The sequence below is a fragment of the Paraniabella hibiscisoli genome (assembly GCF_022512515.1).
GTDB classification, from domain to species: Bacteria; Bacteroidota; Bacteroidia; order Chitinophagales; family Chitinophagaceae; genus Niabella; species Niabella hibiscisoli.
Map to the genome: position 1 here is coordinate 3,779,556 of NZ_JAKWBK010000001.1, position 230,686 is coordinate 4,010,241.

The 230,686-nt window shown below is 43.0% G+C and carries 251 protein-coding genes, 2 tRNA genes and 19 pseudogenes (2 of these 272 only partly in view); 216 read left to right on the forward strand and 56 right to left on the reverse strand.

Annotated elements, in window-relative coordinates; genetic code table 11:
* From MKP07_RS23490 to MKP07_RS23740, 51 genes are all read left to right on the forward strand, one after another.
* Window positions 1-235, forward strand: partial view of a RagB/SusD family nutrient uptake outer membrane protein gene (locus MKP07_RS23490; RefSeq protein WP_317236086.1) — the 3' portion only. Its footprint begins 575 nt before the window's first position; the window shows 235 of its 810 coding nt (coding positions 576-810); the start codon falls outside the window, past its left edge; the stop codon is at window positions 233-235.
* A gap of 22 nt (window positions 236-257) precedes the next feature.
* On the forward strand, window positions 258-608 hold the full coding sequence (locus MKP07_RS23495) for a carboxypeptidase-like regulatory domain-containing protein (RefSeq protein ID WP_240849496.1): 351 nt from the start codon (window positions 258-260) through the stop codon (window positions 606-608).
* A gap of 8 nt (window positions 609-616) precedes the next feature.
* Window positions 617-1,297 carry a TonB-dependent receptor plug domain-containing protein gene (locus tag MKP07_RS23500; RefSeq protein WP_240849497.1) on the forward strand — a complete coding sequence of 227 codons (681 nt, stop codon included), beginning with the start codon at window positions 617-619 and terminating at the stop codon, window positions 1,295-1,297.
* Window positions 1,261-3,372, forward strand: a complete 2,112-nt coding sequence (locus MKP07_RS23505) for a SusC/RagA family TonB-linked outer membrane protein (protein ID WP_240849498.1) — start codon at window positions 1,261-1,263, stop codon at window positions 3,370-3,372. The genes MKP07_RS23500 and MKP07_RS23505 overlap by 37 nt, the downstream gene beginning before the upstream one ends.
* A 10-nt stretch (window positions 3,373-3,382) precedes the next feature.
* Window positions 3,383-4,273, forward strand: coding sequence for a RagB/SusD family nutrient uptake outer membrane protein (locus MKP07_RS23510; protein WP_240849499.1), 891 nt, complete (start codon window positions 3,383-3,385; stop codon window positions 4,271-4,273).
* Window positions 4,270-5,133 (forward strand): RagB/SusD family nutrient uptake outer membrane protein, encoded by an 864-nt coding sequence (locus tag MKP07_RS23515; RefSeq protein WP_240849500.1) that lies wholly within the window; start codon window positions 4,270-4,272, stop codon window positions 5,131-5,133. The genes MKP07_RS23510 and MKP07_RS23515 overlap by 4 nt, the downstream gene beginning before the upstream one ends.
* A gap of 303 nt (window positions 5,134-5,436) precedes the next feature.
* Window positions 5,437-5,844 (forward strand): hypothetical protein, encoded by a 408-nt coding sequence (locus tag MKP07_RS23520; protein ID WP_240849501.1) that lies wholly within the window; start codon window positions 5,437-5,439, stop codon window positions 5,842-5,844.
* Between the two features lie 14 nt (window positions 5,845-5,858).
* A complete protein-coding gene (locus tag MKP07_RS23525; RefSeq protein ID WP_240849502.1) occupies window positions 5,859-7,517 on the forward strand; it encodes a ligand-binding sensor domain-containing protein in 1,659 nt (552 codons plus the stop codon).
* A 223-nt stretch (window positions 7,518-7,740) separates the two neighbouring features.
* Window positions 7,741-8,193, forward strand: a complete 453-nt coding sequence (locus tag MKP07_RS23530) for a sensor histidine kinase (RefSeq protein ID WP_240849503.1) — start codon at window positions 7,741-7,743, stop codon at window positions 8,191-8,193.
* Window positions 8,166-8,777, forward strand: coding sequence for a hybrid sensor histidine kinase/response regulator (locus MKP07_RS23535; RefSeq protein ID WP_240851028.1), 612 nt, complete (start codon window positions 8,166-8,168; stop codon window positions 8,775-8,777). Before MKP07_RS23530 ends, MKP07_RS23535 begins: the two co-directional genes overlap by 28 nt.
* Before the next feature lie 14 nt (window positions 8,778-8,791).
* Window positions 8,792-9,427 carry a response regulator transcription factor gene (locus MKP07_RS23540; protein WP_240849504.1) on the forward strand — a complete coding sequence of 212 codons (636 nt, stop codon included), beginning with the start codon at window positions 8,792-8,794 and terminating at the stop codon, window positions 9,425-9,427.
* 341 nt (window positions 9,428-9,768) lie between these two features.
* Entirely contained in the window at window positions 9,769-10,401 is a 633-nt protein-coding gene (locus tag MKP07_RS23545; RefSeq protein WP_240849505.1) for a carboxypeptidase-like regulatory domain-containing protein, read from the forward strand.
* Complete coding sequence (locus tag MKP07_RS23550) at window positions 10,398-11,099, forward strand: SusC/RagA family TonB-linked outer membrane protein (protein WP_240849506.1); 702 nt, start codon at window positions 10,398-10,400, stop codon at window positions 11,097-11,099. Before MKP07_RS23545 ends, MKP07_RS23550 begins: the two co-directional genes overlap by 4 nt.
* A complete protein-coding gene (locus MKP07_RS23555) occupies window positions 11,095-12,834 on the forward strand; it encodes a SusC/RagA family TonB-linked outer membrane protein (protein ID WP_317236087.1) in 1,740 nt (579 codons plus the stop codon). Before MKP07_RS23550 ends, MKP07_RS23555 begins: the two co-directional genes overlap by 5 nt.
* Window positions 12,835-12,901: 67 nt before the next feature.
* The gene (locus tag MKP07_RS23560) at window positions 12,902-14,608 is read left to right on the forward strand and encodes a RagB/SusD family nutrient uptake outer membrane protein (RefSeq protein WP_240849508.1); all 1,707 of its coding nucleotides are present in this window, start codon (window positions 12,902-12,904) and stop codon (window positions 14,606-14,608) included.
* A gap of 69 nt (window positions 14,609-14,677) precedes the next feature.
* Window positions 14,678-15,640, forward strand: coding sequence for a DUF4998 domain-containing protein (locus MKP07_RS23565; protein WP_240849509.1), 963 nt, complete (start codon window positions 14,678-14,680; stop codon window positions 15,638-15,640).
* Window positions 15,637-15,789, forward strand: a complete 153-nt coding sequence (locus tag MKP07_RS23570; RefSeq protein ID WP_240849510.1) for a hypothetical protein — start codon at window positions 15,637-15,639, stop codon at window positions 15,787-15,789. The genes MKP07_RS23565 and MKP07_RS23570 overlap by 4 nt, the downstream gene beginning before the upstream one ends.
* Complete coding sequence (locus MKP07_RS23575; protein WP_240849511.1) at window positions 15,786-16,301, forward strand: DUF5013 domain-containing protein; 516 nt, start codon at window positions 15,786-15,788, stop codon at window positions 16,299-16,301. Before MKP07_RS23570 ends, MKP07_RS23575 begins: the two co-directional genes overlap by 4 nt.
* 76 nt (window positions 16,302-16,377) lie before the next feature.
* Window positions 16,378-16,812, forward strand: coding sequence for an Ig-like domain-containing protein (locus MKP07_RS23580; protein ID WP_240849512.1), 435 nt, complete (start codon window positions 16,378-16,380; stop codon window positions 16,810-16,812).
* Complete coding sequence (locus MKP07_RS23585; protein WP_240849513.1) at window positions 16,772-17,338, forward strand: hypothetical protein; 567 nt, start codon at window positions 16,772-16,774, stop codon at window positions 17,336-17,338. Before MKP07_RS23580 ends, MKP07_RS23585 begins: the two co-directional genes overlap by 41 nt.
* Window positions 17,328-17,789 (forward strand): hypothetical protein, encoded by a 462-nt coding sequence (locus MKP07_RS23590; protein ID WP_240849514.1) that lies wholly within the window; start codon window positions 17,328-17,330, stop codon window positions 17,787-17,789. Before MKP07_RS23585 ends, MKP07_RS23590 begins: the two co-directional genes overlap by 11 nt.
* A 91-nt stretch (window positions 17,790-17,880) precedes the next feature.
* A complete protein-coding gene (locus MKP07_RS39385) occupies window positions 17,881-18,189 on the forward strand; it encodes a DUF4998 domain-containing protein (protein ID WP_262919442.1) in 309 nt (102 codons plus the stop codon).
* 11 nt (window positions 18,190-18,200) lie between these two features.
* Window positions 18,201-19,349, forward strand: coding sequence for a phosphodiester glycosidase family protein (locus MKP07_RS39390; RefSeq protein WP_317235881.1), 1,149 nt, complete (start codon window positions 18,201-18,203; stop codon window positions 19,347-19,349).
* Window positions 19,350-19,402: 53 nt separating this feature from the next.
* Window positions 19,403-20,524 carry a hypothetical protein gene (locus MKP07_RS23605; RefSeq protein ID WP_240849515.1) on the forward strand — a complete coding sequence of 374 codons (1,122 nt, stop codon included), beginning with the start codon at window positions 19,403-19,405 and terminating at the stop codon, window positions 20,522-20,524.
* Between the two features lie 244 nt (window positions 20,525-20,768).
* Window positions 20,769-21,233, forward strand: coding sequence for a hypothetical protein (locus MKP07_RS23610; RefSeq protein ID WP_240849516.1), 465 nt, complete (start codon window positions 20,769-20,771; stop codon window positions 21,231-21,233).
* A gap of 102 nt (window positions 21,234-21,335) precedes the next feature.
* Window positions 21,336-22,157 carry an alpha/beta fold hydrolase gene (locus tag MKP07_RS23615; protein WP_240849517.1) on the forward strand — a complete coding sequence of 274 codons (822 nt, stop codon included), beginning with the start codon at window positions 21,336-21,338 and terminating at the stop codon, window positions 22,155-22,157.
* A 127-nt stretch (window positions 22,158-22,284) separates the two neighbouring features.
* Complete coding sequence (locus MKP07_RS23620; protein WP_240849518.1) at window positions 22,285-22,626, forward strand: hypothetical protein; 342 nt, start codon at window positions 22,285-22,287, stop codon at window positions 22,624-22,626.
* A gap of 12 nt (window positions 22,627-22,638) precedes the next feature.
* Window positions 22,639-22,929 (forward strand): hypothetical protein, encoded by a 291-nt coding sequence (locus MKP07_RS23625; RefSeq protein WP_240849519.1) that lies wholly within the window; start codon window positions 22,639-22,641, stop codon window positions 22,927-22,929.
* Complete coding sequence (locus MKP07_RS23630; RefSeq protein ID WP_240849520.1) at window positions 22,926-23,765, forward strand: hypothetical protein; 840 nt, start codon at window positions 22,926-22,928, stop codon at window positions 23,763-23,765. Before MKP07_RS23625 ends, MKP07_RS23630 begins: the two co-directional genes overlap by 4 nt.
* A gap of 35 nt (window positions 23,766-23,800) precedes the next feature.
* Window positions 23,801-24,253: a hypothetical protein gene (locus MKP07_RS23635; RefSeq protein WP_240849521.1), complete on the forward strand. Its 453-nt coding sequence runs from the start codon at window positions 23,801-23,803 to the stop codon at window positions 24,251-24,253.
* Between the two features lie 26 nt (window positions 24,254-24,279).
* Window positions 24,280-24,438, forward strand: a complete 159-nt coding sequence (locus MKP07_RS23640) for a hypothetical protein (RefSeq protein ID WP_240849522.1) — start codon at window positions 24,280-24,282, stop codon at window positions 24,436-24,438.
* Window positions 24,439-25,116: 678 nt separating this feature from the next.
* Window positions 25,117-26,124 (forward strand): TonB-dependent receptor plug domain-containing protein, encoded by a 1,008-nt coding sequence (locus MKP07_RS23645; RefSeq protein ID WP_240849523.1) that lies wholly within the window; start codon window positions 25,117-25,119, stop codon window positions 26,122-26,124.
* Between the two features lie 2 nt (window positions 26,125-26,126).
* Window positions 26,127-27,782 (forward strand): SusC/RagA family TonB-linked outer membrane protein, encoded by a 1,656-nt coding sequence (locus MKP07_RS23650; RefSeq protein ID WP_240849524.1) that lies wholly within the window; start codon window positions 26,127-26,129, stop codon window positions 27,780-27,782.
* A 32-nt stretch (window positions 27,783-27,814) separates the two neighbouring features.
* On the forward strand, window positions 27,815-28,318 hold the full coding sequence (locus MKP07_RS23655) for a hypothetical protein (protein ID WP_240849525.1): 504 nt from the start codon (window positions 27,815-27,817) through the stop codon (window positions 28,316-28,318).
* 108 nt (window positions 28,319-28,426) lie between these two features.
* A complete protein-coding gene (locus tag MKP07_RS23660; protein ID WP_240849526.1) occupies window positions 28,427-30,313 on the forward strand; it encodes a RagB/SusD family nutrient uptake outer membrane protein in 1,887 nt (628 codons plus the stop codon).
* A gap of 67 nt (window positions 30,314-30,380) precedes the next feature.
* Complete coding sequence (locus tag MKP07_RS23665) at window positions 30,381-31,346, forward strand: DUF4959 domain-containing protein (protein WP_240849527.1); 966 nt, start codon at window positions 30,381-30,383, stop codon at window positions 31,344-31,346.
* Window positions 31,247-31,597 (forward strand): DUF5000 domain-containing lipoprotein, encoded by a 351-nt coding sequence (locus MKP07_RS23670; protein ID WP_240849528.1) that lies wholly within the window; start codon window positions 31,247-31,249, stop codon window positions 31,595-31,597. Before MKP07_RS23665 ends, MKP07_RS23670 begins: the two co-directional genes overlap by 100 nt.
* A 191-nt stretch (window positions 31,598-31,788) precedes the next feature.
* Window positions 31,789-32,889, forward strand: coding sequence for a DUF4998 domain-containing protein (locus tag MKP07_RS23675; RefSeq protein ID WP_240849529.1), 1,101 nt, complete (start codon window positions 31,789-31,791; stop codon window positions 32,887-32,889).
* Window positions 32,890-33,043: 154 nt separating this feature from the next.
* The gene (locus MKP07_RS23680; protein ID WP_240849530.1) at window positions 33,044-34,123 is read left to right on the forward strand and encodes a hypothetical protein; all 1,080 of its coding nucleotides are present in this window, start codon (window positions 33,044-33,046) and stop codon (window positions 34,121-34,123) included.
* Window positions 34,124-34,128: 5 nt separating this feature from the next.
* Window positions 34,129-34,317 (forward strand): hypothetical protein, encoded by a 189-nt coding sequence (locus MKP07_RS23685; protein WP_240849531.1) that lies wholly within the window; start codon window positions 34,129-34,131, stop codon window positions 34,315-34,317.
* Window positions 34,318-34,361: 44 nt separating this feature from the next.
* The gene (locus tag MKP07_RS23690) at window positions 34,362-34,574 is read left to right on the forward strand and encodes a hypothetical protein (protein ID WP_240849532.1); all 213 of its coding nucleotides are present in this window, start codon (window positions 34,362-34,364) and stop codon (window positions 34,572-34,574) included.
* Between the two features lie 53 nt (window positions 34,575-34,627).
* A complete protein-coding gene (locus MKP07_RS23695) occupies window positions 34,628-35,179 on the forward strand; it encodes a hypothetical protein (protein WP_240849533.1) in 552 nt (183 codons plus the stop codon).
* 49 nt (window positions 35,180-35,228) lie between these two features.
* Window positions 35,229-35,729, forward strand: coding sequence for a hypothetical protein (locus MKP07_RS23700; RefSeq protein ID WP_240849534.1), 501 nt, complete (start codon window positions 35,229-35,231; stop codon window positions 35,727-35,729).
* Entirely contained in the window at window positions 35,713-36,678 is a 966-nt protein-coding gene (locus tag MKP07_RS23705; RefSeq protein ID WP_240849535.1) for an alpha-L-rhamnosidase N-terminal domain-containing protein, read from the forward strand. The genes MKP07_RS23700 and MKP07_RS23705 overlap by 17 nt, the downstream gene beginning before the upstream one ends.
* Window positions 36,679-36,761: 83 nt before the next feature.
* On the forward strand, window positions 36,762-37,133 hold the full coding sequence (locus tag MKP07_RS41385; RefSeq protein WP_317235882.1) for a family 78 glycoside hydrolase catalytic domain: 372 nt from the start codon (window positions 36,762-36,764) through the stop codon (window positions 37,131-37,133).
* Window positions 37,091-38,236: a family 78 glycoside hydrolase catalytic domain gene (locus MKP07_RS23715; protein WP_317236088.1), complete on the forward strand. Its 1,146-nt coding sequence runs from the start codon at window positions 37,091-37,093 to the stop codon at window positions 38,234-38,236. Before MKP07_RS41385 ends, MKP07_RS23715 begins: the two co-directional genes overlap by 43 nt.
* A 5-nt stretch (window positions 38,237-38,241) precedes the next feature.
* A complete protein-coding gene (locus MKP07_RS23720; RefSeq protein ID WP_240849536.1) occupies window positions 38,242-38,529 on the forward strand; it encodes an alpha-L-rhamnosidase C-terminal domain-containing protein in 288 nt (95 codons plus the stop codon).
* Window positions 38,530-38,590: 61 nt separating this feature from the next.
* Complete coding sequence (locus MKP07_RS23725) at window positions 38,591-39,064, forward strand: hypothetical protein (RefSeq protein WP_240849537.1); 474 nt, start codon at window positions 38,591-38,593, stop codon at window positions 39,062-39,064.
* Complete coding sequence (locus MKP07_RS23730) at window positions 38,956-41,496, forward strand: glycoside hydrolase family 38 C-terminal domain-containing protein (protein WP_262919444.1); 2,541 nt, start codon at window positions 38,956-38,958, stop codon at window positions 41,494-41,496. The genes MKP07_RS23725 and MKP07_RS23730 overlap by 109 nt, the downstream gene beginning before the upstream one ends.
* A gap of 9 nt (window positions 41,497-41,505) precedes the next feature.
* Window positions 41,506-41,994: an alpha/beta hydrolase gene (locus MKP07_RS23735; protein WP_240849539.1), complete on the forward strand. Its 489-nt coding sequence runs from the start codon at window positions 41,506-41,508 to the stop codon at window positions 41,992-41,994.
* Window positions 41,995-42,014: 20 nt separating this feature from the next.
* Window positions 42,015-42,467, forward strand: a complete 453-nt coding sequence (locus tag MKP07_RS23740; RefSeq protein WP_240849540.1) for an alpha/beta hydrolase — start codon at window positions 42,015-42,017, stop codon at window positions 42,465-42,467.
* A 72-nt stretch (window positions 42,468-42,539) separates the two neighbouring features.
* On the opposite strand, the gene MKP07_RS23745 is transcribed toward MKP07_RS23740, so the two are convergent.
* The 3 genes from MKP07_RS23745 to MKP07_RS23755 all read right to left on the reverse strand — a co-directional run bounded on the left by MKP07_RS23745 (window position 42,540) and on the right by MKP07_RS23755 (window position 45,204).
* Window positions 42,540-43,598 carry an MGH1-like glycoside hydrolase domain-containing protein gene (locus MKP07_RS23745; RefSeq protein WP_240851032.1) on the reverse strand — a complete coding sequence of 353 codons (1,059 nt, stop codon included), beginning with the start codon at window positions 43,596-43,598 and terminating at the stop codon, window positions 42,540-42,542.
* Window positions 43,511-44,014: an MGH1-like glycoside hydrolase domain-containing protein gene (locus tag MKP07_RS23750; RefSeq protein ID WP_394803689.1), complete on the reverse strand. Its 504-nt coding sequence runs from the start codon at window positions 44,012-44,014 to the stop codon at window positions 43,511-43,513. Before MKP07_RS23750 ends, MKP07_RS23745 begins: the two co-directional genes overlap by 88 nt.
* 158 nt (window positions 44,015-44,172) lie before the next feature.
* Window positions 44,173-45,204, reverse strand: coding sequence for a GntR family transcriptional regulator (locus tag MKP07_RS23755; protein WP_240849542.1), 1,032 nt, complete (start codon window positions 45,202-45,204; stop codon window positions 44,173-44,175).
* Between the two features lie 221 nt (window positions 45,205-45,425).
* Here MKP07_RS23755 and MKP07_RS42870 point away from each other — a divergent pair.
* From MKP07_RS42870 to MKP07_RS23990, 48 genes and pseudogenes are all read left to right on the forward strand, one after another.
* A pseudogene (locus tag MKP07_RS42870) lies at window positions 45,426-45,796 on the forward strand (class II aldolase/adducin family protein).
* Window positions 45,797-45,842: 46 nt separating this feature from the next.
* Window positions 45,843-46,694 (forward strand): class II aldolase/adducin family protein, encoded by an 852-nt coding sequence (locus MKP07_RS23765; protein WP_240849544.1) that lies wholly within the window; start codon window positions 45,843-45,845, stop codon window positions 46,692-46,694.
* Between the two features lie 29 nt (window positions 46,695-46,723).
* Complete coding sequence (locus tag MKP07_RS23770; protein ID WP_240849545.1) at window positions 46,724-47,608, forward strand: sugar phosphate isomerase/epimerase family protein; 885 nt, start codon at window positions 46,724-46,726, stop codon at window positions 47,606-47,608.
* A 113-nt stretch (window positions 47,609-47,721) separates the two neighbouring features.
* Window positions 47,722-48,117, forward strand: a complete 396-nt coding sequence (locus tag MKP07_RS23775; RefSeq protein WP_240849546.1) for a glycoside hydrolase family 78 protein — start codon at window positions 47,722-47,724, stop codon at window positions 48,115-48,117.
* Window positions 48,118-48,299: 182 nt separating this feature from the next.
* Window positions 48,300-50,439: pseudogene (locus tag MKP07_RS23780) on the forward strand (family 78 glycoside hydrolase catalytic domain).
* Between the two features lie 4 nt (window positions 50,440-50,443).
* The gene (locus MKP07_RS23785) at window positions 50,444-51,460 is read left to right on the forward strand and encodes a glycoside hydrolase family 71/99 protein (protein WP_240849547.1); all 1,017 of its coding nucleotides are present in this window, start codon (window positions 50,444-50,446) and stop codon (window positions 51,458-51,460) included.
* Window positions 51,430-52,032 (forward strand): hypothetical protein, encoded by a 603-nt coding sequence (locus tag MKP07_RS23790; RefSeq protein WP_240849548.1) that lies wholly within the window; start codon window positions 51,430-51,432, stop codon window positions 52,030-52,032. The genes MKP07_RS23785 and MKP07_RS23790 overlap by 31 nt, the downstream gene beginning before the upstream one ends.
* Window positions 52,001-52,231, forward strand: a complete 231-nt coding sequence (locus MKP07_RS23795; RefSeq protein WP_240849549.1) for a hypothetical protein — start codon at window positions 52,001-52,003, stop codon at window positions 52,229-52,231. Before MKP07_RS23790 ends, MKP07_RS23795 begins: the two co-directional genes overlap by 32 nt.
* 15 nt (window positions 52,232-52,246) lie before the next feature.
* Window positions 52,247-53,220: pseudogene (locus MKP07_RS23800) on the forward strand (DUF4886 domain-containing protein).
* Between the two features lie 185 nt (window positions 53,221-53,405).
* A pseudogene (locus MKP07_RS43875) lies at window positions 53,406-53,627 on the forward strand (glycoside hydrolase family 78 protein); the annotation flags it as partial.
* 80 nt (window positions 53,628-53,707) lie between these two features.
* Window positions 53,708-55,654 (forward strand): annotated as a pseudogene (locus MKP07_RS42875) (family 78 glycoside hydrolase catalytic domain); the annotation flags it as partial.
* A gap of 111 nt (window positions 55,655-55,765) precedes the next feature.
* The gene (locus tag MKP07_RS42880; protein WP_394803690.1) at window positions 55,766-56,053 is read left to right on the forward strand and encodes an alpha-L-rhamnosidase C-terminal domain-containing protein; all 288 of its coding nucleotides are present in this window, start codon (window positions 55,766-55,768) and stop codon (window positions 56,051-56,053) included.
* Between the two features lie 22 nt (window positions 56,054-56,075).
* A pseudogene (rhaT, locus tag MKP07_RS23815) lies at window positions 56,076-57,132 on the forward strand (L-rhamnose/proton symporter RhaT).
* Window positions 57,133-57,159: 27 nt separating this feature from the next.
* Entirely contained in the window at window positions 57,160-58,179 is a 1,020-nt protein-coding gene (locus MKP07_RS23820; RefSeq protein ID WP_240849552.1) for an FGGY family carbohydrate kinase, read from the forward strand.
* A gap of 121 nt (window positions 58,180-58,300) precedes the next feature.
* On the forward strand, window positions 58,301-58,576 hold the full coding sequence (locus tag MKP07_RS23825; protein ID WP_394803596.1) for an FGGY-family carbohydrate kinase: 276 nt from the start codon (window positions 58,301-58,303) through the stop codon (window positions 58,574-58,576).
* Window positions 58,577-58,850: 274 nt separating this feature from the next.
* On the forward strand, window positions 58,851-59,021 hold the full coding sequence (locus MKP07_RS23830) for a hypothetical protein (protein WP_240849554.1): 171 nt from the start codon (window positions 58,851-58,853) through the stop codon (window positions 59,019-59,021).
* A gap of 13 nt (window positions 59,022-59,034) precedes the next feature.
* On the forward strand, window positions 59,035-60,240 hold the full coding sequence (locus MKP07_RS23835) for a sodium:solute symporter (RefSeq protein ID WP_240849555.1): 1,206 nt from the start codon (window positions 59,035-59,037) through the stop codon (window positions 60,238-60,240).
* A gap of 11 nt (window positions 60,241-60,251) precedes the next feature.
* Complete coding sequence (locus tag MKP07_RS23840) at window positions 60,252-60,413, forward strand: hypothetical protein (protein ID WP_240849556.1); 162 nt, start codon at window positions 60,252-60,254, stop codon at window positions 60,411-60,413.
* 52 nt (window positions 60,414-60,465) lie between these two features.
* Complete coding sequence (locus MKP07_RS23845; protein WP_240849557.1) at window positions 60,466-61,392, forward strand: dihydrodipicolinate synthase family protein; 927 nt, start codon at window positions 60,466-60,468, stop codon at window positions 61,390-61,392.
* Between the two features lie 126 nt (window positions 61,393-61,518).
* Entirely contained in the window at window positions 61,519-62,169 is a 651-nt protein-coding gene (locus MKP07_RS23850) for a LacI family DNA-binding transcriptional regulator (RefSeq protein WP_240849558.1), read from the forward strand.
* Window positions 62,170-62,201: 32 nt separating this feature from the next.
* Window positions 62,202-62,564, forward strand: a complete 363-nt coding sequence (locus MKP07_RS23855) for a substrate-binding domain-containing protein (protein WP_394803691.1) — start codon at window positions 62,202-62,204, stop codon at window positions 62,562-62,564.
* Window positions 62,565-62,741: 177 nt separating this feature from the next.
* Entirely contained in the window at window positions 62,742-63,644 is a 903-nt protein-coding gene (gene rbsK, locus MKP07_RS23860; RefSeq protein WP_240849560.1) for a ribokinase, read from the forward strand.
* 81 nt (window positions 63,645-63,725) lie between these two features.
* Complete coding sequence (locus MKP07_RS23865; RefSeq protein WP_240849561.1) at window positions 63,726-63,932, forward strand: hypothetical protein; 207 nt, start codon at window positions 63,726-63,728, stop codon at window positions 63,930-63,932.
* Window positions 63,933-63,970: 38 nt separating this feature from the next.
* The gene (locus tag MKP07_RS23870; RefSeq protein ID WP_240851033.1) at window positions 63,971-64,684 is read left to right on the forward strand and encodes a GRP family sugar transporter; all 714 of its coding nucleotides are present in this window, start codon (window positions 63,971-63,973) and stop codon (window positions 64,682-64,684) included.
* Between the two features lie 44 nt (window positions 64,685-64,728).
* Entirely contained in the window at window positions 64,729-66,825 is a 2,097-nt protein-coding gene (locus tag MKP07_RS23875; RefSeq protein ID WP_240849562.1) for an exo-alpha-sialidase, read from the forward strand.
* Between the two features lie 31 nt (window positions 66,826-66,856).
* The gene (locus MKP07_RS23880) at window positions 66,857-69,823 is read left to right on the forward strand and encodes a SusC/RagA family TonB-linked outer membrane protein (protein ID WP_240849563.1); all 2,967 of its coding nucleotides are present in this window, start codon (window positions 66,857-66,859) and stop codon (window positions 69,821-69,823) included.
* A gap of 19 nt (window positions 69,824-69,842) precedes the next feature.
* Window positions 69,843-71,009 (forward strand): RagB/SusD family nutrient uptake outer membrane protein, encoded by a 1,167-nt coding sequence (locus tag MKP07_RS23885; RefSeq protein WP_240849564.1) that lies wholly within the window; start codon window positions 69,843-69,845, stop codon window positions 71,007-71,009.
* Window positions 70,985-71,464 carry a RagB/SusD family nutrient uptake outer membrane protein gene (locus MKP07_RS23890; protein WP_240849565.1) on the forward strand — a complete coding sequence of 160 codons (480 nt, stop codon included), beginning with the start codon at window positions 70,985-70,987 and terminating at the stop codon, window positions 71,462-71,464. The genes MKP07_RS23885 and MKP07_RS23890 overlap by 25 nt, the downstream gene beginning before the upstream one ends.
* A gap of 12 nt (window positions 71,465-71,476) precedes the next feature.
* On the forward strand, window positions 71,477-72,484 hold the full coding sequence (locus MKP07_RS23895; protein WP_240849566.1) for a sialidase family protein: 1,008 nt from the start codon (window positions 71,477-71,479) through the stop codon (window positions 72,482-72,484).
* Window positions 72,485-72,521: 37 nt separating this feature from the next.
* The gene (locus MKP07_RS23900) at window positions 72,522-73,505 is read left to right on the forward strand and encodes a nucleoside hydrolase (RefSeq protein ID WP_240849567.1); all 984 of its coding nucleotides are present in this window, start codon (window positions 72,522-72,524) and stop codon (window positions 73,503-73,505) included.
* Window positions 73,506-73,538: 33 nt separating this feature from the next.
* Window positions 73,539-73,865 (forward strand): cupin domain-containing protein, encoded by a 327-nt coding sequence (locus MKP07_RS23905; protein ID WP_240849568.1) that lies wholly within the window; start codon window positions 73,539-73,541, stop codon window positions 73,863-73,865.
* On the forward strand, window positions 73,828-74,400 hold the full coding sequence (locus MKP07_RS23910; RefSeq protein ID WP_240851034.1) for a helix-turn-helix domain-containing protein: 573 nt from the start codon (window positions 73,828-73,830) through the stop codon (window positions 74,398-74,400). The genes MKP07_RS23905 and MKP07_RS23910 overlap by 38 nt, the downstream gene beginning before the upstream one ends.
* Window positions 74,401-74,460: 60 nt before the next feature.
* On the forward strand, window positions 74,461-75,636 hold the full coding sequence (locus MKP07_RS23915) for a sialidase family protein (protein WP_240849569.1): 1,176 nt from the start codon (window positions 74,461-74,463) through the stop codon (window positions 75,634-75,636).
* Window positions 75,636-76,949, forward strand: coding sequence for a DUF3748 domain-containing protein (locus MKP07_RS23920; RefSeq protein WP_240849570.1), 1,314 nt, complete (start codon window positions 75,636-75,638; stop codon window positions 76,947-76,949). Before MKP07_RS23915 ends, MKP07_RS23920 begins: the two co-directional genes overlap by 1 nt.
* A gap of 308 nt (window positions 76,950-77,257) precedes the next feature.
* The gene (locus MKP07_RS23925; RefSeq protein ID WP_240849571.1) at window positions 77,258-78,121 is read left to right on the forward strand and encodes a type 1 periplasmic-binding domain-containing protein; all 864 of its coding nucleotides are present in this window, start codon (window positions 77,258-77,260) and stop codon (window positions 78,119-78,121) included.
* A gap of 1,106 nt (window positions 78,122-79,227) precedes the next feature.
* On the forward strand, window positions 79,228-81,117 hold the full coding sequence (locus tag MKP07_RS23930) for a SusC/RagA family TonB-linked outer membrane protein (RefSeq protein ID WP_240849572.1): 1,890 nt from the start codon (window positions 79,228-79,230) through the stop codon (window positions 81,115-81,117).
* Window positions 81,060-81,758, forward strand: a complete 699-nt coding sequence (locus tag MKP07_RS23935; protein ID WP_240849573.1) for a TonB-dependent receptor domain-containing protein — start codon at window positions 81,060-81,062, stop codon at window positions 81,756-81,758. The genes MKP07_RS23930 and MKP07_RS23935 overlap by 58 nt, the downstream gene beginning before the upstream one ends.
* Window positions 81,759-81,841: 83 nt before the next feature.
* Window positions 81,842-82,234 carry a hypothetical protein gene (locus tag MKP07_RS23940; RefSeq protein ID WP_240849574.1) on the forward strand — a complete coding sequence of 131 codons (393 nt, stop codon included), beginning with the start codon at window positions 81,842-81,844 and terminating at the stop codon, window positions 82,232-82,234.
* Between the two features lie 96 nt (window positions 82,235-82,330).
* The gene (locus tag MKP07_RS23945) at window positions 82,331-82,960 is read left to right on the forward strand and encodes a RagB/SusD family nutrient uptake outer membrane protein (RefSeq protein ID WP_240849575.1); all 630 of its coding nucleotides are present in this window, start codon (window positions 82,331-82,333) and stop codon (window positions 82,958-82,960) included.
* Between the two features lie 26 nt (window positions 82,961-82,986).
* Entirely contained in the window at window positions 82,987-83,631 is a 645-nt protein-coding gene (locus tag MKP07_RS23950) for a RagB/SusD family nutrient uptake outer membrane protein (RefSeq protein ID WP_240851036.1), read from the forward strand.
* A gap of 17 nt (window positions 83,632-83,648) precedes the next feature.
* Complete coding sequence (locus tag MKP07_RS23955) at window positions 83,649-84,779, forward strand: DoxX family protein (RefSeq protein WP_240849576.1); 1,131 nt, start codon at window positions 83,649-83,651, stop codon at window positions 84,777-84,779.
* Window positions 84,776-84,976 (forward strand): hypothetical protein, encoded by a 201-nt coding sequence (locus MKP07_RS23960; protein WP_240849577.1) that lies wholly within the window; start codon window positions 84,776-84,778, stop codon window positions 84,974-84,976. The genes MKP07_RS23955 and MKP07_RS23960 overlap by 4 nt, the downstream gene beginning before the upstream one ends.
* A gap of 99 nt (window positions 84,977-85,075) precedes the next feature.
* Window positions 85,076-86,425, forward strand: a complete 1,350-nt coding sequence (locus tag MKP07_RS23965) for a hypothetical protein (protein WP_240849578.1) — start codon at window positions 85,076-85,078, stop codon at window positions 86,423-86,425.
* Window positions 86,426-86,718: 293 nt separating this feature from the next.
* Window positions 86,719-87,609, forward strand: a complete 891-nt coding sequence (locus tag MKP07_RS23970; RefSeq protein ID WP_240849579.1) for a hypothetical protein — start codon at window positions 86,719-86,721, stop codon at window positions 87,607-87,609.
* On the forward strand, window positions 87,594-87,917 hold the full coding sequence (locus MKP07_RS23975; RefSeq protein WP_240849580.1) for a hypothetical protein: 324 nt from the start codon (window positions 87,594-87,596) through the stop codon (window positions 87,915-87,917). Before MKP07_RS23970 ends, MKP07_RS23975 begins: the two co-directional genes overlap by 16 nt.
* Window positions 87,918-87,958: 41 nt before the next feature.
* On the forward strand, window positions 87,959-88,384 hold the full coding sequence (locus tag MKP07_RS23980) for a hypothetical protein (RefSeq protein WP_240849581.1): 426 nt from the start codon (window positions 87,959-87,961) through the stop codon (window positions 88,382-88,384).
* A gap of 11 nt (window positions 88,385-88,395) precedes the next feature.
* Window positions 88,396-88,998, forward strand: a complete 603-nt coding sequence (locus MKP07_RS23985; RefSeq protein ID WP_240849582.1) for a YeiH family protein — start codon at window positions 88,396-88,398, stop codon at window positions 88,996-88,998.
* On the forward strand, window positions 88,995-89,210 hold the full coding sequence (locus MKP07_RS23990; RefSeq protein WP_240849583.1) for a hypothetical protein: 216 nt from the start codon (window positions 88,995-88,997) through the stop codon (window positions 89,208-89,210). Before MKP07_RS23985 ends, MKP07_RS23990 begins: the two co-directional genes overlap by 4 nt.
* A gap of 26 nt (window positions 89,211-89,236) precedes the next feature.
* Here the strand turns inward: MKP07_RS23990 and MKP07_RS23995 are convergent, their stop codons facing one another.
* The 3 genes from MKP07_RS23995 to MKP07_RS24005 are packed head-to-tail and all read right to left on the reverse strand — an operon-like array spanning window position 89,237 to window position 90,680.
* Window positions 89,237-89,614, reverse strand: coding sequence for a DUF3471 domain-containing protein (locus tag MKP07_RS23995; protein ID WP_240849584.1), 378 nt, complete (start codon window positions 89,612-89,614; stop codon window positions 89,237-89,239).
* 5 nt (window positions 89,615-89,619) lie between these two features.
* Window positions 89,620-89,775, reverse strand: coding sequence for a hypothetical protein (locus tag MKP07_RS24000; protein ID WP_240849585.1), 156 nt, complete (start codon window positions 89,773-89,775; stop codon window positions 89,620-89,622).
* Window positions 89,772-90,680 carry a serine hydrolase domain-containing protein gene (locus tag MKP07_RS24005; protein ID WP_240849586.1) on the reverse strand — a complete coding sequence of 303 codons (909 nt, stop codon included), beginning with the start codon at window positions 90,678-90,680 and terminating at the stop codon, window positions 89,772-89,774. The genes MKP07_RS24000 and MKP07_RS24005 overlap by 4 nt, the downstream gene beginning before the upstream one ends.
* A 160-nt stretch (window positions 90,681-90,840) precedes the next feature.
* Between MKP07_RS24005 and MKP07_RS39400 the strand changes: the two genes are divergently transcribed.
* From MKP07_RS39400 to MKP07_RS24015, 3 genes are all read left to right on the forward strand, one after another.
* Entirely contained in the window at window positions 90,841-91,137 is a 297-nt protein-coding gene (locus MKP07_RS39400) for a UbiD family decarboxylase (RefSeq protein WP_262919447.1), read from the forward strand.
* A gap of 17 nt (window positions 91,138-91,154) precedes the next feature.
* Window positions 91,155-92,678, forward strand: coding sequence for a UbiD family decarboxylase (locus MKP07_RS24010; protein ID WP_262919448.1), 1,524 nt, complete (start codon window positions 91,155-91,157; stop codon window positions 92,676-92,678).
* A 186-nt stretch (window positions 92,679-92,864) separates the two neighbouring features.
* Complete coding sequence (locus MKP07_RS24015; protein ID WP_240849587.1) at window positions 92,865-93,434, forward strand: helix-turn-helix domain-containing protein; 570 nt, start codon at window positions 92,865-92,867, stop codon at window positions 93,432-93,434.
* Window positions 93,435-93,481: 47 nt separating this feature from the next.
* On the opposite strand, the gene MKP07_RS24020 is transcribed toward MKP07_RS24015, so the two are convergent.
* The 3 genes from MKP07_RS24020 to MKP07_RS24030 all read right to left on the reverse strand — a co-directional run bounded on the left by MKP07_RS24020 (window position 93,482) and on the right by MKP07_RS24030 (window position 95,423).
* Window positions 93,482-93,679, reverse strand: coding sequence for a hypothetical protein (locus MKP07_RS24020; protein WP_240849588.1), 198 nt, complete (start codon window positions 93,677-93,679; stop codon window positions 93,482-93,484).
* A gap of 89 nt (window positions 93,680-93,768) precedes the next feature.
* Entirely contained in the window at window positions 93,769-94,908 is a 1,140-nt protein-coding gene (locus tag MKP07_RS24025; RefSeq protein ID WP_240849589.1) for a hypothetical protein, read from the reverse strand.
* A complete protein-coding gene (locus MKP07_RS24030) occupies window positions 94,893-95,423 on the reverse strand; it encodes a hypothetical protein (protein ID WP_240849590.1) in 531 nt (176 codons plus the stop codon). Before MKP07_RS24030 ends, MKP07_RS24025 begins: the two co-directional genes overlap by 16 nt.
* Window positions 95,424-95,927: 504 nt before the next feature.
* Between MKP07_RS24030 and MKP07_RS24035 the strand changes: the two are divergent.
* Window positions 95,928-96,451: pseudogene (locus MKP07_RS24035) on the forward strand (DUF1345 domain-containing protein).
* 58 nt (window positions 96,452-96,509) lie between these two features.
* Here MKP07_RS24035 and MKP07_RS24040 read toward each other — a convergent pair.
* Entirely contained in the window at window positions 96,510-96,791 is a 282-nt protein-coding gene (locus tag MKP07_RS24040) for a VOC family protein (RefSeq protein ID WP_317236089.1), read from the reverse strand.
* 720 nt (window positions 96,792-97,511) lie between these two features.
* Here MKP07_RS24040 and MKP07_RS24045 point away from each other — a divergent pair.
* The 5 genes from MKP07_RS24045 to MKP07_RS24060 all read left to right on the forward strand — a co-directional run bounded on the left by MKP07_RS24045 (window position 97,512) and on the right by MKP07_RS24060 (window position 102,533).
* Window positions 97,512-97,862: a response regulator transcription factor gene (locus MKP07_RS24045; protein ID WP_240849591.1), complete on the forward strand. Its 351-nt coding sequence runs from the start codon at window positions 97,512-97,514 to the stop codon at window positions 97,860-97,862.
* A 462-nt stretch (window positions 97,863-98,324) separates the two neighbouring features.
* A complete protein-coding gene (locus MKP07_RS24050; protein WP_240849592.1) occupies window positions 98,325-99,293 on the forward strand; it encodes an alpha/beta hydrolase in 969 nt (322 codons plus the stop codon).
* A gap of 404 nt (window positions 99,294-99,697) precedes the next feature.
* Window positions 99,698-99,832 (forward strand): hypothetical protein, encoded by a 135-nt coding sequence (locus MKP07_RS39405; protein ID WP_262919450.1) that lies wholly within the window; start codon window positions 99,698-99,700, stop codon window positions 99,830-99,832.
* A gap of 103 nt (window positions 99,833-99,935) precedes the next feature.
* Entirely contained in the window at window positions 99,936-101,057 is a 1,122-nt protein-coding gene (locus MKP07_RS24055; RefSeq protein WP_240851039.1) for a 3-keto-disaccharide hydrolase, read from the forward strand.
* 42 nt (window positions 101,058-101,099) lie between these two features.
* Window positions 101,100-102,533 carry a Gfo/Idh/MocA family oxidoreductase gene (locus tag MKP07_RS24060; RefSeq protein ID WP_240849593.1) on the forward strand — a complete coding sequence of 478 codons (1,434 nt, stop codon included), beginning with the start codon at window positions 101,100-101,102 and terminating at the stop codon, window positions 102,531-102,533.
* A 168-nt stretch (window positions 102,534-102,701) separates the two neighbouring features.
* Here MKP07_RS24060 and MKP07_RS24065 read toward each other — a convergent pair whose 3' ends face one another.
* Both MKP07_RS24065 and MKP07_RS24070 read right to left on the reverse strand, forming a co-directional pair.
* Window positions 102,702-102,974, reverse strand: coding sequence for a helix-turn-helix domain-containing protein (locus tag MKP07_RS24065; RefSeq protein WP_240849594.1), 273 nt, complete (start codon window positions 102,972-102,974; stop codon window positions 102,702-102,704).
* Entirely contained in the window at window positions 102,950-103,576 is a 627-nt protein-coding gene (locus MKP07_RS24070) for a cupin domain-containing protein (protein ID WP_240849595.1), read from the reverse strand. Before MKP07_RS24070 ends, MKP07_RS24065 begins: the two co-directional genes overlap by 25 nt.
* Before the next feature lie 250 nt (window positions 103,577-103,826).
* Between MKP07_RS24070 and MKP07_RS24075 the strand changes: the two genes are divergently transcribed.
* The 21 genes and pseudogenes from MKP07_RS24075 to MKP07_RS24165 all read left to right on the forward strand — a co-directional run bounded on the left by MKP07_RS24075 (window position 103,827) and on the right by MKP07_RS24165 (window position 124,191).
* The gene (locus tag MKP07_RS24075; RefSeq protein ID WP_240849596.1) at window positions 103,827-105,944 is read left to right on the forward strand and encodes a SusC/RagA family TonB-linked outer membrane protein; all 2,118 of its coding nucleotides are present in this window, start codon (window positions 103,827-103,829) and stop codon (window positions 105,942-105,944) included.
* On the forward strand, window positions 105,941-107,020 hold the full coding sequence (locus MKP07_RS24080; RefSeq protein ID WP_240849597.1) for a SusC/RagA family TonB-linked outer membrane protein: 1,080 nt from the start codon (window positions 105,941-105,943) through the stop codon (window positions 107,018-107,020). The genes MKP07_RS24075 and MKP07_RS24080 overlap by 4 nt, the downstream gene beginning before the upstream one ends.
* Window positions 107,021-107,126: 106 nt before the next feature.
* Window positions 107,127-107,321 (forward strand): hypothetical protein, encoded by a 195-nt coding sequence (locus MKP07_RS24085; protein ID WP_240849598.1) that lies wholly within the window; start codon window positions 107,127-107,129, stop codon window positions 107,319-107,321.
* Window positions 107,322-107,379: 58 nt separating this feature from the next.
* Entirely contained in the window at window positions 107,380-108,936 is a 1,557-nt protein-coding gene (locus MKP07_RS24090) for a RagB/SusD family nutrient uptake outer membrane protein (RefSeq protein ID WP_240849599.1), read from the forward strand.
* A gap of 30 nt (window positions 108,937-108,966) precedes the next feature.
* Window positions 108,967-110,094, forward strand: coding sequence for a DUF4959 domain-containing protein (locus MKP07_RS24095; protein WP_240849600.1), 1,128 nt, complete (start codon window positions 108,967-108,969; stop codon window positions 110,092-110,094).
* Window positions 110,076-110,159 carry a hypothetical protein gene (locus MKP07_RS42885; RefSeq protein ID WP_394803692.1) on the forward strand — a complete coding sequence of 28 codons (84 nt, stop codon included), beginning with the start codon at window positions 110,076-110,078 and terminating at the stop codon, window positions 110,157-110,159. The genes MKP07_RS24095 and MKP07_RS42885 overlap by 19 nt, the downstream gene beginning before the upstream one ends.
* 10 nt (window positions 110,160-110,169) lie before the next feature.
* Complete coding sequence (locus tag MKP07_RS24100) at window positions 110,170-111,417, forward strand: DUF4998 domain-containing protein (protein WP_240849601.1); 1,248 nt, start codon at window positions 110,170-110,172, stop codon at window positions 111,415-111,417.
* A 61-nt stretch (window positions 111,418-111,478) separates the two neighbouring features.
* Window positions 111,479-113,479, forward strand: coding sequence for a glycoside hydrolase family 97 protein (locus MKP07_RS24105; RefSeq protein ID WP_240849602.1), 2,001 nt, complete (start codon window positions 111,479-111,481; stop codon window positions 113,477-113,479).
* A 22-nt stretch (window positions 113,480-113,501) separates the two neighbouring features.
* Window positions 113,502-114,256 (forward strand): annotated as a pseudogene (locus MKP07_RS24110) (SMP-30/gluconolactonase/LRE family protein).
* Window positions 114,257-114,403: 147 nt separating this feature from the next.
* Window positions 114,404-115,156, forward strand: a complete 753-nt coding sequence (locus tag MKP07_RS24115; RefSeq protein WP_240849603.1) for an SDR family NAD(P)-dependent oxidoreductase — start codon at window positions 114,404-114,406, stop codon at window positions 115,154-115,156.
* The gene (locus MKP07_RS24120) at window positions 115,153-115,926 is read left to right on the forward strand and encodes an SDR family NAD(P)-dependent oxidoreductase (RefSeq protein ID WP_240849604.1); all 774 of its coding nucleotides are present in this window, start codon (window positions 115,153-115,155) and stop codon (window positions 115,924-115,926) included. The genes MKP07_RS24115 and MKP07_RS24120 overlap by 4 nt, the downstream gene beginning before the upstream one ends.
* A 123-nt stretch (window positions 115,927-116,049) precedes the next feature.
* Window positions 116,050-117,173: pseudogene (locus MKP07_RS24125) on the forward strand (enolase C-terminal domain-like protein).
* Between the two features lie 186 nt (window positions 117,174-117,359).
* A complete protein-coding gene (locus tag MKP07_RS24130) occupies window positions 117,360-119,105 on the forward strand; it encodes a hypothetical protein (protein WP_240849605.1) in 1,746 nt (581 codons plus the stop codon).
* A 42-nt stretch (window positions 119,106-119,147) separates the two neighbouring features.
* The gene (locus tag MKP07_RS24135; protein ID WP_240849606.1) at window positions 119,148-119,840 is read left to right on the forward strand and encodes a DUF4998 domain-containing protein; all 693 of its coding nucleotides are present in this window, start codon (window positions 119,148-119,150) and stop codon (window positions 119,838-119,840) included.
* Between the two features lie 11 nt (window positions 119,841-119,851).
* Window positions 119,852-120,127 (forward strand): hypothetical protein, encoded by a 276-nt coding sequence (locus MKP07_RS24140; protein WP_240849607.1) that lies wholly within the window; start codon window positions 119,852-119,854, stop codon window positions 120,125-120,127.
* A gap of 106 nt (window positions 120,128-120,233) precedes the next feature.
* Window positions 120,234-120,626, forward strand: a pseudogene (locus MKP07_RS24145) (phosphodiester glycosidase family protein); the annotation flags it as partial.
* Between the two features lie 208 nt (window positions 120,627-120,834).
* The gene (locus tag MKP07_RS24150; protein WP_240849609.1) at window positions 120,835-121,890 is read left to right on the forward strand and encodes an alpha-L-rhamnosidase-related protein; all 1,056 of its coding nucleotides are present in this window, start codon (window positions 120,835-120,837) and stop codon (window positions 121,888-121,890) included.
* The gene (locus tag MKP07_RS24155; RefSeq protein WP_240849610.1) at window positions 121,833-122,588 is read left to right on the forward strand and encodes an alpha-L-rhamnosidase C-terminal domain-containing protein; all 756 of its coding nucleotides are present in this window, start codon (window positions 121,833-121,835) and stop codon (window positions 122,586-122,588) included. Before MKP07_RS24150 ends, MKP07_RS24155 begins: the two co-directional genes overlap by 58 nt.
* Window positions 122,589-122,601: 13 nt before the next feature.
* Window positions 122,602-123,114, forward strand: coding sequence for a glycoside hydrolase family 99-like domain-containing protein (locus MKP07_RS39410; RefSeq protein WP_262919451.1), 513 nt, complete (start codon window positions 122,602-122,604; stop codon window positions 123,112-123,114).
* Complete coding sequence (locus MKP07_RS39415; protein WP_317235883.1) at window positions 123,101-123,790, forward strand: glycoside hydrolase family 99-like domain-containing protein; 690 nt, start codon at window positions 123,101-123,103, stop codon at window positions 123,788-123,790. Before MKP07_RS39410 ends, MKP07_RS39415 begins: the two co-directional genes overlap by 14 nt.
* Window positions 123,791-123,849: 59 nt before the next feature.
* Window positions 123,850-124,191, forward strand: a complete 342-nt coding sequence (locus tag MKP07_RS24165) for a nuclear transport factor 2 family protein (RefSeq protein WP_240849611.1) — start codon at window positions 123,850-123,852, stop codon at window positions 124,189-124,191.
* Here MKP07_RS24165 and MKP07_RS24170 read toward each other — a convergent pair.
* The 3 genes from MKP07_RS24170 to MKP07_RS24175 are packed head-to-tail and all read right to left on the reverse strand — an operon-like array spanning window position 124,186 to window position 125,199.
* Window positions 124,186-124,704, reverse strand: coding sequence for a substrate-binding domain-containing protein (locus MKP07_RS24170; protein WP_262919452.1), 519 nt, complete (start codon window positions 124,702-124,704; stop codon window positions 124,186-124,188). The two genes, MKP07_RS24165 and MKP07_RS24170, sit on opposite strands and share 6 nt — an antisense overlap.
* A 16-nt stretch (window positions 124,705-124,720) precedes the next feature.
* Window positions 124,721-124,969 (reverse strand): type 1 periplasmic-binding domain-containing protein, encoded by a 249-nt coding sequence (locus MKP07_RS39420; RefSeq protein WP_262919453.1) that lies wholly within the window; start codon window positions 124,967-124,969, stop codon window positions 124,721-124,723.
* Window positions 124,936-125,199, reverse strand: coding sequence for a LacI family DNA-binding transcriptional regulator (locus MKP07_RS24175; protein ID WP_240849612.1), 264 nt, complete (start codon window positions 125,197-125,199; stop codon window positions 124,936-124,938). The genes MKP07_RS39420 and MKP07_RS24175 overlap by 34 nt, the downstream gene beginning before the upstream one ends.
* Window positions 125,200-125,401: 202 nt before the next feature.
* Here MKP07_RS24175 and MKP07_RS24180 point away from each other — a divergent pair, with 202 nt between their 5' ends.
* The 12 genes from MKP07_RS24180 (at window position 125,402) to MKP07_RS24225 (ending at window position 136,733) form a co-directional block, all read left to right on the forward strand.
* Window positions 125,402-126,277 carry an inositol oxygenase gene (locus MKP07_RS24180; protein WP_240849613.1) on the forward strand — a complete coding sequence of 292 codons (876 nt, stop codon included), beginning with the start codon at window positions 125,402-125,404 and terminating at the stop codon, window positions 126,275-126,277.
* 61 nt (window positions 126,278-126,338) lie between these two features.
* On the forward strand, window positions 126,339-129,380 hold the full coding sequence (locus MKP07_RS24185) for a SusC/RagA family TonB-linked outer membrane protein (protein ID WP_240849614.1): 3,042 nt from the start codon (window positions 126,339-126,341) through the stop codon (window positions 129,378-129,380).
* 17 nt (window positions 129,381-129,397) lie between these two features.
* Window positions 129,398-131,071 carry a RagB/SusD family nutrient uptake outer membrane protein gene (locus tag MKP07_RS24190; protein WP_240849615.1) on the forward strand — a complete coding sequence of 558 codons (1,674 nt, stop codon included), beginning with the start codon at window positions 129,398-129,400 and terminating at the stop codon, window positions 131,069-131,071.
* A gap of 280 nt (window positions 131,072-131,351) precedes the next feature.
* The gene (locus MKP07_RS24195) at window positions 131,352-132,137 is read left to right on the forward strand and encodes an acyltransferase family protein (protein ID WP_240849616.1); all 786 of its coding nucleotides are present in this window, start codon (window positions 131,352-131,354) and stop codon (window positions 132,135-132,137) included.
* Between the two features lie 11 nt (window positions 132,138-132,148).
* Window positions 132,149-132,604, forward strand: coding sequence for a hypothetical protein (locus MKP07_RS24200; protein WP_240849617.1), 456 nt, complete (start codon window positions 132,149-132,151; stop codon window positions 132,602-132,604).
* 20 nt (window positions 132,605-132,624) lie between these two features.
* The gene (locus MKP07_RS41390; RefSeq protein ID WP_317235884.1) at window positions 132,625-132,795 is read left to right on the forward strand and encodes a hypothetical protein; all 171 of its coding nucleotides are present in this window, start codon (window positions 132,625-132,627) and stop codon (window positions 132,793-132,795) included.
* Complete coding sequence (locus MKP07_RS24205; RefSeq protein ID WP_317236090.1) at window positions 132,792-134,015, forward strand: sodium:solute symporter family transporter; 1,224 nt, start codon at window positions 132,792-132,794, stop codon at window positions 134,013-134,015. The genes MKP07_RS41390 and MKP07_RS24205 overlap by 4 nt, the downstream gene beginning before the upstream one ends.
* Entirely contained in the window at window positions 133,973-134,254 is a 282-nt protein-coding gene (locus MKP07_RS41395; protein ID WP_317235885.1) for a hypothetical protein, read from the forward strand. The genes MKP07_RS24205 and MKP07_RS41395 overlap by 43 nt, the downstream gene beginning before the upstream one ends.
* A 23-nt stretch (window positions 134,255-134,277) precedes the next feature.
* A complete protein-coding gene (locus tag MKP07_RS24210) occupies window positions 134,278-135,201 on the forward strand; it encodes a hypothetical protein (protein ID WP_240849618.1) in 924 nt (307 codons plus the stop codon).
* A 34-nt stretch (window positions 135,202-135,235) separates the two neighbouring features.
* Window positions 135,236-135,703: a hypothetical protein gene (locus MKP07_RS24215; RefSeq protein ID WP_240849619.1), complete on the forward strand. Its 468-nt coding sequence runs from the start codon at window positions 135,236-135,238 to the stop codon at window positions 135,701-135,703.
* A gap of 17 nt (window positions 135,704-135,720) precedes the next feature.
* Window positions 135,721-136,035, forward strand: coding sequence for a hypothetical protein (locus MKP07_RS24220; RefSeq protein WP_240849620.1), 315 nt, complete (start codon window positions 135,721-135,723; stop codon window positions 136,033-136,035).
* 476 nt (window positions 136,036-136,511) lie between these two features.
* The gene (locus tag MKP07_RS24225; RefSeq protein WP_240849621.1) at window positions 136,512-136,733 is read left to right on the forward strand and encodes an RHS repeat-associated core domain-containing protein; all 222 of its coding nucleotides are present in this window, start codon (window positions 136,512-136,514) and stop codon (window positions 136,731-136,733) included.
* 292 nt (window positions 136,734-137,025) lie between these two features.
* Here the strand turns inward: MKP07_RS24225 and MKP07_RS24230 are convergent, their stop codons facing one another.
* Both MKP07_RS24230 and MKP07_RS24235 read right to left on the reverse strand, forming a co-directional pair.
* On the reverse strand, window positions 137,026-138,180 hold the full coding sequence (locus MKP07_RS24230) for a hypothetical protein (RefSeq protein ID WP_240849622.1): 1,155 nt from the start codon (window positions 138,178-138,180) through the stop codon (window positions 137,026-137,028).
* A 658-nt stretch (window positions 138,181-138,838) separates the two neighbouring features.
* A complete protein-coding gene (locus MKP07_RS24235; protein WP_240849623.1) occupies window positions 138,839-139,273 on the reverse strand; it encodes a HEAT repeat domain-containing protein in 435 nt (144 codons plus the stop codon).
* Window positions 139,274-139,688: 415 nt separating this feature from the next.
* Here MKP07_RS24235 and MKP07_RS24240 point away from each other — a divergent pair, with 415 nt between their 5' ends.
* The 6 genes from MKP07_RS24240 (at window position 139,689) to MKP07_RS24260 (ending at window position 143,317) form a co-directional block, all read left to right on the forward strand.
* Entirely contained in the window at window positions 139,689-139,883 is a 195-nt protein-coding gene (locus tag MKP07_RS24240) for a hypothetical protein (RefSeq protein WP_240849624.1), read from the forward strand.
* A gap of 118 nt (window positions 139,884-140,001) precedes the next feature.
* On the forward strand, window positions 140,002-140,298 hold the full coding sequence (locus MKP07_RS24245; protein WP_240849625.1) for a hypothetical protein: 297 nt from the start codon (window positions 140,002-140,004) through the stop codon (window positions 140,296-140,298).
* Between the two features lie 400 nt (window positions 140,299-140,698).
* Entirely contained in the window at window positions 140,699-140,848 is a 150-nt protein-coding gene (locus MKP07_RS42890) for a SpoIIAA family protein (protein WP_394803597.1), read from the forward strand.
* A 63-nt stretch (window positions 140,849-140,911) separates the two neighbouring features.
* A complete protein-coding gene (locus MKP07_RS24250; protein ID WP_240849626.1) occupies window positions 140,912-141,097 on the forward strand; it encodes a hypothetical protein in 186 nt (61 codons plus the stop codon).
* A 310-nt stretch (window positions 141,098-141,407) separates the two neighbouring features.
* Window positions 141,408-142,949 (forward strand): PAS domain-containing sensor histidine kinase, encoded by a 1,542-nt coding sequence (locus tag MKP07_RS24255; protein WP_240849627.1) that lies wholly within the window; start codon window positions 141,408-141,410, stop codon window positions 142,947-142,949.
* On the forward strand, window positions 142,946-143,317 hold the full coding sequence (locus MKP07_RS24260) for a response regulator (RefSeq protein ID WP_240849628.1): 372 nt from the start codon (window positions 142,946-142,948) through the stop codon (window positions 143,315-143,317). Before MKP07_RS24255 ends, MKP07_RS24260 begins: the two co-directional genes overlap by 4 nt.
* A gap of 67 nt (window positions 143,318-143,384) precedes the next feature.
* On the opposite strand, the gene MKP07_RS24265 is transcribed toward MKP07_RS24260, so the two are convergent.
* A complete protein-coding gene (locus MKP07_RS24265) occupies window positions 143,385-145,361 on the reverse strand; it encodes a PAS domain-containing sensor histidine kinase (protein WP_240849629.1) in 1,977 nt (658 codons plus the stop codon).
* Window positions 145,362-145,494: 133 nt separating this feature from the next.
* Window positions 145,495-145,845, reverse strand: coding sequence for an ATP-binding protein (locus MKP07_RS24270; protein WP_240849630.1), 351 nt, complete (start codon window positions 145,843-145,845; stop codon window positions 145,495-145,497).
* Window positions 145,846-146,055: 210 nt separating this feature from the next.
* On the opposite strand from MKP07_RS24270, the gene MKP07_RS24275 reads away from it, so the two are divergent.
* On the forward strand, window positions 146,056-146,346 hold the full coding sequence (locus MKP07_RS24275) for a hypothetical protein (protein ID WP_240849631.1): 291 nt from the start codon (window positions 146,056-146,058) through the stop codon (window positions 146,344-146,346).
* Between the two features lie 16 nt (window positions 146,347-146,362).
* A complete protein-coding gene (locus tag MKP07_RS24280; RefSeq protein ID WP_240849632.1) occupies window positions 146,363-146,590 on the forward strand; it encodes a hypothetical protein in 228 nt (75 codons plus the stop codon).
* 246 nt (window positions 146,591-146,836) lie between these two features.
* Here MKP07_RS24280 and MKP07_RS24285 read toward each other — a convergent pair whose 3' ends face one another.
* Window positions 146,837-147,025, reverse strand: coding sequence for a hypothetical protein (locus MKP07_RS24285; RefSeq protein WP_240849633.1), 189 nt, complete (start codon window positions 147,023-147,025; stop codon window positions 146,837-146,839).
* Between the two features lie 469 nt (window positions 147,026-147,494).
* On the opposite strand from MKP07_RS24285, the gene MKP07_RS24290 reads away from it, so the two are divergent.
* Window positions 147,495-147,872 carry a hypothetical protein gene (locus tag MKP07_RS24290; protein ID WP_240849634.1) on the forward strand — a complete coding sequence of 126 codons (378 nt, stop codon included), beginning with the start codon at window positions 147,495-147,497 and terminating at the stop codon, window positions 147,870-147,872.
* 67 nt (window positions 147,873-147,939) lie between these two features.
* Here MKP07_RS24290 and MKP07_RS24295 read toward each other — a convergent pair.
* The 11 genes and pseudogenes from MKP07_RS24295 to MKP07_RS42905 all read right to left on the reverse strand — a co-directional run bounded on the left by MKP07_RS24295 (window position 147,940) and on the right by MKP07_RS42905 (window position 155,262).
* Window positions 147,940-148,013: transfer RNA gene (locus tag MKP07_RS24295), tRNA-Met, on the reverse strand.
* A gap of 47 nt (window positions 148,014-148,060) precedes the next feature.
* Window positions 148,061-148,386 (reverse strand): annotated as a pseudogene (gene ytxJ, locus MKP07_RS42895) (bacillithiol system redox-active protein YtxJ).
* Between the two features lie 16 nt (window positions 148,387-148,402).
* Window positions 148,403-149,473: a 3-isopropylmalate dehydrogenase gene (gene leuB, locus MKP07_RS24305; protein ID WP_240849635.1), complete on the reverse strand. Its 1,071-nt coding sequence runs from the start codon at window positions 149,471-149,473 to the stop codon at window positions 148,403-148,405.
* A gap of 112 nt (window positions 149,474-149,585) precedes the next feature.
* Window positions 149,586-150,077: a hypothetical protein gene (locus MKP07_RS24310; protein ID WP_240849636.1), complete on the reverse strand. Its 492-nt coding sequence runs from the start codon at window positions 150,075-150,077 to the stop codon at window positions 149,586-149,588.
* 405 nt (window positions 150,078-150,482) lie between these two features.
* Window positions 150,483-151,469: a hypothetical protein gene (locus MKP07_RS24315; RefSeq protein ID WP_240849637.1), complete on the reverse strand. Its 987-nt coding sequence runs from the start codon at window positions 151,467-151,469 to the stop codon at window positions 150,483-150,485.
* Between the two features lie 65 nt (window positions 151,470-151,534).
* Entirely contained in the window at window positions 151,535-151,687 is a 153-nt protein-coding gene (locus tag MKP07_RS24320; RefSeq protein ID WP_240849638.1) for an alpha-isopropylmalate synthase regulatory domain-containing protein, read from the reverse strand.
* Window positions 151,624-152,313, reverse strand: coding sequence for a homocitrate synthase/isopropylmalate synthase family protein (locus MKP07_RS24325; RefSeq protein WP_394803693.1), 690 nt, complete (start codon window positions 152,311-152,313; stop codon window positions 151,624-151,626). The genes MKP07_RS24320 and MKP07_RS24325 overlap by 64 nt, the downstream gene beginning before the upstream one ends.
* Window positions 152,290-153,050: pseudogene (locus MKP07_RS42900) on the reverse strand (2-isopropylmalate synthase); the annotation flags it as partial. The gene MKP07_RS24325 and the pseudogene MKP07_RS42900, both read right to left, overlap by 24 nt.
* A 107-nt stretch (window positions 153,051-153,157) precedes the next feature.
* The gene (gene leuD, locus MKP07_RS24335) at window positions 153,158-153,754 is read right to left on the reverse strand and encodes a 3-isopropylmalate dehydratase small subunit (RefSeq protein WP_240849640.1); all 597 of its coding nucleotides are present in this window, start codon (window positions 153,752-153,754) and stop codon (window positions 153,158-153,160) included.
* A 143-nt stretch (window positions 153,755-153,897) separates the two neighbouring features.
* Window positions 153,898-154,137 (reverse strand): aconitase family protein, encoded by a 240-nt coding sequence (locus tag MKP07_RS43880; protein ID WP_317235886.1) that lies wholly within the window; start codon window positions 154,135-154,137, stop codon window positions 153,898-153,900.
* A 19-nt stretch (window positions 154,138-154,156) separates the two neighbouring features.
* Window positions 154,157-155,262 (reverse strand): annotated as a pseudogene (locus MKP07_RS42905) (3-isopropylmalate dehydratase large subunit).
* A 644-nt stretch (window positions 155,263-155,906) separates the two neighbouring features.
* Between MKP07_RS42905 and MKP07_RS24350 the strand changes: the two are divergent.
* The 3 genes from MKP07_RS24350 to MKP07_RS24360 are packed head-to-tail and all read left to right on the forward strand — an operon-like array spanning window position 155,907 to window position 157,278.
* Window positions 155,907-156,341: a hypothetical protein gene (locus tag MKP07_RS24350; RefSeq protein WP_240849642.1), complete on the forward strand. Its 435-nt coding sequence runs from the start codon at window positions 155,907-155,909 to the stop codon at window positions 156,339-156,341.
* Window positions 156,323-156,619, forward strand: a complete 297-nt coding sequence (locus MKP07_RS24355) for a hypothetical protein (protein WP_240849643.1) — start codon at window positions 156,323-156,325, stop codon at window positions 156,617-156,619. Before MKP07_RS24350 ends, MKP07_RS24355 begins: the two co-directional genes overlap by 19 nt.
* 53 nt (window positions 156,620-156,672) lie before the next feature.
* Window positions 156,673-157,278, forward strand: a complete 606-nt coding sequence (locus MKP07_RS24360) for a TlpA family protein disulfide reductase (RefSeq protein WP_240849644.1) — start codon at window positions 156,673-156,675, stop codon at window positions 157,276-157,278.
* An 11-nt stretch (window positions 157,279-157,289) separates the two neighbouring features.
* Here the strand turns inward: MKP07_RS24360 and MKP07_RS24365 are convergent, their stop codons facing one another.
* From MKP07_RS24365 to MKP07_RS42910, 3 genes and pseudogenes are all read right to left on the reverse strand, one after another.
* A complete protein-coding gene (locus MKP07_RS24365; RefSeq protein ID WP_240849645.1) occupies window positions 157,290-157,715 on the reverse strand; it encodes a GNAT family N-acetyltransferase in 426 nt (141 codons plus the stop codon).
* A gap of 131 nt (window positions 157,716-157,846) precedes the next feature.
* Entirely contained in the window at window positions 157,847-158,545 is a 699-nt protein-coding gene (locus MKP07_RS24370) for a porin family protein (protein WP_240849646.1), read from the reverse strand.
* 123 nt (window positions 158,546-158,668) lie between these two features.
* Window positions 158,669-159,900: pseudogene (locus MKP07_RS42910) on the reverse strand (isocitrate dehydrogenase (NADP(+))).
* A 240-nt stretch (window positions 159,901-160,140) separates the two neighbouring features.
* On the opposite strand from MKP07_RS42910, the gene MKP07_RS24385 reads away from it, so the two are divergent.
* Complete coding sequence (locus MKP07_RS24385) at window positions 160,141-160,674, forward strand: Crp/Fnr family transcriptional regulator (RefSeq protein ID WP_240849649.1); 534 nt, start codon at window positions 160,141-160,143, stop codon at window positions 160,672-160,674.
* Here the strand turns inward: MKP07_RS24385 and MKP07_RS24390 are convergent.
* The 3 genes from MKP07_RS24390 to MKP07_RS24400 form a co-directional block, all read right to left on the reverse strand.
* A complete protein-coding gene (locus MKP07_RS24390) occupies window positions 160,669-162,483 on the reverse strand; it encodes an Nramp family divalent metal transporter (RefSeq protein WP_240849650.1) in 1,815 nt (604 codons plus the stop codon). The two genes, MKP07_RS24385 and MKP07_RS24390, sit on opposite strands and share 6 nt — an antisense overlap.
* A gap of 134 nt (window positions 162,484-162,617) precedes the next feature.
* Window positions 162,618-163,058, reverse strand: a complete 441-nt coding sequence (locus tag MKP07_RS24395; protein WP_240851043.1) for a metal-dependent transcriptional regulator — start codon at window positions 163,056-163,058, stop codon at window positions 162,618-162,620.
* Window positions 163,055-163,216, reverse strand: coding sequence for a metal-dependent transcriptional regulator (locus MKP07_RS24400; RefSeq protein WP_240849651.1), 162 nt, complete (start codon window positions 163,214-163,216; stop codon window positions 163,055-163,057). Before MKP07_RS24400 ends, MKP07_RS24395 begins: the two co-directional genes overlap by 4 nt.
* A 109-nt stretch (window positions 163,217-163,325) precedes the next feature.
* Between MKP07_RS24400 and MKP07_RS24405 the strand changes: the two genes are divergently transcribed.
* Window positions 163,326-164,339 (forward strand): hypothetical protein, encoded by a 1,014-nt coding sequence (locus tag MKP07_RS24405; RefSeq protein WP_240849652.1) that lies wholly within the window; start codon window positions 163,326-163,328, stop codon window positions 164,337-164,339.
* Here MKP07_RS24405 and MKP07_RS24415 read toward each other — a convergent pair.
* The 3 genes and pseudogenes from MKP07_RS24415 to MKP07_RS24425 form a co-directional block, all read right to left on the reverse strand.
* Window positions 164,313-165,339: pseudogene (locus tag MKP07_RS24415) on the reverse strand (DUF6807 domain-containing protein). The gene MKP07_RS24405 and the pseudogene MKP07_RS24415 sit on opposite strands and share 27 nt — an antisense overlap.
* A gap of 137 nt (window positions 165,340-165,476) precedes the next feature.
* Window positions 165,477-167,297 (reverse strand): protein translocase subunit SecF, encoded by a 1,821-nt coding sequence (secF, locus tag MKP07_RS24420; RefSeq protein WP_240849653.1) that lies wholly within the window; start codon window positions 167,295-167,297, stop codon window positions 165,477-165,479.
* A 56-nt stretch (window positions 167,298-167,353) separates the two neighbouring features.
* Entirely contained in the window at window positions 167,354-168,607 is a 1,254-nt protein-coding gene (locus MKP07_RS24425; protein ID WP_240849654.1) for a preprotein translocase subunit SecD, read from the reverse strand.
* Window positions 168,608-168,875: 268 nt separating this feature from the next.
* Between MKP07_RS24425 and MKP07_RS24430 the strand changes: the two genes are divergently transcribed.
* The 3 genes from MKP07_RS24430 to MKP07_RS24440 all read left to right on the forward strand — a co-directional run bounded on the left by MKP07_RS24430 (window position 168,876) and on the right by MKP07_RS24440 (window position 172,101).
* Window positions 168,876-169,085, forward strand: a complete 210-nt coding sequence (locus MKP07_RS24430; RefSeq protein ID WP_240849655.1) for a hypothetical protein — start codon at window positions 168,876-168,878, stop codon at window positions 169,083-169,085.
* Window positions 169,052-170,065, forward strand: coding sequence for a pyridoxal phosphate-dependent aminotransferase (locus MKP07_RS24435; protein WP_240849656.1), 1,014 nt, complete (start codon window positions 169,052-169,054; stop codon window positions 170,063-170,065). The genes MKP07_RS24430 and MKP07_RS24435 overlap by 34 nt, the downstream gene beginning before the upstream one ends.
* Before the next feature lie 146 nt (window positions 170,066-170,211).
* Window positions 170,212-172,101, forward strand: a complete 1,890-nt coding sequence (locus MKP07_RS24440; protein ID WP_240849657.1) for a tetratricopeptide repeat-containing sensor histidine kinase — start codon at window positions 170,212-170,214, stop codon at window positions 172,099-172,101.
* A 4-nt stretch (window positions 172,102-172,105) separates the two neighbouring features.
* Here the strand turns inward: MKP07_RS24440 and MKP07_RS24445 are convergent, their stop codons facing one another.
* From MKP07_RS24445 to MKP07_RS24455, 3 genes are all read right to left on the reverse strand, one after another.
* Window positions 172,106-172,426, reverse strand: coding sequence for a PH domain-containing protein (locus MKP07_RS24445; protein WP_240849658.1), 321 nt, complete (start codon window positions 172,424-172,426; stop codon window positions 172,106-172,108).
* A gap of 214 nt (window positions 172,427-172,640) precedes the next feature.
* Complete coding sequence (locus tag MKP07_RS24450) at window positions 172,641-174,236, reverse strand: DUF6923 family protein (protein ID WP_240849659.1); 1,596 nt, start codon at window positions 174,234-174,236, stop codon at window positions 172,641-172,643.
* 324 nt (window positions 174,237-174,560) lie between these two features.
* Window positions 174,561-175,406 (reverse strand): fructosamine kinase family protein, encoded by an 846-nt coding sequence (locus tag MKP07_RS24455; RefSeq protein ID WP_240849660.1) that lies wholly within the window; start codon window positions 175,404-175,406, stop codon window positions 174,561-174,563.
* A 174-nt stretch (window positions 175,407-175,580) separates the two neighbouring features.
* Between MKP07_RS24455 and MKP07_RS24460 the strand changes: the two genes are divergently transcribed.
* The 13 genes from MKP07_RS24460 (at window position 175,581) to MKP07_RS24520 (ending at window position 186,377) form a co-directional block, all read left to right on the forward strand.
* Window positions 175,581-176,600 (forward strand): serine/threonine protein kinase, encoded by a 1,020-nt coding sequence (locus MKP07_RS24460; protein WP_240849661.1) that lies wholly within the window; start codon window positions 175,581-175,583, stop codon window positions 176,598-176,600.
* A gap of 116 nt (window positions 176,601-176,716) precedes the next feature.
* The gene (locus MKP07_RS24465; protein ID WP_240849662.1) at window positions 176,717-177,112 is read left to right on the forward strand and encodes a ShlB/FhaC/HecB family hemolysin secretion/activation protein; all 396 of its coding nucleotides are present in this window, start codon (window positions 176,717-176,719) and stop codon (window positions 177,110-177,112) included.
* A gap of 52 nt (window positions 177,113-177,164) precedes the next feature.
* Window positions 177,165-177,443, forward strand: a complete 279-nt coding sequence (locus MKP07_RS24470; protein ID WP_240849663.1) for a hypothetical protein — start codon at window positions 177,165-177,167, stop codon at window positions 177,441-177,443.
* Window positions 177,403-177,798 carry a hypothetical protein gene (locus MKP07_RS24475; RefSeq protein ID WP_240849664.1) on the forward strand — a complete coding sequence of 132 codons (396 nt, stop codon included), beginning with the start codon at window positions 177,403-177,405 and terminating at the stop codon, window positions 177,796-177,798. Before MKP07_RS24470 ends, MKP07_RS24475 begins: the two co-directional genes overlap by 41 nt.
* A 478-nt stretch (window positions 177,799-178,276) precedes the next feature.
* Window positions 178,277-178,642: a four helix bundle protein gene (locus MKP07_RS24480; protein WP_240849665.1), complete on the forward strand. Its 366-nt coding sequence runs from the start codon at window positions 178,277-178,279 to the stop codon at window positions 178,640-178,642.
* Between the two features lie 101 nt (window positions 178,643-178,743).
* Window positions 178,744-178,977, forward strand: a complete 234-nt coding sequence (locus tag MKP07_RS24485; protein WP_240849666.1) for a hypothetical protein — start codon at window positions 178,744-178,746, stop codon at window positions 178,975-178,977.
* On the forward strand, window positions 178,911-179,636 hold the full coding sequence (locus MKP07_RS24490; RefSeq protein ID WP_240849667.1) for a PP2C family protein-serine/threonine phosphatase: 726 nt from the start codon (window positions 178,911-178,913) through the stop codon (window positions 179,634-179,636). Before MKP07_RS24485 ends, MKP07_RS24490 begins: the two co-directional genes overlap by 67 nt.
* Window positions 179,620-179,835 carry a hypothetical protein gene (locus MKP07_RS24495; protein ID WP_240849668.1) on the forward strand — a complete coding sequence of 72 codons (216 nt, stop codon included), beginning with the start codon at window positions 179,620-179,622 and terminating at the stop codon, window positions 179,833-179,835. The genes MKP07_RS24490 and MKP07_RS24495 overlap by 17 nt, the downstream gene beginning before the upstream one ends.
* A 7-nt stretch (window positions 179,836-179,842) precedes the next feature.
* A complete protein-coding gene (locus tag MKP07_RS24500) occupies window positions 179,843-180,265 on the forward strand; it encodes a hypothetical protein (protein ID WP_240849669.1) in 423 nt (140 codons plus the stop codon).
* A 14-nt stretch (window positions 180,266-180,279) separates the two neighbouring features.
* A complete protein-coding gene (locus MKP07_RS24505; RefSeq protein WP_240849670.1) occupies window positions 180,280-183,885 on the forward strand; it encodes an FtsW/RodA/SpoVE family cell cycle protein in 3,606 nt (1,201 codons plus the stop codon).
* 86 nt (window positions 183,886-183,971) lie between these two features.
* Window positions 183,972-184,403: a hypothetical protein gene (locus MKP07_RS24510; protein WP_240849671.1), complete on the forward strand. Its 432-nt coding sequence runs from the start codon at window positions 183,972-183,974 to the stop codon at window positions 184,401-184,403.
* 8 nt (window positions 184,404-184,411) lie between these two features.
* Complete coding sequence (locus tag MKP07_RS24515) at window positions 184,412-184,942, forward strand: hypothetical protein (RefSeq protein WP_240849672.1); 531 nt, start codon at window positions 184,412-184,414, stop codon at window positions 184,940-184,942.
* Between the two features lie 64 nt (window positions 184,943-185,006).
* Window positions 185,007-186,377: an FHA domain-containing serine/threonine-protein kinase gene (locus MKP07_RS24520; protein ID WP_240849673.1), complete on the forward strand. Its 1,371-nt coding sequence runs from the start codon at window positions 185,007-185,009 to the stop codon at window positions 186,375-186,377.
* Window positions 186,378-186,414: 37 nt separating this feature from the next.
* Here the strand turns inward: MKP07_RS24520 and MKP07_RS24525 are convergent, their stop codons facing one another.
* The 5 genes from MKP07_RS24525 to MKP07_RS24545 form a co-directional block, all read right to left on the reverse strand.
* Entirely contained in the window at window positions 186,415-187,419 is a 1,005-nt protein-coding gene (locus MKP07_RS24525) for a lysylphosphatidylglycerol synthase transmembrane domain-containing protein (protein ID WP_240849674.1), read from the reverse strand.
* 17 nt (window positions 187,420-187,436) lie between these two features.
* Window positions 187,437-187,829 carry an aspartate 1-decarboxylase gene (gene panD / locus MKP07_RS24530; protein WP_317235887.1) on the reverse strand — a complete coding sequence of 131 codons (393 nt, stop codon included), beginning with the start codon at window positions 187,827-187,829 and terminating at the stop codon, window positions 187,437-187,439.
* Between the two features lie 55 nt (window positions 187,830-187,884).
* A complete protein-coding gene (locus MKP07_RS24535; protein WP_240849675.1) occupies window positions 187,885-188,274 on the reverse strand; it encodes a DoxX family protein in 390 nt (129 codons plus the stop codon).
* 308 nt (window positions 188,275-188,582) lie between these two features.
* Window positions 188,583-189,044: a hypothetical protein gene (locus MKP07_RS24540; protein ID WP_240849676.1), complete on the reverse strand. Its 462-nt coding sequence runs from the start codon at window positions 189,042-189,044 to the stop codon at window positions 188,583-188,585.
* Between the two features lie 83 nt (window positions 189,045-189,127).
* Complete coding sequence (locus MKP07_RS24545; RefSeq protein WP_240849677.1) at window positions 189,128-189,355, reverse strand: hypothetical protein; 228 nt, start codon at window positions 189,353-189,355, stop codon at window positions 189,128-189,130.
* A 439-nt stretch (window positions 189,356-189,794) separates the two neighbouring features.
* Here MKP07_RS24545 and MKP07_RS24550 point away from each other — a divergent pair, with 439 nt between their 5' ends.
* The 5 genes from MKP07_RS24550 (at window position 189,795) to MKP07_RS24570 (ending at window position 193,425) form a co-directional block, all read left to right on the forward strand.
* Window positions 189,795-190,709 carry a sensor histidine kinase gene (locus MKP07_RS24550; protein WP_240849678.1) on the forward strand — a complete coding sequence of 305 codons (915 nt, stop codon included), beginning with the start codon at window positions 189,795-189,797 and terminating at the stop codon, window positions 190,707-190,709.
* On the forward strand, window positions 190,696-191,415 hold the full coding sequence (locus tag MKP07_RS24555; protein ID WP_240849679.1) for a LytR/AlgR family response regulator transcription factor: 720 nt from the start codon (window positions 190,696-190,698) through the stop codon (window positions 191,413-191,415). The genes MKP07_RS24550 and MKP07_RS24555 overlap by 14 nt, the downstream gene beginning before the upstream one ends.
* A gap of 86 nt (window positions 191,416-191,501) precedes the next feature.
* Complete coding sequence (locus MKP07_RS24560) at window positions 191,502-191,852, forward strand: LysM peptidoglycan-binding domain-containing protein (RefSeq protein WP_240849681.1); 351 nt, start codon at window positions 191,502-191,504, stop codon at window positions 191,850-191,852.
* Window positions 191,843-192,121, forward strand: a complete 279-nt coding sequence (locus tag MKP07_RS24565; RefSeq protein WP_240849682.1) for an SH3 domain-containing protein — start codon at window positions 191,843-191,845, stop codon at window positions 192,119-192,121. The genes MKP07_RS24560 and MKP07_RS24565 overlap by 10 nt, the downstream gene beginning before the upstream one ends.
* Window positions 192,122-192,138: 17 nt before the next feature.
* A complete protein-coding gene (locus tag MKP07_RS24570) occupies window positions 192,139-193,425 on the forward strand; it encodes an SH3 domain-containing protein (RefSeq protein WP_240849684.1) in 1,287 nt (428 codons plus the stop codon).
* Window positions 193,426-193,452: 27 nt separating this feature from the next.
* Here MKP07_RS24570 and MKP07_RS24575 read toward each other — a convergent pair whose 3' ends face one another.
* The 4 genes from MKP07_RS24575 to MKP07_RS24590 all read right to left on the reverse strand — a co-directional run bounded on the left by MKP07_RS24575 (window position 193,453) and on the right by MKP07_RS24590 (window position 195,715).
* Window positions 193,453-193,698: a DUF4143 domain-containing protein gene (locus tag MKP07_RS24575; protein ID WP_240849685.1), complete on the reverse strand. Its 246-nt coding sequence runs from the start codon at window positions 193,696-193,698 to the stop codon at window positions 193,453-193,455.
* Window positions 193,662-194,609: an ATP-binding protein gene (locus MKP07_RS24580; RefSeq protein ID WP_240849687.1), complete on the reverse strand. Its 948-nt coding sequence runs from the start codon at window positions 194,607-194,609 to the stop codon at window positions 193,662-193,664. Before MKP07_RS24580 ends, MKP07_RS24575 begins: the two co-directional genes overlap by 37 nt.
* A 138-nt stretch (window positions 194,610-194,747) precedes the next feature.
* Window positions 194,748-195,488, reverse strand: coding sequence for a methionyl-tRNA formyltransferase (gene fmt, locus MKP07_RS24585; protein ID WP_240849688.1), 741 nt, complete (start codon window positions 195,486-195,488; stop codon window positions 194,748-194,750).
* A complete protein-coding gene (locus MKP07_RS24590; RefSeq protein ID WP_240849690.1) occupies window positions 195,467-195,715 on the reverse strand; it encodes a hypothetical protein in 249 nt (82 codons plus the stop codon). Before MKP07_RS24590 ends, fmt begins: the two co-directional genes overlap by 22 nt.
* A 179-nt stretch (window positions 195,716-195,894) precedes the next feature.
* Between MKP07_RS24590 and MKP07_RS24595 the strand changes: the two genes are divergently transcribed.
* The 23 genes and pseudogenes from MKP07_RS24595 to MKP07_RS24705 all read left to right on the forward strand — a co-directional run bounded on the left by MKP07_RS24595 (window position 195,895) and on the right by MKP07_RS24705 (window position 211,886).
* Complete coding sequence (locus MKP07_RS24595) at window positions 195,895-196,350, forward strand: FKBP-type peptidyl-prolyl cis-trans isomerase (protein ID WP_240849691.1); 456 nt, start codon at window positions 195,895-195,897, stop codon at window positions 196,348-196,350.
* Between the two features lie 148 nt (window positions 196,351-196,498).
* Window positions 196,499-197,245 carry a tripeptide aminopeptidase PepT gene (gene pepT / locus MKP07_RS24600; protein ID WP_240849692.1) on the forward strand — a complete coding sequence of 249 codons (747 nt, stop codon included), beginning with the start codon at window positions 196,499-196,501 and terminating at the stop codon, window positions 197,243-197,245.
* 5 nt (window positions 197,246-197,250) lie between these two features.
* Window positions 197,251-197,760, forward strand: coding sequence for a zinc-binding metallopeptidase family protein (locus MKP07_RS24605; RefSeq protein WP_240849693.1), 510 nt, complete (start codon window positions 197,251-197,253; stop codon window positions 197,758-197,760).
* A gap of 115 nt (window positions 197,761-197,875) precedes the next feature.
* Complete coding sequence (locus MKP07_RS24610; RefSeq protein ID WP_240849694.1) at window positions 197,876-198,718, forward strand: SPFH domain-containing protein; 843 nt, start codon at window positions 197,876-197,878, stop codon at window positions 198,716-198,718.
* 169 nt (window positions 198,719-198,887) lie between these two features.
* Window positions 198,888-198,971, forward strand: a tRNA-Leu gene (locus MKP07_RS24615).
* 417 nt (window positions 198,972-199,388) lie between these two features.
* Window positions 199,389-199,670: pseudogene (locus MKP07_RS24620) on the forward strand (transposase); the annotation flags it as partial.
* The gene (locus tag MKP07_RS24625; RefSeq protein ID WP_240849696.1) at window positions 199,654-200,205 is read left to right on the forward strand and encodes a hypothetical protein; all 552 of its coding nucleotides are present in this window, start codon (window positions 199,654-199,656) and stop codon (window positions 200,203-200,205) included. The pseudogene MKP07_RS24620 and the gene MKP07_RS24625, both read left to right, overlap by 17 nt.
* Window positions 200,206-200,226: 21 nt before the next feature.
* Window positions 200,227-200,553 carry an integrase core domain-containing protein gene (locus MKP07_RS24630; protein WP_317236093.1) on the forward strand — a complete coding sequence of 109 codons (327 nt, stop codon included), beginning with the start codon at window positions 200,227-200,229 and terminating at the stop codon, window positions 200,551-200,553.
* 58 nt (window positions 200,554-200,611) lie between these two features.
* Window positions 200,612-201,217, forward strand: a complete 606-nt coding sequence (locus MKP07_RS24635; protein ID WP_240849698.1) for an AraC family ligand binding domain-containing protein — start codon at window positions 200,612-200,614, stop codon at window positions 201,215-201,217.
* 5 nt (window positions 201,218-201,222) lie between these two features.
* Window positions 201,223-201,531, forward strand: coding sequence for a helix-turn-helix domain-containing protein (locus MKP07_RS24640; RefSeq protein ID WP_262919907.1), 309 nt, complete (start codon window positions 201,223-201,225; stop codon window positions 201,529-201,531).
* Between the two features lie 649 nt (window positions 201,532-202,180).
* Window positions 202,181-202,606: a carboxypeptidase-like regulatory domain-containing protein gene (locus tag MKP07_RS24645; protein WP_240849701.1), complete on the forward strand. Its 426-nt coding sequence runs from the start codon at window positions 202,181-202,183 to the stop codon at window positions 202,604-202,606.
* 35 nt (window positions 202,607-202,641) lie between these two features.
* Window positions 202,642-202,713 (forward strand): annotated as a pseudogene (locus MKP07_RS24650) (hypothetical protein); the annotation flags it as partial.
* A gap of 27 nt (window positions 202,714-202,740) precedes the next feature.
* Complete coding sequence (locus MKP07_RS24655; protein ID WP_240849703.1) at window positions 202,741-203,187, forward strand: hypothetical protein; 447 nt, start codon at window positions 202,741-202,743, stop codon at window positions 203,185-203,187.
* Window positions 203,188-203,603: 416 nt separating this feature from the next.
* Window positions 203,604-205,358 carry a SusC/RagA family TonB-linked outer membrane protein gene (locus MKP07_RS24660; RefSeq protein ID WP_240849704.1) on the forward strand — a complete coding sequence of 585 codons (1,755 nt, stop codon included), beginning with the start codon at window positions 203,604-203,606 and terminating at the stop codon, window positions 205,356-205,358.
* Window positions 205,359-205,456: 98 nt separating this feature from the next.
* Window positions 205,457-207,298, forward strand: a complete 1,842-nt coding sequence (locus MKP07_RS24665) for a RagB/SusD family nutrient uptake outer membrane protein (protein WP_240849706.1) — start codon at window positions 205,457-205,459, stop codon at window positions 207,296-207,298.
* A 96-nt stretch (window positions 207,299-207,394) separates the two neighbouring features.
* Window positions 207,395-207,583 (forward strand): hypothetical protein, encoded by a 189-nt coding sequence (locus tag MKP07_RS24670; RefSeq protein ID WP_240849707.1) that lies wholly within the window; start codon window positions 207,395-207,397, stop codon window positions 207,581-207,583.
* Window positions 207,571-207,858 carry a DUF4959 domain-containing protein gene (locus MKP07_RS24675; RefSeq protein WP_240851048.1) on the forward strand — a complete coding sequence of 96 codons (288 nt, stop codon included), beginning with the start codon at window positions 207,571-207,573 and terminating at the stop codon, window positions 207,856-207,858. Before MKP07_RS24670 ends, MKP07_RS24675 begins: the two co-directional genes overlap by 13 nt.
* Before the next feature lie 11 nt (window positions 207,859-207,869).
* Window positions 207,870-208,376 (forward strand): DUF5126 domain-containing protein, encoded by a 507-nt coding sequence (locus MKP07_RS24680; protein ID WP_240849709.1) that lies wholly within the window; start codon window positions 207,870-207,872, stop codon window positions 208,374-208,376.
* Between the two features lie 37 nt (window positions 208,377-208,413).
* Window positions 208,414-208,629, forward strand: a pseudogene (locus MKP07_RS24685) (DUF5000 domain-containing lipoprotein); the annotation flags it as partial.
* Between the two features lie 54 nt (window positions 208,630-208,683).
* Entirely contained in the window at window positions 208,684-209,091 is a 408-nt protein-coding gene (locus tag MKP07_RS24690) for a DUF4998 domain-containing protein (protein ID WP_240849712.1), read from the forward strand.
* A gap of 91 nt (window positions 209,092-209,182) precedes the next feature.
* Window positions 209,183-209,359 carry a DUF4998 domain-containing protein gene (locus MKP07_RS24695; protein ID WP_240849714.1) on the forward strand — a complete coding sequence of 59 codons (177 nt, stop codon included), beginning with the start codon at window positions 209,183-209,185 and terminating at the stop codon, window positions 209,357-209,359.
* A gap of 240 nt (window positions 209,360-209,599) precedes the next feature.
* A complete protein-coding gene (locus tag MKP07_RS24700; RefSeq protein ID WP_240849715.1) occupies window positions 209,600-210,946 on the forward strand; it encodes an alpha-L-fucosidase in 1,347 nt (448 codons plus the stop codon).
* Window positions 210,947-211,439: 493 nt separating this feature from the next.
* Window positions 211,440-211,886, forward strand: a complete 447-nt coding sequence (locus tag MKP07_RS24705; protein ID WP_240849716.1) for a CHC2 zinc finger domain-containing protein — start codon at window positions 211,440-211,442, stop codon at window positions 211,884-211,886.
* 1,709 nt (window positions 211,887-213,595) lie between these two features.
* Here MKP07_RS24705 and MKP07_RS24710 read toward each other — a convergent pair.
* Complete coding sequence (locus tag MKP07_RS24710) at window positions 213,596-214,348, reverse strand: hypothetical protein (protein ID WP_240849717.1); 753 nt, start codon at window positions 214,346-214,348, stop codon at window positions 213,596-213,598.
* A 317-nt stretch (window positions 214,349-214,665) separates the two neighbouring features.
* On the opposite strand from MKP07_RS24710, the gene MKP07_RS42915 reads away from it, so the two are divergent.
* From MKP07_RS42915 to MKP07_RS24725, 4 genes are all read left to right on the forward strand, one after another.
* The gene (locus MKP07_RS42915) at window positions 214,666-214,833 is read left to right on the forward strand and encodes a hypothetical protein (RefSeq protein WP_394803599.1); all 168 of its coding nucleotides are present in this window, start codon (window positions 214,666-214,668) and stop codon (window positions 214,831-214,833) included.
* Window positions 214,833-215,018, forward strand: a complete 186-nt coding sequence (locus MKP07_RS42920) for an alcohol dehydrogenase catalytic domain-containing protein (RefSeq protein ID WP_394803600.1) — start codon at window positions 214,833-214,835, stop codon at window positions 215,016-215,018. The genes MKP07_RS42915 and MKP07_RS42920 overlap by 1 nt, the downstream gene beginning before the upstream one ends.
* Window positions 215,012-215,818 carry a zinc-binding dehydrogenase gene (locus MKP07_RS24720; protein ID WP_240849718.1) on the forward strand — a complete coding sequence of 269 codons (807 nt, stop codon included), beginning with the start codon at window positions 215,012-215,014 and terminating at the stop codon, window positions 215,816-215,818. The genes MKP07_RS42920 and MKP07_RS24720 overlap by 7 nt, the downstream gene beginning before the upstream one ends.
* An 861-nt stretch (window positions 215,819-216,679) precedes the next feature.
* Window positions 216,680-217,669 (forward strand): SDR family oxidoreductase, encoded by a 990-nt coding sequence (locus MKP07_RS24725; protein WP_240849720.1) that lies wholly within the window; start codon window positions 216,680-216,682, stop codon window positions 217,667-217,669.
* 787 nt (window positions 217,670-218,456) lie between these two features.
* Here the strand turns inward: MKP07_RS24725 and MKP07_RS24730 are convergent.
* A pseudogene (locus MKP07_RS24730) lies at window positions 218,457-219,217 on the reverse strand (sensor histidine kinase).
* A 20-nt stretch (window positions 219,218-219,237) separates the two neighbouring features.
* Entirely contained in the window at window positions 219,238-219,672 is a 435-nt protein-coding gene (locus tag MKP07_RS24735) for a GAF domain-containing protein (protein WP_240849723.1), read from the reverse strand.
* Between the two features lie 443 nt (window positions 219,673-220,115).
* Between MKP07_RS24735 and MKP07_RS24740 the strand changes: the two genes are divergently transcribed.
* The 13 genes from MKP07_RS24740 (at window position 220,116) to msrA (ending at window position 228,915) form a co-directional block, all read left to right on the forward strand.
* The gene (locus tag MKP07_RS24740) at window positions 220,116-220,349 is read left to right on the forward strand and encodes a hypothetical protein (RefSeq protein WP_240849724.1); all 234 of its coding nucleotides are present in this window, start codon (window positions 220,116-220,118) and stop codon (window positions 220,347-220,349) included.
* Between the two features lie 39 nt (window positions 220,350-220,388).
* On the forward strand, window positions 220,389-220,643 hold the full coding sequence (locus tag MKP07_RS24745; RefSeq protein WP_240849725.1) for a hypothetical protein: 255 nt from the start codon (window positions 220,389-220,391) through the stop codon (window positions 220,641-220,643).
* Window positions 220,644-220,666: 23 nt separating this feature from the next.
* Window positions 220,667-220,879, forward strand: coding sequence for a hypothetical protein (locus MKP07_RS24750; RefSeq protein ID WP_240849726.1), 213 nt, complete (start codon window positions 220,667-220,669; stop codon window positions 220,877-220,879).
* A gap of 524 nt (window positions 220,880-221,403) precedes the next feature.
* Window positions 221,404-222,393 (forward strand): SDR family NAD(P)-dependent oxidoreductase, encoded by a 990-nt coding sequence (locus tag MKP07_RS24755; RefSeq protein ID WP_240849727.1) that lies wholly within the window; start codon window positions 221,404-221,406, stop codon window positions 222,391-222,393.
* A 32-nt stretch (window positions 222,394-222,425) separates the two neighbouring features.
* Window positions 222,426-223,073 carry an AraC family transcriptional regulator gene (locus MKP07_RS24760; RefSeq protein ID WP_240849728.1) on the forward strand — a complete coding sequence of 216 codons (648 nt, stop codon included), beginning with the start codon at window positions 222,426-222,428 and terminating at the stop codon, window positions 223,071-223,073.
* 17 nt (window positions 223,074-223,090) lie between these two features.
* Complete coding sequence (locus MKP07_RS24765; RefSeq protein WP_240851050.1) at window positions 223,091-223,237, forward strand: helix-turn-helix domain-containing protein; 147 nt, start codon at window positions 223,091-223,093, stop codon at window positions 223,235-223,237.
* A gap of 459 nt (window positions 223,238-223,696) precedes the next feature.
* A complete protein-coding gene (locus MKP07_RS24770) occupies window positions 223,697-224,299 on the forward strand; it encodes a hypothetical protein (RefSeq protein WP_240849729.1) in 603 nt (200 codons plus the stop codon).
* An 86-nt stretch (window positions 224,300-224,385) separates the two neighbouring features.
* The gene (locus tag MKP07_RS24775) at window positions 224,386-224,694 is read left to right on the forward strand and encodes a hypothetical protein (RefSeq protein WP_240849730.1); all 309 of its coding nucleotides are present in this window, start codon (window positions 224,386-224,388) and stop codon (window positions 224,692-224,694) included.
* A 73-nt stretch (window positions 224,695-224,767) separates the two neighbouring features.
* The gene (locus MKP07_RS24780; RefSeq protein ID WP_240849731.1) at window positions 224,768-225,058 is read left to right on the forward strand and encodes a hypothetical protein; all 291 of its coding nucleotides are present in this window, start codon (window positions 224,768-224,770) and stop codon (window positions 225,056-225,058) included.
* Between the two features lie 209 nt (window positions 225,059-225,267).
* Window positions 225,268-225,549, forward strand: a complete 282-nt coding sequence (locus tag MKP07_RS24785) for a carboxypeptidase-like regulatory domain-containing protein (protein ID WP_317236094.1) — start codon at window positions 225,268-225,270, stop codon at window positions 225,547-225,549.
* Window positions 225,550-225,596: 47 nt separating this feature from the next.
* A complete protein-coding gene (locus MKP07_RS24790) occupies window positions 225,597-227,006 on the forward strand; it encodes a hypothetical protein (RefSeq protein WP_240849733.1) in 1,410 nt (469 codons plus the stop codon).
* Between the two features lie 593 nt (window positions 227,007-227,599).
* The gene (locus MKP07_RS24795) at window positions 227,600-228,202 is read left to right on the forward strand and encodes a hypothetical protein (protein ID WP_240849735.1); all 603 of its coding nucleotides are present in this window, start codon (window positions 227,600-227,602) and stop codon (window positions 228,200-228,202) included.
* Window positions 228,203-228,423: 221 nt separating this feature from the next.
* On the forward strand, window positions 228,424-228,915 hold the full coding sequence (gene msrA / locus MKP07_RS24800) for a peptide-methionine (S)-S-oxide reductase MsrA (RefSeq protein ID WP_240849736.1): 492 nt from the start codon (window positions 228,424-228,426) through the stop codon (window positions 228,913-228,915).
* A gap of 1,516 nt (window positions 228,916-230,431) precedes the next feature.
* On the opposite strand, the gene MKP07_RS24805 is transcribed toward msrA, so the two are convergent.
* Window positions 230,432-230,686, reverse strand: partial view of a hypothetical protein gene (locus MKP07_RS24805; protein ID WP_240849737.1) — the 3' portion only. It continues 90 nt past the right edge of the window; 255 of the gene's 345 nt are visible here — the last part of the coding sequence; its start codon lies off the right edge, out of view; its stop codon occupies window positions 230,432-230,434.

A 230,686-nucleotide genomic window follows, 5' to 3' on the forward strand; every position in this document is an offset into this window, starting at 1 on the left:
TATTGAACTGAGTTTCGAGGAACATCGTTTCTGGGACATCCGCAGGTGGAAAGATGCTCAAAACCTGCCTGCTCAGTTAACCGGGCTTGCGCTGGACAATAGTTCCGGAAGCATAGTGATTGCTCAAAAAGATGTGGCGCCATTTAAGTTTGAACCTAGGAATTACTATATGCCTATCCCTTTTAGCGAGATCCAGAAGAACAGCAAATTAATTCAAAACGAAGGCTATTACTAAACCTGCCAACTAACAAATCAGTATGAAAAAATTAATATATTTTATGATGAGCCTGCTGCTGCTCTCCGGTAGTCTTGCAGCACAAACGCAGAAACGACTGGTAAAAGGTGAAGTGAGAAACCGGGACGGACTTTTGCCTGGCGTAACCATTACCGAAAAAGGAGTTCCTTCCAATGCAACCCAAACCGATGGGAACGGCCGTTTCAGTATAGAGATAGCAGCACCTACCATTGTGGTAAGCTATGCCGGGTATATTCCGCAGGATATTGATGTACAGGATCAGAATACCTTAGATATCACGCTTTCCGAAGACAATAAGATCATGGATAATGTGGTAGTGGTTGGGTTTGGTAAAACCAGCAAAAAACACTAACAGGTTCCGTGAGCTCTGTTTCGGGAGAAGAGATCCGGCAAAGTCCATCGCCTAGTTTGCAAAATAACCTGGCAGGACGTATTACCGGCTTTAGCAGCCAGCAACGTAGTGGCCGTCCTGGTGCAGATGCAGCTGCTTTCTATGTACGCGGTATCAGCTCTTATACCGGCAATAATCAACCATTGATTATTGTAGATGATATTGAATATACCTATCAGCAGTTTTATGCATTAAATGCCAACGAAATTGAATCGATTTCCATTTTAAAAGATGCGGCTACTACTTCGATTTACGGTATCAAGGGAGCTAATGGAGTCGTATTGGTAACTACTACCCGCGGAAAAGCGGGGCGACCTACGATCAGCTTTCAGAGTGAGTACGGTTTAAGCCAGCCTACCAGGCTGCCACCTTACCTCAATGCCTACGAATCTGCAAAACTATTCACAGAGTCGCAGATGAATATGAATGCCCTAAATCCGAACCCCAATTTTGTACCACAGTTTTCTGAAAAAGACCTCGAGCTTTATCGTAATGGTACCGATCCTTATGGTCATCCTGATAACGACTGGTATGATATACTTTTAAAGAATTATGCTCCGATGCTTCGCAATAACCTGAATGTAACCGGGGAACTGCGAGGGCTAAATACTTTGTGTCATTGGGCTATTTGCACCAGGGCGGACAATTGAAGGATTTTGGGGTAGATCTCAATAGTTCTTATTATTATAAAAGATACAACTATCGCTCTAATATCGATCTGAAAGTAAACTCTGAGTTAGACGTTCAGTTCAACGTATTTGGCTACCTGGACGAAACTAATGACAATAATGCCAGTGCCAATTCCAACCTTTTTAGTGATCTGAGCCGTAACAACGAAACAGCTCCCTATAACTACCCCGTATATAATCCGGATGGTAGCCTTGGTTATAGCCTGTGGCAGCGCAATTTTGCCGGCCGGAATAATAATAACATAGTAGGACGTTTAATGTATAATGGCTATTATCGCCCGTTTGGCAATAATATCAACCTGGCTACCAACGCAACACAACGGCTTAATTTTATTACTCCCGGATTATCTATTAAAGGAACAGTAGCCTATCGTAATCATTATAGCTATGCACGATACCTGAACCGTCCGGCAAGTGGTTCAGGCTTTCCTTCCTATATCTATAACCCCGAAACGGATAGCTATTCTTTCGGGCGGTCAGATAATGTTTACAGGATCAGTACGCCCACGCTTCGCTATGATGTAGGATCCACCAGTAGTGCCTTAACACTACAGGCAATATTAAATTATACCCGCACTTTTGGAAGAGATCATAATGTTACCGGGCTTTTCCTGTATAATCAAAATAGTAAGGTAGGCGCTAATTCCTCCAGTGGTGGTATTTACAATTTTATACCCGAAAATTTCAAGGGCTATACTGCCCGTATGGGATACGATTATAAAAATAAATACCTGGTGGAAGTGAGCGGCGCCTACAATGGCACAGATCGTTTTGCAAAGGGGCGTCGTTATGGGTTTTTTCCCGCTGCGTCGATGGGTTGGAACATAGCAGAAGAGAAAATTATCAAAGAAAATTTATCTTTCTTAAACCTGTTTAAGCTCAGAGGATCTTACGGTTTGACAGGGGTTGATAATACCGGGGGCGTTTATGCCTACCTGCAGAGTTATACTTTGGGTAGTGGAAGCGGTATGTTTGGCGTTGCCAATAACAATGGCCATGTTACTGCTGTAGAGGGAACGCTGGCGAATAATGAAGTGACCTGGGAGAAAGAAAAGAAAATGGATATCGGCTTCGATCTTGCGATGTTCAACCGTAAACTAACAGCAACAGTAGCCTATTTTAACAATAACCGTTTTGATATCCTTACTACAAGAGGTAGCGTATCGGCTGTTTTCGGACAAGGGCTTCCTAATGTGAATCTTGGGAAGACCAATAACCGCGGTTTGGAATTTGAACTGGGATACAATAACCGCATTGGTGAAGACTGGCGGTATTCCTTTAGAGCAACTTATTCTTCTGCTAAAAATAAGATATTGTTCAGGGATGAGCCGGTGCCTCTGTATCCTTATCAGCAGGAAACCGGACAGCCGATCGGCTCTAGGTTGAAATATACCTGGACCGGCGAGTTTTACACTGCTGCTGATATTGCCGATCCGAATGTGCCCAAACCCGCCATTGGTGGCCGTCCCGGCGACATCAAGTATAAGGACTTGAACGGTGATGGTCTTATTGATGCATCTGATCAATCTTATTTCGGTTTAACCAATCTGCCCAATAAAGTATATGGTTTGAACCTGGGTTTTGGGTTTAAAGGTATTCAAGTAAACGCTTTATTCCAGGGAGCCAGCGATTTTGTTGCCAGTGCCACAGGAGCGGTTATTCACCATAACGTGAGCAAGTTGTTGCCTATTCACCAACAGCACTGGACGCCCGAATTGGGTAACGATGCCAAATATCCACAGCTATATACCGCTGATCTAAGCTCGAGTCCGTCTACTTTTTATTCTGACTTTTGGGCAATACCCGGCGACTATGTTAGGTTGAAGAGTGCAGAGATCAGCTATACCATTAGTGCGGAAGCATTGAAACGTATCCGTATTAAAGAGATGCGCGTTTACGCCAATGGTTACAACCTGATAACATGGACCAAATTGGACAAACTCTACGACCTGGACCCGGAAGTGGTGGAAGCTGTTACAGATCTGCCTTATCCTCCTTCCCGTACTTTCAATTTTGGTTTGAACATCACTTTCTAAATTCAAAAAAATGAAGAGATTAATTATAAGCATCTTACTGGGCGGCCTTTTGGTATCCTGTCAGAAATCCAAATTTCTGGATGATAAAACCAACCTATTAGACGACAAAGCCATATTCACAGATAGTATCCGTACGCTTGGATTCTTAAACCGGATTTACGTGGACATAGGATATACATTTGCCATTTACCGTTTTTCTGCCGCGGGAGGTGCGGGTAATACTGAATTAGCTTCGGACAATGCAGAAGGCAATAATAATACCTCTGTTTGGGGAAATGCCTATGCCCAGGGATCGATCGGCCCCAGTAATGTTTTAACCGGTTTTGCAGCAGACAAAGATTTCTGGAATACTCCTTATATGAATATCCGCAGGGTGAACTTACTCTTGTCCCGTCTGCCTGATGCTCCCTTTCACGAATCTACCAGGCAAAGAATGGCAGCGGAAGCAAGGTTTTTAAGAGCCTGGTATTACTACCAGATGGTTGCTGTGTTTGGTGGTGTACCTGTTATCGATGATAATGTATACGACATCAATGATGTCATCAATATACCCCGAAATAGCTTTGATGAATGTGTTAACTATATTGTAAGTGAGCTGGATCAATGCGCCCAGGCCTTAAATAATGTAGTGTATGCAGATATCGATTATGGAAGAATTACCGCTGGCGCCTGCCTGGCGTTGAAATCGCGAGTGTTGCTGTATGCCGCAAGTCCTTTATTTAATGGTGGAAATAGTTCCAATGCGGTGATAAGGCTGGTTTGGTGGGTTACCCTAGCTTTGATAAAAACAGGTGGCAGCTTGCGGCCAATGCAGCGGAAGCTGTTATTAACTCGGGCAGGTATCAACTCAATGTGGACAATGCAACCAGGCCCGGAAATGGTTTTTACAGCGTGTTTTTGAAAAGAGTTAACAGCGAATATATTCTGGCATTCAATCGCGGCCCACAAAGGGAAATGGAATCTTATTACCTGCCGGGCTCCCGTTCGGGCAGTCTGGTAATGAAGCCTACTCATAACCTGGTTGAAGCCTTTCCCATGAAGGATGGTAAGTCTATAACGGAAAGTCCTTTGTATGATCCGGCCAACCCTTATTTAAACAGGGACCCGCGCTTCGATTACTCTATTATTTATAACGGGCTGTCCTATACCAGCAACACCGGTCCTAAAACTCCTATATGGACCTATCAGTCTGCCGGATCTACCATACCAAATACTACTTCGGATGGTTATGTGGCAGGAGGATATTTTACCGGTTACTTTTCAAGGAAAATGCTGGATGAAAACCTGGCCAGTAATACTGCCGGAACAACGGACAGGGGATGGTCGCTAATAAGGTATGCCGAGATTTTGCTGAACTATGCGGAAGCGCTTAACGAAACAGGAGCCACAGATAAAGCTTATGCACCTTTAAAACAAATAAGAGAAAGAGCTGGTATTTTACCAGGCGCCGATGGTTTGTATGGAATGAAGGCGAATATGACCGTTGAAGAAATGCGCAGCCTTGTTCAAAACGAAAGAAGGATTGAGCTGGCGTTTGAAGATCACAGATTCAATGACATACGCCGGTGGATGATAGCGGAACAGGTATTGACCGGTTTTAACAAAGTAATGATTATTACCCGTACCGGAGAAACTACCTATACCTATAGGGCTGCTTCCGCACCCAGGCCGCTTAATTTTAGAAAAGCAATGTATCTGCTTCCGATTCCATTAACAGAAATTCAAAAAATGCCGTTGATGGTGCAAAACCCGGGGTACTAGTATTATATTAAAAATAAAAGGAGCCCCTCTAGCTCTTTACCCCGGCCTGGAATTACCTGGCCGGGGTAATCTATTTAGTGGGTGTACCAGATAAAAGACTCATTTTTTAATAAGGGTATTGTAATGGTAATGATTTGGCTGAATTATATTATATTGATGGTTTCCGGCTGTTAAAAGCTGTAAAACCTGTATCAAAAATGGCTTCATGGGCAGACTTAGGATCATATATTTATTAAGCATTATAGCAATCGTTTTTCTCAAAAAACTTATGCGATCGATTCAACGCGGTATCGGTTTCGTGTAATGCCTGAAACCTCCTATTATGGCGGCATACAGAGCATCGCAAAAGATAGTCTGGGTCGTATCTGGTATACCGGTCCCGATGCTGTTTTTGTTTATGATGGAAGCAGTTTCTACCAGTTGAATGAGCTGGCCTCTGCCAGTGAACCGGGTTCAAAATGGCGGTTCGGAGCATTGTTGCAGGATAAGGAAGGACGTTTGTTTTTAACAACCAATCATGGCTTGCTTCAATTTGATTATAGCCGTTTTACTTTCGAAATGAATGTGCCTGGCAGAATCCGGTCTATTCGTTTAAATGAAGATGGCAACCTGGTCATGCTTAGAGACGATAGCCTCCTGCTATACCAACCTCAAAAAAGAAATTGCAAACCTTTTCTTTACCCAAAGGCGGATATTTTGAACATGTATTAATCGTAAAAGGATCTGTGTTTTTATCACAGTCCGGAAAGTTGATCCGTTTTGATACTCATGCGAAGCTGTTTAAAGAGTTCGCTATGCTCGGTGGCAATACTCCTGCCAATGACGTGGTAGAATACAATGGGCTGATGTATTTCCTCACGGGAAAGGATGGCATTTTTGCAGTTGACAGAGCTGGTCATATACAACGGAACATACCGGTACTGGCCAATGGTAACAAACAAGTAATAGCTAAAAAGCTGTACCTCGATCCGATGGGTATTATGTGGGTAGCTACACAAACCGGCCTTTTCTTATATGATCCTGCTCATGATAGTCATACTACCTTAACCATGAACCTTAATGATGCCTACTCCTTGCCCAATAATTCCATATGGACTATTTACGCCGATCCGGACCAGGGTGTGTGGCTGGGGACCTATGGTGGTAAACTGGTTTATAGTTCGCTCTATGATAAAACAGTACGATATTTTAAGCCCGGTCCCGAATCGCTCAACCATCCTATTGTAAGCAGCTTTGCAGAAGACGGCCAGGGTAATATCTGGATTGGTACCGAGGGGGGAGGGTTGAATTACTGGAACAGGAAAAGCAACCATTTCAGCCATTATTTGAAGAGTTCCGTAAATGCCCCTAATTCCAATATGATCAAAAGCCTTCGCTTTGATCAGGGAAAACGATTCCTGTACATCGCTGCGTTTAACGGCGGTATTACTACTTACGATGCGGCTGATAAAAGGTTTACCAGTCTTGATTTTCGCAATCCTTATAGTCAGCAACCGCTCACCATTTATGACTTTATACAAGATGATCAGTTTGCGTGGTGGATGACTGACCCCGATAATACCCTGTTTTATAAAGCCAAGGGCGATCCGGCAGTAGGTATAGCTTCTATATTAGGTATAGACAATAAACCAATAAGGCTGGAAATTGAGGCGCTTTACCAGGATGCGCAAAAAATGCTGAGGATTGTTACACACGATGGCCTATTCATTGTAGATCCAATCAGCCGAAAAGTCATCAGGCATCATTATCTCAAAGATCAACCTTATGCAGTCAACAGTTTATGTTGTTATCGCGAAGCATACAATGGAGATCTATGGTTGGGAACATTGGGCGGAGGTGTAAACGTTCTAAAAAAAGATGGCACTTATCTCAACTTCAATAGCTCTAACGGCTTTCCTCCTAAATTGGTGTTTGGTATTTTGGAGGACAGCGGGTCGAAAAATATCTGGTTAAGTACCAGCGAGGGCATTTATTATTACGAGCCATCAAAAAATAAATTTAGTAAAGCCAGATTTTATATCGACAATAGCTGTGGATCCTTTTACATACGATCAGCCTATAAAACTTCTAAAGGAGAAATGCTTTTTGGCGGAACCAACGGGTTTGTCATTTTCGATCCAACAAGCATGTCTGACAACAGGCAACAGCCCAAAGTATTTTTTACCGGTTTCCTGGTAAATAATTTGAAAGTTACGGCGGGATCACAAAACTCTCCATTGGCGAAAGATATCTCCAGTCTTTCTAATAACAAAGAGGAGCGGATTAAGCTGGCCAGTAGTCAATCCAATATCGAGATCCGGTTTTCTTCCAACAGCTACCTGGAAGCAGAAAAAACCAGTTTACCTACCGCATGCGCGGACTCTCGGACGAATGGCAGCTATTAAACCGAAAACAAAATGCTGTTCAGTTTTTTGATCTGCCTGCGGGTGACTATATATTTTTGAAATTAAAGCATCAAATAATGACGGTATCTGGGGACAGGATGTTTCGAGGCTTTACATACACGTAGATCCACCGTTTTTCCTTTCCTGGTGGGCCTATCTTTTGTACAGTCTTATTGCTATCGTCTTGCTTTTCTTTGTAATGCGTTATTATACTAACAAAAAGGTGTTTAAAGAAAGGCTGGCCCTGGAAGCAATAAAGGAGCAAAACATGAGAGAGCTCAACCAGGCACGCACTAACTTCTTTACGAATATTTCCCATGATTTAAAAACACCGTTAACCCTGGTGTTGGATCCCCTGAAGCAACTGAGGGAAACATTGGGCGCCAATGATAAAACTAATTCGTATATGCAGGTGATTGAAAAGAATGTGACCCGTATACAAAGAATGATCAGTCAGCTTCTAAGGTTCAGAGAAATCGAGAGCCAGAAGATCACATTAAACCCCCAGGTGGCGGATTTTATAGGGTTTGTAAGAGATGTATTTGGTTTATTTGAGCTATATGCCAACCGCAAAGAAATTGAGACGGATATGGCAGCCCACCAACCGCAGTTATATGTTGCTTTTGATTTTGATATTATTGAAAAGATATTGACCAACCTTTTTCGAATGCGTTAAAATACACGCCTAGTAAGGGGTATGTCGGTGTTCGGGTATATGAGTCAACAACAGAAGAGTTAAGCCGCTTGTCTGGAGAAATAGATCTCAGGGGAAAAGAGTATGTTTCGGTAGAAGTGCTGAATACGGGCGATAACTTTTCTGAGGAGCAGATCGCCACACTGTTTACATCCTTTAATCGTTTGTCTGCTCGTCGTCCTACTTTTGAAGAGAGCTCTGGCCTTGGTCTTGCCATAGTAAAGGAACTGGTAGATACATTGGGAGGTACTATATGGATGGTGAATAAGATGAACAAGGTTTCGTTTACTATTTTGTTGCCATTTAAAAAAGAAGCAAACCCGGGGCAGGTAGGCGGAACGGTTTATGATTATACGGTATCAGAACTCGACGATATGATGCTGGAATCAGCGGAGCGGGATCATACAGGTAAAAATGCCAGGAAGGCTAACAGTGTTCTGTTGATCGAAGATGATCCTTCTTTACGTACTTATCTCGAACAGCGGCTTTCTGAAAGATACAATGTATATACAGCGAGCGATGGAGTAGAAGGGTTGACCAAGGAGAGAAGATTTATCCGCAACTGATCATCACAGATCTGATGATGCCGGGCTTTAATGGATTTGAAGTATGCCGGCGTCTTCGGCAGAATTTTAAAACCAGTCATATTCCCATCGTTATGGTATCGGGAAAGGGGAACGAAGATCAGAATAAAGTTAAAGCACTTGAAATGGGCGCCACTGTTTTTATTGATAAGCCTTTTGATGTAAGCTACCTGCTACAGCAAACGGAAACGATACTAAAAAGCCAGCAGGAGTTAAAAGAAAAGTACAGCAAGAGATTCCTGGTAGATCCCGCTAACGTCACCATTTCATCGATGGATGAAGAGTTACTTACCAAAGCCATGAAATTTATAGAAGAGAATATCGATAATCCTGATTATTCAGTAGAGCGATTTGTATCAGATATGAATGTGGGTAGAACGATTCTTTATCAAAAGATCAATGATATAGTGGGTATGTCGATCAAAGAATTTATTATGAATATCCGGTTAAAACGGAGCGCTTACCTGCTGCAGCATTCTGATGCAACAGTGGCTGAAATAGCCTACCAGACCGGGTTTAATAATGCAAAGTATTTCAGTATCTGCTTTAAAAAACAGTTTGAAATGAGCCCTTCTGAATTTAGAAAACATCCTGCTTCTGAGGACCGGGTTGCTGATAATGGCGAAGCATAAAAGGCAATGAATGTAAAAGAAGGAACTTACAATCGTATGTTTTTAGTCGCCCGTCTGTTTTAAAAATAAAGATGCCAGCCTGCCTGTATTCATTCTATAAGCCGCATGCCATGCACGTATTTTAAAAGCTGAGTTTTTATGTTTTTCTTAAAATAATTGTCAGGTAAACATTTTTCAGTGAATGCTTTACAGGGTATTGCCAACCTTAACTTTTGTAGCAGCAGGGAACCTGAAGTTGATTTTTCGCCAGCCAGATTTTTTTGATATATCAGTACAAAGCAGGTCACCGATAGAAAAATATACTTCTACATTCACATCAGAATTGACTAAAACTATTTTGTATGAATAACGATTGTAAGGGCCGCATCCGCCCTGTCTTATCATTGCCAATGATAATTGTGATGCTTTTGGCTTCTGTTATAGTTATTGCCCAGGATACTAAACTGGTTACAGGAAGGATAATAGATTCAGTCAGCCGGGCGCCTGTTTCCGGAGCTTCAGTAACGGTAAGCGGCACCACCAATATAACGAGGAGCAACGAGTCTGGCGCCTTTGTTATAAACACCTCCCTGGGAAAGGTTTTAGAGATTAGTCACATTGGCTATAAGACGTTGATGCATACTGTTGATGCAGACTCCGTTTTAATAGAGATGGTCAACACATCGGAAGATCTGTCTGATATTGTAGTGGTGGGCTATGGACAGCAAAGGAAAGCCAGTGTGGTTGCTGCTATCTCTTCTATTAATGCAACGGCTTTAAAGCAAACTCCTGCCGCAAATCTTGGAATTGCTTTGGCAGGACGATTGCCTGGCTTAAGCGTACTGCAGCTCCGGTGTTCCCGGGGAGAGCAGATGGAGTTTTATATCCGCGGGCGCAGCACTGTTAACGGCCAGCAACCTTTAGTGTTGGTAGATGGTGTTGAAAGAGATTTTACAGCATTGGACCCCGTGAGGTTGAAACAATCTCAATATTGAAAGATGCTTCTGCAACGGCTGTTTACGGGGTGAGGGGAGCTAATGGCGTTATTATGGTTACAACCAGGAGGGGACATTCGGGTAAGCCGAAAATAGATGTCACCTTCGAACAAACATGGCAGTCTCCAACGCGTTTACCTAAAATGACTAATGCTTACGACTATGCGGTGTTACGTAACCAGGTAGAAGTGCAGGATGGAAGACAGCCCATTTATAGTGATGAAGAATTAGAGCATTATAGAACCGGTGACTTTAAAGAGCTATATCCTGTAAGGGACTTTGTAGGTGAATTTATGAGAGAGCGTTTTCCTATGAGAAGAATGAATGTTAATGTAAGTGGAGGCAATGAAAAGATGCGTTATTTCACTACTGTTGGCTATCTGTTCCAGGAGGGCGTTTTCCGGATTGAAAAATTTCCGGAATATGACTATGATCCTACCTCCAAAGCCAACCGCGTCAACTTCAGGTCCAACTTTGACATAGATATCAATAAGTCGCTGAAAATGTTTTTGAATATCAGCGGCTATATGCAAAAGAAAAATGATCCCGTTGTTGTTCCTAATAATGGGGCCTATTTGAATGATATTAATGCTTATTCTACTGTGATAGGGTCTTTACTGCAAACTCCCAATAACTATCACAATGATGTAACGCCTGACGGCGAAGTGCTATCCACTTTTTTAAAGGGGGAATATTAACAATGTTCCTTACGGAATGCTGAACCGGTCTGGTTTTCGTAATACCCTAACCAACCAGGTTACGGCAACCCTGGGTGCTGAACAATCTTTGGGCTTTATTACAAAAGGGCTCTCAGCGCGGGTGATAGCTTCTTACGATAATACGGCAGTTAACCAACAGGTGCGCCAGAGAACATTTCAGTTATACGAAGCGAAAAGACATCCTACTAATCCCGATTCAATTATTTACGAAAGAACGGGCACTAATCCCAATAGCACCCTGTCCGATGCGCAGGCTCAATCTCAGTGGAATCTGCTGAATATAGATGCCTCCATCAATTATGCCCGTTCATTTGGTGATCATGACATCACCGCTATGGCATTATTTAACCGGTATCAGCGTGTGATTAATATACAGCTTCCGTTTAACTACATTGGGTATGTGGGACGTTTAACTTATGGCTTCAAAGATAAGTACCTGGCAGAAGCCAACTTTGGCTACAATGGCTCTGAACAGTTTGCTCCAGGTCACAAAATGGGCTTTTTCCCTTCTCTTTCGGTAGGTTGGGTAGCATCGCAGGAGAAGTTCCTGAAGGATGCCGCACCCTGGTTAACCTTCGCCAAAATACGCGCTTCCTACGGACAGGTGGGTAATGACAATATGAACGGGGCCCGCTTTGCCTTCCTCACTTTATGGAATGGAAGCCTCGAAAGCCAGATCGGAAATGAGCAATTGGTTTGGGAAAAAGCTAATAAGCTGAACGTTGGATTGGAAACCCGTTTGTTTAGGGACTTTAGCCTGGAGGCAGATGTTTTCTATGAAAGACGCAACAATATATTGATACCGGCAGATGGCTTGGTACCGACTGGTATGTTTGGTACTGGTGGCGTATTTGTATCAGGCATCCTTCCTAAAATAAATGCCGGAGAAATTGAGAATCGTGGATTTGAAATAAGTGCGGCATACAAGAAACTGATCGGTAACGATTTTCGTTTCGATGTTAGGTTAAACGGCGCCTATAATAAGAACAAAGTATTATACCTGAGCGAGGTATTGCTGCCTGAAGAGTATGCTTACAGAACCCGGAGCACAGGCCTTCCCCTGGGACAATACTTCGGATATAAAACAGCTGGCTTTTTTAATTCGCAGCAGGATATTATCGACTGGTATGATCAATCGGGTATAGGAGCCACTCCCAAGCCGGGCGATTTGAAGTATATGGATATGAATGGTGACGGCGTGATAACCGATGCAGATATGGTACCCCTCGGTGGTCCTGAATTCCCGGCCTGGACATTTGGTGCGGCAACCAGCATACAGTTCAAGTCATTCGACTTTAGCATGATGTGGCAGGGTGTGGCCGAAAGAAGTTACCTGATAACAGGGCAAAGATTTTTTGAAACTTTCAATTTTAACGAGTGGCATAAAGAAGCCTGGAGTCAACAGCGATATGATGCCGGATTGCCCATTACCTACCCGCGCCTTGATCCGGGTAGCAGTGCCAGCAAACTACCATCCGATTTCTGGAACGCCGATGGGAGCTACATAAGGTTGCGTAACCTGGAGGTAGGGTATACGTTGAATAAAAGACTGTCTGGTAAAATAGGTTCCTCTGCCGTGAGAATTTATGCTAATGGGTTAAACTTACTCACTTTTGACAGGTACCCTGTTAAGTACCAGGATCCCGAGCAAAATGGCGGGTTACTGTATCCGGTTTTCAAAGCATACAATATTGGATTAAACGTCACATTTTAAGTTTCGAGGCTAAAAAATAATATTATGAAAAAGGAAATACTTTTACTGGTTTTTGCTTACGCTCACCATGATGGGCTGCCAGAAGGTTCTGGAAAAAACGCCGGACGGGCAAATTACGATTGATAAAGTGCTCAACGATTTTGATCGCAGTAAGGGACTTAGAGATGTTGTATATGGACAAATATACCAGGCCCGTGATATGATATCATTTGTTCACAATCCCATTGAAGCGCTTACAGATAATGCATTTTGGGCTGCCACTTATAATGCGTACCGATGGCACAATGGATCTCTCTCTTTAACGGATCCGGTTATAACCTGGGATTGGTCTTCTCCCGCCGAGCAGCTGTGGCCAGATTTCTGGAGAGGCATTCGCCTGGCTAATAATGCCATCAAATATTTGCCTCAGTCTACTGCGATAAATGAGAACCAGCGCAATTTGTGGATCGCTGAGTCCCGCGTGCTGCGCTGCTGGTTTTATATGAACCTGCTGGAGTTTTACGGAGCTGTACCCTGGGTAGAAGAGCCGTTTGATCCAAATTTCATGGGATGGAACGAGCTTAAACGTCCTGCTTACAATGAAATTGCTACCAAGATTGAAGAAGAGCTGCTTTCTGTTATCCAATCGGGTGTATTACCGGCAAAAGGTAACCCTGCTCAAAGTGACGCCAGGTATGTAGATAACGCTATTGCTTATGCAATAAGGGCAAGAGTGCTTTTATATAATGCAAGCCCTTTGAATAACCCTGAAAATGATGCGGCTAAATGGATGCGTGCTGCCAATGCCGCCCAGGATGTGATCAGCCTGCAGGGGTTTAGCCTGGTTCCCATGGAGAACTATAAGCGTTTATTTATTGGCGCTTATGCTAACCCGGCATCTGAGATCATCTGGCGAGCCTGGTCCGATAACTCTCATATCAATAATACCAACGGGGTAAACGTGGGACCTTATCCTTATGCCACTATCAACAATATATGGAACTGCGGAGAATCGCCTACCCAGGAATTGGTAGACTGCTTTGAAATGAAGAATGGCGCACTTCCGGTTACCTACAATGATGCAGGCAGAACGAAGATAACGGTGAACCCTTCTGCAGCAGCTTTGGGCTACAGTGAAGAAGTAGGAGGGAATCCATACACCAACAGGGATGCCAGGTTTTACGTGAACATACTGTATAATATGGCAGACTATGGAGTACCTTTTAATGGAACACAACCCTATATTATCGAAACCTTTGTAGGCGGCAGAAATGGTTACAATGATATTATATCCCGTGAAACACAAAATTCCTGCACCGGCTATTACAGCAGGAAAGACAAACAAATTACTTACTGGGGCCCGGGAACTGCAAAAGGAAACGAACCTACACATTGGGTATTTTTCCGCCTGGCCGAATTTTATCTTCAAAAGGCGGAAGCTTTATGTGAAGCCGGCGATCTTCCCGGCGCAATGACGGCCCTGAATGTTATAAGAGCGCGCGCCGGGCAGCCAGACATACAATCAGTGCCAGGTTTCGCCGCATCCCAGGATTTTCTCAGAACCCGTATAAGAAATGAACGTCGTGTAGAATATTGCCTGGAAGGCCAGTACCGCTTTGTGGATCAGCGCCGCTGGAAAGTTCTCAACCAGACCAACCGGTTTGTTACAGGTATGAGAATTACGAAAGGTGGAGATGGCAGGTTTAGCTATGAAAGAAGAAAGATAAGAGATTATCAGTCCTATACGGATAAATACCTGGTAATGCCAATACCACTCGAAGATGCAAAAAAATGACGAACATGCAGCAGCCCGAAGCATGGCGTTAGTACAATACAATTAACTAAAACTACCAAAATAGAAAGTATGAAAAATTTTCTTTTTATACCCTTGTTGCTTTTTATGCTTGCTGTTTCATGCAAAAAAGAAGAAACGGCTGCACCGGTGGCTGTAGATGACTTAACTACTTACCCCGGTAAAAACCGCGCCATGGTAACGTTTTCTGTACCTGCCGGAGCTATTAGAGGAAAAGTATTTTATAACAGTGGCAGCTTTAAAGAATTTGACGTGGCCGGCCCTGTACAGTCAGTCATAGTGGATGACCTTTCTGAGCAGGAACATATCCTGAAGGTCGTTACCATGAATGCAGAGGGCAGGGTTTCCAATCCTAAAGCCGTTAAAGCCAAAGCTTACGGTGCCAATTACCTGGGTGGTTTGAAGCCAAGGCGGTGGAAAGATCAGATAGATCACTCACCAACTGCTATCGAAATTGTATTTGACCCTGCGTTTGAGAACGAAACAGATGTGGTGGTGGTGGTTTTTACGAATACATCCGGGAAAAAAGATAGTGTTGAAGTGTCCGCTGCAAAGAATTCAGCTATGTTAAATGGTATTGACGTTAGTCAGCCCTATTATTTTTACTCACGTTACAAGCCGGAGGCTTCAGCAATCGATCATTTTCTATCTTCTAATGTAGATGCTAAGAATGCGCTGATGTTTAATTTTAAGAAAAGCGGCTGGAAAGTGCATGGGGTTTCCGATGAGGTTACAGGTCGTAGTGCTGCCATGGCAATTGATAATAATGCAACAACACTCTGGCAGTCCTCTATGTCGGCCCCTAAACCTGCAGCACAGCATTGGATTACTATTGATATGGGAACTTCCAAAGTGATAGACGGCTTTAATCTTTTAAATTCTTATACCAATGAGAAGTCGGCTAAAAAAATTAAAGTAGATGTAAGCCAGGACAACGCTACATGGACCACAGCTTTGGAGGCCAGCCTGAATATAAGTTTTTACGGCAAGTGCTACCGCTTCAGAGATCGGTGAACGCACGCTATTTCAGGATCACTGCAGCAGAAATGTATGATGACCATACATCCGGGTTGGTTTTTTCAGAGATCGATGTTTATAATGCGCAAACCTCAAGCGGTGATATGGCCACACCAGTTACGCAAACAGTACTGCCGTGGCAATGACCAATGCAAAGAACCCATTTGTTGGGGACGGATCCAATCCTTTCCCGGCGCTGGGAGATTATCGCCTGCAAAAAGTTCAGGGCTGGACGCATAGTACCAATGCCATTGCCACATTTGATAATGCCAAGTTGTCGTTGTTTACTGCTTCCGTATGGGGATTGCCGGTTGTAACCAATGGCAAGCTGCATCAAACCCTAAACCTGCAGCCAGGTAACTATGTTTTGAAAATTAATGTAGCAAGTGCGGATGGGCCTGTAGATATTTATGGTATGGTTGTCAGCGGATCTGCTCTTCCGGATTATACTACTGTTGCAGCCGCCACAACTGTGATGCGATATGTCGACCTGATGGCCTTCCAGAATAAAGTTGTAGAGCTTCCCTTCCATGTATCCGCAGCAGGAGCTGTAAGCATAGGAGTGGTGTATAATATCAGAAGTCAGTATAGTATTAATCAAAAACCCTGGTCCACCTTCACAATAAATGGCTTTGAGTTAACGCGTGTTGTCCTGTAATGACAAACAAAAGCAAAGTCTATTATTACACTAAATGCAAAATAGAATGATTTTACTTACAGCAATTTTATCAGCTTTGTTATCCGTAACAGCTGCTACCGGCTGTGTGAACAGTGCAGATAACAATACATTGATAAGTCTGCAATTGAATAAGCAATCATTAACTCTCGAAACAGGACAGTCAGAACAGGTGACTTTAAGTACTGTTCCTGCTTTAACAAGCCAGGATGCGGTTCATTGGAGTACTGCAGATGAACAGGTTGCTATAGTTGATAAGGGGTTGGTAAGTGCTATCGCAGAAGGCGAAACAACGGTAACCGTAAGCTATGAAAACATACGTAAAACGGTACTGGTTAAAGTGAACGCTCCGGCAATAGATAAAAAACTGGCTGTTCTTTTTGATAAACAGTTTACAGGTGCGCCGCAACCAGAATTTATATTAAATGAGGGCAGGTTATACACCAGACGGCTTGAATATCACCAGTGCCGTCAATACAGTAAAGCTGGATAAGTTTTATGCCATTGCCGAACGTAAAGTGGAGTATCGTATAAAGCTATCTGCTGACGCAAAAGCTATATTTCACAGTAGTGAAAAGGATTTTAACGCATTTGTAGACATTCCTAACAAAAAAATAATCATTGCAACGAACCCTGTAACAGAAAAAAGAGTTGATTTTTTAAAAGGCGATCGGGAGTATATAGTCGAAGTATACCATGTTTACCAGCACGCAAAGCTCCGGATAACTGATGTTCAAACGCGTGAGACCGCAGAGATCTCGGCAGAACATGACGGACAGGGCGGTGTTGGCAAAGGCGCATTACAAACTGGTTTTGGCGTGGGTATGCAATGGGACTATTATTGCTTTGGCCTTTCAGGTGGTACGTCAATGCAGGTAAAACGGGTAACTGTTTATGCTTTGAAAAAAGGTGAAATTGCTAATGTATGGAGATTCGATTACGCAGCCCGAGGGCTACTTTCCGGTAAAAGATTTTCCTTTAGCCTGGACGCAGCAGGTAATAAGCCGATTGGGTGGTAATGCTATGTCAAGCGGACGTGGAGGAGCACAAATTGACATGGTCATGAATTATATTAAGAACGAACTACCCTTTATAAAAGCCGAATATGTTATGGTGACCATTGGTACCAATGGTGGCAATACAGAAGCTAAATTAAAAGAGCTGGTAAACTATATTAAGTCCCAGGGATCGACTCCTATTCTCAATAATATCCCCAGTAATGAAAGTGGAACGCAGGTAGCGGTAAATGATCTCGTAGCCAAAGTGAGAACTGATTTGAACATAAAAGGATGTCGGTTCGATTTGCCTACCTCTATAGACGGCGATGGTACGTCAGTAGATAAATCAACTATGTATTGGGAAGACTACAGTGGTAGCTATGGATGGCAGGTTTGGCATCATCCCAACGAAATTGGCGGTGTTAAGATGTTTCAGCAAACCCTGATAGATCTACCTGCTTTGTATCAATAGCCTATAGCCTAAAGCATTGAAGCAACTTCGGTGAAGCGATGAATCATAGCATTTTTTGCCGTTAATTAAATACCTATTTAAAAGCTTGCACATGGTCAGAAGTCTGTACATGTTTTTGTTATTGTGTCTCTGCGCATGCTCCAAAAGCTCATCCCAGCCTGAGGCTATCCCAGGCAAGGCAGAGGGATTGACTATTTACCCCGGAAAAGAGCGGGTGAAAATTGAGTTTTCCTTTTCGGATCCCAACATAGAGTACTTTGATGTGTATTGGAAAGGCCGGTCCTTGTCAAAACGGATCAATAAGAAGGAAGCCGTAGATCGTATTGTCAGTACTTACATAGAACAATTGGAAGAGGGGTATCATGTATTTGACGTGGTGGCTTATAATGCCGGGGTGTAACTTCTGCTGCTGTGCAGGTTCGGGGTATGGTCTATGGTCAGGCTTATCAATCGGGTTTGAATAATCCACTGGCAAAAGACATTATTTTTATTCAGGGTTATACACCATATATAGAATGGAAAGAACTTGAAAAGGATGAAGTGGCTATCAATATAGATTATACAACCGAAGCCGGGGTAGTCAGGAGAGTTCGGGTAACAAAGGGTGCTACTATCGTATCATTGCCCGGTTATAAACAGCTTACCGAAGTAGCCTATCAAACCCAGCATTTGCCGGAGCAAAACGCTCTTGATACCTTTGTTGCCCAAAGACAGATTATTCCTTTTCTTACTCTTTACGCTAACCACACATCAAAGAATATTATCGAAAAGTCGGGTTTGGTAAACCGGGTAATTTCACAAAGCAGTGCTGGTATTCATCCTGATGTAGAATATACAAAACTACAGTTTGAGAACGGTTCCGGCGCGACATTTAGTCTTTTTGCACTTCGGCTGGATATGAGCAAAGGCAATACCTCATTAACTACATTGATGCCGGATAATGCTACTCAATTTGGTTTACAGACGGTTAAGACGATGGCGGAGCGGCGCGATGCTGCCGGAGGAAAGATCATAGCAGCCGTCAATGCCGATTTTTTTGACTGGTCGCCTGTAGCAGGAAGGCCCTGGGGGCCGGTTGTGGTGGAGGAAGCGGTGGTAAAGAATTTTATGAAAGAGGGAACAGGTGTTACAAGCTATTTTGGGGTGAAGAAGGATGGCAGCCTTGCTATCGATTGGACTTCGTCGCTATCTGCGGCTGACTACAATAGTTTTAGCAATATGACCGGCGGGGGTACCAACCTGCTGTATTTAAGGGGTGTGCCTCAAGTGTATAATGATGTGGTTAGAGAACCGCGTACTATGATTGGCTACACGAGTGATAAAAAGGTATACCTGGTGCTGGTGGATGGCCGGCAGCCGGGATATTCAGTAGGTATGACTATAGACGAATTGATTGCAGTAATGACAAGCCTCGGGATTTACTCGGCCACCAATCTTGATGGCGGCGGCTCCAGTACGATGGTGTTAAAAAATAATGAAGGTGCATTTGAAGTGGTAAACCGGTACTCCGATGTATCACCCAGGGCAGTGGCCAATGCAATAGCCATTAAACTGAAGTAACCCATTTCAGCATCAATAATATTAGTGAAAACTATTCGTATAAAACCGATGCAATGAAATCCAAACAATTCATAGTCCTTTCCTGCGCGGTGATTACCATGTTGGTATATGCCTGTAAAAAAACGCCTGCGGATTCCGGTGAAGAAAATAGGTCTTCCCCAGCTGCCGATCGGCTTACCAACTTTAATAACGTTGTTGGAGTGGACCAATATGGACGAACATTCGGACCAGTATCGTCGGTGAATGCCAAAAAGCAGGTAGGGTTGTTCTTTTGGTTATGGATTGGCCAGCCCCAGGCTAGTAATATTTATGATGCATCTAAAATACTGGCCCTGCCTAACGGATTGAAGTTATTGACTGATTTTCAAAGCCAGGACGAGGCCATTAGCCCTAACGGACAGGCGCATTTCTGGGGAGAGCCCATTTGGGGTTATTATAATTCGGAAGATGAATGGGTGTTAAGAAAGCAGGTGGAGATGTTAACAATTGCCGACATTGATTTTATTTATTTTGATGCAACCAATGCATTTATCTACAAGAATGTTTTTATGAAGTTGCTGGCCATCATAGATGAATATCAGAAGAATGGCTTCAATCCACCTAAAGCAGCTTTTTATACGCATTCCAGGTCTTTTCAAACCACGAGGGAAATTTACAGGGAGCTGTATCAACCCGGTTTATTTGCCAATACCTGGTATCGGGTAAACGGCAAGCCAATGATCATCGCTTATACCAACCCGCAGGATGATTTAAATGAAGCAAGATACCGGGGAGATCAGGACTATACACCAGGCGTTTTGTCGGCGGATATTCTTAGCTTCTTTCATTTTTACCGGCCTCAGTGGCCCGGTGATCCTGTCTACGCAGATGGCTTTCCCTGGGTAGAATGGATTCACCCACAGCCCATGCATAATGGCGTGATGAATGTAACCGTAGCCAGCCACCCTAATGTTCCTATGTCTTTTTCGCTGACCAGGCCAAATGAAATGACCAATTGGGGAAGAGGATGGGACCCGCTTTCAAAGCAGAACAATGCGGCAGATGTTGATAAAGGTGCTTTTTTCAAACACAATGGGACTATGCTATTTCGGCCAGCCCGGATGTTATTTCAATTGGTGGCTGGAATGAATGGATTGCTTACAAGCAGCATTATTGGAATGAATATGTTTTGGTAGATGCGGTCAACAAAGAATATTCAAGAGATATAGAGCCAATGAAGGACGGTTTTCAGGATGCTTTTTATATTCAAATGATCCGGAATATAAGAAAATATAAAGGCGTTGCAGGTACCGCGGCTGTATCAAAAAAGCAATTATAAATATTGCTGCAGGAGAGGAACAATGGAAGAACATTCCTTATACTGCAATTAATATCAGTAAAAACAGGCACGAGCGTAACACATACGGAGCAAGTACGATTGTGCGTTATAACCAGCCGGCGCCTGAAAATCATATACAGGAAATAAAAGTGACACATGACGATCAGCAGATATATTTCTTCATACGAGGAAGAAATAATTTTAATAACCCTGGTAGCAAAACCAATTGGGTGAATATTTTAATAGGTACCGGAGCTCCTTCATTGAAGAGCTGGGAGAGTTATGAGTATTTGATTGGCAACAGTTATGCTTCGGGGACGGTTTCGGTAGGGAAATTACAGCCTGATTTTAAAACAACAGCCAGCGGTTTAGCTCAATATACAGTTAGTGGTAACGTGCTTCAGATCAGTTGTTCCAAAAATGCAATCGGGTTAAATGGATCGGGGCAGTTTTATTTTAAAGTGGTGGCAGATGTTGCCGAACCACAGGATATAATGTCTTATTACACTTCGGGCAGCTCAGTTCCTCTGGGTAGACTAAGCTATATTTATACAATGGGTAATTAGCAATAGTGTATCCGGTAATAATAGAAGCTAAATTATTTTAGAACAATGGAATTAGTAAACGCATATCGTTAATTTAATCAACGTAATATTTATCATACAGCAATGAATTACCATAATATTTTTCTTCTCTTTTTAGTGATGTTCTTCGCCGATCTTATCGTTAGCGGGCAACGCAAAGAAATGGACGCACCGAAAATAAATCTCACTGCAAATGGGACAGTATACATTGTTACACAAATAAAATCGGATTATCAAATAGATTCTGCCCGCTACGCTGTTTTTATACCAGAGGGAGTAACCAAAATTAATGGCGTGTTAGTTCACCAGCATGGTTGTACTATGGAAGGGCGTGGTATGGCAACCGCTTATGATATACAGTACCAGGCATTCGCAAAAAAATGGCAATTGGCCATTGTTGGTCCCGACCTGTACGCTAAAAATAATTGCCATGATTGGAAGAATCCAACATCTGGATCGGCTGATGCCCTATTGAGCACACTTGATCAGCTCAGTATATTTTCTAAGATTCCTTCTCTAAAAAACGCACCCTGGCTCTTATGGGGGCATTCAGGCGGAGGATACTGGTCGCAGGCCATGATGGCCGCCTATCCTGAAAGAGTAATGGCGCTGTTCAGCTATTCCCCGGGTTTAAATGCCAGCTTTAATTATCCTAAAGCGGCTATGCAAATTCCAGTAATGATCAGGTATGCTGGTCCGGAAGGAGATGCCTGCTGCTGGGAATCTGCTGTACGGACTTTTAACGAATTGAGAAAGGACGATGGTATGGTAAGCATTGCTCATACCCGCTATCAAAATCATAATTACAGTTTTGTTCGTTATATGGCTATTCCATTTTTTGAAGCAGTAATGCAACAGCGTATGCCTGAAAAAGCGGCGCCAGTTTTACGGCCATGCGTAAAATAGATAGATCTAAAGCCTGGTTGGGAGATACCACTTCATTGAACATTTATCCCGAAAAAAGTTCCCTGGCAAAAGTCTGACCGCCTCCTGGTTACCTGATTCTTTAACCGCGATAAAATGGAGAGAGTACGTGGTTACCGGAACTGTTGTGGATCGTACAGCTCCGCCAGCACCTTATGACCTTCAGTTATTGAGAAGGCACAATATGACGGTTGAGTTGAGTTGGAAGGCCGATGCCGACGTGGAATCAGGCATCAGCCATTTCAATATTTATAAAGGTGGTCATTGGATCGGACGTTTTCCCTCTTCGGGCGTTTACCAGGGCTTTGATACTAACGGAGATGACGCCTATCCGCTTTTATTGCCCGAACTGCGTATGGATGTCAGTTTGCCCTGGAACGAATCTTCCAAAATATCCATCAGCACTGTTAACCATTTTGGTTTAGAGTCTGCAAGAATAGAACAGCCATAAACTATTTGTATTATGTACCTAATAAAATATTATCTGGCGTTAATGCTCGCGCTGGGGGTGGGAACGCCCATACCTGTTATCGGGCAAAATAATAACACAGCTTTACAACTGAAAACCAACCAGTCCATGCTTCGGCTGTCAGCAACGGATGTTTTAAACAGAAGTTTTGGTCCGTCGATCGGTCAGCTGCCCGGCGAGAAAACAGTCGGTGTTTTTACTCATTATGGCTGGGACAGCATCAAAGCGGACAGAAGGAAGTTTATGATATTCAAAAATTATCAGACACAAATCCTGAAGCATTGAATGATGTAAAAGGTAGAGCTGAAAGCCCGTTGAATGAATTCCATTTCTGGGGAGAGCCACTTTACGGGTATTATAGCATGAGCGATCCCTGGGTTGTAACGCGGCATGTCGAACTGCTAACCAATGCGGGGGTAGACTACCTGTGCATTGATGCCACGAACAGGGTGCTTTATCCCGAACCTGTAAAGAACCTGCTCCGGGTACTGACATTATTTATGGAACAAGGTTTCAAGGCACCTAAAGTAGTTTTCTATACCAACAGTTTTTCCGGTGCAACGGTAGATGATCTTTATAACCAATTCTACAAATCGGGAGTATATAGTCATTTATGGTTTAGCCCGAAAGGTAAGCCAATGATAATAGGTATTACCGAAAAAAACGGTAAGGCCTCCGATATGACAAAATACAATGAGTTTACTGATTTTATTAAGCCAGAAATGCAAGAATACTTTGATGTAAGAGAGTCGCAATGGCCTAACGGAGATTACAATCCTTCTTCCATTCCATGGATGAGCTGGCAGTACCCGCAATGGAATCATAACGGTGTTGTTGCTGTACCTGTGGCGCAGCATAGCCACACAGCTATTGCGGCCAGCGCCATGCACAAAGAAAGCAGCCGCGGGTATGATAATGTTACGAAACAGGTGGAAAAAGACTGGACAGCCGGCGCTAATTTTCAAACGATGTGGAATGCCGTATTTCAGAGCAAAGAAAAGATCGATCATGTTTTGATCACGTCGTTTAATGAGTGGATGGCTATTAAATATGCTAATGCACATGGACATAAGGGAGTGTTTTTGTTGATGTATATAACCATGAGTTTTCCAGGGATATAGAAATGATGCACGGCGGATATAACGATAATTTTTACTTGCAGCTGGTAAGGAATATACGACGCTTCAAGCTGAATGAAACGCCTCCGGTTCGTTACACAGAGAAAAAGATTGATATATTTAAAGAGTCGGATAATCAGTGGAAAGATGTGAAGGCTGTATACATGGATGTGGCAGGTGATGCCATTAGCCGTAATTTTTCCAACGCTTCAGGTACACAGGTTTATAAAGACAGCAGCAATCGCAACGACATCACTGAAATAAAGGTGGCTCACGATAAAAAGTTTCTTTATTTCCGCATAACAACAGTCCTGCCTGTTACGGCTCACAATGGCAAAGATGTAACCTGGATGAACATCCTGATCAGTACCAATAAAACAGGCCGTAATTTTGCAGGCTATCAGTATGTTTTGAACCGCAAACCTTCTAAAAACAAAACAACTTCCGTTGAGCAATCTTTGGGAGGCTATAACTGGAAATCTTCGGAATAGCGCATTATACTATAAAAAATAATGTAATGCAGGTTGCTGTTCCTCTTCAGGCTATTGGCCTTACTGCAAATCAGGTCGCTTTAGAATTTAAGGTGGCTGATCATGTAACAAAATATGATGATATAATGGATTACTATATTACAGGTGATAGCGCTCCTATAGGTAGAATGAATTTTGCCTATTGAATTGCGACAAGTACCATAAAATACCAAAAATAACTGTCTGCTGCTTTGAAGAAAAAGCCTTATCTATGTACCCCAATTGGTGACATTTGTAAACTTTCTGAACCGGTTTTATTTACTTGAGAAAGTATTCTGCTGTATGCAGGACAAGTCAGGACAGGATGTAGTAAAACTAGTCTTACTTTAGTACGAGAACAACGATTGTATAAGTTTTATATTCCTCCGGCAGATGAACTTTCGAAAATAAGTATCATTAATATCAACAGGAATTGATCAGTAGCACTGGCCGTTGGGAGAAAGACAGATGGAAGGGTAATATTGTTAAATCATAGGGAACTGTAGCTTCTTGTATTGACGGACATTTGCAGCTGGCTTTTTGTTTGGGTTGTTGAATGACCGTTCCTTTTTGGAGATGAGAGAATGACTGGTAAAGCACGAGTCATTACGTTTCTTTTCTGTAACGTTATTATTTGGTTTTTATTAAAAACTGTTGCTAAATGAAAGTTGATGTCAGGGTCCTCATAACTGCTTTCTTTTCATAATCAGTAACTCGGGAAACATAGGTGCCCGAACTAAGTGCATGCATTTTCTTGCACACAAAGATACCTTCTTTTCGTGGAAAGTAAACTCGTGGTGCCTGGTGTGTAGTATATTAACGCATTATATATAAATGAGTAAAAAATGAAAATTAAACCTCTGCTGCATTCTTTAAAAAACAATCGAACCTTGCGCAATCTGGCGCTTCTCTTTGGGGTTATAGGTATATCCGGTGTCGCTGGTGCCCAGGATACTATCAGAGTTTTTGGTAAGGTGCTCAACCAGGACGGTGCGGCTGTGGAAAATGCTACAGTAGGTATTAAAGGAACTGCCAAAGGAACTGCCACCGATCCTAATGGTAATTTTTTTATCATGGCTTCATCTGGTAAAGATTCGGTACAGATATCGGCGGTTAGCTATAAAGCAAAAACAGTGTTGGCTAGTACGGGAAAAGAGTTAGTGATTGTGTTGGAGTCTGATGACGATGCACAAAACCTTAGCCAGGTAGTAGTACAGGTAGGCTTTGAAGCGCGAAGGAAGGAGCAGGTAGTAGGTGCTGTAACGTCTATTGACCCGGAAGAGTTGAGAATTCCTTCCAGCAATCTTACTACAGCATTGGCCGGAAGGGTGGCAGGTGTTATCGGTTATCAGCGTAGTGGTGAGCCCGGCAGGGACAATGCGGAGTTTTTTGTAAGAGGCGTGACCACATTTGGTTATAAGAATGGTCCGCTTATTTTAATAGATGGGATCGAATCGACAACAACCGACCTGGCGCGTTTAACCGTAGACGATATTGCTGCTTTCTCGATCCTTAAAGATGCGACTTCTACGGCAGTATATGGTGCAAGGGGTGCCAACGGGGTTATCCTCGTAAATACAAAGAAAGGGAAGGCGGGAAGTGCCAAAATATCACTGCGTGTAGACCAGGCTTTTTCAATGCCAACAACCAATGTAGAGGTGGCCGACCCGGTTACTTATATGAAAATGGCCAATGAAGCCGTATTGACCCGGGACCGGCTGGGAAGCATTCTATATTCTGATGATAAGATCAATCGTACTGGGCAGCCAGGCTCCGATCCGCATGTCTACCCGGCTAACGACTGGCGGGATATCCTTTTAAAGATTATACCAGCAACCAGCGGTACGCACTAAACGTGAGTGGTGGTGGAGGAGTGGCGCGTTACTTTATTTCAGGTGCTTTAAACCAGGATAACGGGGTATTAAAGGTGGATCCTATAAATAACTTTAATAGCAATATCAATTTGAAAAGTTATTCACTACGTTCTAATATTGATATTGACCTCACAAAAAGTACCATGCTTACTGTGAGGTTGTACGGCAATTTTGATGACTACCGCGGTCCAATCTATAACGGAGAGGAAATGTATGGAATGGTAATGCGTTCTAACCCGGTTCAGTTTCCTGCCACTTTTCCGAAAGATGAAGATCATGCCTTTGTAAAGCATATCATTTTTGGTAATAATGTAACCCGCAGCAATCGTGGTTCTCTATACCTGAATCCGTATGCAGAAATGGTGAGGGGATACCGAGACTGGAACCGATCTAAAATGATGGCGCAAATGGAAATTGCCCAGAACCTCGGAAAGCTGATCAAGGGATTAAACTTCAGAGGTATGTTTAACATAGAACGTTATGCATATAATACCGTAACCCGATCCTATAACCCGTTTTATTACGAGGTGGCCAACTATGATCCGCTGACGCAGCAGTATTCCTACAATGTTATTAATTCATCTGCCAACCCGCAGCCCGTGGGGCCAACCGGGACTGAGTATTTGAATTTCAACGGTAATCCGAATAGCAGGGAGGTGAATTCTAACTTTTATGCCCAGGGTGTATTGAACTATGATAACGTTATTAATAAAGTGCATAACATAAGTGGTATGTTGGTGGGCATTATGCAGCAGCGGCTTAATTCGGCTGCTAATACACTTTTAAATTCCCTTCCGTTAAGAAATACAGGCTTATCCGGAAGGTTTACTTATGGATTTGATACCCGTTACCACGCTGAATTCAATTTCGGTTATAACGGGTCTGAGCGGTTTTACCAGGAAAAGCGCTTCGGCTTTTTCCCATCCGCCGGTATTGCCTGGACAATTCATAACGAGAAATTCTTTGAGAAGCTCAAGAATACCGTAAATACTTTGAAACTGCGCTATACCTACGGGATTATTGGTAACGACGCTATAGGTTCTGCAGATGATCGATTCTTTTATTTGTCCGAAGTGAATATGAGTGCCAGTACCAGGGGTGCTACGTTTGGAAGAGACCTGGCAGGTGCTACTAGATACTTGCCGGGAGTGTCTGTTACAAGGTATGCTAATGAGGATATTACCTGGGAGAAATCTTATCAGCAGAACCTGGGACTGGAATTGGGATTGTTCCGTGCAATAACATTGAATGTTGATTTCTTCAAACAGCATCGAACCAATATATTGATGACGCGGGCTTTCATTCCAACTACAATGGGCTTGTCGGCGCCCATACGGGCCAATGTAGGGGAGGCCTCTTCACAAGGTGTTGATGCGGCTTTAACTGTAAGCAAAACTTTTGATAATGGCTTGTTTTTATCAGCAATGGGGAACTTTACCTATGCCACCAGCAAATTCCTGGTAAACGAAGAGCCTGATTACAGAGAACCCTGGCGATCGAAGATAGGACAAAATATTAACCAGGCTTATGGCTTTATTGCTGAACGCCTTTTTGTAGACGATGAAGATGCCCTAAACTCTCCTGCACAAAATTTCGGTCGCCCGGTATTGGGGGGGATATCAAATACCTGGATATAAACGGAGATGGTCAGATCACTGCAGCCGATCAGGTGCCTATTGGATACCCCACGGTGCCGGAAATTACTTATGGCTTTGGCCCCTCAGCATCTTTTAAAGGATTTGATCTTTCTCTTTTCTTTCAGGGCCTGGCCAACGAATCTTTCTGGATCAATTACGGGGCTATCACACCCTTTGTTGACGATCGCCAGGTATTAAAAGTTATAGCCGATGATTTCTGGAACGAACAGAATCAAAATATTTATGCACTCTGGCCCCGCCTCAGCAATTTTGTTCACCCCAACAACCAGCAAACAAGTACCTGGTTTATGAGAAACGGCGCTTTCCTACGACTTAAAACAGTAGAATTAGGGTATACGCTTCCCCAGCGGCTCACCAATAAAATACGTTCTTCTGCCATCCGGATTTACTTCAGTGGTAATAACCTGCTTACGTTTAGCAAATTCAAACTCTGGGATCCGGAGATGGCGGGCAGTGGTTTGGCCTACCCGGTACAGAAAGTATATAATCTGGGTTTGCATTTTAATTTTAATTAACCGATTAGTATATAAATGAAACGGGATATGGCCAACTTTTCTCACAGTAGAGGAAATAAATTAAGAAAGGGTTCCTCTGAAGAAAACTTTAAAGCTAAAAATATGCGAATGAAAATAATTGCGCTAAGCATTTTTATACTGCTGGTGGCAGGGGTATCTTCCTGTAAGAAATACCTCGATATCGTTCCGGATAATGTTGCTACGCTCGAAAACGCGTTTGCTATGCGCGGCGAAGCCGAAAAATACCTATTTACCTGCTACTCTTATATGCCTAAGGATGGAGAAATTAATGGCACCCCTGCTTTATTTGGAGGCGATGAAGTATGGGAACTTCCCGATATTAGTGAAACCAGCACATACAGGCGCCTTGCAGAAGGAAATCAAAACGTAATTGATCCTATTGGTAATGTTTACTGGACTGAGATGTACCGGGCTATTCGCGATTGTAATATTTTCCTGGACAATATCGGGCCCGTGCCGGACATGGAAATGCAGGAAAAGCGACAATGGATTGCCGAGGTAAAAACACTGAAAGCCTTTTATCACTTCCTGCTGGTACGTATGTATGGTCCGATACCGGTTATAAGAGTCAATCTCCCGGTTTCTGCCGGTGTGAAGGAGGTAAAGGTTTTTCGCGAACCGGTAGATTCCTGCTTCGGATATATCGCGCAGCTGCTGGATGAGGCAAAAGACGATTTGCCCGAAACGATTATTGACCCGCAATACTACGGAAAGATCAACAAACCAATAGCTTATAGTTTTAAGGCCAAAGTGTTGACTTTTGCCGCCAGTCCGCTGTTTAATGGCAATGCTGAGCAGGCCAGTTTGAAAAATTCAGATGGTACTCCTTTATTTAGCGCTGAGTATTCGGAAGCTAAATGGCAAAGAGCCGCTGACGCCTGCCGGGAAGCGATTGCCGTGTGTGAAAAAGCAGGTATCAAGCTTTATGAGCATCCAAATGTAAAAGCTGCTTTTTTAATAAGTGATACTACGCAAACCGAGTTGAGCCTGAGGATGGCTTTTTCTGAAAAATGGAACTCAGAAATTATATGGGCCAATACGCAAAGCTGGGTTGGCAGGATACAGGTAATAGGTGCTCCCGATTGGGCGCCCAGCACACAGGCAAGGGTTTGGATGGATAATAGGTATAACGCGCCTTTAAAAGTGGCCGAGCAATTTTATACCAATAATGGATTGCCTATTAATGAAGACAAAACCTGGAATTACGGAGAGCGGTATACTACACGGCTACCACCAACAGGCCATCGTCTATACATCAGGAACGGGTTTCCTACTGCCTCGCTGAATATGAACCGTGAACCGCGTTTTTATGCCAATCTTGGCTTTGACGGTGGTATATGGTATGGACAGGGCAAGTTTAATGATAAGCTGGAATCCGATCTTTATTGGCTGCAGTTTAAATTAGGCGATCCAATTGGAAAAAGCTCCGCCTTCAATGGTCCCGTTACTGGCTATCCCATAAAAAAATGGATACATCCCGATAATGTAAGAAGCCCGTCAAGTTACACAACTATTCCGTATCCATGGCCAATCATGCGTTTGGCTGATCTGTATCTTTTATACAGCGAGTGTCTCAATGAAGCAAAGGGCCCCGATGCTGAAGTGTTTTCGTACCTGGATAAAGTGAGGGAGCGTGCCGGCATACCTCCAGTGCAGCAGGCATGGACAGCGTTCTCGACCAACCCGGCGAAAATTACAAATAAAAACGGCCTCCGGGAGATTATTCAGCGGGAGAGACTGAATGAACTGGCCTTTGAACAACAAAGATTCTGGGATATACGCCGTTGGAAACTGGCTATTACCGAAATGAATAAAGCTATCACAGGCTGGAATATTTATGGATCAACTACTGAAACTTATTACAGGCCGACCAATATTTTTCAGCAACGTTTTGGGATAAAAGATTATTTCTGGCCTATCGCAGAAAGCAATCTCAACGTAAATACCAACCTGGTACAGAATCTTGGATGGTAGTATAGCCTGTTGGGCCAGATGGAGTAAAACAAGGTTCACTTATATAAATTGTAAAAAACTCGTTTATATGATGAAAAGAAAATATCAGTTACTAATTGGAGTACTTCTTTTACTGGTTGCCTTTAGCTGCAACCGGAATGAAGAATACATTGACTATACAGATGCTAATGCACCCGCACCAGGGCAGGTAAGCAATGTAACAGTAATACCTAAAAGTGGCGGTGCACACCTGGTGTACAAAATTCCAAAAGATCCCAATCTTAGATATGTTAAGGCCGTTTGGGAAACGGCTTCGGGTTCTAAGTGGGAAGTAAAAGCCTCTTATTATACCGATACGCTCAAAGTGGAAGGCTTTGGAGATACCAACGAGTATGATGTAAAGTTGTATAGTGTAGGAAAGAATGAAAAAGAATCGGAGCCATTGGTAGTAAAGGTTAAACCGCTACAACCTGTTATTCAATCCGCTTATGAAAGCCTTCAGGTAGCAGGAACTTTCGGAGGGATCAATGTGAAACTGCAAAATCCCGAGCGTGCCAGCCTCGCAGTAGTAATTATGCAGGATACGCTTAATAATGGCAATTATGCAGAATTAACTACTTACTACACTGCCGCTGATAATGTTAATTTTTCAATCAGGGGTATGGATACAACCGAAAAAAAGATCGCGGTATTGTTAAGAGATCGATGGAATAATAAAACCATTCAGAAGAAGTCTAATATTAAACCCTGGTTTGAAAAACTCATTGACAAAGTAAGTTGGCGGGCATTGGAGTTGCCGGGAGATAACTTTGAGTTTGTAGAAACCTATCCTTTGCGAAAGATTTTTGATGGTGGTTTTGGTTATTGCTGTCTTTTTGCCACGAGGACCTACCAGTTACCGCAAACCTTCACGATCGACCTGGGCAAACCTGTTGCTATCAGCCGTATGAGAATGTGGCCCCATCTGGATGCTGCCTACGGGGGTCCCATCCAAAAGATTTTGAAATCTGGGGATCCAATACGGTTAATCCCGATGGAGATTATGTGGACCTGACGAACAAGATCTATCGTGACAACTGGCAAAAACTAGGCACATTCAAGTCTTTTAAACCATCGGGCGAAGGACCGGTAACAGCCGAAGACCGCGACTATGCATTGAATAGGGGAGAAGAATTTGAGTTTGAAGCCGGTATTCCTACCGTAAGGTATATCCGTTTTAAGACTCTTAATACCTGGGGAATTTCCAGCGGGCAAACACAGATCGTTATACAGGAGCTTACCTTATGGGGTCAGGAAGGACAATAATTGTTTATTAAAAATCAGATTTAGTAATTCAAAACCTGCAGTACAAAGTTTCAACCCCGGGTATTCAAAACGAACAAAGGGTAATTAAATATCAACTGCGGACTGGATCATAGAAATATAAATCATTTACGAATGAAGACAAGCATATACTATTTTTTATTGCGCTGGCATTGGTTACTGGTTGCAAGAAAATGGACGATACATACAGGCAGTATGTGGTTCCAGAGGGAGTGACCTACTTAGAGCGTGCTAAAAATGTGAAAACATACACAGGGCTCACCCGAGTAAAGTTTGTATGGTCGGCCCCGGTTGATCCTAACGTTACAAAAGCCCGTATCTACTGGAATAATTATGCAGATTCTGTCGAGTTAAAGATACCTGCAAGTATTGATTCGGTATCTTACTTCTTAAATATACCTGAGGGTACTTATTCTTTCATCATACGAACTTTCGATGACCAGGGCAACAGGTCGGTTCCGGTAGAAGTGCAGGGGAGATCTGTCGGGCAAACTTTTCAGTCGAATATGTTTAACCGGCCGCTGATCAACAGTTTTATTGACGACGCCAACGGCGTTCTGAAATTTACCTGGGGAGGGGCCGATACCTATAACGGGAGTATAGGCCATCAGCTAAATTATACCAGCAAACTGGGTGGAGAGAAAAAGCTGTTAGTTCGCCCGGAGACTAATGAAACCTCTGTTGAGGACTACAAAGAAGGAACCGGCATATCATATACCACATTATATCTCGCTGATACTACTTCTATCGATACATTGAAAACCGCGCAAGTGTTTATTCAACCACAGGATGTTGTATACAGACTTGACCGAACCAAATTTGCTCCTCTAAAACTAACTGGAGATGCAAACGAAGCCTGGGGATGGGCTATGCGCAACATGTGGGATGGTAAAACTAATGCCGAACCCGGATTTCATACGGCCGATGCAACCATGCCTCAACATATTACTTTCGATTTAGGTGTCACCAACCGCGCACTATACTCTTTTAGAACCTGGCAACGGCAGGGACAACAGTACCTGGGAGGTAACATGAAACGATTCTCTTTATGGGGATCCAATACATTGGCGCCTGAATGGAGCAATTGGACAAAGCTTGGAGACTTCACTTCCGGTACACATAATTTTACCCAGGGGGAACTATTTATGATTCCTAAAGGGGCAAAAGCATACCGGTACATGAGGATCCAAGTTCAAGAAGCCTGGGATGGAAAAGCCGTCGGATCTTTTCACATTATGGAAATTGAGTTGATGGCTAATTTAGGCACTCCCTGATACCTAAAAACGACTGGGCCCCTGTGCAAGATAAAAATAATGACTGTACCATGTGCGGCTATCAAAAACGGTGTTCGCAAATCTACATAGTCTGGCAGGGCGATTCAATAACGTTGTGTAAGAAATTTAGTAAGCTCTTCTATTGTCAATAATAATGAACATTAAAATATTTGCCTGTATGGCCTGGTGCTCTGGTTTGTTTTTTAACACAAATGCACAGGCGCCTAAGGGCAGGACATCTGATACATTTTCAATTGGTATCTTTTATGGACCCACTCAGGACCTCGCCAACGATGAACAGTTCCGCTGGATAAAAGAGGCGAATGTCGATTTTATCCAGTTTATCGGGGACAAAGCACTGGACTTCAATAAAAATGTTGACACTGCTCAACAAAGGAATCTGGCCATCCTCGACCTCGCGGCCCGAAACGGGATTCGTTATTTTGTCAGAGATCCGCGGGTAAGGGGTAGTGAACAGGATATCGCAACCATGGTAAAAGCCTACAAACATCACCCGGGAGTGGCCGGGTATTTTATAGTAGATGAACCGGGGAAGGATGACCTGGAATGGCCGGCTAAAGCCTATAAAACCATCCTGAAATATGATCCGGGGCATATTCCTTCAGTGAACCTCTTTCCAAGTCCTGTTTATCCAGACTACGAAGAAAATTATGTGGAAGCCTGGATTAAAGCTGTTGGAAAAGAGAATCTGAAGCTGCTTTCTTTTGATCATTATCCTTTATTGGTCAACGGATCTTTTGGAGGCGCTTATTTTAAAAACCTGGACCTGATCAGGCGTGCCGGTTTACGACATGGTATTAAAACTTCCATGTACCCGCAGTCCATGGGCATTATTAATGCATACCGCCGCCCCGATAGCAGCGAACTGCGCTACAGCGCTTACACAGCTTTGGCCTATGGAATAAAAAACCTGGTATGGTTTACCTATAATACACCGGTACGACAGCCGGTAGAACGTTTTATGAATGCTATTATAGATAGCATGGGAAATAAAACCGATCTGTATACACCTTTCCAAAACCTTAATGCGTCATTGAAACAGGTGGGCAAAACCATCGGGCAGCTGGATGCGATAGAAGTGTATCATTCTGATAAATCAGATGGTACGGAAGGCTTAACGGTTCCTGAGTCTTTTTCTGGAAACCAGTGGATGAAAAGAAACGTTTCATTATTACACATTTTAAGAATCCCCAAACCCAACAATCATTTGTGATGGTCGTGAACAAGTCTCTGAAAACATCTGAATCTATTTCGTTTACAATTGGCAAAGCAGTAAAGAAATTACGCCTCGTATCAACCCTCAACGGAAAGCAACACCGGGTTACCTATAAGCCCGGAGGAATATTTACCACTGATCTGCTGCCGGGAGAGGGGAAATTGTATGCAATTGAAGGAGGCGTTTATTGAATCAGGCTCCTTTCGCTGTTCATGTGTTTAAAATAACTTGTTAAATGGTATTCAACAGAAAACAATTTGGCTTTATCTTCTTTTTGATTTTGCTCGTTTGGAAGGTAGAGACCATCGCACAAAAAAGCAATATTATTTCAAAAGAAGACCTTGTTTATTTAAAGGGCATTACGAGGGCGGTGTTGGATAGTTCACGTATCCGTCCGGCACAGCAGATGCCTCCTGGTTTTGGGATAAATAATACCGGGGAACTTTAATCAGGCCAGGAGGCAGGGAAACTTACCCCGCATTTTGGATCCGGGATTATGCCATGAGCCTCGAAACCGGTATGGTTTCAGTAGAAGAACAGCGACACATGCTAAAACTCACAGCTGCCACTCAATGTGATCAAACCTGGATCACCAAAGGCGGAAGCATGGTGCCTTACGGTGCTATAGCAGATCATATATTGGTGAATAATAGTATGCCGGTTTATTTTGCGGGTACCTACGATCTCGAGGAGCAGGGGACTTTTGCTTTTGGCAGGTTTCCTCCTTATTGCGACCAGTTTTACTTTATTAAAATGGCGCATCACTATGTAAAGACTACAGCCGATCTGAACATGCTAAAGACTGAAATTAATGGGATCTCACTCATCAGCAGGCTGGAGACGGCATTTCATGTGCCGCCCTCCAACCTGGAAACCCACATTGTCTACAACCTGGAAAATTACAGGGCAGTAGACTTTGGCTTTCGCGACGCTATACATATTACCGGTGACTTACTATATCCATCCCTGCTTAAATACGAGGCCGCTTTAGAACTCTCGGAACTATTTAAAAAAATGGAGATGATAAGAAAGCCTCAAAGTATAAAAATATAGCAGCAGCCATAAAACTGGCAATTCCGGGAAGTTTGCAGATGAGGATGGTATGCTACGTGCATCAACCGGAAAGAGCGCCCAAAGGGATGTTTGGGCTACAGCATTGGCTATATACATGAATGTGTTGCCAGCGCCAGTTGCAGAAAAGGCTTCAAAGTCGTTGGCTCATGCGTATAAGACCGGCAGTTTAGCTTATAAGGGCGCTATCCGGCATGTTATTAAAACGGATGATTTTAGTAATGCTACATCCTGGGAAGGAGCTATACCCGAGACAACCATCAACAGTTATCAGAACGGGGCTTACTGGTTTACGGCTACTGGCTGGGTTGCGTACGCGATTTCAAAGACCGATAGAGAAAGTGCCCGCAAACTTATAGAAGAGTATGTTGCAGAATTGCGACATACAGATTACCGTAAGGGCAAAGACTTTACCGGTCCGCTGGAATGTTTTTATCCGCCTGCTTATACCCGGGGGCCTGTTTATCTTACTTCCGTATCCTGCCCTTATATAGTTTTAAATAAAATGATGACAAATGATCAGAAGAAATAAATGTAGTAATCATTTGGTAGACAAGAGCGCATTGATGAGAGATCTATTTAGCAAAGGAATTGGCAGGTTCTTTATGTTGTCTTTAGTATTTATGAGCCTGACAACAAAGGCACAAACTTTGTTCCCCGCTGACTTACGTTGTGAGCTTATCGAAAACCCTTTAGGTATTGATATTAGTAGTCCTTCGTTAAGTTGGGGTTTTACTGCGCAGGGACAAAACAGGAAGCAAACCCATTATGAAATAGTAGTCAGCAGGGATAGCGCTCATAGTTTAGCCGCTAAAATGTGGGGCTCGGGTAAATCTTCATCACCCAATAATCTCTCAATTATATACGCAGGTAAGCCGCTGGCATCCTTCACCCGCTATTACTGGAAAGTGCGTGTTTATGACCAGGATGGGAAACCTTCTTCCTGGAGTAAAAATGCCTGGTTTGAAACGGCTATGCTTTTTACAGGTAACTGGAAGGGAAGTTGGATTGCAGATGGTCGAAAGGCCCCAGAGAAAGACGCAGATTTTTATATCGACCGGCCGGCTCCAGTTTTTAGAAAGACGTTCGCTGTGGGAAAGAAGGTTGCCGGAGCTCGCTTGTACATTACCGGCCTGGGGTATTATGAAGCATCTGTCAACGGTGAAAAAATAGGGACGGAAATGCTGGCGCCAGGTTGGACGAGTTTTAGTAAAACCGTTTTGTACAGGTCAATGGATATCACCCCAATGCTGAAAGAAGGTAAGAATGCCGCTGGTGTTATGTTGGGTAATGGATGGTACAACCCGCTTCCGTTGCGCATGTGGGGTGTACATAATTTAAGGGAACGCCTGGCTATTGGAGAACCTTGCTTCAAGGCAATGATCAGGATATCCTATTCCGATGGCTCCATAGAGGAAATAGTTACTGATGAAAGCTGGCAAACCATAGGTGGTCCTGTAGTAAGAAATAATGTTTTTTAGGGGAACATTACGATGCCAGAAGACAAATAGACAACTGGCAGGGAAATGCGGGTGTATGGGCAACAGCGAAATCAGCGGTTAAGGTGAACGGGCCTTTAGGAAAATTAAGAGCCCAATTGCAACCAGGCGTTGAGGTTACTACAATTGTGAATCCTGTAAAAATTACAGAACTGAAACCAGGGATATACCTGGCAGATATGGGACAAAACTTTGCCGGAGTAGCCCGGATAAAGCTCAAAGCGGCGGCAGGCACCAGAGTAGTACTGAGGTATGGTGAAGAAGTGTATAAAGATGGAAGTCTGAACGGTATGACATCTGTAGCGGGTCAGGTAAAAACGGGAATGGCGGTCCCGGTGCTCCACAAATTGCGTGGCAGGAAGATAGCTATATTGCTTCAGGTAAGGGTACGGAGATATGGAATCCGCGGTTTACTTTTCACGGCTTTCGCTACGTAGAAATAAAAGGCTGGCCGGGTGTTCCGCAGCCTGCTGACATCGAGGGCTTGAGAATGAGCGCTGCTGTAGAACAAACAGGAAGTTTTGAGTGCTCCAATCCGATGTTGAATCAGCTGGCGAAAAATATAAGGTGGACATTTTTGAGTAACCTGTTCAGCGTTCAATCCGATTGCCCTGCGCGGGAAAAATTCGGCTATGGCGGTGACATGTTTTGTACCACGGAAGCCTTCTGCTATAATTTCGACATGGCCAATTTTTACAAAAAAATAATCCAGGATCATGAAGATGCTCAGCGTCCTTTAGGAGGCATCACAGAAACAGCGCCTTATATGGGCATTGCCGACGCCGGTCCTGGTGATCAATCCGGTCCACTGGGTTTTCAAATTGGGTTTGCCTATGCTATAAAGCAAGTGCATGATTTTTATGGCGATAAACGGGTAATAGAAAAACACTATCCTGCCCTTAAAAAACAAATTCAGTTTTTAATAGACAACGCTAAGAATAATCTTTATACTGTTGATCTCAGTGATCACGAATCATTGGATGAAAAGCCGGTAGCTTTTACCGCCTCCTGTTTTTATTTGTACCATATAAAATTGATGAACGAATTCGCTTTGATTCTGGGTAAAAAAGAAGATGCTGCGAAGTATAGCAATTTGTCGGGGAACATAGAAGCTGCAATCGTTAAAGAATTTTATAACCCGTCCAGCGGTGTATTTGCGAACGGCACCCAATCGGCCCAGTTTTTTGGACTTTGGCATAACCTGGTTAGCAAGTCTGCAAAAGACAATGCATTAGCCGCCATGAAGCAGGCAGTTGCTAAAAGAGATGATCACCTTTCCACAGGTATTTTCGGTACAAAAATGTTATTCGATATTTTAAGAAAGAATAACCTGAATGACCTGGCCTATAAAATAGCTAACCAGCGCGACTATCCCGGGTGGGGGCATATGATTGAAAATGGAGCAACTACTCTTTGGGAAACCTGGAAGTATTCAGATAATACCTATTCTCATAACCATCCCATGTTTGGTTCCATTAACGAATGGTTTTACCGATCTCTCCTGGGGATCAATGCTGCTGCACCCGGATTTAAAAAATGATCATCATGCCTCAGCCTGCTGGTGATCTTCGTTTTGCACGTGGTAGTTATCGTTCAGTTGCCGGCGAGATTAAAAGCGCCTGGTCATTGGAAGGAGATATGTATAAATTGGATGTTTCTATTCCTCCCAACACAACCGCCGATGTATGGATCAGGTCAGCTCACGGAACTATTGTCACAGAATCGGGCAAAGATATAAGAACGATCAAAAATATTGAGACGCTACCGTCTTCGGATGGATATACCATCGTTCGGGTGGGATCGGGCGATTATCAGTTCCAGGCGCGTCGGTGATAACAGCGCATCTCTTTTGTAAAGTTGATTAATACCTGATTATTGAAAAGTTGCATTTAATATGAAGAAGTTTATTGTAATAAAAGCAGTGCTATTATTAGTTGCTGCCACGGGTTTTTCGCAAACAGTTACAGATATACAATATACAGTTCAACCGGTATATGGTTATCGAAAAGACGGGAAACCGGGAAGAGAAATGCTTATTTCATTCGGAACGGCCAGGTTAAAAAAGAATGCTACTGTTCAGGTGAAGGGGCTGAATATAAAAGAAACTTCTGTGCTCACCGGCTCGGCAGCAGGCGATAGCGTAAAAACTATTCTTTTACCAACTGGTGTAGGAGTTGACTCGGCAGCAAATATATCGGTGGTGTTACAATGTGGGAGCACTCTTATAGAAAAGAAAGTACATGTTCCCCGCATGCGGCATTGGACGGTCTTTATCTATCCGCACTCTCATGTAGACATCGGCTACACCAATACGCAAAAAATGTTGAGATACTGCATAGTAAAAATGTTATTGAAGGCATTAAACTAGCAAAACTAACCAGTGAGTTTCCGGGCGGTGCTAAGTATAAATGGAATCCTGAAGTGAGCTGGCCCGTGGAACGTTTATGGAATGCTCAGCCGCAACAAAGAACGAATATTATAAACGCTATAAAAAATAATCAACTTCGTTTAGATGCAGCCTATTTACACGCGAATACCAGTATTGCTACCGATGAAGAGCTGTTTCATAACTTTAGATTTAGCCGTTACCTGCAACAACAAACCGTGATGAAATCTGATGTTTTTATGCAGGTAGATATTCCGGGTATCACCTGGGGCCTGGTACCTGTAATGGCTCAGGAGGGTATTAAATACGTAGTATCCTGGATCAACGGCGGCGACAGGGTGGGAAATGCACACCGATTTGGAATCAATGGTTACCCCTTCTGGTGGGTAGGCCCTGATGGTAAATCAAAAGTACTGTTTTTTCAACCCGGAGGCTATACCAACAGGCATAGCGTAGCCAAAGGTGGGCAAACCGGCCGCCCCTGGTTTGGCCAGCGTGATCCATCGAAAGTACCCGATATTATAAAAACGGGACATGCTAATGTAGATTTTACAGCAGAGCTCATCAATTTAGAGCAGGAGCGATATCCCTATGATTTCCTGGCAAGGTCCTGGACGCTTTGGGACAATACACCGCTGGATGCCGATGTTCCCTATGCCGTAAAAGACTGGAACGCAAAACATGCCTATCCCAGAATCGTGATTACAGGCGCCAGTGAAATGATGCAGCATATCGAGAAAAAGTATGGAGACCAACTGCCTGTAGTAAAGGGTGATTATACCGAGTACTGGACCGATGGTTTGGGTACAGCTGCTAACCTCACCGCTATGAACCGTAATTCTAAAGAAATATTGACCCAGGCTGAAAAGCTCTGGACGATGCTAAATAACCAGCGGTCCATACCGCGTGATGAATTGGATGAGGCCTGGAGATATATTGCATTAGGATCTGAACATACCTGGAGTTTTGAAAATCCTTCTGAACCCTTTTTCCAGGATGCGATCTTTGGAGTGAAAAGCGGGTACTTTAATACCGCAAAAGAGCGGGCGCGCGAGGCTTACGATGCTGCCTTGGCGCCCATTACAGACAAGTCGAATGGAGGATTAGGGCCGCAGGAAGGTCCTGCTGCCGGTGGAGTGGCAGTAATCAATACCAACTCCTGGGCGCATGGCGGCCTGGTGACGTTGAACAAAGCAGAAAGTATTTTAGGCGATAGGGTAATAGATGAGCAGGGAGTTGAAGTTCCTGCGCAACGCCTTTCTACAGGTGAACTGGTGTTTTGGGTCAATGAAGTGCCTTCGCTGGGGTCACGCCATTACCGGGTTACGAAAGGTAAGGCTGATATAAAGCAAGGCTGTTCCGTTGAAAATTATACGATGCAAAATGGTAAGCTGAAGATAGCAGTTGATGCCGCCAGCGGAAATATAGTGCAGCTGATTGACCTGGAAACTGGTTATAATTATGCCGATGAAAAAGTGAATGGAGGATTGAACGCCTTTCGCTGGTTGCCGGGCAATGTAGATGCGCCGGTGGCGGACAGTGTAACACAAATCAGGGTAATAGAAAAAGGGCCGCTTGTAGTTGAGTTACAGGTGATGTCCAAAGGAAGAGGCGTGCGATCTGTTAGCAGAAGTATAAGACTGGTTTGGGACCAACCCTGGATTGACCTCAGTAATAAGGTTGATAAACTACCTCTGTTAGAAAAAGACGGGGTTCATTTTGGATTTGGATTTAATATAGCAGGCGGAAGAACAAGAGTTGATATTCCCTGGGGCGTGGTAGAGGTGGAGAAAGATCAGTGGCCTCAGGCCAATCGAAATTGGTTTACCTTACAACGTTGGCTGGATATCTCTAATGATCAGGTGGGGGTTACCTGGTGCTCCTTGGATGCGCCTTTGTTCGAGTATGGTAAAATGTCGGCCAACAATGCACGGGGCTGGGGAAATGGAGGGCATTGGATTGAAAAGGTGGAACCTTCTTCAACGATTTACTCCTGGGTAATGAATAATCATTGGCACACTAATTTTCCGCTCACCCAGGATGGTAAAACCGCTTTTCGGTATCGGATCCGGCCGCATGGTGCTTTCAATGCGTCAACGGCCAACCGGTTTGGGATGGAGCAGTCGCAGCCCCTGGTTCATGTAGCGGCTAATATAGATCCTAAGATTACGCCGTTTGTACAGATCGATAATAGCAAAGTAGTGGTTTCAATACTTAAGGCAACCGGCGATGGTAAAGCATTTATTATAAGGCTTCGGTCTTTGTCGCCAAAGGAAGAAAATGTTCAACTGAGCTTTCTCAAACAACCCGGGGCCGTTCAGGTATGTGATGTAGAAGAAAAACCTTCAAGGCCAGTTACTGGACCTGTTAAAATGCTTCCCTGGGGTATGACCACCATTCGTGTTGAGTTGTAAATTTGACGGATGATTCAATTATTGCGCATAAATGCTGGCAGGTTCTTTTTCAAAAGGAGAAGTGTATTGATCTTACTGGCGCTGTTGGCAGGATATATATGCTGTTGTCAGCCGGTGAATCATGAAGTACCATTGTTCGTGGGCCAGCCTCCGGGCACAAGGATCTCTAAGATAAAAGAGGATAAAAGATTTGATCCGCTTGTAGATAGCCTGGTGAGCCAGGTTACCTTTCCTACGCTTTCCATATTTAAACCCGCCGGGGTAACACATGCCACTCCTGCGGTTATTATCGTTCCCGGCGGCGGATATCATACATTGCTGATTGAGCGTGAGGGACGCCAAATGGCCAGGGTGTTAAATGAGAAAGGAATAACAGCTTTTGTACTTAAATACAGGCTTCCGCATGCCGGCTATTTTGACAACAGGCAAATAGTATCACTCATGGACCTTCAGCAGGCTATTTACCTTGTGAAAAAAATGCTGTTAAATGGGGCGTAAATCAGGACGCTATTGGTGTAATGGGATTTTCCGCAGGCGGTCACCTGGCTTTGATGGCAGGTACACATTATGATACCAGTTTTATTCCGTCCCTGACTAACACGCATCTTAAACCCGCTTTCCTGATACTCGTTAACCCGGTTGTAAGCTTTTGGGATAGTACTGCGCATATTGGTTCGCGGGACAACCTTTTGGGAAAAAATCAAAATGCTGAAACCCTTCGGTTTTTTTCGGGAGAGAAAAATGTTCGTAAGGATATGCCTGCAGTTTTTTTAACCCATGCACTAAATGATAAAGTCGTTAAACTGGAAAATACACTGAACCTTTTTAATGCACTAAGAGCCTCGGGAGTTATATCGGAAATACATATCTATGCAAAAGGTGATCATGGGTTCCTGAATAATACGCCCCCGCGTGAAGAATGGTTGAACAGCTGTCTTTACTGGATGAAGAGTATGGGATGGCTCAAATAAATTCAGCACTTTTCATTACCAGTCGGCTTTCGGTAATATGTCTGTCCATATTAAATGCCTTGCTATCCTTTGCTAATGTATCATAAACCGGATATTGTCCGCTTGTTTATTTTTATTATATACACTATGAATGACCGTTTCGCCTTCATCGCTCATAGTGGTGCGACGGGTGTTGCCTGTATTGTCGGTTACACGTATCCTGGTGTTTCTCGAAGCTGGCCAGCCAACTATTACATCCCGGATCTCGGGATGACCGTGAATTGCATACTTGATGTGGGCTACATTTTCTTTCCATTCCATTTCAACGTCCAGCCTACTGTCATCGGGCAGTTTAAGATTGCGGAGCGCTAGTTTTTCATTTTTTAAGGAAGCAGACAGGTTGGGGACAATTTGTATCTGACCGGTAAACCGGTTATACTTAATTCCAAAAATATCCTCTACCAGCAGCTGAATATATTGGGCTGCAGACCAGGCATATCGCTTTACGCCGTGGCCGCTGCCGTCAGAAGGTTTGAGAAACTCGTAGTAGTTGTTATTGAAGAGTTGTACAGTCTTAAGCGCCAGGTAAGCGGCAAGATCGTACCGGCCCACATCTTTCAATCCCTGAACCGTAACATAATTTCTTAAGCTCCAGATGCTGCCCGACCATGCCGGAGCGCCGTTGTAGGGGCCAGTTGTTTCATTGTAAATAGATGCTGTTTTTGCAACACTGGTTAAAGGTCTCGGCTGCCAGTTAAAATAGTCATCATTGGTAAGTTGGTGCACCATCCTGCTAACCCGGCCGGCGGGCGCTATTTTAGTATAAAGAGGATCAAAAGCTGATACGATAAGTGTACTGTCGGTACGTTTATGGATAACGTCAAAAGAGAAATATCCGCCTGATGCTTCTTTCCACATATATTGGTTAATAGCATCGGTCAATTGTTTCCTGCTATTTAAAAACCGTTTTTGGTCATTCTTCAAACCCAGACGGGATGCTAATTCGGCCATGTATTGACAAGCGCCTGCTAATTCTACATTCAGGTCAACCTGTGCCGTTGTTTTTAGCCGGTTTTCGACCGGGGAAATGATTCTTCGAATACGCCGGTAATGAGGCCGGTAGCAGCATCGCGGCGGGCATCCGAAAACCACCAGCTCCAATACCTGTAAAGCATGGGGTACACTGTTTTTAATAATGTAGGGTCGCCGGAGTGTTGTAATATTGAGTAAGCTGCGGAGAATAATTTCGGTAATGAGCTGCAGGTAGGGTAATCCGGCACTTTATCATGACCATATAGTGGTATTCTTCCATCCGGTTGCTGTACTGCAATAAAGCCCCGCAGCATATTCTCGGAAAATTGCTGGTTGATCCATTTGGTTGCCTGCAGGCTGATAGATGCATCCAGCTGCCACCAACAACCTCCATAATGCCCTCCCGGCGCTATAAAAGGGTAGGTGAAGCCATAGCCCGGTACCTTTACTACACATTCATTCAACACATTAAAAGCATCGCTAAAATCGGCCTGGCTAATCCCCGGGAAATGAAGGAGAGGTATGTCTCTGTTCATGGATAAACTATCCTTTTGGGCAGCGGCTGAGTTGGTCAGTAAAAGGCCCGTAATAAGGAGGACGAATAGAGGCATTAAATTTATTTATAGTTGAATATGCTTCGCTTCCATTTATTTTAATAAATCAAACAACATCGTGCTGGCGGAGTTTCCTGACATTACAGGGAGGGTCTCAGTGTTAATCGAAACGGCACTTTTTGTCTCTGCAACGAGCCCGATAAAATAGTTTGTGCGGTCATTGCGCCCATTTCGTAAAAATCTGATGATATGGTGGTGATGCCATTTAAAATAACCCTTTTGGCCGGCGTTTCATTATAGGATATAATACCTACCTGTTCTCCTATTTTTAGCGAGGTAGGTTTTATTTTTTCGATCAATGTTACCAGGTCATCTTCCAGCATATTAATGAATACATCTCCTTCTTTAACAGGCTCATTTTCTATACTGCCAATGATTTTATAGTTATAGGCATGGTCCTGGCAGAAATGCTTGAATCCTTTCCTGATCTCTTTGGGGAAATAACTATTGTCAGGAAAGATAAGCTTAATAGTATGGTAGCGGGCGAGGCTTCCCAGGGCTTCCGTCAAAGCATCGTAAATATCATTTTCATAATCAATATAAACAGAGCTGTACTGACCTTTTACTTCAGGTAATGATTTATCAAGTAATACCAACTTGTCCTTTGGAATGGTATCAATTACTTCATAAGCTCTTTCACCACCATCTATAAAATGAGGAATGATTACATAATGCGTATAATGGTCTTTATTTCCCGATAATAATCTTTTGAAAAGATGGAAATCATTATTGTAAATGTAGAAGTCAATACTGGCAATATCTCCTAATTCGTTGGTTAATGCATCATATACAGCTTTCTTGGGCGCGCTAAGCTTATTAAAGAGTAAAAATACCCGTAACTGCCGTTTGAATTCGGTGTGTTCTATAAAGTAACCTCGTCTTGGTACTGCTTTTATTACCCCCAATTCTCTTAGCTGTTTATATCCCCGCTCCACTGTATCCCTTGCTATATCGAGCATAATACTGGCTTCGTTGATGGAGGGCATGCTATCTCCGGCTTGTATGTTTCCCTTCTCAATCTCTTTAAGAATAGAGTTTACAATTTGAAGATATTTGGAGGTACTGGAGTAAGGGTCGATCTGGATCAGATCTATTAGTCGTTGCTTTTTCATCGTGTACAACTCATCGTTTTTAGAACACCAATTTAAGACTTAACTATGAATATGATCGGCTAAAAAAAGATTTATTTTTTTTATCGTTTTGTCGGGTCAACACAGGATAGAAAACAGTTGCAGGTTATTTAAGTTTGTTGTGAACAAAGTTAATTGAGATAAATATGACGAGCTTGCTAAATACAAAAACGATGCACCCGCGTGACCAGATCACTTTGGTTATGAAAAGAATTTATGACAGAGTGCTTACCACTACTTCCGGAGGAAACCTGTCTATAAGAGATGATGATGGTAACGTATGGATTACACCCGCCGGCGTTGATAAAGGATTATTAAAACCTTCAGATATTATATGTGTAAAAAAGATGGAACAATTATCGGCGATCATAATCCGTCATCAGAATACCCTTTTCACCTGGCTATTTATAACAGGCGCCCCGATATAAAGGCGGTTGTTCATGCACATCCTCCGGGTATCGTAGCATTTAGTATAGTAAGGCAGGTTCCTGATACAAAAGTGCTGCCGCAAGTGCGTTCTTTTGCGGAGAAATTGGATATGCTCCTTATGCCATGCCCGGCACCGAAGCTTTAGGCGATAGTATTGCCAGTCAATTTAGAGAGGGGTGCATATTGTTATCATGGAAAATCATGGTACAGTTATAGGCGGACGTGATATTTCAGATGCGTATCAAAAATTTGAATTGCTCGAGGTAACCGCAAAGTCCATTTTATATGGTAATAAATTAGGCAGTGTTACCCTTCTGGAGGATGGACAGATAAATGCGCAATTGAAACAATATGCTACAGCGCTCCCTGAGACGGAAGAACGGAACCTGGAATTATCATCTATAAACAGGGAGAAGCGCACCGAAATACTTAAAATAGTAAACAGGGCCTGTAAGCAAGGTTTGATGTTGGGCGCTTATGGATCTATCTCGGCAAGGATAAACCAGGAGGAGTTTCTGATCACACCTGACGCAATCTCTAAATGGGATCTCACATTGAAAGATATCGTTCATGTAAGCAATGGTAAAAGAGAAAAAGGGAAGGAGCCAGACTCGTCTGCTTTATTGCATCAATCTATTTATGAGCAACATCCTGAAATTAATGCCATCATAATCACGCAACCTACTTATCTTACCTCTTTTGCCATAACCGGGGCCAGGTTTAATGTAAGAACGATACCGGAAACCTGGATATACCTGCAGGATGTGCAAATGGGTGAGTTTGGGTGTCAGTTTGCAAAAGAGAACGGATTGGCATGCATGATATCGAAGGACTCTCCGGTGCTCATTTTAAAGAATGAGTGTACGGTAGTAACGGGTACTAAATTATTACAGGCCTTCGATTACCTGGAGGTAGCTGAGTTTAGCGCCAAGTCATTAATACTGTCCGCTTCTTTGGGAGAAATGATTCCCATAAGCGACAACGAGATAGAAGAATTAGGTAAGGTGATGAGCCGCTGGAAGAACTATGAATGGAAAATGTAGCATAAAATAACTTAATAAAAATTGTAGCCATGAGTAATAAATACGCAATTATATTAGGCAATCTTGGAAACACCAGGGACCGTTTTTGCCAGGGATATAAAAATAATCCGAGCTCAGAAGAAATGCTGAAAATGGCACTTGAAAAAATGCCGCATATCCAGGGAATAGAATTGGTAGGTACCTGGGACATCCGCCCGGATAATGTAGGAGATATGAGGAAAAGATTAGACGATGCCGGCGTAGCTTGTGCCAGTATTATCCCCGATACCTTTGGCGATCCGGTTTATGGAAAAGGAAGTATTACCAGCATAGAGGCGAAGGTGAGACAGCGAGCTCTCGACTACCTGCGACAGATGAGCGAAGTGGCTTTGGCTATGAATTGTGATATTGTAAATCTTTGGTTGGGACAGGATGGATATGATTATTTGCTGGCGACCGATTACAACCAGGAGCGGGATTGGCTGAGTGAATGTACCAGGGCCGTTGCAACCGAGTTTCCTACATTGCGTTTCGCTTTAGAGTACAAGCCCAAAGAACCCCGTAATTTTTCTTATCATGCAAGAATGGCAGATACTATTTTGGCTGCAAAGGAAACCGGGTGCTCTAATGTAGGTGTTACCATTGATACCGGACATAGCTTTTATGCAGGAGAGAATGTGTCTGAAGCAGTGGTGCTCGCCAAACGAGCCGGCGACCTTTTATACCACATGCACTTTAACGATAATCATGGTACCTGGGATGATGATATGATTGTTAGCAGTGTACATTTCACCACTTATGTGGAGTTACTGTTTTGGTTAAGGAAGACGGGCTACCAGGGTTGGATCTCCATGGATCAATATCCCTATAGAGAAGATGCTATTGATGCCATTTCAGAAAGCATTTTATGGGTAAAAAATACGAACAGATCGTAGATACTTATTATGACGAAATAGGATCCCTGATACAGGAGAATGATGCGGTAAAAACCTCTCGTTTTCTTCGCAAACTGTTTGCTTAGTACCTAAGCTATTAAAAATATATTTTTATGAACGACTGCATTTTCCGAAACCGGATATGGTTTCTTGCTATGTTATTCCTGTTCCCCTTTACTTTAGAGGTTTCGGCGAAAAATTCACATAAAGTCAATGAAATAAGCCTTACAGCTTTAAAAGTAGACAATGCCGCCAGTTTTATAGGTATTGATTCTCGCACACCACAATTTAGCTGGGAGCTTAAGACTTCTAAACGTAATGTGCTACAAACAGCCTATCAATTACTGGTAGCAGATGAGCCGGAGAAGTTGGTAGCCGGAGATGGAAATATCTGGAATAGCGGCAAGGTTGCGTCGTCAGCGTCCGCAGGAATACTATACCGCGGCAAGGATCTGGAAAGTCGTAAAAGATACTACTGGAAATTAATCTGGTGGGGTGCGGCGATATGAAGGCCGAAAGCGCTGTCGAATATTTTGAAACAGGCCTGCTTCATCAGTCAGACTGGAGCGGGGATTGGGTAGGTTTTCCTTCGGGGTGGATCGGAAGGGTGCATTATTTCAGGCGTGTGTTTTCATTCCAAAAGGAAATAACAAGGGCCAGGGCCTATGTAGCCGGTATTGGCTACAGCGAAATGGAGATCAACGGTAAAAAGGTAAACGATCATGTACTGGACCCGGCTACCAGCGATTTTGCAAAAACGATCTACTACAGTACTTACGATATCAAAGAGTATTTAAAAAAGAGAATGTAATGGTCATTGCAGTGGCGCCCGGGTGGTATGGAATGCCCAAGCTGCGCATGCAAATGGAGTTCTATTTTACCGATGGCACGATGGAAGTGATCAATTCATCCTCCATAAGAAATGTAACCCTGGGCCCGGTGCAATCTGCAGGTGTTTTAGATGGGGAGGTGTACGATGCCCGTCAGGAGAAGCCTGAGTGGAATTTACCTTCGGATACCATTATTAAAGGACTGCCTAACCAACATTGGGGCGTGGCTCCTGTATTAGAAGCGCCGGGAGGAAAGATGGCGTCCCAGCAGCTGGAGCCTATCAGGGTGGTTGAGTCTTTTAAGCCTGTTTCCGTTAAAGAAGTAAAGCCCGGAATATTTGTGATGGATGCCGGCCAGAATATGGCGGGATGGGTGGCTTTAAAAGTGAAGGGAGATAGAGGCAAGAAAATTACGTTGAAGTTTGCTGAAACCTTATACCCTGATGGTACCATCAACCAGGAAAATTTGCGTACAGCCTGGGCTACCGATACTTATATTTTGAAAGGTGGAACAGCCGAACAATGGGAACCGCGGTTTACGTATCACGGATTTCGCTATATGCAAATAGAAGGCTGGCCGGGTACACCTTCGGCAGATGATCTTACGGTGAGAAGAGTTCGTTCGGATGTGGAAGAAGCGGGTAAGTTTAGCAGCAGCAACGACCTGCTGAACAGGATTTACCAGATGGTAAAAAGAACCGAAGCCGCTAACCTACATAGCATACCCACCGACTGCCCGCAGCGGGATGAAAGAATGGGCTGGCTGAACGATCTGACGGTAAGGATAGAGCAGGCAATGTATAATTTCAATCTCCATCGTTTTTACGCAAAATATATACAGGATATCTGTGATACGCAAACGGAGAACGGAGAAATTACGGATACAGCGCCTTATAAAGTAGGCGGTAAACCTGCAGATCCGGTATCCGTTAGCTTCCTGCTGCTGGCTTTAAAGAGTTATGAATACTATGGTAATACGGAAATAATCCGTAAGCATTATGCACAAATGAAAGCATGGGTCAATTATTTAACCAGCCGCACCAACAAAGCCGGGATACTGGAATATAGTTATTATGGAGACTGGTCCCCACCGGCAGAGTTTGGAGCCAAAGGTCATAGCTATGGTGCATTGTCTGTAAACACGCCTGGTGACTTGATGTCTACAGGATATCTCTACTACAGCGCACAGGTGATGGCGAAACTGGCGGAAGTATTGGGCAATGTAGATGATCTGCAGAAGTATAATCAACTGGCCTCACGTACCATGAATGCATTTAACGCAAAATTCTGGGATGAATCGAAAGGAGGCTACGGTACCAATAATCAGTCCTGCAATTCTTTCGCTATCTTCTTAGGTGCTCCTACGAAAGATAGGCTTCCTCGTGTAGTGGCTAACCTGGCCAGGGATGTGAAGGAAAGGGGATATCATCTTACCACGGGTAACCTATGTACCAAGTACCTGTTAGAAGCGCTTACAGAGCATGGCGAACTGGAGACGGCATACAAAATTGCCACACAAACTACTTATCCGAGCTGGGGTTATATGTTAGCCAATGGCGCTACTACGCTGTGGGAGCGCTGGGAGTACGAAACCGGCGGATCGATGAACTCTCATAATCACCCTATGATGGGATCTGTCGGCTCCTGGCTGTATAAGTATATCGCAGGCATCCTTCCCGATATGGAAGCGCCTGGCTTTGGCAAATTGATATTACGTCCTTATATACCAAACGATCTGCAACATGCCCAGGCAACTTACCAGTCTGTAAAGGGTGAAGTAAGCTCGGCCTGGAAAAAAATAAGGGTGCCATTAATTACGAGGTGACAATACCACCCAATACTACCGCAACCGTGTATATACCTGCAAAAGATCTTAAGTCGGTAACAGAGGGTGGCCGCCCGATAAGTAAAATAGAAGGCATTCGCTTTGTCAGGATGGAAGCCGCCGCAGCAGTTTATGAAGTAGGGTCCGGCAACTATTCATTCAGTTCAAAATGGTAATATCATGAGGAGTTGGTTGATTTGTTTTTCAGTACTAATGTTCTTGTCGTCTGTCCATGCACAGGAGGCTTCTTCTGTTGGCCGGTCCTATTCCTCCAACGATGTTGTGGCGACAGACCAGTTCGGCAGAAGCTTTGCAGCCATTGAAGGATACCGGCCTGGTAAACAGGTTGGCATATTCTATTGGCCCTGGATAGGCCAGCCCTATGCTACTGGTATTTACGATGCAACAGTCATCAGTGCTATGCCCAATGGCCTTAAACTATTGTATGATTTTAAACACCTCAACGATTCTATCAGTCCCACCGGGCAGGCGCATTTTTGGGGCCAACCTTTATGGGGATATTATAATTCGGCTGATGAGTGGGTCATTCGCCGGCAAATGGCAATGCTTGCTACGGCAGGTATCGACTTTATAGTTTTTGATCTCACCAACAGGGTAACTTATCAATCAGTATACGAAAAGGTATTACGTATCATCGAAGAATTACAGTCAGATGGCTGGGCTGTTCCCAAAGCTGTATTTTATACCCACTCCAAGTCCTTCGAAACCACATGGCAGCTTTACAATGATCTGTACAAAGCCAACCTTTATCCCAATGCCTGGTATAGAGTAGATGGCAAGCCCATGATCATTGCATACACGAATGAAGCAGATGATATTGCCGAAGCTTTATCCCGAAGCGACTCCAGCTATCGACCAGTTGCTTATTCGCAGGCAATAAAAGATTTCTTCTATTTTAAAAAACCACAATGGCCGGGCGACGCTGTTTACCAGGATGGATTTCCGTGGATCGAATGGAAATATCCGCAACCCCTGCATGGAAACACCATGAGCGTTTCTGTAGCCAGTCATCCTAAAGTGCCCATGTCTCGTTCCATAACATCGGGCTGGACCAATTGGGGACGTGGTTGGGACCCGGGCACGCAAAAAATAAACAAGAAGATATTCTTACCGGCGGCTTTTTTCAAAAACAATGGGATCATGCATTGGCGGTTGACCCCGACACGGTTTTCGTAGGCGGATGGAACGAGTGGGTAGCCTACAAACAACCTTACGGCGATGAGTATATGCTCTGCGATGCTGCTAACCTGGAGTTTTCCAGGGATATTGAACCTATGCGGGGCGGATATGGCGATGCTTTTTATATACAGTTGATAAAAAATGTAAGGGCTTATAAGGGAATAGCGGGTAAACATGATGGGTATGAACCTCTTACCATCGATATATTGGGTAATACGGCTCAATGGGCAGCGGTCAAAGCGATCTATAGAACTATCAATGCAAAAACGGCTGGGCGGGATCATTTTGGAGCTTCCAGGAAGATAGCTTATGCTGCGCCGGCTCCCGCTAATAATCTGCAGGAAATAAGAGTAGCACATGATGCCCGCAATTTCTATTTTTTGATCAGGGCTGATAAACCTTTTGTTGACTTAAAAGATAGTACAGGTTTATTGCAGTTATTGATCGGAAAAGAATCGCCCGGTGTAAAAGGTTGGAACGGATATGAGTATGTGGTTGAGCCGGATTTAAATACAGGCAAGGGTGTGTTGAGTGTGCTTGATAAAAGACGACATAAAAAAGTTAGGTAGTATCAGGGCTACTGTTAAACAAAACCTGGTACAGCTGGAGATTCCCAGGAAATTGCTGTCTGCACATCAGAAAACAACACAGTTGTATTTTAAAGTTGCCGACGGGGTAGCAAAGCCTTCTGATATAATGGAGTACTATGTTTCGGGGAGTGTAATGCCCCTTGGGCGCCTGAGCTTCGTGTATAAAATAAAACAATAAGAGACGCGTGTTGGCATGAAAAGAAGACAAAATCTTTTAAGCAGGTTCATCGGTATTACTTTTCTTTTACTGGTTGCTTTTTTTAATGGAACTGCAGCCGGTATATCGAAAGGGGAGGGCGTATTAGTTCCTGGCGGGTGGCCAGATAAAGCAGCCTTCCTGAAAACCCCGCATTCAGGTAAGTCTACATCAAATGGTGTTGTACGTATCCTCGCCATTGGCAACAGCTTTTCGGCCGATGCATTGGAGAACTATTTATATGAACTGGCTGAAGCTTCGGGTAAAAAAATAATAATAGGCAATTTAGCCATAGCCGGAGGCTCTCTGGCAAACCATATAGCCAATCTGAAAGATCATGCGGCGCCCTATATTTTCACAAAAATTGATTCAAACGGGAAAAAACAGTAAGCTTTAACAATGCCATTGAGCCTGTTGTGAAAAGTGAATCCTGGGATTACATCAGTTTGCAACAAGTGAGTCATCATTCCGGTATGTATGAAACTTTTGTGGAGCCGCTCACGGCTTTGTATCACTATGTAAAAGAAAATGCAACCAATCTCCATGTAAAACTGGTGCTGCATCAAACCTGGGCTTACGCAGTAAGCTCAACTCACGCGGGCTTCGCGAATTATCAGAACAACCAGCAATTTATGTATGAATCCATTGTGAACGCTTATAAAAAAGCCCGGAAACTAGTAAATGCTTATCATATTATACCTGCGGGTACTGCCATACAGAATGCCAGAACAAGCTTTATAGGAGACCGGTTTACAAGAGACGGATTTCACCTGGAAGAAACCTATGCGCGTTATACAGTAGCCTGCACCTGGTTTGAGCAAATATTTGGTGTATCCGTACTGGGTAATTCGTATAAGCCAACGACTCTTTCCGACGAGTATAAGGAAATCGCGCAACATGCAGCTCATTTTGCAGTGAAACGGCCTGGTAAAGTCACCCTATTAAAGCATTATCAAAAAGAAAAGCGATAAGGATAATAAAGAAAAATGATAAAAAAATGATTGTTTATATGAGTAATAAAAAAGCATTTCAACTCTTTCCCGCCTGGGTATGCTTGGCCATTGCCGCAGTTTTTCATAGCTGTGCGTCAGGCCCGCAAGACCTCCGGGTAAACAGGTTGTCGGTGGAAGGCCGGGATACTTTGCTGGGCACTGATATGCTGGCTCCGCGGTTTAGCTGGAAAATTCAATCAGGTAAACAGGATGTAAAACAAGTGGCGTATCAGCTATTAGTGGCTAGTTCAAAAGAAGCACTGGATAAGGATGATGCAGATGTCTGGAACAGCGGTAAAGTAGAAGCCGACTCATCGTTGAATGTTGTTTATCAGGGCAAGCCGCTTATGTCTTATCAGTCACTTTATTGGAAAGTAAAAGTCTGGACCAATCATAAAGAAGAAATCTTCAGCGCACCATCATTCTGGACAATGGGGTTATTGCAATCTGACGACTGGCGGGCTCAGTGGATTGGTTTGAACAGCCATAACGAAAAGGATCAGCCCGACAGTACATTGACCCGTCTGGCCGCACGTTACCTGCGTAAAGAGTTTAGTTCAGATAAAAAAATCAAAGCTGCCACTGCTTATATAAGTGGAATGGGCTTGTATGAAATATTTCTCAATGGCAAAAGAGTAGGCAATGATGTATTGGCTCCCACGGTATCTGAATATAACAAGAAAATATTCTACAATACTTATGATATAACGCCATTGGTAACGCAGGGAACTAATTGTGTGGGCGTCACCCTGGGTAACGGTCGCTTCTTTGCAGTGCGTAATTTTCACGGAAAGCCCAATCCGCTTACACAGATACCCCAGTCTCAGTATGGGCTGCCCCGGCTGTTGGTGCAATTGCGCATTCAGTACGAGGATGGCTCTATTGCCTGGGTACATTCGGACAAGAGTTGGAAGGTTACTGACAACGGACCAATATTAGCTAATAATGAATTTGATGGAGAGGATTATGATGCCAATAAAGAGCTCACAGGATGGAGTAGCGCCGGGTATAACGATCAGGCATGGAAATCTGTGGATTTGATGTCTCCGGGCAAGGATGTGCGGATCGTATCTCAGCCTAATGAAAATATTAGGATCAAAGAAGTATTGCATCCTGTTTCGGTACAGGCAACCTCAAGAGGTACTTACATCCTGGACATGGGCCAAAATATGGTAGGTTGGCTGGCTATAAATGTCAAAGGAGAGAAGGGGATACAGTTCGTCTCCGTTTTTCTGAAACGATGAAAGGAAAAGACTCACTGTATGTAGATAATCTCAGGGATGCCAAAGCTACTGATATTTATATCCTGAAAGGAAACGGGATAGAAAGCTGGCAACCAAGTTTTACTTACCATGGATTTCGCTTCGCCGAAGTGTCGGGCCTGCGCACCCCGCCCAAAGTAAAGGATTTTTCGGGAAAAGTTATTTATGATGACATACCCACTATTGGAACTTTTGAAACTTCTAATGAAACCATCAATGCTGTTTTTAGAAATGCCTACTGGACCATCCGGGGTAATTACCGGGGTATGCCTACCGATTGTCCGCAACGCGATGAGCGGGTAGCCTGGCTGGGTGACAGGGTGATCAGTTCATATGGAGAAAGTTTTATGTTTGATAACTCGCGGTTGTATGCGAAATGGCTGGAAGATATAAGGGATTCTCAGAAAGAAACAGGTAGTATACCGGATATAGCGCCCAGTTTTTGGGACCGTTATGCAGATAACGTAACTTACCCGAGTGCTTTTATTTTGATTCCTGAGATGTTGCGCAGGCAGTTTGGTGACGAAAAGAGCTTTGTGAATTTGTATCCTGCTATGAAAAAATGGGTATTGTATATGTGGAATACGCATCGGGATAATGACCTGGTGTTGAAAGATAATTATGGAGATTGGTGCGTGCCGCCCGAATCGCTGGAGATGATATGGACGCAGGATCCCAAGCGCATCACAGATGGTGGATTGTTGGCATCGGCTTACTATTACCACTGTTTGGGTTTGATGAAGTCGTATGCAGAAAGGATCGGCAATACTTCAGATCTACAGCAGTTTAATGATATAGCGCAAAAAGTGCTTACTGCTTTTAATAAGAAATTTTACAATGCGACCACTAAATCCTATGCCAATAATACGGTAACGGCCAACCTCCTGCCACTCAGTTTTGGAATGGTTCCGCAGGTAGATAAGGCCGCAGTCTTTGCCAATATTCGCGCCCGCCTCAAAGATTTTAATGATCATGTGAATTCAGGTATCATTGGTGGCATGTGGCTCATGAGGGGCCTTAGTGATAATGGTGCGCCAGACCTGGCTTATAAGCTGGCCACCAATACTACCTATCCCAGCTGGGGATATATGGTAAAGCAGGGAGCTACTACCATCTGGGAATTATGGAATGGAGACGCAGCCAATCCCATGATGAACTCGGGTAATCACCAGATGTTGCTGGGAGATCTGATTGTTTGGTATTACGAATACCTGGCGGGTATCAAAACAGACGATAAAGAAGTTGCCTTCAAAAAAATTATCATGAATCCGGTATTTCCCGAGGGACTTGATTTTGTAAAAGCCTCGTTGAATACAAAGTATGGCGAAGTGAAAAGCCATTGGAAGAAAACAGCAGCTGCCCTGGAGTGGGAGATTACCATTCCTGCAAATACAACCACCGAACTAACATTGCCCGGAAATAAAGCGGCTATTACTGAATCAGGAAAAGCCTTAACAGGATCAGTATTGGAGAAAGCGAAAGAAGGAGCAGCTGGTACAACAGTGCTTACATTAGGTTCCGGAACCTACAGCTTTGTAGTAAAAAGATAAAAAATATCATAACTAATATTATATGCAAGCAATTTTAGGGGTTATATTTCATTTTTTAGGTGGTTTTGCTTCAGGCAGTTTTTATATTCCGTATAAAAGGGTTAAGGGCTGGGCCTGGGAGTCGTACTGGATTACCGGGGAATGTTTTCCTGGCTGATAGTCCCCATGATCGCCGCTTATTTGACGGTACCCGGGTTTGTGGATATTATTTTCAATACACCGGGAGATACCTTATTCTGGACCTATTTCCTGGGAGCATTATGGGGCATAGGGGGCTTGACTTTCGGTCTGGCCATGCGTTATCTCGGCGTGTCATTAGGTATGTCGGTGGCCCTGGGTTTCTGTTCGGCTTTTGGCGCTTTAATTCCACCTATTTACCTGGATCTGACTTCATCTGATGAAGCGGGTTCTTTCTCAGACATGCTGAATAGCACCGGTGGTTTGATCGTACTGCTTGGGGTAATTGTCTGCTTGATAGGAATTGCTATCTGTGGAAAAGCAGGTATGCGAAAAGAAAAGGAGTTGTCGACTGACCAGAAGCAGGATGCGATAAAGGAATTTGATATTAAGAAAGGATTATTGGTTGCCGTGTTTTCAGGGATTTTAAGCGCCTGTATGAGTTTTGCCATTACAGCCGGTAAAGACATGGCCGTTGTTGCTGAAGCAGCAGGCGCCAACCCGCTTTTTAGGAATAACGTGATTTTTGTAGTGGTGATGTTAGGCGGTCTTACTACCAATTTTATATGGTGCATGATTCTCAACGCAAGAAACAAAACTTTTACTGATTACAGTAATAAAAAGACGCCGCTTCTGGGGAACTATATTTTTTCAGCTCTTGCAGGTACCACCTGGTTTTTACAGTATTTTTTTACGGCATGGGAGAAAGCAAATTAGGCAATGGCGCCAGTTCATGGATTTTACACATGGCTTTTATTATATTAGTAGCCAATGCCTGGGGATTTGCTTTGAGGGAGTGGAAAGGGGTGAGTAAGAAAACAGGCTATATCATAATAGCAGGTATTGCCGCCATCATCCTGTCTGTTGTTATAGTGGGATACGGCAACTCTCTTAGTAATTAAGAATTGACTGGTAAAAAACGTGTAAGTATGGAAAAGAAAATACCTGTTGTCGCAGTTTTCGACATTGGAAAAACCAATAAGAAGTTACTTGTTTTCGATGCAGATTATAATGTGCTAAAAGAAGAAGTTACTTGCTTTGATGAGATAGCAGACGATGACGGCTTTCCCTGTGAAGATATCGACGCTCTTTCGAAATGGCTACTTCGTGAATTTGAACAGTTAAAGCGGTCTGAAAAATTTCAATTAAAAGCGGTTAACTTCTCTACCTACGGCGCCTCACTGGTATATATTAACGAAGATGGAGAAAGGGTAGGGCATTTGTATAATTATTTAAAACCTTACCCGTCCGAATTGTTAGCGCAATTGCTAAGGAGCCGGGGAGGGATAACCCGTTTTTCTGAGGATACCAGCTCACCCATCATGGGGCACTTAAATGCCGGCTTACAGTTATACTGGTTGAAGTATAAAAAAACCGAACTGTTTAATAAGGTAGCTACAGTGCTGCATTTACCGCAATATCTTAGTTTTTTAATTACAGGTCAAAAAACGGCAGAGGTGACCAGTCTTGGCTGTCATTCAGCCATGTTGGATTTTGAGCAAATGCACTACCATAGCTGGCTTCAGGAAGAAGGGCTTCATACCCGTCTGGGTACCATATCAAAGGGTGACGAAGTTGTTAGTTGTGTGAATGAATTCACCGGGGAAGAAATACGGGTAGGGACGGGCTTGCATGATAGTTCGGCTGCGGTTAATCCTTACCTGAGCAGGTTCTCAGATCCGTTTATGATCATTTCAACCGGAACATGGGTTATTTGCATGAATCCTTTTAACAGCGATCTGCCTGATTCCGGAGAATTGGAAAAAGGGTGTTTAAGTTACCTCACCTACAAAGGAGCACCCATAAAAACCACTATGCTGTTTGCTGGAAACGATCATGATCAACAGGTGAAAAGAATAACACAGCACTTTACTATCGATGACGCTTATCTGAAGACGATGATATATGATGCCGGAGTTATAGAACAATTAGAAAAAAGGCTTTCATAGGGCTTCAAAGTCAGGAGCAGCAGATCTCGCAAGTGCAACTACTCCCTGCCTGTTTCACACAAGGGCTCTAAGCTCTTTCGATTCGCCCGAGCAAGCGTATCATCAGCTGCTGATCGACCTGGTGAACCAGCAAAAAGCTTCGGCGGATATGGTTTTAAAAAACAGTGAGATTGACAATATATATGTAGATGGTGGCTTTTGCAAGAATAAAGTGTATATGCAATTGCTGGCCAATACGTTTTCAACCCAGAAAGTGTTTGCTACCTCCATGACGCAGGGCACTGCTTTAGGCGCTGCACTTGCCATACATAAAAGCTGGAACGGAAGCTTATTGCCTGAGAGCCTGATCTATCTGAAAAGGTGGACTTCAGGTTATGATAGCCTGGTGGCCGGGTAGCAGTGTTATATATTGCTGCTGAGGGTTTAGTAAACAGAGCGTAATAAATATTCAATAAAGGGCTGTTCGGTAACGAACAGCCCTTTTTAATTGGGGAGGCATAATTGTTTGTTCTATATCCCCAGTAGTGCAATTGATTATGACTTGTTTAATGGGATTGTTTGGGCAACCAGGGCAATATTCTATAAGGATGTGAAAACATACTATAACAAATCCATTATTTGTAGCAGTAGGTTTGTGGTGTTATTACCGATTGCAGATTTAAATGACCCATATGCAAACCTTGCCTGTTATAGATATTGTTGTAATCCTGGTTTACCTGGTGGCCATGATATATGTAGGCTATTTTTTTCCCGGAAAAATAAAAGCCAGGACCAGTTTACCAAAGCATCCGGGCATATTCCAGGGTGGGCCATCGGGCTTTCGATCTACGCTACTTTCCTAAGCAGCAATACTTTTTGGGGGTACCTGGCAAGGCCTTCGGCTCCAATTGGAATGCCTTCGCATTCAGTCTTTCCATGCCCCTGGCTGCCTGGGTTGCCGTTAAATACTTTATCCCTTTTTACCGGAGAACCGGGGAAATATCGGCTTATACTAATCTTGAAAGGCGTTTTGGTCCCTGGGCAAGAACTTATGCCGTAGTGTGTTTTATACTTACGCAGATCGCCCGTATGGGATCGATCTTCTTTGGCCTTTCCCTGACCCTGCAAGCGTTAACAGGCTATGACATGAAAATGATCATGTTGATCGTAGGTGTTTGTATCATATTCTACACGGTAATGGGCGGCATAGAAGCTGTTATCTGGACCGAAGTAGTACAGGGTATTCTAAAGACCGTAGGAGCCATAGTAATTGTTTACCTGGTCGTTTCGAATGTCGATGGAGGCTTTGGAAAGATCTGGAGTATCGGCAAGGCAGATAGCAAATTTAGTTTAGGCGATCTGGCTCCCGACTTTACGGCTTCCTCTTTCTGGGTGGTATTGTTGTATGGTTTTTTTATGAACCTCAATAATTTTGGCATGGACCAGAATTATGTGCAACGCTATCATACTGCTACTTCTCAAAAGGAAGCGTCCAAATCAATATGGCTCTGCGTATGGATCTATATACCGGCTTCGCTGCTGTTCTTTGTGATCGGCTCCTGTTTATATGGCTACTACCAGCTTAATCCCGAATTATTAGAGCCTGTTCGCATACAAACCGCCATCGAACGATTGGGCGCGGGAGCTACGGATCAACAGGTGGCAGCACTTGCCGCTACGTTGAAGCCTTCCGATTTTGGAGATAAAGTAATGCCCAATTTTATGGTGACCATGATACCGGCAGGGCTATTGGGACTAATTATCTCTGCTATTCTCTCTGCAGGAATGAGTACCATCAGCTCGGGTATGAATGCCTCTGCTACAGTTTTTGCAGAAGATGTTTACAAGAGGTATGTAAACAAAAATGTTTCCGAAAAACAGGGACTTCGTTTACTGCACACAGGCACTGTTGTCTTTGGGCTGCTGGGAATGATAGCCGGCGTGTTAATGATCGGGGTAAAAAGTGTGCTGGATATCTGGTGGCAGTTGTCAGGAATATTTGCCGGTGGTATGCTGGGGCTTTTTTGCTGGGCATTGTTTCCAAACGTACAGGAAATCATGCGGCACTCATCGCCACTATAACCGGGATACTGGTGATCCTTTGGATGACTTTTTCTTACCTGCTTCCCGATAATTATGCATCTCTCCGTAATCCCCTTCATGCCAATATGATCATGGTTGTAGGCACATTGGTGATCTTCCTGGTGGGTCTTTTGTTTACACGAAATAAAAAATCCCGGGTCACGGTTCAATAGATCTGCGGGCATATACACAATTATTTACGGGCTTAGGCCTAATCCTTTTAAAATGAAAACAGAAAAAAACTTTGTACCTGTAATGCTAACGCCGTTTAATGAGAACGGAGCTATCGATTTTGAAGCCCTTACAACACTGACGAATTATTACCTTAACGCCGGAGCGAAAGGACTTTTTGCTAATTGCCAGTCGAGCGAAATGTTTGACCTCAGCCCTGAAGAACGCCTGCAGGTTATTGCTCACGTGGTTGATGTGGCTGAGGGGAAAGTGCCTGTAGTAGCTGCGGGGAATTTTGGTGCATCCATCGGCGAACAGGCCATCTTTGTAAACCAAGTATATGAGCTGGGGGTACAGGCGGTTATCCTGCTCACCAACCAACTGGTTAATGCAAATGAGCCGGAAGAACTGCTGGAAGCCCATATTATGGAATTGCTTTCGCTCACCGGTGAAATTCCGGTTGGTTTTTATGAATGTCCCGTTCCTTACAAGATTACTTTATCTCCGGCATTACTGGGCCGCTTAGTAAATACGGGTAGGGTGATCTATCATAAAGATACCTGTCTCGACCTGTCTCTGGTTCAAAAGAAGAATGAATTGACTGCAAATTCGATTGCCTTCGGATTGTATGATGCTTATATGGCGCATGCAGTGCATTCTCTCGAAGCAGGCTCTGGCGGCCTATCCTGTATACAGGGGAATTATTTCCCTGAGCTCGTAGTTTGGTTATGTAGCAATTATAATAACCCCGAGTTAACGAAAGAAGTGCAGATGGTTCAGCAATTTTTTATAGATGAAATGCAGGTGATGCATGAGGATTACCCGGTATCTGCCAAATATTTCCTGCAAAAGAAAGGGCTCCCTATCAGCACTTACATTAGGAAGAACCGGAATGCAATAGTATCGGGTATTACCAGCGAGCACATGGATCAATTGTATAAGCGGTATAATGCACTGGCTCAAAGTATCTCTACCCTCTAAGCCCTTATGTTGTTTCAGGAAAAGCACAGTCTGTATGCGGGCTGTGCTTTTTTATTAGGTAGGCTAAAGCCCGGATTAGAGCGATATTTTACTTTCCCCGTATTTTTGCACAAACGATATCGCAGATTGAAAAATACAACCATTAAAACTATTGCTGAAGCCACTCAGTTATCGCTAACCACGGTATCGCGGGTTTTAAATGGCTCAGCTAAAAAATACAGGATCAGCGAGGAAACGCAGCAGCTGGTGCTAAAAGCTGCAGCAAAGCTTAACTATGCACCCAACCGGGCAGCGGTAAGTCTTCGTCTCAAGCGAAGCTTTTCGGTAGGACTGGTAATACCAACGCTTTCCAACCCTTACTTTGCAGATGTGGCGAGTATGGTGAGCCATGCGCTAAGAGCTAAGGGTTTTTCGGTGGTATTGATGGATTGCGACGAAGACGAAAACTCAGAAGTAGAAGCGGTAAGGCTGCTGGCTGCCCAGCATATCGAAGGCGTTATCATTATTCCTTCTGGTTCTCAAAGCGCGCATATAGACAATTTGCTGAAAAGAAAGATCCCGGTGATCAGCATAGATCGTTATCACGAAGGTATACCGGTGTCCTATGTTGCAACCAATCATTATGAAGGGGCTTTGGATATTACACAGTACCTGTTACAGGCGGGGCATAAAAAGATCGCCTGCCTGCAGGGAAGCACTTCTGTGGTATCAAATAACCTGAGAGTTAAAGGATATACCGATGCAATGAAGGCCGCCGGCTGCCGGTTTTCAGGATAGCAGGCAACAGTTTTACCAGCGAAAGTGGTTATATAGAAACCAAGCTGTTATTGCAAAAGAAAGACAAGCCTACCGCGATCTTCGCATTAAGCGATACCATTTTGCTGGGGGTGCTAAAAGCATTGGAAGAAGACAATATCCGTGTTCCGGAAGATGTGTCGGTGGTAACCTTTGATAACTCTTCCTATCTCGACTTCCTGGCCTGTCCCATCACCAGTGTAGCGCAGCCCGTCAACGATATTGCCAATATTTCAATTAAGCTGTTATTAGATCAAATTGAAGCCCAGCTAAAAGCGGGGGAAGTGCAACAGATGAAGTTGCTGATCAATCCGTCGGTTGTTTACCGCAAATCTGTAAAAATCATAGGTAAGGATCGCCTGGCTAAGCTTATATAAAATTTTCATCTCTATATACTATTTTATCCTATTTGTTTTAAAAGGTACTGGTATTCAGTTGTTTAAGAATTTTCTCTTCTTTTTGAACAAGCCGCATTGCCTATCAATAAGAAAAAATTCATAATTTGCGCTAACGTTATCGCAAAACAGCCCGAACGATTTCTAAATGCTTAAAATATGAATAAAACGATTGTTATTATTGGTAGTTCCAACACAGATATGGTCATCAGGGCGCCCTATTTCCCGGCCCGGGGAGAAACCATTATGGGAGGCGATTTTTTGATGAATGCAGGTGGAAAGGGCGCGAACCAGGCCGTTGCAGTTGCCAGGCTTGCAGGAAATGCCAGTTTTGTATGCCGCATTGGTGAAGATGTTTTTGGCAGCAGGGCATTTGAGCTTTTTACAAACGAAGGTATGGATACCACTCATATCACCCGGGATCCTAAAGAGCCTTCCGGTATCGCCATTATTACTGTAAATGATGCAGCAGAAAATACGATAGTAGTAGCGCCGGGTGCCAACGCAACGCTGGGCAGGCACCAGGTTGACCAGGCTGCGGAAACAATACGGTCTGCCGCTTACCTGCTGATGCAGCTGGAGATTCCCCTGGATACGGTGCTGTATGCTGCGAAAATGGGTTTTGATCATAAAGTGCCCATTGTTTTAAATCCCGCCCCGGCACAGGCGCTGCCTGATGAGCTTTACCAGTGGATCTCCATCATAACGCCCAACGAGAAAGAAGCGACGCTGCTTACGGGGGTAGAAGTGGTGGATGAAGTGAGCGCAAGGAGGGCCGCAAAAATCCTGGCCGATAAAGGAGTGGCGATTATTATTATAACGATGGGTAGCCGGGGAGCGTTATTGTTTGACGGCGCCATATTTACCCATATCGCTACGCCGGTTGTTGAAGCGGTAGACACTACAGCAGCCGGTGATGTATTTAATGGTGCTTTGGTAGTAGCATTGAGCGAGGGAAAAGACCTGGCAGATGCGGTATCCTTTGCCTGTGATGCATCGGCCATTTCTGTTACGCGAAGGGGCGCCCAAAGCTCTGTGCCCTATCGTAGAGAACTTCCCTAAACCAATTGCTTTTATTTTTTGCCATATTTAAAATTGTACTGCCATGTTTATTGTAGATAGTTATCCGCTTGCCGTGCTGCTATGTTTTATTACGATGTTATGCTGGGGTTCCGGGGAAATACCCAGAAGCTGGCCGGCCGCTCCTGGAGATACGAATTGTTTTACTGGGACTATGTGATCGGCGTGCTGCTCTTTTCTATTATCTCAGCTTTTACCTTAGGAAGTATGGGCACCGGCGGACGGAGCTTCATTGAGGATCTTATGCAGGCCGATACAAAAACATACTAAGCGCATTTATAGGTGGAGTTGTTTTTAACGCATCTAATATTTTACTATCTGCCGCCATAGCCATAGCCGGTATGTCGGTAGCTTTCCCACTCGGAGTAGGTATTGCGCTGGTGTTGGGAGTGATCGTTAATTATGCCGCCTCTCAGAAGGGAAACTCAACACTATTATTCCTGGGTGTAGCACTGGTAGTAATTGCCATTATATTAAATGCCCTGGCGTATAAGGCCAAGGATAAGAATCAGAAAAGTTCGGCCAGGGGAATCATTATATCACTGATAGCCGGTATATTAATGGCTTTCTTTTACAGGTTTATTGCGGCCTCTATGGATCTTGATAATTTTCATGCACCCCAGGCGGGTAAGATGACGCCCTATACTGCCGTATTTATTTTTTCTACAGGTATCTTCATCAGTAATTTCCTGTTTAATACCCTGCTCATGCGAAAGCCCTTTACAGGCGCCCCGGTTAGTTATCGCGATTACTTCAAAGGAGGACTGTCCACTCATTTTACCGGCATATTGGGCGGGCTGATATGGGGATTAGGCAATTCCTTAAACCTGATAGCTGCCGGTAAAGCAGGTGCCGCTGTTTCCTACGGCCTGGGCCAGGGCGCCACCATGATCGCCGCATTCTGGGGCGTATTTATCTGGAAGGAATTTAAAGGCAGTGGGAAAGATGTAAGCGTGAAATTAACCTGGATGTTCCTGCTGTTTATTGCCGGCCTGGCATGTATTATTATTTCCGGCCGCTAGCAACCTGTAACAAACATATAATCATCATTAAAATTATTTCAGTTATGAAATTAGTAACGATTGCTTTGCTTATTGTCACGCACTTTCAGGTGAATGCCCAATTATTTTCCAATAACTATATGGCGCAGCCATTCAGTGCACCTAAAATAAATATTCAAAAAGCGGCTGTTTATACGCCAGGTTCCGGTGACTACCAGTACGCTCACCATCCATCGATCGCGTTTTTTAAAGGAAAATTCTTTTGCATATTCAGCAATGGTATTATTGGAGAAGATGAGCCCGGCCAGCGCGTAGCTATAGCTACTTCCACCGATTTTTTTAACTGGAGTACGGTTACGGCGCTGAGAGACCTGGGCATCGCCTATGAGCTGACACCCGGCGGACTGTTGGTTGCAAATAGCAATCTATTGATAGCCTATTATACACAGCACGACTCTACTGCCGATTTTTCACATCCTGCTTCCCGGCTTTATGCGTTGAGTACAAGCGATGGCGTAAACTGGTCTGCGCCTGTTAACCTGGGTGTATCTATATTCCCCTGCCACAGGCCCAGCATACTGGCATCAGGACGTTTACTGTTAACAGGTAACCGAAATTTCTATTACAGTGATGATCCAACAGGACTATCCGCCTGGACGCTGGCTGGCAACACCGCCTTCTTGCCGGGGCAGACCGCCAGCCTGGTAGAAGGTGCTATTATCGAACATACGGATAGCATCTACACATTATTCAGAGATGCCGGTAAAAGATGGATGTGGCAGGAGTCCAGTAAAAATGGCTCCGCCTGGTCCGTTCCTATAAAATCTGCCTTTACCAACGATGATACCAAAGCGCATTTCGGAAAGCTGCCCAATGGAAAATCCTACTATGTAGGTACGCCGGATACCCTGGCCTTTGGCAACCGCACTCCACTGGTATTATCCATATCAGATGATGGGTTTAATTTCAATGAGAATTATATTATTGCCGACGATTTTTACCAAATTCAGTATAGCGCCGGCCGCGCCAAAGGAGGTCAGTTTGGTTATCCCTATTCTTTTATAAAGGATGATACCATGTACGTTATTGCCTCCCGGCGCAAAGAAAAGATCGAGATCATACGGTTTGCCCTTTCAGCGCTGGATAGCGCCGTTGCCATGCCTTCCAAAGATCTGTCTTTAAATCCGCAGCTGGATGGCACCCAATTGCCACTTGATGCCGGTTGGCTGGCTGGCACTATTACAAGTGCTGCTTCGGGAAGCCTTACCCCGAATGGCGAAATATTGATTAACTGTAGTTCAGGTCAGTCTTATTCTTTCCAGGCGACGCCGTCCAGTGGAGCGGTTTTTAATCCTACCGGTGATTATACCATTGAATTCAGATTGCGGGTAACACAGAATAATGGTCGTGGTATTGATATTTATACCAGGGATGGCTTGTCTACCCACACGCTGTTATGTATCGATACCAACAGGGTATTTTTAAATGGTAGTGCTGCTTTTCATTACCTGGATGCTACGCAGTATCACACTTACAGGTTGGTGGTAAAACGTAATCAGAAACAGATATACTTTTTTATAGATGGTGAATTTATTCGAACTATTAGCCGAAGCAACAATACCGGTACTCCACAGCTCTTGTTCGGGAAATCCAATGCGATAGCCATTACACAGGCTTATATCGATTATTTGTCCTATGATCTTAGCGGTGCTTATCAGCCACCTGGTCCGCCTGCACTGGAATTAGCCCAGGCCCAGGCTTATCTTCAAAACAAGCATTTACGCGTTAACTGGGGAACCACTTCTGAACAAAATTGCGCCTATTATGAAATAGCATTATCTGCCGACGGCAAGAGCTTTACAAAAGTGGGGAAAGTAGACAGCAAGGCAGTCAATGGTTTTTCCAATAAGCAACTGGATTATGAATTTACTGTTCCGCTTGATAGCATGCCTGTTCTTGGCGCTTCATTTATGATACTTTTTATGATCCTTGCGGGCAGCCATCGCCGGCGAATAATCAGGGGCGCTGCAATAGGTGTGCTGGCAGCCTGTATCTTCTTGTCCTGTAAAAAAATAAAGATCTTTTCGGGGTTCCTGCAACCAACCTGTTCCTCAAAATTATACAGGTCGATAACCAGGGAAAGTCAACTGCCTCTAAAGTAATTACGATAACGAAATAAACAACGAAAGCTGTATGAAAAGAAATTATTGTCTGATGGTTTTAATGCTACTGCTGCAATGGGCGCAATTGTATGCGCAGCAGGGAGCTGCTGCTATAAAGGGAACCATTACCAACGAGCTCGGTGAACCATTGTCCGGAGCAACGATCACCGTTGCGGGAAAAAACGGCTCTGCCATAGCTGATAATAATGGTATTTACGCATTAACGGTATCGCCGCAGGATACGCTGATCTTTTCTGCCACGGGTTACGAAGAAAAGCGGGTTCTGGCTGGAACCGGCCCAACATTGGATGTAAACCTGGTACCCGCGAATAATAACCTCGATGGGGTAGTAGTGATCGGGTATGGTAAGCAATCCAGGAAATTTGTGACTGGCGCCGTTTCTAAAACTGAGATCGTAAAAGATGTACCTAATACGAGTATAACGCAGTCGCTGCGTGGTAGGGTAGCGGGTGTACAATTTACAGATAACGGCAGGCCGGGTCAGAATGGTACCATCCTTATCAGGGGACCACGTTCTCTAAGTGCCGGTAATAACCCGCTGATTGTTGTTGACGGTATTATTTATAACGGGGTATTATCTGATATCAATCCCAATGATATTGAATCGATGGAAGTGCTTAAAGATGCCAGCGCGGCTGCGATATACGGCTCAAGAGCGGCAAATGGTGTAATCCTCATCAGTTCACGCAGGGGTACTACAGAGAAGCCAACGATCAACGTGAATACCTTTACGAGTGTTTCATCTCCCGGCTATAAAATTAAATTATTGACTCCCGAACGCTATGTTCAGAAAATACTGGATGCGCGGAAAGAGCTGGGGCAAGAGGCCGATCCTACGAAAATAGCCAGCTACCTGGCGCCTAACGAAGCCGAAAATTACCTGGCTGGAAGAACAGTTGATCCCTATGATATAGCCACACAGGATGGAGCAGGCATTCGTTCAATAGACATTAACATGGCGGGTAAAACACAAAGAACTAATTATTTTATCTCGGCCTCTTTCAATGATGAAAAAGGGATCATATTGAATGATCGCCAAAAGAGAACTACGTTCAGGGTGAACCTGGAAAATAAGATTACAAACTGGTTTACGGTAGGAACCAATACCATGTACGGTCGCAGGGATTTTTCGGGAGTGCTGCCCAACATGGATAACTTCTACCAGTTAAGCCCCTATGGTAGTCTTTATAATGAAGATGGCTCGGCAAGACAATTTGTAGTAGATGGTGAAACTGTTGCCGGCAACCCGCTTTATGCACCTTATTACAGGAGTAACCAGAGAATACAAAACAACCTTTTTGCGAACTTCTATGGAATTGTACAATTGCCATTCGTGCAAGGCTTATCCTACAGGATCAACATCAGCCCGAATATCCGTTGGATCAATGCTTACGATGCTACAAGGCAGGATACTTCCTTGGGAAACAATACCAAGTCGGCCAGTAAATCCAACACCAATTATTACGACTGGATGATCGAAAATATATTGACCTATAATAAAAAGATTAATAGGGCCAATCATATTGATGTGACCTTGCTTTATTCAAGAAACGCGCAATTTGTAGAGGCTACTGGCGCCAACGCCTCCTTGTTATCTTCTGATGTATTGGGATGGAATAACCTGGGATTGGGAGAAACGCAAACAGTAAGTTCATCTTCCTCTAAAATACAGGGTGTGTCCTACATGGGAAGAGTTAACTACAGGCTGTTGGATAAATACCTGGCAACTTTTACGATCAGGAGGGATGGCAGTTCCGTATTTTCTGCGAATCATAAATATGCGGTGCTGCCTTCGGGTGCTTTGAGCTGGATCGCTTCTGAAGAAGGCTTTTTAAAGAACAGCCCGGTAGTAGATCTGCTAAAGCTAAGATTGTCTTACGGTGCTGTTGGCAACCAGGCTATCAGCGCTTACCAATCGCTTAGCAAAATAGGAACACAACGGTATGTATATGGCGATGGTGGCACCACCAGTCTGGCTTACTATCCAATGAACATGGCTAACAGCGATTTGAAATGGGAAACCACTTACAGCACGAATATCGGTGTAGATTTTGAGCTGCTCAAAGGGAGGATAGGGGGAACGATAGAGTATTACCATATGAAGACCAAAGACCTGTTGGTGACAAGAGACCTGCCAAGGATGACTGGGTTCACGAGCGTATGGACTAATCTCGGACAGGTGGATAACAGCGGTATAGAGATTACTTTAAATACCAGCAATATCCAGACTAAAAACTTTGAATGGCGCTCTTCCATTACTTTCTCCAGTAATAAAAACCGCATTGTGCATCTTTACGGCTCCGATACCGATGGGGATGGTAAAGAAGATGATGATATAGGTAACCGCTGGTTTATCGGCCAGCCCATTTATTCTTATTTTGATTATGTTTTTGATGGCATTTACCAGGAAGGGGATACGGATATACCTGCCGGATATAAACCAGGGTATGTGCGTGTAAAAGATATCGACGGTGATGGTGTCATTACAGCAGATGACCGCACTATTATTGGCCAGGGACAACAGCCAAAGATCCGTTGGGGATTGTTGAATGACTTCTCTTATAAGGGGCTGACATTGTCTGTTTTCCTGAATGGTATGAGTGGGTGGATCTCCGATTTTGGATTGATTGGCAGAGGGCCGGTAGAACGTTCGCTTAATTTCATTGACTATGGCTGGTGGACATCGGAAAACAAATCCAATACGAGGCCTTCGCTCTTCCATGAAAACAAATACGGGCACAATTATTACCTGAGCCGCAACTTTGTTCGTATACAGGATGTAGCGCTTTCTTATAATTTTCCACGTGCCCTGCTCGATCGTGTAAAAGTGGCAAATCTGAAAGTATTTGTAGCTGCTAAAAACCTGTACACCTTCACCAACTGGATAGGAGCTGATCCGGAAAGTGGTCAGACATCGAGGGATAACCTGTATCCCATGCCTCGTACCATTTCTGTTGGTCTTAATCTTGGATTTTAAATTTAGAAAATTAGAAAATATGAGAACTTATTTAATAATATTTTTAAGCTGGTGTATACTGTTATCCTGCAATAAAGATGCTTTTCTGAATGAGACGCCGCTTTCGGATCTCAGCCCGGAAAATGTATTGAAGGATGTGAATGGCTATGAAAACCTGATCACCTCCCTGCACTATTATACGCGGGAAGAATTAACCGGTGATGACCTGTATCGTTACTTCGATATGTTTACAGGTACGGATCTTTGTACCTCAGGGCAATTATCTGTAACCCAGTTTGTGAATTATGAAACTTATTTAACACCTGCCACAGCGGCGGCTTCCAGAACCTATAACTGGTGCTATACGTCTATTCTTCCTTATGCCAACCTGATCATTGAAGAGGCTTCTAAGCCTGAGAATGCCGGTGTGTTTTCTTCCGAAGCGCAAAAGAATGCCATCATAGCAGAAGCCAGGTTCTTCAGAGCTTATGGTCATAATATCCTGGCTAATTTGTATGGCGATATCTGTATTATGGACCGGTTTTATAAGGAACCCAAAACGGACTTTGTACGTTCTCCCAGGGCAGATGCTTACAAGCTGATCTCAGAAGACCTGGAGTTTGCTTCTCAATGGTTGCCCGTTACAGTAGCAAAAAATAAGGAAGGCAGGATCGTTAAAGGGGCAGCGGATCATTTGCTGGCAGAAGCGTATATCAGTCTGGGGCAATATGATAAAGCTATCGAAGCGGCAGACAGGGTGATTAATTCAGGAACCTATCGATTGATGAAAGAACGTTTTGGCGTGAACAAGGATAAGCCGGGTGATGCTTTTTCCGATTTGTTTATCCAGGGAAATCAAAACCGTAGTACAGGAAATATGGAATCGATCTGGGTTTGGCAGTTTGAAGAATTTACCCCCGGAGGCGGTGGCAGTCTGGGTGGTAATCATTCACCCAGAGGATGGTTACCGTTTATGGTACAATTTACTGATCCGGCTGGACGTTTAGGATTCGCTTTGAACGCCGACAGCTTATTGAGAGGCGTGGCTATTATGAGACCGAATCCCTACTTTCTTTACGATCTGTGGCTGAGCGATTGGAATAATGATATGAGAAATTCTACCTACAATATCAAGAGAGAATTTTGGTATAATAACCCGGCTTCCGCTTCTTTTGGAAAAAGGTGGAACCCCGCAATACACCATTAGACACTATGCAGCGTTTATATCCTTATGTGAGAAAAGTCGAAGGCAAATCCTGGCAGGGGGTATTAACCAATGGACGCAGCGGGAAAGATATGATCATCTATCGCCTGGCAGAAACTTATCTACTCAGGGCAGAAGCCTATCTTCGAAAAGGCGATAAAGCCAATGCTGCTTCCAGCATTAACTTGGTTAGAGAAAGGGCCAATGCTAAACCGGTAGCAGCAGCAGATGTAACCCTCGACTATATTCTGGATGAGCGCGGGAGAGAATTGATGGCAGAAGAACCCCGGAAGCGCACTTTATGCCGTATGGGCATGTTGGTAGAGCGAGTGAAGAAATACAATATGAAACCAGAAACCAGGAACAGTATTGCAGAAAAGCACAATTTGTATCCCATTCCACAAGGTGCAATTGACGCCAACTTTTCTGTAAAGCTTACACAAAATGCCGGTTATTAAATTCAAACAAATATGATACGTTTATCCTTTATTTTAATGTTCCTGCATTTGTGTTGCGCGGTTAGTTTAGCACAGCAAAATGCGGTAATACAATCAGAGTTTTTATATGAAAAAGCGCCGTTTATTGAGTGTCATGCCTCCACTGTTGAACAAACGCCCGGTGGATTAGTGGCTGCTTATTTCGGTGGAACCAAGGAGCAAAACCCCGATGTAGAAATTTGGGTATCGCGCCGGGTAAAAGGCAAATGGACAGCTCCTGTTTCAGTGGCCAATGGCATACAACATAGCTCGAAACGTTACCCCTGCTGGAACCCGGTATTATACCAGGCGCCAAATGGTCCGCTGTTATTATTTTACAAAGTAGGTCCCAGCCCGCAAACCTGGTGGGGAGAACTGATCACCTCAAAAGACAACGGCAAAACCTGGTCTGAGCCGCGCAGACTGCCCGAAGATATCTTAGGACCTGTTAAGAATAAGCCGGTATTGTTACAAGATGGTGTATTGCTTTGCCCTTCCAGCACAGAAGTAACTTCTGGCGCAGGATGGCGTATGCATTTTGAAATGACGAAGGACTGGGGCAAGACCTGGTCTAAAACAGGTAGTATCGACACTGCCTCTTCCATTAACGCGATCCAACCCAGTGTATTATTTTACCCGAACAACCGCCTGCAGCTTCTGGCACGTAGCAAAGACGATGGCGTGATCAGCAGCTGGTCGGATGATGGAGGCAAGACCTGGTCGGCACTGGAGGCTAATGTGTTACCTAATCCCAATTCGGGCACTGATGCGGTTACTTTAAAGAATGGTGTACAGTTACTGATCTATAATCATATTGGTAAAACGGGCAATCAATGGGGCGGCAAAAGGTCTCCCTTAAACCTGGCTATTAGTAAGGATGGTAAGAGCTGGAAGAACGTAGTTACGTTGGAAGATGAACGGGGGAGTTTTCTTACCCCGCGATCATACAGGGTAAAGACGGACTGGTATATATCACCTACACCTGGAACCGCCGGAAAGTAAAATTTGCTATTGTTGATCCCGCAAAACTGGAAAAACTATGACATTCATAAACCTATTACAAAGGGCTGGGTGCCTGTTACTGCTCACCGGTGCTATTCTTCAGGCAAATGGACAAAAACCCGTAAAAGTTATACTGGATACGGATATAGGACCTGATTATGATGACGTAGGAGCCATGGCTGTATTGCATAGCCTGGCTGATAAAGGCGAGGCCGAGATACTCGCAACCATATCCTGCAATCATCACTATCTTACCGGGCCAACCCTTCAGTTGTTCAATACTTATTTTAAGCGGCCGGGAATAGCTGTTGGCGTTCCTAAGTTTATGGCCTTAAGTATGGGCGCTTCTCAAAAATGGCCACAGGAGCTGATGACAAAATATCCGCATCGGAACAAAGCCAATGATGAGTTTCCGGATGCGGTGAAAGTTTACCGAGAACTATTAGCCAAAGCAGCAGATACCAGCATCACCGTTATAGCGGTAGGCTTTCTTACTAACCTTTCCGATCTGCTGCATTCACCCGCTGATAAGATCAGCCCTTTAACAGGTAAGGAACTGGTTGAAAAGAAAGTAAAACACCTGGTGTCTATGGCCGGTCGCTTTCCTTCGGGTAGGGAGTTTAATGTTTACAAGGATACGGTATCGGCCGCTTATGCAATTCAAAACTGGCCTACACCGGTTTATTTTAGTGGTTGGGAAATTGGTAACGAAGTTCATACCGGTTTAAATCTGTCGCAGAACAAAAAGATATCTAGAAGCCCGGTGAAAGATGTGTATGCCAGGTGTATCCCTATGGCGCCGATAGATTCATCGGGCAGAATGAGCTGGGACCAAACGGCCGTGCTCGCAGGGGTGAGGGGCGCCGCAAATTATTTTAATACAGTGCGGGGAAGGTTTGTATTGCTCGATAACGGGAAGAATGTCTGGGAAAATGATCCTGCCGGTAAACATTACTATTATACCTTTAAAATGTCTCCCGCCGGGTTGAGCGATATTATAGAAGAATTAATGACCAGGTAATCATCGTTTTTACTAATCCATTAAATCATCATCATGAAGGCCCATTTTCATAAAGTAGCCAAACCTTTTCAAAGCAGTTTCCTGGTTCGCCACGATATAGCGCCCAATTTTGGCCGGGCAGTTCATTATCATACCGACCTGGAGCTTCATTTAACACTCAAAGGAGAGGGCATCCGGTTTATTGGTGATAAAGTAGCCAGTTTTGAGGCCGGCGATATACTGCTACTGGGTGAAAACCTGCCACATGCCTGGCGTGCCCGGGAAAAAGAAGGTGCAGGTGTTGAGGCCGTCATTATCCAGTTTAAGAAGGACTGCTTTGGCCGTGATTTTTTTCCATCCGGAGCTGGTGCATATTCGTAACCTGTACGATATGGCAAAGAAAGGTCTGCAATTAAATGGAGGCTGCCGGCAACAGGTAGAGCAGTTAATGATGCAGGCTTTAACGGCTGAACATTTTAAAAGAGTATTGATCTTGCTGGAGATACTGAACCTGATTGCAGGCTCAAAAGAATACAGCCTGATCGCGAGCACTGAATCTGAATACAAGGGTGACCAGGAAGATGCCTGTCGCCTGGATAGGGTGCATGCGTATACGCTCGAACATTTTAAAAGAGAGATCAGCCTGGCGGAGATAGCTGCGGTAAGCAACCTGAGCATTACTTCGTTTTGCCGTTACTTTAAAAGTACTACCAAAACCACTTATTTTGATTTCCTGATACAGGTGCGTGTAAACTTCGCCTGCCGCATGATCATTGAAGACCGCTATTCAATAGCTACCATTTGCTTTGAATGTGGTTTTAACAATGTGGCTAATTTCTACCGGCATTTTAAAAAGCTGATGCAGTTGACTCCTGTAGAATACAAGAGAAAGTATGCAAAGGAAATAGCAGCCTAGCAGCTGGGAAATAAATGCCTGCTTCATTGCGTTATTTTTGATTTTCAAAACACTGGGATAATGAGTAGACTTCAAATACGGGCGTTAGTAATATTATTTTTTGTATGGGGGCAAGGGCTGGCTCAAACAGTACCGCCTGGAGTCGTCGTGTGTCATCAGCCTGCAGCATCGGAGAAATATATAGGTTCGCCTTCCTTAACGGTCCTTCCCGACGGCTCTTATATCGCTGCCCATGATTTTTTTGGACCTCAGAGTACGGAATGGTCGCAGGCAGAAACACGCATCTTTCGTTCAGATAATAAGGGCAGATCATGGAAGCTGATCAGCCAGATCCGTGGCGCTTTCTGGAGTTCTTTGTTTGTATCAGGTAATGAATTATATCTTATCGGTCCCGACAGGCATCATGGCTCCGTAATGATCAGGCGGTCTGCAGACAGGGGAGCGCATTGGACGCATCCGACCAATAAAGAGAACGGAGTTTTATTAACCGGCGAATTTCATTGTGCGCCGGTTCCGGTAATTGCCTATAAAGGCCGGTTATGGCGACCTATGGAAACAGCTCACGGCCCCATTCTTCAATGGGGTAAACGCTATGGAGCCATGGTCATGTCAGCACCAATCAACGCCGATCTTTTGAAAGCTTCTTCCTGGTCAACCAGCAATACACTCTTGTACGATAGCACTTATCTCGGCGGCAATTTTGGTGGCTGGCTGGAAGGTAATTTCGTTGTGGGACCTGCCGGTAAATTGTGGAACATATTACGGGTGGATAACCGCAGGGACTTTAATGAAAAAGCAGCCATGGTGGCGGTTTCGGATGATGGTAAGCAATTAAGCTTTGATCCGGCTAAAGGGTTTGTTCCCTTTGAAGGCGGAAGTAAAAAATTTGTCATAAGATATGATTCCTTATCTAATAGTTACTGGACATTGACCAATTCAATACCACAAAAGTATCGCGACAAATATCCCGACCGTAATCCCGCATCCTTCAGAAATGTGCTGGTATTACGCCGGTCGGCAGATCTTTTGCATTGGGAAGATGTAAAGCTGGTATTGGAGCATGAGGATGTATTAAAACATGGCTTTCAGTATGTAGACTGGCTTATTGAAGGGGACGATATTATAGTCTTGTCACGTACTTCTTTTTTGATGGTAAGGCCAATGCGCATAATAACCACGATGCTAATTTTCTTACTTTTCATCGCATTCCGGGTTTTCGCAAAAAATAAATACTGATGAAACGGGCAGGCTTACAATGGTTGCTTTTGTCACTAAATCTGATACTAATAATGAACTCCTATAGTCAGGGTCATAAGATCCGGCAGCTTACGTTTTCCGCTTCCAGTCATACCTTACATCATAGCGGTGTTTTCTCAAAAGACGGGCAATGGATCGTTTTTGATGGCAGAAATGAGGATACTAAAATTGGTGAAACTTCTGTCATAGGTATTGTTAATGTACATACGGGAGAGGAACGGATCATTTATCAAACAACCAATGCATCGGTATACGGGCCGGGTGTAGGTGCCGCTTCTTTTAGTCCCGTAGCAGACGAAGTGGTCTTTATTCACGGGCTCCCGGATGCTTCAAAAGAATTTCCCTATGCAATCAGCCGGCGCACAGGTGTGTTGGTGAATATACATAAGCCTATGGAGCCTGTGTTTATGGATGCGCGTGACGTGACAGCACCTTATACGGTTGGCTCCTTACGCGGCGGTACCCATGCGCATGGATGGAGCCCGGATGGGAAGCTCATCAGCTTTACTTATAATGATGCATTAACAGAGCCTGACCTCAGAACAGTGGGAGTGATGTTTGATGCGGGGCGTCCTGTTACTGTTGAAGAGTATCCTGGAAATAGTAATGGCCAAATGTACGCAGCAGTAATAGCAGATGTAGTCGCCCATCCCTTGCCCGGTTCTGATGAGATCAGTAAAGCTTTTGATGAGTGTTGGATCAGCAATGGGAGCCGGTCTCCCTATATTATAGCTTTTCAGGGTAATACGGCGAATACAAATAATGAGGTTATTACAGAAATTTATATGGCAGAAATAGACACAGGGATGATAGTGGCTGACCCGGCTGCCACAGGAATAAAAGGAACCCGTCCGCGAGTGCCGCAGGGTGTTAAAGCGCACCGTATTACCCGAACTGTAAAAGGGCTTTCAAAACTGCGGCACTGGCTACGATCTTCAAAAGATGGCAGGTTTGTTTATGCGCTGGCTGACGATACTGAGGGTAGGGCACAAATTATCCGTTGCGACCTCACAAATGGCGCAATAGTATATATTACCCATCTTGCCTTCCCGATAGATTATACATTTAACCTGAATGCTACCGGGAATGCAATCGTATTGGTAAGTGACAATAATGTTTACCTGCATGATTTGAATGAGGGACATTCAAGGGCATTGACCCGCAATGCGCCTGGGGCGATGAAGATTGCAGGTGCTCCCTCATTTAGCCCGGACGGAAAATCAGTCGTTTATAATCAGTACGTTGGGGAAGGAGATACAGAGACACTACAGATCATGAAAATAGCTTTGTGAAAAAGTATCGGTGCATGCATACTGTCTTTGCCGTTGACAGTTCATTAGAATGTTAAGGGATCAATAATCTTACCGGCTTAAACAATTCCGGATCGCTCAATACTATTAAATTTGCTGACTAACAAAGCGATTGCAAGCAAATGAAATAATTATGAGAACCAGAACCGAAAAAAGTTGAACATAACAAAGGATTGGCATCTGTCCCGAGTTCAGCAGGTGGCCGATACTTTTAAAAAAGAGATCGTAAAAGGTGGCTTGAAAAAGATGATCAGCTTCCCTCTATAAACGATTGTAGCAGAACTTACAATGTGGCGCGTGATACAGTAGAGAAAGCCTACCAGATATTAAAAGATCAAAGGTATATCGTGTCCATTAAGGGACGGGGTTATTTTGTAAGAGGAGTTCCTTCGAAAAAGCTAAGGGTATTGCTGGTTATGAATAAGATCAGCGCCTACAAAAAAATTGTATACAACAGCTTCGTGGAAACCCTGGGTGATAAGGCTGTAGTAGATCTGCAGATTCATCATTACCGCCTCGATATCCTGAAAGATATTGTAGAAAGCAAAATGAACCAATACGATCACTTTGTGATCATGCCGCATTTTACCCACGATACCGATCAAAAGAAAGTAGTTGCATTGCTGAAAAACATTCCTTCAGGGAAGCTAACCGTTCTGGATAAAAAAATTGCAGGGCTCGATCATTCCGTTGAAGTGTACCAGGACTTTGAAAATGATATTTTTGAGGCCCTGATGTCACAACCGGAACTCATAGAGAAATATGATAACCTGGTGGTGATTTTACGAAGCGATGAGTTTCACCCGCGCGAAATCATAAAGGGCATCAGGAGATTTTGTCAAAAGCATAAAAAAGGATTTAAAGTAGCTGCGGGCGCTGAGGAACTGACGTTACAACCGGCTACGCTTTACATCGAGACTTCTGAATCTGATTTAGCGCACCTGATGAAAAAAGCGAAAGAGCTACGACTAAAGCTGGCTAAAGATATCGGTATTATTTCCTTTAACGAAACCGTTTTAAAAGACCTGCTTCATGTAACCGTTGTTACTACCGACTTTGCAAAAATGGGAGAAGCCGCGGCATCCAAACTGTTGAAGAATGATACAGAACGTTTCAAAGTTCCTTTTAGTTTTATAAAAAGAAAGACGGTATAATAGCTGCATGTTTTACGTAGTAGCTCTTGTTTTGTGTAACGGAGGCTACAGTTTGGGGAATCACAGTGGTCGTTTTTATTTTCGGGTAGATTGGTACGCAACTTGCGTTAAGCCTTGCTATAGTACATCTAAAAATAAATACGATGACACAGATGATGATACCCAATGAAATGCAGGTGCGCATAGATTATGAACGCAATGATTTACCTGGTTTAATAAAACATTTACGACCTGTTATATGGGAGGAGGGATCGGGCTATTGTTGCCTTTTAGGGCCCGATTGTAAGAGGGTGTGCTGGGTTATGGTAAGTCGGTTGATGCTGCTGTTAGTGAGTGGGAATTGCAGGTTAAGGAGCGACTCTCCTGTCGCAACCCGGGAGATGAGGTAGCTGATTTCATAGCGCAAACACTAAATTGCCCACCTCGCCCGGTAACTATGAAAAAACCAATTGCGGCCTGAATGGTAGTGTCAGATATATAATTAACCTATGTGGAAATTTACCATTTAGCCGCCATTTTACAACTAATTGCAGGTACATCAGTGCTGCTTTGGAAAACCATGTACCGGCTGTAACCCGCCATCAATAAGGGTTTCATAAACTTTTTTACCAAAATTAATCAATACTGGTTAAAACGTCTTATATTTGTCTATCATTTAAGTGGACTAATGTTGTCAACCACGGCAGCAAACCATCTAAACTAAAAAACAACATGAATAGTTTGAAAATCCCTGCAATTTACTTGCAAGAATGTGCTATTAATTATGAGGTGGACATGGTGTTAGAAATGCCGCTTTCCGGCGATTCTATTTCACATTGTTGTTGTACCTGTTCAATGTAAATAACCCTTTTTACATTCTTTCATTTTAGTTACCTATAGTTTTTAACTGCAGTAAAAGCAGTTGTCTTGCTGTGATCTGATGCCAGATGACAGGTGTATACTCCTTTTGCTGTTTACGTTAGGCAACGCGCAATGTTTATTGCTACCTGGCCCGGATCAGCCGCCTGGTCATGTAGGTGATTGCCCGTTGTAAATGGCCGATCTAAAAATTACAAATAAATGTTTTCCAAGTTTTACAAAGCCGGCAGTCTGATACTGCTCTATTTATGTCTTTCCCTTTTCCCGGGAATATTGTATATGCACAAAATCCGGCAACTGTCAATTCCGTTCTGGAAGGTACAGTGGTAGATGAAGCTACAGGCCTTCCACTCGAAGGCGCCAATATTATAATAGAAGGGGTCACCAATCAAACCACCACCGATCAAAAGGGCAGGTTTGAATTAAGAACCGGGCAAAAATTCCCCTATAACATTATTGTCACTTTTGTAGGATATGAAAAGAAACTACAGGTAGCCAATGGCTCACCGGTATCAGTAAAGTTAAAGGCAACGAATAATAACCTCGATGATGTAGTGGTGGTGGGATATGGTACACAGTCGAGAAAGAACCTGGTGGGCTCAGTAGCCAAAGTAGATCCTACCGATACCAAACTCATACCGGAGGCCAGCTTTGATGCGCAGTTGGCGGGTAAGGCTGCGGGCGTGCAAATTAATACCAATACCGGCGTACCGGGATCTGATGTTTTTATCCGGGTTCGTGGTGCAACTTCTATTAATGCCTCTAACGATCCTTTATACATTATAGATGGCGTGTTTATTAATAACTCTAGTTTGCAAAACATTGCGCAGGAGCGTGGCACTTCTCCTTTAGCTGATATCAATCCTGCTGATATTGAAAGTATAGAGATCTTAAAAGATGCCTCCGCTATAGCGATCTATGGTTCCCGTGGTGCCAATGGCGTGGTGCTGGTATCCACCAAAAGAGGCAACTATAATCAGAAAACAAGAATTCATTTTAATGGATCAGAAGGTTTTGCCTGGGCTCCCGCTGACAGGGTTTGGAAAACCACAACCGGTGCCGAACATGCTTTACTAATTAACGAGTATAATCGTAATATGGGTACTCCTGAGCCCTTCAGGGATCCGGCAGTTGTTATTAACGGTGTTGCAGGAAGAGGGCTTCCGGAAAATCAGCCAACCTACGATAGGATGAGCTACCTGAACCGTACTGCGCAATTGCGCAACTATGATATTTCCCTGCAGGGTGGTTCAGAAAGAACCAAATTCTACCTCGGCGGAGGGTATACCAAACAGGAATCGATATGGAAGCCGATGTCTTTTGAAAGAGGTGGTTTCAAAGTAAACCTCGACCATAAGATCAATAGCAAAATAACCATTGGAACCAGTAACAGTTTTAGCAAAAGCTACAGAAACCAGGCCCGGCCTGCTAACGGAGCCAATGGCACACTATTACAGGCTTCTTTAAATATTCCAACTTATCTTCCCATTTTTTCGCAGGACGGAACGCCGCTGAAATGGGTGAATTTCGACAATATATCGGTACTCACCAACACGGTTAATTTATGGTCTAATAGCTATCATTATATCGGTAATGTTTATCTTGATTATAAAATAACGCCTAAGCTTACTTTTAAATCAACATTTGGCGTTGACTATAATGACTATGAGGAGAATGAGTATTGGGACACACGTACCATCCTGGGTAATAACGGGGGCCGCGGCACGCAAAGTGTAACTAAAGCAACTACTTCTATCAATGAACAAACCTTAAGCTATAACGATAAGATCGACCGGCATAGCTTTGGGATACTGGTGGGTAACACGCTACAGAACGTAGAAGTGAAGAATGTGTCTGCTACCGGTACTAACTTTCCCAATAATTCTTATACACAAATATCTGCTGCAGCCACGCAAACAGCATCTCAATTCAGAAATAACAGCAACCTGGCTTCTTTCTTCTCCAGGGTAGATTATAACTACGCGAATAAGTACTACACTGAGCTGACTATAAGGGCCGACGGATCGTCTAAGTTTGGGGTCAACAATCGCTGGGGTTATTTTCCCGCAGTTGGCTTTGCGTGGCGCGCCAACGAAGAGAACTTTTTAAGGATAATGTATCTGCCATTTCGAACCTGAAGTTCAGGATCAGTTATGGAACCACGGGTAACCAGAGTGGCATCAATGACTTTGCTTCTCAGGGCTTATGGACCGGCGGGTTTGGTTATGCAGATGTTGCCGGTGGTACAGAGTTACCGGGTACCGGTCCCTTGCAAATAGCTAATCCCGATTTAAAATGGGAAAGCACAGAACAGTTCAGTAGCGGGGTAGATATTGGTTTACTAAAAGACCGGTTAACGATAGAGTTTAATTATTACAATAAATATACAAGGGATGCTTTATTATTAGTAGCAACGCCGGGCATTTCGGGTTTCTCCTCTTATCTTACTAATTATGGAGAGATCAGCAATAAGGGTTTTGAATTGGCGATTAATTCCGTAAATATTAAAACCACTAAGTTTACCTGGAATACCAACCTGAATGTAGCCCGTAACAAAAATACCATTGAGAGAATACCTGCTGATATTCCCTTTGCCGGTCGTGACCTGATCCGGTTGCAGCAAGGCAGTTCGCTTTATTCTTACTGGCTCTATAAACAACTAGGGGTAGATCCGCAAACGGGTGATGCCATTTTTGATGATTATAACGGCGATGGTAAGATCACCGCTGAAGACCGGCAGATTGTGGGCAGTACCTGGCCCAAACTTTTGGCGGGTTAACGAATAGTTTCAGTTATAAAGGCATCGACCTTAATATATTCTTTACTTTCTCTTACGGCAATTTCATATGGAATCATAACCGGATGCTCGGCGAGACGGGAGGCACCCTCGATGCGGGAAGAGTATTACTTGCCAGCCAGCTGGATCGCTGGACCACACCGGGCCAGGTTACTGAAACTCCCAGGCTCACGGCCGCTAATTATTCAAGACAGGAGAACAGCCGTTTCTTCGAAGATGCATCCTATTTAAGATTACGTTCATTAACACTAGGATATACTTTACCCAGGACATTAACAGACCGCATTAATATCAGTAAGGTTCGGTTTTATTTAACGGGTAGTAACCTTCTGCTATTCACTAAATACACCGGTGCTGATCCGGAATCCAATCTGGGAACACAGAATATCCAGGGATATGATTACGGTACTCCTCCTCAGCCACGTACCGTGCAGTTTGGATTAAATGTTTCCCTGTAACCCTTATAATTATTCAAATACGAAGACGATGAAATTGATTATTCCAATCCTTGTTGCTATATCAATAGTGCTGGGTTCCTGCAAAAATACCTGACCGTGGAGCCGGTTAACGCGGTATCCGATGAAACAACCATATTTGACAAAACATCCAGCGAAACCGCGCTGAGGGCCGTGTACAGGCAAATGGGAAATATCGGGTACTATGGCGAGAACTACGTGACTTTCGGCTATTTCCCCAGCGGAGATATTAAGAATCTTACAACTGGCGGCTCTGCCAACTTTGTAAATGTAAACTTCAGGTCAGATGATGTATTATTTAATACTACCTGGGTAGCTATTTATAGTGCGATCAACCGGGCGAATCATGTGATCACCAAAGTGCCTTCGGTTAACGATCCGGCGCTTACAACGGCCTTAAAAAATCAATATATAGGTGAAGCGAAATTCCTCAGAGCGTTGGCTTATTTCGACCTGGCAAGAGCCTGGGGAGGTGTTCAGATAGTACTGGAACCAACTACTTCCCTGCAAAACCGGCCTGCTATAAAAAGAAGCTCACTGGCAGATACTTATGCGCAGGTATTGAAAGACCTGGAAGAAGCGGAGACAGTATTGCCTGATGCCGTAAACCGCATCCGGGCTACACGCCGAACCGTATGGGCTTTGAGAGCCAGGCTGCATTTATATAAAAAGAATGGGCGCAAGCTCAAGAATATGCTACAAAGCTGATCGATAAAACAGCTGACTATAAATTACTGAAGCCTTACAGCACCTGGTTTGCCAATAACGTGATCGCAACTCAGGAATCTATTTTCGAACTGCAATTCAGCTTGCAAAATCCTAATTCTACCCGCCTGCAAATGGCGCATTCCTCTAACGGAGGTCAGTACCGCTATGCGCCCAATGACCGGTTTGTACAATTGCTGAACAATCCCGCAATCGGTGGAGGCCGTTCTGCATTAATAGGTAGCATTACACAAAGTGGTATTACTAACTGGTATGGCAATCTGTATTACCGGAAAGATGCTTCTGATCCGGCCTATATTTTAAGAATCGCAGAGATGTACCTTATAAGGGCTGAAGCAAAGGCCCAGCTCAATAATTTATCAGCCACTGACGGCGCCTTGTTTGATTTGAACCAGGTGCGCGACCGGGCCGGTCTTGCGGCGGCTGCTGCAACTACACAAACTGAAGTTTTAAGGGCGATAGAAGAAGAGCGCAGGTACGAATTTGCTTTTGAAGCCCATCGCTGGTATGATCTGGCAAGAACTGGCCGTGCAAAAGTTGTATTGGAAGCGCTGGATGCCAATGTAAAAGTCGACGATCACGAGTACCTGTTCCCGATACCGGTAACTCAAATTCAATTAGATCCTAACCTGGAACAAAACCCGGGCTACTAACTTTTAAACGAGCAAACATGAGCTTTCTGAATCTCTCGTCGCCATTGCAATGGAGCAATATAAACAAGTGGGTATTGCGCTTTTTGTTCCTGTTCTTTTTGATACAGGTTGTTCCTCTCGATTATAAATTTTACCAGGATATATTACAGACTCCTGCCGGTGATAAAGGCTTTTACATTCTTTTTAAATTAGCCAATTACACGCCGGTTTTTGGTACAGCAAATAGTTATTGGAGCTGGTTGATCATTGCAGGTATTGCTTTAGCGGGCGCTTTTCTTTTTGAGAAGATAAGCAGGTTTAAAGGCCTCGACTACGATAAGCTGTATTATTGGCTTCGTATACTGCTTCGCTACCGGCTTGCACTGGCGGCGATATCGTATGGTTTTATCAAACTCTTTCCGCTACAAATGCCTTACCCCAGTCTGGGTAATCTTCATACAGCATATGGCGATTTTCTGCCCTGGAAAATATACTTCCATACTACTGCAATAGCGCCTCCATTTGAAGTTTTCCTGGGAGGAGTGGAATTGCTTTCAGGGTTTTTATTGCTGTTTAGAAAAACGACCACATTCGGCGCGGGCGTGCTGGCAGGATACTATGGAAATGTATTCGCTTCCAATATCGCCTATAGCATGGGTCATGAAGCCTACAGTTTACAGTTGACCATTTTCGCCATTGTATTATTTATGTATGATGCACCGCGGCTATACAATTTATTGGTTGCTGGTAAGTATACCATTGCCAATACCTATCGTCCGGTATTTACCTCAAAGGAGAAATGGGTTAAAAAGATCGGCCGGCCATTAATTGCCATTTTTATTGTATGGCTGGGTGTAGCAGCCTATCATAATTATACAACAGCTCCTTATAAATATCCTGCTGCTAAAGGATTGGCGGGGGCTTATGGATTTTATAATGTGAGGGTATTTAAATGGAATAACCAGGAAATACCCTATTCTTCAACCGATCTGAACCGCTGGCAGAACGTCGTTTTTGAAAAATGGGCGACGCTAAGTATTAAAACGGCAAAGCCGATTATAATAGACGATGGATTAGGCGACCAATTTACCAACAATGATCATGAAAGAAACTTTGAATCGGCCGGCGTAGGGGAAGGCGATATTTTTCTTACGCCTCGGATACCGTGAATCAGAGACTTTCTCTTGCCAATAAAAATAAGAATCATAAAGAAGAACGGTTTCAACTGAGTTATGAGTTAGTGGGTAAGGATACCATCATTATAAGAGGAATTAATGAAGAGAAAGATTCTGTTTATGCTGAACTAAACAGGATCAATAAAAAATACCTGTTGTTTGAAGGAAGGCGTAAACCTGTTAAATTATAATGCCATGACTACAGACAATCAAATCAATAATCGGGTATCTGCAGTATGGAGCCCGTCGCAGAAATTTATATTCCGGGTATGCTTTGTGTTTTTTTAATAATGATCATTCCCACGGATGCAAAGTATTATCAGAAATGGGTTACAACCGACTGGAAACATCTGCATATAAGAGATATGGGCTCTTTAAGCGGATCAAGTTTTAAGATCATAGAAGTAGCCACAAAAAGACCGGGCGGCAATGATACAGGAGGTGCGCCTGAGAAGAAACAGTATGATTATGTGATCTACCCTGAAACCGGAGAGTACGGCGCCTGGAGCTATATCAACTGGTTTATAGCATGGGTACTGGGAGTAGCAGGCGCTTTAATATGGACCTTGCTGGATCGTAAATCAAAAAATTATAACCTGCTCTACTATTTCCTGGAAGTATTGGTAAGCTACGCTATGATCGTAAGATTACAGGGCCTTACTTTTTCCAAAATATTTCCCTCGCAAATGCCCGACCTGGCATTGACCCAGCTAAACACTCCTTTTGGCGACTTTGTAGCGCAGAAGTTGTATTGGATACAGTTTAGCTTTGTTCATAATTTTGAACGTTATGCCGGTTATGCGGAGCTCGTGATCATGTTCGCGCTTTTGTTCAGACCAACGAGAGCAATAGGAGCTGCTTTAAGTATTGCGATGATCGGGGTAATAGCCCTGGCCAATCATACTTATGACGGAGGGATTCACTTATTAGCATCTTTTTACATAATAGGCGGAGCTTTCGTGCTATGGAGGTATTTACCACCTATCTGGAACCTCATTGTTCATGAAAAAAGCACTACGCTCAAAATAGTTTATTATCCATTCAGCAGGCCATGGGAAAAATGGTTCAGGGTAGCTTTCAAAAGCTTTATTTTTCTATTCTTCTTCGTAATTAGCGCTTACCTGCATTGGGATAATTATCACAACGATTCTTATAAAGTTCCTCAGAACCCCGGGTTGGCCAATGCCAGGGGACTTTATACGGTTACAGACTTTAAAGTGAATGATACCGTAGTTCCTTATTCTCCTGTAGATTCTTTACGATGGCAGGATGTAACACTGGAGAAATGGTCTACACTATCGTTTACCGTATTCAACACTTTTGATATACATGGCGAGGCGGGCAGAGGTAAGCAATATAAAGATATTGACAGAACCTATGAGTCGGCAGGCACCGGAGGCGGACGAAGACATTTTTATTATGAAATAGACAGTGTCAATAAAATAATAATGCTGAAGAATAAAAACAAAGTGTACGAAAGCCAGGTACTTCAGCTGCACTATCAACGTCTGGACGCAAACGAAATATTGTTGAAAGGTAATAATGAATATGGACAGCCGATCTCTATGCTTTTAACCAGGAGACCCAAACAATATCTTGTATACCAGGGACGTAACCAGCAAAATATCTGGACACCCTAAAACATGACTTATGAAAGATGGTGTATTCACTTTGCCACAGCCCATAGCCGAGATCCAACAAGCTGGTAAGCAACCCTGGACGGCGAGGCAGCGATCAGTTTTTCGCTTTGCATTTATTTTTTTACCATCATGAGTGTACCTACTGATTATGGGTACTATGTGATGTTGCTGCATTTTGATTGGCTTAATTTAAATTACCGCCATCTTACAGAGTTAGCAGCTTTTTTAATCCGCAGTTTTTAAATATATACTCAGAAAGCGGGTTTTTCGGTGCCGCCAGCTATATCAATTGGGTGCTGGTAGCAGGTGTGGCTTTATTAGGTGCTGTAATTTGGAGCAGGTTTGACAGAAAGAGACTTTCCTATAATGATTTGTATTACCTGGTAAGGGTTTTTGCCCGCTATCGTGTTGCTTATGCCGGCATTAGCTGGGGATATAAGAAATTGTTTATAATGCAGATGCCCGAACAGTTTGAAGCCATCTGGAACACCAATCTTATAGATTTTTTGGTAAAAAGATTGTACTGGGAGGTATTGAGTGTAGCGCCTGTTTATGAAGTGTGGCTGGGCTTTGCAGAGTTTATCGCTGGTTTTTTATTGTTATTCAGACGTACCACTGCCATAGGTGCGGCATTAGCTTTTGTAGTATTTGGAAACATTGCTATATCCAATCATGCATACGATATCGGGGAGCACGTGCCCAGCGCATTAATGGCATTATTGGCATTATTCGTTTTATGGCAATATCTTCCCTATATTTATCGCGTATTGATCAGAGAGGAGCATGCTATGGTGCCACTGTATTACCCTGTATTGAGTAAATGGCAGCGCCGGACTCGTACAGGACTTAAGGTTGTCTTCAACTTTGTTTTGATAGTTCTGTTCGCCTGGTATGAAGTGAAAGCTGTAAGAACGAATGATTTTTATAAGCTTCCGAATACGCCCGGACTAGCCAACAGCAGCGGTATTTACCAGGTAAAAGTATTTAGGCGAAATGGCGTCGAGCATCCTTACAATCCTTTGGATACAGCTCGGTGGCAGGATGTTGTATTTGAGAACTGGTCTTCCATGGGTGTGAGATATGTGCATAAGCCTCAGCAAATGGCTATGTTTTCGGCCGGTAGCTATCCGAGGGTGGGAGAGCCTTATGATGGAATACTACATTTCGATTGGCGGGGGATCTGAGAAGATATCACCTCGAGGCCAACGGCGAATTTTCAAAAGAACCGAAATGGCCGCGGGATGTAAAAATAGATTGGGAGTTTTCGGGCATGCAGGGCAGGGTATTTTATTATTATGATGCAGATACTGCCAATAACAGGCTGGAACTCATCAATAAAAACAGGTATCATAGAGATGAGAAAATGACATTTGATTTTATACGCCCCGACCCGCAAACCATCATACTATGGGGCGTAGACGATCGAAAGGATTCTATTTATGCGGAATTATATAGGAGCAATCAAACACATCCGTTATTAAATAAAAAATAATATTGCCGGAGCTTTTAAACAGGTTCTGCGAAACGATAAATATGAAAAAAACAAGCGTACTTACCGAAGATTGGGCTGCCGTTGTGATCGGCTTTTTTATTATCATTGTCACTGTTTGGGGACTTAAACTAGCAGCGCCTGCGTTTAAATGGGCCGATGCACAAAGCCTGGTGTCGGGCGTGTTAACAAGCGATAATTTCCTGAAATTACTGATCCAGTTTGTATTCGTTTACCTGATCGCAATAGCTGGTGCCGTTTTGATGGGTAAACCTGTTGGCGGCATTGCAAAGTCGCTGCCTGTTGTTTATATTTTAACTATTATAGCATCGATAGCGGGTGGATACGAAGGCATTAAAACACTGAACCTGGAAACGGTGATCTTCTGCCTGTTTTTGGGCTTATTGATCCGTAACCTGGTAAAACTACCCGATTGGTTCTACCAGTCACTATCCTCGGAGTTTTTGTAAAGATTGGGTTGGTGTTACTGGGTATCAGTGTGATCTTCTCTGACATCCTGAAAGCAGGATCCCTGGGTTTGATCCAATCCTTACTGGTGGTGCTTTCCGTATGGTATTTCTCCTTCTGGCTTTGTAAGCGGATGAAGGTTGATAAAGAACTGACTATGATGTTGTCCAGCGCCGTATCCATCTGTGGGGTATCTGCAGCCATAGCCACATCCGGTGCTATTAAAGGCGATTCTAAAAAATTGTCGCTGGTGGTTTCGTTGGTATTGATCACCGCCGTGCCGCCGATGATGATCTTTATGCCATGGATCGCACATAAACTGGGCCTGAGTGAAGAAGTGACCGGTGCCTGGCTGGGTGGTACTATCGATACTACCGGCGCTGTGGTAGCCTCCGGAACATTAGTAGGAGAGACTGCTTTAAAAATAAGTACCATTGTAAAATTCTCGCAGAATGTGTTATTAGGTATCGCAGCATTCGCTATTTCTATTTACTGGTCTTATACCAAAAAAGATGTGAGCGAGCAGGAGAAACCCACCCTTAAAATTATATGGGAGCGTTTCCCTAAGTTCGTATTAGGCTTTATATTAGTATCTGTTATCTTTTCTTTTTTGTGAGCGCTGATGTGACAGAAGCGGTTAAACCCCAGCTGAAAAGCATACAGGGTTTTTGGTTTGCTTTGGCATTTACCTGCATCGGCCTGGAAACTAATTTCAGGGATTTATTTGGTACGCATAACCGCAAGCCCTTGCTGGCATTTTTAGGCGCCCAGACTTTTAATATCTTTATTACCCTGGTCATAGCCTACCTGCTTTTCAGAAATGCATAAGCTGCCCTTGGTTAGTCTGCCAGGTACTAATCAATACGAATGGCTTCAAAGTTCTTTCCACCCTGGCGGAAGGTGATTTTAGATGCCTTCTTACCTGGTTCAGTTACAAAGGCGAATCTTGCCTCGGGTATCTCAACAAACTCAAAATCCTTGTTGGTTACAAAGATTGCTTTGTAGTTGACAGCAGGAAACCTGCTTTGGCGCATGTATAGGCTATTGTTCTTTAAACTCACAGTAATGGTGTCATCATCCAGCTTGTAATTTCCTGTGTATGATGCCAGTTCATCGGCTGGTAGTGTTACGGTTTTCCTGATGGATGGCGTATAGAATCCCTTCCAGTTGTATACCCTTGCCACACTATTCAATAGCTCGCTTATTACCGAAAAGTTCTCGCCATTGATCATTACTACTATGCCATCGCCACCTTTGAATGTTCCGTAAGAAGTGCATAGAAATGCTTCATTCCCCCGTTATGAATAAAAAAACTGCGCTCGCCTCTTGATATAATTGCTACCCCCAGTGCAGACTCATTACCTAAAACAGGCGTCATACGGGTTAGCATCATCGATTGGGATAATACTTTTTCGAATCTCCCTTAATGGCCAGCTGACACTCAATAATATATTTCGCAAGGTCGGTCGGTGTTGTCCAAAGTCCCGCGGCGGCTTGTTCGGGATAGACATGATATTTTCCAGTTACGGGTTTCCCATTGGCATAATACCCGGTAGCCAGATTCAGCGTATCAGAAATAGGCTGTTCAAAACTACTGTGAGCCATACCGAGGGGTTGTAGTACCGCTTCCTTCATGTATTTTTCATAGGGCTGACCAGTAATGTCCTCTACTATTAATTGCGATAGGGTAGTGCCTCCACCTGAATACTGCACTTTAGTCCCCGGCTCAAACAGCGATCGTACCGCCTTTGTGTTGGCTGGTGAGCGGCCATCCAGTATTTGAGGCAGGGTAGGCAATTCAGTTCCGCGCTCGTAACCAGGAAAGCCATGTACACTCAGTCCTGCAGTATGACTCAATAATTGGTATATATTGATCTTTGTTTTACCCGAATTAGAATCATAAGGGAATTGCCAGCTCTTCAAAAGGGTATTAATATCAGCCCGTGGATCTATTTTCTTTTCTTCCACCAGCTTTAAAATACCCATGCTGTTAAGGCTTTTGCTAATCGAAGCCGCCTGGAAGCGGGTATCGGGGGTGACCTTTCTTTTCGAAGCCTCGTCTGCCCATCCATAACCCTTTGCCCAGTGAATTTGATAGTTTTTAATCACCGCAATGCTCAAACCTTTGATGCCTATTTCTTTCATTCTTTGCTCAAGGTTGAGATCGGGAACGGCGTCACCGTAAATCGTATTGGGCGCAAGGCTGTTTTCTGTTTTTTGAATGGTATCGTTAATGGAAAGCTGGCCTTGGGCTACACTACAAAAAGGCAGTAGCAAACAGAGAACTAAGGATTTCATAGTTGTTTTGTTTTACAAGTGATCTAAGTTAACAGTAAATGCCCGAAATATATTGTCCTTTGTTTTTTACAACCATTGGATATTCGATGGAGGGTAGCTGGAATAATACCTGTCCGAGCTGATTTTAGTTCTATTTTTGCCGCAAATTGTATAAAGCATTATGGGGTATAGCAGTTTGGCGGCATGTGTAGCAGACCTGGAACAAAATGGTCACCTGGTACGTATTAAAGAAGAAGTAGATCCTTACCTGGAAATGGCTGCTATTCACATGAGAGTTTATGATGTGCATGGGCCAGCTCTCTATTTTGAAAATATAAAAGGCAGTAAATTTCCGGCGGTATCTAATCTTTTTGGCACACTGGATCGTTCGCGCTTTATGTTTCGCGATTCATTGGATCATGTGAAGAAGCTGGTGGATGTAAAGATGAACCCCATGTCGGTGCTTAAAAACCACTGAGTTATATAGGCTCGTCTATGACGGCGCTGGGAGCATTGCCCTGGAAGAAGAAAATCAATGCGCCTATATTGTATGGGCAAACTACTATTACAGAACTGCCGCAGGTGGTAAACTGGCCTATGGATGGTGGTGCATTTGTAACTATGCCGCAGGTGTATTCAGAAGATATTAGTCAGCCTGGTATAATGCATGCCAACCTGGGCATGTATCGTATCCAGCTTTCAGGCAATGATTATATTCCTGATAAAGAAATTGGTTTACACTACCAGCTGCACCGGGGCATAGGGGTGCACCAGACAAAAGCCAATGCTTTGGGTAAGCCGTTAAAGGTCTCCATCTTTGTAGGTGGACCGCCGTCTCATCCCTTATCAGCTGTGATGCCATTGCCTGAGGGCCTTTCGGAAATGATCTTTGCCGGAGCACTGGGTAACAGGCGCTTCCGTTATTTTTATGATGAAGAAGGATTTTGTATATCTGCTGATGCTGACTTCGTGATAACCGGAACCGTATATCCCAACGAGAATAAACCCGAAGGCCCTTTCGGAGACCATATAGGCTACTACTCCTTAACGCATCCTTTTCCCCTGATGAAAGTGCATAAGGTCTATCATAAGAAAAATCCCATCTGGTCATTTACCGTGGTGGGCCGTCCTCCCCAGGAGGATACCAGTTTTGGTGCACTCATTCATGAAATAACCGGTTCGGCGATTCCTCAGGAGATAAATGGACTGCATGCCGTACATGCAGTAGATGCAGCAGGCGTTCATCCGCTGTTATTTGCAATAGGGAGCGAACGTTATACCCCTTATCAGAAAACCGAGCGCCCGCAGGAGCTGCTAACCATCGCTAACCAGATATTAGGGAAGAACCAGTTAAGCCTGGCTAAATACCTGTTCATAGCTTCTCATGCTGACGATCCGGGGTTAGATATTCATGACGTACCGGGCTTTTTGGGGCATATGTTAGCACGAATTGACTGGACCCGCGATGTACATTTTCAAACCAATACCACTATCGATACTTTAGATTATACCGGTGATGGGTTGAATGCAGGTTCAAAAGTAGTTTTTGCGGCAGTGGGTGCTCCGCAACATCACTTGGCTAAAGAGCTACCGTCTGATATCTGTTTGCCACAACCGTTTACCCATGCAAAAATGGCTTTACCGGGGGTTATGGTGATAGATGGCGCGGCATTTACAAATTATGCGCAGGAAGCAACGATCATAGAAAACTGGACAAAACATATTACCGCCAAATCCCTTACCGGGATACGGTTGATTGTAATAGCTGATGATGCTGGTTTCACTGCCGCCACGGATGATAACCTGGTTTGGGTTGCATTTACCCGGAGCAACCCCGCTTACGATATTTATGGGGTTGACAGTTTCACAGAATTTAAACACTGGGGATGCCGCGGACCATTGATCATTGATGCCCGCACCAAGCCCCATCATGCACCTGCTTTGATAAAAGATCCGGCTGTTGAGCGAAGGGTAGACCGGTTGGGCGAGAAGGGAGCCTCATTGCACGGCATTATATAAATGTTTATGGGATTGGCCTGCTTTGCGCCGGACAATGGGAATCAGTACGTGTCGGGAAATATTGTGTCGTAAAAATTGACACAACAAAACGTGACACTGATTTTTGTGTCCGATTTTAGCTGTTTTTTAGATTGTGACACAAGGGTATTTGCGTAACTTGTTGTAGATTGAAGCAAATTGTTACCTATGCGAAGCCTGAGAAATACTCTACTATTTACCCAACAGGATATGGCGCTACTATTAGGCGTATCGAGAAGTACTATTACTATGTATGAAAATAGCCGGCGTGGCTTACCGCCGGGCGCAAGTTCAATGGAAACCCTGATAGCAGAATCTTATGCGGCAGCTATTACGGCTCAACCGGCAAAACACAATGAAGCGCAGGAAAGCCATAGTCTTGTAATGTTTAAAGATAAGCTGCTTAAAGAGATAGCGCAATACGAACATGAAATAGAGGTGGGCCAAGAAAAATTGATACTGCTGCAAGATGAACATTTAAAGTTGCAGGTAAAACAGGTAACCCTAACGGGTTTGAAGTCTCGCCTGGAAGCTGGGGCCTCTAAAATAAAACAAGACAGTAAGGAGAAACAGCTCCTGCTCAAACGGATTAAATATGTTGAATATTTCCAGGGCGAGGTTATTTTAATGCTGAAAAAATGCGGTATTCCCGCCCGGTTAAAGCTGCAACATCATCTGGATAGTTTAAAGGCCCAAAAGCGAACAACCGAAAGCACATTGAAACAAATGGATCGCTAAAAAATACAGGGAGATACCTGTATCTGTATCCAGGCAATAGCGAAACATTACTCTACCTGCCACCACGAATAGGAATTAGGAGCGAGCACTACTTTAATTGTTGTTTCATAATTACGGTTAAGTGAATAGCTTTTTGCCGGGCCTTCTTTTTCCCGTATCCGTGCCGTTTGCGTAAGCCCGGTATAATACAATGGTATTTTGATGTCTTTTTCAATCTTTTGATCGGTGGGGTTATAAAGCATCATTAATCCCCTGGTTTTTAGCGCCGGATTCACATGTAGAATACCATCCCAGTCCCGGCCATCTGCCCTGCGAAGATGGATGACGCTTGAATTCAGAATGTCACGATATTTTTATACCAGTTGATTACTTTTATTACTACCGCCTTTGTTCTGTCATTATCATATAATCTTGGACCACGATAACACGCCTGTACACCTGCGCCATAATACTGTATCATGAGCTGTTCGTAATCGGGTAAATGCTCGGACAGTGGTTCCAGTATCGCTTCGGGACCGCCGCCCTGGTAGCGGGTCAGGGGCACAAATCCCCAGCCCATAGAAGGGAGCTTGTCCCAGGTGCCGTCATAAATATTCTGGCGGTTCAATAATTTCTGGTTGCTGCGTGGCAAGCTAAAATTAACTTCCCTGTACCCCAATGCAATTTTGTTGGTACCATCTAAAAAATACCAATCAGGCGCATTAATGTACACACCACGTTTGTTTAACCATTGGTATAAATCCTTCTGTATTTCCATTTGCCGCCACTGGCTATCGTCCAGTCCTTTATGTCCCGGGTGGGTAACAGAGGCGCATCGGTCGCCCGGATAGGGACCATCGTTTTCCCATATATCGAAGCCGGTGGACCTAAAGAAGGTTTTTATTTTATCGCGGTAGCCCAGGCCCCACTTACTGCCAAAGCAGGGTGCATTACCAAAAAATGCACCACCGGGTTTGCCGGTACGTGCATCTATTACATCATCCGCATCGCTTATTTTCCTTGAGCTAAACAGGGAGTAGCCACCTACTTTTATACCTTTCTGATGAGCATAATCAGCCAGGTTTTTCCAGCGCAATAGATTCTCTTTCGAAGTTTCTTCCATATTTATATGGCTTCCAAAACTCAATATCAGTGCTTCATAGCCTGTGTTAGCACATTGGTCAACCGCTGATTTCACTTCCTCATCGGTTTTACTTACCAGGTGCATAAAAATGGGGTTGCCCGTGGTCCAGGGAGCGATAGTACGATACATTTGTTGTATCGACAGCCCACGTCTCTCCCGGTCGTAGCTATCCATAGCGAGCTCGTAAGTTCTCACCGAAATAAAATGGTCGCTTGGCTTCATTTCAATACCGGGCGCATATTCAGGGTACACTTCCAGCAGGCAGGGCGTCTGAAAATTGTAGTTTACCTGCGAAGTGTAGGTGGAGTCAGTTTTCCAGTGCGTAGTCTGGTCACTCAGGTCATAGCGCATAGCATTATTAAAAGCGTAATTGCTTTCAATATAAAGACCCTGTGGTTTTTCATTTGCTCAGGCTTTCCCACCACGGCACTTTGTTCTTCTACCATGCCCAGTACTTCATTAACCACGCGGTCAAGTTGTATTGATTTTAAAGAATTGTTAGTCACGCTAAGCCATTTGCAGATCAGCGGTATGCCATCATATAATTCATAATTAACGGTTACCGTAATACCTTTTAATTCGGCAAGACCGGATATATAGTGAAACTGAACCAGCTTGCCGGTGGCGGGCGAGCGATTAGTGGCCCATACCTTAGAAATGGGATTCAGATAGGGTGGTAGCGCTTTTACTTCGTAACGTAATAATTGAAAGTCGCTGTTGTCTTTTGTAAAATCATTTACCCAGGCAGGAAGCAGGTAGGCGTTTTCTTTCTGCCCGTACAAACCACCCACCCGATGTGTTCGCCCGTTTATAGTTAATATAGCTTCCGGTTTAACGGAGCGTAGCAATTGTTGTCCTGTGCTCATATTGGTATAGTCGATACAAGCCGTATTGGGTGTAATCCGGAAAACTCTTTTTACCAGGCCATTATACAGAACCAGGTCTTTTTATCAGGACTAAGGTATAGGGCTGCTTTCTGTGCAACGGGAGCAAGTAGCCAGTCTTTGGAAAATAATCCGGCCTCCTTGTTCCAGGCCGGTAATGGGGACTGGCTGCGTACAATAAGATTGCAGAAAAAAGCAACAGAACGAACACGACATATTTTTTCATGGCAATTGTTGGGATGGGCAAATATACCGGTTTTACCTGCAGTGCAAAACCGATCTCTTTAAATAGTACGTTTATTTAAAAAGATGAAAGTTGTATCTTAAATCAAAAATGGCCGCACCAATGTCTAAAGAAAGCTACCGGTTAAATGAAGGGATAAAAAGCTCATTTATAGCTTAATTCCTGCTTTAATCGTTTTTTTCGCCTTGTTTCAATTAACAATCAATGCCCGCCTGATTATTGCCTGGGATGTTTTTAGTGTAGTGCTTCTGTTGTTTTACTGGACTGTTTTTTTCAAAACAGATGAGCACAAATTACCCCGGATTGTTGCAACGGAAGACGATGGGGTGAAAATTATATTCTCTATTGTACTGATAGCTGTCTGCGTTAGCTTCCTGGGGGTAATATTACTATTTCAGCTACAGGAGGCAGCACCTAAATATAAATTATTGCAGGCGCTTATTTCTTTATCAGCCATTGTATGCTCATGGACTTTATTACATACGATTTTTACCACCAGGTATGCAGATCTTTATTTTAAGGATCGCAGGAAACGGGATAAGGATGAAGCCACGGAGGCTTTACTATTCCCTTCTCCTGAAAACCCGATTATCTGGATTTTGCTTATTTTTCTTTTGTTATCGGTATGACCTTCCAGGTGTCGGATGTGCAGATCAATTCCAGGACCATCCGGAGATTTGTTTTGCTGCATAGCCTCATCTCTTTTGCATTTAATACCGTTATTGTTGCATTAACTATTAACCTGGTTATAGGAGCAGCAAAATAAAAGGAATCGGGGCCAGCTGTGTAGCTATTAGTTTAATCGGCAAATGCCCGTGTAATTACTACATATAAAATACATTGAATTTATGACCGTCAGGATCAGCAAATACAAATCCGTAGTAACCAGGCCCAAATGCTTCAGGTTCTGAAACAATGGTTCCTCCTGCCGCTTCTACAGTAGTCGCCCAATCATCAACCTCCTCCTTACTATCTGCAGAAAGGGTGAATATGATTTCATTTCCATTTTGGGTATCAATAATAGGGCCTTTGATATTGGGTTCCAGTACATCCTTCAGGAAGAAATGAATGATAAATTTGTCTCGCCAAAGAAGAAGCTGGTTAATTGATCTGACGCACCGTTGGCTTTAAAGCCAAGTTGTGAGTAAAACTGAGTAGTTCGCTCCAGGTCAGCAACACTAAAATTGGCCCATATTTTTTTGTTTTCATACGAGATGATTTAGGGTGGTGGCATATACAAAGGGTCCCGTGAGAAGTAAGACGGGTCATACTTAATAATGCCCCTATGTTTCTACTAAGATAACCGATAAGATTAAGAATACCAGCCCACCCGATGATTTGTAGTTTGGCATCTTTATTGCTTGCAATAGAACAGAACTTTTATCCTTAGAAAATCAATCCGTTAACTATGAAACGCAAGGTTGATGTTGAGCATCGGATGATGCAAAAGGGTATTATTTGGTGAATCAGCATATTACTGGAAGTGAAGCGGGCTTGCCCGCTTTATTTTTTTGGTGTTGATCCAATACCTTCTTTAAGTGGTTATTGCCAATCCTGTTTTATCGGCAGGCGCATAACTTATTGCTTCCTTATCTGTATTTAATTATGAATCTACTGTAATAAATTGCTCCAATTTGCGTTTATATAGTAGTGACGACTAATAGGCCGTCTCCATTCGTAGGATATGAATGACTCCAGTCGTAAAGATTTCGCCAGTCTTCTATTAATACAGAGCCTCTATCTTTTAACAATCTTCCTGTCGAATTTAATTTGCCGGATGGATCAGCCTTTCCGTTATTCCGGGAGATGGCTTTAAATACTTTTTTATGAAACGTATTGTAGTAGTAGATGATGACGAAAATGTTAGAGAGATCTTCCATATTGCTTTTGATGATAGTTATCATGTTAGCAGTTTTGCCAATGGGGACAGCATCTTGAATCGTCAAACAGAAACACCTCATCTTTTTATTATTGACCGCATGCACCCCGGCTCTAATGGTCTTGATCTATGCCGCTTTATTAAAACAGATGCTTTATATAACCAAACACCTGTTATGATTCTTTCGGCCAGGAACAATATAGTGACATTGGGTAAGTCGGCTGGTGCCGATATCGTAATAGAAAAGCCATTCTGCTTAAATTACCTGCAGCAACAGGTGGAAAAATATACATTGTAATTGCATAAGTAGCCTTAGTTCTGTGCAATTCAAATTTTCGCTTATGCTATAATTCCTTTTGTAGATCCTTTTACGCCTGTCGGGAAATCTCCAGGGCGATCGCATCAATTTTTCTTTGTTTGAAACAGAATATATCACTGCTACGCAGCTCAGATAACTGACGAATTATTATGGTAGCTATTAATACGATGCCGCTATGCAGCAATGATCATAATAATAAAAGCAGCATAGCTGCGATATTTTAGTAAAACAATAATCACAAACGGGGTAGAGCTGCATCGCAGCGATATATTAATGATTCATGCATCCGCCCGAGGAAATCTCTACTATTTCCGAGACGCCCCACTTCGGACGGCACGACTTTAGCGAAAAATTGAAATACACCCTTAGTGCTGTTTAGACAGCAACAGTAAACAATAATTTTAATATCTTGCCGGGAATAAAATTGTAAACATTTTAACGATGCGCAAGATAGCCGCCCTTATCCTCACTAACCTGCTCATGCTGACAGGTTTCTCCCAGGAAAAAATAAACTTATATTCGGATGGTCAAATCCCTTTTGCCAAAGAGGGTACAGAAGTGCCAACAATAACCGTCTTTCGCCCCTCAAAAAATACAGCAAAGGGAACAGCTGTTGTGGTGTGTTCGGGTGGCGGATACGGAGGAAGGGCCAATACGGTAGAAGGAATTCCAGCTTGTAAAAAATTGAATGAGGCTGGCATAACAGCTTTCCTTGTAGATTATAGGGTACCCAACGATAAAAAGATGGATCACAAGGAGTGGGTACCGTTGACAGATGCACAACGAGCCATTCAGTACGTAAGAGAAAATGCAAAGCTTTATAAGGTTGATGGTAGCAGGATTGGAATCATGGGCTTCTCTGCCGGCGGGCACCTGGTATCTACCGTAGGTACTCAATTTACAGAGACAAAATTGCAGAATCCCAAGGGGACAAGTTTGCGACCGGATTTTATGATCCTCGTTTACCCGGTGATCAGCTTTGCAGATAGCCTGGCGCATTTGGGTTCCAGGAAAAACCTGGTAGGACCAGATATAACCGCTGAGAAGATCCGTAAATATTCAAATGAGCTAAATGTAACAGAGCAAACACCGCCCACTTATATAACCTCGGGTATGGACGATAAAGTAGTAGACGTGAAAAACTGCCTGTATTTTTCTGCAGCGCTAAAACAGAAAAATGTACCGGTGGAACTGTTCTTATATGAGAAGGGAAAACATGGTTATGGAGTATTCAACAAAGAGGCCCAGCTTCAATGGATTGATGACTGTATTAGCTGGATAAAAAAGAATCTTATAAGCAATAACGACAATCTCCACCTGTATTTTCATGGAATAGTACATATACTAATCCACCCTGTTATTGTTGTATCGTTCATCGGTGCAGCCGTAATCCTATTTACACGAGTATAAATCTTTTTCAGGCGATATTCCTGAAGCGCTTCATCTGCGTGATTCTTATTTTGGATAGGATAACCGATAGTTAATCGCTAACCATATATCTTTTTATTGACTTTTAATGACGCTGTTTTGATGTAGCTGAATCGTTATCTGTTAATAAAGTACATAATTTGTATAGGATAGTGAAATAAAGCGATAAGCGATTGCAATATTTTTGTGCCATCAGATACCATTTTTGTGATGGGTATGAATGTAAAGATTTGCCATAATCATTCTTTAAAATAAATGGGCACTTTGTTGCTGAATGGCTTCTGTAGCTGACAAGATACTCGTGGTTGCAGATGCTTTTACTGGGCATGAAGTAATATGTCTAACGATCAAACAAGAGGGTTAAAACAATATACTAAATATTATACATGAAACAAATAATAGGTGCAGCCTTATTACTGGCATTTGGCATCAGCTCGCATGCCCAAAAAGGCTGGCAATCGCTATTTAACGGAAAAACGCTTGCCGGATGGAACAAGGTAGCGGTGCCGCTAAATATGTGATAGAAGATAATGCTATCGTTGGGGTTACAGTGGTGAATACGCCTAATACTTTTTACTTACCGATAAAACATACAGTGACTTTATCCTGGAGCTGGATGTAAAAATAGAAGACAAAGCTACTAATTCAGGCATCCAGTTCAGGAGTAATTACGATGCTTCAGCAGCCAATGGCAAAGGAAAGGTTTCCGGATATCAATACGAGCTGGATCCTTCGCCGCGCGCCTGGACAGGAGGTATATATGATGAGGCACGCAGGGGATGGCTGTATCCTCTTGACCTAAATGATGCAGCAAGATCGGCCTACAAAACGGGGCAATATAATAAAGTGAGAATTGAATGTAAAGGTGTAGTAACGCAAACCTTTATCAATGGTACACCTGCAGCCATTCTGGTAGATACAGTGAATACCAGCGGATATATAGCATTACAGGTGCACAGTATTGGAGCCAGTAAGATTGGAGGACAAAAGATATACTGGAAAAACATTAGGGTTAATACCAGCGATGTAAAGTTATCGCCTGTTAAAAATGTTTATACGGTTAATAATATCCCCAATAATTTATCGGCCCCTGAAAAAAGCCAGGGTTGGTCTTTGTTATTCGACGGAAAAACCACGAAGGGGTGGCGGAGTGCTAAAGGCAATAGTTTTCCTTCAAAAGGATGGGGCATCGAAAACGGGGAGCTTAAAGTACTCTCTTCCGATGGTGCTGAATCTACGAATGGCGGAGACATTGTAACCAATAAAGAGTATGCGGCATTTGACCTTACGTTTCAATTTAAATTAACACCCGGTGCCAATAGTGGCGTCAAATATTACGTGACTTTAAAAGAACAGAGTGGAGGATCCGCCATTGGCCCCGAATACCAGATATTGGATGATAAGCTGCACCCCGATGCCAAATTGGGAAAAGAGGGTAATCGTACGATGGCCTCGCTATACGATCTTATTGCATCTAAAAAAGACCCCAGGGCTTTCAAGGCCATTGGTCAATGGAATACAGGACGAGTACTGGCGCAAAAAAATGGCCAGGTTACTTATTTTTTGAATGGAATACCGTTGGTTGAATTTGTAAGAGGTTCAGCAGATTTCAGGAAGTTAGTAGCCGGGAGCAAATATAAGGACTGGAGTCATTTTGGTGAAGCAGCCAAAGGTCATATTCTTTTGCAGGACCATGGCAACGAGGTGAGTTTCAGAAGTATAAAGATCAGGGATTTGTCGAAATAGCCGACTGGTAAAAAATTGTAAATCAGTAAATGTTATATTTAAATGGGTTCAATAAAAAACAATAATAGCCGGCGTGATTTTATAAGAAAAACATCGCTGAGCGCCACAGGACTTATTCTGCTGCCATCATTTCTAAAAGCATCAAAGGGCCTGATAGCAGGCGCTAATGAAAAAGTGAATCTAGCCTGCATAGGGATTGGAAACAGGGGTGGCGAAATTATTGGAGAATTCGGTAAAACGGGGCTGGCCAATATTGTGGCCTTATGTGATGTGGATATGGGCGCTCCTCAAACCGTTAAAGTGATGAACATGTTTCCTGCCGCCAAAAGATTCCAGGATTTTAGAAAGATGTTTGATCAAATAGGTAGCCAGATAGATGCTGTTTGCATCGGCGTGCCCGATCATTCTCATTTTCCCATTACCATGCATGCGATGATGCTGGGAAAACACGTATATGTTGAAAAGCCCCTGGCACGTACGTTTCGCGAGAACGAGCTGTTAATGAAAGCGGCCAGGAAATATAATAATATAGTGACACAAATGGGTAACCAGGGGCATTCGGAAGCCAATTATTTTCAGTTCAAAACCTGGGTTGAGTCCGGCATTATTAAGGATGTGACGAATATTACCGCACACATGAACAGTCCGCGTCGCTGGCATGGCTGGGATCCTGCTATTAAAAGCTTTCCCGCGATGGAGTCTACTCCGGCCAGCCTGGACTGGGATTTATGGCATAGCGCTGTACGAAAACAACATAACTATAACAAAGATTTTGTCAACGGTCAATGGCGATGCTGGTACGACTTTGGCATGGGGGCATTGGGCGACTGGGGCGCTCATATACTGGATACCGCGCACCAGTTCCTGGACCTGGGTCTGCCGGAGGAGGTCAATTCATTGAAATCAACCGGTCACAATAATTTTTTCTTTCCCATGTCTAGTACCATCGAATTTAAGTTTCCTAAAAGAGGAGATAAGCCGCCTGTAACGATTACCTGGTACGATGGCATTGATAATCTCCCACCCATACCTGAGGGCTATGGCGTTTCGGGACTCGATCCCAATATACCACCACCAAGCACCGGTACCATGGAGCCGGTTAAACTGAATCCCGGTAAGATCATCTACTCTAAAGACCTTACGTTTAAAGGTGCATCACATGGTAGTACCTTGTCTATTATTCCGGAGCAGAAAGCTAAAGACCTGCAGTCGCAGCTGCCGCAGGTGCCTCAGTCAACTTCCAATCATTATAAAAACTTTTTACTGGCCTGCAAGGGGTTGGAAGAAACCAGGTCTCCCTTCGAAATAGCGGGCCCGCTGAGCCAGGTTTTTTCGCTTGGTGTATTAGCACAGCAAACAAACGGGCAACTGAAGTTTGACAGGGCTAAAAAGAAAATAACCAATCACAGCATTGCCAATTCCCTCCTCGAAGGAGCTCCTCCCAGGAAGGGTTGGGAACAATATTATAAGGTTTAAGTCATTTTACGGGCGATAGCATTTAAAAGCACTTTCTTTGGAACTCACGGCGTACCTGGTTATCATACTGATAATCGGGTACGCTTTTTATAAGGCAGGCCCGCAGGTTTTAAATCTGAGAAATAGCCTGGCTGATTCAACGCCATTCAGGAACTAACCAGCCTCTCATTATTCGACCTTATTGCTTAAAAAACGTTTGCGATAATCTTTGGGTATCAGTCCATGAATCTTACGAAAGTGCCGATAGAAGTTGGACAGGTTATCAAAACCGCTTTTGTACCCTATTTCAGAAATGGAAAATTGATTTTCGGTGATCAGCTTGCAGGCATGCGCAATCCTCACTTCCGTCACATAGTCGGTAAAAGTTTTTCGTGTATGGGTCTTAAAATACCTGGAGAAGGCGGGTACACTCATATTCAGCTGTTGGGCAATGGTGTCCACATATATTTTTGCTTGAAGTTTTTTAAGATAAACTCTATTGCCTGCGTGATCTTTTGTGTTTTGTCATTGCTCCTGGCCGAAAAATCAAAAGTTAACAGTTGTTCCAGTTCCTTGCTTTCAGAAAGAATGATCAGCATTTCCAGCAGGCTGACCAGGCGCTGCGGCGGTGTCTCATCCCGCATAGCATAGAGTTTGCTGATAATAATTTCTTTGGTGGTCCCCTGTATTTCCAAAACATAGCAGCACCTTTCGAGTAGTGTTTTTACCTGCTTCATTTCAGGTATCAGCAAAAAATCTCTACCCAGGAAGTCTTCAGTAAAGTGAATAAAAATAGACTGCGCAGAAAGTGTATGTTTCTGATGATAGAATACATCATCATTCCTGTAAAAATGAGGAACCTGTGGGCCTATCAGGCAGAGATCCCCATCCTCAAAACGGTTAACATTATCACCTATAAATCTTGTTCCGGTACTCTTGTCTATTAGTACCAGCTCGAATTCTTTATGAAAATGCCACTGCATGGGGAAAAATTCCATAATGAGCTCTTTATAGATGAAGCTGGCATCAGGGTTTACAGGCAATTTATGGAGCTGAGGTTTCAAATCAATCGTTTTTATCAGGAAAACAGGTGTACGGTGTAAAAATATTTGTTTTGTATGTTAAGCAGTCAATATATTGCCGTTTATTGTTAATAAAGTATACAATTTATGCAAAATAGTGAAGGAAACGGGTGTTCTAAAAAGATATTTTTGTCTTCCAATAACGATACTTGTTCCTTAATTGTTAAAGCGATTTTTTTGTCATCAGTAATACAATCCATTGAATTGTATTAACAACCAAGAGTAAATTTTTATGAAGAAAAGATGTCTGCAGTCCGGCTCCGGAAGGGCTCTTTTATTGATGTGCCCCGGATGGATAAAACTATTCCTGCTGTTTATAATGGCACTCAGCATTGAATCATTGCATGCCAATGAACCCGCTCCCGGCTTCGTTAATGTCTGGTTGCCATTACAGGTGTCAGGTAAGGTAATGAGCGATGAGGGTAATGATCTTGCCGGTGTGAATATACTGGAAAAAGGTACCAGTAACGGAGTGGTTACCGACAGTAGTGGCGCATTTACCATTACAGTAAAAGATGAAAAAGCCGTGCTGGTATTTTCAGCTGTGGGTTTTGTTACGCAGGAAGTGGTAGTAAAAGATAATAGCGCCAAGTCGATTGTGCTGGTAAGAGAGCAAAGCAATATGGATGAGGTTGTGATCGTGGGTTTCGGTAAACAGAAGCGAAGCGATATGGTAGGCTCGGTAACTTCCATCAATGCGGAAGAGTTTAAGAAAAATCCATCAAGTAACCTTACTACCGCATTGGCGGGAAGAGTTGCAGGTATTATCGCCTATCAGCGAAGTGGTGAACCTGGCCAGGATAATGCCGATTTCTTCATCAGGGGTGTTACCACGTTTGGCTACAAAGTTGATCCGTTGATCCTTATCGATAACATGGAAGTAACTACTACACAGCTGGCGCGCTTAACGCCTGATGATATCGCCAGTTTTAGCATTATGAAGGATGCCACGGCTACGGCAGTATATGGTGCCAGAGGTGCGAATGGCGTGATTCTGGTTACCACCAAGCAAGGCCGCGAAGGAAAAGCTGTTTTATCCTTACGGGCAGAGAATTCTATATCCACACCCACTACCAATGTGGAGCTTGCCGACCCGGTAACGTTTATGAAACAATACAATGAAGCGGTATACACGCGTACACCTCTGGGACAGTTGAATCCCAACACCGTATTATATTCTGATGAAAAGATCATGAATACCGAATTGGGAGTCAACCCGTATGTGTACCCCGCTAATGACTGGCGCAAGATGATGTTTAAAGATTATGCTATGAACCAGCGTATGAACATGAATATAAGTGGTGGCGGTGGTGTAGCGCAATATTTCGTTTCGGGTACCTTTAATAAAGACAATGGCGTTCTAAAAGCCGATCAGCGCAACAACTTCAATAACAATATTGATCTGAAAAGCTATTCGCTTCGTTCCAATGTTAATATCAAAGTAAACAAAACAACTGGTCTGGTAGTACGCCTGAGTGGTAATTTCGATGATTACACCGGACCCATTTACGGAGGGGCTGCCATGTATGAAAGGGTAGTGAGATCCAATCCTGTTTTATTCCCCGCTTATTTCCCTCAGGATGAGCAAACGCAATACATCAAGCATATTATGTATGGAAACTTTGGTAACGGGGATTACCGGAATCCTTATGCTGATATGACCCGTGGGTTCAGAGATTATTCAACTTCTACCATGGCTGCACAACTCGAACTGAAACACGATTTCTCTTATTTAACAGAGGGGCTTTCATTCGAAGCGATGATGAATACGAACCGCTATGCCTATTTTGATATGTTGCGATCTTATAACCCGTTTTACTACACCTTGAATGGCTATGATAAGTTTACTGATACCTATGGGATCAGCAATCTGAATCCGGCCACGGCTACCGAATACCTGAGTTATGAGCCGGGCGATAAAGTAGTGAATTCAACCTTCTATATGCAGTCGATGCTGAACTATAAACGCACGTTTAATGAAAAGCATGGCCTGAGCGGCCTGGTGGTATTTATGATGCGCGAGTACCTCAATGCCAATGCTTCTGATCTGCAGTTATCATTACCTTTCAGGAACCTGGGCGTATCAGGCCGCGGTACTTATTCTTACGATAATAAGTATTTCCTCGAATTCAACTTTGGTTATAATGGTTCCGAGAGGTTTCATAAATCCAAAAGGTTTGGATTCTTCCCTTCGGCCGGTATGGCGTGGACCGTTTCCAACGAGAAGTTTTTTGAACCAATAAAAGACGTGGTAACGAGCCTGCGTTTAAGAGCCACTTATGGTTATGTGGGTAACGATGCGATCGGATCACCACAGGATCGTTTCTTTTTCTTTCCAATGTTAACATGAATGATGCAGCCCGCAGAGCTATTTTCGGAAGAGATCAAACCTGGTCGGCCAATGGTATTTCTTTGAGCCGGTATGCCAATGAAGACATTACCTGGGAAACAGCTGCAAAACAAAACTACGCTATAGAGTTAGGCTTATTTAATAAGATCAATATCCAGGCTGATTTCTTTTATGAGTACCGGAATAATATTCTCATGACAAGAAGTTATGTACCGGTTACTATGGGACTTTCAGCACCTATACGCGCCAACGTGGGAGAAGCCTCCAGCCAGGGTGTGGATATATCACTGGATTATAAACATAACTGGAATAGCGGCTGGTGGCTGACCGCAAGAGGTAATTTTACTTATGCTACCAACAAGTATCGCAAATTCGAGGAACCTCAATACACTGAACCGTATCGTTATAAAGTAGGCAACTCTATCAATCAATGGTATGGATACATTGCAGAAAAACTCTTTGTAGATGATTACGAAGCTTACAACTCGCCCGCCCAGCCTTTCGGTGAATATCGTGGCGGTGATATTAAATACCTTGATGTAAACAGGGACGGAAGAATATCTGAAGCAGATATCGTTCCGATCGGTAATCCTGTTGTTCCTGAAATAGTTTATGGCTTTGGGTTTTCTTTGGGTTATAAAAGCTTTGATTGCTCGGCTTTCTTCCAGGGCTTAACCAATGAATCGTTCTGGATAGATGTAGCCAAAACCTATCCTTTTGTGGATCAGACGCAGTTGCTGGGTGCTTATGCCAATAGTCATTGGTCAGAGGATAACCAGGATGTGTATGCGCTTTGGCCAAGGCTAAGCACCACCATTATTAACAATAATACACAAACCAGCACCTGGTTTATGCGCGACGGTACTTTCCTTCGTTTAAAGCAGGCAGAGCTCGGCTACACATTACCTGCTAAACTGCAGAGCAAGATCAAAACTACCAACTTCCGCATATTTGTTAATGGTAGCAATTTGCTCACCTTCAGCAGGTTTAAGCTCTGGGATGTAGAAATGGCCGGTAATGGGCTGGGCTACCCGGTACAGCGGGTTTTTAATATCGGACTTAACGTGAATTTTTAGAAGCATCAATAAAGGAAATTGTTATGAGAAATAAAAGACCTATCCATCATATTTTCGGATTAGCGTTGTTGCTGATCCTGGTTTCGGGGTGTAAAAATACCTCGATGTGGTGCCGGATAATATAGCCACCCTCGATAATGCATTTACTGTAAGAACGCAGGCGCAAAAGTTCCTGGCAACCTGCTATTCTTATATGCCGCGTAACGGCGATTTCGGGTCTGATCCGGCTATGCAGGGAGGCGATGAGATATGGCGTATTATTACCAACGGAGGAAATATGTTCAACATAGCCAGGGATTAATGAACGCTACCAATCCTTATGGAGATAACTGGCAGGCGATGTACCGGGCTTTAAGAGATTGCAATATTTTTTAGAGAATATCGATAAAGTGCCCGATATGGAAGCGCCCGAAAAAGCACGCTGGGCCAGTGAAGTGAAATTTTTAAAAGCTTACTATCATTTTGTACTGGTAAGAATGTATGGGCCGATACCACTGGTAAAACAAAACCTACCCATTTCGGCTACACCGGAAGAAGTGAAAGTGATGAGGGATCCGGTAGATTCCTGTTTCAACTATATTACCCAATTGATTGATGAGTCAGTAGAATACCTGCCTGTCGCTATCAACGACCCCATGAATGAGCTCGGAAGAGTGACGCTTCCCATTGCACTCTCTATTAAAGCGAAAGTACTCGTTACTGCCGCCAGCCCTTTATTTAATGGCAACCAGGACCAGGTAGACCTGAAAAATCCGAACGGAGCAGCCTTATTCAATACGACTTACCAGGCTTCCAAATGGGAGCGGGCGCTGCAAGCTTGCAAAGAAGCGGTAGATGTATGTGAGAGCGCTGGTTACAAACTTTACATGTTTGCGCCAACGGTTGGTGTCAATAATCTGTCAGATACCATTTCAACACAAATGAGTATCAGGAATTCGCTGTGTGAAAAATGGAACAGTGAGATTCTTTGGGCCAATACACAAACCAATTCCAGCAGTGTACAGGTTTTGGCCACTACATTTGTTGATCCTTTATTTTTAGATAACTGGCCATTGAGAGGGGAGCTCTCACCACCTATGAAAATTGCAGAACAGTTTTATAGTGCCAATGGTGTGCCCATTGAAGAAGATAAATTCTGGGACTATAGTTCGAGATATGCTTTAAGAGAAGCTACAGAACAGGATCAGCTTTATGTAAGACGAAACTACTTAACGGCCCGTCTTCATTTTGACAGGGAGCCGCGCTTCTACGCCGACCTGGGTTTTGATGGCGGAGTTTGGTATGGGCAAGGGAAATACGATGACGCCAAACCCGATGAATTGTTTTACCTCGAGGCTATGGGGAGCCAGCGTAATGGCAGTAACCTGGCAGACAGAGGGACCATTACCGGCTATTTTATCAAAAAATATGTACACTTTCAAAATGTGATTGGTGCAGGTACTGCTTATTCAGTTACTAATTATCCCTGGCCCATTATGCGGTTGGCCGATGTATACCTCCTGTATGCAGAAGCCTTAAATGAGGTAAATGGTCCGGGCGAAACCGCTTTTCGTTATATAGACCTGGTAAGGGAAAGAGCCGGACTGAACGGGGTTGTGACTTCCTGGGCAACCTATTCTAACCAGCCGGGTAAACCGCAATCAAAAGAAGGGTTAAGAAGCATTATTAAACAGGAACGATTGATTGAACTGGCTTTTGAGGGACAAAGGTTCTGGGATCTGAGGCGGTGGAAAGATGCTGCGTCTCTTCTTAATCAACCCATTGTTGGATGGGACCTGAAGCAGAAAGTCCCCTCTGCCTATTATCGTCCTAAAGTGATCTTTGATCAGCGCTTTGGTACCAGGGATTATTTCTGGCCCATAAAAGATGAATATATATTAGTGAACAGGAATCTGGTGCAGAACACCGGTTGGTAAACAAATCTGTGAATCGTATAACTAGGTAATATGAAAAGTAGAAATGATATATTAATAACCTTATTGACAATGGCTGTTGTGCTGATAGCTTCCTGTGCTAAAACAGAGCGATTGGACCACCTGGACATGTCCAAGCCGGCGCCTGCCCAGGTATTTGATGTAGTAGTGCAGCCTACGCCGGGTGGTGGCATTATAAAATATAAACTACCGGATGATGTGAATCTTTCTTATGTAAAAGCTGTATATGAATTGAGGCCAGGTGTTGTTCAGGAAGCGAAAGCTTCCAGGTATTATGATACCATTCGGGTAGAAGGTTTCGGACACATGCTGGACCATAGTATAAAGCTGATCAGCGTGGGACGCAATGAAAAAGAATCAGACCCGTTAGAAATAAGCGTAAGGCCACTTACACCTCCGGTATTGTCTGTTTTTGCTACGATTGATCTTTCAGCAACTTTTGGGGGTGTAAAAGTAGCTTTTGAAAATCCCAGCAGGGAAAACCTGGCTATTGTGGTAATGTCTGATTCAACAGGCAAAGACACCTGGGCCCCCGTTACCACGTTCTTCACCAGTAGTCCTAAAGCTGCTTTTTCGGCAAGGGGCATGGCCAATAAGGAAAGAAGGATTGGTCTTTTTATAAGGGACAGATGGGGCAACCGTTCAGATACATTGGTTAAAAACATAACGCCTTTACCGGAAACATTTATATCAAAAGCCAATTTCAAGCTGGTGAAGCTTCCAACAGATACCTGGCAAAATACTTTTAACTATAACATAGAAAAAATATGGGATGGCGTCACCAATAACTCGGAAAACGTATGGATCGTTTCAGCTACTTATGCCGTACCTCAATGGTTTACGCTGGATATGGGCCTCACAGCTACATTCAGCCGGATGAAGGTTTACCAGCGCAGGGCTTATCCCTATATCGCACCCATGATCAAATCATTTGAAATTTATGGAAGTAACAATCCCGATCCCGATGGCGGATGGAATAACTGGCGACTGATGGGTTCTTTCACTTCTGTAAAACCCTCAGGCCTGCCCTTTGGATCTACCACTGCCGAAGACGTGGAGTATGCGGTAGTTAATGGAGAAGATTTCGACTTTGAACCGGTAAATACCTTCCTGCAAGATATATACGTTTTAAAACATTAGAAACCTGGGCACCCGGCGGCGGGGTACAAACTTCCGAAATTTCATTCTGGGGTGAAGTAAATTAAACTGTTTAACATGAATAGGAAAATATTATTAACGGCATTAGCGGGCTTGCTCTTCTTTATAATTGGTTGTACAAAAATGGATAGCACCTATGAGCAGTATTTAGAAAAAGGCGGTATCATTTATCCCGGCCGGCCGGCGAAAGTGATATTAAATGGCGGTGACAATCGCATAAGGATCAGTTGGCCCAAAGGTCCAGACCCCAGTATTGTGAAGGCAAAGATAAGCTGGAACGTAGGCGCCGATTCGATAGTCGTTCCGGTAAGCGCAGGTATGGATACCATCAGCTGTATGATCAATAATCTGCCTGAGAACAGCTATTCCTTTACCATCATAACCTACGATAAGGATGGCCATAATTCTGTACCACTGGAAGTATTCGGTACTACTTATGGTGCAAAATACCGGTCGAGGTTATTAGACAGACCTGTATTGGCGGCCCAGCAAAAAAGCAGCAGAGAGGTGTTTTTAGCCTGGGGTATTGCAGACGATAATCTTGGTGCATTGGGCACCGAGATAAAATATGTAAACCTCAAAGGCGATACGGTATATCGATTTGAAAGAAAGAATATAGATACCACTTTCTTCCAGGATTATAGATCGGGAACGAACTATTTTTACAGAACGCTTTTCCTCCCCGACTCTAATGCGATCGACACTTTCCGTACCATATTTACCAAAAAAGAAGTAGTACCTTACGTACCGCCTGCTAAAATAGATCTCACCGCCAGGTACTTTAAAAACTATTCAGTGCCTTTTGTGGCCGAATTGTATGACGGGGCCCGCTTCGGAACTTTAAAAGACTGGACGATCAATAGCGCTGTATTAAACCAGGGAGCAACGGGCAACAAGATCTATGGAGGTTACGATAATATTAACAGCGGACGTGCATTTGGCGTACAGAAATGGGGTGATACAGACCCGGCAATCAATAATGGTAAAATTTACCAGACATTTACCTTACCTGCAGGTGAATATGAAGTGACTTGGACTACCGATGGCGCTACTTCAGCTGTGAACCGCGGGACACAGGAACGGTATGTAGTGGCAGCCCTGGGTAACACTTTGCCTAATGTAACCGCTCTTTCCTCGGCACTTTCAAGCGCGAGCTTTGTTACCGGTGTAGACAGATTCAATGTAAAAATTACGTTTACATTACCGCAAAGCGCACAGGTGTCTATTGGTATACTTATCAACTTTACAAGCGGCCAGCAGGCCTTCAGAGCAGGAGCCATCAAGTTGATGGGACCGGATCTGTAAACACGGCAAATAAAAAAACAAACAGAGGTTTATTAAGACGAGAATTAAAATGATACGCATAATGAAAAAGCTGTGTTGGATGTTGTCGGGAATATTGCTCATGATTACGGTTGCTAAGGGACAACGACAGATCCCTATAGCATCTCCCGATGGGAAATTGAAGCTACTGCTTTCAATAGGGAAACAAATATCGTATTCCATGCAACATGCAGGCGATGTGCTGGTTGATAATGCCCGGCTTTCGATGACTCTTGCCGGTGGGGAAGTATGGGGAGTAAACCCGGTGGTAAAGAAGATCAGCAGATCTGAAAAAAACGAAACGATTCCTTATCATTTCGGTACCTCGGCTACCTTGCAGAACCAGTATAAGGAGGTATCAATTGAGTTTAAAGGCGATTGGGGTTTGGTTTTCAGATTGTACAATGAGGGGGCTGCTTACCGTTTTGTGAACAGGCGGGAAGCTGGTTTCAATATCATGGGTGAAGAAGTGGGACTGAACTTTCCTGAAGATTTTCAAACGTTCACTAATTACACGTCAGGATCGAAAGATAAGCCTGCTCCTAAAGAAAAGCAGCTGGAAACCGCCTTTGAAAATTTTTATGATGTAGTACCTCTCTCAAAAATAGATAGCCGCAGGTTGATCGTTCTTCCCCTGGTGATAGACGCGGGTAAAGATAAAAAGGTGATCATCACAGAGTCTGATCTCGAATCTTATCCGGGGTTGTATTTGAATCGTGTTGAAGGCGCTAATAAACTCAGTTCCTATTTTGCCGCCTATCCCGATGCCAAGCACCAGGGCGGCGGAAGAAATATACAGATGCTGGTAGATAAACGGTTTGATTATATAGCAAAAGTGACAGGTAAGCGGAATTTCCCCTGGAGAGTTTTCGTTGTTACCACAAGAGACCAGGATATGCTTGGTTCTGAATTGGTATATAAGCTTGCTGAGCCGTCCAGGATCAAAGATGTTTCCTGGATCGAACCGGGCCTGGCCATGTGGGATTGGTGGCACGACAGGAATATGACACATGTTAGCTTTAAGACAGGCGTTAATACCGAAACCTATAAATACTATATCGACTTTGCTGCTGCTAATAATATGAAGTATGTGGTAGTGGATGAAGGATGGTCTGACCGGAAGAAAGTAGACCTTTTTGCAGTGGTGCCGGAGATGAACATCAAAGAGATTGTGGATTATGGAAAAAGAAAAAACATCGGCATTTTATTATGGGCAGGTTACTGGCCTTTGGATAGAGATATGGAAAGAGCGTTTAAGCATTATGCTGAAATAGGGGTTAAAGGGTTTAAAGTAGACTATCTGAACCGCGATGATCAGGAAATGGTAGATTTCGTGTATCGTTCTTCAGCTACAGCTGCCAAGTATCAGATGATCCTCGATTTTCACGGTATTTATAAGCCAACCGGCATTCAGCGTACGTTCCCTAATGTTTTAAATTTCGAAGGGGTTATGGGTTTGGAAACTTCAAAATTTTCTGCGACAACAGATATGGTAGATAATGATGTTACGATACCTTTTATCCGCATGTTGGCGGGGCCTATGGACTATACACCCGGTGCTATGCGCAATGCGGCCAAAGGCAATTTCAGGGTAATCGGTAATCAGCCTATGAGTCATGGTACCCGTTGCAGGCAGCTGGCCATATACGTAGTGTATAAGGCCCCGCTGCAAATGATCAGCGATAACCCTTCCGAATATATCAAAGAACCCGAGAGCTTTGATTTTATTAAAACAGTACCTGTAAGCTGGGACGAAACCATAACCATCAATGGTAAATTAAGAGAACACCTGGCTCTCGCAAGGAGAAGCGGCCCGGATTGGTGGGTAGCAGGTATGACTAACTGGAACGAACGGACGATGGAGATGGATCTGGATTTTCTACCGGCAGGTAATTATGAAATGCTGCTATTCACCGATGGAATAAACGCAGACAGAAATGGTGGCGATTATAACCGCGAGATCAGGAATATAAAATCCGGAGAAAAGCTAAAAGTAAAACTGATGCCTGGCGGAGGATTTGCCATGAAGCTCCGGAAAATTTAAAAAGACTAACGAATTAGTAAAGATGACGATTCAAAAATTGTTAGAACTGAATTGCCAGTTGGGTGAATCACCAGTTTGGGACGCTGAGCGATTAGCCATTTGTTGGGTGGATATATCGGGGCAGGCCATACATGAATTTAATACGGTATCAGGGGAGCGGCAGACGCTTTTGCTGGAGCAACCGGTGGGTTGTATAGCCCTTTGCGATAGTGGTGATTTTTTGGCAGCCTTGAAAGATGAGGTCGTAAGGATAGATCGTTTAACTGGAAGCGTACAATCTATAGTAGCCGGTCCGGAACGTCGCCTTTTAACCAATCGCTCTAACGATGGTAAATGTGATGCCAGGGGAGATTCTGGTTTGGAACCAAATCATTGACCGATGAAACCGGCGCAGGCAATCTGTATTGCGTAGCAGAGGGGATTTGCTCTTTACAAATTCCCGGAGTCACGATCTCTAATGGTATTGCCTGGAGTTTAGATAACCAAACCATGTACTATATCGATACGCCTACCTTGAAAGTGGTTGCTTATGATTATGACCTGGATACGGGTAGCATCAGCAATAAAAGAACGGTAATTGAAATAGCTGAAGATGAAGGTTTTCCTGATGGGATGACGATCGATACCGAAGGGATGTTATGGATCGCGCACTGGGGTGGCTTTCAGGTAGCGCGCTGGAACCCGTTGACCGGAGCCAAATTATCGGCTATTCGGCTTCCGGTGGCTAATGTTACTTCCTGTGTCTTTGGGGAGCAACTTATGAAGACCTCTATATAACAACAGCCCGGACGGATAAGAGGTTGGACGAAGATTCAGTTGGTAATGATGAGGGCTGTCTGTTTGTAGCAATGCACTGTGGTTTTAAAGGATTGCCTGCAAACCGGTTTAATGTAAAAAACACTGAAAATTAATAAAAACGGAATCATGAGAAGATTTGAAAATCAGGTGGCGATAGTAACGGGTGGTGCAGAAGGTATAGGGAAAGCAGTAGGACTAAGATTAGCCAACGAAGGTTGCAAAATTGCCATTTTAGACCTTAATGAAGATTTGCTGAGTGAAACGGTAAAAGAGTTTACCAGCCTGAATTATATAGTAAAAGGTATTTCCATCGATATTAGTAAAGAACAGGCGGTAAGGGATGCAGTGGATGAGGTGGAACAATTCTTTGGAAAAATTGATATAATGGTAAACTGTGCAGGGATCGTAGGACCTAGTAATACCCGGATAACCGCTTATGAGTTGAGTGATTATGACAAAGTATACGATGTTAATCTGAAAGGTTCTTTTCTGATGACGAAGTACAGTATTTTAGCCATGGAAAAGAATAACTATGGAAGAATACTTTTGATGTCATCTATCGGAGGTAAAGAAGGTAATCCTTTTATGTGTGGTTACGCATCTTCCAAATCGGGCGTTATGGGCTTAGTAAAAGGAGTCGGGAAGGAATATGCTAAAACGGGTATCACTATTAATGGATTGGCACCGGGAGTGATTAAAACTACTATGAATGCCAATACCGCCGCAGAACAATTAGAGTATATGGTAAGCAAGATACCTATGGGAAGGCTGGGTACCGTTGAGGAGGTCGCAGCCATGGCCGCCTGGGTGGTATCAAAAGAGTCGAGTTTCAATACAGGCTTTATCTTTGACCTATCAGGTGGACGTGCCACTTATTGATCAGGAAACTAAACAGGAATGAGAAAAAAGTAGTCGTATTAGGTGGGAGCTCAGGAATTGGTAAGGCCGCTGCACAACGTTTTGCAAAAGAAGGATGGGAGGTGCTGGTCGCTGCCCCGGATATTGATAATGTGAAAAATGTAGTAGCGGGTTTAACAGGTGAGAATCACCAGGCTTTACAATTAGATGTTACAAGGCCAGCAGACCTGGAGCAATTACATACATATATAGAGAAAGACTTTTTCCCCTTGCATGCAATTGTTAATTCGATTGGTATCTCAAAATCAGTTGAAGTGGTTCAGTCTGATTTTGAAGAGTGGGATAGTCTTTTACAGGTAATGATGTATGGGGTCATTAAAGCAACAAGGATGCTGATCCACTTCCTTGTAAATGGAGGTCGTATCGTAAACGTTACTTCCATACATTGGAACCGCGTAGCAAAAGGGAGCTCTTCCTATGGAATGGCAAAGGCCGCTATTACGCAGTTTACCCGTTCATTGGCAGTAGAGCTGGCTCAAAAAAATATACTGATAAATGCCGTAGCGCCGGGTTTTGTAAACACAGGCATGTCAGTAAAAGAAGACGGCAGAAATGAGCTGGATTCTGAATGGTTTAAAGATAACTATGTAAAGAATGATCACCTTCCGTTAAAGCGGGCGGCAGAGCCGGAAGAAATAGCTGGCGTAATATGGTTTTTATGTGGTCCGGATTCCAGTTATATCACTGGTTCCGTCATAACGGTAGATGGAGGCCTCACTATTACCTTCTAATAGGACCTGGGAAGGGTAAGCAAAATCAGATTGCAGGTATTATTAAATGGATGATACCCTGAACTAAAGCAAACAAAACAAATGAAAATAACTCGTGTTGAAACGCATGTATGTAATGCACGTATGCGCAACTGGATCTTCGTAAAAGTGATAACCGATCAGCCCGGTCTTTGGGGCTGGGGAGAAGCTACCCTGGAATGGCATACCCGTTCGGTGGTAGGAGCAATTGAAGATGTATCGCAACTTATAGTGGGCGAAGACCCCAGGAGAATTGAACATTTATGGCAGATGATGAACCGGCAGCACTTCTGGCATGGTAATAACGTGGTTAGAGGAACGGCCATCAGTGGTATTGATATTGCGCTTTGGGACATCCTGGGTAAAATTCACAATGTTCCCAGTCATGAACTCATGGGTGGTAAAGTACGGGATTTTATCCGTCTGTATTCGCATCTGGGAGGTGGAAAGATGGAGGATTTTTACCAGACGAAGCCTGATGATGCCAATAGGTTTGCAGAGCTGGCATTGCAATCCGTAGCTGAAGGATTTTCAGCTTTTAAGTCAATGGCAGTACCTGTTACCGATACTTTGGAAGGGTTGCAACCCATACACTATGCAGAAGCTTGTGTAGCTGCTATGCGTGATGCCGTAGGAGTTGATGTAGATATTATGGTAGATTGCCATGCACGTCCCAGCCCGCGCATGGGAATGCAATTTGCAAAAGCACTGGAGCCTTACGGTCTGTATTTTTCGAAGAGCCTTGCTGGCCGGAACACATGACAGATATAGCCCGTATACAGGAATCTGTAACAACGCCTATCGCAACTGGTGAAAGACTTACGTCTATACATGCGTTCAGAGATCTGTTGTCATTGCGGGCTGCCAGTGTCCTCCAGCCGGATATTGTTCATTGCGGAGGGTTGACTGCTGCTCTAAAGATCAGGGCGATGGCCGAAGCTTATGGAGTGTCCATAGCACCTCACAATCCGCAGGGACCTGTCAGTACTGCTGCCTCACTTGAATTCGGATTCGCTACACCCAATTATATTATTTGCGAAACCGTGCATAATGATGTGCCCTGGCGGGAAGAAATAGTAGAGGAAGGATTCTTTATCAATAAATCTAACCGTACGGTAACCCCTTCTGCGAAGCCGGGTCTTGGTATTGAGATCAATGAGGCGATCATTAAGAAGCATCCCTTTGAACAGGAGTTGCCGCAACGTGTTTTTACAAAGATGGTGCCGTAGGGGATTGGTAAGGATGTTGCTTGACAATAATGAACGCCCGCTTGATTTTGGCTGCTAAACGGTAGATAGTGGTCGGATAGGTAGTTTGACCTGGAAGCTTGCGAGTAACACTTCAAAAGAATGGATGGCTCAGTAAAATGAGTTGACCTGTTCATATTTAGCTTCCCCATATTCAAAATGATAGATATGTCCCGATTGCCTTTTAGCCTTTTACTGATAATATTTCCATTGAGCCATATCTGCTATGGTCAGGTTTTAAGTGGTGTAGATGACCTGGGTAGGGTATTGCCTCAGAATAGTGTAGTGGGTGATCCGGTAAAGAACCGGCAGGTGGGTATGTTTTATTTTCTATGGCAGGGAGATGCCCGGTCAAAAGTTTCTGAACGTTCCTGGGATCTGACTGATATGTATGAAAAGAATCCTGCCATATTTAAGGATTTTCATCATCCGGGCTGGGGAGGTGGGTCTGGAATAGTAGGTAGATATTATTTCTGGGGTGAATCCGTTTATGGTTATTATCGTGGCGATGATTATTGGGTGCATTTGAAAAATATACAGTTGTTAACTGATGCTGGCGTTGATTTTTTAGTGATTGATGCGACCAACCGGCTGATTTATGAAGAGCAGTCAGCTATACTATTTAAAGCAATTGAAGCAGTTCGTAAACAGCGTAAAAATCCGCCAAAGGTCGTGTACTATACCAATACGGCTTCGGGCGCTGCTATGCAGGATATTTACAATAAGTACTATAAAGAGGGTGCCCCTTACAGGTATCCCGATAGCTGGTTTTACCTCGATGAAAAGCCCCTGATTATTGGTGTATCAAAAGAAGCTACAGGGTCTGATTATGCCGGTTTCTTTACTTTCAGAGAGTCGCAATGGCCCAACGAAAAGCAAAAGGTAAATGGGTGGCCCTGGATCGAATTTCAGCGCCCGCAGCATGTGTATACCAATCATAAGGGAGAACGGGAGATTGTGAATGTTTCCGCTGCACAGCATCCCAACCTCGAAGCATCCATGGGCGGTTCGGCGTTCTATGGTAAGGCTGGTAACTGGGGCAGAAGCTTCCGTAATAATGCGCCGGGTGATCCTTCAGCCGATCTGCATTATGGTTATAATATCCAGGAGCAATGGGATTTTGCGATCCAACAAAATGTTCCCTTTGTTTTTGTAACAGGATGGAATGAGTGGGTGGCAGGTAAGTGGCGGTCCCAGTCAAAAGATACCAGCCAGTCACTGTTCGTTGATCAGGCAAGTCCCGAGTATAGTCGGGATATAGAACCTTCGCTAACAGCAGGTTTGAGAGATCATTACTATATGCAACTGGTGGCCAATATAAGGCGTTACAAAGGTATTGATGATGCCGGTGTGATATACAGGCAGGATAAAAGTGGTAAGTCTATTTATTGGGATCGTATACCTGTAGCTTACCAGGATTATATCGGCGATGTTTTACACCGCGATCATCCTGCTGCAACCTCTGAGCCGCTGATTGTATATAAAAATACCTCGGGAAGAAATGACATCGACAATTTAAAAGTAGTTGCTGGCAGGGACCGGCTGCATTTTTTTGTTCGTACCGTAGGTAATTTAACCTCAGCCAGGGGAGATAACTGGATGACATTATGGTTGAATACTGATGCCTCCTGCAAGTCTGGTTGGCTGGGGTATGATTACAGGGTCGTTAAAGGCCATTTATTACAGCGTTATGTAAACAATAGCTGGCAATCGCAGGGTAGTGTCAAACATAGCGTTGATAATAATAGCCTGGTGCTGGAAATTCCTTACCGGTCGCTCGGTTTGCCGGCAGGCAATTTCTCTATTGAAATGAAATGGTCAGATAATATGCAGAATAATGACCCGCTGGACTGGTACGTGAACGGAGATGCTGCGCCGGGCGGCAGGTTTAATCTGCTGTTACAGATGAGGTAACAATAATCGCATTCAATAAAATTGACTTATAAATAAAAAGAGATGACAGGAGTTTACCAAAAATGGATGCTTGCAATTGTAGTGGCGGGCCTCTTCCAGCTTTATGCTTGCGATAAAAAGTCAACCGGATCTGAAGATGGTGTTATATCCAGGGTGACCATAAGATCGGGTTACAATAGAGTTCAGTTATCTTTTAACCTGGGTAATAGTAGGGCCGATGCCTTTTTAGTTACGCACAGCGGTTCATCTGAGGTGATCCGCATAAATGCTTCGCAGGCAGTTAACGACTCCATCAACTTATTTATTGAAAACCTGGAGCAAGGGTATTATACCTTTAAAGTGGAAGCTGTACGTGTAGACGGAAGTAGTATTGGGGGCTCACAAATTGTAAATGCAAGAACCTATGGCGATACGCATATTTCAGGTCTTGCAACTACACCAGCGGCCGACCTGGTATTTATCAGGGATGAAACACCCTATCTTTCCTGGTCCGGGTCTTTTCCTACAGATTATATAGGTACCGAGATCCGCTATACTAATGTGTCCAATCAAACAACAAGTATTCGATCGTATATTGCAGATAGAGTTTCTGTGTTACCTGGGTATAAAGAAGGTACGGCATTCGAATACCGTTCCATGTACTTACCGGCCAACAGTGTTGATACATTTTTTCAGTACCCGTTAAAACACCTGCTCCTGCTTATTTTGCCAGCCTTGCCAATAAGTATATTATAGAAAAGTCGGGCATGGTAAGCGAAATAACAGAACAGTCAAGAGCAAAATTGCATAACCACGTGGAATACTCGACATTGAGGTTTAAAACGGCAACTGGAAACCCGCAGAGTCTGTTTATAATAGCGGCTGATTTAAGTAAGGCCAGCCTAGGACTTAGTACATTAATGCCGGATAACGCTACTACATTTAAAACACAAACGGTTAGGCAGATGGCGCAAAAGCGCACAGCGGCTGGTCAGAAGGTGCTGGCGGCTGTGAACGGAGACTTTTTGACTGGACACCTGTAGAGGGGAGACCCTGGGGGCCCGTTGTGGTAGAGGGTAATGTGGTCAAGAACTTTTCAAAAGCCGGTATTAATTCTTCTTATATTGGTACAAAAAAGATGGCAGTTTAGCCCTGGGTATGGCATCTTCATTAACGGGTACAGATTACGCCGGTTTTCATAACCTCATCGGTGCGGGCGAAACGGTGCTCTACCTGAATAAAACACGAAGAATTTACAACGACACTGACCGGCATCCAAGAACTATGGCGGGATTTACAGATGACCGTATCCTGTATTTGATTGTTGTAGATGGGCGTAGAAATGATTACTCAATAGGTATGACCCTCGATGAACTTTCTAAAGTGATAGGTAGCCTTAATGTGAGTTTTGCAACCAACCTCGATGGAGGCGGGTCCAGTACAATTGTGGTGAACCAGAATAATGGACTGGCCGTTACAAACCGCTTTTCTGATGCCACGGAGAGAGCGATTGCTAATGCCATTGCGATTGTAGAAAAGTGATCGGAGTTTTTGCGCCGCTCGAAAATATATAAGAGTTATATAGAAGATTGTATCAATAAAAGTATTTTATTTGTTAAGCCCGATACAATGACTGAAGTAAACGAACGGCTTACCCGTAAGGTCTAATATTGCAACGATTGTTATCACATAAAGTACCCTTTTATACGAACGCCGGGGTTGGTCTGTTAAGATATAAGTTAGATTAGTATTGAATAAAACGATTCTGAATGAAAAAAGAAATGCCCTTTTAGTTTTATGGATCAGTGTATGTGTTTTGTCTCTGAACAGTTTTGCTCAGCCTATAGGAGGAACGCAAAAGATAAAAAGCCCTCTCACCAGGGAATATGTATACCCCACAAGGGTTGTATGGCAAAAAGGAGAAGTTGCTCACGCCGGGCAGTTGTCTCAAAAGGGAATCGGCCAGGCTAGTCTGAATAATTCCAATATTGTTATTCTTAAAAGTAAAGGAAAAGACACTGCAAGTATTTTGCTCGATTTTGGTAAAGAGCTGCATGGAGCGTTGGAAATTATAACGGGTATGTGGCCGGCGCCTAATGGTTCCCGTACTATCCGTATAAGGTTGGGTGAGTCGGTAAGTGAAGTAATGGCAGAATTAGGTGAACATGGTTCTACGAATGATCATGCCATCCGTGATTTTAAACTTATGCTACCCTGGCTGGGCAAGGCACAAACAGGCGAATCCGGGTTCAGGTTTGTGCGGATTGACCTATTAGATAAAGACGCAGTCTTGCAGTTAAAAGAAGTACGGGCGGTATCCACTTACAGGGATATTCCTTACCTGGGCTCTTTTAAAAGCAGTGATGAGCGACTTAATAAGATCTGGCAAACAGGCGCATACACAGTACATCTAAACATGCAGGATTACCTCTGGGATGGCATCAAGCGTGACAGGCTGGTTTGGGTGGGCGATCTGCATCCCGAAGTATCTACTGTGAATACTGTTTTCGGATATAACGAGGTAGTACCTAAGAGTTTGGACCTGGCGCGTAATACAACCCCATTGCCGGGTTGGATGAGTGGCATCAGTACCTACTCCATGTGGTGGATCATTCTGCATTATGACTGGTATATGCATCATGGTGATTTAACTTACCTGAAAGAACAAAAAGATTACTTACAGGGGCTTCTGAAACAGATTGTAGGTAAAGTACAAAACGGAAAAGAAAAAATGGACGGCCATCGTTTTTGGACTGGCCATCCAGTAAAGATACTGCTGCTATCCATGCAGGCTTACAGGCAATGACCATCTGGAGCCTCGAAAAAGGAGCCGAGTTGAGCTCAATTATCGGGGATGATGAAACGACTGAATTATGTAAGACAACCGTATCTCAACTTAGGTCGGTGACACCTCCTCACAATAATAGTAAGCAGGCAGCCGCTTTGCTGGCCCTAACAGGCATGCTCGATCCACAAACAGCTTACAATGATGTGTTATCGGTGGGCGGCGCCAAAAACTTCTCTACCTTTTACGGCTATTATATGTTAGAAGCGATGGCGAAGGCAGGAAAATACCAGGAAGCGATGGAGATTATCTCCACTTATTGGGGTGCTATGCTGGATTTAGGTGCTACCACTTTCTGGGAAGATTTTAATATGGATTGGTTGCAAAATGCAGGACGAATTGATGAAATGATGTCGCCCGGTAAGGTAGATATTCATGCAGCCTACGGAGACTATTGCTACGTGGGCCATCGTCACAGTTTTTGTCACGGCTGGGCCTCAGGGCCTACCGTTTGGCTGTCGCAGCATGTACTGGGGATTCAATTAGCGGCTCCTGGTGGAAAAACTTTCCGCGTTAAACCCAACCTCGGCAACCTGGCTTTTGCGGAAGGCACTTATCCTACTGCGCGCGGCCCCATCTATGTAAAACACACAAAAAATAGTAAGGGGAAAGTTATAAGTGTAGTTAAGGCTCCGAAAGGGATTCGTATTATAAAGTAAATCACTGCCCGTAATGAATATTCTGATCATGACCCGATTAAAGAGCCTGTTGTTTCAGTTGAGTTGGCTTTTAATATTGCTGTTCGTTTACTGCGATATATTCGCTCAGAAGTATGATGTGGCTGCATTTTATTGGCCCGCTTATCACTACGAGCCGCGCATCGAATTTCTCTTTCCAGAGAAAAAAGGCGAATGGGAAATTATCTATAAGTCAAGGCCCAAAGAGGCCGGCCATCTGCAACCCAAAGTACCGGTATGGGGTTACCAGAATGAGGCGGATCCGCGAGAAATGAATAAGAAGATAACCGCAGCCGTAGCACATGGCGTAAACACATTTATCTTCGACTGGTATTGGTATGAGGGTAAGCCTTTTCTCGAAAGTTGTTTAAATGATGGTTTTTTGAAAGCCAATAAAGGCCGAATGAAGTTTTACATTATGTGGGCCAATCATGATGCTACCAGCTATTGGGACACCCGTAATCCCAGGAAAGATTCTGTAATCTGGAAGGGGGGTGAACCGTACTGAGTTCGATAAAGTGACCGACCGTATTATCGCCCGGTACTTTAAAGATCCTTCCTATTACAAGATTGATGGAAAACCGGTCTTCTGCATATACGAACTGCAAACCTTAATAGATGGCCTGGGCGGTGCGGAACAAACACGGCTTGCTCTTAATGATTTTCGAAAAAAGGTGAAGGCGGCTGGTTTTCCCGGGCTTCATTTGCAGGGCATTTTATGGTCGGCACTGCCAGCCAACATTAATGGTGTGCCAGGTGATAAAATCCAGACACAGGATAAGGTGCTTTCTTTTTTCGGCTTCAACAGCATTACCAATTACTGCTGGGCCCATTTGCAAAACCCTGATGGCGATTATGAAAAATGGGCAGACGCATCTACCAATATGTGGACCGGCTTTACCCGTGATTTTTCAATTCCTTATTTTCCCAATTTAACCATCGGTTGGGATGCCAATCCCCGTTATCCCTTCAAAGCCGGTTATATTACCAACCCGGCACCCGATAAGTTTGAAAAGTATTTACAGAAAGCAAAAGCTTTTGTTGATCAGCATCCGGAGCAGCCGCGGCTGCTTACCATCAATGCCTGGAACGAGTGGTCGGAGGGCAGCTATCTTGAACCGGATACCACTTATAAAATGAAATATCTCGAAGCGGTAAAGCGCGTTTTTGGTTCACAGAAATAATGTAGCTGGCTCTTTAACGCAGATTCGCCTCTTTATTTAACTTATATCAATTATACAATATGGATAATAAAGAAATACTGTTGAGAGCCAACGCCGAGATTGATAAAGGAAATTATGAAGGCTTTCTGGAATATTGTACTGACGATACCCGTTGGATTTTTGTAGGCGAGCAAACACTTCAAGGTAAAGCTGCCGTGCTTAAATACATGAAAGATGCTTATTTACAACCACCCAGGGTTACGGTGGAGAACTTTGTAGTAGAAGGCGATTATCTCATTGTTTATGGTACTATCGCACTTTTGAATGAAGCACAAAACTGGGTCGATTATGGTTATTGTGATGCCTGGCGCCTGGAGGATGGGAAACTAGCTGAATTAAAAGCATACGTAGTGCCTTTATAATAACGTTGATTTGCGTGCATTCAGTGACGACGGGATCACGGCCTTATAGTTATCGGCAATAGTATGTTTTTTCTTTTCGATCATAGTGATCAGTGTTTCCGTACTGTGCTTTCCTATTTCAAACGCCGGTTGCGATATAGTGGTAAGAGAGGGGTTCAATAAAGGTGCCGTCTCGAGCGTAGAAAAAGCCAATACTTTTATTCTTTGAGGAATAGGAATGTCATTTTCGGCGCAAACCAAAAGCGTTTGTATCGCCAGTTTTTCTACAGACGCTACGATGCCATCAATGGCGGGAAACTTTTCGAGAATAGATGAGATTTGCTCGTAAATATTCTTGTCGTTACTGCAGTCTATAACAAAAGGATGGGTAGCTATTTCATTTTCTATGTTACTGATCACATGAATAAAGCCTGAGAAGCGGTTTTGGCAGATGGCCAGCGCATCGGAAGTAGATAAAAAAACCGGGAATTTACAGCCCCTTTCAAAAGATGCCTTGCTGCCAGCTCCCCGCATTCATAGTCGTTAGTAACTACCTTGGGAGCTTCGTAGCCTTCCAGTTCCCTGTCAAAAACACAACCGGTATATTCTTGTTTTTCAGGCTTAGTATATGCTCGGTGTCCCTGGTTTCGCTCGATACTGAAATGAGCACACCATCTACACGGCCACTATTACAATGATTGATGGCCTTCTTTTCGAGTTCAAAACGTTCATGCGAAAGATAGAATAATACATGATAGCCTTTGGCTAAAGCAACTTCCTGTATGCCGTTGATGGCCAAAGAAAAAAGCTGTCTGCTACTTCGGGTAAGATTACGGCAATGGTTTTGCTTTGTTGTTTCCTAAGGCTGCTGGCGTATGGATTAGGTACATAATTGAGCTCGTTTGCCAACGCTACAATTTTCTTTTTGGTTGCATCACTTATTTCGTAGCTGTCTTTAAGGGCTTTTGAAACTGTTGCTATCGAAAGGCCCAGTTGCTGCGCTAATTCTCTGATTGTGATATTACCCATGAACCCTTCTTTTGTTCTTTATGCTGAAATCCTACACAATTTTACGAAAACGGTTTCGTAAATAAAGATTTTCGAAATAATAAAAGTTACGCTTAAAAGATTCACTTTTGAATTCACATCGAAAACGGTTAGCATAAGCAAGGATAAACTACTAGCGAAGACTTTCCTTTCTGCCATTTACGAAAACAACAAATTGCCAGTTATGAACAAAGAAAATTTTGAGGCTGTGCCGCTCAATAACCTCGACGAGTGGGAAGACGACCTGTTAAGACGTTATCCCGACCCGGAGAGCATTGCCACAGCAAAAACAACGGAGGAGTACCGGAATTACGAGACGCCTGCCCGCGATACCGTAAAAGAGTTTTACCGGCTCAATCATAAATACCAAACCTTTGATTTTGTTCAGGAGAAGCGAAAAGAATTTCTTCAATTTAATAAACGGGAAATGCCGGTGTGGGAGGCTTTTGACTTTCTGAATCAGTTGGTGGATGACTCTGACCCTGATACAGATCTGGACCAGATGCAGCACCTCCTGCAAACTTCTGAGGCCATTCGCCGCGACGGGCATCCGGACTGGATGGTACTGATTGGATTGATGCATGATATGGGAAAAGTACTCTGTCTTTTTGGTGAACCGCAATGGGCGGTTGTGGGAGATACTTTCCCGGTAGGATGTGCTTTTTCCGATAAAGTGATCTTCCCTGAGTTCTTTTCGCAAAATCCGGATAACAGTAATGCCAGCTTTAATACCCCTTACGGTGTTTATGAACCCAACTGCGGTTTAAGAAATGTAACCATGTCATGGGGGCATGATGAATATGTGTACCAGATGTTAAAAGATTACCTGCCTGAAGAGGGATTGTATATGTTGCGCTATCACTCCTTTTATGCCTGGCACAGAGAGGGTGCATACGATCATCTGTTAGATGATCACGACAGGCAAATGTTGAAATGGGTACAGCTGTTTAATCCTTATGATCTATATTCCAAAAACCCAGAACCGCCCGATTGGGTAAAGCTTAGACCCTATTACGAAGAGCTAGTTGCTAAATACCTGCCATCCACTTTAAAGTTCTAAAGTTCAGCCTTTACTAGTACTGTTTTAAACCTTAATTTTTTTCAAGCTTTAAAAACTGCATATGATACAAACCTACAGGCGGTGCGCTTGCACCGGCTACTTTTTTAGTGCCATAATGGTAATGATCCTGGTCTTTTCAGCACTGTCGGCAGCGGCACAACAGTCGCAGATCTCTGGTCGGGTAATCGATGATAAAGGCACCCCGGTTCCGTCGGTTACTGTTACCGTTAAGGGAAAAGGCAATTCAACTATAACCAACGAAGATGGCCGTTTCATAATATCTGCAAAGAACAATGAGGTATTGGTTTTTTCGGCCGTTTCCTACCTGGCAAAGGAGATAACCCTTACTACAGAAACCAATTATGACGTAATATTGGCTACCAATGCGGTAGCTATGAGCGATGTGGTGGTTATCGGTTACGGTAAAAACTCCAAGCGTACGCTTTCCAGTGCTATTACTTCTGTTAAACCTGAAGATCTGAATCGGGGTGCGATAGGAGATGTCGGCCAGTTATTACAGGGTAAGGTACCCGGCCTGAACGTTACTGCCAGCGGCGATCCGAATCGCCCCGCAGCAATGATCCTTCGCGGTCATTCTACTATCAATAGTCCCGGTGGTCCGTTTTATGTTATTGATGGTATTCCCGGCGCTGATATCAATGGTGTAGCCCCTGATGATATCGCATCTATGGACATATTGAAGGATGCTTCTGCTACCGCTATTTATGGTAACCGGGCATCTAACGGCGTTATTATGGTAACAACGAAGAAAGGCAGGGCAGGTAAGCTGCAGGCAGCATATAACGGATATGTAGGATTTGAAAATGTTAGCCGAAGCCTCGACCTGATGGATGCCGAGGCTTTAAGAGCTTATTCTCAAAAGAATAATTACACGCCAAGTACAAACGATGACAAGGGCGCTAACACTAATTGGCCGGAAGCGATCCAGAAAAAATCTGCGTTGTCACATAATCATAATATATCCTTCAGCGGGGGTACAGATAAAAGCATGTACAGCGCCAGCCTTAACTATCTTAAAAAGGAGGGTATTATCCTTCAAAGTGACCTGGAGCGGGTTATTGGCAGACTCAGCGCGGAGCATCATGCGCTGAATGATAGGCTGATACTGGGCTTAAACATTATGAGCAGTAACAGTAAAGCCTCAAATGTTCCATTGCAAAACATGGTGTTTCAACAGGCTGTGAAGTATAATCCCATGTCACCCATCTACAACGAGAATGGGACTTTTTTCGAAAACTTTAATAATACGCAATATTTCAACCCGGTTTCGATCATCAAAAATGCGGTTGACGATACCAAGTATGGTTCTTTACAAGGAAACTTTACCCTGGAGGCAAAGCTACCATTCAACCTTACTTATAACGCCAATCTTTCCTATCAGCGTGGTACCTGGCTACATGGAGAGTATTATAATAGCTACTATTCTCAAAACTACAGCACAGGAAGTTTTTATACCAATGGCGATCCCGGTGGTGGAAGAAGCCTGCGGAATTTTTATTCCAACGGATTGGCCTACCGGAATTATTACCAGAATACCTCTAAAACTTTTGAAACATTCTTAACCTGGGGCAAAAAAATGGGATTGCATAATTTAAAGGCTGTTCTGGGTTATAGCTGGCAAAGAAATACGAACAATGACGGGTTGCAAACCAGCCAGACCAATTTTGTAAATGACTATACCACCTACTATAACCTGGGCCTGGGCAACTATCAAACGGTGAACGGTTTTGCTGTTGACTATGGCGGCAGTGTTTACGAGGAAACGAATTTTATTTCAGACTTCTTTCGTTTAAACTATGATTTTAACGAAAGGATCTTACTACAGGCTTCTGTGAGGCGTGACGGAAGCTCTGTGTTTGGTAAGAATAAGGAATGGGGATATTTTCCGGCTGCAAGTATAGCATGGCGTATATCTGAGTCGGAGTTTATTAAGAATGCAGGATTTATCAGTGATCTGAAACTGCGATTGAGTTATGGTGCTACAGGTAATGCCTTTGGTTTGGGTGCTTATAATGCCCAGCGTCTTTACAATAAGTCGGGTACCTATTACAATAATGGTGTTTTTGCTGCATCATTCAGGTCTACCCAGGGCTCTAATACAGACCTTCAGTGGGAGGTTACTGCTACTAAAAACTTAGGGCTTGATTACGGGTTTCTTAAGGGCAGGATAACGGGTGCGATAGACATTTACGAAAAAACTACTACGGATATGGTGTTTCCTTACAGCGTAGCCCAATCTATTGACCCCAGTGGTTTCTTATGGTTGAATGTTGGGAAGATACGCAATCGTGGTATAGAGTTTAACGTAAACATTAGTGCAGTCAATAAGAAAAATTTCACCTGGACCACAGGCCTCAACCTGGCGACTAATAAAAACGTAATTCTTGACTTGAAAGGACCCGAGCAATATGGTGTTAATGCAGATTCAACCTATTATACGCAGATTGATGGTCCGGGTACAACCGGTAGCCGTTTGCAGTTGTTAGCAGTAGGCGGCCCGTTGGGTCAATTTTATTCTTTCCAGTATATAGGTAAAGATGCTTCCGGAAACTCATTGTTTTTGAAAGGCGATGGTACTGAAACCACCAACCCTTCACAGGTAACGGACTACCACTACCTGGGCAGCCCTCATCCAAAACTGATGTACGGCTTTAACAACAGTTTCAGGTACAAAAATTTCGACCTTAATTTCTTTTTACGGGGAGTAATGGGCAACAAAATTTTTAATGCAACCCGTGCCGATCTATCCTATGTGGTAACAGCCGGTCAAACCAATATCAGTCCTGATGCTGCAGATGATGCCAGGACAGATTCGCGAAACAATAATTATTCATCAAGATATGTGGAAGACGGGTCCTACCTGAGATTTGACAATGCCACCTTAGGTTATCGCGTCAATCTTAAAAGCGAATATCTCAGTAGCCTGAGATTTTACGGAACAGTAAACAACCTTTTCGTTATAACGAAGTATAAAGGTATTGATCCGGAAATTAACCAGGGCGGTTCATCGTTGGGTGTGGACTACAATAGTTTTTACCCTAAAACGCGTACCATTCTTTTAGGTGTGTCAGTTGGTTTTTAACGATTAAAAAGCATTTTATGAATAATATTTTACAACGACTTTTAATAGCGATAGCAGCCTGTCTGGTAATGAGCTCCTGTCACAAAATTGAGGTGACTCCCAATTCTTTATATACCGAAAATGTATTTCCTAAAACCGATGCGGAGTTTCAATCTGTAATGGGTACTATTTATACCAGTTTGCGTGGCCATTATTCCCTGGCATACTGGTTTGCCCAGGAGTTGAGTTCTGATGAGGCTATCCTGCCTGTATATGGCGGTAACTGGTTTGACGGACAAGGATATATTCAGTTACACCGTCATGATTGGAATAAAGATCACGGATGGATTACAACGGTATGGAACGATGCTTATTCTATCGCAGGCCTTTGCAATCAAACAATGTACATATTCAGAAACGCGCCAGATGGCGACAGTAAAAATACAGCTATTGCAGAACTGAAAACATTGAGAGCTTACGCTTACTGGGAGTTGCTGGATATGTTTGGAAATGTTCCATTGGATACCATTTATCCCAGCCCGGGTGTGCAGGCTAAAGCTAACAGAGCTGATGTCTACAATTTTGTGGTATCGGAACTAAAATCAGCAATACCTTTTCTAAAAACAGCAACAGGAAGTACCACCTATGGTAAGGTAACCGCCTGGATGGCAAATGCATTACTGGCGAAGACTTATCTGAATGCTGAAGTTTACGCGGGTTCGGCCAAATACAATGAATGTATTGCTGCATGCGATGCTATTATCAGTTCCGGGAATTTTGCGGTAGAACCGAGAACAACTTACCTGAGCCAGTTTTATCCAACAAATGGTCCTGCATTCAAAGAGTTTATTTTTGCTATACCCTATGATCCGTCAACGAGTAATGGTTACCTGTATCATGCTCGCTACGATCTCAACCGCAACCTGGGTATCAAATACCGCTACTCGGGAAGTACGCCCGGCAGCTATTCATTCAACCAGATCATATTAAATCTAACCACTGGTAGCGGACTGATCAATGCAAGGCCCAGCGGACCGCGTGCTACACTATCCAGCTTTTACAATAGTTATTTTAAGACGGATGCCGGGGATATTCGCAGAGATCAATGGTTGGTAGGAAATCAATTCTGGTCAGATGGTAGCCCCATGATGGTAAGAACAACCAAGAAAGGGTACGATCAGTTTTATACTGGTTCAGATGGAGGCGATGCTTATACTTATCAATTGAGTATAGATTCTGTGATCTCTGCGAGACAAACTTTAGCGTCTATAGATCTGGGCAACGACGAAATAGCATGGAACATGGGCATACGAAATATCAAGTTTCTTCCGGATGCCAATTCTTCCAGCCGTAATCAAAGTAACGACGCTCCATTATTCCGTTATTCAGATATTCTGCTAATGAAAGCTGAGGCTATTTTGCGTGGAGGCGCAGCTACAGCAGGGCATACAGCGCTTTCGCTGGTAAATATGGTGCGCACTAACAGAACCACTTCACCGTCCTGGACCTCGGTAACATTAGATGATCTTTATGCGGAAAGGGCCCGTGAGTTCACCTGGGAATGCTGGCGTCGAAATGATATGATCAGATTTGGGAAGTATGAAAATGCTTACGGTTTTAAAAGTAATACGGATAGTTATCGGCGCATTTTTCCCATTCCTACCCAGGCTATGAATACCAATCCGAAACTGGTTCAGAATACGGGGTATTGATGCTGAGAAATTCCTGGCAGATCAGGATAAACGCACCGGGTTACAACCTTTATGTACGATCGGCGGCAATGGAATATTTGTAGAGATGTGAGGAGTGGTTTAAGGGCGATCCCGGAGGGGTGAAATATCAACCCTCCGGGATTTTTAGCTGTAACGGGCCGTTGGTTGATAGTCGCTGATGTCTTACTATTTCTTATATTTAGTATCAACAATCATTACTTCAAACTCGTATAACCCAATCTGCTGTTTTAACTTAAAATTTTTACAGTAAAGGGAGCGCTTGCAGTTCCAGCGTAAGGGAATCAATAGCTACAAAATAAAAGGATTGAAAGAAGAAAAGCGCAATAATGATCATTTGGTAACTCCGGGTAACAGGCTGTTGTCGCTCGACGCTTTAAGAGGCTTTGATATGTTTTGGATCGTAAGCGGCGAAGGCATATTCCATGGGTTAGCCCGATCCGTTCGACAAAAATATGGACTGATACAGGATAAGACCACCTGGCAGATAGCCATGACAGATCAGATGAACCTGTTTGAAAAAATGCTGGTGGGTATCAGCAACCAGCTACATCATACGGTTTGGAACGGTTTCACCTTTTATGACCTTATTTTCCCGCTGTTCATCTTTATAGCAGGCATTAGCATGCCATTTTCGTATGCTAAACAATTATCTGTGGGTGCAGAGGGCAGGAGAAATATCTACCGTGCATTGATAAGGCGTACCGTTTTGCTGATAGTATTAGGGATGATCGTAAACGGATTATTGCAATGGAAGTCTTTCGACGAAACCCGTTTTGCCAGTGTGTTGGGCCGGATAGCGCTAAGCTGTTTTTTTGCGGCCATTATCTATCTAAATACATCATTGCGCGGGCGCATTGCCTGGTTCGTTTTTATACTTTTAGGATATTGGCTGGCATTGCGGCTGGTTCCGGTTCCGGGATTTGGGCCGGGTATATTGACGCCCGAAGGAAATCTTTCGGCCTATATAGACCGTTTATGGTTACCCGGAAAACTTCACAGGAAGGTATATGATCCGGAAGGCCTTTTTCCACTGTTCCGGCAATAGCTACGGCGTTGATGGGCATTTTCACAGGAGAGTTGTTGCGGAACAACCGGTACGCTATGAAAGGAAAGACAGCTTGTTTGTTGGTCGCAGGTATTTTGTCCCTTATTGTAGGAATGGCATGGGGAACCGTATTTCCGGTCAACAAAAATATGTGGACCAGCTCATTTGTATTGTATGCCGGAGGCTGGAGTCTTTTATTATTCGCGCTTTTCTATTTTGTTATAGATGTAAAAGGTATTAAAAAATGGAGCTGGCCTTTTGTTTGGCTGGGGTGTAATTCCATACTGATCTACCTGGCGGCGCACGGCCTGGTTAATTTCTTGTCAACATCAGGTTTTTTAATGGAGGGTATCGTTAAGAGAACGGATGCCAGGTGGCATGACGCAATATTATGGTTAGGTGTAGCGCTCATACAGTTTGCTGCGCTTTACGGCCTGTATAAAAGAAAGATATTTCTAAAAATATAACGATCTGATAAACTTCACCAATGAATACATTATTGCCAGCCGATTATGTGGTATTCTTTGTATACTTTATTGCCGTAGCGGCTTATGGGTATTACATTTATCGAAAGAAGAAGTCGGACACGATGAGCTCTAACGATTTTTTCTCGCTGAAGGTTCGCTTACCTGGTGGGCGATCGGCGCTTCGCTTATAGCTTCCAATATTTCTGCTGAACATTTTATAGGAATGAGTGGTTCTGGCTTTGCTTTAGGATTGGCTATTTCAACCTACGAATGGATGTCGGCGGCGACACTGATTATTGTGGCTGTATTCATTATCCCTTTATACCTGAAGAACAGGATCTTTACTATGCCCCAATTTTTGGCCAAACGTTACAGTGACCAGGTAAGTACCATCATGGCGGTGTTTTGGCTGCTGGTATATGTATTTGTGAACCTTACTTCTATTATTTACCTGGGAGCATTGGCTATCTCTTCCATTTCTCCCGTTAGCTTCGAATGGAGCATCGTGGGTTTAAGTGTATTCTCGGTAATAGTTACGCTGGGCGGGATGAAAGTTATCGGATATACAGATGTGATACAGGTGCTGGTGCTGCTAATAGGCGGGTTGGTTACTACCTACCTGGCATTATCGCTGCTGGCGGATCAATTTGGGCTGGATGGTAATATACTCGAAGCATTAGGTGTATTGCGAAAAGAAGCTCCCGATCACTTCCACATGATATTTGATAAAAGTAGTCCACATTACAAAGAGCTGCCCGGCATGTCGGTATTGATTGGAGGGATGCTGATCAATAACCTGGCCTACTGGGGTTGCAATCAATATATTGTTCAGCGTGCACTGGGAGCCGATCTTAAAACTGCCCGTAATGGAATTCTGTTTGCTGCTTTTCTAAAGTTATTAGTGCCTGTTATTGCAGTGTTACCTGGGATCACCATGTACGTCATGCACCAGAATGGTATGTTTCAACAGGAGATGACAGATGCCGTAACAGGTGTCATTAAGCCCGATCATGCATACCCAACGTTAATGAACCTGTTGCCGGCTGGTTTAAAAGGAGTGGCTTTTGCGGCCCTCACAGCAGCAATTGTTGCGTCGCTGGCAGGTAAGGCTAATAGTATCTCCACTATATTTTCCTTAGATATTTACAAAAAGTATTTTGATGAGAATGCTTCAGACCGAAAAGTAGTTCGGGTAGGTCGATGGGCTGTTATTATTTCCATGGTAATGGCGGCTATCGTAACGCCTGCCTTAAAATCGCTCGACCAGGCTTACCAGTTTATCCAGGAATATGTTGGTTTTTTTCTCCGGGTGTATTGGCGGTGTTTTTATTGGGAATGTTCTGGAAGAGAACTACGGCAACAGCAGCTTTGGCAGGCGCGCTGCTCACTATTCCCATATCGGCCATACTAAAATTCTTACCTGTTTGGACCGGAGGCTTTTTTCCAGACTACCCATTTCTCGATCGCATGACCATTACGTTTTTTATTATAGCCGCGCTGATGATTGCGATAAGTTTATTAAGACCGGCCAGGCAGGATAATAATACGATAAAAGTAGACAAGCGCTGGTTTAAAGTGTCAACAGAATTTGTAATCGGTTCTGTATTTATTTGCGGTGTACTGGTTGCCCTTTATACCGTGTTTTGGTAGTGTTTATCTTATAAAACTGAAACATGAAAAGAAGTGATTTCATAAAAATGGGAACTATGGCCGCATTTGCGCCTCTGTGGGTAAACCCGGTAAGTGGCATGAATGCGCTTATTGATAAAGAACTGATGCGGAAATTGATTCATGCCAATGATGTGCAGGCAGCGCGGTTAATGAAGTCGGTAGAGGAGGGGAAGCTGCAGTTCAGTCGGCTGGTTGCTTATAATATAGCAACTTTGGCTGCGGCTTACTGCGAGAAGGAATCAACCTTGTATCATCAGGCAGCTGTTGTGGAAAAACTGAGTATTCTGGTTAAATTTCTCGCAGCAGCGCAATCAGAAGATGGTACTGTTAATGTGGGCAATCTTGAATCTCCGCCGGATACTGCTTTCCTGATAGAGATAGTAGGCCCGGCGGCAACTATCATGCAAAAAGATAAGAGCAGCGACCTGAAGCTGGTACAGCAACAGTTAAAACAAGTGATATTAAAGGCCGGTGAGGGATTGGTTACAGGCGGCATTCATACACCTAATCATCGTTGGGTGATTTCTGCAGCATTGGCCCAGGTCAATCATCTTTATCCGAACAAGAAATATCTCGACCGGATTGATGATTGGTTGGGTGAGGGTGTTTTTATGGATGCTGACGGTCACTATCCTGAACGAAGCGGCATTTATTCGGGTGTGGAGAATGCTGCTTTGATAACCATAGCCAGGCTGACCGGAAAGTCGGATCTATACGAACCTGTACGGAAAAACCTGGCTATGTATGTTTATTATATCGAAGCCAATGGAGACCTGGTTCTAAATGATTCGAGACGGCAGGATCAATATGAGTTTGCCGCAAAGACAGCCACTTTGTTCTATTTGCAGTATCGCTATATGTCCATCCTTGATGGGAATAAGAACTTTGCAGCGATCGCCAAAATGCTGGAAGGTACGGGATTTTGAAAAAGATATTCTGAACCGTTCCCTGTATTGCTTTATGGAGGACGAAACACTGCAACAGCAATTGCCGGTTGTGGCGCCCATGCCTAATCGCTACGAAAAATTGTTTGCCACATCGCATCTTTTAAGAATAAAGAACAACGATACATCTGTGACATATTTTGGAGGCGTGGACTGGCCATTAATAATAGCGTCCGGCCGATCCAATTCACCCGACTTTTTCTCCTACAGAAAAGGTAATGCCATCCTGAAATACATGCGTTTATCATCCGGCTTTTTTGGCATGGGTTATTTCTACAGCGAAGGGTTGCAAAAAGAGGGTGATAGCTACGTACTGCGAAAAACACTGCAGGTGCCTTACTATCAACCATTACCCGGGGAGAAGCGAAAAACAGATGGTGATTATTTACTTTCTCCCAGTGTGGATGGCCGGTTCTGGAATAAAATGGATTTCAGTAATCGCCCGGTAAGTAATGTAAAAACATTGAAACGACTATTCGCTTAAGCGAAAACAAAGGCGCGGTGCAACTTGAGTTTGAATTAAAAGGGATGAAAGGCGTGCCGCTTACTATTGAATTGTGCTTTAAGGAAGGCGGAAGCTTAACTGGTGTTACGGCTGCTGATGCCAACGGCAATAGTTTTTTAGAACAAGGCACGGGCGAATATCGATATGGTAATGATGTGATCCGGTTCGGTCCGGGCATAGTGAGCCATAAACGGGTCACAAATTTGGAAGGAGAACGGTATAGCACACATTTTGGAACATTACGTACCAGCGGAGAACATGTGTATATAACGGGCACAACCCCTTTTAAACATGTACTAAATTTTAGTTAGCAGATATTAGGCATGAGCACAATGCGCATACTGTTTTTAGAGTAGGAAAACCCCACAAAAAAGGATCTAATCGATTGATTAAGATTAAGCAACCCATTTTGCAAATCTTGCTGTATTTTATCTTTTATCAGACTTTGATGCTTTTTTTACAAGATTTGATGTTAATTAGATTTCATGTAAGTATTGGTATTTCCTTGCGTTATATGTTTTACTTATTTGTCGCAATGAGTACAATTTTCGCAATTTTTTTTCTTTTTTTTAGAAGAAAAAAGGCATTCTTAAATCTATTTCTTTTTATTTTAAGCTATTCAATCATTGCATTGTGTTTTTTGGCATTAACAGCAACTATGTAATAATGGTTTTGGGCTTAGCAATCCTAAGTGTAATTATTTCTAATTTAATTCTTAAAATTAAACTAAGATTTTTACTATAGAAATCGGTGTCCATTTGAATTGGATATTTAACCCAGCTGGCCTGTGCCCAATAAATACTTATACAATAACAAAGAAAAACAAGATGAGTTAACCCAGTATGATTACAGGGCAAGGTTCTATGACCCGGTAGTAGGAAGGTGGAATGTGGTGGATCCATTAGCAGATGCGTATGATATGTGGACGCCATATAATTATGTAGTTAATAATCCATTACGCTTAATAGATCCCGATGAAGCCTTATCATTAACAGGGTCAAGCATATAATAAATTTAAATGGCTTTCAGCGTGATCTATAAATTTATGATTTAAAACCGGGAGTGAAATAACAATCTATTTAATCTGCAGTTAGAGATTTATTCGGGGTGAATACCCTGAGTTTTTTAAGATAAATCTAAGTTGATAAAAATCTATTTTACAACCTCTTTAATCGGGTCTAATATTCTCGTTAAAGAAACTTTCTATTTCGAAAAGTCGTACGTCTGTAAAGATCATGCGTTCAAAATAAGGTTGCCGGATTGCAATTTGAAAGAATTTTGATCTTCTATAGTCTATGGGTCTATTCCTGAACGACCTTTACGATCTTTGATGATCTTTCAGTTCCATCAACATCCACCTGTGAAATCCGTAAAAATATTGCGCTCTTACCGGCAGGGTTGGCATCACTGCCCTTGCTACAGGAAATAGCTGGTACTACGAGAACGGCAATGAATGCAAAAGCCGCCAACACCCGTTTTCTGCGTAGTCCAGATAATAAAAGAATGGCAATCAACCCGAAAACACTCATACCTAACATTACTTCATTTTGAGGGATAGCAAATTTGAAATGGTATTGAAGTATAGTATCCGAGTTGCCATTGGCCGCCTGTGATTTCACGGTGCCGATTGTTTTAAAGTTTCCCCCATCTGGCGAGGCCTCTATTTCGAAATGGTCATTGCTGCGCTCCTCGTAAGTATCCCAATTTACTAATAAAATATTGTCCTTTGCAGTAGCCTCAATGTTTCCAAATACGACAGGTAGTACAACTATCTGGAACGTGCAGCCGGTGGGGATTGCATAAGGATTAGCAGCGTCATTTTTCAGATCCCAGTTGGCAACATTATTAAGGTTGCTTCGTACAGCGGCCAGGGTCGCACCTGTACTGTTAGCGCATGCAATTTTGCCATTGTCGAATTCAGCATTTAAAACTCCCGGCGTTAATACGCCCATCATTGCATTAGTGCCATTTGTCAGTCCGGGAGGCCGGGCTGATCTGTTTTGTGACATCGTCCATCCGGCCGGACCATTGGTGAGCGCAATAGCATCCCAGTCAGCGGCAGTGCTGGCTGGTTGATTAGCTCCTCCAAGAGTTTCACTATTCATATGTATCCCTGCAATGAAGGCCGGGGTTGCCAATGCTCCCTGGAAAGCCAGGACCTGGTCACCCGCCTGCGATAGAATAAATGAACCGGTTGTTACGACACTGCCCGTTGAGGCCGCTGCAATAACGGTAACCTGGCCTGTTGCAGTGATATAAACTTCTGTAAATTGTGACAGGGCGCCCCCTGCCGTCCAGGTAATGACGCCTTCTGTGGATGTAAGGCCATTGTTGTTGGTGTTCCAGCCATTGTCAGTAAAGTTGATGGTGGTGCCATTCAAAAGGCCGCCGGGTCTTAAAATAACAAAAGAAAAAGACGACTGGTCATTGGAGCCATTGATTGCATTATACTCCACAAATGCTATGTCTCCTGCAGCAAGGGTTTGAGCGTTTGAGTGGACCACGGCGATAAGGAATAGAAAAAGGGATAATATTACTTTTTTATAAAGAGTGTTTTTAATCTGAGTAGGTAAATCGAGGTTGATAGGCGGGTTGATTGGATTATGGGTTTTGAGTCTTTAGAAGGCGTTTAAAGTACGGTAAGTTACATCGAATACTTATTCTTTACCGGAATGTGTAACAAATGGCGAATACAAATTTAGGATAATGTCCTGGGTCTTCGAATTTTTATTAAAACGTGGAGCGCGCGTTAGAACTGAAAGAATTTTGTTCTATAGTACTTTAGAAGACGGCAACTGAGAGGGAGCGTGCACTGAATTTTTGATGGATGATAGGTGAGAGTGGGGATAGCAGTTCATGGATGATGGCTATTGGGTGTTTTGGAATGAGGCTTATTACCCCTAAGATTTTTGTTAAAGCTGGTATGAATAGGAACAACCGGCCATCACTGCCGCTTAAGAACATATTTGTAAGTGAAAGCAATTCGTTTATCCTTTAAATCCCATGTTGAAGTTTCCTGATCGACCAGGTTTCTATGCTTCTTGCTGATATCCCTCAGCGAATTTCCTACGGACTTTCTCAGGTATTCACTTTCGCTGGCTTTATGCCTGCTGATTAATTGTATCGCGGTTTCGGGTTGAGCTTTAAAAAAGGTCGGCTCGTCCAGATCCGTAAACCTTCTGTTACGGCTCTGCATACGTTTGGGTTTTCATCATTTAGCCATCCCTTAATCGTAGGAAGCGCTTGTTCATAGCCGGTATCCCTGCAGTATTGATCAAAAGCTTTTGCGATAATTTCCTGAACCTGCCAGCTCGGATCCAGTTTTGCCTGATCTTTCATCACTTCTAATACCTGGTTATTCTTTGAGGCAATATATCCTAAAATAAAGATGGCACAACAGCGTACCTGGTAAATGTTATTGCCGCAGAAGTGTAATGCAACTTGTCTCGCTTTAGACAAACTATGCGATTCGACAATTTTTTGGGCTACCTTTTCAATGGGTTTAAATCCATTCTTTACTAATGCGAGTTTTTGGAACATTGCTTCCATTACCTGTCCATTTTATGGAAAGTAAAATTAAATATTTCTATCGATTTCGCTTCTCTGTTGGTCGGTCGGCAGCGTTTGGCAGGATAAGTCTCAGGCATATCACCAACAGTATCCGCGTTGAGATTAAAAAGACACCGGTAGAAACCAGGTCCGCTTATTTTACAATTAATTATCCTATGGCGCACAAGTTTTCAAAAAGTATTCCAATTACCCACTTCCCCACTTCCCCTATACACAATGCTAAAATAATTTATAGCCTGAAAAGGAGGCAACCCTAATATAGTAAATAGTGGAATGGTGTGGCGTTTTTTGCCCGTTTCGTAACATTAAAATGATCAGCTTCATCATATTCATCTTTGTATCTTAAAATCTAACTTAACCATTTTAAGCTACCTTTGCAGCGTTGTTAAATAATATGCAGCCCGGTGTAATCGTGTACAATAATATGGCTGCGCTGACCCAACCTTACTTATTGAAAATAGCTATTAAAGTCCAGGTAATTGACCGAGACAAAACAGTGGGTAGCTTTATTAAAGAACAAGTGAAGCAGTTCAGAATTGAAGTGACTTACCTATCAGCCCCCCATCCTTACTCAGGTTTATCTGGATGATTTGATTGCCCGGCCAGATCAGGTACTTATTTGGGACCTTGCAAACCTGGAACCGCCAGTTAACTTTAGTCTGACCCATTACCTTTTAACCCGGGAAATCTGTTCAAAAATTATTTGGATGATTTCCGATCAGCAATTTCAACGGATGTATGAATTATTGGAAACCGGAGTTAGCGCGCTCCTCTACAAACCGCTGATGGCTGACAGGTTTAAGCAAGCCTTTAGTAATGCGTTGGATAAGAGAGCCATGTCACCGTCAGACTTCTTGAAGGTTATTTCAGGTAAGGACAACTTCTGCCTGAAGGAGATGGACATAATAGCTGTAGAGCGGGTGGGCGAGGAGTGCCGGATGACAATCAGAGATGGCCGGCTTTTGGATCTCAATGAGAGTATTTCAGATCTGGTAAAGCATTGAACAATCAATGGTGAACGAACTACTGCTATCATCTGTTATCTCGTTTATTTCAATGAACAATAAACTATCATCCGTCAATCGTCAACTCTCATCCTTCATTTCCTGTCAACCTGGTACAAAGTTAATATTGGAACTATATAAATTACGCCCCATCAGGCTTAGTACAGATTTAGCAGCTATAATACTATGATCACCCTTATAGACTCTGTAGCCGAAAATGTAATCGCCTTCCGGGCCACTGGCACGGTATCGGCAGACGATTTTAAAGATACTTTGATCCCTGCTGTATAGCAGCATGTCAAAGTGCAACAGGAATTGAACTATGTACATTTAATTGATACAGAGCTGACCGACTTTACGATTGGGTCTTGGGTGCAAAACCTTACTGTGTATAGAGTAGTTGAAAAACTGGCGAAAGGCTGCCATCATTTGTGATGTAAAAGCGGTTAAGGCTTTCACTGATGCTGTTTTCAAAGTCATGCCTGGTGAGTTTAAGGTATTTGAGCACAGCCATTACCAGGAGGCGCTGTCCTGGGTAAGTTCCTTATGAATTTGCACCGGTACTTGGTATGGTTATTGAATTAATGCGATCAACAACATTAATCAATCCCTTATGCTTGACATCGATATTTTAACCGGCCTTCGTGAACTTCCTGTACTCCTTACCGCTGATGCCATTGCCCAGGTGGCTGAAGGCAGTACCATTAACCTGGACGAGTGGGAGTTTCATGAGCAAAAGTTAAGTGGCCGGACCTTCCACGTTATTACTCAAAAAAATCTGCGGATGATGGACTGTTAGGTAACTGCATCGGATAACAGAGAATCCTTATTCTATAAGGATTCTATCACCTATTTTATCATCCCTTGAAAACTTCGTTAAGATTGGTAATACTGCTTCCCGGAAATGTTGACATCCCTTAAGCCGTCTCTCAGAACCGCGGACGCGAGAAATGACATCATAGCGCGGGATAAAATGTCACCAGCTGGTGTGATCAGTAATTTGGTATCATTTTAGCAATAACACTGCAAACCTCAATATAAAAATCGTCAGGCCCGGCGCTGCTTTAAATATGGTTATGTTCGAAGTTGGGTAAGGGTCTTTTAAATTTATGCTATTGTCATCGAATCCTAATATCGTCTCGGAAGGCGGCCACGTGCAGGGCTTAACCTTCAGCCTGCTCTTCAGTGCCCTGAACGCATCAGTCTCAGGCATTATTATAACCGATAACCAGCAGCCGGATAATCCGATTATATATTGCAACACAGCATTTGAAAAGATTAGCGGGTATAGCCGTTCTGAGATTATTGGTCATAATTGCCGGTTTCTCCAGGGTAAGGATCGCTCGCAAAAAGCAAGACAACAGATTGCTGTCGCGGTTGAAAAAGCAGAAAGCTGCAAGGTTGAGATTCGTAATTACCGGAAGAATGGCGATCTGTTTTGGAACGAACTCTTCATGGCGCCTGTTAGCGATGCTTCGGGAAAAGTGACGCATTTTATAGGCGTCCAGAATGACATCACGCTCAGGGAAAAAGCTGAGTTGGAGCTTCTGGAGCAGAAGGCCGTTATGGAAGAGCAAGTCAGGGAACGAACTATTAAGCTAAAGGAGAATGAGGCATTTTTGTCCAGTATAATAGAAACTGTACGGGAAAGCCTGCTGGTATTGGATCCCGATTTTAAAGTGATCAGTGCCAATGATCATTTCTTTAAAACCTTCAAGGTCAGCAGCCAGGAAACGATCGGTAAATTACTTTATGATTTGGGTAATGGGCAATGGAATATTGAAAAGCTTAAGGAACTGCTGCTCAAGATCCTACCTACTAACAACCCGGTACTTGATTTCGAAGTAGAGCACGAGTTCCCGCATATTGGTAAAAAGCTGATGCTCTTGAACGCTTATCGTATTGAGCTGGAAGGTCAGTACAAGGATCGGATATTAATAGCAATTGAAGATATTACGGAGCGCCGGGAAATCGAGCGCCGTAAAGACGATTTTCTATCGATTGCCAGCCACGAGTTAAAAACACCACTTACCTCCATCAAGGGCTTTTTGCAGATGCTGAGTCGCCTGCAGCCTGCTGGAATGCCGGATCAATATCAGGTGATATTTGATAAAGTAAATGTTTCAGTTGATAGGCTTAATATGCTGATTACGGATCTATTAGATGTGTCAAGGATACAATCCGGCAATATGGAGATTCATAAAGATAACTTCGACTTTGATAAAGTGGTGGCTGAGACGATAGAGCAGATGCAATCGGTAAGTCCGGATCATACTATTATCAGTACCGGTTCGAGTAGGGCCTTGGTAAAAGCTGATGAACAGCAGATCGTTCAGGTGATTAATAACCTCCTTGCCAATGCTATCAAGTATAGTCCTGATAGCAAAGAGATTTATGTACATATTTCGAAAGTAAGTGACTATGTAAAGCTCTCTGTCAGGGATACTGGTGTAGGTATTAACCTGGAAGATCAGCAACGGGTATTCCAGCGGTTTTTTCGCGGTGCGGAGTTTCAGAAGAAATTTGCCGGTATGGGCATCGGGCTCTATGTATGTGAGCAGATCATCAAAAATCATAATGGGACCATCTGGCTAAACAGTGAGAAAGGCCAGGGTACCACTTTTAACTTTACAATACCCATTGAAGCGTGAATAAAGGTAATTCAAAAGTGATTATCTGCGATGATGATCAAAGTATACTGGAGTTGCTGGGATTAGTTGCAGAAACTGCGGGATGCGAGGTGGTGACGCTCTCCAAAAGCATGGAGGTCATGAAAGCCATAAGGCAGGAACATCCTGCATTAGTAGTGCTGGATCTCTGGATGCCGGTTATGTCGGGTGATATGATATTACAGACGATCCGGAAAGATACTGCTCTGAAGGAGCTTCCGGTAGTAATCATCTCCGCCAGCAGGGATGGCCGGCAGATTGCCGAGCTCAACGGGGCTACAGAATACCTGGCTAAACCATTTGACATCATGGATCTGACTGCAATCTTTCAGAAGTACTGTTATGTATAGTGAACAAAACAATTGTTCACATCATGATCCCCGGCAATTTTAATCAATTCAGCGCTAGTAATATGCACTAACTATGCGGTAGTTTAAAGTAAAAGGTTGAACCTGCCCCCGGCTCACTGTCCATACCAATGATCCCATCGTGCAGCCGGATGATTTCGGCGCATAAATATAGACCAATACCAAAACCGGAGATGGTTTGGGTGTCCTGGCTTTCTACCCTGTAGAAGCGGGTAAACAATCTTTCCTGATCCGCTGGCTGAACACCAATTCCGCTATCTGTAACATATACACCTGTGTAACCTGCTTCCCGGCGGCAGCTGATCACAATACTACCTGCATTGGGTGAGTATTTAACGGCATTACTGAGAAAGTTATTAATGACCTGGCCTATCTTGTCCCGGTCAGCAGTGACCGGAATCACACCCTGGAAGTCCATCTTTAATTCATGGCGGCTGGTAAAAAGAGCCGCTTCTGCCAGGCATTCTTCCACCAGCTCGTTAAGCAGGAACCTATCTTTATAGAGTCTTATCTCGCTGGATTCCAGCCGGGCAACATCCAGAAAACCAGTGATAATACTATGCATTTTTTCAATTTGCCGTTCCACCTTCTCCAGCATACCGATAGTCATTTCGGGAAGTTGGGTCCGTTTTTTGAGCAGGAACTGTACGTAAGCCTTGGCCGATGTGAGGGGCGTTTTTAGCTCGTGGCTGGCGATGCCAATAAAATCATGTTTGCGTTTTTCTTCCAGCTTTCTATCGGTGATATCTGCCAGTACACCTGAGAAATTGGCGGGTGCTCCGGGCCTGGCCGGGTAAATTTTGCCGGTAGCACGAACCCATTTTAATTTCTGGTCATAATGGCCGATAATAGGATACTCCATATCATAGCTGGTTTCATTTTCTATGGCTGAATGGATCGCCGATGAAACAGAGTCGCGGTAATCTTCCCGGATCTGCCCGATCGCCTGGTCAAGCGTAATAGCTTCAAAGCCGTGAAAACCGAACAGCTCACGGAGCCTGGGGGAGCTGATCAGCTCGTAATTATCGAGATTAACAAACCAGGTGCCGAGGTCGGCAGATTCCACACTGATCCGGAACTGTTCTTCCAGAAGCTCCCGCTGCTGACGTTCCCTGATCCGGTCCGTTACTTCGTCAATTATAACCAGTATGCCCTGCACAGTTCCCTGCCCATCCCTTAAAGGCGAGTAAACCGAATTAACGTAAGCTTCACGCAGACCCTGTCCCTCCTTGAGCAGCACTTTGTACTCGGCATTTACTTCTGGGATGCCGGTATGGTATACCTTATCCAGCCGGTCCAGGATGGTCTGGCCCTCCAGTTCGGGCCGGGCAATTCTTATGGGCTTACCCATCACCTCTGCAGCTGTTCTGCCCCAGATTCTTAAAATGGGCTCATTGACCTGTTCAACGATCATATCCGGCCCCCTGAGCCAGGTAAGCCCGAGCGGGGCCTGGGCAAAGATGCTCTGAAACAGTCCTTCGCTGTCAGCCAGCCGGGTATGCAGTCCCGTCATCTGTTCCTGCATATCGGTTAGTTCCTTATTAGCCTGGATCAGGTTATTATTCGAAACTGTTAACTTTTGATGTAGCAACAGCTTTTCCTGTTCCTGCTCTCTGAAATGGGATTGCAACTTCACTTTTTGCGTCACATCAACGGCCGTATGAAGAATACAGTAGACCTCTCCGTCAGCACCCAAGAGCGCACGGTAAGTAAAGTCAAAATAAAATGTTTCCGTATGCCCGTTGACACGAAGAATAGCAGGCGTCTCAAATGCCTGGTAGGTAGTGCCGGTACGCCAGACATTTTGCAGGATGGGAATAAATTCCTGTCCCGCTAATTCAGGCACGGCAACGGCGATAGGCTGTCCGATAATACTCCGGTCCTTGCCCCAGAATCCGATCATCTGGTCATTGGCCATCCGGATCACAATATCTTCACCGGTATATATAGCGGTCGCATCCCGCGAAAGTGCCAGGATTTCTGAAAGCAGGTGGTCAGTAACAGGCAGGGAGGAAAGATCACTCACGGGTGGTTATAAATAATTTTGTCAGGCAAATGTACGCAGTTTGCAGGCTCAGGCGCTTATCTTCAATTTTATGTGAAGAACTAAAGGATAGCAGCATTATTAAGGTCTTAAAATTGATGACTTCACTACTTATTCATTCCCGTCTCATAGCTTCCGGGTGGTTGCAATCCGGCTGGCATAAAGGGATGCGGATCGTAAAGGTAGATCCCGCTCGGGGTGTACTGTACACTGTAATACTCCCGTCGTGGTCAGACATGATCGTGGAAGCTACATACAGACCCATTCCCAGGCAGCTGAATTTACTTTGTCCATGGGCGCCTTTGTAGAATTTGCTGAATACATGGGAAACAGTCTGTTTGTTCATGCCGGCCCCCTGGTCTTTCACCAGGTCGCTTTCCAGGTCAAGGGCCAGGCGGTCGTATAGATCGACCTGGATGGTTACCAGTAAATACCTGCCCATCTTTAAAATGGGAATTCTATCCATAATGCTGCTCTTATTTATTATTAATAGGCACCTGCTTAACCTCAAGGCGCTGTGTTTTGAATGCGTGCGCCAGTGCGCTGGCCGGTGAAGATTTGGTGACGATATCGGACAGGTCAATGCTGATAGAGGACCCTTGAAAAATTGGCGCGTCATTTGTTTAAGTGACATTTATAATCCACATGTTATGGTAAGTGAAAAGAAGGCAGCGAAATGCTGCAGCGGTTAAAGATGCAAAGGAAACGGTTTGTCATATTGGAACCTGATATAGATACCGGTTCGCTTCAGGACAATATTCCACAAAAATTGAAGATGCATAGCTATGAAGCCCTGATCCATGCCCGCCTGCATGCCAGTCGTCTAAAGGGGAAGTATCAATTCATCTTTGACCTGGACTACGCGGCGCATTTTGGTAAGCTGGAGCATATGCTTACAGAGGGTTCGCTTTACTACATTAGCGCTGTCGAAGATATCCCGGACGCCGGGACTGTAGCGCCCCTATAATTTAAAACTTTACACTATGAATAATAAATGGATCAAAGACATCGAGATTATCAGCAAGGGTAGTTATTATAACCTCATTTATACCGACAAAAGTAGCGCCCTGTTACAGGTGGGTCCCAATCGCCTGCTCATTCCAAAGGGTAAGGATACCGAGGTGGTAGGTGTGGACTTTGGAGGAATGGACCTTTCTTCCGATAATCTGAAAGAGGTATTATGGAGCCTCGGCTATCCGGTGTTAAGGTAACGGCTACTTTTGGAAGGCCCGTGACAGGCTGCGCCGGTTCGCAAGGTAGAAAATTCGGCTAACGATCCTCATCCCTGATATGATAGCGTACAAAATCGATGGCGGCCTCTGCCGCATCCTTGGTGCGGGGTTGCTCATTAGCAAGTGCCAGTCCCTTGAATGAAGTATCCCAGGACCCGGATGACCCAACTCCCGCAGGTTTTCGATACAGAGCCGGGCCTGTTCTTCGTTTGAATAAATACCCGTTTAAATGACAGCAGCTGTTGTGCCCTTGCTGAAGTGAAGCATATTCTCCGAGAAGAATTCCTGCAGGTCCAGTAAATATAGCTCCTTATTTTTTACATCGCTCACTACCGCTAATAAGCCCGTGGCGCCCACATGCTGCCCATTTACTTGTAGGGCTTGATTGATGAGGTCATCTATAGACATGTCCAAATTTGAGTGGGTAAATGTACACCAATTATGGCCTTCTTCGCTTTGGTAAATTACGATTTCTGCCGGTAAGATACCGGATAATAAGTACCTTTATATTTGACAAGGCAACCTCTTTATGAAAGACATGCAAACACAAACGGTATATCTGATAGGCTCGCGACTGATGAAAATGGAATCCGTAATAGTCCGGGATTTAGAAGCTAGCTCCTTACTACATTTCAACAGCCAAGAAGAAGCGAAGTTTAGCTTTAAGCACGCATATAATATTCTTTTGGCTCCGGGGTTTGAGCCTCAGGACCCATCATCAGCGGAAGAGATCAGTTATCACCAGGAGGTGATTCGGATGATCAGTGTGTCGCCGGTTATTCTAGCGGTTGCCTTGACGCCTGCAGTGATGAACTCACCCGTTGGAAGCATCCGGACTCTCGAAGCGTTCGTATAGATTAAGGGAAAAAGAATTAATAAACGATTGGCTTCTGCAGTAGAGCATAAAAAGAAATCCGAACTTCAAGATAAGAGTAAGCTACAGCAAGTTGAACAGAATATCGAAAGGTTAGAATCAAGATATTTTAATAATGAAATTGAGTCGGAAACATATAAAAAATGGTATAAAAAGTATCGTCTAGAAAAAAGTTTGCTTTTGGAACAGCTTACTGCTACAAGCTTGCCTGGTAAGGCACAGCAATTAAAATTGGTAAGTCACCATATAGATAAGTTGACATCTTTGAATGAGCTATATGAAAGTGTAACAGTTGATAAAAAGCAAATGCTCAACAATGGTTTTTACTTTCCTGATGGACGTTGTCGAACCACTTCTTTCAATAAAATATTGGATCATAATATTTGATTTTGAAAGAAAAAGGACTGCTCTAAATTGAACAGTCCAATCAAATTTGGGACTCTACTCCCGTTTGTAGCGGAGACGGGAATTGAACCCGTGACCTCAGGGTTATGAATCCTGCGCTCTAACCACCTGAGCTACCCCGCCAATGGGCGGCAAAAATAGAGGATTCCTTTGTAAAAAAGAAATGTTTTTTATGCTTTTTCAACAATGTCTTCCATGTAAATGGCACTATGACTTTCATCGAAAATGCACTTGCCGTCCTTTATTAAAAGTACCTGCGGAGATTCGTGCTCAATACCATAATGACTAGCTACTTTATTGGATACCGGCCGGTTATCAATAAGATCCAGGTAATAAAAGTCAATTTCCCCGGTAGTTCCTTTTTGTATAACCTGTTCTTGATAACACTGCTGATGGAACAGCGTGTGCTATGTTTAAAGATCAGTTGAGGCTTTTCAAAAGACTTCTGGTTGATGGCTTCCAATTGTTCAACACTATTCAATGTTATCCAGCTCATAATCTCTGTTTTTATTTTAAATACGGCTCAGTATTTCTTCACCGATAGCCGCTGTTCCTAATATTTTATCCTTAGGTGTAGACGCATCTGCAATGTCGCCTGTTCTGAAACCTGCTTTCAATACCGCATCTACAGCTGCAATCACAGCATTACTTTCTTCTTTCAGTCCAAAAGAAATATCCAGCAATAACGCTGCCGAAAGTACGGAAGCCATTGGGTTGGCTACGCCTTTACCGGTAATATCATGAGCAGATCCGTGAATAGGTTCGTAAACGCCCGTGCCGTCGCCAATAGAAGCGGATGCCAGCATACCCATTGAACCTGCTATTTGAGACGCCTCGTCAGTAAGGATATCACCAAACAAGTTTGCAGTAACAATAACATCAAATTTTTTAGGGTCTTTGATCAGCAGCATTGCAATAGCATCAACAAACTGGTATTCTACTTCCACATCAGGGTAATCTTTAGCTACAACCTGCACTACTTCTCTCCACAGGCGGCTTGTTTCTAAAACATTCGCTTTGTCTACCGAGCATAATTTTTTGCCACGGGTGCGGGCTGCTTCAAAAGCTTTACGGGCAATACGCTCCACTTCAAACTTGCTGTAGGCCGCTACATCGTAAGCGCTATCTCCATTATCTTTTCTTCCTTTTTCACCAAAATAAATATCACCGGTCAATTCACGGAAAAACAAAATGTCAGCTCCTTTTAAGATCTCGGGTTTAATGCTGGATGCATCCAAAAGCTCATCAAACAATTTAATAGGGCGCAGGTTGGCATACAAACCTAACTCCTTACGCATTTTCAATAATCCTTGCTCTGGTCTTACTTTAGCAGACGGGTCATTGTCATACTTGGGATGGCCTACTGCTCCAAATAGAACCGCATCAGAGTTTTTCATTTTGGTCAATGTTTCGTCTGGCAGCGGATTACCGGTAGCTTCGATGGCTACGTGGCCAATCAAAGCTTCGTCATAAGTAAACTCATGACCGAATTTTTCAGCGATCTTATCTAAAACCTTTTTACCAACTTCAGTTACTTCCTGGCCGATCCCATCACCGGGAACTATTAAAATGTTCTTTTTCATCTGTGTTTTTTGTGTCGCCCGGGGCCCGGGACGAACGGTTTTCTAATTATTATCTTTAAAATGATCTATAAAGCCAGTACAAGCTAATTGCCTGTCTATGCATCCTATTCATTTAATTACCAATTACGTCGACTTTTTTAAGTCGCAGGGCTACCGATATTAAATAGCCCGTTAAAATACTTTCTGTGATGAGCTCGCCTCCATCTTCCAGCAATCCGAATACCACGTTATATTTCCAGTTGTATTGCACAATAGCCAAACGGTGCGCCTGGTCAATCACTACCGCACAAAATAAAAAAAGTGCCAGCAAAATGAACATCACTTTCGACTGTTTTCTAAAAAGAGCATCCCCTTTTTTATAAGCCTCCAGCACAGGAGCCATAAATATAAACCCTAAAAAGGCAGCAGCAAAAAGCTCCATGATCTTACTTCCTCTTTGGCCTGTGGTCATTCCAAATATATTGTAAAAGAAATGTCCTAAAGACTGGTGTATTCTAAAAACATCTTCCAGGAATAAAAAGAGGAAAACCAGTATCCAGGTGAAGTATTTTTTTCCTGCCGAACCATTGCAATAAGCACTAAGGCCATCATCATAATGATCCATTTCAGGTTCTGAAAATCTTCCGCATAACTATTGTTGGTTTCAATATCGTACAGCTGGGAATCAGGGAAAGGATGGTAGAAATTGCGGATATCTAATATAATAAGCACCAGGTCTGCAATAAGAAGCAGAGCCAGCGGTATAAAGGATAATATATTTTTGAAAGCTTCAAAATACTGTTTTATAGAGACCGTTGAAGGCGCCTGGTTGAAAAAGCGATTCCTAAAGTTATTTTATGAACGGTACCGGAATAATTTAAATACTTGTTTTTTAAAGGAGTTGCAATATACTCATAACCAAAACGCAAAGAAGTTGTATTTCTTTGCCTGCCATAGTAACCGCTAAAGCTATTATAATTGCCTTCTTTTGGTCTGAATTTAAGATCGCCGGTAAAACCAAAGCTGCCGGCTATGCCTGTTTTAATACCAGCACCTTTAAATTTATCAGCATCTTCGTTGTTGGTATTAGGATCAAGGCCAAAAATACCAATGCCGGCGAGGGGGCTAGGGCCAGTGTTTTTGTATCAATAAGATACTTACCCAAAGCCAGGTTAGCGTAGCCTCCCAAAGCTTTTGATTTTTCAGGCCATATATCATTATCAGACGTCATCTCTGTTTTAGTTTTGGTAAAACTTATGGCGATATTGAGCTGGTAGATCCAGTTATTTCTTACAATATCGAAAGCCAGACCGAAAAGAGTAGGTTGTTTATAATAATCTGTCAGATTTCCTGTAAATAAAAACTTACCTGTGTAAAAGGAATAGCTGCCTCCATTCCTGGTTTCTTTATATTGAATACGAACAAACTCGCGGGTAAAATCGGCATAATCGCTGCCGGGGTAGCGCGTCAGGAAATCGTCAGACATTTGGTTCAAAACTTCCTGGTGTCTTTCCGGCGTTGACTGTTCGGGTAAAAGGTAAGCGAGGTTTAATCGTAAAAATCCTTTTTCTTCTTCAGAAAGGTAGGCCGCATTAATTTGGTTGATAAGTGAGTCTTTAGAAGTCAATGATTTCTCCAGTAGTTTAGGCGCCAGGTAATCCTGTTGTGGCGGGATCCTGATGGTCTTTTGATTTTTATATTGAGCGATGCTATCGGTGTTCAGGTTTTTACAGGAAGAAAGAATTACTTCGTAATCCCCAAGCCAATAGGAGAGTAGCCAGAATTCGATAGGATATAAAGCAATGTAGTCGTCGTCTTCGAGCATGGTTATACGATCCAGCTCCAGCATTACACCTAATTGATCCTTTTCAAGAAATTTATCCAGCAATATGCTCCTGGATCTTGAGATGTCCAAAGACCTTGAATGAACCGCTGCCGGTTTTGCATCATTTTTTTGCCCAAGCACCACGGGTTCTATGGCCAAAATCAAAAAGAACAACAGGAAGAATGGTCTCATATCTGGTTTTCTTTCAGGATGCTTTTATTTGTTTGATTTTCACAAACCTTTTAGATTGCTTCAGTTTATATCAGGTTCAACATTTTTTGGGTGGCTTTGATCGCAGCTACTGTCTGATCGCTATCCAGGCCCGTGGTCGTAAATTCCCTTCCATTTAGTTCCCAGGTAATAATCGTTTCACAAAGAGCGTCCGTTTTACCGCCTGGCGGAATGCGCACAATATAATCGCGAAGCCGGGGAAGTGGTAATTTCTTTTTGAATAAATCCTGGTAAGCGCATTCATAAAAGCATCATATTGTCCGTCGCCGGATGCGTGCTCCTCAACAACACCATCTTCAAATTTTAGCCTCACAGTTGTTGAGGGGCGCATGCTTTTAGAATGCGTCAATACATAATCTTCTACCGTTACTTTCTCACCAATAGTATGGCTGTCCAATACATCAGAAATGATATAAGGCAGATCATCCTGGGTGACGGTCTCTTTTTTGTCTCCCAATTCGATGATCCTTTGGGTTACAATCTTCAGATCTTCGTCAGACAATTGAATGCCCAACTGGGTCAGGTTATTCTCAATATTGGCTTTACCCGATGTTTTGCCCAGCGCATACTTTCTTTTGCGGCCAAAACGTTCGGGCATCAGGTCATTATAATAAAGGTTTTTCTTTTTATCACCATCCGCATGTATCCCGGCTGTTTGGGTAAATACATTTTCTCCAACAACGGGCTTGTTGGCTGATATCCTGAACCCCGAAAAAGCTTCTACCAACCGGCTTACTTTGTAAAGCGCTTTTTCATTCACCGATATTTTCACATCCTTTTGAAAATCGTTTAAAACAGCAACCACACTTTCCAACGGCGTGTTACCCGCCCGTTCTCCCATGCCGTTAATAGTAAGGTGTAATCCCTTAACGCCCGCTTTTACAGCTTCAAGCGCATTGGCTACACTCAGGTCATAATCGTTATGTCCGTGAAAATCGAAGTGAAGGGTGGGGTATCGTTCAATAATTTCAGTAAGATATTTTGAAGCCTCGGACGGAATCAGTATTCCCAATGTGTCGGGGAGTAGCACCCTTTTTACGGGTTGGGTAGCCAAAAAGTCGATATACTGAAAAACATAGTCCTTCGAAAAACGCATACCGTTACTCCAGTCTTCCAGGTATATATTACAGGTAATCCCTTTTTTATTAGCCAGCTTTAAAACGGCTGCTATTTCAGCAAAATGTTGTTCCGGTGTTTTTTAAGCTGGTGCGTCAGGTGATTGAGCGAGCCTTTGGTGAGCAGGTTCATTACTTTGGCACCTGCTTTCTGCATCCATTTAATGGAAGTGTCGCCATCTACAAAGGTCAAAACCTCCACCTTATCAATAAGGCCGTTGGCGCTGGCCCAATCGGTAATTCTTTTTACTGCCTGGAATTCTCCCTCAGATACACGGGCTGAGGCGATCTCAATCCGGTCTACTTTTACTTCCGTAAGCAGTAATTGGGCAATAGTTAGTTTTTCCTGTGCTGAGAACGACACGCCGCTGGTTTGCTCACCATCGCGCAGCGTTGTGTCCATTATTTCAATATGACGCCGGTCCATTATAACTATGGCACCTTTAGATTTACCCAAAGGCGCCTTTTATTTTTTTGTAAAATTACAGGTAACAGACTGTTTGATCCAATCTCCGCAACCGTCTGGTGCCTGGTTTAGTATATACTCTTTTCAGCAAAAGCAGCTATCTCAGTTTTCATAGCTTGCAGATAATCAATGTCATCAAAGCCGTTTGTTAAATTATGCTTCTTATAGCCATTGATATCAAAACTTTCTGATTCGCCGGTTGCCAAAATGGTGACTTTTTGCTCAGGCAGGTTTACTTCCAGTTCTGTTTTAGGATCAGCTTCAATTGCTTTGAATATTTTGTCCAGGAAAGCTTCGCTCACCGTTACCGGCAGGATGCCGATGTTCAGTGAGTTTCCTTTAAAAATATCGGCGAAGAAGCTGGATATTACACAGCGGAATCCATAATCGTAGATTGCCCAGGCAGCATGCTCACGGCTGCTACCGCTACCAAAGTTTTTACCACCTACCAGTATTTTACCAGTATATATAGGATTGTTCAGTACGAAGTCTTGCTTGGGAGAGTCATCATTGTTATAACGCCAATCGCGAAACAGGTTATCGCCAAAGCCTTTACGTTCTGTTGCTTTTAAGAAACGGGCCGGAATGATCTGGTCGGTATCTACGTTTTCAATAGGCAAAGGAACCGCCGTGGATTGTAATACTGTAAATTTATCGTAAGCCATTTGTAATGTAAGATTTGAATTTTAACTTAATGTTTTACTGTAGATAATTAAATGTATATTAATGATTATTATTTAATTATCATTAATTACCTAAACTGCTGCTTCCTCTTCGATCAGTTCTCTCGGATCGGTAACTACGCCGGTTACTGCAACTGCAGCTGCAACATATGGGCTGGCAAAAGGGTACGGGCACCCGGACCTTGTCTTCCCTCAAAGTTGCGGTTACTGGTACTTACAGCATATTTACCGGCAGGAATTTTATCATCATTCATTGCCAGACAGGCAGAACATCCGGGTTGTCTTAATTCAAATCCGGCTTCAATCAATATATCTAAAATACCTTCTTCTTTAATTTGCGCCTCTACAATATGCGACCCTGGCACCAGCCATGCAGTGATATTGTCAGCTTTCTTTGCCTTTCACAATTGAGGCAAAAGCCCGGAAGTCTTCGATACGGCCATTGGTACAGCTACCCAGGAAAACATAATCGATTTTTTTACCAATGATTTCTTCATCTTCCTGGAAGTCCATATAAGCCAGCGATTTTTTGTAAGATGCTTCGCCGTCCTTTACTTCGGATGCCTTAGGTATCTTACGGGTAATGCCGGTTCCTAAACCAGGGTTGGTTCCGTAAGTAATCTGAGGCTCGATGTCAGCTCCGTTAAAAGTGAGCTCGTAGTCAAATTTAGCATCTGCATCGGTCTTTAAGGTCTTCCAGTAAGCAAGCGCCGTATCCCAGGCTTCACCTTTTGGAGCTTTATCTTTTCCTTTAACATAGTTAAAAGTCTTCTCATCAGGAGCGATCATACCACCACGTGCGCCCGACTCAATGCTCATATTACAAACCGTCATACGGCCTTCCATGGTCATATTCTCAAATACTTCACCTGCATACTCTACAAAATAACCAGTAGCGCCACTTGCCGTAATTTGGGCAATGATATATAAAGCGACATCCTTTGGTAAAACACCTTTGCCTAATTTACCATTAACGGTAATGCGCATTTTTTAGGTTTCGGCTGCATGATACATTGTGAAGAAAGTACCATCTCTACTTCAGAAGTGCCGATACCAAAAGCAATGCTACCAAAAGCACCGTGGGTAGAAGTGTGCGAATCGCCGCAAACAATGGTCATACCTGGTTGTGTAATACCGTTTTCTGGTCCTACTACGTGCACAATACCATTTTTAGGACTTCCCAGAGCCCAGATCGAAATACCATATTTTTCTGCATTGCTTGAAAGGGCAGCCAGTTGTTTCGCCGACAAAGGGTCCGATACAGGCAAATGCTGGTTAATGGTAGGGGTGTTGTGGTCGGCGGTAGCAAAAGTACGTTGCGGGTACATTACTCCAATTCCTCTGTTTTCAAGACCCAGGAAGGCCACCGGGCTGGTTACTTCGTGAATAAAATGGCGGTCAATTAATAAAACATCCGGACCGTCCTCGATCTTTCTTACCACGTGGGCGTCCCAGACTTTATCAAACAAAGTGGTTGGATTTGTACTCATTGTAAATAATGCTTATAGTTAAAAAATTCGTGCAAACATTGCTTTTCGAAAGCACGTAAAGGTAACAAGAATATCAGGATTTTAAACGGACATAGCTACTGTTTTATGAGTTATTACAGCCTTCTGGTTTGACTTGAGGGTTGTAATAATATTAATTGTATAAATTACAATTATATGATCAGCTTTATGGAGGTTTTTGTTATCTGTTTATATGTAAGTAATTGAAAGTTATATTTATATGATTTTTTTAACTTCAATTTAGAGAAGCTTAACACTATTGAATGTTATTAGGAAATTATATTTGGATAACGTAATTAATTCAATATTTTATACTGGGGTATTGGGTTGATGGTATTCTTTTAATCAATCTTTCAAGGGCAAACTAAAACTATGAATCTTATCAAAAAACTGCTTTATTTCTGCTCTCTGTTATTTGTTTTTAATGATGTTTCTGGTCAGAAAATTAAGGCTATTCCTCCTGAAGTGGATCAATGGATGACTGGAGAATTGCAGAGGAATAGCAGAAAAACTCCGATAAGCGGCTATGGTAATGATGATCTTTTTTCTCGACAGATTCAGCTACAATAGTGGGATACCTTAACGGTTACAGGTTATCGGAGGGTTTTAAAACGGGCATAATTTATATGGAGAATGAATTTTCCCGTGTTGATCAGCCTGTTGTTGTTAAAATTTTCGAAGATGGCCGTTTTGAAGCCCGTATACCGATGTGGTACCCTAAAATTGTAGAGATGGACCTCAATAATCAATGGCTCAGTTTCTATATAGAACCCGGTCAGGCGCTGGGTTTGGTTATCGACTGGAGGGTATTCAGGAAAAATGAAAAGCCCGAAGCCATTCAGTTCAATGGGCCGCTAGCTGATATAAATCGTAATCGTTATAGTATTCCCATATTTAAAACAGACCCCGAATGGGTGACCAGGCAGGCTGTGAAGGCAGACCCTGTTGAGTTCAAAAGGAAACGCTTAAAGTCTGGGATGACCAGAGCCGGGTACTGGATTCAATTCTGCTCAATCATCATGCGGATGAAAAACAAAAAGCTTTGGCTCATGCAGAATTGAACGTCAATATGCTAATGTGCTTGTATGAGTATGTAGGTGAAAGAACTGATCAGAGACGATCAAATCCATCTAATATCGTCTTGCAAACTAAACTGCCTGTTGACTTTTACAACTTTATTAAAAAGATTGATTTTCAAGATAACAGCATGTTTATTTCTAAACAGTTCAGCTCGCTGATCAATCAGATCGAATTTGGCCAGCTGTATATCGGAACTATTCAATGGATGAATGCTTTTCGGGGCCGGTTCTGGAAAAAGTGCAGAGAACTGACAAAATGAGGGACTCAATAGCCAGGGAATGTTTATACCTGAATTACGGTAAAATATACGATATGATTAGACTTCACCGGATCGCCAGCGCATTCAAATTTGAATTACGTTCAGCGAGCGCTGACACTTTAATGAATTATCTCGGACCAATTAAAGAAAGTCTCTATAATGAATTTTACCGGCAACAATCGGATATACTTTTGAATGAAACCCTTCGGAAAAGAAATGAAAATGGCATTGAGCTTCCTGAATCGTACGCGGGGGCCTTATTCAAAAAAATGATAGCACCTTATGCCGGGAAAGTAGTTTTTGTGGACTTCTGGGCCACTACCTGCGGCCCGTGCATAAGCGGAATTAAGCAATTGCATGCCACAAGGCTTGAGTATAAAAATAATGCAGACTTTACGTTTTTGTTCATTACTGCGAAGGATGAATCACCTGCAAGGCAATACAAATCGTTTGTCAAAAAGCAGGAGTTAACAAACACATATTACCTGGATGCTGATGAATACAGGTATATAAGAGAACTTTTCGGTATTAATGGAATTCCACGTTATATTGTCATCAGTAAAGAAGGGCGGGTGATGAACGATGATTTTGAGATGCATAATTTCAGGTATGAAATCGGAAAATATCTCCCTCAATACGATCACTTAAAAAATCCGTAGTAAGGTCTCATTTAGAGTTTTCTTTTCATCACATAGTCATTCATAAAATAGCCATTGCCAATTTCAACATCCACTTCGTTGACAATCTCAAAGCCAACCGCCTCGTAAAACTGTATGGCTTTATTATACCGGTTTACGTTTAATGTGAGGCTTGCTGCACCGGCATTCTTTGCAAAGTCAATAATAAAATGGATCAGCTTTTTCCCCAGGCCTTTGCCCTGGTGGTTGGGAGAAAGGTATATTTTGTGCAGATGGGCTGTTTCATCATTTCTTATTTCTAATCCGGCAAACCCTGTATCCTGCTGGTCGCAATCCAGAATAAAGAATGAGTAGCCGGGTTTATTCAAGTCTTTTTGAAGTGAGGCATCACTATAAAAGAGATCCAGCATATAATTCAGCTGCTCCTGCGATAATATGGTGGAATAAGTAGCCGCCATATCTCAAGCGCCAGTTGTTTGATAGTAGGAAGCTCTGCTATTGTTGCTTTTCTTATTTGAATAGACATCTTTAAAATTATCTATAAAAATAAGTGTTGCCTTTTATTTAGCAATGTTAGTGTTTAGATGAACTAAAGCAGGTAGTTGAGAGAAAGGCCCAGGCTGATATTTTTAAAGTACTCATTACCGGTTACTCCATTTTTAGGTGGCGCGAGGTTTCGCAAACCTAACTGTCCATGAGCCTGTACCTGAAGATTACCCCATAGTTCGTAGCCTGCCAGCATATTAACGCCGTAGTCTATTCTCTTGCCATAATTGAATGCTTCGTCGCCTATATAATATCGGGGAGGCTTTTGATCGTTGATATCTGCATATTCAATATCACCAACAAAATTGCCGGTATTTCCATGGTATTTAATTTCCCATTGTCCTTCGATCCCGCAGGCTACATAAGGTCCAAGGCCAACAAAAACATTCTTATCGTTTTTATTAGGAATCAAATAAAGCAGGTTAACCGGTAACTCAATGTAGTAGGGTCTCACTTTGTAATCGGCATTGCCCAGATAGTCGCTGTAATTTTGTTGAAACCCTTTTCGGGAAAACAGCAAGCCCGGTTGTATATGGATTTGGCGACTAAGAATCTTTAGAGGGCTTGTGACGGTAAATCCTAATTGATATCCCGGTAAAAACCGGGTAGCTTGTTTATTGGAAAACTGTTTCCAGGTTATGTTAGAAAGGTTGCCGCCTGCCGTAATACCAATGCGTGTTTGGGTTATACCGGTACTATGGATCAGCAAAAATGTTATTAAGCTAGCAAGCAGTTTCCGCATAAGATATTTTTTTGGAGGTATACCTTTCAAAGGATGGAAAATGCTGCAGGATAGTTGCCTGGTGCATAAAAAAAATGCACCAATTTTCATTGATGCATTTTTGTAAAAAATATAGCGCAGAAATTAAGCTAATTTCTTTTTCAGGTTTTCGTCAATTGCTTCCAAAAACTCTTCAGTATATAAATAATGATCGCCATGACTTACCTTGTTGCCGTGAACGCAAACAGCCAGGTCTTTGGTCATTTTACCTTCTTCTACTGTTTCAATACAAACAGCTTCCAAAGCATTAGCAAAATCGATCAAAGGTTGGTTCTCATCTAATTTACCACGGAAAGCCAAACCTCTTGTCCATGCAAAGATGCTGGCAATAGGGTTGGTGCTGGTTGGATTACCTTTCTGATGCTCGCGGTAGTGACGGGTAACTGTACCATGAGCGGCTTCCGCTTCCATTGTTTTACCATCAGGTGTAACCAGTACAGAAGTCATCAAACCTAATGATCCGAATCCTTGTGCTACCGTATCACTTTGTACATCACCATCGTAGTTTTTACAAGCCCATACAAAATTGCCATTCCATTTCAGGGCGCTGGCTACCATGTCATCGATCAGGCGGTGTTCATAAACGATACCTGCTTCAGTAAATTTCGTTTTAAATTCATTTTGATACACTTCTTCAAAGATGTCTTTAAAGCGGCCATCGTATTTTTAAGGATGGTATTTTTAGTAGAAAGGTATAAAGGCCATTTTTTGTTTAGCGCAACGTTGAAGCAGCTGCGTGCAAAACCATAAATGCTCTCGTCTGTATTGTACATGGTCATTGCAACACCATCTCCTTTAAAGTTGTATACTTCAAAAGTCTGTGCTTCGCCGCCATCTTCAGGTACAAAAGTCATGGTTAATTTACCTTTACCTTTAATTACGGTATCTGTAGCACGGTATTGGTCTCCAAATGCATGACGACCTACAATGATAGGAGCCGTCCAGTTGGTAACCAGGCGAGGGATATTCTTGATAACGATTGGCTCGCGGAAAACCGTTCCATCTAAAATGTTACGAATGGTTCCGTTCGGGCTTTTCCACATTTGTTTCAGGTTGAACTCTGTAACACGTGCTTCATCTGGTGTAATAGTGGCACATTTAATACCCACACCATGTTCTTTAATAGCATTTGCTGCATCAATGGTTACCTGGTCATTTGTTTCATCTCTGTACTCAACACCCAGATCGAAATATTTAATATCGAGATCAACATAAGGAAGAATTAATTTGTCTTTGATAAATTTCCATATGATGCGTGTCATTTCATCGCCATCAAGTTCCACAACGGGATTAGCCACTTTGATTTTTTCAGCCATATATATATCGTTTAAGAATTTGTGATTCCGGCAAATCTACAGATAAATACATCAATAGACAATAGAGTTTTAACTTTACAAAGCTATAATACTGTTAACAACAATTTAGTTAATTAGCCGTTGTAGAATATTATATGATAAAACATCAATTATGTTACCTTTGAGTATGGCCGTTAATGAAAAAATGCAGGCGATTTCGTAAAATTTTTACGACAATTTGTACCGCTCACCGACACCGAAGTGAAAAAGGAATTGCTTCCTATTATCACTCTCCGGGAATTTGCTAAAAAGCAGGTTATCACCCAGGCAGGCGACGTAGAAAATTATATGAATTTTATCAGCAAGGGACTGATAAGAAAATATTATAAAACGGGAGAGGAGGAGCATATTGTGCAGATATCCCGGGAGGGGCATTTGATATCGGCCCAGGAATCATTTTATACCCGCACTCCTTCTGAGTATTTTGTTGAAGCCATTGAGCCCAGTGTGCTGATCTCTTTAACCTTCGATGATATGGAACGCTTATTTGCTTCCAGCCATAGTTTTGAAAGACTAGGCAGGTTGGTTACTGTTCATACCATGGTATTGAAAGATAAATGGCAAACCAGCCTGATCATGCAATCACCACGTGACCGGTTTTTAAATTTTGTAGAAAACCACCAGGAAACTTTACAACGTGTACCACAGAAATACCTGGCTTCTTATTTAAACATTAAACCAGAAACCTTTAGCAGGTTTAAGCATCTTTTAAGGGTAAAACGTCCAACTTTATAATCCAGCTTTTGCAGGCACTATCAATACCGGTATATGAATCAGGTGCCGCACCTGGTTAATGGTTTCTCCATAAATAAGGTCTTTAATACCTCTGTGGCCGTGCGCTCCGATTACCAGGAGTTCGGCATTGGAATCATTAATGATCTTTGCAATGCTATCCACCGTATTGCCGAATCCGAGTTTTGCTTCCGCCTGGTGCCCTTTTGCTTTTAGCTGGCTCACATACTCCTCCAGGAATTTATAATCATTAACCGTTTCATCGTCCATACTTTCAGTGTAATTGGCGCCACCAGCAACACTTTCGGTGATATGGATGAGGTAGTAAACCGACTCAGGAGTACCCTGCGATAGCGCATGACTGATCACTTTTTGATCCAGGTCTCCAAAATCGAGGGTAATTGCAATACGGTTATATTTCCGTACAGGGGATATTTCCAGTATTTTAGGTTTGTCGTGTATGGTTATCTTCTGCTCAGATCTTTTTTTAAGGAATGGGAAAAAGGTGGTATAGCCCAAAAGCGCAACAAAACCAATAGCTCCCAGGATGATAAAAATCTTCCAGATAAGGTTTCCCGGAGCGTAGAAAAAGCCCATGGCTTCTTCTACAATTAAACGTGCGTTAAGATATACCAGTACAACGGTTATCAGCCAGGCCGATACCTTTACCCAGGGTTTGATCACAAACTTACCCATCGTTTTTTTGTCGCTTACAAAATGGATCAGCGGTATAATGGCAAATCCTAACTGCATGCTTAAAACCACCTGGCTAAATATAAGCAGGCTGTCCACGTCTTCTTCTCCGTTAATCAATATAACCAGTGCTGCTGGTACAATAGCAATTAAGCGGGTGATCAAACGGCGTACAATAGGGTTGATGCGCAGTCTGAGGTAGCCTTCCATTACAATTTGGCCTGCAAGAGTACCGGTAATGGTACTGCTTTGCCCGGCAGCAATTAAGGCGATAGCAAATAGTTTGGCGGCAACGTTGCTTCCCAGGTGTTGAGGCAGCAGCTCATAAGCCTGCTTGATTTCACCCACATCCGACCGGCCTGTTTTATAAAAGACGGCAGCAGCCAGTATCAGTATAGCAGCATTCACGAGTAAGGCCATATTGAGTGCAACAGCACTGTCGATGAAATTCAGCTTCAAAGCTTTTTTGATGCTCGCATCATCCCTGTTGAATTTACGGGTTTGAACGAGAGCCGAATGGAGGTATAAGTTATGTGGCATCACTGTAGCGCCAATAATACCAATAGCAATATATAATGCTGTATCATTTTCAATATGGGGTACCAGGCCGGAAATCACTTCACTGGCGTCGGGTTTAGCCACCATAATTTGTATAAGAAAGGACATGGCGATAATAAAGATCAGGCCAATAATGAATGCCTCCAGCTTTCGCATACCCAGCCTTTGCAGCATGATCAATAGAAAAGTGTCCAATGCTGTGATCATTACCCCGTAGATCAATGGCATGCCGGTGAGTAATTGTAAGCCAATGGCCATACCCAATATTTCTGCCAGATCAGTTGCCGCAATGGCGATTTCTGCGAGTATATACAAAGCAAAATTTACTTTCTTAGGGTAGGTTTCCCTGTTGGCCTGCGCCAGGTCTCGGTTGCGTACAATGCCTAACCGGGCAGAGAGGCTTTGCAATAGCAGGGCCATAAGATTACTCATTACCAGTACCCATAAAAGCGAATAGCCAAACTGGCTGCCACCGGCAAGGTCTGTAGCCCAGTTCCCCGGATCCATATAGCCAACACTAACCAGGTAGGCGGGGCCAAAAAAGCCAGGATACGTCTCCATCTCGATTTATTGGGGGCTGTAGTGTCTACCGAATTGTGAACCTCGCTTAAGGAAATTTCTGAGTGATGCTTTGCCATTAGTTTTTGATGAAGATGTTTTGAGATAACTCTTTGGTTAAATAGGAATGGTGTTTATTATCGGTTTTCACTTCCATCGATTCGTCGAAAGCATATTTTTTGATAACCTGTATGCTGCTTCCGATGGAGATATTTTTTCGTCCAGCATTTCAAGTACCTGGGAAGATTGGTTCCCGATCTGCGTAACGATAGCTGTTCTTTTTCTGAAAGAGTAGCCAATGATACCTGCTTGGGCTGTATGATCTTACCATTAGCATCCGGAATGGGGTCTCCGTGCGGATCGGTTCGGGGAAATCCTAAAAAGGCATCCAACTTATTAATCAGTTTTTCATTGCTGATATGTTCCAGCTCTTCCGCTACTTCATGCACTTCTTCCCAGTTAAAACCCAATTTTTGCGAGAGAAAGTATTCCCATAAACGATGTCGTCTTACAATACTTACCGCCGCCTCAGTACCAGCGGAAGTAAGCGTGCAGCCGTAATAAGCTTTATAGCTCACCAATCCTTTTTACTCAGCTTTTTTAGCATGTCGGTAATAGAAGCAGGGGCTGTGTGAAGTGTGGTAGCCAGGTCGTTGGTAGCAACAATACCTGATGTGGTCTGGAGGTGGTAAATGGTCTTAAGATAATTCTCTTCTGCGATCGAAAATCGGATCATGCCTAAATAATAATTTAGACAAACCTAAAAATAATTTTCGATATTATAAAACTTTCCGTGCAAATCGGGTTCGCCTTAAAGTACATTTCCAAAAACTATGGTATTATTGGTGAAGTATTGTTTATTTGTAGTTAATATAATAGGTAACAATTATGCTATACAGGCTCTGCTTTTTACTGTAATGATGATAATGGTGTTCTCCTGCGGCAATAAGAAGAAAAAAATGGCCGGGGAAGATGATGTGAATTTGCAGGAATTTGTGGATTTCTTTCCAGAGGCTCAGCTGCCTTTTATATATGCAGATAGCTCCCTGTATGCTAAAACAGATGATAGTTTGCTTATTAGTGCGGAGATTTTTAATGAATTTACGCCCGATAGTGTGTTAACTGCCAGCTTTGGAGCCGAAAAACCTAAGTTGTATGCTATAGGAAAAATCCTTGAAAAAGAAGGGACGGTTTACCTGATGTCGAAGGCTGCCACTGCCAAAACAAAAGTGATGTTTATTTCGGCCTATAACAACAAACATGAATTTTTAGCTGCAATGCCGTTTATGAAGAGCCAGAAGGAAAGAGGCGTTTCCACGCTGGTTACAATTGATAAGCTTTTTAATATTAGTAAGAAGACCATCAAAAAACTACCGAATGACGTTGAGATAAGCGGCGATGATATATATGTGCTGAACAGTGCTGCTAAGAAATTCATGCTGGTAATGACAGACGCTTTGGGCGACGATGCCGAAGTGATCAATCCTATTGATACCCTTGGGCGGAATTATAAATTCGCCGGGGATTATGGTGTGGGCTCGCGTAATATTATTTCCATTCGTGATAATATTAAGCCTGGCCGTGTTCAGTTTTATATTCACCTGGAAGAAAAGAATTCCGAGTGCAGCGGTGAGCTTAAAGGCGAAGCCAATATTACTTCAGAAAATACCGTTATCTATAAGAAACCGGGTGATCCCTGCGCCCTGCAGTTTGAGTTCGATAAAAACGGTGTTACCCTGAAGGAGTTGGAGGGTGCGGATCGCGCATGGGAGCGCTGGACTGCACGTTTAATGGCAGGTATCCTAAAAAGAAAGCCCCTAAAAAATAACTATCTATTGTTTCTGAAAATCCTTCGATAAAGCTTCTACCTCTGACGCCTGCATGTTTTTAGAGGCAACTGACAGACGGTATTTGAAGGTTACGGAGCTACCCGGCTGAAGGGTATAGTTCAGGGTTTCTGCGCCGTTACTAAAAACTTTTCGGCCCAAAGGATTGGCCGCAAATAGTCCGTATCCCCTTGCATGCCAATAAGTAGGGTATCCGGTGTTGCGGGGTGATCAAAAATCGCAATGGTGATATCTTTACTATCCTTGATGCCCTTTAGCATGGCCCAGGGTGCTTTACTGCTCCAAACATTATCTCCTTTTATACCATTGCTATTGTAATACATGCCGGAGATATTGGCGCCCGATGAAGGATCTACTTTTGTTTTGTTGCCATGTGCATCAACAAAAATACCGGGCTCTTTCGAAGGCATTTCCAGTTCCCTGGCCACACGGATAGCAAAAAAACCATCTTTTACATCTTTAAATACTACGGGCTCTTTTAACGCCGTGAGAGTCGTAGATCTGTCAATGATCACTACTCCGTTTTGTACTTTAAAGTCATAGGTGGTTTTTTCTTTTAAGAAATGGGCTCCTGGTTATTATACCAGTTAGCAGTAGCTACAAGTTGCGCTTTGTTAGCAGATTTACTGGCCCGTTCAATTTTCTCGTGTTTAATGGTACCATATAAGTTTTTCTTATCAGCCGCTATTGCCGTAGAATTATTCCAGAAATCAATGCCATTTACCGATTCGTAGTTCAGCCATATACCTACATGATGCGGGTGGTCTGTTCTTTCACCCAATCGTGGAGCAATAGGATAGCCCCTGGTTACCGTAATACCGTCAATAGTATTTACAGGGTACAAAAAAGGTTTAGCTATTGAATCGTAATAACAGTAGGAGGTAATTAATTGACCATTATAGATAATGTCAGCACGCCTATCGCCTGGTTTGGAGATAATACTAAAACCATTTTGGGAGTAGAGCAGCGGTGTGCAAAGTAAAAGGCAAAATACAGCGATCGTTTGTTTCATCGGGCAATAATTTGAAAGGTATAATTGAGGTTTTCAAGATAACTCTTTACCGCTTTATTTACAAATAGACCCGACTGAAAATAAAAAAACCGGGTATTGAAGTACCCGGTTTTTATAGATTATAAAGTTCGTATTATTTATTTAGCTGTTTCTGCCTTTGCAGCCGAAGCGTCCGTTTTTGTTTTATCCTTGCGGATACCACCTCTCAGATCTACCAGTACAGGTGCTGCCACAAATACTGTAGAGTAGATACCGGTAACCACACCGATCAACATAGCGAATGCAAAACCACGGGTAACCTCACCACCAAAAATGAACAGGATCAGGATGGTTAAGAATACCGTTAAGGTTGTCATAATGGTACGGCTTAAGGTTTCATTGATCGCTTTATTTACCAGGGTTTTCTGATCCATGGTAGGATGAAGCTTCATGTCTTCACGAATCCTGTCAAAGATTACCACCGTATCGTTCATAGAGAAACCAATCACCGTAAGGATCGCCGCGATAAAGTGCTGATCGATCTCTAATGGGAAAGGAACGATTTCCTTGGCAAAAGAGAATACGATTAAAGTAACCAATGTATCATGTATCAGCGCGAAAATAGTACCCAGTGAGAACCTCCAGTCGCGGAAACGAATAAAGATGTACAGGAATATTGCGATCATGGCGAACAGGGTTGCTTTTACTGCGCCTTTCTTCAGATCGTCAGAAATGGTAGGTAATACTTTTTGCGTACGTGTTTTATAAACAGTATCAAACTGGCTGAAGCTTGTGTTGGCTGGTAAATAGCTCTTCAACCCCTCAAATAGTTTATGCGTTACAATAGAGTCGGCTACTTCTGTTCTTGGGTCTCGGATCATGTAAGAAGTAGTGATATCCAGCTTGCTGTTATCATCTACTGTTTTAATGATCGGGTTTTCATCGTCAAAAGCAGCTTTCAGATCATCTCTCACTTTTTCAACATCTACTACTTTACCAAACTCCACACGATAGCTGCGTCCACCATCAAATTCAACACCGTAATCGAAACCATTAAAAATGGTAGCAATACCCAGTATGAGGATGATAGCAGAAATTACATAAGCCCTTTTTCTGAACTCGATAAATTTGAATTTCGACTTCTTCTCGATTGCGTTACTTACTTTGCTGAAATAGTTCAGGTGCTTGTTTTTATTGGTAAACCAATCGCTTACCCAACGGCTCACCAGGATACCGCAGAATAAGGAAAGAAGTAGACCCAGAATCTGCGTGGTAGCAAAACCTTTAACAGGCCCCAATCCAAAGTAATATAATATAAAGGCCGTAAGCAAAGTGGTAACGTGACCATCCAATACAGGCGCTAACGAGCGGTTATAACCATCGTTAATTGCCGGCAGGTATGCTTTTCCTTTTCTAAGTTCTTCTTTAATTCTTTCGTAAATGATTACGTTGGTGTCAACCGCCATACCGATGGTTAATACCAGACCCGCAATACCCGGAGCGGTTAATGTTGCCCCCAAACCGGCTAATACACCAATAGTGAAAAGGAGGTTTAAGATCAAAGCAATATTAGCCACCCAGCCACTGGTATTGTAGTAGATGATCATCAGGGCAAATATCACAATGAAAGAAATAATGAAAGATTTCAATCCACCCTGGATAGCAGCAGCTCCCAGTGTTGGCCCTACTGTTTCTTCTGATACAATTTTAGCAGGAGCAGGCAGTTTACCAATTTTTAAGATATTAGCCAGATCGCTTGCTTCCTCTTGTGAGAAGCTACCGGAAATGCTGGAACGGCCGCCTTCGATGGCTTCGTTAACATTAGGAGCGGAGTAAACAGTACCATCCACCACGATGGCAATAGCACGTCCTACATTCGCTCTTGTAAGATCAGCCCATAGTTTAGCACCCGAATTGCTCATTTCCAGGCTCACATTGGTTCTGCCGGTCTGGTCAAAATCGTAACCAGCGTTGATCACCTGCTCACCTTCCAGTTTAGCTTTCTGACGACCAAATGTTTTGATGGCATATAAACCTACAACAGGCGATTTTTTTCAGGGATGCCAAACATCCAAACCAGGTCAGCAGGGAACTGGTTTTTAACGTTTGCCGATTCCAATATTCTGCGAATATTGAAAGTGTCTTTTGTCAACACCTGGCCAATCATACCATTATCAATCAATCGTCCCTGTTGCTGATCAACAGAGAAACCGATCCATCCATATAAATGTTTTTTAGCTTCAGCTTCCTGATTGGTAGCTGCTGCATTAGCTTTGGGTGCATCTTTTTTAGCAAGGTCTTTTAACTGAGCCTGCAGGTTACCCGTGTCAACTTTGGCAGTTGCTGCCGTTTTAGAGGTATCTGTGGTTGCGCTGGCTACGGCAGTGGAATCTTTGGCAGCAGTACTGTCTGCTGCAACTTTTCCACCATTACCGGCAAAAAACAACTCATCTGCTTTCTGAACATTTGGCCAGATCTCACTAATATTATATACCTCCCAGAATTGCAGGTTGGCGCTCGCCTGAAGGTTTTTCTTTACACGCTCTTTATCCTGCACCCCTGGTAACTCAACAGAGATAATTTGCTTTTCAGCATCCGGGTTAATATTGGGCTGTGCTACGCCGAATTTATCAATACGCGTAGTGATCAACCTCGATGTGTTATCAAATGCAGCTTTCGCCTGTTTGTTCAGGTAGCTGATTACTTTAGCATCATCGTCAGTAGCTTTTAATTCTGTATTGCTGGAGTTAGCAAACAATGCAGCCAATCTTCCGTTGGGAACCAACTTTTTGTATTCGTCAACAAATAAGGTTACAAAATTAGCATCGCTGTTTGCTTTTCTATGGTCAGCATTCACTATAGCTTTAGTGAAGTTTGGGTCTTTGGAGTTATTAGCCAGTGTAGATAATACACCGCTCATTTCCACTTCCATGGTTACGTTCATACCACCCTGAAGATCCAGACCCAGGTTCAATTCTTCGCCTTTTGCTTTTTGGTAGCTGATAGGACCTGTGATACCATAAGATACCGTAACATCTCTGGTGCTGTCTTTTAATTCAACCAATCTCGCTTCATAAGCTTCATTTAACCATTCCTGGTAAATTGCCTGAGAATCTTTGTTGGCGGGATACTTGGCAGCAGCAGCCGGATGAGTTTTGTCTACATAGCTTTGCGCTTGTTTTTCAAGCTTCTTTTCATGATTTCTTACAAACCAGGTAAACGATAATTGATACAGGGAATAAATGATAAGCAAAATCGTAAAAAAACGAACCAGGCCTTTGAGTTGCATACGAGTTTAATATTTATAATTCACTTAGTTTGGTAAAGGTATCCGGCACAATAATGCACCAAAAGACCTTATCCGGTTTTTTTAAAGGCTGCAAAGATAAGGGTTAGGCGAATTGAAAGTTGATAAGTTATTAAGTTGATAACCGTATGTGCGAAAAAATATCAGGAAAAGTGTTTTTCTATAAATTAACCCCAAACTTTTAAACTTTTAAACTAATCAACTATTACATTTGCATGATTTTTTATTCTAACAGAAAAATATTTAAAAAATGCAATTATCATCTCTTTTAGAGCGCTTTGCAGAGCCGGAAACGCTTAAGATGGCAAAATTGGGGCGCGAATTAAGGGCGAAAGGTGTTGATGTAATTGACCTTAGCCTTGGCGAACCTGACTTCGATACACCCGAACACATAAAACAGGCTGCTATTCAGGCTATCAATGATAATTGGAGCCACTATACACCCGTACCGGGCTTTTAGACTTACGTGAAGCGGTTTGCACCAAGCTGAAGAGAGATAATAACCTGGATTATAAACCTGAGCAGATCGTAGTATCTACAGGGGCCAAACAAAGCCTGGCGAATGTGTTATTGGCTTTGGTAGATGAAAATGACGAGGTAATTATTCCAACACCTTATTGGGTAACTTACTCGGAGTTGGTAAAGATTGCCCGCGGTAAAGTGGTTGAGATCAGAACCAGCATAGAAAAAGGATTTAAAGCTACCGCTGAAGAAGTGGAGGCTGCGATCACGCCCAATACAAAAGCTTTCTTGTTTTCTTCTCCCTGTAATCCTTCAGGAGCAGTATATAGCAAAGAAGAATTGGCTGGCTTAGCAGAAGTTTTTAAAAGACATCCGCAGGTAACCATCATCTCTGATGAAATCTATGAATATATTAATTATGTAGGCGATCACGAAAGTATAGCCCAGTTTGAGGAGATCAAGGACAGGGTAGTTATCGTAAATGGATTAAGTAAAGGTTTTGCAATGACCGGATGGCGCATTGGCTACACTGCATCTTCAGTTACTATTGCAAAAGGAATGGAGAAACTGCAGGGACAATTTACCAGCGGTACCTGCTCTATTGCGCAAAAAGCCGGTGTAGCAGCTTTAACAACCGATCTGAAACCAACAGAAGAAATGGCAGAAGAATTTACGCGCCGTAAAAAGCGTGTTTTAGAATTAGTGGGTGATATCCCCGGTGTTATCTGCTCTGATCCGGATGGAGCATTTTATATTTTCCCTGATATGAGCGCTTATTTTGGTAAAACAGATGGAGAGACTTTTATAAAAGATTCTGCTGATTTATGTATGTATATTTTGAACACCGCACACGTATCTTCAGTTATGGGAGCTGCATTTGGTGAACCTAATTGTGTTCGTTTTTCATTTGCTAACAGCTTACCCAATATAGAAAAAGGATGGGGACGGATTAAGGATGCGCTATCTAAATTGCAGTAAAAAATTTAATATGTATAAAAGACTCCCGATGAGGGAGTTTTTTTATACATTGCAGCTTTTACAACGATTGTGAAAAATATTGAATAGATTTGCAACAGAAGGATTGACTGATTCTTGAGAAGATTGAGTTAAATTGAAACTAAGCCATGAGCCTTCACACTAAACGTAAGCGCATTCTGTTTGCAATCATTTGTATTGCATTCCTGTCAATATTCCACTCAATTGTAAACGCACAGGATAAGAAGAATGTGATTTTGCTAATGCCTGATAATAAGGCAAAGGTTGATTCTATTTTAAGTTATGTAGAAAAGAATGGACGTGATGTATCGCGCGGCGTATTGTATGAGGAAGCTTTCCGGTTAGTAGATCAGCTGCATTACAAAGAGGTAGGGCCGTTGCTTTATAATTCCTACGGATATTTTAAACGGGAGCTTTCCGAGTACAATGAATCCATCGGTCTCCACATTAAGGCCCTGGAGTTATCTAAAAAGCAGGAAAACGTACACGAAGAAATTAAGGCATATAATAACCTCGGAGTTGCTTACCGGAGAATGGATGATTATAATACCGCTCTGGAGTATCTGATGGATGGCTTAAAACTTTCTGAAAAAACAGGCGACGATTACAGCACCACCATAGCATTGAACAGTATTGGAAATATTCATTTAGCGCAAGGTAATTACCGTGCTGCCATTGACTATTTTGCACAGTGTATGCCATTAGCTATCAAAGCAGGCAACGAAAGAGGTATTGCCATCAACCTTCAGAATATGGGGGAGTGCTATGAAAAACTGAATATTGCTGATTCTGCACGCATCTATTATGATCGGGCATTAGAGTATAATAAGAAAAGAAATGATCTGAAAGGAATAGCTATTTGCTATAACAGTTTAGGCAATATTCTTTTAGAAGAGGGAAAATCTGATAAGGCACTGGCCTTATACAAAAAAGCGCTACCGATAAATATTGAATTAGGTGACAGAATTTTTATTGCCAATAGCTATAATCATATTGCAGCCGCACATTTAAAAGACGGTGATTTTAAAATGGCTCGTCAAATGTACGACAGCGCGCTGTACATTTCAACCGCTATACGATCTGTAACGGAAGCCAAAGAAGCCTACTTTGGGTTGATGAAAACATCAGAAGCTGAAAATAACTGGGCGCAGGCGTATAGCTATAGCGGTCTTTATAAGGCCCTTTCTGATAGTATTCTTAATGTTAAAAGCTCGCAGTCTTTAAGGGCCAGGGAAGTAGCTTATCATCAGAACAAAATAGCATTACTCGAAAAAGACGATAAGAATAAGAATATTATAATGATTGGTAGTCTTATCTTATTCTTATTATTACTAGCGTCGGGCATTTTATATTATTTGCGAAACCGACTCCTGGAGCGAAACCGATCGCTGCAAAGAGAATTAGAGATCCGTTCGCAGATCGCTTCAGACCTGCATGATGATATGGGGTCTTCTTTAAGCAGTATTCATATTTTTAGCGAACTCTTGCGCAAGAATGGGAATGATTCGCATGATCTTTTATCCAAGATAGAGGCCAACGCTAAGGATACTTTGGAAGCATTAGATGATATCATCTGGCTGGTAAAACCCAGTAATGATAAATTCAGTAACCTTAGCATGCATATCAGCGAGTTTTCTATACCATTATTTGAATCGAAAAACATTGCTTTTGAGATAGACTTTCCTGATGCTATTTCTGAAATTCCGCTACCTATGGAAACAAGAAGAAATATTTTCCTGATTATTAAGGAGTCGGTAAATAATCTGATTAAATATTCAGAATGTAGCCAGGCATCTATTAAAGCGTCCCAGGACCAGGGCGATCTGTGCTTTATTGTAAAAGACAATGGTAAAGGATTTGATCCTCTCAAACTTACTAATAGAAACGGCGTAAAAAATTTAAAGGCAAGGGCTAATCAAATCAATGCCGATATACAGATCAATTCTGCACCAGGGCAAGGCACTGAAATAATACTGGTGGTAAGAGCCAGGGAACTTACCGTTCTGCACGCAGTATAGTCTGTTACTCAATATAACGAATATCAGGATTGATCCTTTTCAGATGTTCAATAAAGGCCTGGCGTAAACGAGGTGCAATAATAACGCAATCATGCTCGTTGTATTCTACCATTAATCTATCGACAGAAAAACCGGGACCGCTTAAGAGGTGACGTTTTTTACGGCTTACTTTTTTGATAGTTTCAATATCTAAAGATTCTGTAAAAAGAAACCCGCTTTTAATGGTTAATATATTTTCGTAAATGGTATAGTGGGTTGTGTAAAAAATGTAAAGAGTAAAAGCTCCAAACCCGGCTGTAACCGCAAATAAGGCAATACTTTTCAACCAGCGCAACAATCAACAAAACAACCAAAGCAATAATAAATAATAGCTTAATGAGGAGGCTGGCTTTTGTTTTATATACGATCATCATAGTCGGGGTTAATACTTACTTCTAAGTTACATCAAAGTACAGGTAAAGTGCTAAGAAAAAATCGCCATAAAAAAGCCAGCGATATTTAAACCGCTGGCTTTTGAGTAGGAGCAAAATTGTATCAGTTTACTGTTGTATGGCTTCTACAACTTTTACATATTTGTAACCACCGTCTTTATCTACCTGTTTCAGGCGTACAAATACTTTTCCTGTGGTGTCATTTACAGCTGCATCTTGTTTTGAGCAGGAAGCCAATCCCATAACTGTAAGCCCGCTTACCAGCAGTAAGGAGTAAACCCATTTGTTACGTTTATTAAACGCCAGGCAGCTGAAGGCAACAGCAAATAATGAGATTCCTAATAAGCCGGTAGCGGCAGCCACATCTGTCTTAAAGTTATAATGAAGCGCAGCACTGGAATTGCCATCCGCCGCCAGGCTGTTTACCTTTCCCACTTTAACGAAACGTTCGCCATCACTCGATACTTCAATATCAAAATAAGCGTTATTCAACTCGCTCAGGGTATTCCAGTTTACTACCAGCTGGCCGTTCACGATCCGGGCTTCCATCGATCCCAGTGTAACAGGGAGTGTGGCATCTACTTTTACTTTGATGGTAGCGTGATTAGATATATTACCCTGGTTGTCTTTAATAGTGTATTCTATTACGGCTTCTCCTGTAAAACCTGCAACAGGGAGGAATGTTACCACACCAGTAGCAGGATTCAGCGTAAATGTTCCTTTACCCGTTATAAAAATAGAACCATCTGCATCCGGTGTGGTAGATCCAACCGTATATAATTGCACAGAGGCCGGATCCAGGGCGTAGGTACCAGCGATGTCATTGGTTTTAATATCTAATGTTACCGGGCTGGTTACATTTGGCGCAATGGCCGTTGAGTCGTTAATAGCTACAGGCGCAACCCAACGGGCACAACGGGCGCCATCGTTAGGGAAATAGCCCTGGAAAGCGCTTGAGTAAGGTGTTGCGACAATACTACCTGCCGGCGCCACTAAAGTATTAGGAGTCGCAATTTTATAGATCTGGCCGGTGAGGTTATTACCAACAAACATATTACCCAGGTTATCCATAAAAGCAGTACCATAGGTTCCTGTACCGGTAGTGCCCGAAACAGAACCTAGTACCGTCATGGTATTCGTAGTTGGATTATACCTGAACAATTGAAGACCACTGGTTATCCCATAAATATTTCCGTCCACGGGGCTAAAAACAAAATCGTTAACATTAGTAGTAGAACCGGTACCGGCAAATGTGCCGGTTGGTACATTGTACTCCAGCACCGCAGTAGGTGTAGCTGAGTTCAGATCTATGCTGATGAAATTCCTGTTTTCGTAATCATAGAGATAATAAATGCCATTTGTAGCCACATCACCTGCTACATAGGAAATACCCGTAGGTAAAAGACTGTTAGGGTCTGCCACTGTTATTTCCTGAACAGCTCCGTTTGCACCTACCCGAAAAACCTTACCGGTATACATCAGGTAACCGTACATGTATCCATCAACCGGGTTATACCCCAGCGCATTTACATACCTCGAAGCGCCACCCGAAGGAATAATCCCAGCTTTTACCAGCGTGGCATTACCGGTTGAAAGATCAAAAGTGTACAAGTCACTCGTGTTAGACTCCCCAGTGCTGTTAATAATGTAGGCTGATCCGTTGGAGCAATTGACCTGCGTTGGACTTTGAGCAAACAGGTTCAACGAGAAAAATAAGGCTGCTAGCCAAAATAGTGGTTTAGGAAGGGCCTTTTTTAATCTTTGTGTCATCATTAATGATTTTAGTAAGGTTAAATAAGGATATCCTTGTTTAGAACGGCTGCTAAGATATCAGCCCGCGCCGTCTGGTGACAGCGCTTTTCGATGAATAGGGCGTATGGCTCGTTGAAAATGTGATATTTCTATCCGAAAAAAATCCTGTATAATTTATTAGAGTTGATTTTTACTCGGTGTTAAAACATTGAATATGAGCATCAGATCATGAAAACTTTTACAAAATCCAGCTCCTTAAAAGAAGGGTCTTAGTATTTAAAAAACACGCAGGATTGACTTTACATCATTGGTATAATGTCCGCCGAATAAAACTGCATGCACCAAAAGCGGATAGAGTTGTGCATAAGGCAGTCGGTTGAGCCAACCATTTTCCAGAGGGTAGGCTTCATGATAGCTCGTATAAAACTCATCCTTAAAACCACCAAAAAGTTTCGTCATCGCAATATCCATTTCACGATGTCCATAGTAAACTGCGGGATCGAAAATGGCGGTTTGTCCCCCGGCTATAGCTGAATAATTACCACTCCAGAGATCGCCGTGAAGCAGGGCAGGCTTTTCTTCGGGGAAAATGTCTTTAATCGCACCACAGAAGTTATGGGCTTGGGCGATATCGGCGGATGAGAGCTGATGTTGATCAAACAGCATTTTTACTAAAGGTAAAATGCGGTAATTAGCGTAGAAATCCGGCCAGTTAGGGGTTAGTGTATTGATTTGAGGAAGACTGCCGATATAGTTGTTTTCTTTAAAACCATATTGAGCCTGGCTTACCCTGTGCAGGCCCGCAATACCTTGTCCGAATTGGTAAGGGGCGTAGGAGCCGGGATCCTCGTCGAGCCATTCCAGCAACAGAAACTGGTATTCACCGGCTGTACCGGTTTGGATAACGCCCGGCACTTTTAAACTGGTATGATTTCTCAACAGATCTAATCCATCGGCCTCCCGCTTTAACATGTCGGGGTAAAGCACGGCGTTATTCACTTTAAGAAAAAATCGTTGCTTACCTGTGGTGATGCAGAACGCTTTATTAATGTCACCGCCATGTATCTCCGCGATATTTTGGGGTGTAAACGGGAGCTGCTTTAATATACTGTTTGACAACATGGGCCTTGTTTTACCGGGGCAGAACTGCTATTTACCGGTTTTTGTATTTTTTTATGAAAAAATGAGGCTCCTTCTTTTATTTTTAAAGGTTACAATGTGCACCAATGTGTATTAAAAATAGCTGATCGAAAGCAAAATTGATGATATATTTATAATTGGATTAAGGCAGACAGCATGGAGAATACAAGTATTAACGGATACATATTAAAATATAAGTTGGGCGATGGTGGCATGGCGGAGGTTTGGTATACAGAAAACTACCTGCAAAAACCGGCTGCCATAAAGATCTTATTAAAGAAATTTTGCGAAGAAACTGACCTGGTTGCGCGTTTTCAAAATGAGGCGCAATTGATGGTGCAGCTCAACCACCCTAATATTCGGAATATACAGGATTATGGAATGATCGAAGACAGGCCCTGTATGATTATGGAATACCTGGAAGGTAAAGACCTGTCTGCCCGCATGAAAAGCGGTGAGCAGTTTAGCAGTGAGCAGTTGATACAATGGTGGAATAACCTGGTGGATGCCTTACAGTATACGCACCGGAAACATATTGTGCACCGGGATATAAAGCCGGCTAATATTTTCGTAACCGATGACGGAAAAGTAAAATTGCTGGATTTTGGAGTTGCCAAAATAAAGGATAACATAACCGTTACACAAACGGGTTCCCGCATGGGTACCTTAATGTACATGAGCCCGGAACAGGTGTATGATGTAAAAAATCTCACGCACAAAACTGATAATTATTCGCTGGCGGTAACCTTTTACCACCTGGTTACGGGCAAGGCTCCTTATGATAGTTCAAAGATATCCGACTTTGAAATACAGGAGAGCATTGTAAGGAAGGATATTGACCTGACGGTTTTACCCCAACCTTGGCGTGATCTTTTGCCAGGCTATTTCAATAAAAATGCAGAACAACGGAGAGAGCTACATCCTGTTCGGGCAAACACTGTTGAAGATAGTGATGCAACCATGTACATCAATCCGGTGCAACCGGTCAAAGAAAATCAAAGCCAGCTGCTGTCAGGCCACAACCGGTTTATCAGCAGCCGGCTGCAACCAAACGCAGCCCGTTTTATGTGTTGTTTCCGGTGGCCGGTTTTAGGCTTGATAGCTTTTGCACTAAATAAGGATAAGGTAACAGGATTCTTTAAAAAAGTGGGGAGCCTACGCTCAGGGAAGCTGTAACCACGACACCCAAACCCAGGCAGAAGAAGGTTGAAGCAGACGTAGCTAAAGACACTCCGGCCAGTTTACCGGATACTATTGTATCGAATGGCGATGATGGCAGTATAGACCAGGTAGTGGTAAGTGCAGATCCTGCCCAGATTGAAGCGGAGGCGAAAGCATTGATCAATAATTATTATCGTACCAGGAGTAATTGCAGTGGACTATCTGCCTACTTTAATGAGGTGGTGAAACAATACTACAAGAAGAGTAATGTGCCCCTTAGCGAGATCAGGAAAGAGTGTGAGGGGTATCATGGTAAATGGCAATATACAGAAGCAGATATCAGTAACGATTCTTATGTATTTACACATAATCAAAATGGTAAAACATACGTTGATTTCAGTATGTTGTATAAGATTCGCCAGAATGAGGTAGACGATTGGATCCCCTACAATATTGATGTGTCAATGGTGATAGACGAAAATCATAAAATAGAAAGAATTGTAGAAAGACGAATTGAAAAATTGTAGATACAGCTGACTTTACCGTAATTAGCAGGAATCAAATATTAACTCATAAATTATGCTGAATAAAATAAAAAAGTGGTTGTTACCCGATGAGGAGGAAGAAGAGAAAAGATTAACCAACCAGGTTTTGGTTAACCAGGTAGTTGAGTCGTTCAAGGAAACGATAGAACGGGAATCGTTTAATAAAAGAATGATGTACGATTGCAGCTACCTGATCCTGATGCGCCCCGAAGATTATCACCATGCCGAGCTCAGACTGGCGGGTATAACGGAAGGTATTCTCGACGAATTTTATGGTCATATCAACGAGAAAAAATCAATATCCACGTTATGATCCTATTGGTAGTTTCTGGGATTTTCAATACTGCCCGGCAGAAAAGGGAGTGGATAATACAGAGATAGAGCCCGGATCGGTACAGGTCGTAAGTGCGCCCACTTCCGAAAAGTCATGGATGGAACTATCGAGTGAGCAGATCAAAGTTTCGGTTAGCAGCAAACACTCCAAATACTCCAAGTATGATCTGAACCCCAATACATTTGCCAATATTGATATTTTATCGAAAGGACATTTCAGGGTCAAATTCAATAAAGAGCTTTTTGCTTCAGAATCTTCAACTGCTGCTGCCGGTACCAATACTTCTGTAACACCTAAAAAAGATAAATTAGCTATTACAGTTTGTGATCAATAAGCAGCGCTATAGTTTCCCCATGCGGGAAAAGCAGTTAAAGATCACCCGGGCTGTTGGGGCTTACCAGCACGGCTACCTTGCTTTGCATTAACGAGCCGTCTGGCTCTTTACAGAAAGAGCACGTGATGATCAAGTATGAAGAAGGGGCAAGACTTTTTACATCGCGCTGTTTGCCGATGCTTTTGTAAACGAACAGAAGCTGGAATTAAGCCGCATAGGAGAAACTCCTGTATGGCATCCGTTAAAGAATGATTCAACCATAGTATGTGGTATTTTTCAGCTGGATTTTAAAGCTGAGGTGTGAGGAAGAGGGCGGATGACAGGGGACAGGTGGGATATGACAGAGGAGAGAGTAGATTACAGTGGACAGATGACAGAGGAAAAGGGAAGAAAGAATAGATGCCGGGGCGTGGGGATGTATCGGTAGGTGGCAGACAGCGATGTTTTTATTGTTTAATCTATTAATAAAACACGTATTATGACAAATTACAAAAATCTGGAGGTATGGAAGAAATCGATGGAACTTGTAAGGGAGATCTACTTACTAACAAAAACGTATCCTAAAGAAGAGTTGTATGCATTAACAAGTCAAACGAAAAGGGCCGCTGTATCTGTTCCCGCTAATATAGCCGAAGGTTCTGGCAGAAATTATAAAAAGGATACAATACAATTTCTGCATATATCACGAGGTTCTCTTTATGAATTGGAAACATTATTAAATATTGCAGTTATGGTTGATATTACTTCTGAAGAGTTATTTGAGCCTTTTGTTTCAAGTATTGATGAATGTTTGAAAATACTAAACGGACTTATTACTTATTATGAGAAATCTACTTTAAAATAGTCTGTCATCTGTAGTCAGTCAACCGTCAACTTTTTTATGATTCCCATTCTACTGATCGTATTTATAGTATTGGTGTTTTACCTGCAAACAAAAACAAAGAAATGAGCAGAGCTATTGTGTCGCATGTGCAAACAGATATTGGCCGCAAGCGCGATAATAACGAAGATAATTTTGTATGGTTATCCGAATTGTGGAGTAAGCCTTCCATCGCATTGGTAGGCGCTATCGATGGTGTGGGTGGTTACGAAGGGGTGAAGAAGCATCGGCAATGGCCAAAAGCACCATTGAAAACTATTTGCAGAACTTTAGTTTTGGAGCTCCGCTGCAATTACTGAAAGAAGCTTTTATTAATGCCAATAATGCCATTCATACCCGCCGTGTGGAAGCCGGTCTCCAAAGAATGAGCTGTGTTGCTTCTTTGGCGATATTGGACGCAGAGAAAGAGATGATGTATGTTGCTCATGTGGGGGATAGCAGGGGCTATGTTTTCAGAAACGGCGAGCTGATAAAAATTACACAGGATCATTCAACAGTTGGGTTTAAGGAAGATAAGGGGTTTCTTACAGAGGAGGAAGCCATGTTGCATCCTCAGCGTAATGAGATCAGTAAAATGTTGGGCGAGTACATGATCGATGCCAACGACAGCGAGGGCTATTTTGACTTTTTTGAACATAGTTTTCTGCCGGGTGACATTGTACTATTTTGTAGCGATGGCCTCACCGACCTCGTGAACCGCGAAGGGATGGGCAGCATTTTATTACCAACAGCCACTTTAAAAGCAAAGGCACAGCAATTGATCGACGCGGCCAATGAGCTGGGCGGTAAAGATAATATAACGGTGGCGCTGGCTACCTACGCAGGCAAAGCGCCTGCAAAAAAGAAAGCCTACAAGAATACCATCGAAGTGCCCATTAGTGAAGAAGAAGACCTGTTGACAATTATGGATAAAAAGCCTGCACGTAAAAAAAACAGTGGTTGTGGTTACTCCCGGTAGTGTTCCTGGCGGGCTTCCTGGCCAATTGGGCCGGAACAAAAGAATATTCCTCCCCGGAAGCGTAGACAGGATTGATACGGTATTTATAAAGGATACGATTCCGTATTACGACAGTTTGCGCAGTAAGGATACCCTGATACAGGCTACCGATACTATTTTCAGCGATAGTGCCCGAAACCGTAACACAACCGGCTATTAAGATCATCATGAAGAAGAAACAAAAGATCGAATTACATTCCCGAAATATTGAGCGGCTATTATTAGCTTTTGTAACGCTGATAATGATCTTGATGGCCTTTAGTTACTATAACCATATTAAAAAAGAGTTGCAGGATGCTGAGGAGGGCTACGCCAATGGTACCGTCATTAATTTAGCCGCACCGCTAAAAACCGAAACACTTAAGAATATATTTACCAAAGGAGGTTATTTTACTGATGCCAGGTATATCAGCTTTATTACAGGTAATGTAAAACAAAAGGTAGATGAACAACAGCGCCTGCCCAACCTGGGCGCATTAAATAAAGTGCCCATGCTGATAGATGCGGCCTCTTTTTACAAAGTGGCAGCGAGTCTGGAAAGCTCCGGTATATTAATTCGCTGGCGCACCTGGGTGTTGATTCAACTTTGAATACGCAGGAAAGGATGGCTCCGGCAACATATCCTTCCGTGGTGAAAGCAGGCACTGAAGAAGGGATATCTGTTAGTGGTTCCATTAAGATACCGATATCAAAGAGTGGTATCGGTAATGGTGTTTTAGTAAGGCTTACCCGTATTTATCCGGAAGCCTATTTTGATACTTTACCCGGCGATGCCTCCTCTATACCTACAGAATTTTACGCACGTACCGATGCAGATGGGGACTATGAATTTACTAACCTCGATCCTGATGGAAATTACAGCGTAGCCGCTATAAAGCCTGGCTTTAATTTCGGACCGCCCAAAGGAACAGCGGCAATTGGTTCCAGCCGTGAATACGATTTTACCGGTAAGCCGCACCAGCTCAGGCTTCTGGATAAAGTAGAGTACCGTCAAATTAAAAACGATAAAGTACTTACCGTGCGTACTCCCGAAACTTTCAGAAAAGAATTTTTTACCTATACGATTCTGTTTGTGCTGGGTTTCTGGCTGTTGCATGTTGCATTATATTTAAAAAACTACAGGAGCGATCAGTTTATACTGCCCCTGATCATGTTTATTTCGGGTATCGGCATCATGGTGCTTTACAGTGTACAGGATCCTTTACGCGATGAGGTATATGGCACCGGCATGGCTAAATACATTGGCCTGGTATTATTGGTGTTTGCTGTATTAGCATTTGTTTTTAAATCCAACCCGGTTAATCGCTTCTATCATTCCAAATGGTTTGATCCGGTTTATAACTGGCTTCCTTTTACCAACAAACTAAAAGATCCAAGAGGGTTTACCTGGCTGCTGTTATCGATTGGTTTAATGCTTTTGCTGGCTATGTTTGGCACAGGTCCCGAAGGAAGTGGTGTTAAAGTAAATCTTTTCGGGTTCCAGGTAAGTGAGCTGTCCAAATACCTGATGGTGATATTCTTTGCTGCTTATTTTACTGTAAATGCCGGTTACTTTAGAAATATACCGGATAACAGGTGGCTAACGAAGAACAATCTCCTGATGTTCGGGCTCTTTTTGTTTCTGCTGGCTATCTATGCCATCCTGGGCGATCTGGGGCCTGCCGTGGTATTATGTCTCACCTTTTTATTCTTTTACTCTTTTGCTAAAAATGAGTTCTTTGAAATGATCGCTGCGGCAGCCATATTTGGTGTGCTGCTGTTATTGACGGGCAAATTTCTGAACACTCCCGAACATAATTATTTACCCTGGCTTGCTTTGTTAGCCTGTGGAGGAACCTTAGCCTATGCCTTTATCAAAAAGAAGCATGAGTCCATGTTCTTTATGGTATTGATCATGTCATCGTTTATTCTGCTCGCAGCACTGCCATTTAAATTTACCCAACGCCTGGCTGATAGAAATGGCATGTTTGCCAATATGTGGGAAAACCAGCTGGTGGGCGGCGACCAGGTAGCGCAAGGCGTATGGTCATTAAATACAGGGGGAATAATGGGTCAGGGACTTGGAAAAGGTTTTTCTAATGTAATGCCTGCACATCATACCGATATGATCCTGCAAAGCATTGGTGAGGAACTGGGATTGGTTACTTTGATTGCGTTGTTTTTTGCATTGGGTTTATTGGTGTACCGGTGCATTCTTGCAGCCAGAAGAACCGGCAAACCATTTATGTTTTATATGATGTCGGGGATTGCTATTGCTACCATGCTGCAGTTTATGTTAATTGCTGCCGGTACGCTGGGTTTATTGCCGCTCACGGGTATATCTGTGCCGTTTTTAAGTAAAGGTAACGCCGGTATTATTGTTACCCTGGTAGCCTTTCTTTTTGTATTGATCATGTCTAACGAAAAAGGCGATGCGATAGAAATGGAATATGTAAAGAAGCATTTTGATAATGTGAATACCTATGCCATTCTTACGTTTTTTACCGTGGTGTTAATCTTTACAGGCAGCCTCGTGTGGTACCAGGCTAAATCCAACGAGTATATTGTAAAACCCGCCCTGGTGCTCAATAAGCAGGGCGCCTGGCAGTATAGTTACAATCCGCGTATCGGTTTAATGCTGCGGGAAATAAAGGCCGGCAATATATATGATAAGAATGGGGTGCTATTGGCTACTTCCAGCAAAACCAGTTTTCAAAAGAACAAAACCAAATTAATCAACCTGGGTGCTAATACAGCTTTGTATAATGAGCAGCTGTCGAGAGACCAGGATCGCTATTATCCTTTTGGCTCCGACCTGTTATTCTGGCTGGGCGACTATAACAAAGAAATAGCACGGGAAGAAAGTGCGGGCTATGCGGCTGAATTCAGGCATTTTACGGCCTTAAGAGGCTTTGAGGTGAGTTATACCACTACTGCAAGAACTACCGATCGTTTTAAAGAGAATAAGTTTTTACCGGAAACTACGGTAGACAATGAGCTGGCGTTGTATGATTATAGTGCTTTAGCTCCTTTTATAAAGGCCGGTAAAGAGAGCGCCCTCATCGAAGAACAAAATAATAAACAAAAAGATATTTGGTTATCGGTGGATGTATTGATGAATGAAAAGATCAATGCTATTATACAGAGCCAGGCGCCCTACAAAGATTTCAGAACTTCGGTGGTGGCGATCAACTCCAAAACGGGAGACGTATTATCTTCGGCTTCCAATCCTTCACCATCCTATAAAGATCAGAAGCTGATCAGCAATATCGAACCGGATGATTATCGCAACATTTACAAACAGATATTTAGCGACAGGATGGTGGTGCCGCAAGACCTGGGCATTACTTATACATCGAGGCCGGGATCAACGGTAAAGATCATTGATGCGTATGCCGCCTTCAATCAATACGGATTAGGAGCAGCTAATTTCAGCTTCTTTGTTTATCCTGCAGAAGTGATACGGGCTGATGAGCCTTCCAACGAAAATGTAGATATGCGTAAAGCGATCGTTCGCTCCAGCAATGTATACTTTATTAAGCTGGCTAATGAGAAGAAGCTGCAACCTTCGCTTTTTGAGATGTATGATATGCTGGGCATGAACATTATTAACCGCGGCGGTTACAATTTTAAAAAGCCACTGGATTATAACAAGGAGGCTAATTTCAAAGCCTGGGATGAGTTCCTGGATAAGGGGCGCGGCATTTACAATACAAAAAGCCAGCGATTAGCCAATACGCGTAAGCGTTTTCAGTCCAATTATTCCAATATAGCCTGGGGGCAAGGTGAGCTGATGGCTACGCCGCTACACCTGGCTAAAATGAGCGGAGCCATTGCGAATAAGGATTCTCTGCAACCGTCCCGCTTCCTGTATAAAGCATGGAACAGACCGCTGCAACAGGAGCCTGCACTGGCATTAGCTAAAAACACAGGTACAGCAAGTATTATGTCGGGCTACCTGAAAGAGCAATCTTCGAAAGTGGCCGCTGCAACAGGTCTTGAAGTGTATGGTAAAACGGGTAGTCCCGAAAGAGACAAACTGGTGAAGGTAAATGGGCAAACGATCCGTAAGAGAATTACAGATGCCTGGTATACTTTTTATGTAGCGTCTCCTAAATTGGGCGCGCCTGTAGCGTTTGCCATACGGATAGAAGAAATTGGTAATTCAGAACATGCCAAACAACTGGCTATTGAGATGCTGAAACAGTTAAAAGCCGCCGGTTATTTTTAGGCAATGCAATTTTTAAAACGGGTTAAACAGAACAATTAATAATTATTGATCATCATGAGCAATTGGTTTAAAAAAAGCTACAGCAATTGTCAGATAAATTGAATGCGGATGAGGAGTCGGCGCTTCCTAAGCAACCTGAAGACAGTGGGGTAGCAACAGGTTCACAGAACAATCGTACCGTGTCATTAGATAACGTGGAAGAGCTTAAAGAGGTGACAATCGGAGCTATTAGCCGGGCTATCAAAATGATGGGTTATGGAAACAGCACCGTATCTGGTTTTGTTTTTCATTCGCGTTTCGCCGATAATGCTATTGAGAACGTAGCCGTAAATGCCCTTACGAAAGATGCGGATTTTATCAAGCAGATTAAACGTACCTTAAAATCAAGAAACACCGCCTATAAGGAGAACTTCACGATTGAGGTATTGAATAATTCCGCATTAACGGATAAGGTCACACCCATTATAGAGGGTATGGGAGTAGAAGTGCTGATCCGGGAGAATCGCTGCGCAAAGTAAAAGCGAGAGTGATCGCCACCGAAGGTATTACCTGGGAACCCGAATACCTGCTGGAGCCTTCTGGCAAGACTTATTTTATAGGCAGATGCAAAGATCCTAAGATTGATAATGGTCCCAAGATCCATAATGATATAGCATTTGTGGGTATGGAAGAAAAGGATGAGGAACAGTACCAAATCAACAACTATATCAGCCGGGCGCATGCACAGATTGTTTTTGACAAAGACCTGGGCGCTTTCAAGATCTACCGTTCCAGGTTCTTAAACAATCCATCGCATAAAATAAAGATATACAATACCGGTAAGAATGATTTTGCAGGAGTAAGCCTCAATCAGTCCACCGTACCGCATGTATTAAAAGATGGCGATTCCATTTGCTTCAATGATAAAATTGTGTTGGAATTTTACGTGGTAGAGGGTGATACAATAACTCAATTAAGGAACGTCACCTTGTCCAAAGGTTCGAAGAACTCCTTTAGAGACTCCCTGGGAGAGCGGAACGCGGTGGAGTCGAAAGGTCTCCTGAACAGAGCGGAATGAGGATGGCTTTTTCGACTAGCGAATGGATTTATTTTAAAAGCTAAACGCTTTAAGCAGCAGTATTATGACAGAATTATCCACATCATACGATATTTTAAAAGTTTTAGGACATGGCGGTTTTTCTGCGGTATTTAAGGCACGCAGAAAAGCTGATGGAGATATCGTAGCCTTAAAACAACTAGATTTAACTATTGAGAATGAAACGGAGAAAGAATACCGCGATTTTAAGGAGGAGGTAGATATATTGAAGAAGCTGGATCATCCCAATATTGTAAAAGTATATGAGGAGCATATACTGGATCATAAGCCTTCCCTGGAAATGGAATTCGTAGATGGGGAAACGCTGGAGACCATCCTTAAAAAAGAAAAGTACTTTTCGATCGATGATACGTTGGATCTGATAGAACAGATCGCGGGCGCTTTGAATTATTGCCATCATTATTATCTGCCTGGTAATGTCGCGCAACACACCGAGTCTGCGCTGCTGAAAAGAAATGCGGTGATTCATAACGATATTAATCCTAAAAATATCATCCGTACTCCCAATGAAGACGGAAGCTATCGTTATGTGCTGATCGATTTCGGACTATCTTTTACCGATCCCAATGCGGTAAGACATAGCAAAAAAGAAGAAGGGATGGCTGAATATAAATCGCCCGAAAAATGGAGCGGCGCCATGGTAGACGCCCCTTCAGATATTTATAGTTTTGGTATTGTGATTTATGAAACATTAACAGGGGTAGTGCCTTTCCCTGTGAAAGATTACAAGGTTGCCGGCGACATGATCCAGCTGGAGGAAAATCACCGGAGTGCGGCCGTACCCGATATGTGTAAAAGCCGGACTGCTATCTTAAGCGGGGATAATGAAGAGGACGTTGAATGTGATATTCCTGAATGGCTGGAAATGCTGGTGAAAAAATGCCTGGAAAAACAGCCGGAGGATCGGTTTAAAACCGGCCGGGAGCTCAGCCAGTTTTATTATGATGGCATTGAAGGGAAAATAGAAGTTCCTAAACCAAAAGAGCTCGAGCCCGATGTGATCGATATAGATCCTATGGCGGCTGCTTCAGTTCCAATTGAAGGGGCCTGGTTGGAGGTAGTGCCCAACTTTATTACCCAACCACAGCGTTATTCTTTAAACAAAGAGATCACGATTGTTGGCCGTTGGAATGATGGAGGCTCGCAGCAAACAGCTGATTTCGCCATACAAACCGGTGATAAGTTTATCTCGAAAAATCATTGCCAGATCATCAGGCGCGAACTCTCTGACGGTCGCACCATTTATCAATTGGGCGACGTTGCCCCCAGCAAAAACGGAACCTTTTATAATGACGATCGAAACACCCATAGATTGGAACCTCATATTAAAGTGAACCTGAAAGAGGGGGATTACTTTTGGATCGGGAACACGCAGTTGATATTTCACGGGCAATAATCTTTATGGAAACAACCCGTGATTGTTTTAGATGAGGCTATGATGACTTTTGCCTGTTTTTGTTATATACTGGCAATCCAATCAAACTCAATCCACCCACCACCAATACCACTACCACTTGCAACAGCCAGAGTAGCCAGCCCAATGCCAGGCCCAGGCCGGAACTGAGTTGGTAGATCGTCATGGTTTTCTGCACCAGGAAGGCATAAGCGCCAATACCACCAGGAGTGGCTGCCATAGCTAGGGTGCCGGCACATAAAACGGTCAACGCTTCTTTAAGGCCATATTGCATGGTTTCTTCCAGCATTAAAAAGCCAATATACACACTAAAGGCATATAAGGCCCAGATGGCAATGCTCAGGAATACAAAGGCCCAACGTTTTTTTAAGGCACGAATAGAGATAAATCCCTGCCAGATATGAAGACTGATTTTTCTGAATAGTGCAACCAGGTCGGAAAACCTCTTTTTCGTGAACCACATCCACAGGAAAGTTAATACCATCACGGCCAGTAAAGCCAGGCCGATGTAGAACAGTAAATTTCCGCCGTTGCCTCCCTCTTTGGCCGGGAAGAATGTAGCCAGGATATTTTGATAGAGATAGGGCTGTATGGCTAATGCGAGCAGGAAAACAGCTAAGAGGCAGATAGTATCTACCAGTCTTTCCAATATCACAGTTCCTACGAGTTTGTCCAGCGGAATTTTTTCATAACGGGTCAAAGTGCTGCAGCGCAATACTTCACCCAGACGGGGTACAGCCTGGTTAGCCAGGTAGCCGATCATCACCGCAAAAAAGGTATTGAGCTTTGTGGGCGAATATCCCAGTGTCTGAATGATCAGCCGCCAACGCACAGCCCTTAGCCAATGGCTGAGCAGGTTCACGGCAATGCCGGGGAGGATGAGCCAGTAACGGCCTTTCTCCAGCGCATGGGTAATTTGTAACCGGTCTTCAGCAGTTAAACCTTTTAAAGACCACCAAATCAAGAACACCCCCAACCCCAGGAAGAATGCATACTGGGCTACGGTGGTTAATTTTTTGGCCATTAAGGAAATGCTGACGGTTATAGTTTATTGCCCGTTTTCGGGAATATCACTTTGGGCTGGTGCGTTTTCGCTTCCTCAAAATCCATGATCGCATAAGCGATGATCACAATAATATCGCCTGCCATACCCTTACGGGCAGCAGGACCATTCAGGCAGATGGTTCCACTTGCCCTTTTACCACGAATAACGTAAGTTTCAAGTCGTTCGCCATTATTAACATTAACCACCTGAACTTTTTCATTTTCAATTAAACCTGCAGCATCCATCAGATCTTCGTCGATGGTAATGCTGCCCATATAATCCAGGTTCGCCTCTGTAAGGGTAACACGATGGATCTTGGATTTTAAAACTTCTATTTGCATAGCGGCGCAAAGGTAGTGATTTGAATTAAACTGCCTTGTATATAACACCGCCGAATATAAATTGTTGTTCCCAACTGTATCGGCTATATTAACAGGCAGTCAATCAGCGGGTTAAGCGGGAACGTGACCAGCCGGACGGGAACAGAATCGTTATCAGTACAACAATTAGCAGTAAGTTGAATTCAATGCCATTGGTTCCGCCACCTACTACAAACCAGCCATTGGGCAGGTGCACCATAAAAATGCCGGTGATCAGTATAAGAAGCGTTACAATACAGGCGGATCGGATCCATTTACCTATAACCAAACAAATCGCCGCTGCAATATGAGAGAGCTTAATGAGCCAGGCCAGGAAAATGCCTGCAGGAGCCAGGCCCGACTGATCCAGGTAAGCGCCAAAATGGGGGAGGGTGTCATTTAAAATAGCCGGGACACTGTGCATCAGTAAAATGGTACTTACGGCTATCCGCAGTAAAAAGGTGTTGGCTGGCATACAATCAGTTTTAAGGTGAACAATGGTCCTCGTAAAGCTCGCAAAAAAAAGAGCGGACAGTGGAAACCGCCCGCGATGTAATTTATAACAAAAATTACATGAGAAAACTTTAAAGCCGCCCTAGACTATTCAATAAATAATTGAAACTTTTTGCTCATTGAAATGCTACCTACCCTAAACGACTCAGCCACAAGATACAGCTGACTTGCGATGTATCGAAGGTGCTGCTGTATCTCAATTTTGGCCGGAAAAAGGCCGGGTTGGTTAGAACGGCGTCGGGCAACTCGGCGTCATTTGCAGCAAAGATCTTAAGGATAAGAATAATTCGTATTTAGCTGATCTGCTGCTGCAATTGCCTGGCTTTTTATCTCTCTCACAACAGTTCCGTTTATTTCGGCTTTGTAACTGAAGGCAATAGGACTGTGAGCTGTATTGTCTCCATTAGTGAACTGGTAACCTGCAGAAATCGCAGTAACCGGTTTACTGGTTTCTATTACAAAAACAGCACCTCCTTTCAGGTCGTCTTCGTCGAGAGAGACAACCGATTCATTCGATCTTTCCGTACCGTTTATTTTCCATACTGTGCTGTTACCGGCTGCTCCGGAACTAAAGATAAAATTCGCATAATCGTTTTGCTCTAGTCCACTAACCTGTATTGTAAATTTGGCAGATTTAATTCCGTTGAGATCAGGACTTTTATTTTTGCTGCATGCATTCAACGATAAAATTGTAAAAATGATTGGCACAAAGCCGGATAACGATTTTTTCATAATGTAGGATTTGTTTTTTTAATTGAAATCTAGTGGGTTGTTCATGCTAAAAGGATCACCATAAAGCCGGGCTGACAAGACATTTACCCGTTTGCTGTCATGTTTTCTATAAACGGTTCGTCTATGTATTCAGTGCCATCTGTTGTTTTTATTTTAAAACGTATCCGCCGGTAGCCATTATCAGAATTGCTTTCATAAGACTCATTTTTTAAATTTTTAACCTCAAACGTTGTATTGTAATTGTCCGTATAAAGTTGCTTTTTTGTAATGATAATTTTAAAATCCTTAGGTTGAAACTTGGCCGTATACAACCCAGTCCTTATCTTTTGAGCAACTGGTAAACATTATTACAGTTAATAAAGCTGCCAACATACGATGGATTAAAAGTTGTTTCATAGTATCATGTTTAGTTATTAATGATGTGAAATTAGTGATCATGGAAGCCGCTTTGTCCAAAAATCAATGAACCACGTAAAACGGCCTATATATGCACGAAAACAAAGCACGTAGATGGTAGTAGGTAAAAAAGCCCGTTAGTATACATTAAATGGTAATTGATGCAATCTATGTACTGTTGTGCTTTTTAACGATTTTTGATGTAATGAAACGGCTGTTATTTCATGTTCTTTTCTGGCTGGTCTATTTTGCCTTGCGTGGCTTTATAGAGTATCTCTGGCTACACGGTAGTTTAAAGGGGTTTTCTGAAAGCGACTATGTGTTTGCGGCCTGGCTGGCTGCTTTTTTGAGGGATTGCCGGAACTGTTCTATGCCTATTATTTATGTTACCGGGTATGGCCGCGGGTGGAAAAAGGAGGACTTGCCCGTTGGTGGATATTGGCTGAGGCCCTGGTTATTTTGCTATCAGCCATATACCTGGTGCGTGTTATTTTTTATTATATCGTATCGGACCAAATATTCAAGGGCCTGTTTCCAACGTCAGAACATTTTGAGTTTCGGAGGTTTATGGTCATTTTGTTCAACTTTATTGCTACATCCGGACTGATGATCGCTGTTAAGTCGATCCGGCAGCAACTGGAGTTAAAAGAAAAGCAAAAGAATCTCGTAAGAGAAAAACTGGAAACCGAACTTAAAATGTTGAAGAGCCAGGTGAATCCCCACTTTCTGTTTAATACATTGAATAATATTTACGGACTGTCTATTAAAAAATCAGATAAGACGCCTGAGGCGGTGATGAAGCTATCAGAACTTCTTCATTTTACTTTGTACAGGGCCGGTGCTGCAACCATTGCTCTCGAAGAAGAATTGCGGATCATCAAAGATTATATCAGTCTCGAAAAACTCCGTTACGATGAGCGGCTTGAAGTGCGCTGGGAGCAGGATATCGATAATCCGCAACATGCCATTACACCTTTGATCCTGCTGCCACTTATTGAAAATGCATTTAAGCATGGCGCAGGCAACAGCCGTTTCAGCTCCTTTATCCGTGCTAAGATCAGGCTGGAAAACGGTACTTTATTTTTCAGTATTGCTAATTCTTTTGAAAAGAATGAGCAAAAGTTAGTCCAAAAGGACAGAATTGGTTTGCACAATACCCGCAGGCAGCTGGAGTTGACGTATAAAGAATATGAGCTGGATATTTATCAAAAAGAACAGGTGTTTTCGGTTGAACTGACCATTAATTTAAATAGCTATGGAACAGCTTAAATGTATTATAGTAGAAGATGAGCCCATCGCGGCCGAGATTCTGGAAAATTATATAGCCCAGGTGCCGTTTTTAAACCTGGTGGATAAGGTTACCGATGCTATTTATGCATTAGAGCTCTTGCAGAAAACATCCGTTGATGTGATGTTCCTCGATATTCATTTACCCGGCTTAAAGGGATTGGACCTGTTGAAAATACTGAGGAAGCAGCCGCAAGTGATCCTGACCACTGCCTACCGGGAGTATGCTTTGGATGGTTATGACCTGGCTGTCGTAGATTATCTTCTGAAGCCTATACAGTTTAATCGATTCCTGGCGGCTGTAAATAAGCTAGCCTTGCCAGGTATAAAATCCATTGTAGAGAATCCTGTGGAAAAGGAGCAGCCTGTTAGGCGACATATTTTTGTGAATATTAATAAGAAAAATATCAGGATCTACCTGGATGAGATCGTTTATATAGAAAGCCAGCGGGAGTATATCAAAATTGTTACAGAAAGGCAGCCTTACCTGGTTAAATATCAATTGACCGATTTTGAAATACTGCTTGGTTCTGTTGATTTTATAAGGGTACATCGTTCCTTTATTGTTTCCAAGCCCCGGATAAGGGCCTATACTGCTACGGAGATTGAGATGGAAGCAGGCGCGATTCCCATTGGGAGGAACTTTAAGGAGCTCGTGTTCAAGGCCCTGGAAAACCCTATTTCCTAATTTTGAGACATATTTAATAAATACCCTGTATTTGCCATTTATCTTTATTGTAAATTCGCGAAGCATTTAAAGGATCAATTTTAGATATGAAGAAATATTTTTTACTGGCAGGATTTGTTATTTCGTCTGGATGGGCAATGGCACAAAGCGGCAGGCTGATCGCAGAAAAATCGGGTAAAGGGGCAGTGTTGGTACACCAGGTGCAGGCAAAAGAGGGGCTGTATTCTATCAGTCGGGTGTATAACGTAAAAGTAGCTGATATCGCTGCTGCTAATGGATTTGATAAAGACAAAGGCCTCTCGATTGGCCAGAAGATAAAAATCCCCCTAACTGCTGAGAATCTTTCTCAGAAAAAGGGAAGACACCCGTGTATTATGAAGTATCGGCTAAAGAAACATTATCCAGCATTAGCAGCCGTTTTAATAAAGTGGCCGTAAAGGATCTGAGGAGCTGGAACAAAATTGACGGCGACGCTGTGGGGAAGGAGAAGCGTATTATTGTGGGATATTTTGATGGAGCTGCGCCTGTTGCAGCTGCGGAAAAAGAAACAGATCAAAAAGCTAACACTACTAAAACCAATACCAAAATCATTGGTCAGGCTTTGGTAAAAGGCACCAGTATAAACATCCGTAAAGGTCCGGCAACAGACCAGAATGTTGTGGGAACCGCACAGCAAAATGATGTACTGGAAATTCTAAAAAAGTAGATGATGAGTGGGCATGGGTGCGTACTAAAGATGGGATAGAGGGTTTTGCGGCTTCCCAGTTTTTAGAACCGATAGAAAAGAAGGCGGAAGCTAAACCTTCACGTTCTACTGCAAAACCGATTGGTACTGCTACCGTTTCGGGAACGAATATTAATATTCGCAAAGGACCTGCCACTGACCAGGAAGTGGTGGGCGTAGCACAGCAGGATGAAACTGTAGATATTATTAAAAAAGTGAATAGCGAATGGACCTCGATCCGTACCAAAGAAGGGGTAGAGGGATTCGTTGCTTCTCAGTTTTTAGCTTCAGGCGATAAAAAGACATTGACTAAATCAGAAGTTCCTGCAGTAGCCAAAGCTATCGGCAAGGCTACCGTTTCCGGTACGAACATTAATATCCGTAAAGGAGCTGCCACCGACCAGGAAGTGGTAGGCGTGGCGCAGCAGGATGAAGAAGTGGATGTACTTAAAAACGTAAATAGCGAGTGGACTTCCATTCGCACCAAAGATGGGGTAGAAGGATTTGTAGCTTCCCGGTTTTTAGTAGCTGGCAGCAAGAAGGCCGAGCCTGCCAAAGTTGTTGCGGCTACAAAAACTGCAACAGCTTACGGCACCCGTGTCAATATTCGCAAAGGCCCCGCCACCGACCAGGAAGTGGTAGGCATGGCGCAGGCAGAGGAAGTACTGACTTATATCCGAAAGGTAGATAACGATTGGTCAGAAGTGCGCAATGCTGATGGCTCTGTAACTGGTTTCGTAGCAACCAGGTTTTTATCATTTGACGGGAAGCCTTCAGTTGCTTCGGTAGAAGCGGAGGCTTTGGCTAAAACCCATGCAGAGGAAGCAAGAAAAGCAGCAGCAGAATCCGCCGCTACAGAAAGCGCACTGGCAGAGGCAAAGAAGAAAGAAGAAGATCAGAAAGCGGAGAGCCTTGTATCGGAGAAAATAACGGCAAAGAACGATGCGGAAACAATTGCACCTGATGAAGCCGGTTATTTTAAAACAGATTATCTCAAGATGGTGAACCCTAATCTTGCGTATGAAAAAACTTTAGCTTCCGGTATTTTTAAAACGGATCGTGGCTGGAATGATGGTAAATACTATTTACTGATGGATAATGCTGCTCCGGGCAGCCTGGTAAAATTGACCAATCCGGCTAACAACAAAGTGGTATATGCCAAAGTACTGGGTAAAATGAAAGGTATCCAATACAGCGAAGGATTTGATATCCGTATCAGCGAAGCCGCTGCTCAGAAACTACAGTTAGGCAGCTCCGATAAGTTTAACGTAATGGTGACCTATTAATAAATTGGCGACAGGTTTAGAGCCTGTTTAAATATCGCCAACGTCTTTCCATGATATAATACTGGTGTGCTCATTTATAGGTTCGGTTTTTGCGCCGCCGTAAATGAGCATACTTTGTGAATGGAGGCGATTGTTTTTTTGCCAATAGCGAATACCAGAAAACATAGATGGTATAGTGGCTTTGGCTGCTTTTATTTCAATGGCTAAAGTCTGTCCATCCTTCTCATATACCAGGTCTATTTCATTACCAGCGCTATCCCTGAAATAATACATCCCTTCTGATATGCCCTGGTTAAAATTGTTCTTTTTATTTCGCTAATGATCCAATTTTCAAACAATGCGCCATAAGCATTATGCTTTTTCAGGTTGGTAATATTGGATATGCCTAATAGCCTGGATAATAGTCCTGTATCATGAAAGTACAATTTGGGGCTTTTAAGTATACGCTTATTTAAATTGTTATGCCAGGGCTGTAGTAAAAAGATAATATAGCTGCTTTCCAGCACTCCCAGCCAGGACAGGATCGTTTTAGTATCTACCCCAACCTGTTTGGCCAACTCTTCCCTGTTCAAGATCTGGCCGGCATAATTGGCGCACAAAAATAAAAAACGGTTAAATGCCGCCAGGTTATTAATGTTTTTCAGCAAACGAACATCGCGCTGCACATAGGTCTGAATGTAGCTGTTCATCCATATTTCAGGTTTCAGCCTTTCCTGCCATATTTCGGGATAACCGCCGGTAAGAATATGTTTTGCAAAATCATTTTCATCAAGCTGCGCCTCCTTTAATTCGGCATAGCTCAGAGGTAATAATGAAATATAACCGGCGCGACCTGCAAGCGATTGGGATATCTGCTCCTGTAACAAAAAATTGTTAGAACCGGTTAGTATAAACTGACCGCGTTTGGTATTTTTATCCAGGATTACCTGTAGGTAGCGAAGCAGTTCAGGAATGCGCTGTACTTCATCAAGTATTGCACCGTTTTTATATTGGTTCAAAAACTTTTCAATATCCTGTAGCGCTTCCCGTTCAACAGCCGGGCTTTCGAAGTTGATATACGCTTTATCAGGACATAAGAGCCTGCTTAAAGTGGTTTTTCCACTTTGCCGGGGACCCGTTATGCACAGCGCTCTGAATTGAGTCAGAGATTCTTTTGCTGATCGTAAGATTGCTCTTTCAATCATTAGATTCCATTTTTGCAAAAATATGTAAAAATGGAGTTGGATTCTATTTTTGCAAGAAATTGTAAAAATGGAGTGAGATTCCATTTTTACAGGAATGCCTTTTTAGATGTCATTGAGATGAATCCTAATTGAACGGATTTAGAACCTATAGCCTCTTAAAAAGTCTTGGATCAGCATTCGTTTTTTACCTTCCAGTTGAATTTCAAGCAGGCTGATCCATCCATCAGAGCAGGCTAGGTGCAGATAGGCTTTTCCGTCTGTGTCGAACTCACCTGGTGTTGAACCTGGTGGGAGATTGGTTTTTTCGGCACGATAGATCTTTAACTTTTTTCCTTTTAAAAAGGTAAACGCTGCAGGGTAGGGCGAAAGTCCGCGTATCAGGTTATACACTTCTTCGGCGCTTTGAGCCGTATTGATCTCGCAGGTTTCTGTAAATATTTTGGGTGCATGGTGTAAGGTGGCGTTGGTTGATAACAACTGCGGCATCTCCTTTAGACTGTCATCGGCCAGGCCTTTCACTGTTTTTAATAATAGCGCTGCACCAATATGCATCATGGTGTCGTGTACGGTACCAGCCGTATCAGTTTCCCTGATCGGAAAACTTTCCTGTAGCAATATATCGCCGGTATCTATTTCATGTTGAAGTTTGAAGGTGGTAACACCGGTTTCCTTTTCACCATTGATAACAGCCCAGTTAATAGGCGCTGCACCGCGGTATTGTGGCAGCAGGGAGCCATGCAGGTTGATGGTGCCCAGCGGTGGCATATTCCATACTACTTCGGGGAGCATACGAAATGCCACACAAATCTGCAGGTCGGCTTTTAATGCTCTTAATTCTTCTAAAAAAGCAGGATTTTTCAGCTTTTCAGGTTGAAGCACAGGGAGGTTTTGGCTGATGGCATATTTTTTACGGCACTTTGCTGCAGTTCCATACCCCGTCCGGCCGGTTTGTCGGGCGCAGTAATAACTGCCACTATAGTACATCCGGCTTTTACCAAGGCATCCAGGCTGGTTACTGCAAATTCGGGCGTACCCATATAGATAATACGAAGGTCTTTGTAATGATCCACACTCATGGGCGCGAATATCGTTAGCTTTTTCCACAAAAAACAGGTAGCAAACTAAAAAGGCCTACCTTCGGCCGCAGAGATTACCGGCTTCTGATACAGTTTTGTGTTGAATATTGTACCAGGTACACGTGTGCGACGCCCGCCAGAGCGAACGGGCAGGCAACGATGACGAGTAATAATTAAAAGCTGGCTTAAAAAATAACAAACTAGAAAAAATGCAACAAGTAAAAAAAGGTGATAAAGTAAAAGTGCATTATCACGGTAAGTTAACTACAGGTGAAACATTTGATAGCTCTGAAGGGCGCGAGCCGCTGGAGTTTGAGGTAGGTAGTGGTATGGTGATCAAAGGATTTGATGATGGCGTTACAGGTATGGAAGTGGGTGAGAAAAAGACGATCAATATACCTGTGGAAGAAGCGTATGGTCCTAAAAACGACGAAATGCTGATCGACATGCCAAAGGATCGTTTCCCGGAAGACATGCAGCTGGAGGTTGGAATGCCACTCGTTATGAGCGATCCCAGCGGGCAGCAATTTCAGGTAGTTGTTACAGAAATTAAAGAGGATGCGGTAACTCTTGATGGTAACCATCCGCTGGCAGGTAAAGACCTTATTTTCGACCTCGAACTGGTAGGTATTGAAGCTAAACCTTCTTTAATTATAACTCCCTAATTCGTAGTATTGTATATATAATTTCCCCAGGGTATATTTGACGATACTTTGGGGTTTTTTATGGTTTGATTTATTGGTTTCTTTATGCTGCAACCCTTAAATTTGCATAGAGCCTGAAAAGTACCTATAACAGATAAAATAATATTGAATGATCAGTGACTATGACTTTAGTGTTGCGAACCGCTTTCTGAAATACGTTACCGTAGATACGCAAAGTGACCCTAATGCGGACCGTTTTCCATCTACAGAAAAGCAAAAGGACTTGAGCAGGATATTGGTGGATGAGTTACAGCAGATGGGTGTGGCAGATGCACACCTGGATGAGCATGGTTATGTGTATGCAACCATCCCGGCCACTACTGATAAGAAGGTTCCGGTATTATGTTTCTGTAGTCACGTTGACACTGCGCCCGATTGTTCAGGCACTGGTGTAAAACCTATTGTTCATAAAGATTTTGACGGAAAGGATATTGTATTGCCTGATGATCCAACACAGGTCATCTCTATCAGGCAGCATTCGTACCTGAAGAAACGCATTGGCGATGATATCATAACAGCTTCCGGAACCACTTTGCTGGGAGCAGATGATAAAGCTGGTGTAGCCATTATTATGGACCTTGCTAATTACCTGGTTAACCATCCCGAAGTAAAGCATGGCGATATTAAAATATTGTTTACACCCGATGAAGAAGTGGGACGAGGTGTAGAGAAAGTAGACCTGGCAAAGCTGGGCGCAGATTTTGGCTATACGCTCGATGGTGGTAAACGCGGAACTTATACGGATGAAACCTTTAGTGCTAATGGCGTTACTGTTACTTTTTACGGCATCAGCGCCCACCCTGGTTATGCCAAAGGGAAGCTGGTTAATGCAATGAAGGTAGCAGGTACTTTTTAGACCTGATGCCTAAGGATTCTTTTAGCCCGGAGAATACGGAAGACCGTGAAGGTTTTGTACATCCGGTTCAAATGGAAGGGACCGTAGAAAAAGCAGTCGTTCATTTTATCATCCGCGATTTTGATACTTCGATGCTGAAGCTTCATGAAAAGAGATTGGAGCAATTTGCCAAACAGGCTACGGGCCGCTACGATGGTTCCACTTACACTTTTGAAAGCAGAGAGCAATACCGCAACATGAAAGATGTGTTGAAAGATTATCCGCAGATCGGTGAGTTTGTAAAGGAAGCCATGAAGCGTAGTGAGGTTGATTTCAGGCAGGATAGCGCCCGCGGGGGAACTGACGGATCCCGCTTATCCTTTATGGGTTTGCCTTGCCCGGATATTTTTACCGGCGAAATGGCTTTTCATAGCAAACAGGAGTATGTAAGCGTGCAGGATATGCAGAAGTCGGTTGAAGTGCTGGTAAACCTGGTACAGGTGTGGGAGGAGAAAGGAGCGGCCGTTACTGCATAGTATGAATTATTGTATATAAATTTATCGGGGCAACCTGATAAAGTCAATATGGTTGTTGTTCTTATTGATCGCTTGAATCAAATATTTCTTTCTTTTTCATAAAAAACAAAACACTATGGAATTTTTAAGTTACTGGTGGGTAGTTCTTATACTCATCGTTGTGTTCAGCGGCCTGTTCACCATCAACCAGGGGTATATAGGCGTTATCACTATGTTTGGAAAATACCAGCGTATTGCCCGTCCGGGACTACGTTTTAAAATTCCATTTATAGAGCAATTATTTAAAAGAGTTTCTACGCAAAACCGATCGGTTGAGTTGGAGTTTCAGGCTGTAACCCAAGATCAGGCAAATGTTTACTTTAAGGCCATGTTGTTGTATATGGTACAGAACTCAGATGAAGAAACCATTAAAAAGGTGGCTTTTAAATTTATTAGTGATCGCGACCTGATGCAGGCTTTGATCAAAACCATTGAAGGGAATGTACGTTCTTTTGTGGCTACTAAAAAGCAGGCAGAGGTATTAGGCTTGCGTCGCGAGATTGTACAATATGTAAAAGTTGAAATTGATCAAACCCTGGAGGAGTGGGGTTTCCACCTGCAGGATCTGCAGATCAACGATATTACATTTGATAAAATGATCCTGGACTCTATGAGTAAGGTGGTAGCCAGTAATAACCTGAAAGCTGCTGCTGAAAATGAAGGTCAGGCTTTATTAATCACTAAAACCAAGTCGGCAGAGGCAGAAGGAAACGCTATTAAAATCAGTGCCGAGGCAGAACGTGAGGCTGCACGCTTACGTGGACAGGGTATTGCGCTGTTTAGAGAAGAAGTTGCAAAAGGTATGTCCTCAGCAGCCGAAGAGTTAAGAGACAGGCCAACCTGGATACCAACTTTATTTTGTTTAGTATGTGGACAGAAGCGATCAAAAATTTTGCAGAATTTGGAAAAGGCAATGTGATCTTTTTAGATGGAAGTACGGAGGGTATGGAAAAAACGATGAAACAATTTCAGGGTTTGATGTTGAGACAGGCTGGAACAAGCGACGATTTTAATAAATCTCAAAATCAATAAACTTTAAGGGTGTTTGTATTTAATTTTTCATTAGATTTGCCACCCCAAAACAGGCTGCCCGAGTGGCGAAATTGGTAGACGCACTGTGTTCAGGTCGCAGCGTTCGCAAGGATGTGCTGGTTCGAATCCAGTCTCGGGCACAATTAAAGGTTATAAATCATTGATTTATAACCTTTTTTGTTTTCTGTCATCTTCGTTTTTAGTCAGTTTTTACCGCTTACTCCCACATTTATTGACTAAAAAAGACTTACAAAATGACTGACATTTCAATTCGGCTGAAACGCAAGCCTGTAAAGCATTTGAATTTGTTTTCCCCAAAGATCGTCGGCGATTTTTTGACGTGCCTGGGTTGGATTCCAACTGGCACACACATTTTTCAATTTCCTCAGCGAGGGGCTTTCGAAGAGTGTATTAACAGAATTTTCTTAATACTGTGCAACAGGAAATTCAAACCGGAATACTGCTTGATACATGATTTTATTGTAGCCTTCCGTGTTTTTAGGATAGAGAAAAATTAGACACGAATGTTTTAATTTTAAACTGTCAGATTTAGTGAGACGCAGATTGCGTCGATTTTAAAGCAATATGATGGTGGCCGCGAGCCCGTGGAGCTGTGCCGTGAATATGGCATTAGCAAGGCAACATTATACAACTGGCGTAAGAAATACGCTGGAATGGATTCTACTCACATCAAAGAACTTAACGCGCTTCAGGATGAGAATCGCCGCCTCAAGCAGATGTATGCAGAACTTATGTTAGATCATCAATTGGCTAAACATATAATCAAAAAAAGTTATAAAGCCCTGCCAAAAGCGAGATTTAGTGGAATGTATCGTTAAAGAACAATCCGCCAGTATTGGCAGGGCTTGCCGGGTGATTCATTTGCAACGCTCTTTGTGGTATTATCGAAGTTCTAAGGACGATAGTGCTATTATCGGCAAGCTCAGCTCTTTGGCAGAGCGTTTTCCAACACGGGGTTTTGATAAGTACTATGCGATCATCCGCATAGAAGGAAACAAATGGGCCAGAAGCCGTGTGCTGCGCGTATATCGTGAGATGAACCTGTGCAGGCGCAGAAGGCATAAGAAAAGGCTTCCCTCACGAATCAAAGAACCGCTTCAAAAGCAATTACTGCCCAACCAAAGTTACAGTATGGATTTTATATCCGATAGCCTGGTTAGTGGTCATAAGTTACGAATATTTAAAGTAGTGGATGACTGTACCCTGGAATCTCTGGCTGTGTGGTGCGATTATACTATCACCGGGCGGAAAGTAACTGAGATACCGGAGCACATCATTGCCGAAAGAGGAAGGCCTAATCAAATAGGAGTGGATAATGAGCCAGAGTTTACCGGTAAGGTTTTCAGTGAATGATGCCGCGACCGATCAATAATTATTAAATACATACAACCTGGCAAGCCGATGCAAAATGCTTACATAGAAAGATTAAACAGAACGTACAGAGAAGACGTGCTGGATAAGCATTTGTTTGAATCATTAGAAGAACTCGGGATACTCAGCGATGAGTGGCAGTATGGCTACAACCACCTAATGCCGCATCAATCACTAAACAACCAAACTCCCGCAATGGCCAATCGGGCGGCCCTGTCGGGGGCACTTCATTTAAAACATATGACTGAACGGCAACAGCACATCCCTGGTCAACAATTTAACCAACAGTCAAATATTTTAAATGAAGCAACTACAAATCGTCTAACTTAGACCTGTCCTAATAATGATAAGGCTTCAGGAGGATCTCATTCATGTAAATCGAAAAAATATGATTACTCATAAAAGGAGGGATGGGTTTGTAGGTCAACGTATGATTACGTTACCGCCCCAGTTACTGAAAAATGCCATTAAACAAAATCCTCTATTAGTGCAACTTTATATTACCCAGATAGGATATTTTCCCAAGGCTTCTTTTCATTACAGGGAACGGAGAAATGGTTGTTCAGATAATATCTTATTTTATTGCCAGCAAGGGAAAGGATGGTATGTTCTGGGAAAGGATTTATACGAGGTAAAGGCGAATGAATATGCTATTCTGCCAGCGGGGTCTCAATATATGCGATATGGAGCGGATGAGCAAGATCCATGGACAATACATTGGGTACATTTCAGCGGCTCTCTCGTAGAAGAATTAAACCGGCTTTTTGCTATTACAAATTCGAGAGGTGCAAAGCCCATCCCCTTTGATGAGAAGCGAATAGAAACTTGGAAAACCATGTACCGGAGCCTGGAAATGGGGTATACTATTCCCAATATATGTAATGCCAATTTCTTGTTATATCAATTCATTGCCAGCTTTCTTTTTCGGAGCTTAATTTTTCTGGGTCTCCTGATGTGTTGTCCACAAAAGACGCATTGGTTAATGATACTATAGGAGATATGAAACGGCACCTCAACCAAATGCTTACAGTTTCGGAAATGGCAGCAAGGCAATCCATATCAGCCTCTTATCTTACGCAGATCTTTAAAGCTGCAACCGGTAGGTCGCCGATGGATTACTTCATTCAATTGAAAATGCAGGTGGCCTGCAAACTTTTGCACAATAGCAACATGAAGATAAAAAACGTAGCCCTGGAAATAGGTTATCAGGATCCTTATTATTTTTCCCGGATTTTTAAAAAATATATGACGGTTTCTCCTGAGCTATACCGGGAAATTGGCTGGAAAGAGATGGGATTGGAGGAGTAGCAAATTCAGCCAACCTCTACTGTTATCATCTTTATTCAATTTTTAAATGGTGTAGCATTGCCTGTGCTCCTGCCATACACTGTATCGGCGTTTGCCCCACCATTTGTAGTTCATTCCTAGCAACCTATGCAATTTAAATGATCACCTCCCATTCTCATTCTGTATCCTCGTATTGTCCATTAAGTAGGCTGGCAACGTTATCAGGTATGATAAAAGTGGGTTAAAGTCTATTGAATGGCCAGTGCTTCCCCGGTTTATAAATGTCATTCTGGCAAAAAAAGTAGAATATTGTATGTGAATAGTAAGAAAGTCCATGGAAAAATGGATTTTTCAAAAATATAACAAGCCTTCCCTTATTTAAAAGCCTTGTTTTGGGTGTGCCCCCATCCCTTTTAAAAGTATCTGATTATCCATCTAAAATGATGGTTGTACTATTTCTTTTGCCCTGTCATTAGAATTACTTTGTAGCTGCTTAAATTGAATACTAACTTCTAACGATTATCTAAATGATTGCATTAAACAATGTCTTCAAGGTGTTGAAGATGGCTATGGTATTGACTTTTTCGTTGGGTGTATTACCGGCACTCTGCCAAAAAAGATCGCTGTTGTTGGTACCGTAACAGATTCATCCCGTGCTCCCCTGGCAAATGTGAGTATAACTGTTCAGGGAACGAATACCGGTTCTCAAACGGACAACAACGGTCGTTTTGTTATAGATGCTGTGGCCGGAAGCACACTTGTTTTTTCTGCGATCTCCTATAACGATTACCTGTACAAGGTTCCAGAGCCAGCCGTATCCAATATTAGCATTGTCTTACTTCAAAAGATCATTTCTGCTGATGATGAAGTGATCGTAACAGCTTATGGAAAAAAGGTTAGAAGAGAATCGATTACAGGATCAGTTTCTACCATCAAACCGGATCAGTTGAGAACTCCCGCATCCAATCTCACGGCAGCGCTTGCCGGGCAGGTGGCTGGTGTTATTGGATTTCAAAGTAGTGGACAACCGGGTTTTGACAATGCGGATTTTTTTGTGAGAGGCGTAACTACATTCGGGTTCCGGCAAAACCCCTGATCCTGATCGATAATATTGAATTAACCACCGATGATCTGGCCCGGTTACAGGTAGATGATATAGCTGAATTTTCCATATTAAAAGATGCCAGTGCAACAGCTTTATATGGTTCACGGGGAGCGAACGGTGTAATATTGGTTACAACCAAGCGGGGTAAAACAGGTAAGCCTAAGTATAACGTTCGCTATGATAATTCTGTAAATACGCCTACGCAGACGCTGAAGTTTGCTGATCCTATTACTTATATGAATTTATACAATGAGGCGCAACTTACGCGTAATCCTTACCAGGTACCTGAGTTCAGTGCCGATAAAATTTACTTTAGCCAACGTACTTTAGCAGGAGCTCCCGATGGAAACCCTTATGTATACCCTGCGGTAGATTGGTTGGATCTGATGTTTCGTAAATATTCGAAAACCCAAAAGGTAAATGCCAGCGTATCGGGGGGAGTGAATCAACCCAATATAATGTTTCCGGATCGTATAGCCAGGATAATGGTTTGCTGCGTGAAAGCGACCAGAATATATTTGAAGGGGTATCAAGTTCAGGAATTACCAGTTACGATCCAATGTAGATATTAAACTTACACGAACCACAAATTTAAGCGTAGACCTCTGGGGCACATTTAATGATTACCAGGGACCGATTACCAGCGATGCAAGTGGTTTTGCTACCGATTTGTATTACATGGCCACTCACAGTAGTCCCGTGCTTTTCCCTGCTTATTTTGAACCAGATAGCGCGAATTTATTTACCAAACATATGTTATTTGGTAATTTCAATGGAAGCTCACCTGATAGGGGCGGAGAAAATTTTTACCCGCAGAAGGAGTAGGATATCCTAACCCATTCGCACAAATGATGCGTGGGTATAGAAACCGCAACAGCTCTCGTGTAAGCGCTACAGTGCGGTTAAGCCAGAATCTGGATATGATTGCAAAAGGTCTGAGTTTTAGCGGCTTTTTTCTACGAACCGCTTTGCACAGGTACAGTATACCATGACCTATAATCCTTTTTATTATACGGTAAATACTTACGATAGGGCCACGAATGAATACACTTTGTTTTGGTTGAATAACAGGGCCGGTTTGCCTTTTGGAGGAGGTGCTGCTTCAGGATCGAATACAGTTCCCACCGAATATCTAGCTATATCAGCGGGCGACAGGGCTTCCAGTTCTTTTATACAAATGCAGGGCATAGTGAGTTATGATCGCATTTTCGGTGATCACAACGTAAATGGCTCGCTGGTAGTAAACCGGCAACAAAACCTAAACCCGGGTACGGTAAACAATTTTGCACAGATCTTACCCAACAGGAACCTTACCTATGCCGGTAGCGCCCGCTATGGCTTCCGTAATAAATACAACCTTCAGTTCGATTTTGGATATAATGGCTCTGAAAGATTTGATCCTTCACACCGCTTCGGTTTTTTCCCCAGTATTTCGGCGGGTTGGGTCATTAATAAAGAACAATTCTGGGAAAACAGCTCCATCAGTTCCATTATAACCATGCTGAAATTACGGGGTAGCTATGGTTTGGCGGGTAATGATGACATCAGTTCACAAAGATTCTTTTATATCTCTAATGTAAACCTGGAAAATACTGGTGCCGGCGCTTCATTTGGTACCAATAACGCGTACGGCAGACCCGGAGTAACGATTAATAATTATCCGAACCCCGAAATTTCCTGGGAGATCAGTAAGATAAGCAACTATGCTATTGAATTTACTTTGTTCAATTCCCTGGATTTTATAGGAGAATACTGGACCCGGAAGACCAGGGATATTTTACAGGGACGACAAATACCTAATAGTATGGGACTGGAAGCCGGCCTGAGCAGTAACCTGGGTGATGCTACGTCAAGAGGCATGGATCTTACATTAAACTATAGGAAATTATTTGGAAAAGATCTGAGCATCAGCCTGATGTCTAACGGGACTTATGCCGCCGGTAAATATGATTATTTTGAAGAGCCTGATTATGGTAATGAATATTGGAGAAGGCGTACGGGCCAATATATTGGCCAGCGCTGGGGTTATATTGCCGAGCGGCTATTTGTGGATGATAAAGAAGCAGCGGCATCACCCACGCAAATATTTGGTACATCAGGCCTGGGAGCAAGGGGTGGTGATATCAAGTACAGGGACGTTAATAGCGATGGCATCATTAACAGCGCAGACCAGGTGCCTATCGGGCTTCCCAGTAGCCCGCAAGTAACCTACGGGTTCGGCGTAACCATTAATTATAAAAACATTGACCTGGGATTGCGGTTTACAGGCCAAGCCAGGGCAACGCTTTATATGTATCCCGAAGTGATCAGTCCTTTCGTACGTGATTTTGCCGTACAGGATGGTAGCAATATAGTAGGAGCGCCAACACAGATATTAAGCCAGTTTGCAGACGATCACTGGTCAGAAAATAATCAAAACCTTTATGCGCTTTATCCCCGCCTGGGTACTGCCAGGAATGAAATTGCCAATAACCTCGAGTCCAGTACCTGGTGGTTACGCAGTGGTAATCTGTTAAGATTAAAATTTGCAGAGCTGGGATATACACTTCCGGAAAGGTGGTTGAAAAAAGTCTCCTTTAGAAATGCACGGATATATTTCAGCGGAACCAACCTGCTACGCTTCAGCAGCTTTAAATTATGGGAGCCTGAGTTATCGCTTAGTAACAGCAGCAGCAGGCCGTTCAGCGCGTTCAATTACCCCTTGTTAAGATCCTTCAACTTAGGCATCAATATTCAATTATAAACACCAAAGCCATATAATATGAAAAAGAATTATTTATTTGTTTTTTTAGTTCTGGTCCAGCTTTGTTTTGGTGTTGCAGGGTGCAAAAATACCTGGATGTGGTACCGCCCAATGTGGGCACGCTTGATTATGCCTTCAGGAACCGGAACGAGGCAGAAAAATACCTTTTCACTTGCTACAACACCCTGCAGCGACGCAGTGATGTGTTTAGCGACCCCTGGTTTTGTTCCGGCGGAGAATTTGTTTTACCGCAGGAATACCTCGGCGCTATTGGTTACTCAGTCCCGGGCCTGCAGCTTATTAAAGGCAATGTACTCAATAAAGATAATCCCATATTGAACTACTGGGATGGTGCAGGTTACTATGATGCCATCCGGCGTTGTAATACTTTCCTGGAAAACGTAGATCAGCCCGTAGATCTTACCCCTGCAGAAAAAGAAAGGTGGATAGCTGAAGTGAAATTCTTAAAAGCTTACTATCATTTTTTCCTGGTAAAGCAGTATGGTCCTATTCCTATTGTTCGCAATAACCTGCCCATAACCGCACCTACCGAAGCTACCCGTCAAAAAAGAGACCCTGTGGATTCAGTACTCAATTATGTGGTGCAACTGCTGGACGAAGCTGCTCCCAACCTGCCCGTGCAAATCGGCAATATGGAGCAGGAACTGGGACGCATGACACAGGTTATTGCCAAATCCTTAAAAGCAGAGGCTTTGGTAGCAAAAGCCAGCCCTCTTTTTAACGGCAACCCGGATTATGCCGACTTTAAAAATAAAGATGGGTCTCTGCTCTTTTCTGCTACTGTAAACAACAATTTATGGGCAGACGCCGCACAAGCTTGTAAGGAAGCCATTGATTTGGCAGAATCCATCGGGCTGGGCATCTATACATTTATTATTCCGCCGAGCGTACCGCTTCCGCTTACAGATTCGTTGAAAAGAGAAATGAATTTCAGGGGCGCTATTACCGAAGAGTGGGATAAAAATAAAGAACTGGTATGGGCACTCAATGGTAGTTTCGGCTATCAACAGCAAATGCACCCTAAAGTAGTAGCTTCTTCTCAAAATCCAAGAGGCATGAATACGATAGCTAATCCATTTGCCATTACCGATTTGTTTTATACCAATAATGGGGTGCCTATTACCGAGGACCGTACCTGGGATTATTCCGGTAGGTTTGACTTGCAAAACGGAAACGCAGCACACCAGTATTACCTGCAACCCAACTATCAAACTATCAAAAATAATTTTAACCGGGAGGTTCGTTACTATGCCAGTTTTGGTTTTGATGGGAGTAAATGGGTAGGTAATAATATTTTAACCAATAACATTAGCACTTTGTTAAGTGTACAAGGCAAAGGAAGTTTGAGCATTTCGGGGGTTGCAAGCAGGGAGTCTGGCAATATATTCGGTATCTGGCCTAAGAAATTATGTAACTGGCGAACGGTTGTTCCTAATACGAATTCTGGCATATCCATCGTATCCTATCGTATGCCTCTTATGCGCATGGCCGACCTTTATCTTTTGTATGCCGAATGTTTGAATGAAGCTAGCGGCCCTTCGGAAGATGTGTTCAGGTATATAGATGTAGTGCGTGCACGTACCGGATTAAAAGGCGTAGTGGAATCATGGGGTAATTATTCGAATAATCCGGCAAAACCATTAAATAAGGCAGGGCTACGGCAGATCATACACCAGGAGCGCCGCATTGAGCTTTGTATGGAAGGTAAGGCAGGCTGGGACCTGAGAAGATGGAAAGAGTTTATTGAAGCGGCATCTGCGCCGGTACAGGGCTGGAGCATAGACCAGACAACGGGGAATCTATACTACCAGCTGATCACCTACTATGTTCCGTCTATCTCAATAAAAGATTACCTGTGGCCTGTTTCCTTATCGGAAATGCTGCTGAACTCGAACCTGGTTCAGACGCCGTACTGGTAATCACGGTATTTAATAAGTAATACAAAGGGAAAGAGTTTTATCACCCTATTCATTTATAGAAAATAACAATATGATACAGATAAAAAATATCCATACTTGTTTTTTATTGCAGTGATCACTATGCTGATCGTACTTGTTTCCTGTAGCGATAAAAATGAGTTTATCGAAATGATATCGCAGGATAATACAAAACCTGATCCTGTTAAAAATTACAGGGTTATTAATTTTAACGGGGAGCATATATTATATACGATCTGCCAAAATCGGATAATATCCTCTACGTAAAAGCAAATTATTACTTAGGTGAGGGTACAGACCGGCCGGTAGAAACCCGTTCCAGTTATTTTTCTGATACGACAACCCTAGAGGGATTTGCAAAAACAAAAGAATATGAGGTGAAGTTAACCGTAGTGAGCAGGGCAAATGTGGAGTCTGATCCTGTAATAATAAAAATACATCCGCTAACACCTGTTTACCAATTGGTAGCCTCCAACCTAACCATGACACCCGATTTTGCGGGAGTGAGGGTTCAGTCTAAGAACGAGATGAAAAAAATGTAGGCATCGTTTTTATGGATGACGCCCTGGGGGCCTACAGCATCCGGTTGCAGAGCTTTTCTGACTTACAGGCTATTTCTTTCCCGGTACGGGGTTACGATACTATTCCCAAGGTTTATGCCGCCTATGTCACCGATAAATGGGGCAATCGTTCGGATACCATCCGCTCAACCGTTAAGCCATTATACGAAAAGAAATTAGATCCTAAGAGATTTAGTCCTTTTGCATTGGCAGGTAACGAAACACCAATATTAGGAGGTTACCCTCTTACAAATTTGTTTGATGCTGATGCAGCCGGTAATCCTAATCTCGGTAGTTTCTGGCATACAGGAGACCCTGCCCAAACAGGGGGCACGCTTCCGCAATGGGGTACATTCTCGTTAGGTACTTATGCAAAACTGAGCCGGATTAAAGTGACGCCTAGAGATTTTAATATATTTATCCATAACAACCCCAAACTTTTTCTATATGGGGTTCTGCTTCTGAAAGACCCGGACCCTTCACCCCCCGGCGTATGCTGATGAGGGTACGCGGTTAGGTGAATCAGGAGAATGGGAAAACCTGGGCAATTATGCAATGAACGATCCGGTCTCTGGTGCTGCAAGAAGCGCAGCTACTGCGGGTGATTTGGCAGAAGCCCGAAAGGGACAGGATTTTGATATCCGTTTCGACGCACCCAAAGTACGATATATCCGTTTTGTGGTATCAACCAATATGAGTAACGGGGTTATCATTAATGCGGCGGATATTTCTTTTTGGGGTGATGAACGATAGCTAAAGTTGCTATTGTTTGTTATACAAATTATATGACACTATAAAAAAATAAAAATGAACTTCAGGTACGCATGCTTTATAGTTTTGCTCTTGTTTACCGCCGGCTGTGAAAAGGATCAGTATAAATACAAAGAGTTTATCAATAATACAGAAGTTGTATATGCAGGATTGGCTGAAAATTTTGTAGCCAGGAGCGGGCGGTTGCGGGTTCAACTGGAATGGACAAAGAGTATTGACCCCAAGGTAGTTTCCTATATTATTTACTGGAACAATAACCGGGATTCAGCTACGATACAGGCTTCGGCCATTCAGGCAGAGGGGGTATATAAATACCTTGTGCCCGGGCTTCCGGAATATACGCAGGCATTTAAAATAATTACTGTAAATGATCGGGGTACAGGTCCATTGGTCAGGACCTTAACGGTGTACGAGTTTTTGGACCTTTCTATAACTCGTCACTGATCAACCAGCGGTTAAACTCAAGGCGTTTTTTGGAACAGATTCAGTACGCCTGTACTTTTCAAAACTGGACAGCACTCGAGTCTTTTCAAAAGTGTGGTACTATAAAATCGACAATACGCTGGATAGTGTTACTTTTTCGAAGGATTCGGTAACCCTAAAATCGTTTATGCCGGGAACCAAACCGGCGATCCAATCGTACTTTAAACCGGTTACGACAGCTATCGATACGTTTAAGACATTACAAGCCGATAGTTTGCTAGCTTTTTAAATAATAATGATGTAGTAGAATAAAGAGCAAAATTTAGCATCAACTATTTTCAGAATGATAAAAAAAGTGCCATCCGATGTAGTATTTTGAAATTGCTGCAACTGAAATGCCACGCAAAAATTTTTAAGAATCAATACAATAAATGCATTATTCGTCATCAATCATTAACTCTATACCTATACTCAATCATTTCATTAAACTAATTATTAAGATGGTACTAAAAAAATCATTGTTTTATTCTTGCTTATTGGTAACCTGGCAGCTTACTCACAACCTAAAAGTATTACAAACGAAACCGCTGAACATAAGGCTGCGCGAATGAAATGGTTTACCGATGCCCGCTTTGGCATGTTTATTCATTGGGGCCTGTATGCCTTACCTGGCCGGCATGAGTGGGTAAAGCACCGTGAACGTTTTACAACCGAGCAGTATCAGAAGTATTTCAATTATTTTAATCCTGATTTGTTTGATCCAAAAAAATGGGCTAAGGAAGCAAAAGCTGCAGGTATGAAATATGCCGTGCTTACCACGAAACATCATGAAGGATTTTGCTTATTCGATTCAAAATACACCAGCTATAAGTCAACTAATACGCCTGCAAAAAGAGACCTAGTAAAAGAATTTGTAGCGGCATTCCGGGCTGAGGGTATTAAAATAGGATTTTATTATTCATTGATCGACTGGCATCACCCTGACTTCACTATTGACCGTTTACACCCGCAAAGAGAGCGTAACAAAGACGAATGGTCTGAGAAGGAAAAACGCGATACGGCGTACTACACAAATCTGAACAAAGGAAAAGATATGAGCCGGTATCGAAAATATCTGAAAGACCAGGTTACGGAACTGTTGACGAATTATGGTAAAATTGATATTTTGTGGATGGATTTTTCTTATCCAGGGGCCCAGGGTAAAGGCAGAAACGATTGGGCATCAACCGATCTTTTAAAAACTGTAAAAAAGCTGCAACCGAATATTATCATTAATAACCGGTTGGACTTAAATGACTATACAGATGGCTTTGATTTTGAAACGCCAGAACAAGTGAAGCCAACAGCGCTTTTAGAATTCAAAGGAAAGTATTGGGAAACCTGCCAGACATTTTCAGGCTCATGGGGTTATTACAGGGATGAGCATAGCTGGAAAACCCAACGGCAATTATTGGATCTGCTGATCACTTCTGTTGCAAATGGAGGCAATCTTATACTTAACGTGGGCCCTACTGCTCGTGGAGAATTTGATTATCGAGCGAATAAGGCATTAGACAGTTTATCTTACTGGATGCATGCAAATAGTAAGTCAATATATAATTGTACTTATCCGCCTGATCAATTTACCTTGCCTGCGGAGATGAACACACGCCTGACTTATAACCCCAATACCGGCAGGCTTTATGTACATTTATTTAGTTACCCATCAAATGGCAAATTGGTTTTACCGGGATATAAGGACAAAATAAAATATGCGCAATTGCTCAACGATGCATCTGAAGTAGAATATACTGTTGTAGGGTCTGACATTGAACTTAAGTTACCCAAGGAAAAGCAACCATATGAGGTTCCTGTTATCGAATTCATCACAAAGTGAGCCATTGTATCTTCCTTAAGCTTCAAATTTTATGTAGAATATATAAAAGACAGGAATTAAACGATGACACGCTATTACAAACCAGAATTGGATGTACTCAGTTTTTTTGCATTTGTTTTTTTTGTACATCGTTTAGATTTGGCACCTATAGACAAAAGTGAATATTATTGGGAGTATTAATTTAGGACGTAGATCTTATGGTATCTCTGTTTTTTATATTACAATCTACTGGTTGGGAATCGTTATTGCATTCATTGCAACAGTAACATTGGCGACGTTGTCTTATCATTTTTTTGAACGACCACAGTAATCCCATTTCTTTTTCACTTAGCATATCACATGTTTTAAATTTAATTGATCTGGTAAAGGTGCCATTACCGCCAACCTTTAGGCAACCCTGACCGTATCGTTTTACGACACGGTTGGGTTTTATGAATCTGTTGCATCTAGCTTTGTCTGGATTATTTGATTTGTGAACCAGAAAATGTGTGTTATGACCATCAAAGATGCAAAAGCAATTGACATGGTGCGCTACCTGTCAACTATAGGACATGAGCCGTCAAAGATCAGGGGAGATGACTATTGGTTTTACTCCCCGTTCAGAACCGAACATACACCATCTTTCAAAGTAAACCGTAAGCTTAATAAATGGTTTGATTTTGAAGAAGGAAAGGGTGCCAGCCTGATCGATTTGCTGCTGGCACTTGAAGATACATCCATCCCTGAAATGCTTGCCAGGTTGGAGCGCTTTCAATTACCTGTCGCTACCAGAACGACTCCCCTGAAAAGGTCAATGGAATTGAGATCACCGATACCCGTGCACTATCTTACCGTGCGCTTATTAATTATTGTTACAGCCGCAGAATTTCCTGTTAAATTGCCAATCAATATCTGTGTGAAGCAGACTAAACCAACGGGGCTAAATCCTACTACGCTTTAGGATATAAAAACGATGCCTGCGGCTTCGAATTACCCAGCCCTTATTTTAAAGGAAGCAGCAGCCCGAAAGCACCGACAACTTTTAAAAATCAGGCAGCATCTTTGGCAGTTTTTGAAGGCTTCTTCTACTTCTTTTCCTACCGGACTATTTATTCCGGACCGGACATTCCAGTGCGGGATTTTTTAATACTCAATTCCACATCATTTTTCAACAATCGCCTGCCATTTATGCAGATCTATTTTAGGGTTCATTTTTTAAATACTGGTTGAAGATTTTACGGAGAAGTTTTCTAATGGTTTAATTTCTTAAATTCTAAAATGCTCTCTATAGGTCCATCATTCAAATTAATAAGGGTAGTTGGGGAAATTCCCATCTTTGTGATGGGAGGCGGTAGATAGTGGCAAAAAAGTGTATACTGATTTCTGACTGAATGATGATAGATAAAATTCGCAACTGATTTGTAAGCAATATTTAAGGTGTCCAGTCTCGGGCACATAATTAAGGTTGTAAGTAATTGACTTACAACCTTTTTGTTATATCCTGTGTCAAAAACGTGTCGTTTTTTTTACGCTTGCTACCACTATTTACAACACATAAATGACACGGGAAATGACATATAAAATTTTTAAGAACACTGCTGGCACACTTCTGAGCCAGAATGAGTCATCTGCATTCAGGTTGACACATGGGATGATACATAAAAAAGCCAATTCAAATCAGCCAAAATCGATACAACAGTTTGCCCTGCAATCTTCAGGATCGATCATTAAATCATCAGTTTTAAAATTATCTATCAGAGAACGCCATCGATTTAAACCTTCGCCAATTAAATCAACAATAGCGTTGGAAAATTGTTACAGCCGTAATAAAAAATTATTTTCATCCTTTTTGCACAATCTCGTTCTCTCGTCCACGGAAGCAAACTGTAACTTACCAACCGGCATATTCATTGCTCTATCCTATTTTATCAGCATTTAGATTAGCTATGATAATTTGTAAAAGCTTTCAAATGTGGCGCAATACCTTCGCCAGGCGAACACTTAGAAGTGGTGAATCAGGCTTCTGTGCGTGTGTTTGACTTAAGAGCTACTGCTATACGGCTAACTTTATGACGGTATTTTACTTTCTTGTTTTTATTTAAAGTAGGCATAATTGGTGAAGATAATCTATAAAGCGTTCCATGCCCACTAAGACCATTTTGATTTTAGAAGATGATAAAGACGTTCAGACTCTTTTAGAAATAATTTTGGACAAGAATTACTATACGATCGTAAAGTTTTCGAATATCCGGGAATGTGAAGATTAGGTTTCCAGGATTGTACCTGATCTTTTTATTCTGGATGTCCGTTTGCCTGATGGTAACGGTCTTGTTTATTGTAGTGAGCTAAAATCCCGGCAGCATCTTAAAGATACACTAGTTTTGATTATATCCGCAAACGCTAAAAGCGCTGATGCATTGGTTGCGGGGCCGACAGGTTCATCTCTAAGCCCTTTGATTTGGAGCATTTGCTTGCCAGTACGTTTCGGCTACTCAAAGTTGGATAGTATATTCAGAGTTGCAGTATTCCGTCTCTCTAGTTTCATGTCTGAGCATGATTGTAATTTAGAGCGATGTGCCGATAGCCGGGTTGGCGCTAAAGCAGGGCTGGCGCTTCACCCGCGTAAGTGGAATGCTACAGGAGAAGTTCGCTATGGACTGCTAATTTGTTTTAAGGATAAAGTAATTCCGCATGTTGAATCAGCGCCTTGCGCTCTTTCAGGGAACGATTCGAAGGCGTTACTATCTGCCATTGATCCTTATTCTTTTTCAAAATTAATATCAGACTATCTTCACTAAATACTATACAAAGTTTAGATCCTTTATCTGAATGGTATATTTCAAAATGATAATTTCGTTGGCCTATAACCTTGTCAGTTGTGATCTCTTCAGGTATTTCCTCTACAAGAGTGGGAGGTTCTGCCTTCTTCACTTTCTTTCGATCTTTTCGGGCTATCTTTATCTTTACCTTCTTCGGATCGTAATCCGGAACCATTAAGCTGATGGTCCGGCTCAGGTCTCCGCTAAATATATCTTCTTCCCTGGCAAACTTGTCTTTGAATTTTTGCAATACTGTTCCCGCAGCGGTCTGACGGATAACGAATCTACCTTCAAGAATTTGTCCATTTAAAATGAAAGAGAATGATTTATTATTGATTGTCTTTTTCACCTTCGTAGCTATCGCAGATACATCATCGCCTTTATTGATGGTGTAAGTTCCCTGATCATAAATTTGAGACTCAGTAATTTTAGCAGGTATGATGGCCTTGATCCGCTTAATCCTGCGTGCATACCGGTTATCCTGTGTGGGAGGATATTCACTGGCCCAGGAATAGTATCCTTTGCCAGCTTCCAGGCATATATGAAATAGCCGGGGATTAGGCTGGTAGATAATAAATCCGGGCATCTTGGTATATTCTTTCATATGCTGTAAGGAGATTATAACTAAGGGTTACAATAACTATTCCATGATAGGTGGTACAGCTTCAATGATTAATCCAACAGAAACTTTCAATGTCCTGACTTTTCAACCGAGAACTTTACTACCTGATCCACGGAAGGACATTCGTTAATGACTTTTGCTAACCGCAAATGCTAACCCACCAATGAATAACCAGCTATTTATACCATTTAATAGACTTAAGTCTCATTAAACTGCTTACAGGGTGGTCGGTTCAGGTATCGGCCTAAGATGGCAAAGAATTTGGATGGAAGCTTTTTTAACCTTCTAAACATAATTATATGAAAGCAGCAGTTATTAAAGGTCCCGGGAATATTTCTTATGACACCGTTGAAGACCCAAAAATTAAGGAAGATAGAGATATTATTTTGAAAGTAACAGCTACCGCAATTTGTGGATCTGATCTGCATATTTACAGTGGAGGCATTCTCAGGTACGCCCCATGGTGATGGGACATGAGTTTATGGGTATAGTGGAAGAAGTGGGAAAAGGCGTTAATAATTTAAAATATGGAGACCGGGTTGTTGTACCCTTTCCTGTTGCCTGTGGTCATTGCTTTTTTGTAAACATGATGTACCGGGAAATTGTGAAAATAGTAATCCGGAGCATTACGGACCGGAAGGTGGTTTGTTAACTGAAAAAGGTGGTGCTTTATTCGGCTACACTGATTTGTATGGTGGTTATGACGGAGGCCAGGCTCAGTATGTCAGAGTCCCTTATGCTGATTATGGACCTCGGGTTGTCCCTGAAAATCTTTCGGACGAACAGGTGTTGTTTCTAACAGACATATTCCCAACCGGATATACAGGGATAGATTGGGGCGAGTTGCAGCCTGGGCAATCAGTAGCAGTGTTTGGTGCAGGCCCTGTAGGTATTATGGCGGTTAAGAGTGCGATGTTGCGGGATGCTGGCAAAGTGATCCTGGTCGATACACTACAATACCGACTGGATAAGGTAGCACAGCTGACCGGCTGCCATACTATTTTATGGAAAGACGGGGCTAAAGATGTAATCACCGAAATCAGAGACTTAACGGAGGGACGGGGAGCAGATCTGTGCATTGATGCGGTAGGTTTTGAACCTTCACGAAATGTGTTTGAGAAAGCAAAGGCAGTGATCAATTTTGAAGCAGGGTCAGTAAAAGTGCTGGAAGCTTGCATGAGCGCGGTCAGAAGGAGCGGCCACGTGTCGGTGCTGGGTGTATATCCCACTACCTATGACAATTTCCCGATTGGTCAGTTCTTCGACAAAGGCATTATACTGAGGGCCGGGCAGGCACCTGCTCATAAATACATAGATATGTTGATGAATTATGTGGCCGACGGAAAAGTGAAATTGGATGATATCATCACCCACAGACTATCGCTGTCGGAGATTGCACACGGCTATGACATCTTTAATAAAAAGAGGATGACTGTGTCAAGGTGGTATTAGATCCATGGAAGTAAATGACCATATAGCGGGGAATTATTTTCCCGTAAAAGAAACGGGTTGTAGAAAACAGGGGCGGAGGTGATCATAAATGTAAAATGGAACCTGTTAAATTTTTCCGGGATCAATGATTACAGTAATCCCTTGAGCGTACTTTATAAAATCTAATCAAAAATCATATGGCTAAATCATCAGCAAATACTCGAAAGAAGAGAACCTGTGTAGTGAAGGTACTTTAGACATTTGACAAATCCGGGAAGGCTATCACTTCCAAGATTTCTTTTATTGAGTCAGGTATACATCCAGGGAAATTGAGCTGGTTCGATTAGAAAGATCATGCAAAGATCAATAAACGCTCCCATGCTAAAAGCAAAGATAAGATGTCCTAAAAAGATACAGGTTAGAAAGAGTTTAATAGATAAAGAATTCTTCAGCGGGTGTGACTGAAAGGTTATTAACCAGGCCATAACTGCGAGCGAGCCGGCGAATATTCCAAAAATGAAGATGTTGATGTAGCTATGGTTGAGCCAACCTTGATGCCATAAGAGGAGATATAAAAAGACAAAACCAATACCAATTGCATAATGTACGATATTCCCCAGGAAATTAGTGTCGACTGGTTTGCGGATCGCGCAGGCTTTAGCCGAAGGAAAATAAACGTACCCAGGAGCCAGGGTATTGATTTGTCTTTTCGGTAACCAGCAAGCTGCATAAAATAAGTCATCACGAATGTGCTGAATATACCGGCAATAAGGGCAATAGAGATTAACATATTAGTCTCAGGTCAAAATAAATGCCAATAAGCTTGTAAAATAGCCCCTTTAACTGAAAAGTTTGTGGTGCGAATTTTGGAATAACTTAACTATGAAAAATAAAATGCCGGACAATATACTCCTCAATAAGACCGTCGTGATCACAGGTGCTTCAAGTGGCATTGGAAAGGCTGCAGCCCTTGCTTTTGCCCGGGAGGGAGCCCGGCTTATTTTAGCAGCAAGGGGGCAGCAGGGGTTAGAGGATACCGCTGCTAAAAGTTATAGTGCTGGCGCAGCTGCTGTTCATATAGTCCTAACCGACATGTCAGATGTAGCGCAGGTGCGGCGTTTGGCAGATGCAGCATTATCCTATACCGGTCATATTGATTATTGGATCAACAATGCAGGTGTATTGTCTTTTGGTAAATTTGAAGAGACACCTGTCGAGGTAATAGACCAGGTGATTAAAACGAATTTACTCGGATATATGTACAGTGCGCACGCTATACTACCTATCTTCAAAAAGCAGCGACGGGGCGTACTCATCAACAATATTTCTATCGGTGGATGGATGCCTGCACCTTTCGGTACAACCTATACCGCCTCCAAGTATGGTATAAGGGGATTGGTGGAAGGTTTACAGGCTGAAGTATCTAATTACCCGGATATCCATGTTTGTGCGTTGTATCCCGGCTTCCAGCGTTCTGCGGGAATTGGCCACGCAGCTAACTATTCTGGTATACCTTTAAGTACGCCACCACCTGCCTTTGATCCAGCCGGATTAGCAGATGCTATGGTGAAGTTGGCAAAGCATCCGGTAGCTGCATCCTATCCGGACTGGTTTGGATCTTTATTCAAGAGATTGTATCAGTTATGTCCTGCTTTAATAAGGACAGTATCGGCAGTGGCTATGCGAGGCGTTTTCAGATGGGCCGGCAAGGCTGCTGACAGCAGTGGTAATGTTCTGCAGGCTTCCAGGGGATACGGAGGTATTTATGGAAAGACCTTGCTACCGGGTATAAGGATGAAAAAGAAAATGACCTTAACAACTTTAAGTATCGCTGCTCTTTGCTTTTTGCTGGTGTCACGTAATCGCAAATAGTATTTTTACGACTAAAGTTTCTGCACATAGTGTGGTTAAATGCATCTGCATACTATCCAACAGGGCTGTAACTAATTTTCTATTAGCCACCCCTGGCTTCATTTATGTCATCAATCATGCATCAACTATGAACCATACTCAATAAAAGATAAAACTTCCAATTTGGCGCTCCCATAACTCATTTCAACACTCCCTAAGTCTACACTTACATAAACAGTCAATTTAGGGATCAATGAAAAGGTAAGAGACCTGACTTTCCGGCGATTTTTTCGAAAGATGTAAAAGTCCTTAAATTGGGATACTAATCAAGGTGCCTGGGTCTGTATCACAGCTACAATGTGAATTGTTGGGGTAGAAACCCTGCTGATTTTCGTAAGATGTAGACATAGCCTTTTACAGAGCTGCGCTAAAACAGAGCTGGTGCTACCTTTCTGAGGTGAGGGCTTCGGGACGAGTGGCTGGAAAACCATCCTCACCGTATCCACTGCGGCACAGCCTTCATAGGTTAGCTACCAGAACCGGGGCAGATGATCGGCGCGCCGCCTTCATACCGGTTACTGGCCGATGCTCCGTGCCACACCTGTTGAGGCGGGTGATGGATAGCGAAGCTTCCAGGGGAGTTAACACCTGGTGACCAGAGCCATATATATCTAATCATCCTGATCGTCCATCACCCATCCTCCATCAGACATCGTACATCATAAATCTCACATATCCATCCTCCTGTCATCCGTCAACTTCCCTCCACCCACTAGCTACTCGCCAATCTCCACTCACTCAAAACCTCTTATGATAATGGTATAGATAATTTGAAACAGGTTTGCCGGTCATCTGAATCCACTATGAGCGTTCCGCCATGTGCCTTTGCTATTTCCGAGCAGATAAACAAACCCAGCCCAAGGCCTTTCTGCTTTCCGGTTTGATAATCTCCGCGGAAAAAGGTTGAAAAAGTCGCTTCTGTGCGGCTTCAGAAATAGGTTGTCCGGAGTTAATAATCGAAAGTTCAAAAAAGTTATCCAGCAATTGTCCTTTAATCAGGATCGGTTCTCCAGCAGCTCCATGAGTAATGGCGTTACTGATGAGATTAGAACTTAACTGGGCAAGTCGTAAACCATCTAAATGCACCCTGATGGTATTGTTCATTTCTACCTGGAAAATCTGGTCGGGGTAAATCAACTTCAATTCTGATACCACCTGTTGAATAAGTTCCTCAATGAGAGCATCCCCTGTATTTAATAGGATGCCCCCGCCAAGCCTGGCCTGCGAAAAATCCATAATATTGTCAATAAGGCCTTTCATTCTAAAGCTGGTATTTTGTAAAATGCCCGCGAGCCGCATAACTTTTTCGTCACTTTGCATTCTCATCAATAATGCAGCTACGTTAGATATAGCTCCCAAAGGATTACGCATATCATGACCTAAAACTGCAATAAATTGCTCCCTGAATTCTGCATTTTGTTTTTCTTCCAATAGTAAATTGGACGATGCTGTATTCTCATCCAGCAACTGCATATGGAAAGATATGAGATCCGCATATAATTCAAACATCTTGAGCGTGGCTTCATTCTCTACAACCGCAGGGTTGGGATCAATCGCACATAAGGTTCCGAAAAAGCGCCGGCCCGGGTGATGATTGGCACCGATACATAGCTTTCTATTCCGTAATGTTTGGGGGTATGATGATGTTGGTATATACTATGTTTGGACGCCTGGTTAAAAACAACCGGTTGTCTGGAGTCTCTGATTTCATTACAGATGGTGGTGGCAATGACCAGTTCACCGCCTGCCTCCAACCCAAAATTAATTCGGTCTTCTACAGCACAGGCGATCCATTTGTCCTCCGTAACCCTTGAAACTGCAGAGAATCCCATGCCGGTACTGTGGCATAATACTTTTAGAATAGATGGGATGACATCAATTTTGCTGATAGTATCAATGTCATGAAGTAAGTCTGATGAAAGATTGGACATAATGATAATAATGAGCGAATGTAAGAAATTCACAGAGACGAATATTGACACTTCTGAAGAATATCCTCCTGGTTATTATGACCTTCCGATTTCAAACACAAACGCCTGGTATAAATTGGTCTCATTGATCGAAGATGTTGTGTAAACAGCGTAACTTCTAACTTTATTCTTGATGTCTTACCATCGTCGCAAAAAACATTATTTAACTTCCCGCAAGTATCAGATTCATAATTCAGGCCTTCAGCAAATGATGCAAAGTCAGGTAGCGGTCGTTGGCCGTATTTTGAGGGTAATTAGTTCTCAACTGATAACAGAGCGGAGGCTAAAGCAGAGCTGGCGCTACACTCGTGAGGTGGGCTGGTATAGAGTGGCGAGCTTTACTTGATAGTACTGTATAATTTTAATCAAAAAATTAATAACTATGTCCGCAGCTGCTCAAACCCTGACACGCGAAGCCCTCTATCTATTGGACGCGGTTGAAGTTCGGCAAGAAAGTAAAACAGGTAGCCTTACCTAAAGATGACCAGGTGAAAAAGGAAATAACAGTATCTCCTTCCGGTGAAAACGATATATACGATCAGCTTTCAGCGAAGGAGCAGCTTCGGCTAGAGATAGAAGCTGAAATGCCGGAGCTACTGGTAGTTCCTGAAAAGTTAAATATGCCTGATCAACTGATACGGCAGACTAGGGAATGGCTTACCAGGCCCTAGCATCATTACAATGGCAGGGTAGAGCCCGATGTTTTGAATATGAAAGTGTCAAAAGAGATACAACCCCGCGCACTCAGGATTATGGATACACTCGTTAAAGCCCTGCGACACCGCGGACATACCTTCGCCTTTCGAAATCGTGATTCTTATGAAAAGATTGGAGAGGAGAATATTCGTATCTATCTGCGCGAAAAGGAAAAACGTGTGCTGGATGAAAATAGTCGCAGTATTTATGATCGGTACACTATACAGCAAACGGGTATACTCTGCTTTCAAATGGGCGAGAGCTATTAGAAGTTACTGAAGACAAAATTCCTATGGAAAAGCTTATTTCGAAGATGGTGCCCACCTTAGAAATTCAGGTTGAAAAAGCGAGACTTGCTACCATCGAACGTGACGAATGGCATGCGATGCTTGAACGGGAGATAGAAGCCGAACGCTTACTAAAAGCAGAAAGAGCTGGAAGAAAAGCGATCAGCATTATTGTTGGACCAGGCAGACCGGTTTCAGAAAGTCCATCTCATCCGTGAATTGGTGAGAAAAGTTGAAGTTAAAGACTTGGAAAGGTGTTCAGTTAATCATGCAGCGAAGGACTGGATAATCTGGGCGCTTCAAAAAGCAGATCAACTCGATCCACTGGTTAACGGGGAACTATCGCATTTATCTAAATAGTAAACCGCCCTCACCGGATCCATCGCAACACTGCTTCATAGGTTAGCCCAGAACCGGGGCAAATAGTTGGCTGGCCTCCCTCATACCGGTTACTGGCCCTGGCTTCGTGCCGCACCTGGTGAGGCCGGTTCACATAAAACACGGACCAAACTATCAACTAAGACCTATGAACCACTTACTAACTGCTGTCAACTGAAAACTGTAATCTGTCAACTTCCCTCTACAACTCGCCACTCGCCAAGCCCCACTAGCTTTCCCCTGTCATCCGTTATCTGTCGATTTCCTACTCCCCACTCTGAACTTTTAAACAAAGCATATTTGAACCTTTAAACAAAGTCAGCCGCGAAGCGGTATGATACCTTTGACTTATAAATTATAAACAATGAAACAAAATAATTATCAGGGAGCATTACAACAGTCTATAGGTTCAGGATTTAACGCGAGATCAACAGCATCTGAAGTAATCAGGGGCATTGATCTTACAGGTAAGATAGCTATTGTTACCGGAGGTAATACGGGCATTGGTTTGGAAACGGTAACAATACTGGCGTCCGCCGGCGCTAAGGTCATTGTGCCTTCAAGGGACATAGAAAAGGCCAGGCGGAACCTGGGTAGTATAGATGGCATAGAACTGGAAACCTTGAATTTAATGGAACCTGCGTCAATTGATGCATTTGCACAAAAGTTTATCGAATCCGGAAGGCCTCTTCATTTACTGATTAATAATGCCGGCATCATGTGGGTACCGCTGCGTTATAGCAGGGAGAGATTTGAATCCCAGCTGGCGACCAACTATCTGGCTCCCTATCGGCTCACGGCAAGGTTGTGGCCGGCTTTAAAGTTAGCGAACGGAGCCAGGGTGGTGAATGTATCTTCAGGTGGGCACCAGTTTTCCGACTTCGATTTCGATGATCCTAATTTCGTGAATCGGAATTACGAAACCTTATTGGGTTATGGGCAGTCGAAAACGGCACTTAATTTATTTACAGTGGAGCTGGATGAGCGGGCTAAAGCCTTTGGCGTTAGAGCTTACGCGCTGTGTCCAGGAGCCGTTGGTGAAACAGAATTGTCAAGGGAAGCACCTGTAGACTTATTTCAGAAATTAGGATATAGTGATGCGGAGGGAAATATTTTGCCGGAAGTAGCCGCCTCACTTAAAACAATACCACAGGGTGCTGCGACAAGTGTATGGTGCGCTACCAGTCCTTTATTAAACAGTATTGGAGGCGTATATTGCGAGAATGCAGACATCGCAGAACTAAATAGAGATAAGTCGGTGATTGGCGGAATTAAACCCTATTCACTGGACAGGGCAAATGCCAAACATTTATGGGAGCTGACGGGGAGTGGACAGGAGTGCCATTTCAAATGAGTTAACTTTGACTATCAAGATAGGGAGATGTTATGGACTACGAAGTAAATTATATAAACCCCGAGATCAAAATTTCCTGTTACCAGGGAAAACTCTTCAAAACAGAGGCAGCTTTCGATGATCATTTATTGGTATGGTTGATTTCAGGAGAGACCAGGATCATCCAGGCGGAACATACCTTTACCTTTGGGGCGGGCAGCACCTTTATGATTCCACGCAATCAGCTGGCGACTATTATCAATACACCAAAAGATGGATTACCGCATAAAGCAGTAGCCATGCATCTTTCCATAGAGACACTACGAGGATTCTATGTTGATAAAGAAGTTCAATCAAAGACGGGCACTGATAAAGTAATCAGCTTCTCCCCGCATCCTTTATTGCAAAGTTGTCTTACATCATTGATTCCATATTTTGAGTTGCAGGACCCATTCCCGGAGGAAGTTGCTACCCTCAAAATTACAGAAGCAATCAGCATCCTCAGGGCGATCAACAAAGAAATTGATTCTGTATTGGCCAATTTTGATGACCCGCATAAGATTGATCTAACTTCATTTATGGAAAAGAATTTCATGTTCAATATGCCACTTACGAAATTTGGCTATTTGACCGGGAGAAGCCTGGCCACTTTTAAGAGAGATTTTTTAAAGCTTTTCATACGACGCCTCAGCGGTGGTTGACCCAAAAGCGCCTGGAGTTGGCTCACTACCAGTTGGCTGAAAAACAAAAGCGGCCGGTTGACGTCTGCTATGAAACCGGGTTTGAAAATTTGTCGCACTTTTCTTATGTATTCAAAAAGAAATATGGTTATGCCCCGACAACGTTGCTGAGCGGGGTTACTTGATTCAATCACCAGTCAATAGTATGAATTTATTGACCTTAGGGGATAGACAGATGGTGCAGTAACGACTGTTAACTCAGATGTGAATGGGTGTTATTCCGGCGTACGTTCTAAAGCAGAGCCCGGGATTAAACCCGGAGGTGGACGCTCTCTGAAGAGGGAGGGTGATTACACCAACCTTATTGGATTCACTGGCCATCTCTCTTAGTTACCTGTAATCTCTAATCCAGCCATTCCCCATTCACTTTGCCACTTAAAGCTATATATTTGCCACTCTTTAAACCAGGGACGCTGCTTATTGCGTCCTGATTCAAAATGTATTGTTATTCAAACCCTCTAAAATGATCCGTCCATTTTTAAAAATGCTTGCAGGTACTGCATGCAAAGCGCTGTTAGCTGCCTTATTGTTGATACCATATCTTGGTTTCGGCCAGTGTACCACTCCGCCCGACCAGACATTTGGTGCCTACGAAGACTTATCCTATGGCCTTCTCTCTTACTTACCAGTGTATTACTTATACTGGTTTAAGTAGCACCGGTGTATATGTGGGTATTGGCAATGCAGTAACCCGTAGCTTAACATGGAGTCCTATATTTTCCGGTAGTGCGGTAGCTATAGGAAATAATGGGCCTGGGGGCGGCGGTTATGCTGAACTGGGATCTGCAAATGGAAATAATTTTGCAATGAACTCGATGGTAGCTGACTTTTACGGTCACACTAATGGGAATTGCAGCCAGCTTTACAATGTTGTCGGTTATCGGGATGGTAATGAAGTGCTTAGGATAAATAATTTGGACATCACTGTATCCACGGTAGCCGGTTCGGGAACTAACACCATAGCGTGGGCCCGGAATAACTACAATAATGAAGGAAATAATAGTGGTACATTGAGCTTCGGACAAGGTTGGGGTAATGTGGACATGATCCGCTTTTATGCGGTGGAAGCAGCACCCAATAATAATTTCTTAATTGTTATGGATAACCTTGATTTTTCCCCGGCTTCAGCATTACCCGTGATCTTCGGGACTGTAGGAGCGTCGCTGTCGGAAGATCAGTTAAGGTAAGCTGGAGTACCATTAGCGAAACAAACAATGATAAGTTTGACGTACAGCTGTCGACAGATGGCGAAAAATTTATTACAGTTGCCACGGTGAAATCGAATGCAGTTAATGGTAATGCCGATACCGTTTTATCCTATGATCTGGATATAGATATAAAGGGCTCACGGTGGCTGATCAGTGCTGCTGGCCTGTTATTATTGCTACTATCTTTTAGTAAATACAAAAAGGTATTGTCTGTCTTCACGCTGTTAACTTTGTCATGCTTGCTCTATGGATGTTCAAAAAGTAGTCTGCCGGCAGAAGATTTGAATACTACTATCTATGTTCGTATAGCCCAGATAGATAAGGATGGGGCGATGTCGTTCAGCAAGGCAGTAAAAGTGGTTACCGCCGAATAATATGCGGTGGTAAATGTTGAAAGAGGATGATGGAATAGTGTAGCCTGCCTTATTGCGTGACTGATATTACCAGGTGGGTGCTGAAAGAGGAGCAGCGCTGCATCCCGGAGGAGCGTTCTGTATGGAAAGTGATGCTATCATACCAAGCGGGTATCAACAAAAAATAATAGCAACTGCTGCCTGTATCAGCGCTTCGATACAGCATGTTCGTACGATCACGCGTATTATAATAGAACGTTGCGGTGGAATAGAGATAGCTGGGGGAAAGCCCGGCTGGTTGTCAGAAGATCGGTCGATAGATTTTTGCAGAGTTTATGCTCAATCAAAGCCTGTGCTGACCTCCTTTGCCTTGTTACAATTGTAAAGCGCAATTGATAGATTTATCGGGAGAACGGCGCTTCCTGCTTTTAATTATCTTTGCCCATAGACTGCTGCAACAAAGAAACTGCTGGCTTGTGATATCATGAAAACTACAAACTTTTTATTATTGTTGATAATATGGATGGCCTACCTTTCCTGTGAGAAAAAGATCAGGATCTGGCGAGCCAGGCCAAAGGAAACATTCGTGGCCGTATTTTCTCCGAAGCGCAACAGCCAGTTGTGAATAGCAGAATAATTTTAGGGTCATTAGAGCTATCTTCCGATTATGATGGACGTTTCAGTGTAGAGGGGCTGAAGGTTGGAATGCATACGATTGAGGTTATCAAAGAAGGATATTTGACCAGGTTAGACCGGTTTATGGTAAGGTCGCAAGAGACTACCGAAGTTGAGATAATATTGGAAAAAGGGGCAGACTTTTTAAGCTGGCTGATTCTACTTTCAACATTAGTCACGAGGGCAGTGTTATACAATTAAGTATTCAATCCAATGCGTCGTGGCACCTTACCAGGGTACCAGCTCATGTGCAGGTTTCATCGTTTTCAGGTAGCGAAAACGGAACGCTTACATTGACGTATGGGAAAAGTAATTCCTATAATGATCGAATAGATACTTTAACCTTCGTATGTGGAAATCTGTTAAGAAATGTTTATATAAAGCAGTCTGGAGTGACGGATATCCTGTCGATAAAAGGTCGAATAGGCAATCGAATGACTGAAAAAGCTGATTCAGTAATACTTCAATTTAGTGGACCAATCAGATCCGTACAGGTAGCCAGCAGCTGGATTTACTGTATAAACCAGATAGCACCGGGGCCGCAAAAGGCAGATAATACGGTTTCCTTCGCATATAACTGCGCTGACCTTGGTGGCGATTATCCTTTTACGGTTAGATTTCAGGATATATCCGGCACATGGCATACGAAGGATATTGTCGTACCGTTTTATAAATTTAAATTAGAAGTCGCAGGTGCTATAACGGACTTTGTATTGATCAATAATGAAAGAGAGGCGATGATTGCGTCTATTGATCCTGCAAGGTTAACTCATTACGCTATAAGAGAGGATTCTGTCATTAAAGTTTATGACCTGTCTGGTCGAATTGGCCCTAAGCGATTAGCTTATGATCGCTACAGGTCTAAGATCTATATCATGGGAAACAGACCGGACAATGTTCAGGTTGACGCAGATTTTACGGAGCCATTGCAGATTTTGGATCTCAGCACGCAGACCATTACCAAAGGATTTGACATACCTTTTGATTCTACAGATCATCCTCAGCACCGGATCAATGTTCCATATGATTTAGCGATTACTCAATCGGGTAAGGCGGTGGTATTTTTAAAATCACCCGTAATCAGTACGCTGAAATGGAAGATTGTTGATATCAATGATAATCACAGGGTATATCTTTACCCCCTTCCAATGACCAGTCCTGAGTTGCATATTTATAATAGTTACATTTTTACTTCCAATCCGTATAAGATAACCTTTGTACCGGCTTATGGCGGAGGATATTACACAACTTTAAATCTTCAAACTTATAAGTTAGACCTTCAGCTGTCACGTGTAAAGGATAGGAGTCGGACCTTGGTTTTTAATCCGGTTACGGGTGCAACCTATTATGATCAGTTATACACCCAGTTTATTGTCAGCGCGGATGGTAAGCAGTCTGTTACATCCGGTTTGGGGATTCTTAGTAGCCGTTTTGCTGATTTTAGCTATGTACCTGGGGATAGCAACCGCATTTATTATAATTATGAAAAATGGCTGGAGTTAATGGATTATAACACAGCAAGCTCTCCTTTTGCAGGAAGTATTCTTTATGATATGCGACAGTTGACTTCGACTAAAGATGGAAAATATATCCTCAGTTATCAAAGAAGTTTAAGACCCAGCCGCTTTTATGTTTTCGACCCAATGGAATTACGATAATTTTTTTGAATTCTTTTGAGTCCTTACCGGATCTGGCAGATGGTCGGCGCGCCTCCCTCATACCGCTTACTGGCCCGCTCTCCGTGCCGCACCTGGTGAGGTTGGGTGGGGGATTACGAAGCTTCCAGGGTAGCTAATTTATCTGCGATCCCAGATCTTTCAATTGTCATCTGTTACCCCCATTTCTTCTTACTAGCTACTTGCCAATCCCTACTTACTTCCCACTGTCATCTGTCAACTTTCCTTTCTACTAGCTACTCGACACTCCCACTTGCTTTCCCCTGTCAACCTCCCTCCACCCATTCCCCGAACCCTTCTCGCTTACCCTTGTTATCCGTCCTCTGCCTATAGTCATCTACTAACTTCCCGTTTCATCTGATCATTTGCCGGAAGTAATCTTTATTTACCGAGCTGGCGCTAGGTGGAGGTGGCGCCTCTTCCTGAGACGGCCTGCCTTAGAGGTGGCGCAATGTTGTGAAAAATATCCCTCAAAGTAAAATAACAATTCTTTTCATTTTCATTAGTGATGTGATAACATGGCTGCGAGTACTTTTGAGGCCACTGACTCTAATTTATTAAAACAATTAAAACTTATGAGAAAGATCAAACTCGCTGACTATCTATCGTTAAAAGCTATTAACGCTTTAACCATCTTGACATTTAGCCTGTTAAGCATTACTACGAGTGCACAAATAGCACCACCCTCCCAAAAGAATCTCTTTGGAGTGGGTACGGGTGTTCAGTTAACGAGCAAATTCGGCATATCCCCGGTATTTAACTTTAGCTACGAAAGGATATTAACCAAACACAGTAGCATTGAATCAGGCCTGCGGTATTCAAATTATAAATATGGATATGGCTACTTTACCGAGAATAAGTATAGCAACATTGACTTGCGGTATCATACCTTTACGCTGCCGCTGCTTTATAAGTACAATTCAAAGATACTTTACTTCGCTGCAGGTCCTGTATTAAGCGTGATGAATAGGAAACGACAATTCGACCCAATGAGTATGGAGATGCAAACGATCGAGTTACCATTTGGCAAACTTAGACCTGGCGCTCAATTTAAGATAGGTAAGACGATCAATCTTAGTGAGAAACTGGTACTCGAGCCCGAAGCATCAGTGATAGAGACGCGTTATTTCAAAAAGCCTCAGGCTGAATTGAACCTAAACTTTAAATATCGATTCTAATGGCGGTTACCTTCAGGTATACGGGCGATATAAATGGAACCGTATTTACCCCCGACCAGGTCGCCTTGGATTTGAAGATAGCTGAGTTTGCTGCTTGGATTGCTTATGAGTTGTCATAATGTCGCATATACCCTGAGTCAAGATGATCAATCTAGCATGTCTGCGATGCTTAAGTCAGTGGCAGGAAATTTGACCAGGTAAATGGAAATAAACAAGATACAATGACTAGTTATAAGAAAGCATACTTTGCAGGCGGCTGCTTTTGGGGTATGGAAGAGCTTTTCAGGGTAAGGCCGGGTGTAAAAGATACCGAAGTAGGATATCTGGGCGGACAGACTGATCATCCGACTTACCAGAATCATCCGGGACATGCTGAAGGATTAGAGATTACTTACGATCCACAGGAGACTTCCTACAAAGATTTGCTGGATTACCTTTTCAGGGTGCATGATCCAACCACTGTTGACCGCCAGGGCAATGACAGGGGATCCAGCTATCGATCTGCTATATTTGTCCAGGATGAACAGGAAAAGGCAGACGCGTTGGAAGTAATCGGGATCGTGAATGAATCGGGTCGCTGGCCCGATAAAGTTGTTACGACTCTGGAGCCTTTTACAAAGTTTTGGCCGGCCGAAGCGTATCACCAGGATTACCTGGTTAAAAATCCGAATGGTTATACCTGCCATTTTGAAAGATTTGGATCATTCTTGTAAGTCGGTTGGTTGGAATTTTATCAACAATGAATATGTAAAGAAAAACACAAAGCATCGATAATGATCAATATCTAGTATAACTTCCTAACGTACTTGATTAGCCTGGTCCCGTATGCCGAGCTGGAGCCATAAAAGGTATACTTTGGATTATCACAGGTGATGGAGTCTGCGACTGACATGGAGACGGATGATAAGCTTCTGTTAGTAATGACCGTTTCAGGTATCGGCGTTGTAACGATTATGTGATATACCGCATTTTTGTCAACGGCTCTGTTAAACTGATTCTTCAGTGTGTCCTTTGTAAACCGTACGGTATAAATTAAGGTGTCATTGGTAGGGACGCCGATTCCTAAGTATACTACTTTAAAGGTTAGATCTATATTGGCATCTATAACCGATCCGTTAAAACTTTTGAGTAATGCTCCATGCCAGGGGGCTGAATAATACTTTCCATCATGATAAGTATTGTTGATAAATGCCGCATTCGCGAATAAGTCAATCCGTTTGTCCGGGATAACGATGGTTGTATCCTCTATTGTTTATCTTTCTTACAACTGATAATTGCCACTGCGGCTGCTAATACACATATAAAAATGCTTCCCTTCATCATTTGGCAAATATACCTCGGATGTCCTTTCAACAAACGTTCACAAAGTAAATATTATACTTTGAGACCCTGACAAGTATACTCGTAGAAGAAGAAGGGTTTAAGGGAAATGAAAGTAAATGGGCGCAGGCCAAATTGATTTGTAAACGCCTACCATAACCAAAAACAATAAGCATCGGAAGAAGCATCCGTGATTTTGAACTCCTTACCATTTATCCGATACCGGACATAACGGTTATTGTTAGCGTAATCAGTTCCTGTTATGTAAAGATTCTTTCCAGTATGAAAGATATGACTTCCACTACTTTTATGATGATGTCCTTTTATCTGTTTTGTTGCTGTGTACTGCTTCAGGTAATTCTTTTTCCATATCTACCCTGTAAAACATACAGCAGCCAGTAGTAACTTTTACTGGAAAAATTTGCGGGAGCCCCTGAAAAGTAAAGGATGGCCGGGCCTGGGTAATTATAAATTGCTGTCCTTCGCACTGGTTGATACTACCGTGTTACTATATTGCGTATTCCGATAAGTACCAATTGGAACCTGTCTAATGATAGGGATTAAGTCTGTTGATGTTGATAGCGGGTAGCGGTTTTTATTATAGAGAATAGGCTAACTAAAGTAGCGTTCTATCCCAGAGGTGATTTTTCAAACCTTTATCAGATGGTAGCTAAAGTAGGCTGGCGCTGATTCCTTCAAGCGTGGGCTTCATAAAAGTTCGTGCCCGTTTAGGATAGGTTTAAATGCCTAAATAAGGCTGGCTGAGCCCCTTAAAATCATCAATCACCACTACCGATACTAACATGATCACCCAACTCAAAACCATCGTCCATTAACTATACTCACGGTCAACCGTCCTCAGTCATCTTCCGAAACCCCCACTAGTCACTTGCTATTCCCCATTCACCCTTACTGTTTCCAATAAAGAAATCCCGTACGATCGTCAGTCTGTTGAATTACCTTCGGTCCTATAATATATCTCCTGGTTTCGCTAGGTAGAATGAAGTATACACGGCTCACATTTTCGAAATAATAAGTACCTGCAGTAGTCACCTTCCGTCGATCATTATAAATGGACTCAATTTCCACCTTGGAACTGGTGATGAAGCGAATGGTTTCGGAAATCATGCCTACCTTCTCATTGGTAACCCATACCGTTCCTGT

Coding starts and splice junctions, on each gene's coding strand:
- leuB (WP_240849635.1), bottom strand. CDS start 149,473: ATGAAAAAGAACATTTTAATAGTTCCCGGTGATGGGATCGGCCAGGAA.
- MKP07_RS23915 (WP_240849569.1), top strand. CDS start 74,461: ATGAGTAGACTTCAAATACGGGCGTTAGTAATATTATTTTTTGTATGG.
- MKP07_RS23765 (WP_240849544.1), top strand. CDS start 45,843: ATGGAAAATCATGGTACAGTTATAGGCGGACGTGATATTTCAGATGCG.
- MKP07_RS23625 (WP_240849519.1), top strand. CDS start 22,639: ATGTACCTAATAAAATATTATCTGGCGTTAATGCTCGCGCTGGGGGTG.
- MKP07_RS24030 (WP_240849590.1), bottom strand. CDS start 95,423: ATGAGCACAGGACAACAATTGCTACGCTCCGTTAAACCGGAAGCTATA.
- MKP07_RS24255 (WP_240849627.1), top strand. CDS start 141,408: ATGCTATTGTCATCGAATCCTAATATCGTCTCGGAAGGCGGCCACGTG.
- MKP07_RS23965 (WP_240849578.1), top strand. CDS start 85,076: ATGATCATTCCCACGGATGCAAAGTATTATCAGAAATGGGTTACAACC.
- MKP07_RS24095 (WP_240849600.1), top strand. CDS start 108,967: ATGAAAAGTAGAAATGATATATTAATAACCTTATTGACAATGGCTGTT.
- MKP07_RS23540 (WP_240849504.1), top strand. CDS start 8,792: ATGATGCCGGGCTTTAATGGATTTGAAGTATGCCGGCGTCTTCGGCAG.
- MKP07_RS23940 (WP_240849574.1), top strand. CDS start 81,842: ATGCTCGGCGAGACGGGAGGCACCCTCGATGCGGGAAGAGTATTACTT.
- MKP07_RS23495 (WP_240849496.1), top strand. CDS start 258: ATGAAAAAATTAATATATTTTATGATGAGCCTGCTGCTGCTCTCCGGT.
- MKP07_RS24365 (WP_240849645.1), bottom strand. CDS start 157,715: ATGGCGGCTACTTATTCCACCATATTATCGCAGGAGCAGCTGAATTAT.
- MKP07_RS24060 (WP_240849593.1), top strand. CDS start 101,100: ATGGGTTCAATAAAAAACAATAATAGCCGGCGTGATTTTATAAGAAAA.
- MKP07_RS24025 (WP_240849589.1), bottom strand. CDS start 94,908: ATGCGCTATGACCTGAGTGACCAGACTACGCACTGGAAAACTGACTCC.
- MKP07_RS24795 (WP_240849735.1), top strand. CDS start 227,600: ATGAGAAAGATCAAACTCGCTGACTATCTATCGTTAAAAGCTATTAAC.
- rbsK (WP_240849560.1), top strand. CDS start 62,742: ATGAATAAAACGATTGTTATTATTGGTAGTTCCAACACAGATATGGTC.
- MKP07_RS24725 (WP_240849720.1), top strand. CDS start 216,680: ATGAAAAATAAAATGCCGGACAATATACTCCTCAATAAGACCGTCGTG.
- MKP07_RS23980 (WP_240849581.1), top strand. CDS start 87,959: ATGAAAAAAACAAGCGTACTTACCGAAGATTGGGCTGCCGTTGTGATC.
- MKP07_RS23510 (WP_240849499.1), top strand. CDS start 3,383: ATGAAGAGATTAATTATAAGCATCTTACTGGGCGGCCTTTTGGTATCC.
- MKP07_RS24140 (WP_240849607.1), top strand. CDS start 119,852: ATGGTAAGCGAAATAACAGAACAGTCAAGAGCAAAATTGCATAACCAC.
- MKP07_RS24455 (WP_240849660.1), bottom strand. CDS start 175,406: ATGTTGTCAAACAGTATATTAAAGCAGCTCCCGTTTACACCCCAAAAT.
- MKP07_RS24100 (WP_240849601.1), top strand. CDS start 110,170: ATGAATAGGAAAATATTATTAACGGCATTAGCGGGCTTGCTCTTCTTT.
- MKP07_RS23740 (WP_240849540.1), top strand. CDS start 42,015: ATGGGATTTTCCGCAGGCGGTCACCTGGCTTTGATGGCAGGTACACAT.
- msrA (WP_240849736.1), top strand. CDS start 228,424: ATGACTAGTTATAAGAAAGCATACTTTGCAGGCGGCTGCTTTTGGGGT.
- MKP07_RS24555 (WP_240849679.1), top strand. CDS start 190,696: ATGGAACAGCTTAAATGTATTATAGTAGAAGATGAGCCCATCGCGGCC.
- MKP07_RS24315 (WP_240849637.1), bottom strand. CDS start 151,469: ATGAGACCATTCTTCCTGTTGTTCTTTTTGATTTTGGCCATAGAACCC.
- MKP07_RS24635 (WP_240849698.1), top strand. CDS start 200,612: ATGATTACTCATAAAAGGAGGGATGGGTTTGTAGGTCAACGTATGATT.
- MKP07_RS23545 (WP_240849505.1), top strand. CDS start 9,769: ATGAATAACGATTGTAAGGGCCGCATCCGCCCTGTCTTATCATTGCCA.
- MKP07_RS23640 (WP_240849522.1), top strand. CDS start 24,280: ATGCAGGTTGCTGTTCCTCTTCAGGCTATTGGCCTTACTGCAAATCAG.
- MKP07_RS24005 (WP_240849586.1), bottom strand. CDS start 90,680: ATGAAATCCTTAGTTCTCTGTTTGCTACTGCCTTTTTGTAGTGTAGCC.
- MKP07_RS42880 (WP_394803690.1), top strand. CDS start 55,766: ATGAATCCGGTATTTCCCGAGGGACTTGATTTTGTAAAAGCCTCGTTG.
- MKP07_RS24540 (WP_240849676.1), bottom strand. CDS start 189,044: ATGAAAAAATCGTTATCCGGCTTTGTGCCAATCATTTTTACAATTTTA.
- MKP07_RS23705 (WP_240849535.1), top strand. CDS start 35,713: ATGATCAGAAGAAATAAATGTAGTAATCATTTGGTAGACAAGAGCGCA.
- MKP07_RS39410 (WP_262919451.1), top strand. CDS start 122,602: ATGAATATTCTGATCATGACCCGATTAAAGAGCCTGTTGTTTCAGTTG.
- MKP07_RS23880 (WP_240849563.1), top strand. CDS start 66,857: ATGAAAAGAAATTATTGTCTGATGGTTTTAATGCTACTGCTGCAATGG.
- MKP07_RS24280 (WP_240849632.1), top strand. CDS start 146,363: ATGAATAATAAATGGATCAAAGACATCGAGATTATCAGCAAGGGTAGT.
- MKP07_RS24595 (WP_240849691.1), top strand. CDS start 195,895: ATGCAACAAGTAAAAAAAGGTGATAAAGTAAAAGTGCATTATCACGGT.
- MKP07_RS41390 (WP_317235884.1), top strand. CDS start 132,625: ATGAATACATTATTGCCAGCCGATTATGTGGTATTCTTTGTATACTTT.
- MKP07_RS24525 (WP_240849674.1), bottom strand. CDS start 187,419: ATGGCCAAAAAATTAACCACCGTAGCCCAGTATGCATTCTTCCTGGGG.
- MKP07_RS23845 (WP_240849557.1), top strand. CDS start 60,466: ATGAAAACAGAAAAAAACTTTGTACCTGTAATGCTAACGCCGTTTAAT.
- MKP07_RS23520 (WP_240849501.1), top strand. CDS start 5,437: ATGCCTGAAACCTCCTATTATGGCGGCATACAGAGCATCGCAAAAGAT.
- MKP07_RS23690 (WP_240849532.1), top strand. CDS start 34,362: ATGGTATTCAACAGAAAACAATTTGGCTTTATCTTCTTTTTGATTTTG.
- MKP07_RS23675 (WP_240849529.1), top strand. CDS start 31,789: ATGGACGATACATACAGGCAGTATGTGGTTCCAGAGGGAGTGACCTAC.
- MKP07_RS24660 (WP_240849704.1), top strand. CDS start 203,604: ATGACCTATAATCCTTTTTATTATACGGTAAATACTTACGATAGGGCC.
- MKP07_RS23930 (WP_240849572.1), top strand. CDS start 79,228: ATGTCTTTCCCTTTTCCCGGGAATATTGTATATGCACAAAATCCGGCA.
- MKP07_RS24185 (WP_240849614.1), top strand. CDS start 126,339: ATGATACAAACCTACAGGCGGTGCGCTTGCACCGGCTACTTTTTTAGT.
- MKP07_RS23680 (WP_240849530.1), top strand. CDS start 33,044: ATGAACATTAAAATATTTGCCTGTATGGCCTGGTGCTCTGGTTTGTTT.
- MKP07_RS24475 (WP_240849664.1), top strand. CDS start 177,403: ATGGTCATATCAACGAGAAAAAATCAATATCCACGTTATGATCCTATT.
- MKP07_RS24500 (WP_240849669.1), top strand. CDS start 179,843: ATGAAGAAGAAACAAAAGATCGAATTACATTCCCGAAATATTGAGCGG.
- MKP07_RS24750 (WP_240849726.1), top strand. CDS start 220,667: ATGGAAAAGCTTATTTCGAAGATGGTGCCCACCTTAGAAATTCAGGTT.
- MKP07_RS24560 (WP_240849681.1), top strand. CDS start 191,502: ATGAAGAAATATTTTTTACTGGCAGGATTTGTTATTTCGTCTGGATGG.
- MKP07_RS24520 (WP_240849673.1), top strand. CDS start 185,007: ATGACAGAATTATCCACATCATACGATATTTTAAAAGTTTTAGGACAT.
- MKP07_RS24075 (WP_240849596.1), top strand. CDS start 103,827: ATGAAGAAAAGATGTCTGCAGTCCGGCTCCGGAAGGGCTCTTTTATTG.
- MKP07_RS42915 (WP_394803599.1), top strand. CDS start 214,666: ATGAAAGCAGCAGTTATTAAAGGTCCCGGGAATATTTCTTATGACACC.
- MKP07_RS23865 (WP_240849561.1), top strand. CDS start 63,726: ATGTTTTATTACGATGTTATGCTGGGGTTCCGGGGAAATACCCAGAAG.
- MKP07_RS23565 (WP_240849509.1), top strand. CDS start 14,678: ATGAAAAATTTTCTTTTTATACCCTTGTTGCTTTTTATGCTTGCTGTT.
- MKP07_RS24310 (WP_240849636.1), bottom strand. CDS start 150,077: ATGGATCATTATGATGATGGCCTTAGTGCTTATTGCAATGGTTCGGCA.
- MKP07_RS24690 (WP_240849712.1), top strand. CDS start 208,684: ATGAACTTCAGGTACGCATGCTTTATAGTTTTGCTCTTGTTTACCGCC.
- MKP07_RS24575 (WP_240849685.1), bottom strand. CDS start 193,698: ATGTATTATTTCAGGGATAGCGCTGGTAATGAAATAGACCTGGTATAT.
- MKP07_RS24470 (WP_240849663.1), top strand. CDS start 177,165: ATGCTGAATAAAATAAAAAAGTGGTTGTTACCCGATGAGGAGGAAGAA.
- MKP07_RS24360 (WP_240849644.1), top strand. CDS start 156,673: ATGATTAGACTTCACCGGATCGCCAGCGCATTCAAATTTGAATTACGT.
- MKP07_RS24505 (WP_240849670.1), top strand. CDS start 180,280: ATGGCTCCGGCAACATATCCTTCCGTGGTGAAAGCAGGCACTGAAGAA.
- MKP07_RS23695 (WP_240849533.1), top strand. CDS start 34,628: ATGAGCCTCGAAACCGGTATGGTTTCAGTAGAAGAACAGCGACACATG.
- MKP07_RS24440 (WP_240849657.1), top strand. CDS start 170,212: ATGAGCCTTCACACTAAACGTAAGCGCATTCTGTTTGCAATCATTTGT.
- MKP07_RS24745 (WP_240849725.1), top strand. CDS start 220,389: ATGAAAGTGTCAAAAGAGATACAACCCCGCGCACTCAGGATTATGGAT.
- MKP07_RS24485 (WP_240849666.1), top strand. CDS start 178,744: ATGAGCAGAGCTATTGTGTCGCATGTGCAAACAGATATTGGCCGCAAG.
- MKP07_RS23900 (WP_240849567.1), top strand. CDS start 72,522: ATGACATTCATAAACCTATTACAAAGGGCTGGGTGCCTGTTACTGCTC.
- MKP07_RS24755 (WP_240849727.1), top strand. CDS start 221,404: ATGAAACAAAATAATTATCAGGGAGCATTACAACAGTCTATAGGTTCA.
- MKP07_RS23750 (WP_394803689.1), bottom strand. CDS start 44,014: ATGAACAGAGACATACCTCTCCTTCATTTCCCGGGGATTAGCCAGGCC.
- MKP07_RS24270 (WP_240849630.1), bottom strand. CDS start 145,845: ATGGATAGAATTCCCATTTTAAAGATGGGCAGGTATTTACTGGTAACC.
- MKP07_RS23895 (WP_240849566.1), top strand. CDS start 71,477: ATGATACGTTTATCCTTTATTTTAATGTTCCTGCATTTGTGTTGCGCG.
- MKP07_RS23955 (WP_240849576.1), top strand. CDS start 83,649: ATGAGCTTTCTGAATCTCTCGTCGCCATTGCAATGGAGCAATATAAAC.
- MKP07_RS24045 (WP_240849591.1), top strand. CDS start 97,512: ATGAAACGTATTGTAGTAGTAGATGATGACGAAAATGTTAGAGAGATC.
- MKP07_RS24460 (WP_240849661.1), top strand. CDS start 175,581: ATGGAGAATACAAGTATTAACGGATACATATTAAAATATAAGTTGGGC.
- MKP07_RS24170 (WP_262919452.1), bottom strand. CDS start 124,704: ATGCGGGGAGCTGGCAGCAAGGCATCTTTTGAAAGGGGCTGTAAATTC.
- MKP07_RS23785 (WP_240849547.1), top strand. CDS start 50,444: ATGAGGAGTTGGTTGATTTGTTTTTCAGTACTAATGTTCTTGTCGTCT.
- MKP07_RS23775 (WP_240849546.1), top strand. CDS start 47,722: ATGAACGACTGCATTTTCCGAAACCGGATATGGTTTCTTGCTATGTTA.
- MKP07_RS23575 (WP_240849511.1), top strand. CDS start 15,786: ATGACCAATGCAAAGAACCCATTTGTTGGGGACGGATCCAATCCTTTC.
- MKP07_RS23885 (WP_240849564.1), top strand. CDS start 69,843: ATGAGAACTTATTTAATAATATTTTTAAGCTGGTGTATACTGTTATCC.
- MKP07_RS23770 (WP_240849545.1), top strand. CDS start 46,724: ATGAGTAATAAATACGCAATTATATTAGGCAATCTTGGAAACACCAGG.
- MKP07_RS39405 (WP_262919450.1), top strand. CDS start 99,698: ATGAAACAAATAATAGGTGCAGCCTTATTACTGGCATTTGGCATCAGC.
- MKP07_RS24010 (WP_262919448.1), top strand. CDS start 91,155: ATGACGGCGCTGGGAGCATTGCCCTGGAAGAAGAAAATCAATGCGCCT.
- MKP07_RS24350 (WP_240849642.1), top strand. CDS start 155,907: ATGGAGAATGAATTTTCCCGTGTTGATCAGCCTGTTGTTGTTAAAATT.
- MKP07_RS24370 (WP_240849646.1), bottom strand. CDS start 158,545: ATGCGGAAACTGCTTGCTAGCTTAATAACATTTTTGCTGATCCATAGT.
- MKP07_RS24215 (WP_240849619.1), top strand. CDS start 135,236: ATGGAGGACGAAACACTGCAACAGCAATTGCCGGTTGTGGCGCCCATG.
- MKP07_RS24760 (WP_240849728.1), top strand. CDS start 222,426: ATGGACTACGAAGTAAATTATATAAACCCCGAGATCAAAATTTCCTGT.
- MKP07_RS24480 (WP_240849665.1), top strand. CDS start 178,277: ATGACAAATTACAAAAATCTGGAGGTATGGAAGAAATCGATGGAACTT.
- MKP07_RS23700 (WP_240849534.1), top strand. CDS start 35,229: ATGCTACGTGCATCAACCGGAAAGAGCGCCCAAAGGGATGTTTGGGCT.
- MKP07_RS23920 (WP_240849570.1), top strand. CDS start 75,636: ATGAAACGGGCAGGCTTACAATGGTTGCTTTTGTCACTAAATCTGATA.
- MKP07_RS24105 (WP_240849602.1), top strand. CDS start 111,479: ATGAAAAAGCTGTGTTGGATGTTGTCGGGAATATTGCTCATGATTACG.
- pepT (WP_240849692.1), top strand. CDS start 196,499: ATGATCAGTGACTATGACTTTAGTGTTGCGAACCGCTTTCTGAAATAC.
- MKP07_RS24710 (WP_240849717.1), bottom strand. CDS start 214,348: ATGAAAGAATATACCAAGATGCCCGGATTTATTATCTACCAGCCTAAT.
- MKP07_RS23720 (WP_240849536.1), top strand. CDS start 38,242: ATGCCTCAGCCTGCTGGTGATCTTCGTTTTGCACGTGGTAGTTATCGT.
- MKP07_RS24705 (WP_240849716.1), top strand. CDS start 211,440: ATGACCATCAAAGATGCAAAAGCAATTGACATGGTGCGCTACCTGTCA.
- MKP07_RS24190 (WP_240849615.1), top strand. CDS start 129,398: ATGAATAATATTTTACAACGACTTTTAATAGCGATAGCAGCCTGTCTG.
- MKP07_RS23830 (WP_240849554.1), top strand. CDS start 58,851: ATGCAAACCTTGCCTGTTATAGATATTGTTGTAATCCTGGTTTACCTG.
- MKP07_RS24680 (WP_240849709.1), top strand. CDS start 207,870: ATGGATGACGCCCTGGGGGCCTACAGCATCCGGTTGCAGAGCTTTTCT.
- MKP07_RS24580 (WP_240849687.1), bottom strand. CDS start 194,609: ATGATTGAAAGAGCAATCTTACGATCAGCAAAAGAATCTCTGACTCAA.
- MKP07_RS24390 (WP_240849650.1), bottom strand. CDS start 162,483: ATGGAGACGTATCCTGGCTTTTTTGGCCCCGCCTACCTGGTTAGTGTT.
- MKP07_RS23735 (WP_240849539.1), top strand. CDS start 41,506: ATGATTCAATTATTGCGCATAAATGCTGGCAGGTTCTTTTTCAAAAGG.
- MKP07_RS24200 (WP_240849617.1), top strand. CDS start 132,149: ATGGGCATTTTCACAGGAGAGTTGTTGCGGAACAACCGGTACGCTATG.
- leuD (WP_240849640.1), bottom strand. CDS start 153,754: ATGGCTTACGATAAATTTACAGTATTACAATCCACGGCGGTTCCTTTG.
- MKP07_RS24000 (WP_240849585.1), bottom strand. CDS start 89,775: ATGATGCTAACCCGTATGACGCCTGTTTTAGGTAATGAGTCTGCACTG.
- MKP07_RS24165 (WP_240849611.1), top strand. CDS start 123,850: ATGGATAATAAAGAAATACTGTTGAGAGCCAACGCCGAGATTGATAAA.
- MKP07_RS23875 (WP_240849562.1), top strand. CDS start 64,729: ATGAAATTAGTAACGATTGCTTTGCTTATTGTCACGCACTTTCAGGTG.
- MKP07_RS23605 (WP_240849515.1), top strand. CDS start 19,403: ATGAAATCCAAACAATTCATAGTCCTTTCCTGCGCGGTGATTACCATG.
- MKP07_RS24430 (WP_240849655.1), top strand. CDS start 168,876: ATGCAATTATCATCTCTTTTAGAGCGCTTTGCAGAGCCGGAAACGCTT.
- MKP07_RS23725 (WP_240849537.1), top strand. CDS start 38,591: ATGAAGAAGTTTATTGTAATAAAAGCAGTGCTATTATTAGTTGCTGCC.
- MKP07_RS24250 (WP_240849626.1), top strand. CDS start 140,912: ATGCTTGACATCGATATTTTAACCGGCCTTCGTGAACTTCCTGTACTC.
- MKP07_RS24535 (WP_240849675.1), bottom strand. CDS start 188,274: ATGCCAGCCAACACCTTTTTACTGCGGATAGCCGTAAGTACCATTTTA.
- MKP07_RS23820 (WP_240849552.1), top strand. CDS start 57,160: ATGGAAAAGAAAATACCTGTTGTCGCAGTTTTCGACATTGGAAAAACC.
- MKP07_RS23905 (WP_240849568.1), top strand. CDS start 73,539: ATGAAGGCCCATTTTCATAAAGTAGCCAAACCTTTTCAAAGCAGTTTC.
- MKP07_RS23755 (WP_240849542.1), bottom strand. CDS start 45,204: ATGAAAAAGCAACGACTAATAGATCTGATCCAGATCGACCCTTACTCC.
- MKP07_RS24490 (WP_240849667.1), top strand. CDS start 178,911: ATGGCCAAAAGCACCATTGAAAACTATTTGCAGAACTTTAGTTTTGGA.
- MKP07_RS24245 (WP_240849625.1), top strand. CDS start 140,002: ATGATTTCCGATCAGCAATTTCAACGGATGTATGAATTATTGGAAACC.
- MKP07_RS24240 (WP_240849624.1), top strand. CDS start 139,689: ATGCAGCCCGGTGTAATCGTGTACAATAATATGGCTGCGCTGACCCAA.
- MKP07_RS24275 (WP_240849631.1), top strand. CDS start 146,056: ATGCTGCAGCGGTTAAAGATGCAAAGGAAACGGTTTGTCATATTGGAA.
- MKP07_RS39385 (WP_262919442.1), top strand. CDS start 17,881: ATGGTCAGAAGTCTGTACATGTTTTTGTTATTGTGTCTCTGCGCATGC.
- MKP07_RS24235 (WP_240849623.1), bottom strand. CDS start 139,273: ATGGAAGCAATGTTCCAAAAACTCGCATTAGTAAAGAATGGATTTAAA.
- MKP07_RS23560 (WP_240849508.1), top strand. CDS start 12,902: ATGATGGGCTGCCAGAAGGTTCTGGAAAAAACGCCGGACGGGCAAATT.
- MKP07_RS23660 (WP_240849526.1), top strand. CDS start 28,427: ATGAAAATAATTGCGCTAAGCATTTTTATACTGCTGGTGGCAGGGGTA.
- MKP07_RS24610 (WP_240849694.1), top strand. CDS start 197,876: ATGGAATTTTTAAGTTACTGGTGGGTAGTTCTTATACTCATCGTTGTG.
- MKP07_RS23615 (WP_240849517.1), top strand. CDS start 21,336: ATGAATTACCATAATATTTTTCTTCTCTTTTTAGTGATGTTCTTCGCC.
- MKP07_RS24210 (WP_240849618.1), top strand. CDS start 134,278: ATGAAAAGAAGTGATTTCATAAAAATGGGAACTATGGCCGCATTTGCG.
- MKP07_RS24400 (WP_240849651.1), bottom strand. CDS start 163,216: ATGATCCGATTTTCGATCGCAGAAGAGAATTATCTTAAGACCATTTAC.
- MKP07_RS24080 (WP_240849597.1), top strand. CDS start 105,941: ATGAATGATGCAGCCCGCAGAGCTATTTTCGGAAGAGATCAAACCTGG.
- MKP07_RS23995 (WP_240849584.1), bottom strand. CDS start 89,614: ATGATCAATGGCGAGAACTTTTCGGTAATAAGCGAGCTATTGAATAGT.
- MKP07_RS24135 (WP_240849606.1), top strand. CDS start 119,148: ATGACAGGAGTTTACCAAAAATGGATGCTTGCAATTGTAGTGGCGGGC.
- MKP07_RS24175 (WP_240849612.1), bottom strand. CDS start 125,199: ATGGGTAATATCACAATCAGAGAATTAGCGCAGCAACTGGGCCTTTCG.
- MKP07_RS23645 (WP_240849523.1), top strand. CDS start 25,117: ATGAAAATTAAACCTCTGCTGCATTCTTTAAAAAACAATCGAACCTTG.
- MKP07_RS24050 (WP_240849592.1), top strand. CDS start 98,325: ATGCGCAAGATAGCCGCCCTTATCCTCACTAACCTGCTCATGCTGACA.
- MKP07_RS23665 (WP_240849527.1), top strand. CDS start 30,381: ATGATGAAAAGAAAATATCAGTTACTAATTGGAGTACTTCTTTTACTG.
- MKP07_RS24115 (WP_240849603.1), top strand. CDS start 114,404: ATGAGAAGATTTGAAAATCAGGTGGCGATAGTAACGGGTGGTGCAGAA.
- MKP07_RS24020 (WP_240849588.1), bottom strand. CDS start 93,679: ATGATGCTTTATAACCCCACCGATCAAAAGATTGAAAAAGACATCAAA.
- MKP07_RS39400 (WP_262919447.1), top strand. CDS start 90,841: ATGGGGTATAGCAGTTTGGCGGCATGTGTAGCAGACCTGGAACAAAAT.
- MKP07_RS24015 (WP_240849587.1), top strand. CDS start 92,865: ATGCGAAGCCTGAGAAATACTCTACTATTTACCCAACAGGATATGGCG.
- MKP07_RS24130 (WP_240849605.1), top strand. CDS start 117,360: ATGTCCCGATTGCCTTTTAGCCTTTTACTGATAATATTTCCATTGAGC.
- MKP07_RS24605 (WP_240849693.1), top strand. CDS start 197,251: ATGCCTAAGGATTCTTTTAGCCCGGAGAATACGGAAGACCGTGAAGGT.
- MKP07_RS24180 (WP_240849613.1), top strand. CDS start 125,402: ATGAACAAAGAAAATTTTGAGGCTGTGCCGCTCAATAACCTCGACGAG.
- MKP07_RS42920 (WP_394803600.1), top strand. CDS start 214,833: ATGGGACATGAGTTTATGGGTATAGTGGAAGAAGTGGGAAAAGGCGTT.
- MKP07_RS24640 (WP_262919907.1), top strand. CDS start 201,223: ATGAAACGGCACCTCAACCAAATGCTTACAGTTTCGGAAATGGCAGCA.
- MKP07_RS24425 (WP_240849654.1), bottom strand. CDS start 168,607: ATGCAACTCAAAGGCCTGGTTCGTTTTTTTACGATTTTGCTTATCATT.